Origin of the sequence: Segatella copri (assembly GCF_002224675.1) — a bacterium.
GTDB classification, from domain to species: Bacteria; Bacteroidota; Bacteroidia; order Bacteroidales; family Bacteroidaceae; genus Prevotella; species Prevotella copri_U.
Genome location: NZ_NMPZ01000003.1, coordinates 1 through 185754 on the forward strand (window position 1 = coordinate 1; position 185754 = coordinate 185754).

General features: G+C 45.5%; 137 protein-coding genes. 64 read left to right on the forward strand and 73 right to left on the reverse strand.

Annotated elements, in window-relative coordinates:
* Positions 1 to 51: 51 nt before the first annotated feature.
* From CFT61_RS02845 to CFT61_RS02875, 7 genes are all read left to right on the forward strand, one after another.
* Positions 52 to 876, forward strand: coding sequence for an ABC transporter ATP-binding protein (locus CFT61_RS02845; RefSeq protein ID WP_089542980.1), 825 nt, complete (start codon positions 52 to 54; stop codon positions 874 to 876).
* Positions 877 to 890: 14 nt separating this feature from the next.
* Positions 891 to 1736: a hypothetical protein gene (locus tag CFT61_RS02850; RefSeq protein WP_142990534.1), complete on the forward strand. Its 846-nt coding sequence runs from the start codon at positions 891 to 893 to the stop codon at positions 1734 to 1736.
* Between the two features lie 19 nt (positions 1737 to 1755).
* Positions 1756 to 2127 carry a GntR family transcriptional regulator gene (locus CFT61_RS02855; protein WP_022120379.1) on the forward strand — a complete coding sequence of 124 codons (372 nt, stop codon included), beginning with the start codon at positions 1756 to 1758 and terminating at the stop codon, positions 2125 to 2127.
* A gap of 162 nt (positions 2128 to 2289) precedes the next feature.
* A complete protein-coding gene (locus CFT61_RS02860) occupies positions 2290 to 3006 on the forward strand; it encodes an ABC transporter ATP-binding protein (RefSeq protein WP_089542982.1) in 717 nt (238 codons plus the stop codon).
* Between the two features lie 15 nt (positions 3007 to 3021).
* Entirely contained in the window at positions 3022 to 4281 is a 1260-nt protein-coding gene (locus CFT61_RS02865; protein WP_089542983.1) for an ABC transporter permease, read from the forward strand.
* A 64-nt stretch (positions 4282 to 4345) separates the two neighbouring features.
* Entirely contained in the window at positions 4346 to 5593 is a 1248-nt protein-coding gene (locus CFT61_RS02870; RefSeq protein WP_089542984.1) for an ABC transporter permease, read from the forward strand.
* A gap of 23 nt (positions 5594 to 5616) precedes the next feature.
* The gene (locus tag CFT61_RS02875; RefSeq protein ID WP_089542985.1) at positions 5617 to 6735 is read left to right on the forward strand and encodes an efflux RND transporter periplasmic adaptor subunit; all 1119 of its coding nucleotides are present in this window, start codon (positions 5617 to 5619) and stop codon (positions 6733 to 6735) included.
* A gap of 67 nt (positions 6736 to 6802) precedes the next feature.
* Here CFT61_RS02875 and CFT61_RS02880 read toward each other — a convergent pair whose 3' ends face one another.
* From CFT61_RS02880 to CFT61_RS02925, 10 genes are all read right to left on the reverse strand, one after another.
* Entirely contained in the window at positions 6803 to 7939 is a 1137-nt protein-coding gene (locus CFT61_RS02880) for an AAA family ATPase (RefSeq protein ID WP_089542986.1), read from the reverse strand.
* Between the two features lie 162 nt (positions 7940 to 8101).
* Entirely contained in the window at positions 8102 to 10387 is a 2286-nt protein-coding gene (locus tag CFT61_RS02885) for a carboxypeptidase-like regulatory domain-containing protein (RefSeq protein WP_142990535.1), read from the reverse strand.
* Positions 10388 to 10579: 192 nt separating this feature from the next.
* Positions 10580 to 12334, reverse strand: a complete 1755-nt coding sequence (locus tag CFT61_RS02890) for a hypothetical protein (protein ID WP_142990536.1) — start codon at positions 12332 to 12334, stop codon at positions 10580 to 10582.
* 860 nt (positions 12335 to 13194) lie between these two features.
* Positions 13195 to 15477, reverse strand: a complete 2283-nt coding sequence (locus CFT61_RS02895) for a carboxypeptidase regulatory-like domain-containing protein (RefSeq protein WP_142990537.1) — start codon at positions 15475 to 15477, stop codon at positions 13195 to 13197.
* Between the two features lie 192 nt (positions 15478 to 15669).
* Complete coding sequence (locus CFT61_RS02900; RefSeq protein WP_089542990.1) at positions 15670 to 17433, reverse strand: tetratricopeptide repeat protein; 1764 nt, start codon at positions 17431 to 17433, stop codon at positions 15670 to 15672.
* An 84-nt stretch (positions 17434 to 17517) separates the two neighbouring features.
* Complete coding sequence (locus CFT61_RS02905; protein ID WP_089542991.1) at positions 17518 to 18594, reverse strand: TIGR04133 family radical SAM/SPASM protein; 1077 nt, start codon at positions 18592 to 18594, stop codon at positions 17518 to 17520.
* Between the two features lie 4 nt (positions 18595 to 18598).
* The gene (locus tag CFT61_RS02910) at positions 18599 to 19090 is read right to left on the reverse strand and encodes a radical SAM-associated putative lipoprotein (protein ID WP_089542992.1); all 492 of its coding nucleotides are present in this window, start codon (positions 19088 to 19090) and stop codon (positions 18599 to 18601) included.
* A gap of 108 nt (positions 19091 to 19198) precedes the next feature.
* On the reverse strand, positions 19199 to 21862 hold the full coding sequence (gene mutS, locus CFT61_RS02915; RefSeq protein WP_089542993.1) for a DNA mismatch repair protein MutS: 2664 nt from the start codon (positions 21860 to 21862) through the stop codon (positions 19199 to 19201).
* Positions 21863 to 22053: 191 nt separating this feature from the next.
* Positions 22054 to 25167, reverse strand: coding sequence for a glycoside hydrolase family 2 TIM barrel-domain containing protein (locus CFT61_RS02920; RefSeq protein WP_176425480.1), 3114 nt, complete (start codon positions 25165 to 25167; stop codon positions 22054 to 22056).
* A 54-nt stretch (positions 25168 to 25221) separates the two neighbouring features.
* Positions 25222 to 27567: a family 20 glycosylhydrolase gene (locus CFT61_RS02925; RefSeq protein WP_089542994.1), complete on the reverse strand. Its 2346-nt coding sequence runs from the start codon at positions 27565 to 27567 to the stop codon at positions 25222 to 25224.
* A gap of 485 nt (positions 27568 to 28052) precedes the next feature.
* Here CFT61_RS02925 and CFT61_RS02930 point away from each other — a divergent pair, with 485 nt between their 5' ends.
* The 7 genes from CFT61_RS02930 (at position 28053) to CFT61_RS02960 (ending at position 40556) form a co-directional block, all read left to right on the forward strand.
* A complete protein-coding gene (locus CFT61_RS02930) occupies positions 28053 to 29261 on the forward strand; it encodes an ROK family transcriptional regulator (RefSeq protein ID WP_089542995.1) in 1209 nt (402 codons plus the stop codon).
* Between the two features lie 384 nt (positions 29262 to 29645).
* Positions 29646 to 32645, forward strand: coding sequence for a SusC/RagA family TonB-linked outer membrane protein (locus CFT61_RS02935; RefSeq protein ID WP_254918830.1), 3000 nt, complete (start codon positions 29646 to 29648; stop codon positions 32643 to 32645).
* A 28-nt stretch (positions 32646 to 32673) separates the two neighbouring features.
* Positions 32674 to 34350, forward strand: a complete 1677-nt coding sequence (locus tag CFT61_RS02940; protein WP_089542997.1) for a RagB/SusD family nutrient uptake outer membrane protein — start codon at positions 32674 to 32676, stop codon at positions 34348 to 34350.
* A gap of 244 nt (positions 34351 to 34594) precedes the next feature.
* On the forward strand, positions 34595 to 36217 hold the full coding sequence (locus CFT61_RS02945; protein WP_254918833.1) for a sulfatase family protein: 1623 nt from the start codon (positions 34595 to 34597) through the stop codon (positions 36215 to 36217).
* Between the two features lie 59 nt (positions 36218 to 36276).
* The gene (locus CFT61_RS02950) at positions 36277 to 37770 is read left to right on the forward strand and encodes an arylsulfatase (protein WP_089542998.1); all 1494 of its coding nucleotides are present in this window, start codon (positions 36277 to 36279) and stop codon (positions 37768 to 37770) included.
* A gap of 12 nt (positions 37771 to 37782) precedes the next feature.
* A complete protein-coding gene (locus CFT61_RS02955; RefSeq protein WP_089543099.1) occupies positions 37783 to 39009 on the forward strand; it encodes an anaerobic sulfatase-maturation protein in 1227 nt (408 codons plus the stop codon).
* Positions 39010 to 39020: 11 nt separating this feature from the next.
* Positions 39021 to 40556 (forward strand): sulfatase family protein, encoded by a 1536-nt coding sequence (locus CFT61_RS02960; RefSeq protein ID WP_089542999.1) that lies wholly within the window; start codon positions 39021 to 39023, stop codon positions 40554 to 40556.
* A 271-nt stretch (positions 40557 to 40827) separates the two neighbouring features.
* On the opposite strand, the gene CFT61_RS02965 is transcribed toward CFT61_RS02960, so the two are convergent.
* Positions 40828 to 43737, reverse strand: a complete 2910-nt coding sequence (locus CFT61_RS02965) for an outer membrane beta-barrel protein (RefSeq protein ID WP_089543000.1) — start codon at positions 43735 to 43737, stop codon at positions 40828 to 40830.
* Positions 43738 to 44116: 379 nt separating this feature from the next.
* Between CFT61_RS02965 and CFT61_RS02970 the strand changes: the two genes are divergently transcribed.
* Both CFT61_RS02970 and CFT61_RS02975 read left to right on the forward strand, forming a co-directional pair.
* On the forward strand, positions 44117 to 44464 hold the full coding sequence (locus CFT61_RS02970; RefSeq protein ID WP_089543001.1) for a type II toxin-antitoxin system RelE/ParE family toxin: 348 nt from the start codon (positions 44117 to 44119) through the stop codon (positions 44462 to 44464).
* A complete protein-coding gene (locus tag CFT61_RS02975; protein ID WP_089543002.1) occupies positions 44464 to 44778 on the forward strand; it encodes a helix-turn-helix domain-containing protein in 315 nt (104 codons plus the stop codon). The genes CFT61_RS02970 and CFT61_RS02975 overlap by 1 nt, the downstream gene beginning before the upstream one ends.
* A gap of 74 nt (positions 44779 to 44852) precedes the next feature.
* Here CFT61_RS02975 and CFT61_RS02980 read toward each other — a convergent pair whose 3' ends face one another.
* Positions 44853 to 45272 (reverse strand): DUF6078 family protein, encoded by a 420-nt coding sequence (locus CFT61_RS02980; RefSeq protein ID WP_089543003.1) that lies wholly within the window; start codon positions 45270 to 45272, stop codon positions 44853 to 44855.
* A gap of 416 nt (positions 45273 to 45688) precedes the next feature.
* Positions 45689 to 46966 carry a VapE domain-containing protein gene (locus CFT61_RS02985; RefSeq protein ID WP_089543100.1) on the reverse strand — a complete coding sequence of 426 codons (1278 nt, stop codon included), beginning with the start codon at positions 46964 to 46966 and terminating at the stop codon, positions 45689 to 45691.
* A gap of 453 nt (positions 46967 to 47419) precedes the next feature.
* Between CFT61_RS02985 and CFT61_RS02990 the strand changes: the two genes are divergently transcribed.
* The 4 genes from CFT61_RS02990 (at position 47420) to CFT61_RS03005 (ending at position 55971) form a co-directional block, all read left to right on the forward strand.
* A complete protein-coding gene (locus CFT61_RS02990) occupies positions 47420 to 48820 on the forward strand; it encodes a hypothetical protein (protein ID WP_142990538.1) in 1401 nt (466 codons plus the stop codon).
* 310 nt (positions 48821 to 49130) lie between these two features.
* Positions 49131 to 52325 carry a SusC/RagA family TonB-linked outer membrane protein gene (locus CFT61_RS02995; protein WP_089543005.1) on the forward strand — a complete coding sequence of 1065 codons (3195 nt, stop codon included), beginning with the start codon at positions 49131 to 49133 and terminating at the stop codon, positions 52323 to 52325.
* A gap of 50 nt (positions 52326 to 52375) precedes the next feature.
* Positions 52376 to 54127 carry a RagB/SusD family nutrient uptake outer membrane protein gene (locus tag CFT61_RS03000; protein ID WP_089543006.1) on the forward strand — a complete coding sequence of 584 codons (1752 nt, stop codon included), beginning with the start codon at positions 52376 to 52378 and terminating at the stop codon, positions 54125 to 54127.
* A gap of 422 nt (positions 54128 to 54549) precedes the next feature.
* Positions 54550 to 55971 carry an AAA family ATPase gene (locus CFT61_RS03005; RefSeq protein ID WP_089543007.1) on the forward strand — a complete coding sequence of 474 codons (1422 nt, stop codon included), beginning with the start codon at positions 54550 to 54552 and terminating at the stop codon, positions 55969 to 55971.
* A 203-nt stretch (positions 55972 to 56174) separates the two neighbouring features.
* Here CFT61_RS03005 and CFT61_RS03010 read toward each other — a convergent pair whose 3' ends face one another.
* Positions 56175 to 57311: an AAA family ATPase gene (locus CFT61_RS03010; protein WP_089543008.1), complete on the reverse strand. Its 1137-nt coding sequence runs from the start codon at positions 57309 to 57311 to the stop codon at positions 56175 to 56177.
* Positions 57312 to 57606: 295 nt separating this feature from the next.
* Between CFT61_RS03010 and leuS the strand changes: the two genes are divergently transcribed.
* The 10 genes from leuS to CFT61_RS03060 all read left to right on the forward strand — a co-directional run bounded on the left by leuS (position 57607) and on the right by CFT61_RS03060 (position 71675).
* Positions 57607 to 60468 carry a leucine--tRNA ligase gene (gene leuS, locus CFT61_RS03015; protein WP_089543009.1) on the forward strand — a complete coding sequence of 954 codons (2862 nt, stop codon included), beginning with the start codon at positions 57607 to 57609 and terminating at the stop codon, positions 60466 to 60468.
* A 78-nt stretch (positions 60469 to 60546) separates the two neighbouring features.
* A complete protein-coding gene (locus CFT61_RS03020; protein ID WP_089543010.1) occupies positions 60547 to 61500 on the forward strand; it encodes a YitT family protein in 954 nt (317 codons plus the stop codon).
* Positions 61501 to 61511: 11 nt separating this feature from the next.
* Entirely contained in the window at positions 61512 to 62129 is a 618-nt protein-coding gene (locus CFT61_RS03025; RefSeq protein ID WP_089543011.1) for a non-canonical purine NTP diphosphatase, read from the forward strand.
* Entirely contained in the window at positions 62122 to 63051 is a 930-nt protein-coding gene (locus CFT61_RS03030) for a glycosyltransferase family 2 protein (protein ID WP_089543012.1), read from the forward strand. The genes CFT61_RS03025 and CFT61_RS03030 overlap by 8 nt, the downstream gene beginning before the upstream one ends.
* Positions 63048 to 65072, forward strand: a complete 2025-nt coding sequence (locus CFT61_RS03035) for a T9SS type A sorting domain-containing protein (RefSeq protein ID WP_089543013.1) — start codon at positions 63048 to 63050, stop codon at positions 65070 to 65072. Before CFT61_RS03030 ends, CFT61_RS03035 begins: the two co-directional genes overlap by 4 nt.
* Before the next feature lie 42 nt (positions 65073 to 65114).
* Positions 65115 to 66149 carry a glycosyltransferase family 2 protein gene (locus tag CFT61_RS03040; RefSeq protein ID WP_089543014.1) on the forward strand — a complete coding sequence of 345 codons (1035 nt, stop codon included), beginning with the start codon at positions 65115 to 65117 and terminating at the stop codon, positions 66147 to 66149.
* Positions 66104 to 67084, forward strand: a complete 981-nt coding sequence (locus CFT61_RS03045) for a glycosyltransferase family 2 protein (protein WP_089543015.1) — start codon at positions 66104 to 66106, stop codon at positions 67082 to 67084. Before CFT61_RS03040 ends, CFT61_RS03045 begins: the two co-directional genes overlap by 46 nt.
* Positions 67085 to 67133: 49 nt before the next feature.
* Positions 67134 to 68282 carry a glycosyltransferase family protein gene (locus CFT61_RS03050; RefSeq protein WP_089543016.1) on the forward strand — a complete coding sequence of 383 codons (1149 nt, stop codon included), beginning with the start codon at positions 67134 to 67136 and terminating at the stop codon, positions 68280 to 68282.
* A gap of 145 nt (positions 68283 to 68427) precedes the next feature.
* Positions 68428 to 70152 carry an AAA family ATPase gene (locus CFT61_RS03055; protein WP_089543017.1) on the forward strand — a complete coding sequence of 575 codons (1725 nt, stop codon included), beginning with the start codon at positions 68428 to 68430 and terminating at the stop codon, positions 70150 to 70152.
* 452 nt (positions 70153 to 70604) lie between these two features.
* On the forward strand, positions 70605 to 71675 hold the full coding sequence (locus tag CFT61_RS03060) for an AAA family ATPase (protein ID WP_089543018.1): 1071 nt from the start codon (positions 70605 to 70607) through the stop codon (positions 71673 to 71675).
* 75 nt (positions 71676 to 71750) lie between these two features.
* Here the strand turns inward: CFT61_RS03060 and CFT61_RS03065 are convergent, their stop codons facing one another.
* From CFT61_RS03065 to CFT61_RS17160, 6 genes are all read right to left on the reverse strand, one after another.
* Positions 71751 to 73943, reverse strand: coding sequence for a peptidase domain-containing ABC transporter (locus CFT61_RS03065; RefSeq protein ID WP_089543019.1), 2193 nt, complete (start codon positions 73941 to 73943; stop codon positions 71751 to 71753).
* Between the two features lie 5 nt (positions 73944 to 73948).
* Complete coding sequence (locus CFT61_RS03070) at positions 73949 to 76525, reverse strand: carboxypeptidase-like regulatory domain-containing protein (RefSeq protein ID WP_089543020.1); 2577 nt, start codon at positions 76523 to 76525, stop codon at positions 73949 to 73951.
* The gene (locus CFT61_RS03075; RefSeq protein WP_142990539.1) at positions 76522 to 77304 is read right to left on the reverse strand and encodes a GLPGLI family protein; all 783 of its coding nucleotides are present in this window, start codon (positions 77302 to 77304) and stop codon (positions 76522 to 76524) included. Before CFT61_RS03075 ends, CFT61_RS03070 begins: the two co-directional genes overlap by 4 nt.
* 40 nt (positions 77305 to 77344) lie before the next feature.
* A complete protein-coding gene (locus tag CFT61_RS16795) occupies positions 77345 to 77491 on the reverse strand; it encodes a hypothetical protein (protein ID WP_176425481.1) in 147 nt (48 codons plus the stop codon).
* A 63-nt stretch (positions 77492 to 77554) separates the two neighbouring features.
* Positions 77555 to 79069, reverse strand: a complete 1515-nt coding sequence (locus CFT61_RS03080; protein WP_089543022.1) for a vitamin K epoxide reductase family protein — start codon at positions 79067 to 79069, stop codon at positions 77555 to 77557.
* A gap of 29 nt (positions 79070 to 79098) precedes the next feature.
* Positions 79099 to 79230: a hypothetical protein gene (locus tag CFT61_RS17160; RefSeq protein WP_254918831.1), complete on the reverse strand. Its 132-nt coding sequence runs from the start codon at positions 79228 to 79230 to the stop codon at positions 79099 to 79101.
* A 416-nt stretch (positions 79231 to 79646) separates the two neighbouring features.
* Here CFT61_RS17160 and CFT61_RS03085 point away from each other — a divergent pair, with 416 nt between their 5' ends.
* Positions 79647 to 80807, forward strand: coding sequence for a sensor histidine kinase (locus CFT61_RS03085; protein ID WP_176425482.1), 1161 nt, complete (start codon positions 79647 to 79649; stop codon positions 80805 to 80807).
* Between the two features lie 29 nt (positions 80808 to 80836).
* The gene (locus CFT61_RS03090; RefSeq protein WP_089543024.1) at positions 80837 to 81517 is read left to right on the forward strand and encodes a response regulator transcription factor; all 681 of its coding nucleotides are present in this window, start codon (positions 80837 to 80839) and stop codon (positions 81515 to 81517) included.
* 344 nt (positions 81518 to 81861) lie between these two features.
* Here CFT61_RS03090 and nadA read toward each other — a convergent pair whose 3' ends face one another.
* From nadA to CFT61_RS03105, 3 genes are all read right to left on the reverse strand, one after another.
* Complete coding sequence (gene nadA / locus CFT61_RS03095; RefSeq protein WP_089543025.1) at positions 81862 to 82854, reverse strand: quinolinate synthase NadA; 993 nt, start codon at positions 82852 to 82854, stop codon at positions 81862 to 81864.
* 493 nt (positions 82855 to 83347) lie between these two features.
* The gene (locus CFT61_RS03100; protein WP_089543026.1) at positions 83348 to 84451 is read right to left on the reverse strand and encodes a glycosyltransferase family 9 protein; all 1104 of its coding nucleotides are present in this window, start codon (positions 84449 to 84451) and stop codon (positions 83348 to 83350) included.
* A 106-nt stretch (positions 84452 to 84557) separates the two neighbouring features.
* Entirely contained in the window at positions 84558 to 85160 is a 603-nt protein-coding gene (locus CFT61_RS03105; RefSeq protein WP_089543027.1) for a DUF4254 domain-containing protein, read from the reverse strand.
* A gap of 225 nt (positions 85161 to 85385) precedes the next feature.
* Here CFT61_RS03105 and CFT61_RS03110 point away from each other — a divergent pair, with 225 nt between their 5' ends.
* The 7 genes from CFT61_RS03110 (at position 85386) to CFT61_RS03140 (ending at position 94487) form a co-directional block, all read left to right on the forward strand.
* Positions 85386 to 85622, forward strand: coding sequence for an acyl carrier protein (locus CFT61_RS03110; RefSeq protein ID WP_004342032.1), 237 nt, complete (start codon positions 85386 to 85388; stop codon positions 85620 to 85622).
* Between the two features lie 22 nt (positions 85623 to 85644).
* On the forward strand, positions 85645 to 86907 hold the full coding sequence (gene fabF / locus CFT61_RS03115) for a beta-ketoacyl-ACP synthase II (RefSeq protein WP_089543028.1): 1263 nt from the start codon (positions 85645 to 85647) through the stop codon (positions 86905 to 86907).
* The gene (rnc, locus tag CFT61_RS03120; protein WP_089543029.1) at positions 86897 to 87985 is read left to right on the forward strand and encodes a ribonuclease III; all 1089 of its coding nucleotides are present in this window, start codon (positions 86897 to 86899) and stop codon (positions 87983 to 87985) included. The genes fabF and rnc overlap by 11 nt, the downstream gene beginning before the upstream one ends.
* Positions 87986 to 88202: 217 nt before the next feature.
* Positions 88203 to 89711 carry a GH3 auxin-responsive promoter family protein gene (locus CFT61_RS03125; protein ID WP_089543030.1) on the forward strand — a complete coding sequence of 503 codons (1509 nt, stop codon included), beginning with the start codon at positions 88203 to 88205 and terminating at the stop codon, positions 89709 to 89711.
* 82 nt (positions 89712 to 89793) lie between these two features.
* A complete protein-coding gene (locus CFT61_RS03130; RefSeq protein WP_089543031.1) occupies positions 89794 to 91773 on the forward strand; it encodes an Ig-like domain-containing domain in 1980 nt (659 codons plus the stop codon).
* A 5-nt stretch (positions 91774 to 91778) separates the two neighbouring features.
* Positions 91779 to 92591: a DUF3108 domain-containing protein gene (locus tag CFT61_RS03135; RefSeq protein WP_089543032.1), complete on the forward strand. Its 813-nt coding sequence runs from the start codon at positions 91779 to 91781 to the stop codon at positions 92589 to 92591.
* A gap of 36 nt (positions 92592 to 92627) precedes the next feature.
* On the forward strand, positions 92628 to 94487 hold the full coding sequence (locus CFT61_RS03140) for a calcineurin-like phosphoesterase C-terminal domain-containing protein (protein ID WP_089543033.1): 1860 nt from the start codon (positions 92628 to 92630) through the stop codon (positions 94485 to 94487).
* Positions 94488 to 94544: 57 nt separating this feature from the next.
* On the opposite strand, the gene cysS is transcribed toward CFT61_RS03140, so the two are convergent.
* Entirely contained in the window at positions 94545 to 96035 is a 1491-nt protein-coding gene (gene cysS, locus CFT61_RS03145) for a cysteine--tRNA ligase (RefSeq protein WP_089543034.1), read from the reverse strand.
* A gap of 380 nt (positions 96036 to 96415) precedes the next feature.
* Between cysS and CFT61_RS03150 the strand changes: the two genes are divergently transcribed.
* From CFT61_RS03150 to CFT61_RS03165, 4 genes are all read left to right on the forward strand, one after another.
* A complete protein-coding gene (locus CFT61_RS03150; protein WP_233905049.1) occupies positions 96416 to 97180 on the forward strand; it encodes a response regulator transcription factor in 765 nt (254 codons plus the stop codon).
* A 127-nt stretch (positions 97181 to 97307) separates the two neighbouring features.
* Positions 97308 to 98054 (forward strand): DUF1349 domain-containing protein, encoded by a 747-nt coding sequence (locus CFT61_RS03155; protein WP_089543101.1) that lies wholly within the window; start codon positions 97308 to 97310, stop codon positions 98052 to 98054.
* Between the two features lie 162 nt (positions 98055 to 98216).
* Complete coding sequence (locus CFT61_RS03160) at positions 98217 to 98864, forward strand: DUF1349 domain-containing protein (protein ID WP_176425483.1); 648 nt, start codon at positions 98217 to 98219, stop codon at positions 98862 to 98864.
* A gap of 365 nt (positions 98865 to 99229) precedes the next feature.
* Positions 99230 to 100735 carry an acetyl-CoA hydrolase/transferase C-terminal domain-containing protein gene (locus CFT61_RS03165; RefSeq protein WP_089543036.1) on the forward strand — a complete coding sequence of 502 codons (1506 nt, stop codon included), beginning with the start codon at positions 99230 to 99232 and terminating at the stop codon, positions 100733 to 100735.
* Positions 100736 to 100910: 175 nt separating this feature from the next.
* On the opposite strand, the gene CFT61_RS03170 is transcribed toward CFT61_RS03165, so the two are convergent.
* From CFT61_RS03170 to CFT61_RS03255, 18 genes are all read right to left on the reverse strand, one after another.
* Positions 100911 to 101537: an RNA methyltransferase gene (locus tag CFT61_RS03170; RefSeq protein WP_089543037.1), complete on the reverse strand. Its 627-nt coding sequence runs from the start codon at positions 101535 to 101537 to the stop codon at positions 100911 to 100913.
* 46 nt (positions 101538 to 101583) lie between these two features.
* The gene (locus CFT61_RS03175) at positions 101584 to 102015 is read right to left on the reverse strand and encodes a SufE family protein (protein ID WP_089543038.1); all 432 of its coding nucleotides are present in this window, start codon (positions 102013 to 102015) and stop codon (positions 101584 to 101586) included.
* Positions 102015 to 103280, reverse strand: coding sequence for a peptidase U32 family protein (locus CFT61_RS03180; RefSeq protein ID WP_089543039.1), 1266 nt, complete (start codon positions 103278 to 103280; stop codon positions 102015 to 102017). The genes CFT61_RS03175 and CFT61_RS03180 overlap by 1 nt, the downstream gene beginning before the upstream one ends.
* A 144-nt stretch (positions 103281 to 103424) precedes the next feature.
* Complete coding sequence (locus CFT61_RS03185; protein WP_089543040.1) at positions 103425 to 104393, reverse strand: aldo/keto reductase; 969 nt, start codon at positions 104391 to 104393, stop codon at positions 103425 to 103427.
* A gap of 45 nt (positions 104394 to 104438) precedes the next feature.
* Positions 104439 to 105395: a sensor histidine kinase gene (locus CFT61_RS03190; protein ID WP_089543041.1), complete on the reverse strand. Its 957-nt coding sequence runs from the start codon at positions 105393 to 105395 to the stop codon at positions 104439 to 104441.
* On the reverse strand, positions 105382 to 106176 hold the full coding sequence (locus CFT61_RS03195) for a hypothetical protein (protein ID WP_089543042.1): 795 nt from the start codon (positions 106174 to 106176) through the stop codon (positions 105382 to 105384). Before CFT61_RS03195 ends, CFT61_RS03190 begins: the two co-directional genes overlap by 14 nt.
* Positions 106177 to 106251: 75 nt before the next feature.
* Positions 106252 to 106959, reverse strand: coding sequence for a response regulator transcription factor (locus tag CFT61_RS03200; protein WP_089543043.1), 708 nt, complete (start codon positions 106957 to 106959; stop codon positions 106252 to 106254).
* Positions 106960 to 107477: 518 nt separating this feature from the next.
* The gene (locus CFT61_RS17165) at positions 107478 to 107954 is read right to left on the reverse strand and encodes a hypothetical protein (RefSeq protein ID WP_233547110.1); all 477 of its coding nucleotides are present in this window, start codon (positions 107952 to 107954) and stop codon (positions 107478 to 107480) included.
* Positions 107955 to 107967: 13 nt separating this feature from the next.
* Positions 107968 to 110172, reverse strand: coding sequence for a peptidase domain-containing ABC transporter (locus CFT61_RS03210; RefSeq protein WP_089543044.1), 2205 nt, complete (start codon positions 110170 to 110172; stop codon positions 107968 to 107970).
* A gap of 9 nt (positions 110173 to 110181) precedes the next feature.
* Complete coding sequence (locus CFT61_RS03215; protein WP_089543045.1) at positions 110182 to 112509, reverse strand: outer membrane beta-barrel protein; 2328 nt, start codon at positions 112507 to 112509, stop codon at positions 110182 to 110184.
* 1010 nt (positions 112510 to 113519) lie between these two features.
* Positions 113520 to 115829 (reverse strand): outer membrane beta-barrel family protein, encoded by a 2310-nt coding sequence (locus tag CFT61_RS03220; protein WP_089543046.1) that lies wholly within the window; start codon positions 115827 to 115829, stop codon positions 113520 to 113522.
* Between the two features lie 2 nt (positions 115830 to 115831).
* Entirely contained in the window at positions 115832 to 116848 is a 1017-nt protein-coding gene (gene gwsS / locus CFT61_RS03225; RefSeq protein ID WP_089543047.1) for a grasp-with-spasm system SPASM domain peptide maturase, read from the reverse strand.
* Positions 116835 to 117050 (reverse strand): hypothetical protein, encoded by a 216-nt coding sequence (locus CFT61_RS03230; RefSeq protein ID WP_089543048.1) that lies wholly within the window; start codon positions 117048 to 117050, stop codon positions 116835 to 116837. The genes gwsS and CFT61_RS03230 overlap by 14 nt, the downstream gene beginning before the upstream one ends.
* Position 117051: 1 nt before the next feature.
* On the reverse strand, positions 117052 to 117978 hold the full coding sequence (gwsG, locus tag CFT61_RS03235) for a grasp-with-spasm system ATP-grasp peptide maturase (protein ID WP_089543049.1): 927 nt from the start codon (positions 117976 to 117978) through the stop codon (positions 117052 to 117054).
* 472 nt (positions 117979 to 118450) lie between these two features.
* Positions 118451 to 119215 carry a hypothetical protein gene (locus CFT61_RS03240; protein ID WP_089543104.1) on the reverse strand — a complete coding sequence of 255 codons (765 nt, stop codon included), beginning with the start codon at positions 119213 to 119215 and terminating at the stop codon, positions 118451 to 118453.
* A gap of 32 nt (positions 119216 to 119247) precedes the next feature.
* Entirely contained in the window at positions 119248 to 120198 is a 951-nt protein-coding gene (locus CFT61_RS03245) for a relaxase/mobilization nuclease domain-containing protein (RefSeq protein WP_089543050.1), read from the reverse strand.
* Positions 120195 to 120608, reverse strand: a complete 414-nt coding sequence (locus CFT61_RS03250; RefSeq protein ID WP_089543051.1) for a plasmid mobilization protein — start codon at positions 120606 to 120608, stop codon at positions 120195 to 120197. Before CFT61_RS03250 ends, CFT61_RS03245 begins: the two co-directional genes overlap by 4 nt.
* Positions 120609 to 120792: 184 nt before the next feature.
* Positions 120793 to 121275 (reverse strand): DUF3408 domain-containing protein, encoded by a 483-nt coding sequence (locus CFT61_RS03255; RefSeq protein ID WP_089543052.1) that lies wholly within the window; start codon positions 121273 to 121275, stop codon positions 120793 to 120795.
* Positions 121276 to 121672: 397 nt separating this feature from the next.
* Here CFT61_RS03255 and CFT61_RS03265 point away from each other — a divergent pair, with 397 nt between their 5' ends.
* Both CFT61_RS03265 and CFT61_RS03270 read left to right on the forward strand, forming a co-directional pair.
* The gene (locus CFT61_RS03265; RefSeq protein WP_008656559.1) at positions 121673 to 121984 is read left to right on the forward strand and encodes a helix-turn-helix domain-containing protein; all 312 of its coding nucleotides are present in this window, start codon (positions 121673 to 121675) and stop codon (positions 121982 to 121984) included.
* Between the two features lie 82 nt (positions 121985 to 122066).
* Entirely contained in the window at positions 122067 to 122375 is a 309-nt protein-coding gene (locus CFT61_RS03270) for a helix-turn-helix domain-containing protein (protein ID WP_025066990.1), read from the forward strand.
* A gap of 769 nt (positions 122376 to 123144) precedes the next feature.
* Here CFT61_RS03270 and CFT61_RS03280 read toward each other — a convergent pair.
* The 13 genes from CFT61_RS03280 to rd form a co-directional block, all read right to left on the reverse strand.
* Positions 123145 to 123507, reverse strand: a complete 363-nt coding sequence (locus CFT61_RS03280) for a hypothetical protein (RefSeq protein WP_089543055.1) — start codon at positions 123505 to 123507, stop codon at positions 123145 to 123147.
* Complete coding sequence (locus CFT61_RS03285) at positions 123504 to 124715, reverse strand: site-specific integrase (protein ID WP_089543056.1); 1212 nt, start codon at positions 124713 to 124715, stop codon at positions 123504 to 123506. Before CFT61_RS03285 ends, CFT61_RS03280 begins: the two co-directional genes overlap by 4 nt.
* A gap of 64 nt (positions 124716 to 124779) precedes the next feature.
* Complete coding sequence (locus CFT61_RS03290) at positions 124780 to 126012, reverse strand: site-specific integrase (protein WP_089543057.1); 1233 nt, start codon at positions 126010 to 126012, stop codon at positions 124780 to 124782.
* Between the two features lie 517 nt (positions 126013 to 126529).
* A complete protein-coding gene (locus CFT61_RS03295) occupies positions 126530 to 128398 on the reverse strand; it encodes a 4-hydroxy-3-methylbut-2-en-1-yl diphosphate synthase (protein WP_089543058.1) in 1869 nt (622 codons plus the stop codon).
* 53 nt (positions 128399 to 128451) lie between these two features.
* Complete coding sequence (gene purE, locus CFT61_RS03300) at positions 128452 to 128958, reverse strand: 5-(carboxyamino)imidazole ribonucleotide mutase (RefSeq protein ID WP_006848250.1); 507 nt, start codon at positions 128956 to 128958, stop codon at positions 128452 to 128454.
* Positions 128959 to 129040: 82 nt separating this feature from the next.
* On the reverse strand, positions 129041 to 129649 hold the full coding sequence (locus CFT61_RS03305; protein WP_089543059.1) for a phosphatase PAP2 family protein: 609 nt from the start codon (positions 129647 to 129649) through the stop codon (positions 129041 to 129043).
* Entirely contained in the window at positions 129646 to 131184 is a 1539-nt protein-coding gene (rpoN, locus tag CFT61_RS03310) for an RNA polymerase factor sigma-54 (protein WP_089543060.1), read from the reverse strand. The genes CFT61_RS03305 and rpoN overlap by 4 nt, the downstream gene beginning before the upstream one ends.
* Before the next feature lie 95 nt (positions 131185 to 131279).
* On the reverse strand, positions 131280 to 131924 hold the full coding sequence (locus tag CFT61_RS03315; protein ID WP_089543061.1) for a hypothetical protein: 645 nt from the start codon (positions 131922 to 131924) through the stop codon (positions 131280 to 131282).
* A gap of 736 nt (positions 131925 to 132660) precedes the next feature.
* Positions 132661 to 133737: a C1 family peptidase gene (locus tag CFT61_RS03320; protein ID WP_089543062.1), complete on the reverse strand. Its 1077-nt coding sequence runs from the start codon at positions 133735 to 133737 to the stop codon at positions 132661 to 132663.
* Positions 133738 to 133874: 137 nt separating this feature from the next.
* The gene (lgt, locus tag CFT61_RS03325) at positions 133875 to 134732 is read right to left on the reverse strand and encodes a prolipoprotein diacylglyceryl transferase (RefSeq protein WP_089543105.1); all 858 of its coding nucleotides are present in this window, start codon (positions 134730 to 134732) and stop codon (positions 133875 to 133877) included.
* Between the two features lie 8 nt (positions 134733 to 134740).
* Positions 134741 to 135844, reverse strand: a complete 1104-nt coding sequence (gene ychF / locus CFT61_RS03330; RefSeq protein WP_089543063.1) for a redox-regulated ATPase YchF — start codon at positions 135842 to 135844, stop codon at positions 134741 to 134743.
* 449 nt (positions 135845 to 136293) lie between these two features.
* Complete coding sequence (locus CFT61_RS03335; protein WP_089543064.1) at positions 136294 to 136671, reverse strand: desulfoferrodoxin; 378 nt, start codon at positions 136669 to 136671, stop codon at positions 136294 to 136296.
* Positions 136672 to 136776: 105 nt separating this feature from the next.
* Positions 136777 to 136941 (reverse strand): rubredoxin, encoded by a 165-nt coding sequence (rd, locus tag CFT61_RS03340; protein WP_089543065.1) that lies wholly within the window; start codon positions 136939 to 136941, stop codon positions 136777 to 136779.
* A gap of 513 nt (positions 136942 to 137454) precedes the next feature.
* Here rd and CFT61_RS03345 point away from each other — a divergent pair.
* Complete coding sequence (locus tag CFT61_RS03345; protein ID WP_089543066.1) at positions 137455 to 138729, forward strand: alpha-L-fucosidase; 1275 nt, start codon at positions 137455 to 137457, stop codon at positions 138727 to 138729.
* A gap of 151 nt (positions 138730 to 138880) precedes the next feature.
* Here CFT61_RS03345 and CFT61_RS03350 read toward each other — a convergent pair whose 3' ends face one another.
* Entirely contained in the window at positions 138881 to 139651 is a 771-nt protein-coding gene (locus tag CFT61_RS03350) for a copper homeostasis protein CutC (protein WP_089543067.1), read from the reverse strand.
* Positions 139652 to 139862: 211 nt separating this feature from the next.
* Between CFT61_RS03350 and CFT61_RS03355 the strand changes: the two genes are divergently transcribed.
* Positions 139863 to 142529 (forward strand): transglutaminase-like domain-containing protein, encoded by a 2667-nt coding sequence (locus CFT61_RS03355; protein WP_089543068.1) that lies wholly within the window; start codon positions 139863 to 139865, stop codon positions 142527 to 142529.
* 158 nt (positions 142530 to 142687) lie between these two features.
* On the opposite strand, the gene CFT61_RS03360 is transcribed toward CFT61_RS03355, so the two are convergent.
* The 5 genes from CFT61_RS03360 to polA form a co-directional block, all read right to left on the reverse strand.
* Complete coding sequence (locus CFT61_RS03360; protein ID WP_089543069.1) at positions 142688 to 143560, reverse strand: DUF4384 domain-containing protein; 873 nt, start codon at positions 143558 to 143560, stop codon at positions 142688 to 142690.
* Positions 143561 to 143583: 23 nt separating this feature from the next.
* On the reverse strand, positions 143584 to 146130 hold the full coding sequence (locus CFT61_RS03365) for a caspase family protein (RefSeq protein ID WP_176425485.1): 2547 nt from the start codon (positions 146128 to 146130) through the stop codon (positions 143584 to 143586).
* Positions 146131 to 146147: 17 nt separating this feature from the next.
* Positions 146148 to 148220 (reverse strand): WD40 repeat domain-containing protein, encoded by a 2073-nt coding sequence (locus CFT61_RS03370; RefSeq protein ID WP_089543071.1) that lies wholly within the window; start codon positions 148218 to 148220, stop codon positions 146148 to 146150.
* Between the two features lie 15 nt (positions 148221 to 148235).
* On the reverse strand, positions 148236 to 148922 hold the full coding sequence (locus tag CFT61_RS03375) for a hypothetical protein (RefSeq protein ID WP_089543072.1): 687 nt from the start codon (positions 148920 to 148922) through the stop codon (positions 148236 to 148238).
* 309 nt (positions 148923 to 149231) lie between these two features.
* Positions 149232 to 151994 carry a DNA polymerase I gene (gene polA / locus CFT61_RS03380; RefSeq protein WP_089543106.1) on the reverse strand — a complete coding sequence of 921 codons (2763 nt, stop codon included), beginning with the start codon at positions 151992 to 151994 and terminating at the stop codon, positions 149232 to 149234.
* Between the two features lie 86 nt (positions 151995 to 152080).
* On the opposite strand from polA, the gene CFT61_RS03385 reads away from it, so the two are divergent.
* Positions 152081 to 153058 (forward strand): polyprenyl synthetase family protein, encoded by a 978-nt coding sequence (locus tag CFT61_RS03385; RefSeq protein ID WP_089543073.1) that lies wholly within the window; start codon positions 152081 to 152083, stop codon positions 153056 to 153058.
* A gap of 136 nt (positions 153059 to 153194) precedes the next feature.
* Here CFT61_RS03385 and deoC read toward each other — a convergent pair whose 3' ends face one another.
* The 6 genes from deoC to mnmG all read right to left on the reverse strand — a co-directional run bounded on the left by deoC (position 153195) and on the right by mnmG (position 159761).
* Positions 153195 to 154133: a deoxyribose-phosphate aldolase gene (gene deoC / locus CFT61_RS03390; protein ID WP_089543074.1), complete on the reverse strand. Its 939-nt coding sequence runs from the start codon at positions 154131 to 154133 to the stop codon at positions 153195 to 153197.
* A 63-nt stretch (positions 154134 to 154196) separates the two neighbouring features.
* On the reverse strand, positions 154197 to 154547 hold the full coding sequence (locus CFT61_RS03395) for a nucleotide pyrophosphohydrolase (protein ID WP_089543075.1): 351 nt from the start codon (positions 154545 to 154547) through the stop codon (positions 154197 to 154199).
* A 4-nt stretch (positions 154548 to 154551) separates the two neighbouring features.
* Positions 154552 to 155004 (reverse strand): D-aminoacyl-tRNA deacylase, encoded by a 453-nt coding sequence (gene dtd, locus CFT61_RS03400; RefSeq protein WP_089543076.1) that lies wholly within the window; start codon positions 155002 to 155004, stop codon positions 154552 to 154554.
* Positions 155005 to 155123: 119 nt separating this feature from the next.
* Positions 155124 to 156971 carry an excinuclease ABC subunit UvrC gene (uvrC, locus tag CFT61_RS03405; protein WP_089543077.1) on the reverse strand — a complete coding sequence of 616 codons (1848 nt, stop codon included), beginning with the start codon at positions 156969 to 156971 and terminating at the stop codon, positions 155124 to 155126.
* Positions 156972 to 157085: 114 nt separating this feature from the next.
* The gene (locus CFT61_RS03410) at positions 157086 to 157616 is read right to left on the reverse strand and encodes an adenine phosphoribosyltransferase (protein WP_089543078.1); all 531 of its coding nucleotides are present in this window, start codon (positions 157614 to 157616) and stop codon (positions 157086 to 157088) included.
* A 273-nt stretch (positions 157617 to 157889) separates the two neighbouring features.
* A complete protein-coding gene (gene mnmG, locus CFT61_RS03415; protein WP_089543079.1) occupies positions 157890 to 159761 on the reverse strand; it encodes a tRNA uridine-5-carboxymethylaminomethyl(34) synthesis enzyme MnmG in 1872 nt (623 codons plus the stop codon).
* 236 nt (positions 159762 to 159997) lie between these two features.
* On the opposite strand from mnmG, the gene CFT61_RS03420 reads away from it, so the two are divergent.
* The 7 genes from CFT61_RS03420 to CFT61_RS03450 all read left to right on the forward strand — a co-directional run bounded on the left by CFT61_RS03420 (position 159998) and on the right by CFT61_RS03450 (position 170300).
* Positions 159998 to 160681, forward strand: a complete 684-nt coding sequence (locus CFT61_RS03420) for a succinate dehydrogenase/fumarate reductase cytochrome b subunit (RefSeq protein ID WP_089543080.1) — start codon at positions 159998 to 160000, stop codon at positions 160679 to 160681.
* Positions 160682 to 160713: 32 nt separating this feature from the next.
* On the forward strand, positions 160714 to 162696 hold the full coding sequence (locus CFT61_RS03425) for a fumarate reductase/succinate dehydrogenase flavoprotein subunit (protein WP_089543081.1): 1983 nt from the start codon (positions 160714 to 160716) through the stop codon (positions 162694 to 162696).
* 15 nt (positions 162697 to 162711) lie between these two features.
* On the forward strand, positions 162712 to 163470 hold the full coding sequence (locus tag CFT61_RS03430) for a succinate dehydrogenase/fumarate reductase iron-sulfur subunit (protein ID WP_089543082.1): 759 nt from the start codon (positions 162712 to 162714) through the stop codon (positions 163468 to 163470).
* A 480-nt stretch (positions 163471 to 163950) separates the two neighbouring features.
* On the forward strand, positions 163951 to 165267 hold the full coding sequence (locus CFT61_RS03435) for a THUMP-like domain-containing protein (protein ID WP_089543083.1): 1317 nt from the start codon (positions 163951 to 163953) through the stop codon (positions 165265 to 165267).
* 222 nt (positions 165268 to 165489) lie between these two features.
* Positions 165490 to 166641: an N-acetyltransferase gene (locus CFT61_RS03440; RefSeq protein WP_089543084.1), complete on the forward strand. Its 1152-nt coding sequence runs from the start codon at positions 165490 to 165492 to the stop codon at positions 166639 to 166641.
* 38 nt (positions 166642 to 166679) lie between these two features.
* Complete coding sequence (locus tag CFT61_RS03445; protein WP_089543085.1) at positions 166680 to 168656, forward strand: DNA topoisomerase IV subunit B; 1977 nt, start codon at positions 166680 to 166682, stop codon at positions 168654 to 168656.
* Positions 168657 to 168716: 60 nt separating this feature from the next.
* Positions 168717 to 170300 (forward strand): S41 family peptidase, encoded by a 1584-nt coding sequence (locus CFT61_RS03450; RefSeq protein WP_089543086.1) that lies wholly within the window; start codon positions 168717 to 168719, stop codon positions 170298 to 170300.
* 145 nt (positions 170301 to 170445) lie between these two features.
* Here the strand turns inward: CFT61_RS03450 and CFT61_RS03455 are convergent, their stop codons facing one another.
* Positions 170446 to 171417, reverse strand: coding sequence for a bile acid:sodium symporter family protein (locus CFT61_RS03455; protein ID WP_089543087.1), 972 nt, complete (start codon positions 171415 to 171417; stop codon positions 170446 to 170448).
* 331 nt (positions 171418 to 171748) lie between these two features.
* On the opposite strand from CFT61_RS03455, the gene ruvB reads away from it, so the two are divergent.
* Genes ruvB through ybeY form a run of 3 tightly spaced genes read left to right on the forward strand, consistent with a single transcriptional unit; the run spans position 171749 to position 173734 of the window.
* Positions 171749 to 172783 carry a Holliday junction branch migration DNA helicase RuvB gene (gene ruvB, locus CFT61_RS03460; RefSeq protein ID WP_089543088.1) on the forward strand — a complete coding sequence of 345 codons (1035 nt, stop codon included), beginning with the start codon at positions 171749 to 171751 and terminating at the stop codon, positions 172781 to 172783.
* Positions 172784 to 172794: 11 nt separating this feature from the next.
* On the forward strand, positions 172795 to 173280 hold the full coding sequence (coaD, locus tag CFT61_RS03465; RefSeq protein WP_089543089.1) for a pantetheine-phosphate adenylyltransferase: 486 nt from the start codon (positions 172795 to 172797) through the stop codon (positions 173278 to 173280).
* Positions 173281 to 173299: 19 nt separating this feature from the next.
* Positions 173300 to 173734: an rRNA maturation RNase YbeY gene (ybeY, locus tag CFT61_RS03470; RefSeq protein WP_006848933.1), complete on the forward strand. Its 435-nt coding sequence runs from the start codon at positions 173300 to 173302 to the stop codon at positions 173732 to 173734.
* Positions 173735 to 174065: 331 nt separating this feature from the next.
* Here the strand turns inward: ybeY and dusB are convergent, their stop codons facing one another.
* The 4 genes from dusB to CFT61_RS03490 form a co-directional block, all read right to left on the reverse strand.
* The gene (gene dusB / locus CFT61_RS03475; RefSeq protein WP_089543107.1) at positions 174066 to 175052 is read right to left on the reverse strand and encodes a tRNA dihydrouridine synthase DusB; all 987 of its coding nucleotides are present in this window, start codon (positions 175050 to 175052) and stop codon (positions 174066 to 174068) included.
* A gap of 261 nt (positions 175053 to 175313) precedes the next feature.
* Positions 175314 to 176444 carry a DNA-processing protein DprA gene (gene dprA / locus CFT61_RS03480; protein ID WP_089543090.1) on the reverse strand — a complete coding sequence of 377 codons (1131 nt, stop codon included), beginning with the start codon at positions 176442 to 176444 and terminating at the stop codon, positions 175314 to 175316.
* Between the two features lie 19 nt (positions 176445 to 176463).
* Complete coding sequence (locus tag CFT61_RS03485) at positions 176464 to 177756, reverse strand: DUF2851 family protein (protein WP_089543108.1); 1293 nt, start codon at positions 177754 to 177756, stop codon at positions 176464 to 176466.
* 162 nt (positions 177757 to 177918) lie between these two features.
* Complete coding sequence (locus tag CFT61_RS03490; RefSeq protein WP_089543109.1) at positions 177919 to 178332, reverse strand: acyl-CoA thioesterase; 414 nt, start codon at positions 178330 to 178332, stop codon at positions 177919 to 177921.
* 161 nt (positions 178333 to 178493) lie between these two features.
* On the opposite strand from CFT61_RS03490, the gene dapB reads away from it, so the two are divergent.
* From dapB to CFT61_RS03525, 6 genes are all read left to right on the forward strand, one after another.
* Positions 178494 to 179255 carry a 4-hydroxy-tetrahydrodipicolinate reductase gene (dapB, locus tag CFT61_RS03495; RefSeq protein ID WP_089543091.1) on the forward strand — a complete coding sequence of 254 codons (762 nt, stop codon included), beginning with the start codon at positions 178494 to 178496 and terminating at the stop codon, positions 179253 to 179255.
* Between the two features lie 6 nt (positions 179256 to 179261).
* Positions 179262 to 180710 carry a S26 family signal peptidase gene (locus CFT61_RS03500; protein WP_089543092.1) on the forward strand — a complete coding sequence of 483 codons (1449 nt, stop codon included), beginning with the start codon at positions 179262 to 179264 and terminating at the stop codon, positions 180708 to 180710.
* Positions 180711 to 180744: 34 nt separating this feature from the next.
* Positions 180745 to 181185, forward strand: coding sequence for a S26 family signal peptidase (locus CFT61_RS03505; RefSeq protein ID WP_142990540.1), 441 nt, complete (start codon positions 180745 to 180747; stop codon positions 181183 to 181185).
* A gap of 50 nt (positions 181186 to 181235) precedes the next feature.
* Positions 181236 to 181853: a WbqC family protein gene (locus tag CFT61_RS03510; protein WP_089543094.1), complete on the forward strand. Its 618-nt coding sequence runs from the start codon at positions 181236 to 181238 to the stop codon at positions 181851 to 181853.
* Between the two features lie 890 nt (positions 181854 to 182743).
* Positions 182744 to 183370 carry a Type 1 glutamine amidotransferase-like domain-containing protein gene (locus tag CFT61_RS03520; protein WP_004315354.1) on the forward strand — a complete coding sequence of 209 codons (627 nt, stop codon included), beginning with the start codon at positions 182744 to 182746 and terminating at the stop codon, positions 183368 to 183370.
* A 337-nt stretch (positions 183371 to 183707) separates the two neighbouring features.
* A complete protein-coding gene (locus CFT61_RS03525; RefSeq protein WP_089543096.1) occupies positions 183708 to 184424 on the forward strand; it encodes a DUF5036 family protein in 717 nt (238 codons plus the stop codon).
* A 408-nt stretch (positions 184425 to 184832) separates the two neighbouring features.
* Here the strand turns inward: CFT61_RS03525 and CFT61_RS03530 are convergent, their stop codons facing one another.
* Positions 184833 to 185588: a hypothetical protein gene (locus CFT61_RS03530; protein WP_089543110.1), complete on the reverse strand. Its 756-nt coding sequence runs from the start codon at positions 185586 to 185588 to the stop codon at positions 184833 to 184835.
* Positions 185589 to 185754 lie beyond the last annotated feature (166 nt).

Sequence of the window (185754 nt, forward strand, 5' to 3'; positions counted from 1 at the left end):
GCATACCTTTGCAGTGTTCTATTAAAGCAGTACACTAAAACATTAAAGATTATGATACAGATTAAAGACATTGATTTCAGATACCCAGGTAGCAAGCACCTTGTATTTAGAGATTTCTCTTTGGAACTCAAGGAGAACAATATTTATGGCTTGCTTGGCAAGAACGGTACAGGCAAGAGCACCCTGCTCTATCTCATCAGCGGATTGCTCCGCCAGCAACAAGGTACCGTTCTCGTGGATGGCATTTCGGCACAAGATCGCAAAGCCGAGATGCTGAAGGACATCTTCATGGTGCCCGAAGAGTTTGAACTGCCCAACGTTTCCCTTGCCACCTACGTGAAGATGAACCAGGAGTTCTATCCTAACTTCTCGCAGGAAGTGCTGGACAGTTGCCTCAAGGATTTTGATTTACCACTCTCTCTCAAGTTGAACGAACTCTCGATGGGACAGAAGAAGAAGGTATTCATGAGTTTCGCACTCGCCACGGGTACCCGCTTTCTTCTGATGGACGAGCCAACCAATGGTCTCGACATCCCATCGAAGAGCCAGTTCCGTAAGGTCATCGCCAATAACATGACGGAAGACCGCACCCTCATCATCTCTACTCATCAGGTGCACGATGTAGAGTCGTTGCTCGACCACATCATTATCATGAACCAGAGCCAGCTTCTGCTCGATGCTTCGGTTTCTGACATCTGCGAGAAATACACCTTCGAATATCGCAACCCACAGGAAATGGACGACACCGTGCTCTACGCCGAGCCAACCCTGCAGGGCAATGCCGCCATCTGCAAGCGACAGGAGGGTGAGCAGGAAACACAGATGAACCTGGAATTGCTCTTCAATGCAGTGATTAATAAAAAATTAAACGATTAAATGATTAGACGATTATGAAAAAGAATTTCGATTTACATAGATTAGGAATGATTATCCGTTGGGATGTATTAAACAACTGGACCCATAATTTGGGAGTTATTGTAGGACTCGCCATCTGTTTTTCAATCACAAACATCATCCGGCTTTACAAAATTAGTGGCTTTATTGCAGCATCCCATGAACTAGATGCCATGACCGACAGTTATAAGAAATCCGCATATATGTTCTTTGGATTCATTTCTTTTATGGTCATTTACGTATTGGCATCTTGCATCTTCAGAAACATGAAGACCAAGTTACAGCGCGAAAGTTTTCTGATGCTTCCTGCCACTAACCTGGAAAAATATGTGGCTCGATTCCTGGTTGTTACCGTTGGTGGTCTTGTGACTTTACTAGGAGCCTTGGTCATCTCAGATATTATTCAGCTCATCTTTAGCTTTTTCATCACTCCAGGCTTCCATATCAGCCTTACATGGCCAGTACTCAGCCACACCATTTTTGCTATTTCATCTATAGACAATTCTTGGCAAACAATTCTGGCAGGCTACTCCTTCCTGATATTTGCCCATTCCTTCGCAACCCTGGGAGGAGCCTTCTACCGCAAGTTTCCTGTGCTTCTGACAGCATGTACGGGATTGGCACTTTGTCTGATTTTTGGTTATATTATCAACGAACTGGGTAAAGCAGGATGGCTTGATTTCGTAGGAACCTTGCACATCGAAGAGGGTTCTTCAGCTCAATATTTTGCTGTATTCACCTCGTCGGCAGTATTTCTTGCTTTGGCTGCCTTCAACTATTGGGCATCCTACAAGCTCTTCACCCGTATGCAGGTAATCTGCAACAAGTGGATCAACATCTAAAAAATTAAAATTGAAGATTATGATTTTCAGTAATGATAAAGCGATATACGTACAGATAGCCGAGCGATTGAGCGATGAGATTCTGGCAGGCAAGTACAAGGAAGACGAGCGAATACCGAGCGTCAGAGAATACGCCGTACTACTGGAGGTAAATGCCAACACAACCGTGAAGGCATATGACCTGCTTGCCACCGATGAGATCATCTACAATAAGCGAGGCCTGGGCTACTTTGTTTCCGCTGGAGCCAAGAAGCAGATTAAGAAAACCCGCAAGAAGGAGTTTATGAAAGAAAGACTCCCGGAACTCGCCCGACAAATGCAGCTTCTCGACATCTCCATCGATGAAGTGAAGGAAGAATTGGAGAAGAATCTCAAAAAGATAAAGATATGATGACACTATTCATTCTCAAAAGCATATTTTTAACTACGATCTTTGCCTTATATATAATAAGGTGGATATAATCACGTTTTTAAAAAATAGCTACGCTTGCAACTTTCAGAAGGTTGCAAGCGTCTAACGTTTTAAATTCATATCAATAAACAAGCGTATTATATGTCATTAATTCATCTAAAAGACGTCAACAAGACCTATCCGGGTGCTCAGCCACTCCATGTACTGAAGGGCATCGACCTCGACATCGAACGTGGCGAGTTCGTCAGCATCATGGGTGCTTCCGGCTCGGGAAAATCCACCTTATTAAATATATTGGGTATTCTCGACAACTACGATACGGGCGAATACCGACTCAACGATGTGCTCATCAAAGACCTCTCGGAAACCCGTGCTGCCGAATACCGCAACAAGATGATCGGCTTCATCTTCCAGTCGTTCAACCTCATCTCGTTCAAGACAGCGGTGGAAAACGTGGAGCTTCCACTCTTCTACCAGGGCGTGAGCCGCAAGAAGCGCCACGAACTGGCGATGGAATATCTCGAAAAACTGGGCTTGAAGCAATGGGCCAACCATTATCCCAACGAGATGTCGGGCGGACAGAAGCAGCGTGTAGCCATCGCCCGTGCCCTCATCACCAAACCCGAAATCATCCTAGCCGATGAGCCTACCGGAGCCCTCGACTCCAAAACGAGCGTGGAAGTAATGGACCTGCTGAAGGAACTGCACCAGAAGGAGGGAATGACCATCGTAGTGGTAACCCATGAAAGCGGTGTAGCCAACGAGACCGATAAGGTTATCCATATCAAGGACGGACTCATCGGAAGCATCGAAGACAACAGAGACCATCATCTCGTATCGAAAGACTACGTGAAATAACTTTGAACTTGGAACATGAGAGAATTAATCAAAGAAATATGGAGCACGTCGAAGCGCAACAAGCTCCGCACTTCGCTCACGGGATTTGCCGTTGCCTGGGGAATCTTCATGCTGATATTCTTGCTGGGCGCCGGCAACGGACTGATTAATGCCCAGTTGCAGCAAAGCACCCGATTCCTTGCCAACTCCATGCGAGTTTTCCCGGGCGAAACCTCCAAGGCTTACAAGGGACTGAAGGAAGGCAGAAGCATCACGCTCAACGACAGGGACATCCTCATCAGCAACCAGACCTACGGCCAGTACGTGGATGATGTGGGTGGAAGATTGGAACAGTATAACGTGAACATCAATTATGGCGATAATTATGTGGCAAGCCAGTCATTGGTGGGTGTGGCTCCTACACATCCCAAAATCGACAAGACGGAGCTGATTGCCGGACGATTCATCAACGAAATCGATATGAAGGACCAGCGCAAGAATGTGGTGCTGAGCCGAAGCCAAGCCAAGGAACTCTGCAAAGACTACCGTTCGCTGGTGGGCAAGAACGTAAAGATCAGCAACCTCAACTTCCAGGTGGTAGGAATTTACAAGGATGATGAATCGCGCAACAATACCGAAGCCTTCATCGCCTACTCCACCATAAAGACCATCTATGCCAAGGGCGATGATGCAGGAAGTCTGGAGTTCACCATCAAGAACCTGAAGACCCAGGAAGATAACGAGCAGTTTGAGAAGAACTATCGTGCCAGCATCAACAACAACCACCAGGCTGCTCCCGATGACGACCGCACCATCTGGCTCTGGAACCGATACATGGACAACATCCAAATGAACCAGGGAATCGCCATCATGCAGACGGCACTCTGGATAGTAGGTCTGTTCACCCTGCTGAGCGGCATCGTGGGTGTTAGCAACATCATGCTCATCACCGTGAAGGAACGAACCCGAGAGTTTGGCGTAAGAAAAGCCATCGGTGCCAAACCTTGGTCGATACTGAAGCTCATCATCACCGAGAGCATCATCATCACCTCGTTCTTCGGCTACATCGGAATGGTCTGTGGCGTGGCGGCAAACGAGATCATGGATGCTACCATCGGCCACACCACCGTAGATACCGGACTGTTTAAAGCCGCCATGTTTGTGAACCCTACGGTGGGCCTCGGCACCTGCATCGGTGCTACCATCGCCATCGTCATCGCAGGCACCATCGCCGGACTCATCCCAGCCATCAAGGCTGCAAGAATCCGACCGATAGAGGCGCTGAGAGCGGAATAATGATTAATGAGTAGTGATTAATGTTTAATTAGGCTTACACCTTATTATATATATAGACTAGGCTATGCGATTAGATTTAGATACATATAAAGAGATTCTCGATACCATCACGAGGAACAAGAGCCGCAGTCTGCTCACGGGCTTCGGCGTGTTCTGGGGCGTGTTTATGCTCATCGCCCTGATGGGTGGCGGACAAGGACTGAAGGAGATACTGCAGAACAACTTCGCAGGCTTCGCCACCAACACCGCCATCATCTGGGCGCAGAACACCACCAAACCCTACAAGGGATTCAACAAGGGGCGTTCCTGGCAGATGGAAGAGAAAGACCTGGAGCGACTGCGCCACAGGGTGCCCGAACTCGATGTCATCACCCCGCTGCTCTTCGGAGGCAACAAGTCGGTGGTGTTTGGCGACAAGAAATTCAGCGGCAGCACGCAGGGCGTGAATCCCGATTACGCCCAGGTTTCCGCACCTAAAATGTTTTACGGCAGATACATCAACGAGATGGATGTGCGCCGCCAGCGCAAGGTTTGCGTCATCGGTAAACAGATTTACAAGACCCTCTTCCCCGGCGGAGGCGACCCGTGCGGCAAGAGCGTGCGAGTGGATTCCACCTATTACACGGTGGTGGGTGTGGATTACCGCTCGGGAAATGGCGTGAACTTCGGCGGTAGAGCCGACGAAACCATCACCATTCCGCAAACCGTGCTCCGCACCGCCTACAACCGCGGAACCGCCATCGACATCATCGCTACCACCGGTAAGCCGGGCGTGGTAATGAGCAGCATCGCCCAGCGAATGCGTGAAACCATAGCCAGGGCTCACAACATCGACCCTTCAGATGAAAAAGGAATCATGGTGTTCAATACGGAGGTGCTCTTCCAGATGCTCGACAATCTGTTTAAGGGTGTCAACTTCCTCATCTGGCTGGTAGGTATCGGCACCCTTCTCGCCGGCGCCATCGGAGTTTCCAACATCATGATGGTAACGGTGAAGGAGCGAACCACCGAGATAGGCATTCGCCGAGCCATCGGCGCCACGCCAAAGATGATTCTCTCGCAAATCATCTCAGAGAGTATTATCCTCACCCTGGTGGCAGGCATGAGCGGCATCATCTTCGGAGTAGCCATCCTGCAGATGCTGGAGATGGCGAACACCACGGATGGCATTCTCACCGCCCACTTCCAGGTAGATTTCTGGACAGCCATCTCCTCAGCCATCCTCATCTGCATCCTTGGCGGTCTTGCCGGACTTGCCCCAGCGTGGCGAGCCATGAGCATCAAGCCAGTAGATGCAATGAGAGACGAATAAAAGAAAAATAAGATATAAAAGATATGAAAAAGTATTCAAAGTTGATAGTTGCGGCGATAGTCGCCTTGATTTTCATCGGAACCTTCGTGTTCCTTTATGAGAAATCACAGCCTAAGCCTGTGGAATATACCGAGTTTACCCCAAAGATGGGCGATGTGTTGAAAACCACGGTGATTACGGGTAAGATAGAGCCTCGCAACGAGGTGAACGTAAAGCCTCAGATCAGCGGTATCATCACCGAAATCTGCAAGCAGGCAGGCGATTTCGTGCAGGCAGGCGAGGTAATCGCCAAGGTAAAGGTGATTCCGGATATGGGACAGCTCAGTTCAGCGCAGGCTCGTGTGCGCCTTGCCGAAATTAACCTGAAGCAGGCACAGGTAAACTATGGTCGCGAGGAACAGCTCTACAAGAAGCAGCTGGTCAGCGCCGATGAGTTTGACAAGGTAAAACAGTCGTTGCAACAGGCAAAGGAGGAGAAAGTTGCCGCCCTGGATGCGCTCGAAGTGGTTCGTGATGGTGTTTCCAAGAGCAACGCCAGCGCTTCTTCCACCCTCATCCGTTCTACCATTTCGGGAATTATCCTCGATATTCCTGTCAAAGTAGGTAACTCCGTGATTCTTGCCAACACCTTTAATGACGGAACCACCATCGCCAGTGTGGCAAACATGAACGACCTCATCTTCCGTGGCAATATTGACGAGACGGAGGTGGGCAATCTCGTAGTGGGAATGCCGATGAAGATCACCATTGGAGCGATGCAGGACCTGAAGTTTGATGCCGACCTGGAGTACATTTCACCAAAGGCAGTAGAAAACAATGGTGCCAACCAGTTTGAGGTAAAGGCAGCCGTCCGCTCAGTAAAGGGAGGCAAGATCCGTTCCGGCTACAGCGCCAACGCCGAGATCGTATTGGCAAAGGCGAGCCACGTGATTACCGTTCCGGAGAGTGCCATTGAGTTCAGTGGCGACAGCACCTTTGTCTATATCGTAAAGGGCAGCGGCGAGAAAAAGACCTACGAGCGCAAGCAAGTAACCACCGGATTGAGCGATGGTGTGAACATCGAAATCAAGAAGGGTCTGAGCTTGAAGGATAAGGTAAGAGGTCCGCAGGTTGTGGCAGACAACAAGGATGATGAAGAATAAAGCATAAAAAAGGTTATCTAAAGGTAATTTTACCCTTGGATAACCTTTTTTTATTGTGATCAGCCATTTAACAATACTCTTCCTTAAACCACAGACGATAGACCGGATCTACAAATACAAAATCAGCTTTCTGCTTCTCTATGATATCCTTGTTCTGAAGAATCTTCTTGTTCTTAACTATCGTATTGGGATTACCCAGGTTATACACCTGCTTCACTGCTTGTGATGAGAAATGCTGCTCACCATCAGCTATCGCCTTGAGCATCTCTATCTGGGTAGAACTGAGATTTTCCGTATCGTTCTGAAACATAGGGGTATTGATGTTCAATACCTGCTTGAGACCGAGAGAGAACACTTCTTCCGTCACCTCAGAAACCGTAAAGCTCCAAATAAAATAGCACAACTGCTGCAGATACCAGGAATGACACTCCACCACATCGCAAATCCTACTGGCAAAAGATTCTGAAATTCGCTTGCCGGTCTTCTCAAAAGATGATAAGATAAAAGGAATCCAATGCTCCTTGGCTATCTTCTGCATGAAAATAACCTGTCCGAAACGATAGAACGGACTGTTGGAATTATTGAAAATGTTGAGCATCATATTGCGCTTACTGCCATAAAGGCAATAAGAGGTCAACTGCTGCTGTTGCCATACTGAGCGCATCTTGCCCTCCATATCCTTATATTCCGGGAGATTAGCCAACTGCTGGAATTCATCTATGCACACAATAATCCTGATTCCCTTTTCCTTCGCCAGCAACTCCGGCAATTGGAGAATTGCCATCTTATCTCTTTCTTGCGGCACAAACTTCAAGTCGAAAGCCACAAAATCCGTAATCTGGTCGTTAACCACTATCTGTGGAACTACACCCGTCAAGAACTTCTTGGCGTCCTCTATCCAACGTTCTATCTTGGAAGAAGCGCAGGCTATGACCTGACTGGCAAAAGTGCGATAGAATTCTGCTTCCGAGCCAATACTGAAAGCATCTATATAGCAGATTCTCACCTCCTTATCTTCTTCACTCAGTTCCGTCATCGCCTTCTTTACAAGCGACGATTTTCCCCATCGACGTGGAGAAATGAGCATCACGTTGATATGGGAAGCCAGGAGTTGCTTGAGCAAAGCCCTGTCTTCCGTTCGGTCGATAAAATTCTCTTCGGTAGCCAAAGTACCAAACTGAAAAGGAGATTGAAATACTGCCATATTCTTCTTATTAAATTCGTTTTATCTGTTTTACAACATTCGTATCACCTGCAAATATACAAAAAGTTACCCAAAGGTAACTTACCTTAGGGTAACTTTTAGTAATTATTAGCCTATATGAGCTGATCATTGAATTTCAATGTTGCAATATACATTCATTTTTTACTTTGCTTTCAAAATTGCGCTATTCACATTCATATCAATATTCTTCCAATCCTTCTGGATTTTCTTGCCGAAGTTGAAGGTGTAGGCTGCTTTTAGATAGACTGTTTGCTGATACTGTTTGCTAGAGGAACATACATTATAGCTATAGAGCGGAGCATCCAACGAACTATAGAAGTGAACTCGTTTCGTAAATGGAGCTGAAGTTCCTACTTCTAAATTCCAAACATTATGGCTCCAAGAAACAGATGCATTATAGTACACAGGATTCTCTTCTTTTATCATATTGCCCAAGAGAATCTTTGATTTTGTACCACCATTAAGACGGAAAGCAAAATCTTTCCAATAGTAATTCGCAACGATTCTGAAATTGCATTGGTCCAACACTTTATCACATACACCATAAAAATCAACATGGTTATATTGAGCATCAAAGGACATATTGAAATTTTTAAAAGCACGCCATGTTAAAGAAAGTAATCCTACTAAACTTTGGGTATTTTCACGATCATCAAAACTTTGAATCATTTTTCCCTCTTGCTGATAAAAAACAGAAACTATTGGACGATGCTGATATGTATATGAACCCATAACAAACGCATTAAATTTACCAAACTGAATATTATAATTCAGCGTACCTATAAAGAAATTGGATGGTCGCAAATCTTTATTTCCTCTTTTGATAATCAATTCATCAACAGTTTGTTCTGCCATATTTGTGGCACTGATGTTTGGGTTTGCATTTGCATAAGTCAAATCCAATGACAATTGTTGGTTGGGTACTGGTTGCACAAATATAGTAGAAAAGAAACGTGGAGTATATTGTTTAACTATTTCTGTTCCATGCAGACGGTATTGCAAAACTGTGAAAGCAGGAGTCACTGATATATTCCACTTGCCTATGCGTTGAACATAGTTTATATATGAAGAATTCTGCAACGTCCATTGATGCTGCCACGATGTATAAGTTCCTGTATATGAGATAGAATTATTTGAATAATAGCTACTAAGAGAAATAGACAGCGAATTCTTATGAGGCAGTTTTATGCCATACTTGATATTACTTTGTAAGGTATATGCATCTTCCTTGGAGTCTGTATTAGTAGTAAAGCCATCCAATTGGTACTCATACAAATATTTGTTTTTGCTGTATGAGCCCATAAGGGTGACTTCCAGATATTGCTTATCTGTAATATCAAAATTTCCATATAAATTAACTTTCGGCATTAAGTTAGACTGTTTGTTCCTAGAAAAAGACTCAGAAGGAGCTGCCCCATAACTTGTCGTCAACACCCCTGTTGTAGTTGAACCAGGATTTTCATTGCGAACAAGTGTTATTTTCTCCGACAACATATATTTCTGCTTTCTCGTGGCAATATTCATTTGTGCATACTCTTGGTTGGACTTATTAGTACCACCCGTCTGTTTATAGTTACGCATCATATCACCTTCCTTAAAATGGAATGTTTCATTTTTCTCATACTGGTCTCCACTATATTCCTTCCCGTTATATCCACCGAAGAATGTTATGGTAGTATTGCCACTAGCCACCTTGGCGGCTACATTGTAGTCTCCATCAAAATATGTAAATTGTTGAGTACCATCAAGTGCCACATAACCACCTGTTGTATATTGGCGAGTTATGAAGTTGATGGCTGCTATATCTTCTGCATATTTACCAGTTGGCACATCATAATATTCAATTTTCTCTACGTCCTTCGGTTTGAGGTTCTTTATCTCCCTATAGTCAACTTTTCTACCATCAATATACAAAGATACATTTCCTCCAAAAGTCTCAACAGTTCCTTTAAATCTATCGACTCTTACGTTAGGAATCATCAAGTCCGCAAGCAAATCATAACCGCCGAAAGTATGCTTCACTATTTGTTGGTCAGGAATAATTATAAACTTGTCCTCTTTACGGACAAGTCTATTACCTTTGATTACAACATCGTTTAAAGCTACTTCGTTATTCTTGAGGGTAATATTTGGCAGAATCATTTCCTTAGCGTGAAGTTTGAAAGTATGATAGTATGGAGCATACCCCATAGAACTTACTAACAATATATAATTTCCTTCTGAGGAGATTTCCATATTGAAGCATCCTATGCTATCGGCTGCAACTCCTTTCACAAAAGTAGAATCCATCTTCAGAACCTTTACGGCAGCATAAGGTATCCCCACTTGCTGACTGTCAACAATGGTTCCTTTTATCGTGGTCTGGCTATAAGCTGGAGCGATAGAAATAAATGCCAATAAAATGAATGAGACTATTTTACCTTTCATAACTGCTTTGTTTTTTAGTTTTAAAATAAGAATAGCCCCGAAGGGCAACTCCTTAAAGAAATTATTGCAAAAGTACAGAATCACTCAGAAAAGAGCAAGGAAAGAGGTATTTTTAAATTTACCTATTTTTTACCCTTCTACATAATTCATTATATATTAAGCATTTAACATAAACGCTGCATTTTAAAAAGCTTATTCAATTTGCCGAATATACTCATCAAAATCCTTAGGCTTTCCTGATCTGCCACACAATTTCTCCAACATTACCTTTCTATATTTAGATATTGCCGATGAAGATAAGCCCAAGAGAATAGCGATACTTGATGTTGATATTTCCAATTTTACCAACAAACAAATTCGATAAGCCATAACATTCAAACGATTTTTCAACAGCGGAATAAAAGAAGGAATTAACTGCTCTATGGTTTCTTCCAATTCTATCCAATCGTTCTCTCGCATAGTCTCCTTTGGATGGAGTTCCAAATATTTAATTCTTTTATAAATAGAAGATTCTTTCAAGAGAATATCAACATCTGATAAAGAAGAGTTGGAATATTTTTCTCGAATATCCTTCAGATCATCTTCCAACTTATTAATCGTTTGTTCCTTCTCCTTGATGACATCCGCTATTTTTCTATCATTTACTGTTCTCAACAGTTCCAACTCTTCCTGCTTTTGTCGTAACTTCAACAGACTATCATCATAAAGATGCTTAGTCACAAGTATTTTCTCCTTCTTCTTCTTTAGTTGCTTGAGATAAAGATAAGTCAACAACAGAAATATCACGACTCCACCTGCAATTAAGACATACACCAACATCGTAATTCTTTCCGCCTTGAGTTCCGCTTTTCTTGCTATCTCCTGATTTCTTCCATAATTATACATCGCTTGAATTTGTTGCAGCTGACTTTCCCTTACTGCCAGTAAATCAGAATCGTTATATTCAGAACTTTTCAAAGCATACTTCATTGCCAATACCGGCTTATTTACCCTTGCATAGTATTGAGCCAATACTTTGGTCGCAGCAGCTTTATTACTATATGATTTACTTAACTTCAGACTCTGATTGAGACAGGAAAAAGCAGAATCTAGCCGGGAAACAAACATATAATATCTACCCTTTTCACACAATAGGAAAGCCTTGGCATCTCCATAGTTAGAATTACCCTCATACCCTGTAGAAAAGTATGCTTCAAATGCCTTCTTCGCATTTACAGAGTCTTGCTTCTCTATATAATAGCTGTAGTTGCATCCCAAAGCGATAGCTGCATTATAGTTGTCACCTATCCGTTTAAACATATTTGCGCTACGTAAATTGATAGCAACAACAGAATCTTTTTTTCCTAAATAATCATAAGCATCTCCCTTATTTTGGTAATTGATAATCGCATTCAATGTATCCTTTGCCAAATAAGCATACTTCTCAGCCTTGCCAAAAGCATCCAACAATTGATATGGTAAATATTGTTTGCTAAACAAAAATCCCATCTGGCTATACACTCTGTAAAGCGTACCATAATCACAATCTGCGGCTGTGGTATCAGCTTGCTCCGCCGCCTTGTTATAATACTCCAATGCCAATGGAACTTCATGCATATCTCTATATACGCAACCCAAGACATAGTTGGCTAGCATCCGTTCGTTAGCAGAACCATGACGGTCGTAATAATCCACAACTTCCTTCATTTTACTATCAGAAGTAAAGGAAATGTATGCCTTGTTCATCGCCTTATGACGCAATAACTCATAGCGCATCTTTTGCGCTTGGGTAAACTCGGGCAACTGGGATTTGACCCCATCAAGCATCCGGATGGCAACCTTGGCAGAGTCGTCATTAACATTCATGATGCTATCTGCCCGTTGCATCAAATCATCATACTTTCTGTTTCCTGCACAAGATGTAAGAATCATGATGATTAACAACAAATATATGACCTTTTCTTTCATTCCTCTCTTTTTTTTGCAAAAGTACGAAAAAATAAAGAAACTACAACAGAATGTCTCTATAAAATTAGAAAAAAGCAGAACTTTCATCTGAACAAAGTCAAGTAGCGCTGCGCATTGCCTGTAGTCCTTTCTGAATCTCAATGCAAAGATACATCCATGAGAATCCGCCATTCACGGTTTCTCACGGTTATTCACTGTTTCTCACGGATTTTCTTTCTTTTTCTGATGATTAGCTCAGAAAGATGATTTATTCCAATGATAAAAGAGACTTGCTTAGGACGGCTAAGTAACTTGCTTAGGATAGCTAAGTGACTTGGTTACGATAGCTAAGTAACTTACTTAGGAATGACGGATGACACTGGTGACAGGGTTTTCTTAAAAACTCTCTCACGTAGGCGGGCGGGAAACTTTTCTGAAAAATTTTTCCTGCCCGCCCGCGTGAAGAAAGTTTTAGAAAACAAGTGTCATAAGTGTCACTGGTGTCACAAATATCATCAGAACGGACGATAGTTACTAGTATCAATAATCATTGAAAGATATAGGAGAAGTGATCGAAAGATATAGGAGTAGCAGCAGAAAAGTATAATAGAAGTAATCGGAAGATATAGGAGAAGTTGCCAGAAGATATAATACCTGTCTTCGGGATTGTTAATACCTTGAACCGCACAACAGCTGTTGTGCGCTTGCATATCAACTGTTGTGCAGATGCACATCAGGTGTTGTGCGAATGGAATCCAGCTGCTGTGCGGTAAAAAAGGAAAAAGTTACCCAAAGGTAAGTTACCTTAGGGTAACTTTTTGTAATTATTAGCCTATATGAGCTGATCATTGAATTTCAATGTTGCAATATACATTCATTTTTTACTTTGCTTTCAAAATTGCGCTATTCACATTCATATCAATATTCTTCCAATCCTTCTGGGTCTTCTTGCCGAAGTTGAAGGTGTAGGCTGCTTGGATGTAAAACTTCCTGTTTGTTGATGAAATGATATGTTCTTGGGAATTGTAAACAGGAACATTCAGCGTTTCTATAAACTCATTGTTTTTATGGAAAGGGGATACAGTACCCACCTCAAAGCTCCAGTCTTTATGATTCCAATTGATAGAACCGCCATAATTAACTGGTACATGTTCTACAGTAATCATAGGAAGTATCATCTCTTTGCCTTTGGTATTTGCCCAAATACGAAATGCGAATTCATTACAATAATAGTTTACATTCATATAGGCACGCCAAGAGTTGAAAGTTGTTCGAAATTTACCCCAAACATCTGTATGGTTATAAACTCCATCGATTTTCAAACGAAGATTATCTGTAGCTTTCCAGGACAGGGAGAGCATTTCAATGAAACCTCTGCTATTATTATGATCGTCCATACTATTTATTAGTTTACCATTCTCTTCATAATAAGTTTCAACATATTGATGATGCTGATATACGAAATTACTGAAAGAGGTAATATTTATTTTAGAACCTATTTGTATATTATAATTAACTGTTCCTTGGTAAAAGTCCATAGGTCTTAAATTTTCATTTCCTCTTTTAATGCGCAGGTCGTCAATAATTTGTTCTGCAGTATTTAAAGAGCTACTAGTAGGATAAGCATTAGAAAACAATATATCCAAAGACACTTGCTGACTCTTTGTTGGCTGCCAAAATATTGTTGATTGCAACTGTGGAATATAATGGCTCACTGCATCTGCATCTTTTGTATGATAATAAAGAGCTGATGCTCCAGGCTTTAATCGCAATCTCCATTTATCAAATTGCTGTACATACTCCACAAATGCATAGCTTTGTGAAGACCATTGATGCTGCCATGCTTCATAAGTCCCCATATATTGCGACATCGTATTCATATAGACAGAACCTAGATGAAAAGATAAACTATTTTTGTGTGGGAATATGATACCATATTTCCCATAAAAGTTTGCACTATAATAATCCTCCTTGACAATCGTATTTGTATTCAATTTTTCATCTTTATACATATTTGAATATTTGTTTCTGCCATAAGTCCCAGATAATGACAGTTCCACATATTGTTTGTCCGTAACATCTATGTTACCATAAAGAGAAAGACGTGGCATTAAACTAGAAGACGTATTTGTAGAGCATTGGGCTGTACTTGTTTGTGCCGTATTCGCAAAAAGAATTCCGTTGGTTTGATTTATAGGATTTTCTTTTCTCACAAGCGAAAGTTTCTCTGACAACATGTACTTTTTCTTTTTCGTAAGAATGTTCAACTGCACATATTCTTGATTTTGCTTATTTACACCCTCATAACTTGAATACGAACGTGAAATCTCATTATTGTCAAAATGGAAAAATTCTTCTCTTTCTATTTTATCAGCATCATAGTGGAGTCTGTTATATCCCCCAAAAATGGTAAAACTAGTACTACCATGGGCTACCTTTGCTGCGAGATTATAATCTCCTTCTTGGTATGCTAGTTGTTGAGTGCCATCCACGGAAATATAGCCACCAGTAGTCATAGGACGGGTAATTATGTTTATGGAAGCATAATCACCTGCATATTTTCCTGTTGGAACATCATAATATTCCACTTTGAGAATGTCCTTTGATTTCAATCCTTTTACTTCACGATATTCTACCTTACGACCATCTATATAGAGCGTGACAGTACCACCAATTGTGGTAACAGCACCTTTTTGTCTATCAATTTGTAAATTGGGAATCATTAAATCATACAGCAAATCATATCCGTTATTGGTGTGTTTATAGATTTGTTTATCTGGTATAATCTGAAGATGGGTATCTTTCCTAGTAATACTGCTTCCCCTTACAACGACATCGTGGAGAGCGATGCTGTTTGGAGTTAAGGTGATAACTGAGGACGAGGCATTATTGGCTTCTACAATTTGCACTTTAGAATCATAACCTAATGAATTTACTATCAGAATATACTTACCCTCTTGAGGTACTGAAGTTTGAAAGCATCCTATGCTATCGGCTGCAACTCCTTTCACAAAAGTTGAATCCATCTTCAGGACCTTTACGGCAGCATAAGGTATTCCCACTTGCAGACTGTCAACAATCGTTCCTTTTATCGTGGTCTGGCTATAAGCTGGAGTGATAGAAATAAATGCCAATAAAATGAATGAGACTATTTTACCTTTCATAACTGCTTTGTTTTTTAGTTTTAAAAAAAGAATAGCCCCGAAGGGCAACTCCTTAAAGAAATTATTGCAAAAGTACAGAATCACTCTGAAAAGAGCAAGGAAAGAGGTATTTTAAAATTTACCCATTTTTTACTCTTCTACATAATTCATTATATATTAAGCATTTAACATAAATACCGCATTTTAAAAAGTTTATTCTATTTGCCGAATATACTCATCAAAATCCTTAGGCTTTCCAGATCTGCCACACAATTTCTCTAACATTACCTTTCTTTTTTTAGATATTGCCGATGAAGATAAACCCAGCAGAATAGCGATACTTGATGTTGATATTTCCAATTTTACCAACAAACAAATTCGATAAGCAATGACATTCAAACGATTTTTCAACAGCGGAATAAAAGAAGGAATTAACTGCTCTATGGTTTCTTCCAATTCTATCCAATCGTTCTCTCGCATAGTCTCCTTTGGATGGAGTTCCAAATATTTAATCCTTTTATAAATAGAAGATTCTTTCAAGAGAATATCAACATCAGACAAAGAAGAATTGGAATATTTATCTCGAATATCCTTCAGATCTTCTTTCAACTTATTAATCGTTTGTTCCTTCTCCTTGATGACATCTGCTATTTTTCTATCATTTACAGTTCTCAACAGTTCCAGCTCTTGCTTCGTATTATAAATCTGCTGTCTTATCTGATTTTCCTGCTCTTCTTTTTCCTGCAGTTCCAGCTTTCTTTTTTTCCGATAGACAAGAAATGTCAATATACCTATTATTATAACAGAAACTGAAACAAGAATACTAACTAACAAGGTGAGATTTGCCCTTGTAGCCTTTATCTCTTCGTTATGAGCCACATTCTTCCACCTGTCATAATCATATATTGCTTGCATCTTCTGCATTAAGTCGCGCTCCATATCCAGGTTTGCAGAATCATTGTAAGCAAAAGCCTGCTCTGAATATTTAGCAACAGAATCCATCTGCTGATGTTTGATGTAATAGAGATACCAAGCATAAGCACTAAAACTTTTATTATTGTTTGTTTTTGCGAATTCCTGACATTTAGTAAACCAGTATTTTGCTGAATCAGAATGTGATTCCAGACAATACAGTCCCTTTAGATAGTAATAATGACTATAATTAATGTATGAATAACAGGAATCTTTCTGGAAGTATCCAGACTCTGCCTCAAAAACATCCATATATTTCTTGGCTTTGGCATATTGTTTGGTAAGTATCAATGCTTGGATAGCTCCCCCTAAGGCACGGGCAGCCTGCACAGGATAGCCATACTGACGATAGCGACGGGAAGCGTTTTCATATACTTCTATCACCTTATTCATATTGTCCATATATTCGTATATATTGCCAAGATGTTCGTAAGAAAGCACAGCAGAAAGTGTATCTTTGGCTATCCAAGCATATTTTTCAGCCTTCTGATAGGCAGACAAGGCATTTTGAGGCATACTTTGACTCAGAAAAAGTGCACCTTGCTGCTCATAAACTCTAGTTAGGAGTTTATAGTCACAATCTGAGCTCGTGGTATCAACCTTTTCCACAGCATCATTGTAGCAAGATAAAGAAGCTGGAGAATCACCTAAATCCCGATAGACACAACCCAGGAGATAATGTGCCAACATTTGTTGCTGACACGTCCCGTGATTGTCATAGTAATCTACAATCTCTTTCATCAAGCTATCTGTCGTGAAGTCCACATAGCCCTTGTTCATACCTTTTGCATAAACCAATTGGTATCGCATTTGAGTAGATTTACCCATTTTCGATAAGTCTGGACGAATGCTATCCAATATAGCCAGAGCAGAACGAGCAGAGTCTTGACTGAGTTCCATAAGATTGTCTGCACGAGTAATAGTCTGCTCGTATTTACGATTACTACAACTTGACAGGCTCATGAAGATGAGCATATAAATAAGGATAACTCTTGCTTTGTTCATACGAAAAAATAGTGCTATTACAAACGAATAGCGATTAAACAACGTCTAACTAAACTTTATAAAAGTTTCTCTTCTATTGAAAACTTATTTCAACCTATGCAGCGGGCACATAATGAGCCTTCCCTCATCATCACGCAAGTGCATACCACTGCCTAGGCAATAGCGGAAGTGGCGGCACTGGGCGCACTCATCCTTGCGCATCCACTCTCGGTTACGATAAGGGGCAAAACGATGCTGCCACACTTCCATAAAATCATCTTGGTAGATGTTGCCTTGATGATAATTGGAACGGATGCTGGCACAGGCAGAGATGGAGCCATCCACCAAAACGGAACCAACTGTTACGCCAGCTTGGCATGAATAGAAATGATTGCGGATATCGCCCTCGTAATTGCCCATGAAGCCCTCACAGCCGTAGCTGCAATCTATCAAGCCCTCCTTACGAGTAAGCTTGATGAAGTCTAAGATGCCCCGATATTCTTCGGGAGTGAGGTGCATATCGGGGTCGGTGGCTGCCCTACCCACTGGGAATACGGCTACGACTCGCCAGTGCTTGACACCTTTATCTATCAGGAATTGCTTGATGGCAGAGAGGTGGGGATAATTGCGACGATTCACACAGGTGAGGATGTCAAACTTAATCTCTGGATGAGCCACCAGCATATCTATCGCCTGCGAAACCATATCGAAGCTATACTTGTTGCCTCGCATCCAGTTGTGCTCCTCGCCCAAGCCATCCATACTGATGGTCATGGCATGGAGACCAGCACGGAGCAAATCATTGAATTTCTGAGGAGTAAGATATAGGGCATTGGTCACCATACCCCAAGGGAAACCTTTCTGATAGATGGCTGCGCCACACTGGGCAATGTCTTCACGCATCAAGGGTTCGCCACCCGTTACGATGACAAACACTTGATGAGGATCGGTATGCTGCCTGATGTTGTCTAGTACTCGCAAGAAGTCTGCCAGAGGCATGTCTTGCTGCCCTGCCTTCACCTTGCAGTCGCTTCCGCAATGGCGGCAATGCAGGTTGCAGCGCAGGGTACACTCCCAGAAGAGTTGGCGCAAAGGATGCTCCTTCACCTTCTGCTGATAAAGACTTCGAGCTATCTCCAATGCCAAGCGACGGCGAAGGGATAAAGATTCAGGATTTGTCATACGACTACTTCTTTTTCTTCATCTTGCCATTGGCAGTAACCTCAAAAGAGCCCCAATCCCAAGTTCCTTCACCTTTTCCCACTGGCTCTACAGTGATATTTTCCGACTTGATGGTATCCGTGGCAAATTCACCACCATTGGCTCCACCATCTACATCTTCGAGAATCACTTTCAGTCGTTTCTCTTTATGAACCCAGTCGATGGCGCCATCCATGCTCTTTTCCTTGGTAACATAATCACCCTTGCTGTCGGTATAAGCTGAGTCCATTCGATAACTTCCTTCATTACCATAGTCCTCCACCACTACCGCCTTGATGCCCTTGATAGGGGTGCCATCTTCGGCAGTAACATTACCTTTAGCATGAAAAGAACTAGTTGGAGAGCCATACAAACAAGGTTCATCTTTTCCAAACTCACTACCGCAAGAAGAGAATCCCAGCAGCGACAAGAGTGTGGCTGCCAAAGCATTGTACCAATGCAAAAACTTCACTTTCATAATCTCCCTATTTATTAATTATACTTCTACCAAGGAAACGCAGTAGAAGGAAAATATCCCCTCTGTGATGGGGATATTTAACCTTTTTTATCCGTTCTAAAGAGCATTTTATCTACCCAGCAGGATTTTCTTGATGTCGTTGAGCTTATTGAGAGCCTCAACTGGCGTGAGATTGTTCACATCCAAGCCAAGTATCTCATCCCTTATCTGGCTCAATACAGGGTCATCCAATTGGAAGAAACTCAGCTGCACACCCTCTTTATGTTCGTCCAGATGCTGCACGTTCGGCTTACCGGCACCTCCAACTCCAGCATTGTCCTGCTCCAACTGCTTCAGGATATCGTTGGCACGGTTCACGATGCTGCGAGGCATTCCGGCAATCTCTGCCACATGAATACCGAAGGAGTGCTCGCTGCCACCCGGCTCCAGCTTGCGCAGGAAGATAACCTTGCCATCCACCTCCTTCACACTCACGTTGAAGTTCTTGATGCGAGGGAAATTCTTCTCCATCTCGTTCAACTCATGATAATGAGTGGCAAAGAGGGTACGAGCCTGTGCCTTCTTGTGCTCATGCAGATACTCCACGATAGCCCAGGCGATGCTGATGCCATCGTAGGTGGATGTTCCACGACCCAACTCATCGAATAGCACCAGGGAGCGTGGCGACACATTATTTAATATATTGGCTGCCTCCGTCATCTCCACCATAAAGGTTGATTCACCCAACGAGATGTTATCGCTGGCTCCCACACGGGTGAATATCTTATCCACCAGACCCACCCTTGCACTCTCGGCAGGAACAAAGCAGCCCACCTGAGCCAGCAGCACGATGAGCGCCGTCTGACGGAGCAAGGCAGATTTACCCGCCATGTTAGGACCGGTAATCATCATCACCTGCTGCTTCTCGGTGTCGAGTAACACATCGTTTGGCACGTATCGCTCGCCCAGCGGCAACTGGGTTTCAATCACAGGATGGCGGCCCTGCTTGATATCCAGTATCTGCGAATCATCAATAACCGGGCGCACATAGCGGTTCTCATCCGAAGCCTTGGCAAAAGAGAGGAGACAGTCCATGCGGGCGATGAGGTTGGCATTGATCTGAATCTGAGGGATATACTCCTGCATGGCAGCAATCAACTCATTGAAGAGTCGTGCCTCCAGAATCAGGATTTTCTCATCGGCACCGAGAATCTTCTCCTCGTATTCCTTGAGTTCCTGAGTAATATATCGCTCGGCCTGCGCCAAGGTCTGCTTGCGGATCCACTCCTCAGGCACCTTGTCCTTGAAGGTGTTGCGCACTTCCAGATAATAACCGAATACATTATTATATCCTACCTTCAGACTGCTGATGCCCGTCTTCTCGATCTCCCTCTCCTGAATCTTCAGAAGATAATCCTTGCCATGACGGCTGATGGAACGCAGATCGTCGAGTTCAGCATTATACCCATCGGCTATCACATCACCCTTGTTGACAAGCTGAGGCGGATCAGGCTGAATCTCCCTAGCGATACGGTCCTTCAGGGTTTCGCATACGTTGAGCTGCTCTCCCACTCGCTTCAGGGCATCGTTCTTGGCATGCTGGCAAGCCACCTTGATAGGCTGGATGGCTTCGAGTGCATTCTTCAGCTGCACCACCTCGCGAGGCGATACTCTGCCCACGGCCACCTTGGAGATGATACGCTCCAGGTCGCCGATGCGATGCAGCTGGTCGTCGAGAAGCTGACGGAACTCCGGCTCCTTGAAGAAATACTCCACGATGTCGAGGCGCTCATTGATAGGACGCACATCCTTCAGTGGGAACACCAGCCAGCGGCGGAGCATTCGTCCGCCCATTGCCGTTACAGTCTTGTCGATGACGTTGAGCAGAGACAGACCATCGTCCTGCATCGGAGCCACCAGCTCCAGACTTCGGATGGTGAATCGGTCCATGCGCACGAACTTATCCTCTTCGATGCGCGAAAGCGCCGTGATATGATTGATTTGTGTATGCTGGGTAATCTCCAGATACTGCATGATGGCACCGCTGGCGATGACACCATTCTTGAGATGTTCCACACCGAAGCCTTTCAACGACTTGGTCTTGAAATGTCCCAGGAGTTTCTGCATCGCCGTCTGCTCGGTGAAAACCCAGTCGTCGAGTTCGAAAGTGCAGTATTTGGTACCGAAGTATTTCTCGAAATCATTCTTTCGGGCACGGTCGTAGAGCACCTCTTTCGGCATGAAGTTACCCATCAGTTTCTCTACATAATCATAGGTTCCCTCGCCGGTGAGGAATTCACCGGTTGAAATATCGAGGAAGCTTACGCCGCAGGAAGTCTTACCGAAGTGGATGGCAGCCAGAAAGTTATTCTCCTTGTAGTTGAGCACGTTGTCGCCCATCGCCACACCCGGGGTAACGAGTTCGGTAATACCGCGCTTCACCATCTTGTCCATCTGGCTCAATCCCTTCTTGCCCTTGATTTCCAGGCGTTTCTTCTTCGGGTCTTCCAGCTGGTCGCATACGGCAACTCGCTTTCCTGCCCTGATGAGTTTAGGCAGGTAAGTATCGAGTGCATGATGAGGGAATCCAGCCATCTCGATGCTACCCGTAGCCCCACCGTTGTTTCTTCGGGTCAGGGTGATGCCGAGAATATGGGAAGCCTCCACCGCATCTTCGCAGTAAGTTTCGTAGAAGTCGCCACAACGGAAAAGCAGCAAAGCCTCGGGATGCTTGGATTTCATCTCGAAGAATTGTCGCATCATCGGCGTAAGACCTTTGTTATCGTTTGCCATTATCTTAATTATCTTATGTTTGCCTTTATATTTTGTTAGACTTGCAAAAATAAGAAAAAAAGGGGGAATCAACAAAGGATTTAATCTATTTTTAAACTTTTCCCCCATAAAACAGAAAAAGTGCTCCCTTGCATCCCTGCAAGAAGAGCACTTATCGATGAATTACATGAATACACAAGTGTGTAAATATCTTATTTCTTAGCTTTAATTACGAAGCTGAAGCAGCGGTCCTGATAGTGCATGCGGTACTTCTCCATTGGCGAAGAACCCCAACTGTCAATACAACCCAGACCAAACTGGCGCTGCTGGATGTGCAACTGCACGAGACCCTTTTCTACCAGGTCGCCGCTGTGCTGTCCCCAGGCATGCTCCTTCTCGATACCTGCATCCAAATCCTCTACCAGATAAGGGATGGCGCTGCACTCCATAGGAGCATAGCCCTCGAAGGTGATACCCTTACCGATGGTTGGGTTGAAGATAGAGAAGTAGCGGATGTCTGTATGGTTACCGCTCTCCTGCGGACGGACGTATGGATAATACTCGTCCTTCACGTTAGCCTCATACTTTCCGATAAAAGCAGAAGAGTGACGGTCGATGTAGTTCTCCTCCGGACCTCTGCCATAGTACTCCAACTTAGAGAAAGAAGCAGGCATCTGCAACTGCATACCGTAGCGGAACAGATCAGCTACCTTTGCCTCCTTGTCTGTTGTCATCTTCTCGGTAACAGCCACTTCACCAGCCGCATTGATACGGTAGCGGAGCATCAGTTCAGCCTTCACCTCAGGCATCTCGAAGTTGGCAGTCAGCACTACGCTGTCCTTGCTCTCACTCTTGTCGAATGACTTCAGGTTCATCTGAGGGTTCTTCCAGACTCTCATCTTCTTCTGGAGAGAAGCACCGTAGTCATTGTCGGTAGGAGCACGCCAGAACTCAGGAGTCATGCTCTCACGGAACTTCAACATTGGTTCGCCATCCACATCGAGGTAATCAATCATACCGGTCTTCTTGCCGATGGTAACCGACATTCTCTCTGCAGAAACCTTCACATAGCTGTTGGTCTCCTCAACCTCAATCTTGCTGCCGGTGTTGGCAGGAGCATCCACTTTGTCGAACTCATATCCGTTGAGCACAATCTGCTGGCGAGCCATCACCTGCCCCTTGTCAACCAGCGGCTGGCTTCCATCGCTTGCAAAGGCAAAGTTGATGGTGATTTCCTCTGTAGCGTGCTCAGCCTCAGCTTTTTCGATGGCACTCTTCAGCGCCTCGCTCTTTACCAGCTTGGTTGCCTGTGGAGCAATGCCCTTGGTATCAGGAATCGCAATGGTAGTCAACTTCACGCCGTTGGCAAAGAGGGTAGCAGTCAGGTTCAAGTCATCAATGTTCTTGAAGAAATTCTCGTTATAGACATTGAAAGAACCGTTCTCTGCATCAAAATCCTTGATCCAGACGTTCTGGAGAACATACTGAATTTCATACGCATGAGGATTCAGACGGCGGTTAGGAGCGATGATACCATTGCAGTTGAAGTTGTAGTCACTGCCCGGATAGCGTCCGTAGTCGCCACCATAGGTAAAGATTTCCTTGCCGGTGACAGGACTCTTGTCGCGCAGACCCTGGTCAACGAAGTCCCAGATGTAACCACCCTGGTACTTAGGATACTTGCGGATCAGGTCCCAATACTCCTTGAAACCACCCTCAGAGTTACCCATGGCGTGGGCATACTCACACTGGATATATGGCTTGGTACCGTTGCTCTTGCAATAGCTCTCGCTTTCCTCGTAACCGATGTACATCGGACAGTAGATATCTGTCTTGCTGTCGTATCCGCCACGTTCATATTGTGCAGGGCGGGTCTTATCGCACGCCTTCACCCAGTCGTAAGCCTTCTCGAAGTTGACGCCGTATCCGCACTCATTACCCAGACTCCATACGATGACGGAAGGATGATTGATGAGCGGCTTCACATTGCCCTCGTTGCGCTCGATGTGAGGCAATATGTATTCAGGGAACTTGGCGAGCGACTTCTCTTCATATCCCATACCATGAGATTCGAGATTTGCCTCAGCGGTGATATAGATACCGTATTCATCACAAAGGTCATACCAGCGAGGATCACATGGATAGTGGCTGGTACGAACGGCGTTGATGTTCAACTGCTTCATGATTTTGATGTCCTGAATCATGCGCTCCAGGCTCACCACGTAGCCACCGTCCGGATCCATCTCGTGGCGGTCGGCACCCTTCACCAGCACAGGCTGTCCGTTAACGAGCAGCTGTGCGTTCTTGATTTCCACGTTGCGGAATCCCACCTTTTGCGGAATCACCTCAGCGGCGCCCTGCTTGTTCTTCAGGGTGATATATGCCTTATATAAATAAGGAGTCTCAGCCGTCCAGGCATTTACCTTTGGCACCTTGATGACGCCCTGTGCACCTGTAGCCTGTGCAATCTGCTTGCCATCCTTATCACACAAGGTGATGGCAACGTCTGTCTTTCCTCCCTTCAAGGAAACCTTGTAGTTCAACACACCATCCTGGTAGTTGTTTTCCAAAGCAGCGTTCAGACGGATGTCAGCAGCATGCAGTTTCGGACGCGCATAGAGATACACCTCACGGGCGATACCCGTTAATCGCCAGAAGTCCTGGTCCTCGAAATAAGAACCATCGCACCATCGCATTACCTGCATGGCAATAAGGTTCTTTCCCGGCTTGAGATATTTAGAGATGTTGAACTCGGCAGCCACCTTGCTGTCCTCGCTGTATCCCACGTACTTGCCGTTCACCCAGAGAGTCAGGTTACTGGTGGCAGAACCCACGTGGAAATACACATCCTTCCCCTTCCAGTCCTTAGGAAGCTCGAACGTACGGCGATAAGAACCCGTATAGTTGTTGAGCTCGCTGATGTAAGGAGGGTTCGGGTCAAACTGAGTTGCCCAGGCATATCCGATGTTCTTATAGGTAGCATCACCATATCCGTTCAACTCAAACAAACCAGGCACAGGGAAATCCTTCCACTGTGAGTCATCATACTTCAGAGCAAAGAAGTTGGCAGGACGCTTGTTGTGGTCCTTCACGAAATTAAACTTCCACATACCTTCCATGGAAAGGTAGTTGGCCGACTTCTTCTTATCAAAACTCTGCGCCTTCTCCAAATTCTCGAATGCGAAGAAATTGGCACGTCGAGGCTCTCGGTTCTGCTGATTGATGTTCACATTCTGCCAGCGAGACTCACTCTGAGCCAGCGCCCCACTGCTCATCGAAAGCATGGCAAGGCAAAGTGATACATTTGCGATGGTTCTGATATTCATATTCCTAATCAGTTATTGATATTACTTCTTAACTCCTTTAACTTCTTAATTCAATTATTTGTGGAAATACTGAGTTCCCTCTACTGATGTGAACTTCTTCTGATTATCCTTGCGCATTTCGAGGTTGAGGTTGCTCCACCAAGATGGCCATCCACCAACGATATTGCAGAGATAAACGAACTTCACTGGATGCAGACCCTTAGCCAAAGCTACAGCATTGTCGCTGTTGGTACCAGCCTTTACGGCACCCTCATTGTTGATCACGAGTTTGTTGTCAATCCAAACCTGCTCCATGCGGGAAGAGAGATAGTAAACACCATCCTCAGGAACATTGATGAATCCCTCAGCAATCGCACCATAGTTGTTGGCACCACGCAGGGTAGCAGCATCATCTGGCTGGCTCACCTTCATCTTGTTCAGGTTGGTAACAGTACCGCAGTCCTGCCACTCAGCATCAGCAAAATCCAACTGGTTTACCTTCAAATAATTACCCTTGATACGGCGCAGCTGCAAGCCAGCCTTGGTATCGCTTACATTCACAGCAGGAGCATAGTTCTGCTTCTCTACGTCGATGGTTCTCACCTTGCTCATCTTTCCAGAAGGCAATGCAGTAGCAATCTTGATGGTCATGTTGCCGCTCACCTTGATAGGCTCGGTATAGACAGCAGAAGCTGGAGTTGGAGTAGTACCATCCAAGGTATAGACCATCTTCACCGGACGTGAAGTCTGGAAGGTAACTACGGTATCCTTTGTAATCACTACCTTGTCGCAAGAACCGTATGGCTGCTCAGGCAATGGGATATGATAACGTACGTGGCGCTCATCCAGGCGGACACTGTTGGCATCTACACGACGGGCGAAGTCTGTGAAGTTCTTCTTCTTGGCTGGTGACCATGCAATCTCAGCGAGAGCGAGAGAGCGAGGATACATCTGATACTCCATCTTGGCATTGGTGTACATATACTCCGACCAGTTGTTGCACTGCACACCGAGGATATGCTTCTCCAGTCCCAGAGACTTGATGGTATCAGGCACAGGCTCATAGTTATATGTTCTAGAGAGATAAGCAGGAGCACTAGGAATAGTAACCGGCTCAATCTTGTAGTCGCCCTGATAATGGTCGAGATACAAACCGCCGCTACCAGGAGTCATGATTACGTCATGCTTCTGCAAAGCAGCCGAAATACCTCCAGATGTACCACGCCAAGACATCACGGTAGCCTCAGGACTCAAACCACCTTCGAGGATTTCATCCCAGCCGATGATCTTTCTGCCGTACTTAGCCAGCATCTTTTCCATGCGCTTGATCACGTAGCTCTGGAGTCTTTCCTCAGCAGAGTGCTTGCCGTCAGCCTGCAAGCCTTCAGCCTCGATGCGCTTCTGGCAGGCAGGACAGTTCTTCCAGCTGGTCTTAGGGCACTCGTCGCCACCGATGTGGAAATACTTGCCAGGGAAGAGAGGCACCACCTCGCGAACGATATCCTCCAAGAAGCGGAACATATCTTCCTTACCCGGACACATCACGATATCCTCAACACCCCAAACCATTCTAGGAGTCCACTGCTCACCCTTGCAGGAGAGAGATGGATAAGCAGCGATTGCTGCCATCATGTGGCCAGGAAGGTCGATTTCAGGAATCACGGTGATGTAGCGCTTGGCTGCATAATCCACGATGTCCTTGATTTCCTCCTGTGTATAGAAACCGCCATAGGTAGAACCGTCACCCTGGAGGCGATAGCCGCCGATGGAAGTCAGCTCAGGATATTTCTTGATTTCGATACGCCAGCCCTGGTCCTCAGTGAGGTGGAAGTGCATGGTGTTTACCTTGAACATAGACATGATGTCGAGCTGCTTCTTCACGTTTTCTACGGTGATAAAGTGACGGCATGGATCGAGATGGAAGCCACGGTAGCCGAAGCGAGGAGCATCCTGGATGTCACAGCACTGAGCCACCCACTTCACGCCACTCACCTTGGTAGCGCTCTCCACCTGTGCAGGCAAGAGCTGCATGAAGCTCTGCATACCATAGAAAGCACCCTTTCCGGTCTTTGCCTTGATTACTACGCCCTTGCTGGTAACTGTAAGGCGATAGCCTTCCTCAGCCATCTTCATGGAAGGAGAAATCTGGATAGAGATATTTCCCTTCTTTCCGCCTACGGTTACATCATAGCCGGTAGATGCCTTCAGCTTATCAGCCATATACTCTGCGATGTTCTTGCCATCCGCAGTCTGATAAGAGATCACTACCTTTTGAGGCAATACAAACTCACCCTTCTGCACCTGTGTTTTCACTGGCACAGGGATAATATTAATATCTGCAGCTACAGCCTGAGTTGAGACTCCCCCCAACATCGCTGCGCAAGCTGCCAACGAACCTAAGAATTTGTTGATTTTCTTCATATAAAGTTGAATATTGTGTTAGTTGCAATGATTGCCTCCCAGCTTTTTTGCGGCTGGAAGGCAAAGTAGATATATATTAATGTTAGTTAGAAACCTCGATAATAATATCTTTTATTTTTAGTTGAATACTTAATAAAATATTTTATTTTGCAAAGATACGTCTTTTATTAATTAGTTCCATCATTTTTAGGTTAATAAATCTAAAAGGCTTTTATTTTTTTAGTTTATTGACAAGAAGCGGCTATTAATAAGTGTCGTTTTTACCATTATATCAATCAGTTATGGCTACATAGGGTTTATCTGTTGCTGAAATGATTGCAGATAAAATCACTCTTATGTCTCTATATATAAATAGGTATAATACTAAATCACGAAGCTCCGAAGAGGAAATTTGCAAAAAAATAGCCCCAATTAAGTTTTATTAACTCGCAAATCATTGTACCAAACTTAAAAAAGAGTATCTTTGCAACAAAAAAATTTTAGTTATGGCTAAAGACATAATAAAATATATTAAGAACATCAACCGAAAACCTTCTGTTCCTAGACGACTACTAGAGCAGTTCATAGCAAAGGGTGCTTCTACCATACCTGAATTATCAAAGGGTATAGGGGTGAGCCTCCCGACAACGACGAACGCTCTGAATGAACTGATGGGACAGGGACTTGTCAGGGAGATCGGAAAGAAAGCCGATTCCGCTGGCCGAATCCCGATGGTTTACGACCTGGAGCCTACCGCAGGTTACTTTGTTGGTGTGAACCCGGAAATGGACTGCCTCGCTTTGGCAGTGAGCGACTTCTGCGGCAATCTGATCACAGAGAAGCAGAAAGTTCCTTATGTGTATGAGAATACGCCTGAGAGCCTTGCCGAGATGGGAAAGATTATTAATGTCTTTATCGACAATCTACCTATTAAAAGAGAAGAAATCCTGGAAGTTTGCGTGAACGTAGCAGAACGCGTGAGGCCTCTGGAAGGAAGAGCTTACAACATGTTCACGTTCCTGGAAGATCCTCTGGCTGAGAAGCTCACAGAGCTGTTGGAACTTCCAACCTGCATCGAGAACGATTCCCGCAGTATGACCTACGGAGAGTTTATCAAAGGATGCTGTAAAGGTAAGAAAGATGTCATCTTCGTCAACGTATGCTGGGGTTTGGGCATCGGAATCATCATCGACGGCAAGCTGTACTACGGCAAGTCGGGATATTCTGGAGAGTTCGGTCACATGACTGCCTACAACAACAACATCATCTGCCATTGCGGCAAGATCGGCTGCGTGGAGACAGAAGTATCGGGCAGAGCGCTCAAGAGAAAACTAACGGAGAATATCCTGGCAGGCAAGCCATCCATTCTCTCAGACAAGGTACTCAAGCAGAAAGAGGAGCTCACGCTGGAAGACATCATGGATGCCATCGCTAAGGAAGATGTACTGAGCCTCGCCACCCTGCAACACATCGCAGATGAGTTGGGCAAGCAACTGGCAGGCATCATCAATATATTCAACCCAGAGATGCTGGTCATCGGCGGAGAAATGTCTGTCACAGGCGATTATCTCACCCTGCCAGTGAACATGGGAATCAAGAAGTATTCGCTCAACGTCATGAACGAAGATTCACAAATCGTCACTTCTGAGCTGAAAGACCAGGCCGGTGTCATCGGAGCGTGTCTGATAGCTCGACAGAAGTTGCTTACAATATAAAACCTATCACGACTAGCGGCATCTGCATCGTCTTAGGCGGCGCGAATAGGTGCCCATATATCAACATTATCCGCTGCATTCTAGCTTTTAGCTTGATGACAAAAAATGCAAATATTACTACACCTATATGAGAACAATTTAAAATGACCTATGACACAAAGGGGCAAATTGTAGTTTGCAGCAAATCTGAGTTCAATGTTACTTCCTTGTAAGGGGGTAATGATACGAATTACAAGGGGGGGGTGCGCCAACCGATGGCGCACCCTCTTTCTAAAGACAACAACAAAGCTAAAGATAAATAGCTGACGATCATATAAACTACTCAAGAAGAAGTAGTAGCTGACAATAATAAATGATATAAAAAACCATAAACAATAATATCCTATGAACAAAAGAGCAAATTTGTATTTTGCAGCGCTCTTGGGTGCTATGTCACCACTAAGCACTGTCACTGCATTGGCAGCTCAGAGCAATTCAGCAATTGCAACCGCTACCCAGCAGCAAAACTCATGTAAAGGTACTGTAAAGGACGCTTCTGGCGAGCCTATCATTGGTGCTACCATCCGTATCGATGGCAAGACCGGCGGTACTGTGACCGACCTTGATGGTAACTTCGTCCTTAACAATTTGACTAAGGGCGCTAAGCTCACTATTACTTACGTAGGTTACAAGGCCCAGACAATCACTTGGAACGGAACTCCATTAGACATCACTTTGCAAGACGACGCCAACGTACTCGAGGAGACTGTAGTCATCGGTTACGGTACAGTAAAGAAGGCAGACTTGGCAGGTTCTGTTGCTGTGATGGAAGGCAAGAGCTTCAAGGATCAGCCGGTTGCACGTGTTGAGGATGCCCTCAACGGTCGTATGTCTGGTGTACAGGTTATGTCTAGCGGCGTACCTGGTGGTTCTATGAAGATTCGTGTTCGTGGTGCCAGCTCAGTAAACAAGAGCAACGACCCTCTCTACGTAGTAGATGGTATCGTTCGCGAGACAGGTCTTGAGGGTATCAGCCCTGAGGATATCCAGAGCATTCAGGTATTGAAGGATGCTTCTTCTACCGCTATCTATGGTGCCCGCGGTGCCAATGGTGTTGTGATGGTACAGACCAAGAGCGGTAAGGCAGGTGCACCCCAGGTTACCTTCGATGGCAGCTTCGGTTTCTCTAACGCTTACAACATCCCAGAGGTAATGGGTACCAAGCAGTATGCACAGGCTTTGGTTGACCACAAGGGTGTGGCTCAGAGCGCTGTACAGGATTATTTGAATGGTACAAAGCCAGGTATCGACTGGATGGATCAGTTGCTCCAGACAGGTATTACTCAGAACTATAAGGTTGCCTTGTCACAGGGTAACGAGAAGACACAGACTTACTTCTCTGCCAACCTGATGGATCAGAAAGGTGTAATCGTTGACACCAAGTCTAGACGTTACGCTATCAAGGCAAACATTCATAATAAGGTATTCGACTGGTTGGAGTTGACAGCCGACCTCAACCTTGCTCAGACAGACAACTCTGGTGCTGGCTTCGCCCAGAACCAGTCTAACCCTATCTGGGTAGGTTTGAACTACTCTCCTACCATGGAGATGATGGCTGCCAACGGCAAGTACAACCTGGACCCATACAACAACATCCAGAACAACCCTTACGGTATTCTCCACGACAGCCAGAACGATCGCAAGCGTACTATGGTTACTGGTCACGTTGACTTGAAGTTCAACCTTCTCAAGGGCTTGACCTTCACCACCACCAACGGTATCGACTATAACGATTACAAGTGGTACAGCTTCACATCTACCAAGGTGAACGCAGCAGGTAACAACATGGGCAACAACGATGCTACCGTTACCGCTTTGCAGTCAACCAACAACTTGACTTACAGCAACAAGTGGGGTGATCATGGTTTGACAGCAACAGGTGTATGGGAAGTTACCTCTAACGAGGTTCGCCGCATGGGTATGACTGGTACAGGTATTGCTCACGAGCAGTTGGGTTACTGGAACATTGCAGATGCAGCTTCCAAGACTCCTAGCAACGGTTACAGCAAGTGGACCATGCTTTCAGGTGTAGCTCGCGTTATGTACAACTATGCAGACCGTTATATGCTGACCGGTACCTTCCGTGCGGATGGTTCTAGCCGTTTCACCAACAAGAAGTGGGGTTACTTCCCATCAGCAGCTGCAGCTTGGACCATCTCTAACGAGAAGTTCTGGGAGCCAATCAAGGATGCAGTAGAGTACTTGAAGATCCGTGCCAGCTACGGTATCATCGGTAACCAGGATATCTCTCCATATTCTACTCTCGGTTCATTGGGTACAACCGGTTTCACATACGGTACCAATCAGTCATATACAGGTTACTGGGCAAATGGTCTTGCTACACCAGACTTGACATGGGAGAAGGTTCACCAGTTTGACCTCGGTGTTGACCTCGGTTTCTTCGGCAACCGCTTGAACATCAGCTTAGACTACTTCGACAAGAAGACCAAGGATGCCCTCCTTACCACATCAGCTCCAGGTTACCTGGGTGGCACATCTTACTGGGTAAATGCCGGTGAGGTAAGCAACAAGGGTATCGATGCAACCATCAATGCACAGATTATCCAGACCAAGGACTGGTCATGGTCATCAACCCTGAATGCCAGCTACATCAAGAACGAGGTAACCAAGTTGACAGCAGATTCTCCTATCCTCTATGGTACCAGCCCTTCACCAGGTACTGTTGACCCATGTACCATCATCAAGGAAGGTGAGGCAATCGGTACATTCTACGGCTTCAAGTGGGCTGGTTTGCAGAAGAACGACAAGGGCGAGTGGATTGATACCTATTACACAGCAGACGGCGGAACCACCGCTACTCCAGATGCTTCAAAGGATCGCTTCGTATTAGGCCGTTCAAACCCAGACGTTACCTTGGGATGGAACAACACCGTAAGCTACAAGAACTGGGACTTCAACGTATTCTTCAATGCAGCCTTCGGAGCTAAGCGTTTGAACATGGTACGTTACGCCATGAACTCAATGGTAGGTGCCTCTATGTTCGTAACCGATAAGGATTACTTCAACAACATCGGAATCACCATGCCAACAGTAGGTGCCGAGAACAAGACATATGGTAACTCAGACAAGTGGTTGGAGAATGCAGATTACCTCCGTTGCGAGAATATCAGCATTGCTTATACATTCCCACGCAGCGTGACAAAGATTGCAGACATCCGTCTCTCTCTCTCAGCTCAGAACCTCTTCACCATTACCGGCTATAAGGGTATCGACCCAGCTGGTGCATCATTCAGTGATAATGGTGTTGACCGTGATAACGGTTTGGATATGGGTGCTTACCCTAATCCTCGTACCATCACAATGGGCGTACGTGTAAACTTCTAACTTCAATCATCTAAAAACTGGAATAATTATGAGAACTAGAAAATTATTATATATGGGTTGTCTCATGGCAGCATCCTTGCTTACTTTCTCTTCTTGCGGAGACTTCCTGGATGAGGAACCTAAGGGACAGTTGACCCCAGATAACTTCTTCAATAGCGAAGATGACCTGACAGCAAGTGTTAATGCGCTGTATGACCGAGTAAACCAGACACAGAGCTGGACCAACCCTATGTACCCTCAGTGGCAGGGTGATGATATCACAGCCAACCCAGGTTCTAACAAGCAGGCTTGTGCAGCCCTCGATGCTTTTGCATCTGATGGTGCCAACAAGGGTGTAACTGATGCCTGGAACCAGCACTATTCAGTAATCAAGGCAGCCAACCTGATTACTGAGAGTGCAAGCAAGGCTCCTGTTGCTCAGGATAAGATCAATGTAGCTTTGGGTAATGCACATTTCTGGCGTGCATACGCTTACTACTATCTGGTACGTGTATTTGGTCCAGTGCCATTGATTACCGGTACCGACGTTTCACAGTTGGAGGTTGCTCCATCAAGTGTAGAAAAGGTATATGAACTGATTGTTTCTGACTTGAAGGCTGCTGTAAACGAGCTTCCTACTAAATATGAGAAGGAACCTAGCCGCTTGTTCGGTGTAGATGTCTGGACTACAAAGCAGGCTGCACAGGCTACCCTGTCAGCAGTTTATATGTCTATGGCTGGCTACCCACTCAACAAGGGTACAGAGTACTACAAGCTCGCTGCAGAGCAGGCTAAGTCTGTCATCGACAACAATGGTTCTTACGGTTTCATCCTGAACCCAGAGTGGAAGGATGTTTACTCTATGGGCAACAACTACAACATGGAAACTGTGCTTGGCATCAACAACGACGCTCGTGGTTGGTGGGATCATGACTCTCAGCTTTCTTCCTGCTGCCGTTTCGAAGGTCTCGGCGATGGTGGCTGGGGTGATGCCTGGGGTGAAATCGCATTCTGGAAGAGATTCCCAGAGGGTGCTCGCAAGAATGCTATCTACGCTCCTAAGGTAACATTCCAGGATGGAAACACTATTACTAAGGTTGTAGATTGGTGGGCTCTTAAAGAAGATGGAAAGACACCTGAGGTTGAAGCTTATCACCCAATGTTCTGTATCTTCACCGTTAACTCAGATGAGAATGGCAACATGCTCCGTCAGGCTTATGATTACCTGGCTCCTAACTGGGGTGGAATGGTTAACGACCGTCGTCACAACCTCATCCGTTACTCTGAGATTCTTCTTTGGTATGCTGAGAGCGCAGCTCGCTCTGGTGGCGACTTGGCTAAGGCTAAGGAGTGCCTCCGTCAGGTTCGCAGCCGTGCCGTAAACGATGTTGAGAACGTTACTTTAAGCAATGGTACTACCGTGAAGATTGCCGATATGAATGCAGAGCAGCTGGCTGAGGCTTGCTACATTGAGCACGGATGGGAAGTTGCCGGCAACTGGGTATCTATGGTTACCCGCCGTTCTGACGAGCTTCGTATGAACGAGTTGAAGAAGAACTTCGACTACCGCGTTGCTAATGCTCCTCTCTTTATTGCAAAAGATGCTAAGGGTAAGGACATTACAGCTAAGGAGCAAGTTACAGTTTCTGGTTCTTGGACAGAGGATAGAATTTACTGTCCTTACCCAACAACAGACGTTGAGAAGAACCCTAACCTGAAGAGATAAAAGCTTGCTAGGTTTGTTTATTATAAGAATAACTCAACAGTTTCTCTTGAAGAAATTGTTGGGTTCAGGTTAAAATTGAAGAGGGCGCGCCATTCGTGGTGCCCCCTCTTTTTAGCATTTTATCAACCTCTACTATCTTTATCAACAATTCATTCATTATTAACTACATATCACCAGAATCATGATGAATAACAACCGAAATCAACTCAATCGTTCATTACTGGCATTCGCTGCCTTGCAGGTAATGCCGCTGTCGCTCTTCGCTCAGGGAGAACGACCAAACATCTTGTACATTATGTGTGATGACCATGCCATGCAAGCCATCAGCGCATACGGTAGTCCAATCTCCAAATTGGCACCAACACCTAACATCGACCGCCTAGCTGAAAGGGGAATGAAATTCAACGAGGCTTTCGTGGAGAACTCTCTCTCTACTCCAAGCCGTGCGTGCCTGATGACGGGTCTTTACAGTCACCAGAACGGACAGCGCCAGCTTGCCGAGGGTATCGACTCTACCAAGACCTTCTTCTCAGAACTGCTGCAGGGAGCAGGCTATTCTACTGCCGTAGTGGGCAAGTGGCACATGTCCTGCAGTCCGAAGGGATTCGACTACTATCATGTTCTGGATGACCAGGGTCAGTACTACAACCCAACCTTCGCTTCTACCGGCCAGTACGGTAACTTCAAGCAGGAGATGGGCTACGCCACCGACCTCATCACCGACCATGCTATCGAGTACCTGAACAACCGCGACAAGAACAAGCCATTCTGTCTGCTGGTTCACCACAAGGCACCTCACCGTCTCTGGATGCCTAACACCAAGTATGTAAGCAAGTATGCCAACGTCAACTTCCCGTTGCCAGAGACTTTCTGGGATGATTACGAGACCCGTGGTTCTGCTGCATCCACCCAGAAGATGTCTATCGACAAGTATATGGAGATGGTACGCGACCTGAAGGTTCCTGAGATGTACGATCCTTCTACTCCAGAAGGAAGAGATTCCTATGCCGGACTGATGGGCGAGATGAACCGTATGACTCCACAGCAGCGTGCCATCATCGATGCCTACTACATGCCAAGAAACCGTGAGTTCCTGAGCAAGAACCTGACCGGCAAGGAGTTGATCGAGTGGAAATACCAGAACTACATCCGCGACTATATGGCCGTGATTGCCTCAGTAGATGAGAGCGTGGGCAGACTGCTGGATTACCTCGACAAGAACAATCTCTCAGACAACACCATCATCGTCTATACATCCGACCAGGGATTCTACATGGGCGAGCACGGATGGTTCGACAAGCGATTCATGTACGAGGAGTCATTCCATACACCGCTCATCATCAGCTATCCTAAGCACATCAAGGAGGGAAGCGAGTGCAACCAGATGGTTCAGAACATCGACTTCGCTCCTACCTTCCTCGACCTGGCTGGTTTGCAGAAGCCTAAGTACATGCCTGGCACTTCACTCCAGCCTCTGTTTGCCGGAGCACCTGTCAAGAAGTGGCGCAAGAGCCTGTACTATCATTATTATGATTACCCTACCTATCACCTTGTCCGCAAGCACGACGGTGTGCGCACCGAGCGCTACAAGCTGATTCACTTCTACGGCAAGGGTGGCGAGAGAGCCGTGGTAGAAAACAAGTACCAGGGTCAGCCAGGCACTAGAGAGAACAACTGCTTCAATGCCCTCAAGTCTATCAACTACTTCACCGATGATGCCGACATCGACTACTGGGAGTTGTATGATATCAAGAGCGACCCTAACGAGCTGCACAATATCTACGGCAAGCCAGGCACTCAGAAGATTGAAAAGGAACTGAAGAAGTTGCTCGCCAACTACCGCAAGAATCTAAAGGTAGATGAATAGATTTAAAAAAACAGAATTTTATGAAGACAAACAAGACAATATGGCTCACTGGGGTAGGTATGATTTGCCTGCCTACTCTGGTGTGCGCCAAGCAGAACGTACAGCAGCCCAACATCCTCTTCATCCTCTGCGATGATATGGGATATGGCGATCTAGCCTGCTATGGTCAGCCTTACATCCATACCCCCAACATCGACCAGATGGCAAGAGAGGGTATGCGGTTCACCCAGGCATACGCCGGTTCGCCGGTTTCAGCCCCATCACGTGCTACCATCATGACGGGTCAGCATACCGGTCATACCCACGTAAGAGGCAACAAGGAGTACTGGAGAAACGTGCCAATGGTGAAGTATGGAGTAAATGAGGACTTTTCTGTTGTGGGTCAGGAACCTTACGACCCGCAGCATAAGATTCTTCCGGAGATGCTGAAGGACAAGGGGTATCGCACCGGAGTCTTCGGCAAGTGGGCAGGCGGATACGAAGGTTCTGCCTCTACTCCCGACAAGCGTGGCATAGATGAATTCTACGGCTACATCTGCCAGTTCCAGGCACACCTTTATTATCCTAACTTCCTCAACCGCTACAGCAAGGCTTTGGGAGATACGGCGGTGGTGAGAGAAATCATGGAGCAGAACATCCAGTATCCGATGTTCGGCAAGGATTATTTCAAGCGCAACCAGTATTCTGCCCGCATCATCCACGACAAGGCACTGGAGTGGATCGACCGTCAGGACAGTAAGCATCCATTCGTAGGCTTCCTCACCTATACCCTGCCTCATGCCGAACTGGCTCAGCCGGAGGATTCCATCCTGGAGAACTATCAGAAGAAGTTCTTCGAGGACAAGACCTGGGGCGGACAGGAAGGTTCCCGATACAACGCCGTGGTTCATACCCACGCCCAGTTTGCCGGAATGATTACCCGTCTTGACCAGTATGTAGGCGAAATCTTCGCCAAGCTGAAGGAGAAGGGTCTCGACAAGAACACCGTGGTGATCTTTACCTCGGACAACGGTCCTCACGAGGAGGGCGGCGCCGATCCAAAGTTCTTCGGTCGCGACGGCAAGCTGAAGGGCTTGAAGCGCCAGTGTTACGAGGGCGGAATCCGCATCCCGTTCATCGCCTGGTGGCCAGAGCATATCAAGGCGGGCAGCGTAAATGATACCCAGTTTGCCTTCTACGACCTGATGCCAACCTTCTGCGACCTTGCCGGAATCAAGAACTTCGCCAAGCGCTACACCAACAAGAAACTGGCAGGTGATGGTTTCGACGGAATCTCCATCGCTCCTACCCTTCTGGGCAAGGATGCCGAACAGAAGCACCACGACTATCTCTACTGGGAATTCCACGAGACCGACCAGATTGGCGTGAGAAAGGGCGACTGGAAGATGGTAGTGGTAAAGGGCGAGCCACGTCTCTACAACCTGGCATCGGATATCCACGAAGATCATAATGTAGCGGCAGAGCATCCTGAAATCGTAAAGGAACTCCTGGCTGCCATCCAGAAGGAGCACAGAGACAACCAGGATTTCAAGATTACCCTGCCTAAGTTTTAAAAAGAAAAAATGATGAACGACAACATAGCAACTCCATTTGCCAAGCCCCTGTATGTGATGCTAAAGCCCGCAGGCGCCCATTGCAACCTGGCTTGCAAATACTGTTATTATCTGGAAAAGAACCATCTTTACCAGAACACTCCCCGACATCTGATGACCGATGAGATGCTGGAGCAATTCACCCGGGAGTACATCGAGGCACAGACCATGCCCCAGGTGCTCTTTACCTGGCACGGAGGCGAGCCACTAATGCGCTCCCTCGACTTCTACAGGAAGGCGCTGGCGCTTCAGAAGAAGTACGCCCACGGCAAACAGATAGACAATGTCATCCAGACCAACGGCACTCTCCTCACCGATGAATGGTGCGAGTTCTTTGCACAGAACCATTGGCTGGTAGGCATTTCCATCGACGGTCCCCAGGAGTATCACGACCACTATCGCGTAACTCCTGCCGGAAAGCCTTCCTGGGAAAAGGTGATGCAGGGCATCAGCCTGCTGAAGAAACATCGGGTGGAATGGAATGCTATGGCGGTGGTCAACGCCTATAACGCAGAGCATCCGCTGGAGTTCTATCATTTCTTCAGAGACAACGGTTGCCAGTACCTGCAGTTTACCCCTATCGTGGAGCGACTCACCGAGCATGAAGACGGTCGCACCCTGGCGAGTCTTGCCGACGACCGGGAGATTCCGCTTGCAGATGCTTCCGTAACCCCGGCACAATGGGGCAACTTCCTCTGCACCATCTTTGACGACTGGGTGCGCCACGATGTGGGTAAGATGTTTGTGGAAATCTTCGACTGCACGCTTGCCAACTGGATGGGTGTGCTGCCGGGCATCTGCGCTTATTCCAAGGAGTGCGGTCATGCGGGCGTGATGGAACACAATGGCGATGTGTATTCCTGCGACCACTTCGTCTTTCCGGAATACAAACTGGGAAACATCCGGGAGCAGTCGCTCATCGACATGCTTTACGGCGAGAAGCAGCAGGCATTCAGCCGGTTGAAACATACCTCGCTGCCCCGCCAGTGCAAGGAGTGCGACATGGAGTTTGCCTGTCATGGTGAATGTCCGAAGAACCGGTTTGGGAAAGACAAGTATGGAGAGCCGGGACTGAACTATCTCTGTCAGGGATACTACCAGTATTATTCGTATGTAGCTCCCTATATGGACTTCATGAAGCGGGAACTCCTCGCCCAGCGTCCACCAGCCAACATCATGAATGTTTTAAAAAATAACTAACGATTATCATTATGAACAAGACTTATATCACCATCGCCCTGCTGTCGCCGCTGGCTTGCACGGCTGCGATGGGAGCCAGGAAGGCGAAGGCAAGCAATCAGCAGAAGCCTAACGTCATCATCATCCTTGCCGATGACCTGGGTTATGGCGACCTGGGATGCTATGGTGCCAAAAACGTAGAGACACCGAATGTGGATAAGCTGGCGAAGCAGGGAATCCGTTTCACCGATGCCCACGCCATCGCCTCTACCAGTACCCCATCCCGCTACTCTCTGCTCACGGGCGAATATGCGTGGCGCAAGCCGGGCACCGATGTGGCTCCGGGCGATGCAGGCATGATTATCAAGCCTACCCAGTTTACCATGGCAGATATGTTCAAGAGCGTAGGCTATTCTACCTGTGCCATCGGCAAGTGGCATCTGGGCTTGGGTGCCGAGACTGGCAAGCAGGACTGGAATGCCCCATTGCCGTCAGCCCTGGCAGATATCGGCTTCGACCATCATTACATCATGGCTGCCACAGCCGACCGTGTACCTTGTGTATTCATAGAAGATGGCAAGGTGGCTAACTACGATCCGTCGGCTCCTATCGAGGTAAGCTATTACAGAAACTTTCCTGGCGAACCTACCGGAAAGGACAACCCTGAGTTGTGCTATAATATGAAGTCGAGCCACGGCCACAATATGTCTATCGTGAACGGCATCGGCAGAATCGGTTATATGAAGGGTGGCGGTAAGGCGTTGTGGAAAGACGAGAACATCGCCGATTCCATCACTACCCATGCCATCGACTTCATCAAGAAGAACAGCAACAATCCTTTCTTTCTCTATTTTGCCACCAATGATGTCCACGTGCCTCGTTTCCCACACGAGCGTTTCCGTGGAAAGAGCACCATGGGTGTTCGTGGCGATGCCATCGTGCAGTTCGACTGGTCGGTGGGTAAGATTATGGAGACTCTGGATAAGTTGGGTATTGCGGATAACACCATCGTATTGCTGACCAGCGACAATGGTCCTGTGGTAGATGACGGTTATCAGGATCAGGCAGAAGAACTCCTGAATGGTCACAAGCCAGCGGGTCCTTGGCGCGGCAACAAATACAGTGCCTTCGAGGGTGGTACGGCGATTCCGGTCATCGTGCGTTGGCCAAAGAACGTGAAGGCGGGTCAGACCTCCGATGTTCTGATGTCACAGATTGACTTCATGGCTTCATTCGGCAAACTGATTGGTGCCACCTTCCCTAAGGGCAGTGCGCCAGACAGCAGGAACCATCTTGGCAATCTGCTCGGCACCGACACCACCCATCGTCCATGGGTAGCCGAAATGTCGAGCAACCATGTACTTTCCATTCGCACCAAGGAGTGGAAATACATCGAGCCGAACGATGGTTCGAAGATGATCAAGTGGGGCCCGAAGATAGAGACCGGCAACGATCCTCTTCCTCAGCTCTACCGCATCTCCGACAATCTCTATGAGCAGGATAATGTAGCCGATACTCATCCTAGCATCGTTTATGAGCTGCAGAACATCTTGAGAAGAGTAAGATAATAAAATCTGCGCTAACGTTTTTCCCCACACGCCCTGAAAGGGCAGAAGCTCCTAGCCCAGGGCAATCGCCCTGGGTATAATAGCAGTCAACAAAGCGCCCTGAAAGGGCAAAAGCTTTATAAATTGTCAGGTATTTGAAAGCTTTTGCCCTTACAGGGCGACAGGTTTGCATCATAATAGCCCAGGGCGATTGCCCTGGGCTAGGAGCTTCTGCCCTTTCAGGGCGTGCCAGGTGTGACTTATGCCACACCCCGCCTCATAGTCCCCACAATTATTTCTTATTCTTAGGCGCTTTACTGAATTTATACATCAAATGCACCATGGCATAGCTTGGCAGGGTATTGTTCCATTTCTCTGTCTTGCCCTGGCCGCCCACCTCATACACGGTGCTCGAGAGATTCTGAAGAATATCAAAGGCCTCTGCCTTCAGCGTCAGCTTGCCTTTGCAGAACGAACGGGCTAGCGAGGCATTCCATACCAGATCACTGGTATTAAACGACTTCTCGCTGTAACCACGCCTGCAATATTCCTTCAGGTCGGTAGAGAGCGAAATGCCCAGAGGCAAGGTGTAAGTCATGTTGCCACCATACTCAAAATCATAGGCATTCAATTTCTCGAAATTGCTGCGGTCGCTCGTACCATGCTTCCACTCCACCTTTCCACCCAAGTTGATGCTCAACTTGTCTTTCTGATACTTGAAGTACAAACTGTTACCCAACTCAGTTCTGAGCACATAGCAGAGCTGGGTAGAATTATCATCGTAAGCTATATCAAAATCCTTGCGGCGCAAACCGTTAAACCACAGGCGATAATCCAGACGGAACAAACGGGCCTTGTCAAGAGCCACACCATAAGATGTCGTTGTCCAGAAATCCCAGTTGCCGCCACCACCAATATTATCACTCATATAGGTGTAGCCACCCGTCTGCGAATTATAAGTAGTGCGGGTACCCACAAGATTATGATAGAAATTACCCGTAGCGAAGAATCCCACATACTGCTGATTCTTGAGTCCGTTGAAACGGATGTTTACATCATAATGATGATACAGCGAATTCTCCAGGTCCGGATTGTTCACCCTCACCGCCAGCGGATTCGAATTGTCTCTGTATGGCATGATGCTGAAGAAATCAGGCATCTGACTCTGCATATAATAAGTTAAGCTGATAGACTTCTTATCGTCATAACAACCGTACATGAACGTAGGTCTGAATACCATACGGCTTCTTTTGGCTATCGTGTCGAGAGCCGATGTGTGGTAATTGATACGCTCCTTTTCTTTAGAAAGACTCAGCGATAGAGTCAGGAACGAAGAAGGAGCATTTCTTTGGAATTCAAGTTCTGCACCCGTATCCTTTCTCATCGTCTGATAGCTTCTACTCACATCTTCGTCCATCACCCCCGAAAGCTGCTCCATGTTAGAAGGCAGCGTAGCAAACATCAGTTCCGGATTGGATATCCAGTCGCCGCCCAGCTCGTCCAGACGGTATTTCAAGCCCTTTACCGATTGATAGGTTTGCTTAAACTTTGGACCAACCAACATCGTCCACTTAGTATATGGAATTTCTATTCCATACTTAAAGCTGCCTCTTATATTATAGCTGTTCGATCTGCTATCGTTGTAATAGTTACGCAAGTCCTTCTCGCCAGTCTTGAAATACTCATTGCGGTTCAGGCTAAAAGACTCGTTTGGCTTAGAGCTGGAATAGCTTCCACTCAAGTTCAGTTCGATTCTATCACCCCAAGGCAACTTATACCACGCCAGAGCTTGCTGACTACCAGTGAAAGCATGCACTTTTGAGCGTGATTGATAGAGCGAACGGTTGGTGATGATGTCGTACAGGCTGCCACTTACATTCTGTGCAAAGGTAGAATCGATGGTCTGACTGATATCACCCCATCTTTTAGGGTTGGCAGAATAGGTAGCACTACGGTTTGACGATGATGACTTTCTGTCGGAGTAGTCGATACGGGTATCCAACCAAACCCCCAACTTCCCATCCACCTGGAAGTTATTATAGAGGTTGAAACTATGGTTATCGCTGCGCGAATCATTGATACTTCTACTGTAGATATTGCCGATAGAGGCAAAATTCTCCTGCGAACTGCGAGTCAAGTCATGCGTATTGTCCCAAGCAAACGTAACGTTTCCCTGCTCACTTATTTTCTGACTCTTCGATGACGTATTAAAGTCAACGCCCACCTGGCGTGTAGTTTTCTGTCCCTGCGGACTGTTGGAAGGCGACCAGTCGCCCTGACTTCCCGGTCGTCTTGTTTCGTTCGTGTTATTCAGGTTTCCAAATACCGAGATTCGTGAATTGTCAGTGTAGTAGAGTCCGAAGAGACGAGCCAGATAGCGGTCTTCGCTACCCCCGGCAGCCTCCATGTTGGCGATGTATCCACGGGAGTACTCACGCTTCAAGGCCACATCCATCACATAGTCTTTCTTCTCCATCTCCTTCCCCATGAGTCGGCTTTTTTCAGAAGAACGGTCATACACCTTCAGTTCCTTTACGGTATAGTAAGGAAGATTGTCGAGCATCACCTGGTTCTTCCCCTTGAAGAAGTCTTTTCCGTTAAGGAGCAGACAATCTATCTTCTTGCCGTTCACGTAAATATCGCCATTACTCTTCATTTCGGCTCCCGGCATCTGTCTTACAAGCGCATCGAGCATGGAACCATCAGGCACATTGAATGCACTGGCGTTAAAGACGAGCGTATCGCCACGGTAAGCCAGCTTCACCTTGGTGCCAGTCACCACCACGTCATCGAGGGCAACATCCTGATTGAATTTCTTCTTGAGCAAAAGCGAAGGGAATGAGAAACTTTTATTGCGTGCGATGTATTTGATGGTATGATTGATACACTTCGATTCATAGCCTTCACACTCAGCCTTGATGATATAAGAAGCAGGACGTGCAGGCACATGAGTATGATAAAAGAGGTGTTTTCCCCATCCACTCGTAGTCATGGTATCTATCACGTTGCTGTCCTTGTCCATCACCGTGACAAAAGCCTTCAGATAGGCTTGGGTAAACGAATCTTTCACGTCACCATAAATTTCTACTTTATGCTCTTTCTTTTTCTTTTCTTGCTGTTGCTGCAGATTGTGCAGGTTGCCACGAGCATAGGTCGGCAATACAGCCATCAAAAACAAGATAATCAAGTTAATAGATTTCATATTTTACCATTTTAGTTGTTATTCACCACATTCTTTCACCTACCGTATTGCCCCCATCAGGCAGCCAATATACTGATAGATTTTGCAAAGATACAGTTTTTATGTTAGAATGTAGCATAATCGCCTGCATTTTAGGCATTATTATCTTTTTTACTATAGGTATAAAGTGCACTTTTCCCGCCAGGCATCAAAAAAGAAAGTCTCCCGACAGGCGTCCCGGCGGTTCAAATGAGACTACTTCTCTACCAGCACATCCTGCTCCTCGTAGCTGTCGTATCCCAGACTTGCGAATTATAGTTAATAAAGAATAAAAAAAAGTGTGTATGTTTACATATATGCTAACTAATCTGTATTTTTGCATTATATAAAAAAAGAGAATATGTTTGAGCGACCGAAATTTAAAATCATATACTCTAATGAAGTTATTGAATTTCTCAATTCTTTAGAAAATAAAGTAAAAGAGAAAATCATGTTTAACATCAACAAGAGCAAATATGTTGTAGATACAGAGCTTTTTAAAAAACTAAAAGGCAGTGACATTTGGGAATTTAGGACTAAATACAATGGTTCTATTTATAGAGTCTTTGCCTTTTGGGATACAGAAGCAGATACATTGGTTATTACAACCCATGGTATAATCAAAAAGACGCAAAAGACTCCGTCGAAAGAAATTCAAAAGGCAGAGTCTATTAGGCGAGAATATTTTAACGAAAAGAACAAAAGATAATGGCAACAACGAAATTTTACACAGAAGACGAAGCTTTAGATAAAGTACTTGGTAAGGAAGGTACACCATTGCGTAATCAATATGAATCAGACATGAATGCTTTTCTGATGGGAGAAGCTATCAAAAAAGCACGCCAATCGAAGAATCTGACTCAAGAGGAACTTGGAGCACTAATTGGAGTAAAGAAATCACAAGTTTCTAGAATAGAAAAAGGAAACAATATCACATTTGCTACCATAGCCAAAGTTTTTAGAGCAATGGGAATCTCTGCCAGCTTTGAAATGGCAGGTATTGGCAAAGTCGCATTATGGTGACAAACTGTATGAGTACCTAGGTGTCTCCAAGAGCGTAAACCCGCCAGGCAGGACGCCTGGCGGATCCAATGCGCTTACTTCTCTACCAGCACATCCTGCTCCTCGTAGCTGTCGAACCCCAGACTGAGGTCAGCACCTCTTTCCTTGAAAATCTCCAGGAGGTCTGCCTGCATCTGAGGATTGAGAGGGAACTCGCCATTCCTTGCCTTGTAGAAACGGCGCTGGGTGAAGGGCGTATATACGTTCAGATATTTGGCATTGCCCGATGGGATGGATTTGCAGAGACGGATGAAACCTCTTGCCCAGCGCTGACGTTCGGAAACGAGATGATAAGGACAGACTTCTCCCTCTACCTGGAGAAGATCGGTATTCAAGACCATGAAGGAAGCTTCTTCAGCCTTTGCCTTCTGATAATTGGCGTAGCGGGCACAGGTGTTGCTACGGCTGCAGGATGCCAATGGGCATGTAATGTTGTAAGGAATGTACTTGTTCATATTTGCGTGATGTTTTAAAAGTTATTCTATAGTCTATTATATATGTAAGGTGTGATGGTACTTACGAGATGTCGGAACGTCTCTGAGAGGTCGTCGTGATAGTCCTGACGGGTGGCAAAGAGGCACCTTTCGTTTATTGCCTCACTACGGCACAATATTGCCCTTTACCAGGGCAATATCTTGCCATTGCCAGGCACAAAACGATACGTCGGGAGATAGAGCACGAAACAATACGTCGGGAGATAGAAAAACCTTGCTCTCCATTTTACTCTTCACTCTTCACAGATTAGCCTGAAACCCCGATAAACACTGGGGTTGCGAGAGGTGAAGAGTGGCCGACCACTCTTCACAACTCTTCACCACTCTTCACACCTTCCGATCGAGAAAAGGCTCCCCACGGTTTATCCCCGTTTTTCTCAAGCCGAGAGAGCGAGGAGCTGATAGGCCTGTCCGTTTCTGGTATGCCTGCTCTTGCATCCCATAAACTTGAGGGCTTGACCTATCTTGATCTTAGTGCTCAAATTTCCCACCAGCATAGGATATTGCAGATGAAGCACGTCGAAAACCTCGGAACAAATCATCCATCTACCTTCCTCTTCCTCTGCCGGCATTCGGAAACAATAGCTGATCATGGTCTCCAGATCATCCACCTTGAAGAAAGGCTGGTTGAATTCCTGGATGCGAGCCACCTCATCATTGGTGAACCAATAAGGGGTCTGCTTATCACGAAGCTCATACATCATTTGTGCATAGAGCTGGTCATAATTGATGACCGAACTGTTGTCTATAAACTCCCCGTCGGAAACTCGAAGACAGAGGTAACGGCGACTTCCCGTCGGGTCGCAGAGTGGATGCTCATCGTTGGTGGTTGCCAGAAAAGAGGCGTATCTTCTGCGGTCTGCCTGACTCTTTCCGAAGATAGGGCGACCATTCACCTTTACCTTCGAAAGTGTCTGCTTCAGCTTGCCCTGCTGGGCTACGGTGATATTGGCAAGCTCATCAATGTTCACCAGAAGATTATGGGTGAGCGCCATTTCTGAATCAAACTTGTTGCCGAAGTTGATGTGGTCGAGGAAATACTGGCGAAGTTCCTCGGGCAGCAGTCGGACGGCGAAGGTACTTTTTCCGCAACCCTGCTGACCGATAAGCACCGGTACGGCTTCATTACCGTGCAGCATATCCATCTGCAGCCAATGGGCTACTGCCGAACGGAACCAGGTGGCGCACCAGCCAAGCTGTTCGCTGGTCAACCCCGGAATTCTGCCGAAAAGAGCAGCCACATGGTTCTTGCCATCCCATTTCGGCAATTTGTTCATGTATTCCTGGATAGGGTCGAAGACGGGAACGGCATCCGACTTGATGTACTCCTCGATGTCCTGTCTTGGCGACTTCTTCTCGCCGATTCCCAATTTCTTGGCGCGACGAACAATGGAGTTGAAAGCCTCAGCTGTAAGAACCTTCCAGTTCTTCTCCTCAAGGCTCTCCACCTTCTTCGGATTCTCCTCCTTCTTCTCCAACTCTTTCTCCTCGGAATCCTCCATCTCCTCTTCAGGCTTAATGCAGAAGAACTCGGTCTTTCCGTTCAAAACATTTCTGCGGAAGAGATAAGACTCCTCCAGAAAGCTCTCTACCTGGTAGATTGCTGATTGATTACCTGCCATCATAGATGACTTCAAATTACTTCTTGTTTCCATAATCATGGTTTTAAAATTATTAATTAATGTGTGATTCACCCTCAAATTTGATGAGGGTGAAGAGCGGTGAAGAGTGGTGAAGAGTCGGCAGCCACTCTTCACGCATCTAATCAACTGTATATTAGCTGTTTACGATGCATTTGTGAAGAGTGAAGAGTGTTTTAGAAAGTAGCTTTCTATCCACCCGCAGCCTGAAACTTCCATCCAGTCTTCTCAACTCCGGGTGCAAAGATACACAATAGGAAAAGCGTTTCCAAATTTTCCATCCTTTCCCACGCCCATTCCGCTCCATTTGGGAAAAATCCCAAGGGTGTATGGGAAAAGGCGTGGGAAAATCGGGCGGATTTCTTCAGTTTTACGGGAAAACATTTGGTGATAATGATGGAAAAACGTAAATTTGCAGATTGATTACGGAACTTCGTTTCGCAAACTATTCACGATAAAACTAGAAATATGCTACAGACTCAGCAAGATAAACAAGTCCCCGCATTCAGCTACGAGGTTTTCGATCGCCAACTCGACCATTTTACAATGATGCTCAAGGTGTTGGTGGACGGATGGGAAGATTACAGCTCGCAGGAGATGACCTTCGACATCCACTCCCTGTGTACCAAGGCTGCCCGACTCTGCTATCTGGCAGATCAGGACCTCGCCTTGCAGCATACCGATGTTTCCCATCATCGCAAGGAGCAGAACGAGATGTATTTCACCTCCTTCGAACTCATCATCACCACCCAGTTTACCAAATTCATGAAAAAAGTCCTTGCCCTGGTCAAGGCTGGCAAGAAAGTAGAAGGACATTCTTCCCCGATGTTCTCCTCAGAGATCAGTACGCTCCTGCCTAAGCTGCACGACCTGCTGCTGATGGATGGCATGAACCAGGAATCGATACAGCTGATGGTGGAAGATATCCAGAATACGGAGAAAATGATTCAGAAATATCATAAAATCACGAAGTTCCCGGGGGTGAGATACGAGGAACGCCTGTGGTATCTCATCCGCCTCTATTGCCTCGCCAGCTATCTGGTGCTGCATTTCCGCAGAGTCTGCCACGTTACAGATTCAGAAATGACACCCGAGGAAGCAGCCCGATTAACGGAATGGGCGATACAGAAATACATCTCGGAAAAGGACAGCAGCGAAAAGCTGGAACTGTATTTCTCCAACCTGCAGTACGACAACGATGGCAAACCGCTCGATGTGAATCAATGGCTCCAGGCGAGAAGGGAGTTGAAGCATCTGGTGCCCCAGAATCTGCTCCTGCTGTTTCTCAATAGTGCAGATGATGTGAGCCAGTTGGGTGCTTCGCTGATAAAAGTAAATTTCACGAACGAGGAATTCCTGAAGCTTGTGGATGCAGTGGCTAAATACCAGATCATCACGCAGCGTATCCGTGCCATAGAATTTCCGGAGGAATTCGAGCAGTCGCTTCATAATGAGGTATTCTATCTTACGGTGAAGGGCCGTTCGGTGGATCTGGAGGAGTTGAAGAAATCCATCTCCAAGATGGTGAATCTGATTACCCGGAAAAACCAGTGGTTCTGTGTATGGAGCGTGCTGAAGCATCTCAACCTGATCAAGCATGAGAGCACCTTCGCCACCTTTGCCCATCAGATGATGAGTGCCGAGTGGTTTGGCACCATCGATCCCCGTCTCCGCTTTACGGCAGATAATCTGAGCGATTACTCCCGCTACTTCAATGAGTACGATTATACCGAATGGACCGAGGAGATGTTTCTGGAGAAGAAGGAGCTGTATGGTATGACGAAATGGTCGCCTAAGCTCTATCAGAATTTCTCCTCGCTCTGTGCCAGGATGATGCAAGCCATCTGGGGGTACAGCTTTTTCGGCTGATTTCTACCGGAAAGAAGAAAGAATCTATATTAAATAAGGTAAGAATCTATATTAAATAAGGATAAAGGGGGCGAAAAAGCAAATTTAATATGCTTTTTCGTCTCCTTTAATATTTATTAACTGTTTTTTTTGAAAACTTAATAAAAAATCTCGTAAATTTGCAACCAAATATTAAAATACAATAAGCCTAAGCATAAGCTAAGCAATAAGAATCATTAATAGAAATATATATTTAGTCAGACAATTATATAATTAAGAATCTGATTATCTCTATAAAACTACATAATATAACAATTAAAACCAAACAATTATGAGCAAAAAAAGTCAGTTTGGCATGACCCTATTACTATCTACGATTTTAGTAGGTGGCGCCAATGCGAGTACTGTTTCTACCTCAAACACATTGGGTGCAGCAATGATAGCACAGCAAGGTGCTGTTTGTAAGGGTGTGGTAAAGGATGCTACCGGTGAACCTATTATTGGTGCTTCTGTATCAGTGAAAGGTACCAAGAATGCTACCGTTACCGATTTGGACGGCAATTTTACCCTTTCTGGTGTAAGCAAGGGTACAACAATCGTTATCTCTTATATTGGTTTCGTGAACAGTGAAATCAAGTGGGACGGAAAGAGCCTCGACGTTACTCTTGCTGAGGATACTCACGGCCTGGAAGAAGTCGTTGTCGTAGGTTATGGTACACAGAAGAAGGTAAACCTCTCTGGTGCTGTTGCCAACGTGGATGGTAAGGTATTGGAAAACCGTCCTATCACCAACATCGGACAGGGTCTCCAGGGTGTTGTTCCTAACTTGAACGTATCTATGAACAGTGGTGGTGCTCCTGGTGCCAGCTCTAGCTACAATATCCGTGGTAACACGTCTTTGAACGGCGGTAGCCCATTGGTATTGGTTGATAACGTTCAGATGGATGCCAACCTCGTGAATCCAGAAGACGTTGAGTCTATCTCTGTATTGAAGGATGCTTCTTCTGCAGCCATCTATGGTGCACGTGCAGCATACGGTGTAATCCTCATCACTACCAAGAAGGGTCGCAAGAGCGACAAACCAACCATCTCTTTCAACGCTACAGGCTACTGGCAGAGCCCTGCCAAGTCATACCACAACGTTAATTCCATGCAGTACCTCAAGATGATGGATGAGGCTAACAAGAATGACGGTGGTTCAGGCCGATACTTCAAGGATCAGGTTTATAAATATACAGAGGAATACTTCAACGGAACCCGTAAGGATCCTGTATTCTTCGACGAGGCATACGACAAGGCTAAGTATGGCTATTGCGGCAATACCGACTGGTGGAATGAGCTTTACAAGACTTCATTCTCTCAGATCTACAATGCCAGCATCAGCGGCGGTAACGACCGTACTACCTACTATGCTTCTCTGGGTATGAACGACCAGAAGGGTATCTTGACCGCTGGTGACGATAAGTACAAGAAGTACAACGCTAACGTAAACATCTCTTCCAACATTACCAAGTGGTTGAATGTAAGCGCCAAGATTACTCATACCTATACATCAGAGCTTCACCCTACCGGTGGTACTACAGCGATGAACCCTACTGCTTACTCAGGTTTGAGCGCATACTCAGGTATGATGAAGAACGACTTGAGCCCATTGATGCCAGTAAAGCATCCTGATGGACACTATGCAGGTCAGGGTAGCTACACCAACCCTATCGCTATCATGGAGCAGGGTGGTAACGCCAAGTATCGCCAGAACGACTTGTGGATGACTGGTGCTGTACGCATCACTCCTATCAAGGGTCTCGTCATCAATGCTGACTACACATGGAACTTCTACGGCAGAAACGCTAACGAGCACGTACGTAACTTCTACGACTATACAGCCGTTCCAGGTACAGAGAACTACTATCCTTGGACTAACCCAAGCAGTATCACCGTATCTAACTACGATGACTACTATCAGGCATTCAACGTATTTGCTGAGTACTCACTGTCTTTGGCAGAGAAGCATAACTTCAAGGTACTCGTAGGTTACAACCAGGAGAAGAAGCACAACAAGTATCACTGGGTAGGTCGCAAGAACCTCATCGACAACGATACTCCACAGATCAACCTCGCATACGGTGATACTTCTACCAGCGGTAGCGAGAGCATGTGGGCTACCAACGGTCTCTTCTTCCGTTTCAACTACGACTTTATGGGCAAATACCTCTTCGAGTTCAACGGCCGTGAGGATGGTTCTTCTAAGTTTGCTAAGGGTAACCGCTATGCGTTCTTCCCTTCAGGCTCAGTAGCTTGGCGTGTATCAGAGGAGAAGTTCTTCGAGCCATTGCGCAGCTGGTGGGACAACCTGAAGATCCGCGCATCTTACGGTTCTCTGGGTAACCAGAACGTATCTGGTAACTTCCCTTACCTGGCTACCTATGGTGTAAGCACCAAGGCTGGCGTATTGCTCGGCGGCACACGCCCTGTAGCTGTTTATGCTCCTGGCTTGGTAAGTAGCTCATTTACATGGGAGACCGTAAACCAGCTCGACCTCGGTATCGATGGTACATGGCTCAACAACCGCTTGAGTGCATCTTTCGACTGGTATCGTCGTGACACCAAGGATATGTTGACCAAGGGTGCAACTCTTCCTTCAGTACTCGGTACAAGCGTGCCAAGAAGCAACGCTGCCAACATGAAGACCACTGGTTGGGAAGTTTCTGTAGAGTGGAGCGATCGCTTGAGCTGCGGTTTGGGCTATCACATCAAGGGTGTATTGTCTGACTATCAGTCTGAAATTACCAAGTACTCTAACGACACACGCCTCCTCAGCGACTACTACGTAGGCCAGAAGATTGGCGAAATCTGGGGTTTGGTATCTAACGGACTCTTCCAGAGCGACGAGGAAGCAGCCAAGTGGGATCAGAAGGCTATCAACGGCGGCCACTGGAGTGCAGGAGACGTGAAGTTTGAAGATATCGATGGTGACGGCAAGGTAACTTGGGGCGAAGGTACAGTAGATAAGCCAGGCGACCGCAAGATTCTCGGTAACTCAACTCCTCGCTATGCATACGGTATCACAGCAGGTGCCGACTACAAGGGCTTCGACTTCGAGATGTTCTGGCAGGGTATCGGCAAGCGCGACTACTTCGGTGGTTGGGGTGGTGCCCAGTTCTGGGGCTTCACAGATGAGTGGTGTACTCCACAGACCACCTCTCTTGACTACTGGACAGAGGATAATCGTGATGCTTATTTCCCAAAACTCCATCACTACAGTGTAAATGGCAGTAACCACAACACCTCTTCACGCTATATGCTGAACGCAGCATACCTGCGTTTGAAGAACGTTACATTGGGTTATACTGTTCCATCTAGCTTGTTGAAGAAGGTAGGTATTGCTCGCTTGAGAGTTTTTGTACAGGGTGAAAACCTCCTGACATTGACTCCTATGAAGGTGAAGTTTGCTGACCCTGAAACACTTGGTAACATGACTTACCCTATCAACAAGAAGATCTCTGTTGGTATGAACTTAACATTATAATGTTTGAGAGTTAGGAAAGTGTGTATTATTAATGCTTAAATAGACAGACAATGAAAATTAAAAATATATTCATTTTGAGTATGATGGCCGGTATGACACTTGCATCTTGCAACTATACCGATTTGAGCCCACAAGACTCATTTACAGATAAATCATACTGGAAGAGTGCCAACGACCTCAAGATGTACGCCAATGGTATCTACAGCAACATGCTGGCAGGTCCTTCTTCTACTCTTGATGGCGAGAGTGATAACTTTGTAACCAATAGCCCAAGCGGTTATCTGTTCAACAACTACACCGTTCCAACATCAGGCGGTGGCTGGGACTGGGGCAACGTGCGTAGCTGCAACTACTTCCTGAAGCGTTATCAGACTGCTTCTGGCTCTGAGGCTGAAATCAACAAGTATGTAGCTGAGGTTCGTTTCTTCAGAGCACAGGATTACTATAGCAAGATCCGTAATTTCGGTGATGTGCCTTGGTATGAGAGTGACCTCCAGACAGGTGATGAGGCAGAGCTCTTCAAGGGTCGTGATTCACGCAACTTCGTATTGAACAAGATTATCGAGGATTTGGAGTTCGCTATCCAGTGGCTCCCAGAGAAGACTATGGCTGAAAAGGGTCGTCTGCACAAGGATGCAGCCCGCACCCAGTTGGCTCGCGTTTGCCTCTACTATGGTACTTATATGAAGTATCACCACGAGGCTGGTTCTGAGGGCTTGACAGCTGAAGGCTTGATTACAAAGGCTAAGCAGCTGACCGACGAGATTATCAACAGCGGTAAGTATGAAATCGTAAAGGGTACTGACGCTGGTGCCGGCACCAAGTCATACGAGGGTTATCCACTCAGCTATGCCAACCAGTTTGTTCAGGAAGACCTTTCTGACAACAAGGAGGCTATCATGGTTCGCTTCTACGAGACAGGTGTCCTTACCCACGAGACTGGCCGTCAGGCTGGTGGCAACGGTATGGGTTTGAGCAAGGACTTCATCGAGTCGTTCCTGATGAAGGATGGTACTCCTATCTACAACCAGGGTTCAGGCTATCAGGGTGATGAAGAGTTGGAGACAGAGATTGCCAACCGCGACCCACGTCTCTATCAGCTCATCGATAACAACCATAAGCCATTCTGGCTCCGCAACAACAAGCAGGTGCAGAACAAGATGCCAGACTGCTCAGTTTCTGGTGGTGTAACAGGTTATCCATGTACCAAGTTCCACTCTGCCGACGAGACTCAGTGGCAGGCTCGCAACACTTCTTACGACTGGTTCATCTACCGTTATGCAGAGGTTTTGCTCATCAATGCCGAGGCTAATGCCGAGTTGGGTACTTGCACCCAGGATGTTCTTGACAAGACCATCAACCAGCTTCGCGACCGTGTAGATATGGCTCACCTCACCGTGAACCCTGTTGCCGACCAGAAGCCTATCAACTATGGTTATGAGCTTTCTAACCTGCTCTATGAGATTCGTCGTGAGCGCCGTATCGAGTTGGTTGGCGAAGGTTTCCGTATGGACGACTTGAAGCGCTGGAATGCGATGAAGTTGTTGGAGAATCCGCTTACTACTCTGGGTATCCGTGTTACCGACAAGGTGAAGGAGCAGTATAACGAGATCTACGCCTTCGATAGCAGCAACACTAGAGTATATAACGGCAAGACCTATCTCCGCATCTACGCAGAGAGCTATGACGATGCTGCAGGTCGCAAGTGGTCAGACAACGATCGTCGTTGGTTGTATCCATTGCCAATCGACCAGTTGGCATTGAACAAGAACCTGACCCAGAACCCAGGATGGACAGAATAACTATTTATCTCAATAATGAGTTTTAGAATAGGCTTATAGTAAGATTAGGTTTATAAGATTAAGTTTTTAAATTTGGTTCATTTATTGACTTACACTATTCTATAAATGAAAACTAAGCGTATGCCCTTTTGCTGTGAAGCAAGAGGGCATATCTTTTTTAAAAGCATACTTTTACCGAGCATATCATAAGCACAGATAATTGTACTTTATTATAATAATTGGGATATGCAGGGATGAACTAAGAAATAGTGGGCAAGCGATACTTTAGCCAAATCGGACAAAAAAAACACCGATTTGGCTAAGATATAAGGAATACTTTAGCCAAATCGAGTTAAAAAACATCGATTTGGCTAAAGTATCGTTTGATTTTTCAAATAATTATCGTATTTTTGCACCGTAACAAATTATCTTATTCAAGCGATATGGAGCAAATTATAGGACGAAAAACGGAAATTAGACAGCTTACCGAGTATTACCATTCAGGAAAGGCTGAGTTTGTGGCAGTGTATGGAAGAAGGCGCATCGGCAAGACTTATCTGGTGCATAATCTATTCAAGGATGAATTTGCCTTCGAGATGTCTGGGTCTATTGATGCACCAGCCGAGGCTCAATTGTCTAATTTTGGCTATGCTTTGCGTGAATTTGGCGACCCAAAGCTGCCTTTGCCTTCTAATTGGACAGAGGCATTTGAGATTTTGAAGCAAATGCTGAAGTCGAAGTTGGGAGGTAAGCGCATACTGCTTTTTATAGACGAGTTGCCTTGTCTTGATACTCCCAAGTCTAATTTTCAGCAGGCTTTTGAGCATTTTTGGAATAGTTGGGCGGCTAATCAGAATGAGATTATGCTTGTGGTTTGTGGCAGTGCCACATCGTGGATGATTTCTAATCTCATAGATAGCCATGGCGGACTTCATAATCGCATTACGCATGAGATATACTTGGCTCCATTCACACTAGGTGAGACGGAGGAGTATCTCCAGGCGAATGGATTCTTGTGGCCACGTCTTTCCATCTTGCAGATTTATAGCATGATGGGTGGAGTGCCTTACTATCTGAGCTTGCTGGACAAGACGCAAGGTGTGGAGGCTAATGTAGATCGATTGTTCTTTGCTGAACGTGGTGAACTGAAACGAGAGTATGATAGGCTGTATTCTTCTTTGTTCCGAAACTCGGAAATCTATATGAGAGTGATAGAAACGCTGGCAAAATGTAAGCAAGGCATGACTCGCAAGGAAATTTCTACGCATCTGAATTTGAAGTCGGGTGGAACATTGACCAAGGTGCTTCGGGAATTGATCAACTGTGACTTTGTAAGAGGTTATAATACGCGTGAAAAGAAAATCAAGCAAAAAGACCAGATTTACCAGCTCACGGACTTATACACCTTATTTTATATGTCCTTCTGTCATCCTGGTACCACGGATGTAGCTTACTGGACGCATCAGATGGGCAAGCCTCGCCAAAACACATGGTATGGCTTGGCATTTGAACGTATCTGTATGTTGCATATTCCTCAGATAAAGAAGAGTTTAGGCATTGAGCAAATCTATACGGAGTATTATTCCTGGCGAAGCAAATGCTCTACACCTGCGGCGCAGATAGACTTGCTGATAGAGCGAGCTGACCATCTGATTAATCTCTGTGAAATCAAGTATTCGCAGTCTCCTTATAGCATAACGAAGGAGGAAGAGCTTCGTATAAGAACTCGTATGGCTGATTTCGTAGAAGAGACGGGAGTACGTCATGGCATCTTGCCTACTTTGATAACTACGTTTGGTATTCGTCCTACAGCCCATTCGGCAATAGCACAGGTGCAACTCACCATGGATGATTTGTTTACATAAAAATGCAATGAAAATAATCTCTTAAGGGAAGATTTTATTTCCCTTAAGGAAAAAAATTTTCCCTTAAGGAAAAAAATAAAAATCCTTAAGGGAAAATTTTCGATTTCTTCTTTGCCCATTTTCCGGGAGTTTCTTCACGATTGTCCTTTTATGGAATATTATTTACATCTCGTAATCTATATGCCACCAGAATTATGAAAGGACTATGATGTGATTCCCCCTCTCACCAGCCACTTCGCAAAGAAACGGTCGCTTACTAGATAGCCTTTGGGGGTCTTGCTTACCAGTTGCTTATCCACCAATGCCTTTAATGCCGTCTTCACGCTGCTTGTGGCTGGCAGATGGTGGGTGCTGATAAACTGCTGGCTCAAAGGCGAAGAAACCAGGCACTCACTAGCTATCGCCAACAGCAGCATCTGCTGGTTCTCCGTAAGCCAGGCACAATAGTTCTGATAAGCCATCGCCTGCTCCTCTATCAACTCCTGAATTACCTCATCCACCAACGACTTCGTTATCTCGGAAGATTCATGCTCGTAAATGCCATGCAATATCGCCTGCACATACCAGGTTACACTGTCCGACTGCTGATAGATATAAGAAAAGGTTGATTCATTTATCAATCTATGCTGGGATGACAACAGGCGATTGGCAAACTCCCGATAAACCGGCTCTTCGATGCAAGGCAAAGACAACACCAGGGAACTCTGGAAGAAAGGACGGTTTGCCGAAAGGAACATCTCCTGCATCATGTGCTGCTGACTGCCCGAAAATACGAAATACACATTCGGTAAAAACTGAATGTAGGAACGAATCATCGCCTCTACCCCATCCTCAGGATAACTTAATATCTGCTGAAACTCATCAATAGCAATATAGCATCGCTTTCCCGATTGCTTCAAATACTCGAAGATTCGCTTCAAGCTTTCCCTTCCCTCGCTCGGCTTCAAATCCAAAGAAAAAGTTGGAATGCCGGTTAATTCATCTATCGTCAAGGTAGGTCGCCAACTGCTGAAGAACTCCTGTACCTTTCGGAGAGCAGATTGTGAAACCGTATCCAGTTTTCCGATGATTTCAGAAGCCATCAGTTGCACCATCTGCTCCAGGTTCTTGGTGGCAAAGATGTCGAGATAGAAACACTTCACCCCTTCATATTGCTCCTCCATCTGATGGAAGACATGATGTATCAATCCCGTCTTGCCCATACGGCGAGGAGCGACAAGCGTGATGTTACGCTCGTTGTGAAGCGTAGAAATCATCTTCTCGGTTTCTTTCTGACGGTCGCAGAAATACTCAGCGCCCTTATAACCATATACAACAAAAGGATTGTTCAATGTTGCCATATTATTGCTTTTATCTTATTATCTCATTATTTCGTTACACTTACAGCCATTGCGCTTTTTACGCAACGCAAATTACGCAATAAAAAACGAGATAGCCAAATGTTTTCAAGTTTTTTAATAATAATTATCTCCTAAAGACAAGAGGGTGATGAAATGCTAGCATGCTCAGGCATTAAAATCATAAAAAACTTGCATTTTATTTTGTAATGTGCTAAAATAAATGTAATTTTGCACCTTGAATGGGGTTTTACCTTATTATATTTAAGAAAAGAAACAAAATAATTAGATAAAGACAATGGAATACAACTTCAGAGAAATCGAGAAGAAATGGCACCAGAAATGGGTCGAGAACAAGACCTACAAGGTGACAGAAGATGAAAACAAGAAGAAATTCTATGTGCTCAACATGTTCCCTTATCCATCAGGAGCTGGTCTGCACGTAGGTCACCCACTTGGTTATATCGCTAGCGATATCTATGCACGCTACAAGCGTTTGAACGGATTTAACGTACTGAACCCTATGGGTTACGATGCTTACGGTCTGCCTGCTGAGCAGTATGCTATCCAGACTGGTCAGCACCCAGAGGTTACTACCGTAGCCAACATCAACCGCTACCGCGAGCAGCTCGACAAGATTGGCTTCTGCTTCGATTGGGATCGTGAGGTTCGTACCTGCGACCCTAAGTATTACCATTGGACTCAGTGGGCTTTCCAGAAGATGTTCAACTCATTCTTCTGCAACAGCTGCCAGAAGGCTCAGCCTATCGAAAAGCTCATCAAGCGCTTCGAGGAGAAAGGTTCTGCAGACTTGAACGTGGCTCAGAACGAGCAGATCGACTTCACTGCCGAGGAGTGGAACAGCTTTGACGACATGAAGAAGCAGCAGATTCTGATGAACTACCGCATTGCTTACCTCGGCGAGACGATGGTTAACTGGTGCCCAGGTCTGGGTACTGTGCTTGCCAACGACGAGGTAGTAAACGGCGTAAGTGAGCGTGGCGGTTATCCTGTCATCCAGAAGAAGATGCAGCAGTGGTGCCTGAGAACATCTGCTTACTCTCAGCGTCTGCTCGACGGTTTGGAGACCATCCAGTGGAGCGACAGTATCAAGGAAACCCAAAAGAACTGGATTGGCCGTTCTGAGGGTACAGAGGTAGTATTCTCTGTAAAGGACAGCGACGTGAAGTTCACCATCTTCACCACCCGTGCCGATACCATGTTTGGTGTTACCTTCATGGTGCTGGCTCCAGAGAGCGAGTATGTTCAGCAGGTAACTACTGCCGAGCAGAAGGAAGAGGTAGAGAAATATCTCGACTACGTGAAGAAACGTACCGAGCTTGACCGTATGGCTAACCACAGCGTAACCGGTGTATTCTCAGGAAGCTACGCCATCAACCCATTCACCGGCGAGGCAATCCCTGTATGGATTTCAGAATATGTATTGGCAGGATATGGTACAGGTGCCATCATGGCTGTGCCAGCTCACGATAGCCGTGACTACGCCTTTGCCAAGCACTTCAACCTGCCTATCATTCCTCTTATCGAGGGTGCTGATGTTTCAGAGGAGAGCTTTGATGCCAAGGAAGGTATCGTAACCAACTCACCTGTAGCTGGCAAGAGCAGCATGGATGGTTTCTCGCTGAACGGACTCACCGTGAAGGAGGCTATCGCAGCTACCAAGAAGTTTGTTACCGAGAAGGGCATCGGCCGAGTAAAGGTAAACTATCGTCTCCGCGACGCCATCTTCTCCCGTCAGCGCTACTGGGGTGAGCCATTCCCAGTATATTACAAAGACGGAATGCCACAGATGGTTCCAGAGGAGTGCCTGCCACTCGAATTGCCAGAGATTGAGACCTACAAGCCAACAGAGACTGGCGAGCCACCATTGGGCAGAGCCAAGAAGTGGGCTTGGGATGCTGAGAAGAAAGAGGTGGTTGACAAGAGTCTCGTTGATAACAAGACCGTATTCCCACTGGAGCTCAACACCATGCCAGGTTTCGCAGGTTCTTCTGCCTACTATCTGCGCTACATGGATCCTCACAACGATGAGGCACTCGTAGGCAAGAAGGCTGATGAGTACTGGCAGAACGTGGACCTCTACGTAGGCGGTTGCGAGCATGCTACCGGTCACTTGATTTACTCCCGTTTCTGGAACAAGTTCCTCTTTGACCTCGGCGTAAGCTGCAAGGAAGAGCCATTCCAGAAGCTGGTGAACCAGGGTATGATTCAGGGCCGTTCTAACTTCGTTTACCGCATCAACAGCGATGACCACGACAAGGCTCCTGTATTCGTAAGCTTGAACCTGAAGAAGGATTACGACGTAACTCCTATCCACGTAGATGTAAACATCGTAAGCAACGATGTATTGGATATCGAGGCATTCAAGGCTTGGCGCCCTGAGTATCAGAACGCTGAGTTCATCCTGGAAGATGGCAAGTACATCTGCGGATGGGCTATCGAGAAGATGTCTAAGAGTATGTTCAACGTAGTGAATCCAGATATGATTGTCGAGAAGTATGGTGCTGATACCCTGCGTCTTTACGAAATGTTCCTGGGTCCTGTAGAGGCAAGCAAGCCTTGGGATACCAACGGTATCGACGGTTGCCACCGCTTCCTGAAGAAGTTCTGGGGTCTGTTCTACGAGAACCGTACCGACAACTTCCTTCCATCAGCCGACGAGGCAGCGAAGCCAGAGAGCCTGAAGAGCGTTCACAAGCTCATCAAGAAGGTAAGCGAGGACATCGAGAAGTTCTCTTACAACACTTCTATCTCAGCCTTCATGATTGCCGTGAACGAACTCGGTCAGCAGAAGTGCCGCAACAAGGAACTCCTCACAGATCTCGTCATCCTCATTGCTCCATTCGCTCCACACATCGCAGAAGAGTTGTGGGCAGCACTTGGCGAGCAGGGCAGCGTTTGCGATGCTGCATGGCCTAAGTATGATGAGCAGTATCTGAAGGAGAACGATATGCAGCTCACCATTTCCTTCAACGGTAAAGCTCGTTTCCAGATGACTTTCCCTGTGGATACTCCTAACGAGGAAATCCAGAAGCAGGTATTGGCAGACGAGAAGAGCCAGAAGTACTTGGAAGGATTCAACGTGTTGAAGGTGATCATCGTACCAAAGAAGATCGTCAACGTAGTGTTGAAAAAGTAATTTATTGATAATATCCAGAAGGTCGTCTCATCTAAAAATGGGCGACCTTCTGCGCTTTAAAAATACGAGGAAAATATTATGCAAATAGCAATCAGTCAAACATTTAAGAATGAGTGCAAGGATTATTTCTACATCACCCTTGGACTCTTGCTTTACACATTTGGATGGACCATTTTTCTGCTTCCATACCAGATAGTAACGGGTGGCGTAACGGGTATCGCAGCCGTGATTTACTACGGCACGGGGATACCTATCTATTTGTCTTATTTTCTCATCAATGCCGCCCTGCTGCTTGCCGCGCTGAAGATTCTGGGATTCAAGTTCATGGTAAAGACCATCTACGCCATCATCATGCTCTCCGTATTCCTGGCGCTGGCGCAAGACTTGATGATAGGTGAAGATGGCAAGATGGTGCAAGTGCTGGGAGAGGGACAAGACTTCATGTCGCTCATCATCGGCTGTCTGTTTACGGGCTTGTCGCTCGCCATCGTCTTCCTGCACAATGGAAGTACGGGAGGAACGGATATCATCGCCGCCATCGTGAACAAATACCATAACATCTCGCTGGGACGTGTGCTCATCTTCGTGGACCTCGTCATCGTGGGCAGTTCCTTCTTCGTCTTCAATGCGAAACCGGAATTCACGGCGATAGATGCCATCAGAAAGGTGGTATTCGGTCTATGTACCATGGTGATTGAGAACCTGGTGCTCGACTATGTGATGAATGCCAAGCGAGAGAGTGTGCAGTTCATGATCTTCAGCAAGAAATATCAGGAGATAGCCAACGCCATCGGTACACAGATGGACCATGGTGTGACGATTCTGGATGGCCACGGCTGGTACACCGGCGACGAGATGAAGGTACTCTGTATTCTTGCCAAGAAGAACGAGAGCGTCACCATCTTCCGCATCGTCAAGATCATCGACCCGAATGCCTTTGTCAGCCAGAGTGCCGTCATCGGTGTGTATGGCGAGGGATTTGATGAAATGAAAGTGAAAATCAAGGAGAAAGATATTAAGAAAATCAAATAATTGAAAATACAATGAAAATCGTATTTGCAACAAATAACCAGCATAAGCTCCAGGAAATCCGCAATATCCTGGGCAGCGACTACGAGGTGGTTTCGCTGAAGGAGATAGGATGCGATGTGGATATTCCTGAAACAGGAAATACGCTGGAGGAGAATGCCTTGCAGAAGGCGCAGTATGTTTACGACCATTATCACCTGAGCTGCTTTGCCGATGATACCGGTCTGGAAGTGGAGGCGCTGGATGGTGCGCCGGGTGTTCACAGCGCCCGCTATGCTGAAGGTACCGACCACGACAGCGAGGCAAACATGGCTAAACTGCTCAGAGAACTAAATGGAAAGGAGAACAGAAAGGCCCGATTCCGTACCGTGATCTGCTACATCGAGAAGAAGGATGTCTGCCCTTGCGGCTGCACCAGCATCAAGAAAATCCATCAGTTTGATGGTATCGTAGAGGGTCATATCGCTACCGAAAAGCACGGCACCGAAGGTTTCGGCTACGACCCGATCTTCGTTCCGGAAGGCTACGACCAGAGTTTCGCCCAGCTGGGTGAGGAAATCAAGAACGGCATCAGCCATAGAGCCAGAGCCGTGGCTAAACTGGCTGAATTCTTAAAGAACAAGAATGATTAATACCCTTTCGATATTAATCCCTACATATAATAATGTATGCGTTGAGCTTGTAAAATCCCTGCAAGCTCAAGCATCGTTATTGTATTCATCTTCAGATTCCCTCTCTTCATCCTCTCATTTCGAATACGAAATATTAGTCGCCGATGATGGTTCTACAGATGAAAGAACCGTAGAAGGCAACCGTATCATCAACACCCTCCCCCATTGCCGCTACATCGAGAGAAAAGAGAACGTGGGCAGGGCTGCCATCCGCAACTTCCTGGCAAGGGAGGCGAAATATACCTGGCTGCTTTTTATCGACAGCAACATGAACATGATCAGCCATCAGTATCTTGCCAATTATCTAAAAGAAAAAGAAAGCGATGTGGTCTATGGAGGATATCAGATAAAGCGGGATGCTGAAACCAGAGAACGACTGAAATATAACCTACGATACATTTTCGAATCTGCCGGCACGCAGAACGGAAATCATCTCCAGCGACAGGCTCATCCCTATGCAGACTTCCACACCTCCAACTTTATCGTGAAGCGAAGCATCCTGCTGAAACACCCATTCGATGAACGTTTTTCCCACTATGGGTACGAAGATGTGCTTTGGGGCAAGAATCTAAAAGACAATCACATACCGATTCTTCACGTGGATAATCCACTGGGTTATGAACACTTTATAGGCAATATGTCGTTTCTCTATAAAACAGAGGAAAGCCTGCGTACCCTCTATCAGTTCAGAAATGAACTGCAGGGCTATTCCAAAATCATCGACTATGCCCACAAGCTGAAAAGATGGCATCTCTATCCACCTTGCCAGTATCTCTTTCCGCTGCTGAGTCTGCCAATAAAAGCCAGGCTCACAGGCAATAAACCCAGTATTTTTATGTTTAATATATATAAGTTATTATATTATATACATTTAGATAGATGAGAAAGAAAATATGGATACTCCTCTCGTTCCTGATTCTTCAGGTTGCCACTTTCCAGAGCAGCGCTGCCATCGGCGACTGGAAAGCCTATATGGCGTACAGCGAAGTGCAGGAAATAGAAGAAGCCGGCAACTGGATATTCGTGCAGGCTTCCAGCAATCTCTATGCCTACAACAGAAACGACCAGAGCATTCAGACCTTCAGCAAGATGGACTTCCTGAACGACTGCGATATCCAGCACATCGCTTACAACAAGACTGCCAAGCGGCTGCTCATCCTCTACAGCAATGCCAATATCGACCTGATGAACACCCAGAACTGGAGCGTGCAGAATCTGCCGGATTACTATTCTGCCACCATCACGGGCGACAAGACCATCAACGATATCTATATGTATGGCAAATTCGCCTATCTCTGCTATGGACTGGGCATCATCAAGCTCAATATGGCGGATGGGGAAATCAGCGATACTTATACACTGGGATTCAAGGTGAACTGGTGCGAAATCAGGGATAACCAGATCTATGCCTACAGCAAGGAGGAAGGTACCTATCGCGCTGCCCTCTCTGACAACCTGCTCGACAAAAACCGATGGAGCAAGGTGGGGGCTTATACCGCTCCCCAAAAAGAGGACAAGAGCGAACTGATGAAACTGGTAAGCAGCCTGCTGCCAGGAGGTCCGAAGTATAATCATTTCTGGTATATGAAGTTTATCCACAACCAGCTCTATACCTGCGGCGGCGCCTTTCTTTCGGGACTCTCTCTTGATACCCGTCCCGGCACCATCCAGGTATTGAACAGGGACAACTGGACCATCTATCAGGATGACATCAGGAATACGACGGGTTACCAGTATCAGGATATCAACTGTGTAGAACCGGATATCCACGATCCAAACCACGTGTTTGCTTCGGGCAGAACCGGACTCTATGAGTTTACGGACGGCAAATTGACACATTATTATAATAAGGACAACAGTATCCTGGAAGCTGCCGTGGATAGAGGAACGGTGCTGGACAACAACTATGTGCTGGTGCATAGTCTGCTATCGGATGAAAGCGGAAAGCTGTGGATTCTCAACAGCCAGGCTACCCACCGCTCCATCATCGAGATGAAAGACAACCAGTTGGTAGCCCACGACCAGAAGACATTGAATCCGAACGGCTACAGTCTTTCGGCGATGACGGGTCTGATGAAGGACAGGCAGGGCAGGCTCTGGTTCGTGAATGACAATCATGAAACTCCAGCCATCGTCTGCTATCAGCCGGAAACCGATGAGGTGAAGATGTTCAGCAAGCCCTTCACCAATCAGGATGGTGCGGAAATCAATCTCTATTATATCAGATGCATCAAGGAAGACCTGGAGCACAATCTGTGGATAGGAACCGACCAGGGACCTTTCTACATCACTCCGCATATTCTGGATGATACGCAGCCAACGCTTACCCAGGTGAAAGTGCCGAGAAACGACGGTACCAATTATGCCGACTATCTGCTGGGCGGTGTGGATATTACCTGCATGGCAGTGGATCAGGCAAACAGAAAATGGTTTGGTACCAGCAACAACGGTGTCTATCTGATCAGCGCCGACAATATGGAGCAGATTCATCACTTCACGGCAACCAACAGCAAGCTGCTGTCGAACAACATCGAATCGCTCGCCATCAACGATGCTACCGGTGAGGTGTTTATCGGAACCGACAAGGGTCTCTGCTCCTATATGAGCGATGCTACCGCCACCAACGAAGAGATGACCCAAGACAATGTATGGGCTTATCCGAACCCGGTAAAGCCAGACTATACAGGACTCATCACCATCACCGGTCTGTCGCTGAATGCGGATGTGAAGATAGTCAGTACCAGCGGAACTCTGGTGAACCAGGGCAGAAGCAACGGCGGCACCTATACCTGGAACGGCTGCGACCAGAAAGGCAGAAGAGTGGCTAGCGGAATCTATATGGTGGAAACCGCTACCAGCAACGGAGAGAAGGGTACCGTCTGCAAAATAGCCATCATCAGATAAAAGAGACAGCATCTTCTATCAGAAATATCAAGAGAGCAAGCAATGAAACTAAGTATCATCATCCCCGTATATCGTGCCGAAGATACGCTCGAAAGATGCATCGGGAGTATCCTGCAGCAATCATTCACCAGCTACGAGCTGATTCTCGTAGATGATGGATCGCCTGATGCGTGCCCTCAGCTCTGCGATGAATATGCCGGGAAAGATAGTCGTATCCACGTTATCCACAAGGAAAACGGAGGTTTAAGCGATGCCAGAAATGTGGGGATAAAGAGGGCTAAAGGACTGTATATCACCTTTATAGACAGTGATGATGCGATTGGGGAAAACTCGCTTCAACAGCTGATGGAAGAACTTTATCAACATCCCGATGTGGATATTCTTGAATATCCCATCATGGAGAGAATCGGTCATCCCCATCGGGAAAAGCTCCTCTCCTTCGCTCCGAAAACCTATCAGAATGCCATCGAATACTGGTTGGCGGAAAAGGGCTATCATCATACCTATGCCTGCAACAAGATATTCAGGCGTTCGCTGTTTCAGAACATCGAATTTCCGAAAGGAAAAAGCTTTGAGGATGTGTGGACGATTCCGAAACTGATAGGGCTGACGGAGACAGAGATTACTCCGGACAGAGCGGTGGTTCCTCCCCCACCATTGAAAATAAGAGTGACGGATGTAGGGAAGTATCTCTATTACTGGAATCCTCACGGCATTACATCGCAGGCAAAATATCCCGATCTGCTTCAGCTGTATCTGGGACAGAGGCAGGCTTTGATGAAGCTGAAAATAGCGGGTAAAGAAAAGATGAAGCTACAAATGGGAGCAACAGAAGAAATCCTGCTGAAATATCAGTCTTCATTAGAAGATTTCCTGACGCAGCATCTCAATGTCCTGCTCGATCTCTACGATTTATCAGGAAGATATGAACCGGATCCTCCCCTTATCCACGCCGTGAAATGGCTGGAAGGAAAAAAAGGGATTCATTCATTCAAACTCAAACTATTCAATATTTTAGGTTATCATTCATTATGCAAAATCAATCATCTCATACACAGAATATACAGGCACCCTTAGTAAGTTTCATCATCACCACTTACAATATGCCTACGGAATATCTGGAGGAATGCCTCAAAAGCATCCTCCAGCTCTCACTCAATGCCAAGGAAAGAGAAATCATCCTCGTGGATGATGGAAGCGATATCTGTGCGATCAACGGACTCACGGAATATCTGCAGGATATCATCTATCTGAGACAGCCTAACCAGGGAGCCAGCGTGGCTAGAAACTATGGTATGATGATAGCCAAGGGCAGATTCATCCAGTTTATGGATGGCGACGACTATCTGGTACAGACCGCCTACGAACATTGTCTAGACATCGTAAGATATCATCAGCCAGACATCGTGACTTTCAACTATGTAAAAAACAGGCAGACGGATACTCCTCCTTATGAATTGCCGACTCCGATATCGGGCACAGCCTATATGAGCAATCATAACCTGCATGGTTCTGCCTGCTCCTATATTTTCCGCAGCAGCATCAGAGGAACCCTGCAGTTTACGCCGGGCATCGTATATGGAGAAGATGAGGAGTTTACCCCTCAGCTCTTCCTGCGTGCCGAAAGAATCTTCAAGATGGAGACAGAGGCTTATTACTATCGTGAGAATCCGAACTCCGTAACCCACCAGATGGATCATGAGAAGATTAGCCAGAAAATGGATAACAGTCTGGAAGTAATCCTGCATCTGCAGAAACTGCTGGATAAGATTCCGGTGGCAGAAAGACAGGCGCTGAGCCGCCGCATCGCCCAACTCTCGATGGATTATCTGGTGAACAATATCCGACTGAAACATTCGCTGATAGCCCTGAACCACGCCATCAAGAAGTTGAGAAAGCATGGACTCTATCCACTTCCTGACAAGGAATACACCAAGAAATATACCATGTTCAGAAAGATGATAGGTACATACGTAGGAAGAATGGCGCTCCTCTTTTTCATCAAGAAATAAATAAGAAGGAGGAAGATTTTATCAGATAATAAAAGAGTATATCAGGAAGATGAAGATTCTATTAATGGGAGAATACAGTAACGTACATGCCACACTTGCCGAGGGACTCCGCAAGCTGGGGCATGAAGTTACCGTGCTCTCCAACGGCGACTTCTGGAAGAATTATCCACGAGATATCAACATGGTGAGAAAGCCTGGAAAACTGGGGGGAATCCTATATTTGATAAAGTTATACACAATTGTGCATAAGTTAAGGGGATACGACATCGTCCAGCTCATCAACCCGATGTTTCTGGAGTTGAAAGCTGAGCGTATCTTCCCGATTTACCGGTATTTGAGAAAGCACAACAAGAAGGTGGTGCTGGGGGCTTTCGGTATGGATTACTATTGGGTAAGCGTCTGCTGCCAGGATAAGCCATTGAGATACAGCGATTTCAACATAGGAGATGAATTACGCACCAATGCCGATGCCCTGAAAGAAAGAAAAGACTGGCTGGGAACCGCCAAGGAAAGACTCAACCGGATGATAGCTGAAGATTGCGACGGCATCATAGCGGGACTCTATGAATACTGGGTATGTTATCAACCGCATTTTCCACAGAAAACCACGTTTATCCCCTATCCTATCCACACTTATACACAATCCCATCAGGATAGGGATAAAAGGGCAGCTTCTGTAGAGACATCTTCTGTAGATATCTCCCGAAGACCTTCCCAAAAGTTGAAGTTATTCATAGGTATCAACAAAACCAGAAGTGAGTATAAGGGTACGGACATCATGCTGAAAGCTGCCCAGGCAATCGCCGAGAAATATCCGGAAAAGGTAGAACTGCGTATCGCCCAAAACGTGCCTTTTGCGGAATATGTAAAGATGATGAACGGCAGCGATGCCATCCTCGACCAGCTCTACAGTTATACTCCATCAATGAATCCGCTGGAGGCAATGGCGAGGGGCATCATCTGCATAGGTGGTGGAGAACCGGAAAACTACGAGATTATCCACGAAGAGCATCTCCGTCCCATCATCAATGTGCAGCCCAACTATGAGAGCGTATATCAAGAGTTGGAGCACCTGGTGCTTCACCCAGAACTGATACCGCAGCTTAAGCAACAGAGCCTCGAATACATCAGCAAGCATCATGAATACATAAAGGTAGCTAAACAATATGAAGAATACTACAAGAGCCTGTTAGCCTAGGCTCTTGTGATAAAAAGACGTCGCCTACAGGATATTGGAACGAAGGATATCATTTAAGGAAGTTTTTGAAAAAAGCCTTGCTATTCCCAATTATTTCCACTATCTTTGCAATCGAATAAGTTGCACTCTATAAAACGAAGAAGATATGGATTACAAGAGATTACCATACGGTGTTGCCGATTATACCTGGATTAAGAGTCAGAACAGATACTGTGCTGACAAGACGATGTTTATACCTAAGATGGAGGAAGCAGGAGACTTTCTCTATCTCATCCGCCCACGCCGTTTTGGCAAGAGTGTCTTCCTCACGATGCTTCAAGCCTACTACGACATTGAGAAGAAAGACTCATTCCATACCACATTCAAGGATACTTGGATTGAGTCGCATCCAACCGAAGGACTTGGACAATATCAGGTTTTGTATTTCGACTTCTCTAGAGCTGCAGCAGGACAAGGTAACTTGGAGGAGAACTTCAATGCCTATTGCTGTACCATATTGGACGATTTCATCCAAAAATATGCAACTTATTACGATGAGAGCTTTAATATTAAGGAATATCTTTCCTTTACAAGTGCCTCCTATAAGCTAAATGCACTGAATATTTATTCCAAGAGAAAAGGTACGCAACTTTACCTCATCATCGATGAGTACGACAATTTCACCAACAACATCCTGAGCGAGGAAGGAGAAGCTGTGTATCACGCCTTGACTCATGCACAAGGTTTCTACCGTGACTTCTTCAAGCTATTCAAGGGAATGTTCCAGCGCATCATGATGATGGGAGTTAGTCCTGTCACCGTGAACGACCTCAACAGTGGCTATAACATCGGCATCAATCTCTCCATGGACCCCATGTTCAATATGATGCTGGGATTCAGCGAGAACGAGGTACGGGAAATGATAGAATACTACAGAGAAGTAGGACTCATCAATGTTCCGACCGACCAGCTGATTACTGACATGAAGCCTTGGTATGACAACTACTGTTTCGCAAAGGACAGTCTGGTCACAGACCCAAAGATGTTCAATTCGGATATGGTTATCTATTATCTCCGCCATTTCATCCGTTTTGGCAAAGCTCCGGAAGAGATGGTAGATCCAAACACCATGACTGATTATGCCAAGATGAAGAAGATTATCTTCCTGGACAAGCTGCAAGGCGACCGCAAGAGCGTACTGAAAGAAATCATCAACCAAGGTTATATCTGGGCTGAGCTGAGAGAAAGTTTTCCTGCAGAAGACTTGGTTGACCCAGACCTGTTCCCAAGTCTGCTCTACTATTACGGCATGCTGACCATCATTGGCAAGCGTGGCAGAAGAGTAAAGTTGGGAATCCCTAACGAGAATGTACGCCGCCAATATTACGGCTATGTGTTGGATGAATACAACAAGGATACTAAAATCAACAATAATCATCTTGCCGACCGATACGATGTAATGGCTCTAGATGGTAACATCAAGCCAGCCATCGAATACATTGCCGAGGGTTATAAGAACTGCACGAGCATCCACTCCAGCATTCAGGCAGAGCGCAACCTGCAAGGGTTCATCGCCGCTTATCTCAACCATAGTGGTTATTACTACATCATCCAGGAAATGGAGCTGAACGGCGGCTATTGTGACTTGACGATGATTCCTGACCTCACCCGTTTCCCAGAGGTTGCCCATGCCTATCTCCTGGAGTTGAAGTATCTGAAATCAGGTGATACCGATAAAGAAGGCATGAAGGCTTTAGAAGAAGCAAAGGCGCAATTAGACCAATATACTCAAGACACAAGATTGCCAAAGCTGATGAGCGGCAAGCCTATACACAAGATTGCTATTATATATAAAGGTAACGATCTTTGGAGAGTAGAGGAATGGCGCTGAAGAGGATAAGCCCTAACGATCTTTTATATTCAACGTCGCTGAACGGAGATTTTCTTTAATAGTATCAACATTTACCATAAAGGATATTCCTATTTTCCCTTATGGGATTGAGCCGTCATTAAACTAGTTTTGCCACTATTTAATTCATCAAAATAGAAACGACAAGGCTTATGAAAAGACTATACTTGCAAAAATCCCTCAATGAGGGATAAAAATGATTAAATTCATCCCTCAATGAGGGATATTTTTAAAAGAATTCATCCCTCATTGAGGGATTATTTGTATCTTTGCTGCAGTTTTTAATGATATTCATTTAAAAGAGCAAGATAAGTCTTACGCTGACGGCTCAATCTAAAAGATGTTAAACAATAATAATTTAAAGGAGTTTATCTTCTAAGCATCTTTATTTTTTCGTATCTTTGCGAAAAGTTTCGTTACGAAAAAATTCGATTATGGAAAATCCGTTTAAATTTGGCTCATTGGTTGATACCCCATACTTTACAGACAGAGTGAAAGAACTGGACTACATCGTACAGTTTCTCAAGAGCGAGAACCACCTTGTTCTTATGTCACCACGACGTTTTGGCAAATCAAGTCTCGTAAAAAAGGCTGTTGTCCAAACCCAACGACCATACCTATGGCTCAATATGCAAGCCGTGCTCAGCAAAGAAGATTTTGCGGCAAAGCTTCTGAAGGAACTGCTCAATCAATTCAAACTGGAAAAGATGAAGCACTATCTTCGTAACTTCCGCATCATTCCTTCTATCAACATGAACCCGATGACAGACGAGCTATCGGTTTCATTCCAACCATCAACTGACAATGGAACAACTGCAATAGAAGATGTTTTAAATACAATTCAGAAGGTTTCTACACCTCAAAACAAACTGATTGTTGTCTTTGACGAGTTTCAAAGCATCCTGGAAATCGATAAAAACATGGATAAGCAGCTCCGTTCCATCATGCAGGAACAGACAGGCATCAATTACATCTTTCTGGGCAGCCAGGAATCGATGATGACAGATATCTTTGAACGTGTGAAGTCTCCGTTCTATCATTTTGGAATGCTGATGAGACTCAACAAGATTCCATACGAAGATTTCAAATCATATATTGCAGACAGATTGAAAGATGTATCAGAGCAGCCTACTCAAATTGCAGACGAGATACTGGCCTTTACAAGTTGCCATCCATACTACACGCAACAGCTTTCATTCGCAGTTTGGAACAACCTGGAAGCTGGCAAAAACGAGGATGTACTCCAACTCGCCATAGAAGACATCATAACAACTCATGATTTAGACTACGAACGTTTATGGTTGAATTTCAATAAGACAGACAAATATGTAATGGTCAGTATCTGCGAGGGCAACAATCCTGCACAAGACAGGAACCAACCTACCAGCACGATGACCAGTGCCCTATTGCGTTTAAGCAAGAAAGGCTACATCATCCGAAGTGACAGATATGAAATAGAAGACCCATTCTTCAGGAAATGGATACTCAAGAATATGATTGGGTAAGATTATATACTGAGAAATCGCCAGCGAAGCTTTACTACTGCTTCGCTGGCGATTTTATTCCATATCAAACGCATTTTAGTTTCCCAGTTCCAACTGATTCTTTACAAGGTTATAATATGCCCCTCGCTTAGCGGTCAATGATTCATGGTTGCCAATCTCAACCACCTTTCCCTGGTCAAGGACCACGATTTGGTCGGCATTCTTCACCGTGCTCAGGCGATGCGCTACAATCACAACCGTCTTGCCTTGATAGAACTTATCCAGGTTCTCCACGATATTACGCTCATTGTTAGCATCGAGCGAGTTGGTTGCCTCGTCCAGGAAGATATAGTCAGGATTCTTATAAACAGCCCTCGCTATCAGGATGCGCTGCTTCTGTCCCTGGCTCAGCCCTACGCCATCACGCCCTATCTTGGTGTTGAACTTCAGCGGCAAGGCCATCACATAATCCTTGATGCAAGCTATCTCTGCGGCTCTCATCAAACGGGCTTCATCTATCTCTGCATCATCCACAGCTATGTTGCGCTTGATGCTTTCCGAGAAGATGACACCCTCCTGCATCACCACGCCACACTGCCTGCGCCACCATTTCCTGTTGAGCTGATTGATGTCGGTATCGCCGATGGTGATTTTTCCTTCCAGCACCGGGTAGTAACCCAGCATCAATCGGATGAGCGTGGTCTTTCCGCTGCCCGAAGCTCCCACTATCGCCGTCACCTTGCCTTGAGGAATAAGAATATCCACCCCGTCTATTGTCTTTCTGAGGGCATGAGGATCATACTTGAACATGATGTTGCTGATATGGATACCATCCTCAGGATGATCAAGACCTGTCAGCAAGCCATCCTTCCCGTTCTCATCATCCATCTGATGAATCTCATTGATTCGTTCCAGACTGATTTTCACATCCTGAACGGAATAGAAGAAGTTCATGAGTTGCTCCACCGGCGAGTTGAGCTGTCCGATGATATATTGCACGGCGAGCATCATACCCAAAGTCATGTGCCCTTGGATTACCGCCGTAGCGGCAACCACCGTCACTACAATATTCTTCACCTCATTGATAAAAATACTTCCTGCCTCCTGGGTCTGCTGTAGTTTTAGAGATTTCTGCTGCACTCTGAAAAGATTCACCTGTGTCTCCTCCCACTCCTTTCGCTTGCGCTGCTCGCAATCCTGCAACTTGATTTCCTGCATAGAAGTGATGAACTCGTATGTCCTGTTGTTATTGATGGCCTGCTGCTCGAAGAGTTCATAATCGAGCACCTTTCTTCGCTGCAGGAAGAGAGCCATCCATCCTCCATACAGTATGCTGCCCAATAAGAAGATGGCAAACACTATCTTATTATATATAAAGAGCACCACCGAAAACACCACGAAGGTAAGCATGGCAAAGGTGATGTTGAGCGTCTGCTGGGTGAGGAAGTTGTTCACACGACTATGATCGTTCATTCTCTGCATCAAGTCGCCCATCAGTTTGGTGTCGAAGAAAGACATCGGCAGTTTCAGAAGTTTGATGAAGAAGTCGCTCACCAGGGAGATATTGATCCGCATGGAGATACGGAGCAGGAACCATCGGCGGGCGAAGTCTATCGCAGTTCGGCTGACGGTGAGCATCAACTGGCCGAAGAGAATGAGCCAGATGAATCCAATGTCTTGGTTCTTGATACCGACATCCACGATGGATTGGGTAAGGAACGGCAACACCAGCTGCAGGGCGCTGCCCGCAAGCAGTCCCAAGACAATCCAGGAGAATGCCTTGCGGTATTTCTTGAAATATCTGAGAAGGAACTTGAAGGAACGCTTCTCCTTCTGTCTATCTTCTCCTTCCATCTGATAGGTAAAGAAGGCAGGAGTGGTTTCGAAAAACATGGCGATACCCTTGTCCTCGTCATTAGAGCGAGTGCTTATCCAATGCCGTCTGAATTCTTCAAGATTATAAGTTGTCTTTCCCTTGCCAGGGTCTGCGATATAGAACTTCTTGCCCTTCTTCACCTTATATAATACCACGAAATGGTTCTGGTTCCAATGAAGGATGCAAGGGAGCGGAGTCTCGCTTAGTTCCTCTATTGTGGCCCTTGCCGAAACCGTTTGAAATCCCAATATTTTTGCTGCCTCGTTGATGCCCAACATGGAAACACCTTCCGTTGTGGCAAAACAAATCTTCGACAGAGAGTCCAACGAGTACTCCCTGCCGAAAAACCTACATACCATTTGCAGGCAAGTGATGCCGCATTGCATGCTGTCATGCTGTTTTCTCACCTTCATAATTTCTATGGTTTATAGTTGATTGAAAGCATGATTTCACGACCACGTATTGCTGTAACAGATTGCATGGTTACCAAATTGGAGGCCGTGGTATATGCGTAGACTTTCTTATTGAATATATTACTTGCTTTCAATTCCCAATCTATATGCTTGGTTTTATAGCCTAATGTACAATTAGCCAAAAACATATCCTTGTATTTACTTTCCGTTATCTGGTTGTGATAATAATCTCCATCCAAATGAATACGGAAGGCAGACAATGGAACAATGACAGATATTTCATGTAGCCAACTTTCAAATGAAGTTCTTTCACTATAATCAGCCTTCATGTCAGAATAAGCATACTTCAAGCTATATGTCATGGTCATGTCTTTGTAAGGAGACAAGAGCAATGAGCCTGAGGCATTAAGCACATTGTACTTTGAATTTACCAAGTCTCCATCTTGCAACATCTTAGAATCATTGTGGGTAAATAAGCTACGTAGTACTATTTTTCCACCAAGCCAAGACAATCCTTGCTGCAAGTTGAAGTTACATAACCAACTACTGCTTTTTGTAACTTGCGCCTCTGTTCCCCACGCAATGTAATCCCCTATAAATTTCTGAGTCATTGTATAAGGGTTTTCCGTAAAGCGTCTTGTCACAGAAGTTACCAGATGCGTACCCTTCAGTGCATTACGATAGAGAATCGTATATCTCAGGGACTTGTTCTTTATCATCTCATATCCCAAGTATCCTTGGTTTAGCGTCAAATAATCTTGCAAGATGAGAGAACCATAAAAACGATTGTAGTCCAAAGGCTCTATATGATAACTTCCATTCAACCCCATAGCAAAACGAGAGGTCACATCCCAACGAACATTCAGCAAAGGCGAGACAGAAAAACAATTCTTACCATCGGATTCACTATATTTATAGTATGTATTCTCGAAAGGAACAGAGAAGGTAAACACAAAGCCATGCTTTGAGAACTCAACCTGAGGGCTCATATATAATCGCGCATAACTAAAATGACTCTTGTCTGCTAAAACTCCCAGGGAATCTGGCAAACCACTAGCCGTGGCATCCAGATAACGGAGCACACCCTTCATGCCCATTTTCATACTCAGATTAAACAAACCAAGTTTCCAGCCACCCATTCCATAGGTATCAGTTGCGTAATATCTTTGAGCAACATCCTGTCTTATCAAGGAATCTACGTCTAGATATTGTGGACGATTCTGAAATGTATTATAGGAATAAAAAGAAATCAAAGACTTGCCAAAACGTCTTACCACATATAGATTATCCCTAAAATCATATACAGGAAGATAAGCATGCTGAAGATGCGAATGAGTACCCACCTCCTCCAAGCGTTGTGACAACCAGGTTATATTGCCGGATAAAGAATTACGTAAATAACTCTTCTCTGAATTTAATTCATACTTTAGCAATGCATAAAGATCATTATTATTGCTTCTCAACGTTTTGGAATTATCAATTACCCGATTACCGTTATTTCGTGTATAAACAGTATTCCGCTGTCCCCATGCATTGTCTCGTTCATTGTTATAAACTAATTGGAAATTCAACTGAGAATCTTCATTCAGCTTCTTTAGCATATTCATTGTGACAGCATGACTTCTATTAAACAAGCTTCGTTCTTGATTGAGGCTGGAAGCCTTCGGCGAAGATAACAAGATAAAATCTTGTGGGAGTGTTTGATTACCAGACTCCGCATCAAATAAACTTGTGGACTCACGGCTAATATCTAGACCTATGTTATTTGTTTTATAAGTCAGCATCGTTTGGAATTGCGATTTCAATCTCAAGCCAAATCCTTCAACAGCCCAAAGTCCTTGGTCACCTCTAGCATTGTCAGAATGATTATTCCCATATCCGCCAGCTAATTTCCAAGACGTTACCCAATGACTCTTGGCACTATTCTTCATCTTGATATTGACAGCCGCATCATCCGTATAGGTAAAATCATCCAAGACACGAATAGGCTGATGCTTTCTCATAACTTCGACAGCACCAACCTCATCCTGCGGCAATGTATTTGTTGCCGCTCCATATTTTCCTCCCAGCATGTCAAGCCCTTCGATATAGAACTTGCTGACAGGTTTTCCCTCGTAAGAAATCTTACCGGAACTCTTGTCCACATCAAAGCCAGGCATTTTGGCGATAACATCACCGATAGAGCGATCATTACTGTTTGCAAAGGCACCTACCACATAACTGACAGTATCGCCACGTTCATGCACCTTATCCGATTTCACAGAAACCTCCTTAAGTTCGATAGCTCCACTACCCATTTTTACGGTTAAAGGCTTCATGTCACCTTTCACTGCAATATGCACTTCTTGAAAACCAAGCATAGTGAAGGTTAAGGAATCTCCTCTTTCTGCATTGATAGAGAAAGATCCATTATTACTACTAGTAGCATAGCCACGCATTTTGTGTTGGGTATTAAGACATTTGATGATAACGGAAGCCAAAGGCTTATTTTCATCATCAACAACATGTCCTGTTACTGCAACTTGAGCGGAAATTTGTAAGCTCAACAGAACACATATTATCAAAAAGAGTATCTTCTTCATTCCAATTCCATTTGTGGTATCATCATAGCTCCTTTGGGATACGATAAAGGATTTGTTTTAATCTTAAGAAACTTTTTCCTATTAATTATCGTAAACTTTTTCTTATAATAGTTATAGAATTTTACAGGAGTTAATCCCTTTGTAAAAATACCATTTGCTTCTATTTCTAGAAAACCTAGGCATTCTGCTCGCAAAACAAGGCCTGGCAAACCCGCAATTTTCCAAGGTCCTAAACATAAAGGAATATCTGCTGCAAACCAAACGACCCAATGTCTCCCACGGAAATCCGTCTCTGCTTTCTGGCACTTATAACCTAATATCATCCTTGTAGAATCCTGATCTATGGTCCAGTTCATGCACACACTATCCTTGAATTCATAATGTTCACCCATGCAACGACCATACACCGTATATACTCCATTGGTATTATTCCTGTAAATAAATTCTCCTCGAAAAGGAGTATATGTTTGCTCTATTTCATCATCATGTCTCTCTTTACTAAGTAATTCAAAACCACCAGGTACGAATTCCAAAGAGTCTTCTCTAACTCTTTCATAACAAAAGAATTGACTAGTTGTACTTCCACATCTTAAGGCACACAGATTGCTTGTTTTTCCCAATGTCTTGTTATGATAATCTCCAAGATATGAAACCACATATTTAACTTCCATACGAGAAGGCTCAATCTCATAAGTACCTTGTGCTTTCGAGATAGAACTTATAAATGCGAAAAATAAAATAAATAAATACTTCATAATAGAAACTAAAAATGTAGCCAAAATTAAATTTTGGCTACACACATTCTTTAAAAAATGCTATTTACACACAATTTTCCATGAAGCTATCAGCCCAAGCATCCCAATCCTGTACTGTTCCTTGAGATGCGTCACCTTGTAGCTCCTTACATTTTTCATCATTGTAGCCACCAACTACGTGGCTCTGCTCTGAAAGTGTTAATTTTTTCATAACTAATCCTTCTTTTTAAATTGTTAAACTTATGTTATATTAGTCCGAACTATTTTTTCTTGTCTAAATCTCAACCATATACTGATAATCAGATATATCATAATAGGAAGACTTCGTTTTTCCATTTATCTGTATCAAAGGTAGCTTTTCTATAGAAAGTTCCTTGATTATCTTCTGATTTTTCTTATATTGAGATATTACAGAAGCAAACTCTAGCTTTTCAGAAATGTCCTTTGACGAAGACTTCTCAAAAATTGACATATCCCGATTTCCCCTATAATATTCTTGAATGATATTGAACTCACGTAAACGATTTGCAACATAGCCACTCAATCCTTCTACTAAAGAAGAGCCATCTGCCAATATTACTTCACAACTAAAACGTTGAGGAAACCTCTTGATCAAAGAGGCTGCTTCTCGAATTGCCTTTTGACAGAACTTACAATCAAGGCTTACAATCATACGTATTTTACAACTCGCTCCTTTATCGCCAAATTGTATCCCATACATTCCCAAGTCCTCTACCATCATGCGGTCATTTGAAAGAGCCTTGTACACAGCATGGTTTCTTTTAAGCCTTAGCAATAGAACTTCATTTTCAAATAACTTCTTTTGTTTTTGAAAGTGTTGTGAAGTAAAATTAGACAAAAGTAATGCCAAACATGCCTGAACTCCAGTGTTATACATAATATTCCCCCACCCAATTGGTATAACTGCAGTTTTTATAGCCACGAGCGTACTAAGCCAAATAACTATATATGTACCTAAACAATACACGCAATATTTATGTATAAAGAAAGCTTGATATACCAACAATCCCAAGCAAACTAATGAAGCAAATGTGCATAAGGCAAATTGTAGCAAAGAAACATTTCCCATCATTACCAAGGACAGAATGTTCCAAAAGAAAAAGAATATCCCAAGTTCATCCAATGCAAAAGGAAGCCTGTCTTGCAAAGGCTGTTTAGCAGAGACTAATTGACAATCAAACTTTTTGCCGATTTGACAATATCTGTCAACGAACCCCAACCCTAGCCTATGCTTTGTAAGTAACATAGACAGGCTTAATCCTGTACAATTTAGCAACAACATAGGAAACACAGGCTTTGTACAATACTCCCATAATAGAAGGCAAATGCAAATCACGGCAAAGAATACCATTCCTGTTTGAATAGACACCCCTCCTCTATGGCAAGCATTTATCTTCTTTGGTTCTTCCACTATGAGAGCCACGCCATCCCAAACATTCAAGAATTCATTTACTGGCAAGTTATAGCTCTTGCCATCAAACAAAGTTAAGCTATCTTCACTTTGTTTTTTCACCACAAAGAAATGTCCTTCATTGAGAGAGACATGAACCAACATACCTTTTAAAGAAGTAACCTTTTCTTGCTTATCTAAAAGATATGCATCAGAAGCCAAACCATAATAATTCAATGTTCTAGAGACAGAGGCAAGACTCGGAAAATCAGGATCTGTCACTAGAACCTTGCACAACTCCTTATCATTGAAAGCTATTTTATAAGCTTTCAAATAGAGTTTGATAAGATTCATTATGTACAAGTTTGAATTATTCATTTCTTTTTTTTAATTGTTTTGTACTTAGATTAAGCGAGAATTACATCTTCGCCATCTGGTTCTTCATCACTTTCGATGTAGATCCATAGTCCATTAGGTGCTTGCCACCAATAGCCTCCACCTAGGACTTTGCCCTGTTCATTATTATTCAATATATCCATAGCTGTTACTCTTTATATTAATTAAAATATCTAGGTGCAAAATTACGGCAAATTGCTCAAACTACCAAACTTTTTACATCATTTCTCACATAATATTTGCCCCCTAAATTATTATATAAAAATGATGTTAGAAAGTACGCTACTTGAAAAAATATTTGTATTTTTGCACTCTTGAAGTAAAATAAGTAAAAATACAAAGCATGAAAAAGTATTATTGTATAACGATTTTAGCACTTTTAGTTGTTACTTTGTTACAAGGATATAATGTGTCTTTGCAATACAAGGAATATACCTATAAGGAAATAGATAAGATAAATTCTGCACTGAAAGTTTCTGTTGATGAAGAATATGCTATCCGAGCACATCAAAATTACAATCCACATAAAGATGGAAAGCAACGACTCTACACAAAAATAATGACGGACGAAGACTTCATCAAAGCAAAGCCCAAGAAAGAAGATGTCATTCGTTTTGACGAAATAAACATCCAAGACCTAAGAGACAAAGGCATTATCGAGACTGAAGCTGAAGCTATGGGATTATTGACAAAAGACATACTTACTACCAAGGGTAATCCTATTAATATCAATAAACTCTCTCAAATATTCAAGAAGAATTTAAATGAGGGCTTTACCTATACCTTATTAATATTAGATGAGAATAAAAAGGTCATTAAGAGTTATGGGCAAATAAAGGACATTGAGACTTGGCAGGCTAGCAAGCCTATCGGCATCGGGCTCAAACCGATCCGTTTCGTTCAAGCAAAGGTGGATATAACTCCATCTTCCTTCATCAGAAATTCTATAGAAACACTTGTGGCCACCATTTTGTTAGCTCTCATCATCGTCTTCTGCGTAGGATACCAGATGACTGCCATCAGAAATAAGGAAAACCTTTTGAGAAATCGAGAGGTAAGCATTCATGGCACCATCCACGACCTGAAGGCACCATTGGCAAGCGTACTCCTCACGTTGGGGTTCATCAAGGACAGCATAGAAGACATGCAGCTCCAGGAGTTGCTACATTCTTCGGAGAAGAAGATTCAGAATCTTGCCAATACCATCAAGACGATTCTCATTACTGCCAAAGCAGGAGAAAACAAGCTTGCTCTGAACAAAGAACCAGTAAATCTCATGGAATTGGCAAAACTGGCACAGGAACAGGTAGATAGCAACTATGCAGACAAGCCACACAGCATACATATCCATGACTGCAGAACCAGCAAGGAAGAGATTCCTGCAGACCGCTATCTGATAGAGAATGTTCTGGGCAACCTGATAGAAAACGCCGTGAAGTATTCTGAAGCGGAAGCTGACATAGAAGTAAGTATCCGTTCTGATGAACATTTCGCCATCGTCAGCGTAAAAGACAACGGTATCGGAATCGACAGAAAATATCAGAAGAAGATTTTCGAGCAATTCTATCGCATACCGGGAACCCAGCATAAGAACGGATATGGCATCGGACTTGCTCTGGTGAAATATGCCGTCAGGGCACATGGAGGAACCATCAGGGTAGAAAGTGAACCGGGTAAGGGCAGCACCTTTACCTTTACTCTTCCCATGAAAAAGAAATAGGAAACAAGAACCGAAAAAACAACAAGACAATGGAAAAGATAAAAGTATTGCTGGTAGATGATGACCTGTTGTTTGGCAACATCGCAACCAAGATCCTGCAGGCTGCCGACTATGAGGTCTATTTTCAGAACTCACTGTTTGGCATAGAGAGTCTCATCATGAAACTGAACCCCAACATCATTATCCTGGATGTGATGGTGGGAGAAGAAAACAGTCTTGAGAGAATCAACGATATCCGACTCGCCGCCGAAGACATTCCTATCATCTTCGTATCTTCTGACAGCGGAGTGGAAACTGAGGAACAGGCTATAACAAATGGCGCAGTGGTATATCTGGAGAAGCCGTTCAGCAAAGAGAAGCTGTTGCTGTGGGTGAAACGTTACGCCAAACATAGCGACTTCAGTAACTCCCACAAAATCAATATGGGAGCCTATACCCTTGATACAGAAACCCATATTCTCAGCATTTATGGTAACAACGAGAAAACGCTGAGTAACACGGAATATGCTACCATCAAGGCTCTATGGATCAATAAAGGAGAAGTAGTTACCCGTCAGGATCTCAAGAATTCTGTATGGAGAGGCATTAGCTGTTCGGATGAGAACCTCAACAACGTGGTTTATAACCTCAGGAAATATTTCGCCAAGGATGCCTCCATTCACCTGGATACCCTTCGTGGCGAAGGATTCAGGATGTGGATGGATGAGTAGTTTAATAACGACTCAATCCCATAAGGGAAAATAGGCATACTATTAAGGGAAAATGGAAATATCCTTAAGGGTAAATAGAATTATCCTTAAGGGTAAATAAAAACACCATTAAGGGAAAATAGGAATATCCTTAATGGTAAATATTGATACTATTAAAGAAAATCTCCGTTCAATAGTTTTGAACGTACATTCAAAATCATTGAACGCACATTCAAAACTATTGAACGGAGATTCAAAATCATTGAATATAAAAAATCGTTAGGGCTTATCCTTTTTTTCTATAAGCCTATAACCTTTTTTCTATAATTCTATAAGATATCTCCCATAAGCCTATAACCTTTTTCCTATGAAAGCGAAAGCATCTTTTCTATAGGCTTCACGGCATCCTTGGCTATTTCTGGAGCCACTTCTACTGTAGGCCAGCCGAACTTCAGGCTATTGTAGATCTTCTTCAATGAGTTCATCTTCATATACTCGCACTCATTGCAGCTGCAACCTACTCCACCCTCACTTACCTCTGGTGGTACAGGATAGAAGATGACGTCAGGGCAGTTGCGCTCCAACTCATGCAGGATACCTGCCTCTGTGGCGATGATGTATTCCTTGATTTCTGGATGCTCCTGGGCATAATGCAGCATCGTGGCGGTAGAACCCTTCACATCGGCTACGGCAAGCACTGGTGCCTTGCACTCCAGGTGAGCCATCACAACTGCCTCAGGATGCTCCTGCTTCAACTTGATGATAGCCTCTACCGAGAATTTCTCGTGTACATGGCAGCCACCGTTCCAGAGCAGCATGTTTCTGCCTGTTACGCTGTTGATATAGTTGCCGAGGTTGTAATCAGGACCAAAGATAATCTTCGCATCCTGTGGGAAACTGTCGATTACCTTCTTGGCATTGCCACTGGTCACCACGCAATCGGTCAAAGCCTTCACGGCAGCGGTGGTATTCACATAGCTTACCACCTGGTAGCCTGGGTGCTCTTCCTTATACTTCTTCAGATCCTCAGCCTTGCAGCTGTCGGCAAGCGAGCAGCCGGCATTCAGGTCAGGGCAGAGCACAATCTTGTCTGGACTCAAGAGCTTGCAGGTTTCAGCCATGAAGTGCACGCCGCACATCACCATCACCTTAGCTTCTGTTTCAGCAGCCTTACGAGCCAAAGCCAGAGAATCACCCACAAAGTCGGCAATATCCTGAATCTCGCCTACTGTGTAGTAGTGTGCCAGGATAATCGCATCTTTCTCCTTGCAAAGCTTTCTGATTTCAGCTTTCAAGTCTAAGGTTTCGTCGATCGGTTCATCCACGTAACCTTTCTCAATCCATTCTTTTTTCACCATAACATTAATATTATATTTTTTATTTCTTATTTTTAAAAAGAGATTATAAGGATGATGATATGTCGTGGATAAGTGGATAAAAAACACCTTCTAAATTTGCTTTTTTCATTATCCATATCTTATGCAGAGTTATCCGTATTCGACTTGGAAATCTTTTTCTTGGTCTTTAAAGGATTAGCTCTTTTATCAACATTTCCCCAATTCGGTGCAAAGTTAATAAGTTTATATCTTTTTTCCGTCAAAAACTGCGAAAAAGTTTCTAAAAACTTATTAATAACCCTGTGGATATCCCTATTCCTCGGGTTTCGGGATGGGAGCGGTGGATATCCACAAAGTTATTAAATAGTTATTCCTGTGGTTTTCCTTATACTTTTCCACGGGTTTGTGGATAATGAAAAAAGCAGGTTTTCCCCTGACTTTTGCGTCATCGGAAAATCTGCTTCTTCTATCTCTTTATCCATCTCTTCTTCTTTTATGAAGGAAAAGATTCTCTTTATTTTCTGTTCAGAACGTTCTCTACCTTTTCCACAATCAGCTCCGGCGAGATGTTCTTCATGCAGGCAAAGTCGCCACGCATGCACGGCTTGTTGCCATAGATGCTGCATGGGCGGCAAGGCATATCGAGCTGTACGGCATTGTCGGGACTCTGATGCCAGCCCATGAAACCGGCGTAAGGATGGGTGGCTCCCCAGATGCTTACCACTGGGGTATTGACCAGAGATGCCAGATGCATGTTGCCGCTGTCCATACTGATCATCAGGCGGAGATGACTCATCAGGATGAGTTCATCGGAAATGCCGTGGAGCTTGCCAGATGCATTCACCACCTGTGGATATTTCTCTTCCCAGGCATTCATCACCGGAGTTTCGGTCTGTCCGCCTCCGAAAAGGAAGATGCGGCAGTGAGGATGATTGTGAATCAGGCGTTCTACTACCTTCTCCATCTGCTGTACCGGATAGATCTTGCCCTCGTGGGCAGCGAATGGAGCCAGACCTATCCAAGGTTCCGCTGGGTTATGAGCATCCTTGTTGATAACTGTGGATTTATCCTTGCTGTTATCAACAGTAACCTGGAAAACTTGTTCAGGAAGCAGACTCAGATCTCCTCCTTCTTCCGGGAAGAGAGAAGTGAAATCCATCTGTACAGGATAACCCAACTTGGCAAAGACATCGGCGTAATTCTGGAAGGAAGATGGCTGTTTCTCCATCACCTTGCCTGAGGAAGCCACCAGCTTGCGCTTTCCCTTGCGATGCTTGTCGATATGTGCCACCTTGAAGTTGGAGAGGTTGAAGCGCATGCGCAGATAGCTGGAGCGCAAAACACTGTGAAGGTCGGCTATCGCAGTAAACTGCTTGGCGATGAGCCGGCGATAGAGTGCATTGAGACCTTTTACACCCTTATATTCCCCCTTGAGGTCAGCCTCCATGAAACCGACATTTGGGGCAAGATTCTCGAAGAACGGGCGAGCAAAGGAACGGCTTAACACGGTGATTCTTACGTGAGGATACTGCTTTGCCAATGAATAAATCACGGGTACAGTCATGGCAACGTCACCCATGGCCGAAAATCTAATAACGAGAATATGCTCTGTCTTCATCTTTTTTAGTCTCTTTATATATATAATAAGGTGTAAAACAGAGCGGGCTTCGCTTTTTATGGTAAAAAACAAAGCCTACTCTGCTTCTATTCTGATTGATGCGGGTTTACTTCTTGTAGAGTACAGGGTTGGTAGAAGGATCGTTGTACATCTTCATCTGTCGATAAACCTTCATGTACTTTCTTCCAGCTTCGATGTCCTCCAGGAGCTGGTCGATGGCAGTAGAAAGATCCACCTGCTGTTCGAGGAGTACGTTGAGCTTAGCCTGGCACTTAGCCTTGTGCTCTTCAGAAGCCTCCGGGCGCTCCACCTGCTCCTTCATGTGATAGATCTTGAGGGCAAGGATGCTGAGACGGTCAACAGCCCATGCAGGACTTTCGGTATTGATGCGTGCATCATCCAGCACCTTTACATCCTTGTAAACCTCGCGGAAGTAAGAATCAATCTGCTCTACGAGATCAGTACGGTCCTGGTTGCTCTTATCGATTCTGCGCTTCAAGACGAGCGCCTCTGCAGGGTCGATCTGAGGGTCGCGGATGATATCCTCGAAATGCCACTGAACGGTGTCAATCCAGCACTTGAGGTAGAGACGGTTCTCGATGGTACCTTCCTCGAATGGATTATTGATAGGAGTATCAATGTTGTCTTTGATGTGATAATCGGCTATCGCCTGATTAAAAATCTTGTTAGCGTTTTCTGTAAATGTCATACGGTTTGAACTATTTGATTTAATACCGTACAAAAGTAACAAAATAATCTCAAAGAGCCAACAAAAAAGCGAAAAAAGGCGAAAAAGATGCACAATTAGGGGGTGTTTGTGCACCGAAAAGCACTTTTTTTGCTAAAATATTTGTTTATATCAAAAAAAAAGTGTTCCTTTGCACCCAGATTTTTAATTAGAAATTAAATTATAAACATTTTAAAGGTTACAATTATGTCAGAAATTGAAAGCAAAGTAAAGGCAATTATCGTAGATAAGCTCGGTGTTGATGAGGCAGAAGTTAAGCCAGAGGCAAGCTTCACAAATGATCTCGGTGCAGATTCTTTGGATACTGTAGAGTTGATCATGGAGTTCGAGAAGGAGTTCTCTATCTCTATCCCAGACGATAAGGCTGAGAAGATTGCTACTGTAGGTGACGCTATCGCTTACATCGAGGAGAACGCTAAGTAAATTAGCAACTAAAATTTTATAAATGGAATTAAAGAGAGTTGTAGTAACAGGTCTTGGTGCTGTGACTCCAGTTGGTAATTCTCCTGAGGAAACTTGGGAGAACCTCCTCGCTGGAAAGAGCGGTGCTGCCCCTATTACTCATTTCGATACAACTAATTTCAAGACAAAGTTCGCTTGCGAAGTAAAGGACCTGAACATCAATGAATGGATTGACCGTAAGGAGGCTCGCAAGCTCGACCGTTATACCCAGTTGGCTATGATTGCCGCTATGCAGGGTGTAAAGGATGCAAACATTGATCTTGAAACAGAAGATTTGAACAACGTTGGTGTTGTATTCGGTGTAGGTATCGGTGGTATCAAGACATTCGAGGATGAAGTATCGTATTTCGCTACTCATGAGGAGAACGGTCCTAAGTTCAACCCATTCTTCATCCCTAAGATGATTGCAGATATCGCATCTGGTCAGATTTCAATCCACTTCGGATTCCACGGACCAAACTATACCACAACATCTGCATGTGCTTCTTCAAGCAACGCATTGGCAGATGCCTTCAACCTGATTCGTCTGGGCAAGGCAAACATCATTGTCAGTGGTGGTGCTGAGGCTGCTATCTGCGCTTGCGGCGTAGGTGGTTTCAATGCCATGCACGCGTTGTCAACTCGTAACGATGACCCTGAGCATGCTTCACGTCCATTCAGCGCTAGCCGTGATGGATTTATCATGGGTGAGGGTGCTGGCTGCTTGATTCTCGAGGAGCTTGAGCACGCTAAGGCTCGTGGTGCGAAGATTTATGCTGAGATGGTAGGTGAGGGCGAGAGCGCTGACGCTTATCATATCACAGCTTCTCATCCAGAAGGTCTCGGTGCTAAGCTCGTGATGGAGCGCGCACTTGCTGATGCTAACCTCAAGCCAGAGGACATTGACTACATCAATGTTCACGGTACATCTACCCACGTAGGTGATATCTCTGAGGCTAAGGCTATCAAGGCTGTCTTCGGTGATGCTGCTTACAAGCTCAACATCAGTTCTACTAAGTCAATGACTGGTCACCTCCTCGGTGCTGCTGGTGCAGTAGAGGCTATGGCTTGTGTTCTTAGTGTGAAGAACGATATCGTTCCTCCTACTATCAACCACGAAGAGGGTGACAACGATCCAGAGCTCGATTACAACCTGAACTTCACATTCAACAAAGCTGAGAAGCGTGAGGTTCGTGCTGCATTGAGCAATACATTCGGATTCGGCGGTCATAACTGCTGTGTAGTATTCAAGAAGTATGCTGAATAATTTTATAGATAGAATAAAGCTCTCTTTCCGCAAGGATAAAGAGCTTTATTTTTCTTTGTACGAAATCCTAGGTTTTTATCCACACAACATCAGTTATTACAAGATGGCACTGATGCACAAGAGCATCATGCACCGCAATTCCAAGGGCAAGCCTGTGAACAACGAGCGCCTGGAGTTTCTGGGTGATGCCGTACTGGATGCTGTAGTGGGTGATATCGTGTATCAGCACTTTCCTGGCAAGCGAGAGGGATTCCTTACCAATACCCGAAGCAAGCTGGTGCAGCGTGATACGCTCAACAAGCTCGCCCAGGAGATGGGAATCAATCAACTTGTTTTATCTAATGGACACAGTTCTTCTCATAACAGCTATATGGGAGGAAATGCTTTCGAAGCGTTGGTTGGTGCCGTTTATCTGGACCGTGGTTATGATGCCTGCATGAAATTCATGCAGAAGCGCATCCTGGCAAAAATGATAAACATCGATAAGGTGGCTTACAAGGAGGTGAACTTCAAGAGCAAACTCATCGAATGGAGCCAGAAGAACCGCGTGAAGCTGGAGTTCGTGATGCTGGGACAGGAGAAAGACAAGAACGGAAGCCCTGTTTTCACCTATCAGGTGGTAATGGAAGGTGTAAAGGGCGGAGAAGGCAAGGGTTACTCCAAGAAGGAGAGCCAGCAGCTTGCCTCTAAGCTTACCCTGGAACGATTGCGCAAGGAACCGCAGTATATTGATTCTGTATTTACTGCCAAGGCAAACCGTACAAAGATGGAAGAAGAACCTGTGCTGGCTGTGCCTACCACCGAGGTAAAGAATGATTTCATCATCTCGCAAGACACAGAAAAACAGGAGTCTGAAGAAAAACACGTCAATGTTTTCAAGGAAGAAGTCTATACAGAGAATTCTTCGGCTGAAGATGTTGTTGCTTCTACTGTTACTGAAGAAATAACCACTACAGCCACTCAGGAAAGCGATGACGAGTTTGACTTGAGTGATATCTCTGCTGAGCCCAAGGAAATGAGCCGCGAGGACATCATTGCAGCCGCCGAGGCAGCTGCCTTTGCAGAAGATAAGGAATAATCTATGATGATAGAACTGGATTAAGATAAGGGAAAGACTCTCTTGAGACTGACGGATATGGTAGTCTCAAGGGAGTTTTTTTGTTTGATATTTTACATTCTTATCCCCTATCTTGCCCGATAGGTTATGTTTTGTATTAAAAAACAGTAAAAACTTTCTCTATATCAAAAGATTGAAGTACTTTTGCAAATACTTTATAAGGTATATATATCTAGATATGAGTTTAACAACGATAGTAAGTAATGTATTCAAGCCTCGCCAGAAGAGCTTGGAAAAGTATGTACATGATGCAGAGGAATTGCAGCATGAGGTACTGATGCGCCTTTTGGCATCTGGCAAAAACACCGAATATGGTGTGAAACATCTACTCAATACGACAAATAGCTACGAAAAGTTTGCACAGAATGTGCCGGTCAATACCTATGAGGAATTGAAGGGCGACATCGACAGAATGCGTCATGGCGAAAGAGACATCCTCTGGCCAGGACAGGTGAAGTGGTACGCCAAATCTTCGGGTACTACCAACGACAAGAGTAAGTTCATCCCTGTTTCGCAGGATGGTTTGCAGAACATCCACTACAAGGGTGGATTCGATGCTGTGGCTTACTATCTGCGCAACAACCCAAAGAGTAAGATATTCGACGGCAAGAGCCTGATTCTCGGTGGAAGCCATTCGCCTAACTATAATGTTTCGGGCAGTCTGGTGGGTGACTTGAGTGCCATCCTCATCGAGAACATCAATCCGCTTGCCAACATGGTGCGTGTACCTAAGAAGGAAACCGCACTGCTGAGCGACTTCGAGGTGAAGCGCGACCGCATCGCCCATGAAACGCTGAACAAGAACGTAACCAATATCTCGGGTGTGCCTAGCTGGATGCTCAGCGTACTGGTACGCGTGATGGAACTTTCTGGCAAGCAGCATCTGGAGGAGGTATGGCCTAACCTGGAGGTATTCTTCCATGGCGGCATCGCCTTTACTCCTTACCGCAAGCAGTATGAGCAGCTTATCACATCTCCTAACATGCATTATATGGAGACCTATAATGCCAGCGAGGGATTCTTCGGTCTGCAGGATGATCCTTCAGATCCAGCCATGTCGCTGATGGTAGATTACGATGTGTTCTACGAATTCATCCCGATGGATGAGTTTGGAAGCGATCATCCTACCGTGGTGCCTCTCTGGGGCGTGGAAGTAGGCAAGAACTATGCGATGGTGATTACCACCTCCTGCGGTTTGTGGCGCTATATGATTGGCGATACCATACAGTTTACCAGCACCAATCCATACAAGTTTGTCATCACCGGCCGTACCAAGTACTTTATCAATGCCTTTGGTGAGGAGCTGATTATGGACAATGCCGAGAAGGGACTTGCCTATGCCTGCGAGAAGACGGGTGCGCAGATTGCGGAATATACCGCTGCTCCTGTCTATATGGACAGCAATGCCAAGTGCCGCCACCAGTGGCTCATCGAGTTCTCTGAGGAACCAAAGGACCTGAATGAGTTTGCCAGCCTGCTCGATACCAAGTTGCAGGAGATCAACAGCGATTACGAGGCAAAGCGCTTCCACGATGTCACCCTCCAGCACCTGGAGATAGTGAAGGCTAAGCCGGGACTCTTCAATGAATGGCTGAAGAGCAAGGGCAAGTTGGGCGGACAGCATAAGATTCCTCGTCTGAGCAACAGCCGCAAGAACATCGACGAGATGCTTATGATGAACAAATAAGGCTTTTTATATAGTAAGTCTTTATGAATAAGGCTTTTACTGCATAATCTGCAGGAATAGTGGACATGTAAGATAGAAAAGAATGACAAACAAGAACGACATCATACAATTGTTGAAGAATCGGATAAAGGCAAATACCCTGTTTTTGCCTTTCTATCTGCTTGTCTTCCTATTGCTGGTTTCCTGTGCCAAGATGGGACAGCCGGATGGCGGATGGTTTGACGAGACTCCTCCCAAGGTGATAGGAGCTTCGCCAGCCGATGGCGCCGTGAATGTAAACCAGAAGAAAATCAATATCTACTTCGATGAGTTTATCAAGCTCGATAACCCTTCGGAGAAGGTGGTGGTTTCGCCACCACAGCTGGAACAGCCTGAAATCAAGGGTGCCGGCAGGCGAATACAGATATCGCTTGTGGATTCACTCAAGGCGAATACCACCTACACCATCGACTTCTCGGATGCCATCAGCGATAACAACGAGGGCAATCCGATGGGAAACTATACCTACAGTTTCTCTACGGGAGCTGCCATTGATACTATGGAGGTTTCGGGCCATGTGCTGGAATCGGAGAATCTGGAACCTGTCAAGGGTATCCTGGTGGGATTGTATGCCGACCATGCCGATTCTGCCTTCCGCACCAAACCGATGTTGCGAGTGAGCCGTACCGACAGTCGCGGCCGCTTTGTCATCAAGGGTGTGGCACCGGGTTCTTACCGCATCTATGCCCTGCAGGATCAGGATGGCGACTATAAGTTCAGTCAGAAGAGCGAGAAGATTGCTTTCTCCCACGACATCATCGTGCCTTCCTGCAAACCGGATGTAAGACAGGATACCACCTGGGTGGATTCCCTGCACATCAAGTCGATAGACCAGGTGGATTACATCCATTTCCTTCCTGATAATATCGTGCTCAGAGCCTTTACGGAGCCTCTGACCGACAGATTCTTCCTGAAGGCAGAGCGCCAGAAGGCAAATAGCTTCACCCTCTTCTTCAGTTATGGCGATTCCATTCTTCCACAGATCAAGGGACTCAACTTTGATGCCGGGAATGCTTTCCTGGTTGAGGCTTCTGAGAAGAAGGATACCATTACCTACTGGCTGAAGGATACGGCACTGGTGAATCAGGATACGCTGCTGATGGATATCACTTACCGCATGACGGATAGTACCGGAGTACTGGTCAACAAGACCGATTCTGCCCAGGAAATCCTGTCAAAGGAACCATACGCCAAGCGAATGAAGGAACAGGAAAAGGAACTGGCTGCTTGGACCAAGAAGCAGGAGAAAAAGAAGAAGAAAGGCGAACCCTACGATTCGGTGATGGAGGTGAAACCGCTCGATGTACAGCTGAGTGTATCATCGCAGTTTGATCCCGACCAGAATGTCATCTTCTCCTTCCCTACTCCATTGGCTAAGGTAGATACTGCCGCCATCCATCTCTATGCCAAGCATGATACGCTCTGGTATCGGGCTCCGATGGAATTCCTGCCGCTGGAGAACCGGAAATATGAACTCCGGGGAGAATGGCGACCGGATATAGAATACAGTCTGGAGGTAGATTCTGCTGCCTTTGAGGATATCTACGGATTGGCTTCCAAACCGATCAAGCAGGGCTTCAAGGTCAACTCGCTGGATACCTATGGTACGCTGCTTGTGAACATCACCTCGCTCCACGACCTGCCGCTCATCGTGCAACTGCTTGATGCACAGGATAAAATGGTAAAGGAGACTAAGACTGTGAATGGTGTGGCAGAATTCTATTATCTCAAACCACAGAAGTATTATATGCGTCTGATCGTAGATCGCAACAATAACGGCAAGTGGGATACGGGTAATTATGATAGCGACCAGCAGGCTGAGGAAGTATATTACTATCCGGAGGCGATAGAATGTAAGGCGAAATGGGATCTCACAGAAAGCTGGGATCCGCTGGCCCGTGAACTCTCGCTGCAGAAACCGGGAGCCATCACCAAGCAGAAGCCTGATAAGGAGAAGAAAGTTAAGAATCAGAATGTACAGCGTGCCGCTAAGCTCGGCATTCAGTATGTTCCTAAAATGTAAAGGATATGAAGTTACTCAAGTCATTTATAGTAGCTATGTTGCTGCTTTTGGTCAATACTTCTGTATCGGCCCAGTGTACTTTCCGTAATACTGCATTCAAGTCGGGTGAATTCCTGACTTACAATCTCTATTACAACTGGAAGTTTGTATGGGTAAAGGCTGGCACTGCCAGCATGTCGGTGGTGCAGACCACCCACAAGGGCAAGCCTGCCTATCGTGGTTCGCTGGTAACCCGCGGTAACAAGAGAGTGGACGATTTCTTCGTTCTCCGCGATACCCTGCTCTGCTATACAGGCACCGATATGGCTCCGATGTATTTCCGCAAGGGAGCCCGCGAAGGCAAGCGATATACCGTGGATGAGGTTTTCTACAACTATGCCGGCGGCAATTGCAATGTAAACCTGCATTATAAGAACAAGCATGGTGAGCACAGATGGAAGAAGCATTCTTATGATGACTGTGTCTTTGACATGATGAACATCTTCCTGCGTGCCCGCAGTTTCGACCCTGCCAACTGGAAGAAAGGTCATAGCGTGAAATTCCCTATCTGTGATGGTGGCGGTCGCACTCCTGCCCAGCTCAAGTATGGCGGCAAGGTGACCGTGAAGGCAGATAACGGCATCAAATACCGCTGTCTGCGTCTGGAATATCAGGAGTATGAGGATGAGAAGTGGAAGAAGATAGTGGATTTCTATATCACGGACGATGAGAACCACATCCCTGTTCGCCTGGATATGTTCCTGAAATTCGGCAGTGCCAAGGCTTTCCTCGTGAATGCCAAGGGTACCCGTAACCCGATAACTTCTATCGTGAAGTAGAAGTACGACAGAAAAAGTGATAGTGTAGGAGGAAAAATGAATAAAAAACAGATGAATACAGGCTTGGTCGTCTTCATCTGCTGCGTTCTTGTGGCTGTAGGAGTTACCCTGCATCTCCGGAAGCATGATATGCTCCCTATTATCCACAAGGTAGTGGATAACACGACTGCCACGCTGGTGGCGGATACGGTGAAGACGAAAAAGCCTGTGGTGAAGAGAGATTTCAATATCTCTGGTTCTTTAAAAGATACCGAGGGAAACGGTGTGGCTGGCGTTATCGTGAGCGATGGCTTCAAATGTGTGAAAACCGATTCCCGAGGAAGATATAAGATGAAGCGGGACAGCTTGGCTCGCTTCATCTATTTTTCCGTGCCTGCTGAGTTCGAGGTTCCTACCCATTCGGCTACCGACCGCACGGCTTGTTTTTACCAGGCTGTTTCCAACAAGAAAAAGATTTATGACTTTACCCTGAGGCGATTGCCTGGCGGCAAGGAGACGAGTTATAAGATGATAGTCATCGGCGACCCGCAGATTACCAATGCCTACAGCCCCTACTATACTTCTCCGGATGATAATCCCATCAAGAAGAGTGATGTAGAAAGATTTACCACACAGACGATGGCAGACATCAAGCAAACCATCAAGAGTCTTCCTGCCGGCACTCCTGTCTATGGACTCAGCATGGGCGACGACGTACAGTATTACGGTGGCTATAATGCCAGGCTGGAGCGTCAGATACGCCAGGCATTGGGCTCTTCCGAGATGCGCCTTTTCTCCGTTATCGGCAATCACGATCAGGATGGAAAGGCACTCTACCGCAGGAAGTGGGAGGAGAATTTCGGTCCTACCGATTTTTCATTCGACCGTGGCGATGTGCATTATGTCTGCATCAACAACTGCTTCTTCCATCGCGGCATGTCTTATTATTCTCCTGGAGAATTGCGCGAGCGCCAGGTGAAATGGCTGAAGCAGAATCTGGCCCTTACGCCCAAGGATAAGAAGGTGGTGCTCTGCTATCATATTCCTTTTACCTTCGGCAATGCGCCGTTCAGTAAGGCGAAGCCGCTGACCAATGCCAATGAGGAGGGGCATTATTCCTCTTCCCGCCTCTCGCTGCTGTTATCTCTTTTGAAGCCATTTAAGGGAGGATATGAACTCTTCTGCGGCCATACTCATTTTGCCTGCAACCACGAAATCAATTATGAGGGCGAGGATGTGATGGAGCATTGTCATGCTGCAGCCTGTGGCAACATCTGGCAGTCGAACATCAACATCTGCGGTACCCCGAACGGATATTATGTCTATAGTTTTGTGGGTACCAGTATCAGCAACTGTTATTACAAGGGAACTTTCTGGGATAAGAGCAAGCAGATGACCATCTTCCGTGCCCAGACCGATTTCAACGGCGAGAAATATGCCAAAGACTGGCAGTTGGCAAACAACAGAAATATCCTGGTAGCCAATGTCTTCAATGCCACCAGTCATTGGCGTGTGGTAGCCGTAGAGGATGGCAAGGAATATCTGATGCGCCGCATCAGCAGCAAGGGTCAGGATGCCTTTGCCGCCGGTTATCATCATAAATACAGCGAGAGTGTATCCTATCGGTTCGTGAGCAAGGGAAATGGTTATCTCATCATGAATCACCTTTATTATTATACTCCTAGGAATCCGAATGCCAGAATCATCATCAAGGCATCCGATCCATACGGAAATACCTATACGGCATCAAGCGATGAGGTAACGACAGAGCCTTTCGCCAACTTTGCCCATTATTACGAAAAAGAGTATAAGGAATATAAGAATAAGAAAGACAAGATGTTGCGCGATTCTTTGTTGAACAGGCAGAAAGATACGATTGCTGCAAGAAAGAAAGATTCTGCAGCAGCACAAAAATAAAAGGCTTGGGAGTTATTGCAACTTCCAAGCCTTTTCTCATTTTATATCATACATTTTTTACTTGTTCAGTTTCCAGGTAACACCATCTTTGGTGTCCTTTACCTCGAAGCCGGCTTCAGCCAGAGCATCGCGTATCTGGTCGCTGGTAGCCCAGTCCTTGGCCGCCTTTGCCTTGGCACGCAGGTTGAGAACCATATCCACTACCTTGCCATAAGCCTCTTCACGAGCATCATTGTTGGCTCCCTTCTCACTCTTCAGGCCGAGTAGGTCGAAGGTGAAGAGATGCATGGTCTCTGAAAGCTCCTTCAGGTCTTCAGCAGAGATGTTTGCCTTGTGGTCGAGGGCTGTGTTGATTACGTGGCAAGCCTCGAAGAGGTAGCTGATAACGAGCTGAGTCTGGAAGTCATCGTTCATCGCATCGTAGCAGCGCTGGCGCAATTCGCTTACAAACTTCTTCACCTGCTCATCGCTCTGCTTAGCCACAGGCACACGCTCCAGGTCGTTCAAACCATTCATCAGGCGCTCCAATCCCTTCTGGCTAGCCTTCAAGGCATCATTAGAGAAATCTACTGTGCTGCGATAGTGAGCAGAGAGGATGAAGAAACGGATGGTCATTGGCGAATAAGCCTGCTCCAGACTGTCGTGATTGCCAGTGAAGAACTGCTCCAGGGTGATGAAGTTACCCAAGCTCTTACCCATCTTCTGACCGTTGATGGTAATCATATTGTTGTGCATCCAGTAATGAACCATCTGGTCGCCCTGAGAAGCCACAGCCTGCGCAATCTCGCACTCGTGGTGAGGGAAAATCAAATCCATGCCGCCACCGTGAATATCAAAGTGGCTACCCAAGTACTTTCTGCCCATCGCAGTACACTCGCAGTGCCAGCCAGGGAAACCATCGCTCCAAGGACTAGGCCAGCGCATGATATGCTCAGGAGAAGCCTTCTTCCAGAGGGCAAAGTCAGCCTGATTCTTCTTCTCGCCGATACCAGCCAGCTCGCGGCTCTCGTTGATAACGTTCTCCAGGTTACGTCCGGAGAGGATACCGTACTTATGATCCTTGTTATACTTCTCGATGTCGAAGTAGATAGAGCCGTTACTCTCGTAGGCATAGCCATTGTCCAGGATTTCCTGAACCAGTTTCTCCTGCTCTATGATATGGCCTGTGGCATGAGGCTCAATGCTAGGAGGGAGCACGTTCAGCGCCTCCATGGCATCATGGTAGCGGTTGGTGTAGTACTGAGCAATCTCCATTGGCTCCAACTGCTCCAGGCGTGCCTTCTTCTCAATCTTGTCGTCGCCCTCATCAGCATCGTGCTCCAGGTGGCCCACGTCGGTAATGTTTCTAACGTAGCGAACCTTGTAGCCCAGGTGCTTGAGATAGCGGAAGAGTATATCGAATGTGATGGCAGGACGCGCATGACCGAGATGCGGATCGCCATACACAGTAGGGCCACAAACATACATGCCCACGTTAGGAGCGTGGAGCGGAGTGAATCTCTCTTTCGTACGTGTGAGAGTGTTGTAGATCAATAATTTCTGTTCCATTTTGTATGAACCTTATTTTTAATTATTTATATTTTGAGTGCAAAGTTAACTCATTTTTCTGATATATCCGACAAATCATTCGCAAAATGTTATTAAATTCCTCGAAAATACTAATGGAACAGATTTTCCATGGTCAATTCTCTCTGTATGATGCTATATTTGCAGCCAAAAAGGTATCATATAAGAACTTATGTAAAGCTTGTCATAAGTTGTTCAAGTGGGTTAAGCAACATTTAATGATAACCAACTCTATTTCGACTTCATATTCAATTAATATATTTTAAGAAAAACTGGTGATCTAAATCAATTATTATTAGTAATTTTGCAACAAAATTTAAATGGCACTACTCCGTAATGGTGCGAATAGATATCAATTCAGAATGAAGCAAGAAAATGAACTAAAATCGCTTTTGACAGATCAAGAGTTTGAAGCCTCGGATAACAGGGAACTATTACTCGCTCAAGCAAAAGCGTGTGCAAACGGTTATGCATTAGCAACAGAAGGCATAGCAGTCGTATCAGATTTTCAAAATAAAGAATGCCATATTTATTCTGGAAGATTCGGTCAAACTATAATGAATCTTCCAGAATATATGGTAGATCGTAATTCTGCCTTTGAGGACATCGTATTCTGTCATGCAAAAGAAGACGAACTTATTGAACGTCATGTACTGGAACTTCGTTTCTTCAACTTTATAAAAGAACGTTCAATAAAAGAAAAGACAAATTTTTCAGCTTCATGTATCCTTAATTTTTACCGGGCCGGAGACAATGAAAAAGTCAAGATACTCCATACAACGAGATATTTCAGCTGTAGTGCCAACGGTAGTGTTTTACTCGGTCTATGCACTTACATCCCGTACCCTATTTCCCATAACCGACAAGATGGAATAATTGTTAATCTATTGACCGGGGAAATGGTTGGACGAGACATATACGAAGCGAGTGACCGTAAAATTCTTAGCCGCCGACAACTTGAAATACTGTCATTGATAGCCAAAGGAGTGCCAAGCAAACAAATTGCCGACAAGTTAAACATATCCATTTATACGGTTAATCGCCATCGTCAGGATATTTTAGCATCGTTAAAAGTTGCCAATACCGCAGCCGCAGTAGAAATTGCATTAAGAATGAACCTTATTTGAAGTGCTTGCCTGATTCGAAAATTGGTTAGAAATCAGTATTGCACATATCGTATATTTTCTCTAATTTTGCAACCGCAAATAAATCACAAGGAAGTTGCAATTTAATAAAAATCAAATAAATGTTACAATGAGAAAATTAGTATTTATCGCAATCATTGCAAGTCTTGCTATGACTGGATGCATCCAGAAAGAGTCAGAGAAAAAAGAAGGAAGTTCTGACAAGAAAGTCTTAACGGAAAACGTTAAACTCGCTACCTGCAATATCAATGTAGGAGGAATCCGTTTTACAAAGTCTAAAAACGGCGGAGAGAATGGTATCACACTTCTTGGCGACACTCTCAAGTTTGTGGCCGGTCCCCAAACTGATTATTTCCGCTCCCCGGATGGAAGCGTTGTCAATAGCTCTGCGATCATTTTTACAGAAGTTGACAACACTAAGCCTTTCACTTTTACGGCTAAAGTACAGCCGAACTTCACCAAAACTGGAACATATTCGGCAGGTGTGTTATACGCATACGAGAATGACACTCATTGTCAAAAACTGTGTTTCGAACAGGATGAATATGGTGTTCACCGTGTGGTGTCAGTTCGCACAATAGGCACTTCTGATGACAATAATCATCAGGCGATTAGCGGTCCGTATGTTTATATGAGATTATCATCCGATGGCACTACTCTTGGCAGTTATTTTTCAGAAGATGGGAATATGTGGCATATGGCTCGTCTCTACAAGAATGATTTTCCGGAAAAACTGCTTCTTGGCCTAAGTTCCCAAAGTCCTAAAGACGATGCACACACCTGCTATTTTACGGAAGTGTCGCTTAAGCAAGAGGCTGTTGCCAATTTTCGCATAGGTAAGCTCGACGGGGAATAAATACCATATCTCAGCACTATTATCAGATTTTAGCAAACATATTAAACATTTCAACTAATGAAGAGAAATCATTTTTTCATAGCATTGTCGCTGCTTGCATGCACTCTGCTGTCATGTCAAAATGAGAAAAAACAACAAACGTCAATAGCAAATAAATCGAATATGGAAAAAAATGACACAATCTTAAAGCCATTTGTGGCTGAAAACTTGTTTTGGATTCGTGAGCCCAAACAATACACCATCACGGACTCTTTGATTACAATCGTTTCAGAACCTCACACAGACTTGTGGCAGCGCACCTATTATGGGTTCAGCAACGACAATGCTCCGGTGTTGCAAATGAAAACCTCCGACAAGTTCTTTTCTTTTACAGTAAAGACATCGTTCAACAGTTCCGCCCTGTTCGACCAGTGCGGTATCGCAATCTATCTTGACAGTGACAATTGGATGAAGGCATCAATCGAATACGAGAACGAGGAATACCAGAGATTGGGCAGTGTGGTGACAAACAACGGATATTCCGATTGGGCTACGCATGATATTCCATCTTCCATAAAGGAAATGTGGTATCGCCTTAGCCGTCGGGGAAGCGACTATTATATAGAGACAAGTCCTGACGGTACCACTTTCCACCAAATGCGTACATTCCATTTGGATAAGGGTGATGGGGAAATCTCGTTCGGAATATATGCGGCAAGCCCGGTTGACCATTCATTCACCGCACAGTTCTCTGAAATGGAAGTCGGCGAGTGTAAATGGCAACCATGGTCAGCGGAAGATACAGGATTCAAACAGACTGCAAACAAGTAAACTGTAATCCAAAGAAAAATTAAGGTCATACACGCTTATAGGGCAATGTCATCCAAACTGATAGTATTATTGCAAATTCTTTATTCCACCATTTCCGCCACGCACTCGATCTCCGCCGCCTCTTCCTGACGACAAACATACAGCAAATAATAGAGAGTACCAAACTTTCGGCTATTTTTTTGCATAAAGTAAGCGATTTATGAATATCTATTCGCGAACTGTAAGTTTTTTGCCTAATATCTGTATAAAATCATCAAATGATTAGCATATATCGAAAATAATGTGTAACTTTGCAGCCACAAATAGGTATCAATTATTTAGAATGCGGCTATCAGTTCCGCTAATGAATATTAAGAAAGAAGAAAATGGCGTATATTAGATTAAGCGCTGCTGAAGCAGCAGCGATGATTAACGATCAAGATACAATCGGTTTGAGTGGTTTTACTCCAAACGGCGTGCCTAAGGCTACCTTCCGCGAACTCTCCAAGAGAGCCGTGGCTGAGCATGAGGCAGGCAGACCATTCCAAGTAGGCATCCTGACAGGTGCTTCTACTTCACAAAGTATTGAGGGTGACATGGCGGCAGCTCATGCCATCAAGTTCCGTGCGCCATTTTCTACCAACAAGGACTTTAGAACTCATACTAACCTGGGCGAGATAGATTATGAGGATATGCATCTCGGTCACATGGCTGAGCGCCTGCGCCGTGGATTCTATGGCGAGATAGACCTTGCCATCATTGAGGTTTCCGATTTGGAAGAAGGCGAAACCACCTGCAAGGCATTTCTGACCTCTGCCGGCGGCATCGTTCCTACCATCGTTAGATTGGCAAAGAAGGTGCTCATCGAGAAGAATACCTTCCACAGTCCTGCTTCCCGCTATCTTCACGATGTGTATGAGATAGCAGAATGCCCGTTCCGCACCCCTATCCCAATCTTGAATGTGGGCGACAGAATTGGCAAGGAATATGTGGAGATTGATGCGCATAAGATTATCGGTGTGGTGGAATGCAACATCCCGGAGGAGGCGCGTGCCTTCAAGCCACTCGATCCTGTAACCGAACAGATGGGACACAATGTGGCTGATTTCCTGGTCAGCGACCTGAAGAAGGGGCATATTCCTCCTCAGTTCCTGCCTTTGCAGAGCGGTGTGGGCGTAACTTCCAATGCCGTTCTTGAAGCATTGGGACAGAATCCTAACGTACCTGTGTTCAGCGTCTATACTGAGGTGGTTCAGGATGCTGTGGTGAAATACATGCGCGAGGGAAGAATCAAGGATGCTTCCTGCTCTTCGCTCACCGTTACCAATGATACATTGAAAGAGGTGTATGATGATATTGATTACTTCAAGAAGCATCTCACCATCCGCCAGAGCGAGATTTCCAACTCTCCGGAGGTCATCCGCCGTCTGGGTGTCATCGCTATGAACACCGCCATCGAGTGCGATATCTATGGCAACGAGAACTCCAGCCACATCTGCGGCAGCAAGCTGATGAACGGTATCGGTGGTTCCTGCGATTACGAGCGCAATGGTTACATTTCTATCTTTACCACGCAGAGTACCACCAAGAATGGTTGCATCTCTGCCATCGTTCCGATGTGCAGTCACGTGGATAGCACCGAGCACGATGTGGATGTTATCGTTACCGAGCAGGGCGTTGCCGACCTTCGTGGCAAGGGTCCTTTGCGCCGTGCCAAGGAGATTATCGAAAACTGTGCGCATCCGGATTATCGCCCTATGCTCCGTGAGTATCTGAAATTCGCAGAGAAGGGACATGAGCCACAGAGCATGCGTGCCGCCCTCGCTATGCACGATACCTTCCTGAAGAAGGGTGATATGAGATTGACAGATTTTGGAGAATATCTGAAATAAGAAAATCCCCGATAAAGCAGCCAGGCTCTATCGGGGATTATTGTATTATTTAGTAATTTAAAGCTTTTGCCCTTACAGGGCGACAGACTTATATCCATAATTTCCCAGGGCGATGCCCTGGGCTAGGAGCTTCTGCCCTTTCAGGGCGTGTGGAGTTTTTTTATGAAAGTTTTGTTTATAACTTCAGAAGTTTGGCGAATTCCCAAACCACGATGCCGGCTGTTACGCTGACATTCAGGGAATGCTTGGTGCCAAACTGTGGAATCTCCAGGCAGCCATCGCTCATATCCACGATGTTCTGCTTCACACCCTTTACCTCGTTGCCGAAGATAACGGCGTAGCCTTTAGGGAGGGAAGAATTCTCCTGCTTTTCGGATTCCTTTCCCTGTTTTTCGGATTCTTTCTCCTGCTTTTCGGATTCTTTCTCCTGTTTGAAAAGTTCCTCATGAGCCTCGGGTAGGTTCTGAAGCTTGGTAGAACCCTCTACCTGTTCAATGCTATACACAAAGTAGCCTTTCTGCTTCAGCTTTTCCACAGCCTCTTCGGTGGTCTTGAAGTACTCCCAATCCACGCTGTCTTCGCCGCCCAGTGCCGTCTTGTGGATTTCGGTATTGGGAGGAGTGGCGGTGATGCCACAGAGATACACCGCCTCTACACGGAAGGCATCGCAGGAGCGGAATACGCTTCCCACATTATATAATGATCGCACATCATCCAGAACTACTATCAATGGAAGCTTCTCTGCCTCCTTGAATTCCTCCAGCGTGAGGCGATTCATCTCTATCGTTCTTAATTTACGCATAGTTATTCTGAAATGAGGGGGGGGTATCCCCTACTCTTTTGTATATTTATGCTTCCGCCTCCTTGGTCTTGTAAGCCAGGGCGTACATGCGAATCTGCTTGATCATCGCCAAGAGACCGTTGCTGCGGGTTGGACTCAGGTGGTCCTTCAAGCCAATCTTCTCTACGAAATAGAGATCGGCATCCATAATCTCTGTTGGAGTATGACCGCTCAACACACGAATCAGGAGAGCGATGATTCCCTTTACGATAAGAGCATCGCTATCGGCAGTGAATACGAGCTTGCCATCTACATAATCGCACTGCAACCATACGCGGCTCTGGCAGCCGTCTATAAGGTTCTGCTCGTTCTTGTATTTCTCGTCGAGAGGAGCCAACTCGTTGCCCAAGTCGATGAGCATCTGATACTTATCCATCCAGTCGGAGAAATCCTGGAACTCCTCTACCACTTCATCCTGCAATTCATTAATTGTTGCCATTATTTTATTTCTTTAATTTCGTTTACTGTAATCAACTTATAGAGCTTATCGTTAGGGCGCACCTTATCCGGTACAGGGATAGACACTCTCCAACCCTGCTGCGCTGTTTCCACAGGCTTCAGGTCGTAGCGGATTTCATCGGCATTGAGATACATCACACCTGTGGTGTTACCCGTAATCAGAAGTTTCTCGCCCTTGTCGAAGGTAGAAGCTTCTACGGCAACCTCTGCCACGCCCAGCTTGGAGAAGTATTTCATCACCTTGCCCACGAGCACCTTCTTCTCGGTAGCCACAGAACCATAGTGCTTGTTCCACTCGCCGAGGGTCTGCCCCTGGTAGTAACCATCCCAGAAACCACGGTTGAATACGGTGGCAAGTCTTTCATCCCAGGCATCCTTCTTCTCTTCGGTGAAGGTACCATCCAATACGGAAGCTATCGCCTCCTTGTAGCACTTCACTACGGTATATACGTATTCAGGACCACGGGCACGACCCTCAATCTTGAAGACGCGTACACCGGCATCCATCATGCGGTCGATGAAGCGGATGGTCTTCAGGTCCTTCGGACTCATTACATACTTGTTGTCGATTTCCAGCTGGTTGCCGGTTTCGTTATCCGTAACGGTATAGCTGCGGCGGCAAATCTGAACGCATTCGCCACGGTTAGCAGAGCGGTTGGCATTGGCAAGGCTCATATAGCATTTGCCCGATACAGCCATGCACAGGGCGCCATGGCAGAACATCTCGATGCGAATCTGCTTGCCCATAGGGCCGCAGATATTCTGCTGCTCTATCTGCTCATGGATATGCTTCACCTGGTCCATGTTTAATTCACGTGCCAGAACGGAAACATCCGCAAAGCGTGCATAAAACTTCAAAGCCTCTGTGTTAGAGATATTTAACTGTGTGGAAAGGTGCACTTCCTCTCCTACTTCATTGCAATAGCTCATCACAGCCACATCGCTGGCGATGACGGCAGAGATGCCTGCCTCCTTGGCAGCATCAATGATTTCCTTCATCGTAGGGATGTCGTTATCGTAAATCACTGTGTTGACGGTGAGATAAGTCTTGATGCCATGCTCGTTGCAGGTGGCAGCAATCTCACGCAGGTCGTCGATCGTAAAATGATTGGCAGAATGTGAACGCATGTTCAACTTGCCGATTCCGAAATATACGGAGTCGGCACCAGCCTGAATAGCGGCAGCCAAAGACTCGCGCGAGCCCACAGGTGCCATCACCTCAAATTCGTTTATCTTTGTATTCATGAATGCAAATTTCTATTTTGGGTACAAAGGTACTGCTTTTCTTTGAAAAATCATACTAAAAGGCGCATAAAGATATATAATAAGGTATAAAAACAAAAATAGTAGCCACTAAAACCTGATATTTTAGCTGGCTACTATCTATTTCTAGAATGCCTTGGCATGAACGCATTTCATGTTCTTTTCCAGCTGGGCAGTAGAGCTGGCACCTACCAGTACGCTGGTTACGCCTTTCTGGTGCAGAATCCACGCCAGTGCCATCTCGGCGAGGGTTTCGCCACGTTCGCCGGCTTCAGCATTCCATTGCTTCAACTGCTCCAGGAGTTCCGGAGTCAGGGCGCTGTGCTTCAGGAAGTGCTCCTTTGCCATGCGGCTATCGGCAGGGATTCCGTTGAGATAGCGGTCGGTGAGGAGACCTTGGGCGAGGGGAGAGAAGGAGATGAATCCGATGCCGTTTTCGTGGCAGTAGTCGAGGGTTCCGTTCTCCTGCGGCGCACGGTCAAGCATGTTGAGTCTGTCCTGGAAGATGAGCAGCGGACAGTCGCGCTCCTTCAGGTATTTATCTGCGAACTTCAGGGCTTCCAGTGGCCATCGGCTGATGCCGAGATAGAGCGCCTTGCCCTGCTTCACGATATCTACCATAGCCTGGAGGGTTTCCTCGAGTGGGGTATTTGGGTCGTAGCGATGACTGTAGAAGAGATCCACATAGTCCAGATTCATGCGCTTGAGACTCTGGTCGAGGCTCGCCATCAGATACTTGCGAGAGCCCCAGTTGCCGTAAGGACCTTCCCACATATCATATCCCGCCTTGGTAGAGATGAAGAGTTCATCGCGGTAAGGCAGGAAGTCATCCTTCATCAGTCTGCCCATGGTTTCCTCAGCACTTCCGTATGGAGGACCATAGTTGTTGGCAAGGTCGAAGTGGGTGATTCCGTGGTCGAAGGCATAATGGGTGATGGCACGGCTTCTCTCGTAAGGATCCACTCCTCCGAAGTTGTGCCAGAATCCCAGACTAACCTTAGGCAGCAAGACTCCGCTCTTGCCGCATCTCTTGTAAAGTGCCTCTGCATCGCCATAGCGATTGGCATCGGCTGTGTAGATTCCTTTTAAGTCCATAATTCCTAATTATTTTATTTTATGTTTGAATAAGCTGCTGTCTGATTATTTCGGCAGCGAGATGGTGAACTCCGACCACTTGTCTTTCTCGCTCTTCACACTTATCTTGCCGTTATGGGCGTTGATTACCTGCAGCACGTAGTTCAGACCGATGCCGAAGCCGCCACGAGTCTTCCGGGCATCCTTTTCGTGCTCAGCGGCGCGCTCAAAGCGGTTGAAGATGGTCTTCAGTTCGCTCTTGGCTATGCCGATACCCTCATCAAAAACCTTGATATAAACGTTTCTGTCATCCTCCAGGGTGGAAATCTCAATGTTGATTTCCTCCTTCGAGTACTTGGTGGCGTTATCTACCAGATTGCTGATTGCCTCCTTCAGATATTCCTCGTCGGCTAGGGCAGAGGTGGCTCCAAACCGGGTGGTGATATGGATTGGTTTCGCTGATTTCGCCTTGTATTTATCCACCACATCCTCTATCATCGTTTCCAAATTTACTTCCGCCTTCTGAATATGCAGCTTGCCGTGCTCCAGTTTCGAGATGGTGAGCAGGCGGTTGATGAGGGCAAGCAGATGCTGCGCCTCGTCTTCTACGATGCAGAAATATTTCTCCTTCATTTCCGGCTTCTTTTCCAGTACGCCGCTGTGCAGATACTTGGTTCCCATGATGATGGAGGTGAGCGGCGACTTCATATCGTGAACCATCGCATAGGAGAAGTCCTCGCGCAGCAGTCGCACCCTTTCCTGCTCATCGATGTAGTTGATCTGGTCGATGAGGCTCAGGATGATTACCACCGTGGTAAGGAGAGAGGTGAGAACCGTGAACTTGCTTTCGTAGAAGGCAGCGAGCAATGCCTGTGCCCTGACATCCGGTGCCAGGTTCCAGGGCGTTTCATATCCCATCTGGTGAACGGTCATCTGCAGCGAGTTCCACATCCAGAACAGCTGCATGCAGAGCACGGCTATCAGTGCCGTGGTGCTGAGTGCCTTGGCTCTATTCGTCTTCATCTTTCACAAGCATTTCAGGCAGTTTCCTGCTCAGGGCAGCGAATCCGCCTATGGTTAATGCCGTACCGGCTATCAGGAGCAATATGCCGAGCACTTTCGATTCAAAATGGAAGGGAACCAGAGTGGATACGAAATAGAGCACGATGAGAATGATGGTGCTGCGTGTCTTGCCGTATATCCAGCTGCAGTAGCAGAGGGTGATAAAACCGAGCACGGTCAGATCTACATTGATATCACCACTGGTTGTTACCGACATCATGCATGCAGGCAGCATCATGATCGAGAGGGTAAGCAGCTGCACCCATCTCTTTTTGCCGCAGCGGATCAGTTCCTCCTGAATGGCGCCGAAGAAGATGTAGGCAGATATAAACGATCCGTTGATATTAAAAGGCAGGAAGCCGAGATAGCTCATCTCCATCATCTGCTTGGGCAGGAAGTCGAGATGGAAGAGGTTCATGATGGAATAGAAGACCATGGTGAAGCCCAGAATCGGAATGGTGCAAATGGTCATCGCCTTCCATTTGGCGGCAGGAATCACCTTTCCAAGCGAGAACCTGGAGAATTTGTAATGTCCGAAGGTGAACCATACGATGAGTATGCCCAGGAATCCGATGACTATCATAAACGGATAGATGGATTCCTCCAGCCCTTCTATCTGCTGGCTGTGGGTGCCCGAAGGCATGTTCATAGCCATGTAGAGTCCCACCAGGAATCCTCCCAGGAAGATGGTGCTGAGATATTCTGCCAGGAACAGTATGTAGTATAATATCGCTTTCAGCATAATGATGTCTTTTCTGTCTTTTTTCTTTATTCTAATTTGATTCTCGTATAATGTTATGTGGGGGTAGGGGAATGTTTATTCTGCGATGAGCTTGAATCCCACTCCTCTGATGGTTTTCAGTTCTACGGCAGGCTCGTCTTCCAGTGCCGTGCGGATTTTCTTGATGAAAACATCCAGGCTTCTGGAAGCGAAGTAATCCTTGTCTTCCACGCCCCAGAAACGGCTTAGTACGGCTTCCCGGCGTACCACCTCGTTCTTGTTTACCGCCAGCAGTTCGAGGATCTTAGCCTCCCGTGCGGTAAGCATTTTCTCGCTGCCTTCCTGAATATCTTTCAGGGTGGCGTGGTTGGCATCCAGTGTATATCTTCCCAGCTTGATTTGGCAGCTGGCATTCTCGCTGCGCTTTCCGGCTTTCAGCTGGATGAGGCTGTGGATGTGGGCATCAAGCTCTTCGGGAATAAAAGGCTTCTTGATATAGTTGTTGGCTCCGGCGGCATAACCTGCCTTCAGGTCCTTGGGTGAGGTGAGACCGGTGGTAAAGAGGATGATGGTTTCTCCATCCACCTCTCGGATGTTCTTCACCATCTCGATGCCGTCCATGATAGGCATGTCGATATCCGATACGATGACATCGGGCTGAAAGTCTCTCCACGCCTTCAGTCCTTCCTTGCCGTTAACGGCGGTTTTCACTTCATATCCTCCGATGATATCCTCGAAGCAGCTTTTCTCCATATAGGCGAGGTTTTCATCATCCTCAACCAGGAGTAACTTAGTATCAGCCATAATCTTATCCGTTTTTGATGATTACGGGAGCCAAATCAGCCATTGTCTCCTTTTCCGCTGCAAAGATACATCTTTTTTGTGAAAAAGCCATATTAAAAGTGGGAGATTAACTTAAAGATAACGTTGGCGCCTTATCTCAGAATGGCAGTGCAAAGATACGGATTTTTTGGGGAACCACCAAATTTTGGTTGGCGATAAGGGGCGATTTTCAGCAGCTTTCAATTTGTAACTGCGTTAATAATCCTAACTCGCTCTAAATTGGACTTTGATTGAAAATCAAGAAGTTGGGCGTTTGCCTATATTATATAGGTAACAATATGGAAACGAGCGGACTTCTGCTCGTTTCTGTATTTTGCAATATACAAAGAACGCCTCAATTCGGGGACAAAGATACGATATTTTTCTTAATATCCCATAACTAGCAAGGAGAAATTTACGGAATTTAGAACTTTTTGAGTTAAATCTGATGCTTACCAACAATATGTATCCAAAAACAAACAGCAGTATTCGGATATAGCTTATCCGAATACCTGCTGCCATAACGTTTTGTTGCTGACGATGATTCTGACATCGGCTTTCATGTACTTTTGCAACACAGGGGACTTTTGTCTCTGTGTGCTCACTGTGGCTGTAGCCATAAAATAGTTGCCATCATCCCTATGTATGAGCTTGGCATTATGGCTTATGATGTCGCAGTGATAAGATGCATTGTCGTTGCCCTCAAAAGAAACGTGAGCAGTTCTTGGCTCATCAAAAAGATACAAATACTTGTATGGCACAAACACCTGTATTGTTCTTTGGTTTATAACCTCACCATTAGCCTCTATAGATATAGGATAAGGTGTCTTGTAGAAAGCAACTGCGAGGGCGAGGACTATTATCGTAATGATAACTGTCCCCAAGCTGACGAGGCGAGGAGGAACCTTGCCTATCACGTTCCTCACCTTCTCGCTTCTCAACTCGATGTTATCTGATTCTTTTTCTTTCTGTTCCATATCAAAAGTATTTTTAGTTTCCCAATTCCAACTGATTCTTCACAAGGTTATAGTATGCCCCTCGCTTGGCAGTCAAAGACTCATGGTTGCCAACCTCAACGACCTTACCATGGTCTATGACTACGATTTGGTCGGCATTCTTCACCGTACTCAGTCGATGAGCCACAATCACGACAGTCTTGCCCTTGTAAAACTTATCCAAGTTCTCCACGATGCTTCTCTCATTGTTGGCATCGAGCGAGTTGGTCGCCTCGTCAAGGAAGATGTAGTCGGGATTCTTATACACCGCCCTTGCTATCAAGATACGCTGTTTCTGTCCTTGGCTCAGTCCCACGCCATCTCGTCCAATCTTGGTGTTGAACTTCAGAGGCAAAGCCATCACGTAATCCTTGATGCAAGCTATCTCTGCTGCTTTCAACAATCGTTCCTTGTCTATGTCGCCATCATCAACGGCTATGTTTCGTGCGATACTCTCCGAGAAGATAACACCATCCTGCATGACAACACCACATTGTCTGCGCCACCATTTCTTGTTGAGCTTGTTAATGTTGGTATTGCCAATGTTGATTTGTCCCTCCAAGACAGAATAATAACCTAGCATCAAGCGGATGAGGGTGGTCTTTCCACTGCCAGAAGCACCAACAATAGCTGTCACCTTACCTTGCGGAATGTGAATATTCACATCGTCTATGGTCTTACGCAAAGCATGTGGGTCGTACTTGAACATAATGTTCTTGATGTCAATGCCCTCATTCTTATCTTCAATAGAAGTCAGCAAGCCTTCCTTTCCATTCTCATCATCCATCTGGTGAATCTCGTTGATTCGCTCCAAGCTAATCTTCACATCTTGCAGAGAATAAAAGAAGTTCATCAGTTGCTCCACAGGTGAGTTGAGTTGTCCGATGATGTATTGCACGGCAAGCATCATGCCGAGTGTCATTTGACCATGAATCACAGCGGTTGCAGCCACCACCGTGATGATGATGTTCTTCACCTCATTGATGAAGATGCTTCCTGCCTCCTGAGTTTGTTGGAGCTTGAGCGATTTCATCTGCACACCGAACAAGTCTGCTTGCGTGTCCTCCCATTCCCATCTTCTACGCTGCTCACAATCCTGCAACTTGATTTCCTGCATGGAGGTGATAAACTCGTAAGTTTTGTTGTTGTTGATGGCTTGTTGCTCAAACACCTCATAGTCAAGCACCTTTCTTCGCTTTAAGAACAAGGTCATCCATGTACCATAGAGGATGCTTCCCAACAAGAAGATGGCAAACACCGTCTTATTGTAGAAGAACAGCACCACCGAAAATACCACGAAAGTAAGCATAGCAAAAGCTATGTTGAGCGTCTGCTGAGTAAGGAAGTTGTTCACACGACTATGGTCGTTCATTCTCTGCATCAAGTCGCCCATAAGTTTCGTGTCAAAGAAAGACATCGGCAGCTTCAAAAGTTTGATGAAGAAGTCGCTCACCAACGATATGTTGATGCGCAGAGATATGTGTAGCAACAACCATCTGCGTATAAAGTCGATTACAGTTCTGCTGATGGTAAGCATCAACTGTCCCAACAGTATAAGCCAAACGAATCCTATATCTTGGTTCTTGATACCGACATCCACGATGGATTGGGTAAGAAATGGCAAGACAAGCTGCAAGAGGCTTCCGACTATCAAACCCAAGATGATTTGTCCGAAATACTTGCGGTATTTCTTCACATATCCAAAGAGAAATCGGAAAGACCTCTTTTCTTTTAAGTTCGCTTCACCCTCCATCTTATAAGTGAAGAAAGCAGGGGTGGTTTCCAAGAACATAGCAATGCCCTTGGCCTCTCCATTAGATTTCGTGCTTACCCAATGCTTTTTGAACTCATCTAAGTCATAAGTTACCAATCCTTTTCCTGGGTCAGCGACATAGAACTTCTTTCCATTCTTAACCTTATATAAGACTATAAAATGATTTTGATTCCAATGGAGAATACATGGAAGAGGAACTTTTTCCAATTCTTTTGTTGCTATTTTTCCGCAAAAAGTATGGAATCCTAATGTATTTGCCGCATCATTGATACCTAACATAGATACGCCTTCCGTTGTTGCGAAGCAAAGTTTTGACAGATACTCTGATGAATATTTCTTACCATAATATCCACAAATCATCTGTAAACATGCTATACCGCATTGCATGGAATCGTGTTGATATATTATTCTTATTTGTCTTTTCATAATGCTTTTTTATTTACTGATTCTACTCTCTTCTTCTCCATTAGAGTTGTTTTTCTTGAAAGACATTTTGAATTTGTTAATATTGTATCGTAAAGTAATACTAACATTGCGACTATCTGGTGAGAGCGTACGACAAGATTCTATATTATATAAATAAGTGTTGTTGTTCGGCGTGGATTTGCGTAATAAATCATTGCCTGATATGATTAATGTTAATCTCTTGTTTTTACAGAAAGTCATATATGTACCCACAGTAAGACCATAAGCTGCCTGGAAAGAAGAGCCTAATGATTTGTAGGCAGAAGCAATATTTATGTTACAAAACAGCATCACATGATTTGTTATATCAAACTGATTGACAAAATTACCTGCAAATAAAGCCTTATTATTATTCTTTTCTCCTAAAAAAGGAAGTTTTGTTATATCATAGTGAAAATCACCATTATATGCAAAACGAAATAGACCAAATTTATCTGAATAACTTGCACGCAAATCAAAATAGTCTACATTTGTATTAATAGGCTTGTTAACGATTATATTATCCCCCATTGAAGAAGTTTGAAATACATACAAGGGATAATCATGCTTATGGTAGTAATTCAAGTCTACACTAATTTTGTTTTTATAAACAAAAGACAAATATAGATTGTTTGAAATCATATGAGTTAAAGATACATTTCCTTGTTCATAAAGGTGTGCATTAATATAGCGCATCAACGGTGATATATCTTGAAATTTGGGGCGATAACCTTTTGTTTCATATCCCATAGATACAATAAAAGATGGAGAGATTTGATACTCAACTTCTAAAGCAGGGAACACATTCAAACACTTCTTTTGCAAAATATTACTATCATATTCTTTGTAGCGATTGGAAGAATATTCAAACCTTACACCACCATTAAAATATAAATGCTTGAACTGGCTAGACAAATTGGCATATAAAGCTCCAACATAGTCCTTTAACTTCGTTTTGTTATTATAATCATATTTTTCTTCTTCATTGTTGGATATAGAATACCCATTGTTTATAATATAAGAGTGTTTCATACCAGTCTGTAATTGTAAAATATGACATAATGTTTGATTATAATCTAATTTTAAAGTATAAACTTCATATCTATTTCGACCATAAATATCAGCATAGGGTGAAGTTGTTAGCTTTACAGAATTATCATCTTTTGCTAAAGAGTTAATATAACCTAAATTGATATCCAAATTGGATTTTTGCATAGTATGCAAATACTTTGCCTCAACATTATGCGTAATATTTTTATCTTTATCATCTTGGACTGTAACTATTTCGGTTGTCTGATGTTTGACGGTAGAAGACTCTATGTCATTAGAAATATTTGAAGTTTTATTTACTTCTAGCATGTACTGAATATCAAATACATTATTTTGGGTAGGCGCAAAGGATGTATTGAAAATAATTCCATGTTGTGCAAAGTGCCCAATTTCATTATTTTCAGATACATTATTAGTAGTTACCTCTTTTGAATTTTGCTGATATATGTTATACTTGTTTGTTGCTGATTCTTTTGAACGTGAGTCTTTGAAAGTATATGATATGTAGCTTTTCCATTTTCCATTTTTTATATTGACATCAGCCGTTTGAGAATCACTATATCTCCTTGCAAATATAGACTTATGTTTTATCTGCGAAGAAACATAATCTTTAAATTCTTTTACAGTTTTAATTTTTATAACAGCATCATATTCTGAGCCGTAAGCAGAAGAAGCATGTGGCTCTACGCTAATGTCTTTAATTTGGGAAGGTTTTAATGAATTTAACTCTAAAGAGTTGCTTACTTCTCGTCCATTTATCAAGATAAGGATTTTACCTTTTCCTATCATTGAGATTCTATCTTCATTAACTGTGACAAATGGCAAAAATGATAAAACGGAATATACGTCAGGTTGTTTTTCTAAAGACGAACCAGAAACAGTTATTTTATATTCTCCATTTTTATATACAACTCTTCTCTTCCCTGTAACAACAACCTCCTTTAACATCTTTTCGTTTGGCTCTAGTATAATAGTACCAAGATTTACAGAATCACTTTGTTGTTTTTCCAAGGAAATTTTAGAATTATTATAGCCAATACCAGAAAGTAATAAATAACACTTACGATGCGGAGATTTTATCATGAAGTGACCATTTTCATCAGATACGGTTCCTGACACAAAAGAGGAGTCTTTACAACTTTTCAAGACAACACTTATATAAGACAAGTTTTCTCCCTGCTTATTCTTCAATAAACCATAATAGTTTTGCCCCATAGATATAACACTTCCAAGTGTATAGAAAACAAAGAATAAAATATACCGTTTCATAAATGTTCATTAAAAATATCCTAATAAAGCAAAAGAGTATGTGCCAATCAAAGTCAGCACATACTCTTCACATTTTTACTGCAACTCAACCACAAACGTTAGTCATCTGTTATTGTAGTTGTTGTGGTGGTAGTTGTGGTGGTATGAGAGTGTCCCTCGCCATCTGTAGTAGTTGTAGTGGTAGTTGTCGTTGTAGTAGACACCTTGCCACCACAAATTGTCTCAAGTTCACTTTGGGACAACTTGTCAAATTTTGCAAATGTTTCCATTTTTAATTCCTTTCTTATTTAAATTAATATTGCTCCAGGATCTGCGTTCTTGGATGTACGCCTTTTAATCAGACGGGGCTGATTCATATCCATAGTGCTTATTGGGCAGAAAGGGTATTGGAATAATTGCACCAAAACAAAAGCAAACTGCAATTATTTGCCTCATTTTGTATTCCGTGCGCAAAGGTATAAAGACTTTTTGAAACAAAATAATTTAAGGAGAATATTTAAACTATATTAAACTAAGTTGTACATGGTTATACTTTGCATAATGACAAGTAAAGTGCAACAATAATTACTTTACGTCTAGTTTACAGCATTTTTATTCTATAGTTCTTCTCCATACCTCATTCAATCTTATCGCATCCATAGGTTTTGTCCTATAGTTATATCAGTGTCAGCAAACACTTATATCAGCATCACCTTATGTTTATACCGGTACGAGCCAGTGCCTATATCGACATCGACTTACGTTTATATCGACATCGACTTACGTTTATACCGGCATGAGGCAACCCTTATCGATGTTGTTCAATGCCTCTATAAGTTTCGTGCATTGTTATACCGATTCCGCCACATCCCATAACGTGACTTTTAGCTGGAAGCCACCTTCGGCATAGTAAAACAAAGTTTCGGCAGAGAGGTCATCCTACACTCTCTGCCGAAACACTTACAAATTCCGTTTTCAGGCAATTTATTCCGTATGTATAGAAACATGCAGATGTATTACAAGGAAACGTTTTACAATCTTTCTTTTTCATCTGCTCCCGCATCTGTCATTACCTGATGCTTCAACTTATTGTGAGGGTGTAAATTGAAAATAACAGATAGCTGTACTGAGCGAGTTTTATAACTTCTATCTTGGCTCATGATATTTATAGGCGAATATAATGTACACCTATTGTGGTTGTCATCTAAGATGTCATTGAATTTGAGCTGAACTTGCAAATTGTTCTTTAGAAGTTTTTTCTTCACATACATATCTAACAAATTCGTACTCTTGGATTTTATGAAACCATCAGCCATGCTAGATGTATAGCAATAAGAAACTCCAAATTGCCAAGTTTTCAATACAAATTGATTGTTAAAAAGCCCAACAAATCCCAAAGTCTTAAAATTTTCATTCACACTATATTTTGAAGCATCCAAAAATTGCTTGTTCAAATCCAATTCAATAATAGGATGCCAAACTCCAACAACAGGTTCTCCTGTCAATGAAGCTGACACCAAATCTATACCGCTAATATTTGCACTTGTCAACTTGATGATGTTTCTGTCATAGTCATACCACTCAAACCAATTGTAAATCGGATTGGAATCATGCTCATATTCTACGGATAGATTCAACCAAGAGTAGGATATAGAAGCATCTATCATATGCTCAATGGTACTCTTTAAATATGGATTCCCTCCTTCGTAAATGTATCGGGTATCATAAGTTACGTTGTTTGACAATTGTGAATATGTTGGTCTTGATATTTTAGAAGAATATCCCAAGGACATTTCAATATCTCCATGAGAATAGCCTAATTGAATGTTAGGAAACCAATTGTTATAATTATATGACAAATCATCTTCCGCACTATTACCTCTAGTTGTATTTGACAAATGCTCATAACGAATGCCTCCACCAATAGTTAAATCAGTAGTTTTAAATGTTGCATTCAAGAATCCTGCAACTCTCTTTTCTGAAACGTCAGCTATGGATGATTCTATCAAATCGCTTTGGCTATTGTACTTTTGCTTACTTCTGGTAGATGTTACCTCTGTTCCTACTTCAGCATTGAGATTCTCCAACAGTGGGTATGACAACGTTATCTTGTTTGCTATAATCCTACCATTGGATGTATTGGAAGTTGGAATAACTTTTGTCTCAGTCGCCATCTGTTCTGTTTGTACTTTTTCTGTGTATCTTTTTGTCCAATACAGCATAGAATTTGCATCAATCTTCATTTTGCCAACTAGTCCAGAATAGTATAAGTTCAAATGAGAATTTGGCCCTCCTTTGCTCATTCCGTCTTGGTATATAGCATCATAACTATTTGACTTGCCATTGATTGAGACGCTCTCTTCTCTATTCCAAATATAATAGCGTGTAGGGAAGTCTCTCTGCAACTCATAGAATCCACCTATATGATGTTTCTTGCTTAAGTCTAGGTCAAATCCCATTTTGTTGACAATTCCCCAAAAGCGATTGGCATGTTTTAAATCTATGGTGTGGAGTTCTATGTTGTCTTTTCCAAGTATGTTGTTTCTTACATCTTGGGAAATGTCTGTAGCTTGATTCTTGACTTGAATATTGTCGTAAACATTAATTTTATTTTTATGATAATAAAGATTCAAATCGTTTTTTGATGAGAATTTTGTCGCTCTTTTGTTTGTGCCAATGAAGTCCAACCCAAATCCGTTATTATTGTCATCAAGAGTCTTGATGACAATAACGCTTTTCTTGTCTGCTGCATATTTTGCCCCAGGAGTAGTCAAGACCTCAATACTTTTCACCTTTTGAGAACTAAGTCTTTCTAGTTCTGCAGGGTCTGAAATTTCTCGATTGTCAATGTAGATGGCAGACTGTCCCTTGCCTAAAACCGAGATTCCTTCATCGCTGACTTTTACTCTTGGCAATTGGGAAAGAATATCCGTTGCACTTCCTGCATCAGCTAAGAATGAGCCGGAAATCAAGGTGCAAGTACCACCTGGCACCAAATGTAGCTTAGGCATTTGACCTTTGATTACCACTCCTTGAAGTTCTGTAGTTTGCTCCTCCAATGAAATATGCATACCATCACTAATTTTTGTAGTAAAGAATGTCTTGTAGCCAATTGAGGATACACTTAAAATGCAGTTTGTAACATCTTTACGATTTATTGAAAAAAGTCCATCCTTATCAGAAAGTTCCCCTTCTACAAAAGAGGAGTCCTCTTTGTTCAACAAAGAAATTGTTGCAAATGGTACAGGCGCATCTTCCTTGTCGCAAACAACTCCATGAATCAACTGTGCATTAACCTTGATGCTTATGACACATAAAAAAATAAATAACAAATTCTTCATAATTATTCCTCCCACTTCTGTTTGTAAGGATTATATTTACATTTTAATGGCTTGTCGTAAATGTCTGTTACAAAAGCTCTACAATCATTGCAAATGTATCTATATTCGCAATCTTTGCATATACGAATTTCATCCTTTGTTATGTCCCAATATCTTTGAAATTCATTAGACCGAACTATTTCTGCTATAGAGTGGTCTCGGATATTTCCATATGCTTTAGACAGACAAGGACAATTTTTGATTTGTCCATCTGCCGTTATTGATAGTTTTCTGTTTAGACATTTATTTTTCAATATGCCTTCTGTAAAATTGGATATAGAAGATGGCATACAAAAAGAAGAGCGATTAATTTTGCCGCAATCAGTCGTAGCCTCTATCTTTTGTTTCAAATAATAAACAAAACCGATGCCATGATAAGTTGTGTCGATGAGACTCTTATGATAAGTATCGGTTGGAGCTTCATAGACAAATATAGACAAGGGTGGATATTGGGCGGCAAGTTGGAGATAATTAGACGGACTTATACCTTCCTTGTATTTTACAATGATGTCAACACTCTTAAAATCAGCCTTATAAAAATGACTAGCTATTTTTGATAATTCTTGAATATCTGCGTCATAGAATATACGGATTTCCAAATGTGCGCAATGAAGAGCTTGTAACTCTTCTGATATTTTTTTGAAATTATGATTACTTGTAGATTCTATGTCAATAATAGCATTTTCAATTTCATTTGGGGAGAACCATACTTTCTTAAGCTTAGGAAACAGAGATATATCATTAACTAAGCTAGCAAAGTTGTTGCTTAAAAGAAATTCAGCAAAACCGAGCACATCTACATTTGGATATTTGCTTACGATACTGTCTAATTTGTGCTTTCTAAACTCATCTAGAAGAGCATAAAACGCATTCTCAAAGAACAGAGTTCTCTGAGTGCAACAATCATATACCATTGTTCGTGTATACCCTTTTGTAAAAAAGATATTTGAGTACACATACAAATATTTATTTCTGTTCATAATCGCCTATTTTTGAAAAATCGATGATACATGAAATACGCTTTGACGGACGCTCGATAATTGCATAACTTTCCGTATAGTCGGACAACAGCAAGTCGTTGCTGTCTTTTTCAGGCAACATTAACTCCTTTTCTATAATGCCATTAAAAAATAAAGGCAAATGTGCCATTTGTTCATTACTGAAGATTTTATTTCCCATCATTTTATAATTTTTCAGCTACAAGCCTGTCTAAATACGAGTTACAAAGTTGTCCGTAAGCAACAAATTGCCCTACAGGATTCACCTCCAAGAATATATATTCCCCCTTGGGAGTTACCACCATATCTATAGAGCCGGTGTTTAAATGCAATAATGCCACTAACTTTTCTAACTTCAGCTTAATAGAATTGGGAAGATTGTATGGAACATACCTTAAGACTTCTCCCTTCCTGCTGTCAACTGCTGTGTCTGCATCTTGCTGTGAGAAAATAGCATAAGGATAGTACATGCCCTTCAAAAAGAATATCCTTAACTCGTATTCTTTTTCCAACCTCGTTTGTAAACATGATGCCATAAAGGTAGGAGGTATTGGAGCTAAATCGTTAAGGTCGTTTGTATATGAAAAGAGAAAATGATGATTGTCAATTTCATAGAAGCCCTCATAAATTGGCTTTGTTATGGTAGGTTTGCTCATCATGATTTCGTCTTTTTTGCATATTACATATGTAAATGGTACATTCAATCCTACCTGGGAAGCCAAGTCTAACACATGTAATTTGTTTACAGAATGAGTAAAATAACTGCCAATTGTTCTAGACTCTCCAATTTTTTCCTCTATAGTCATATACACATATTCTTTCAGGGTTTGGTATTCCTTTCTGATATGTGATAATTTTACCTTTGAAAGTTCTGTTTTCTTGTAATTAAAATGTTTTGGAGCGATTCCATCCCTTCTATACCAATAAGAATCGCAAGATAACAAATTGTATTGCTTTTTGTTTCTTTCTACTATAATTTTCTCACTTGATATATAAGTGAAAACATAATCGTCTTCCATATTTAGACGGATAAAGCCTTTCTTCATAGCCTGTAGCCACATACAAACTTGTGAGGTCGCATAATCACTTCGTTGAGAAAATATAAGTATCATAAACCTTAATTTTAAAAGGAGGTTGCAGGGAATGTTGTCTCTGCAACCTCTAATGTTAGAATTCTACGCTTGAGTCTAAGTCACTATCATGATCTTTGTTGGAAACCTTTTCGCACGTATCAGCACCAGCTTTTGCTGACCAAGTCATACTAAAGTTGTCCACGTTACCTCCGACCACATTCTGAAGTGCCTCAGAAGCAAACTCTTCGTTACAGTTGAATTTTTTCATTTTCGTCTGTATTAAAAAGCATTTCTACTATAGCGTTAGAAATATTGCTGCTATTGAGTTGTAGTGAGCTTAAATCAATATAGCTATCTGATTTCGTTTGCAAAGGTATTGCAACTTTTCTTATAAACCAAATAAATTAAACTACATTAAACTATTTGACTGTGTTTTTAAACTTGTTTTATCATTTTGATAAAAAAATACATAAATAGCCAACACGTTGTTTTATCAAAGGCAAAAACATAGTCATTTATGATAGTTGCTTTGTCCGACATTAAACTTACGCTTAATTTCATTTGATTCACGAAGTAATCTACTTGCTACACTATCTTTACAAGCTGCCATTTCTATCATTTCATAATGATAGCGAACAGAATCCTCATAAGCAGTAACACGATTTCTTACATTGTTGATAATATCTTCATCTCGTTGCACATTGAAATGCTTTTCGATGTAGCGAATATTCGGGTCATCAGATGGAAGAACCATTTTCAATGCCCTATATTTCAAGTCTGCCTCCTCCCAATCTTGATGCTCTCGCCATTGGGTGAGATTGCCCCAAATGGAGAGGACAAGGGATAGAGCCAAGCCTCCAATGAAAAGAAGAACATTCTTTGAGGTTGGCTCGAAGCGATGGGTTACAACCTTCTTTTGAGGTGATTTGTTCATCACTTCAAGTTTATCTTGCAATGCTTTTGAGGAAACATCATTCCCTTGTATCATCTGCTTGACTGCATCAACCAAGAACTTGCTTCGCTGCTCATTTTTGCCAAGTTCAACCTTAATAAGGTCAGCAAAAACGATAATGGCATCTCTTAATTTGGATATTTTACCTCTGACTTCCTCTTCTTTGATAAACATCGCATTGATTGACTTATCCAACTTGGTTATGTCATTACTTGCAGGAACGGTTTCCGCTCCTGCGTTCTTTGTGGAGACAGAAAGTTCATCAACTTTCTGCTCCAATCTCTCAACTGTGCCGTAGATGGCTTCCAATAGTTCTTCTTTCATGTTCGATTCTAATTTTAAGTTTGTAACTTGCATCAAAGGCTGAAGCCCTTTCTGCGTTTTCTCTTTTTCTTCTTGGCGGATTCATCCTCTGGGAATGGCTCATAAGTTTGGGCATTAGACGGAGCGAACAAGCCGATGGAAGAAATACCACTCCAAGTGTCTTGGGTATGTTCTGCCGTTGGTTGAGTCTGTTCTACTTGGTGACAACTTGGTTGTCCTCCCTGCATAGATTCGGCTCTTGGCGATACACGATTATACTCAGTGCCAAGTCTTGCATCCAACTTGACAATGCTGTATTCTCGGCTAATCTGCGTACCCTTGAAGCTATATCCATCCTTGCAAAAACGGATGCCTTGAACCTTGCTCCGCTCCTTGTCCTTATAGACAAGCTCCAGGTGAACACCTCGTTTTTCAAGCCCACTCTTGAACTTTTGCCAGCTATCTGCGACTTTCAAAGCATCATTGACGGCATTGTGAATCTCATATTTGGCTCGCTCAGCATTGCGTAACTTGCGAGTATTAGTATTGCTCTTGTCCGTTCCGTAGGTAAATCCATACTTGGATTTAAGAGCCTTGGTCACTTGCTCATTACGCCTGTAATCATTCCTGTCTGATATGAGCTTGCCCTCGTTATTGATGCGGTTATACACGATATGACAATGAGGATTGTCCGTGTTGTGATGCCTTACAATGATGAATTGGGTATCGGTAATGCCCATCATCCGCATGTATTCAAGGGCTATCTTAGCCATGAGTTCATCCGTCAAACGTGGCTTGTCCTCGGGCTTGAAGCTCAATGCGATGTGTCCCACAGGCTTCTTAATCCTTTGATTTAGCTGCCTTTGTAGCTCGAAACTTTGCGTCATCTCGGCATTCGTGCCGAGCAGAACACCATCGGAAGCAAGGATTTTCGCCTCGTCTTTGCCTGTCACATAGCGGATGCAACCACCAAATGATGCGCCTTTCTTTAGCTTTCCTATCATGTGGTATCCTCCTTTCTGTTCATTCCGCTTGGCTTCGGTTTATAACTTGCTTGGCGATACTCGCCAAGGATTTCTTTCAATCTTCTCAACAAGTCCACCACATATACATGGGTTTCATGGAAACCTCTCTGATGCGACAGCTTGGTAAGTTGGTTGAGGTTGTTTGCCATACCAATGAGGTTCTTGGCGATGGCTACCGTCTCTGCATTGTGTCCGCTGACCACCACGCCGTTCAAGGCGGACTCACGGATGTACTCCGCCAATTTGCGGTTGGCTTTTCTCGCCCTCAGTCTCAAAGCCTCGTAGCTTGGCTTCGAGAACTTCACCGTGACAGACTTCGACAGCTTGTGAATCCTGCCTGTGGGCGGTCTTCCGCCCTTTTTCTTGTATTGTTCATGTATGCTTGTCATTCGATATACTGTTTACAGTTGGTACACTCACTTTCTGCGACCGTCGGGAGCAAAATTCCTCCGCCCTCATGGTGGAGCGAGGCGTTTTGGGGTTCCCAAAACATAACCTCGCTCCCTCTCAGAACACGTTAGTTGGAACTACAGCCTTTCAGCTATCCACGCCCAAGGTCGCAGACCTTAATTCTCACAATTTGCGCCAAGCCTCGAAGTCCTCTTCATAAAGGCTTAGGTGGTGGCGCACGATGTTCTCGATGATGCCCGATACGCTCATGCGTCTCCCTCCGAGGATGCGGACGACACGATCAAGACGGTCTCGTACATCGGAACTGACGAAGACCGGCTTGCGGTCGTCAATCCTTGGAACTTGGAGGAAGGTCTGCTGATACTCCTCCAATGTCGCTTTGCGCTGCTTGCCGCTGATGCGCTTCTGCGGATTCGGTGGCGATTGAGCCTCATTCGTTGATGTTTCCTCTCTATAGGGAGTTGTTGCAGCAACTTTCTCTACAATTGCTCTCAACTCTGGGTTCTCTACATCATCATAGAGAGAATTACAACTACTTGGATTGGCTTTGTTGCCATACGTAGAGGGTTTAACAAAATCCAAATACTCTTTTTCCATCAGCTCCTTTTGCTCAGGAGCCAAGACTGCATCTTTTGTTTTTGCCATAGCTTATGCTGTTTTATTTGTTAGTATAGTGGTCACAGTTTGCACCATTGACCGATTGTCGGGTGCAAAGTAAGTGTACTGAGTGCAGCCATGCAACTGATTGGGTGTAACATGGCAATTTAGTTGTGGCTTGCTTATTTGCATACCGAGATAGCTGTGAGAACTTCAACGTATTTCTCAATTCATCATTGTTCATGTATTCGTTGCAGTCGTGCAAGTTTTTCTTGTTGTTTTTGGCGTTGAAGTCGGCAAACCCCGGCAACATACTGCCACAGAAATTAAAAACGCTTGTTTTTAGATTGCCGTGCCTTATCTTTGCACTCACAAGCGTGGAGCACAGCATATGCGTGGAGCTTTGCGACATACAACATAGTATTAACTTAGAAAAAAGAAAAGTATGGGATTCATCGTATTCGAGGAAGAGGCATTCAACTATCTTGATGCCCAGTTGGAGAACTTCGTGAAGCGCATGGACAGAATCCGTGAGCGCAGTGAGGACAAGACCATGAACAAGTGGCTCGACACGCAGGACGTGTGTCAGACGCTCAACATCTGCCCACGGACAGTGCAGACGCTTCGGGACAACGGAACTTTGGCTTATACGCAAATCAGCCACAAGACCTACTACAAGCCGGAGGACGTGATGGCTATCGTAGCAGTAGTGGAGGACAAGAAAAAGGACATGCGCTTTCGCAAGCGCACAGGTTAGGCTGTCAATATACAACAGCCACTTTATCCAATGCAGCAAGTAAACCGAGTAACGTAAGTATCAACAATAAAACGAGACAACTATGAGCAATGAAGTAATGACAAGAAACAGCGAGTGGATGAACCACATCGTGAACCACCTCAACCGAATGGTTGACAATTTTGAACGTGCCGTGATGAACTACCGCCCCATGCTTGACGGTGAGCGCTTCATGACGGACAAGGAGCTTTGTGCCAGGCTGCAACTGAGCCGAAGAACCCTGCAGGACTACCGAAACAACGGTGTCATCCCGTATATCCAGCTTGGCGGAAAGATACTCTACCGTGAGTCCGACATTCAGAAGATTCTGATGGCTAACTATCGTGAGGCGTACCGAATGAAGGGCTTGTAGGAGAAATACAAGTCCTTGATGAGTGGGGTGAAATGAACAAGGCGACAACGTATAACTTACCGAGCGTGGTTGTTATAGGTTGTCGCCTCATTTTATTGGCTATACCGAGTTGGTCGTGTTTGCCGGGTGTTCTCCGTATGGTCTGTATAAAATCTAATACCATGCTAAAACACACTGCGGTGGTTCGCCCAAGTGGCTGGAGGCGCAAAGCCTCCAAGGAACGTTGCTTGAAGGATTCCTATACAATTAGGAATCATCTCTCTTCATTCTTTTGCATTACATACTACTCATGCAATGCCAAAATATTAACATGCACCAAAATATTATATAGACTATGGAGATAAGAAAAAACACCTTTTTCTTCTTCGATTTTAAAAGGTGAAGTACAAATCCACTATAAATGGAAAAAACAGGTATTATAAGTATTTTAAACCATCCTATAACATCATAATATGAATAAAAAAAAGTACAAGCGTATGTTGCCCAGTACAAACATATCACAAATGCCATTACAAATTTCAAAAAGACAAATGTCACTTGTTTGTTTTTTAGGTACAATAGGAAATATGCTATAGGAACAACTGTTGCAAATAGCATATCTCCTCTCCATATTATATAAAAATCCAAAAGTCTCATTTTAGTTCATTATTTGTTTGACACTGCAATTTTAGAGAAATAAATTGAATAAAGCAAATGAATTTAAAACCTTTATAAAATTTTAACACATTAGTTTTCAAAGAATAGAGGTCATTGATGAAAAATGTAATTGCTACACCATTATATTCTTCGACCACAGGCAGACCAACTTCGGGCGGTTGGTCTGCTTTTTGATGATGGCTTGCATGATGAACTCACGAAAGGCTCTGCTCTCAATGCTGTCAATACGGAAGGCTACCGCAATGACGAGTTCAAGGCTATACACATCATAGCTGATGCGGTCGTTCTTCCTGACATGACGACGCACACCATGCTCTTTCAGAATGCCGTCCTTGAATACAGCCTTGACTGCCTTGCGCACATAGCAGCCGAATACATTATACATGTCGGCAATCTCCTGCATGGTCATCCATACAGTATCGGTCGGCATGGATACCGTTCCGCTCTCGCTGATAGTTATAACTCCTCTGTTCATTTTCCAATAGTTTTTTCGTTCGATAATCTGTTCCTTTCCCGCTTGGCAATAAGCTTATCCATGTCATTTGAAATCTTCTGCTCCGTCACCTGCGCATAGACCTGTGTGCTTGTAATGTCTGCGTGTCCCATCATCTTGGCTATGCTGCCGATGGGAATGTCCTCGTTGAGCATCAAGACTCCGAATGTATGGCGGCTGGCGTGGAATCCCAACTTATTACTTATGCCAAGCACCATTCCAAGGGTATGCACATCAAGATAGATGTCTTTCTTCTCACCCAGTGGAAAAACAGGCTTGCTGTCGTCCGTGGTATTGTAGAGCGAAAGAATCTTCTCGGCTATCGGATGGAGTGGCACGAAGAACTCCACGCCTGTCTTCTCTCTTTCCTTGCGGATGAACTTCCTACCCTCGGAGTTCTCACTGATATGGTGAGGGTACAGTTTCTTTACATCTATATAGGATAAGGAGGTGAGCGAGGCAAAAATGAAACATCTGCGTGCAAGCTCTGTTCGCTCGTCAGCCATCGGGGTAGAGAGCATCTTGACGAAGTCTGCCTTGCTGATATGGGTCATCTTCGGGGCTGCCTTCTTCTCATACCCTATCTTGGCTATGGGATTGAAGCGGATAATGCTCCTGTCCACTGCCTTGTACATCAACATGTTCAGCCAGAGAAGGCAATGGTTCACGTAGCTGTCTATGCGTCCCTGGTCTTGTTTCAGGAATAGCTTGTATTCCTCCCCGAAATTCTCGTCTATGTCCTCAAAGGCGATGTCGTCCTTATCCAACGAATGGACAAAGGCTCTCAGGTTCTTCTGCCATGTCCGCTTGTGCAGGAAGGTTTGTCTGGCTTTTGAGGTTCGATACCATTCCACGATGGTATCACCAAAGTTCAGCAAGAACCTTCCTGTCGTATCCTTGTCCTTCAACACAGCCTTCAGCATTTCCACAGTGATGATGCCATTGGCGGTAAGAAGTGAGTTGTATTTATCCTTGACCTCAGCAAGGAAACTTGCCAATCGTCCGTTGTCCCTTGCGTTCCGTACCTCTCCCTTCTTGGCGTTCCACTCCTGTGGGGTACAGGATATGCCTGTGGAAATGGCTGCGCTTTTGCCGTCAACGGTGATGCGGCAAAGTATGTTGGCTGTTCCGTCTGCCTTCACCTTCTGTCTGTTGATGTAAGGCAAAATTGAAAATGTACTTCTGCTCATAGTTGTTGTCCTTATAATATAATAATGTAGTTGAAACTGTAAAAAGAAAAGTTGAAAGCCCTGTTCATAATGCGAGAACGAAGTCCTTCTCGGTTGCAGCGATGAACTTGTCCATGTCCTCAAACAGCTTCTTTTGGGTTACTCTCGCATACCGCTGCGTCATCTTTACATCCTTGTGACCGAGCATCTTGCAGATGGTCTCCATCGGCACACCAGCCTCCAGCGTAATGAGGCTGGCGAACGAGTGTCGTCCCGAATGGTAGGAATAGGTCTTGCTCGTTTCCGCCAACTTGCAGATGGTGATGAGATCGATACGAACACGATTCGTGCTCAGCAATGGGAAAAGGGTATCTCTTGCCCCGTCCTCGTATTTCGCCATCAGCTCCAACGCCTCGGGCAGGAGTTTCACCCTGGCAAGTGTTCCGGTCTTCTTGCGGTTATAGATGAGCCATTTGTCGCCATCTTCCAACACCTTGACATTGGCTTTCGTGATGGAAACGGTGTCTATGAAGGCTGTTCCTGCATAGCAGGCGAAAAGAAACAGGTCACGGCTAACGGATAGTCTCGGCTTGTCTTCGGGTAGTTCCACATCACGGATTTTTATGAAATCAGACATGCTGAGAGCCTTGGGTGTCGTAACCCTTGGAGTGCCAACCCGATAATGGGCGAACAGCAGGTTCTTGCACAAGCCTCGCTCAAAGGCGATGCGGCACATCTTCTTGAAGAGCGACACATAGATGGTGATGGTTCCTGATGAAAAGCCTTTCTCGTCAAGCAGGTAATGGTGAAAGTCACTGATGAAAGGCTCGGTCAGCTGTCCGAAAGCCAAATCAGTCAACCTATACTTCTCCCCGATGAACTCAGCGAGATTCTTGCGAATCTTTCTGTAAGTCCAGACACTGCTCTTCGACATATCGATGCCCTCATGGGTGCTGAGTTCACTGATATGCTCGTCCACGAAGGAGAGAAGTGTGGTCTGTGTCTTGACGCTGCCCTGCAAAGCCTCCTTGACATCCTTAGCCTCGAAGACCGTTCTCTTTTCCACAAGCACATCGAAAGCCTTTTGGATGGAAAGCAACAACTGCTCGATGTCCTTGTTGGTCTCCACGGCTTCCTTGCTCTTGCCCTCCAATCGGCTGGCACGAGGATTCCAAAGCGATGGAGTGCAAGACAACTTGCAGGAGAACTGCGCCATAGTCCTGTTCACCGTGATGCGTCCCATGATGGGAGCTTTTCCATTCTTGTCCATTCCGCTCTTTTTTAGGTAGAGCAACACCTTGAATTTTTCGATTTTCATAACGCTTACATTTTGAGTGTGCAAATATAATCATTTTGTAAGCGTTCCTTGATACACAAAACATTGAGAATCAGTGCAATAAAATCCGTTGATGCACAAAGTTGCCTTTCCGTATTGTTACCTGTTTTGCATAGGTAACTGTGGCTCACGATTTAGTAACTGAACTACTTCAATATTCCTCACTCGCTTGCTTTATGCCGATTTGGCAACTTTGTGCAAATCTACTCATTCCCAACTGTTTACGTTCCAACCTCTCTTATTCTCCTTTAGCTGCTTTAGAGCTTTATGTTAATAATCCTAACTCGTAGTTCTTAGAAGAAAGAAGCGTTGAGTTGTGTTTCCGGAAATATAGTTTTTTGTCTTAAAATTCTTCCAGTAAGATAGTTAACTAGAATATCCATCAGCAGCAAAAAGTGACTCAGTGAGTCACTGAGTCATTTTTTTTAAAAAAAGAGGAAATGCAGGAACGGCATTTCCTCTTTTATCTGGGGTATTGCTCTTATTCAGAAGAGCCGAATTATTGCTTATCCGAGTCGATGAGGGCGAGCAGATGCTCTACTGCCACCTCCTGCGGAATATTCTTTTCTACGCAAACCTGCTTGCGGTAGAGACTTACTCGGTTAGGACCGGCGCCTACGTAGCCGTAATCGGCATCCGCCATTTCACCTGGACCATTCACGATGCAGCCCATGATGCCAATCTTCAAGCCCTTGAGATGCTTGGTTGCCTCCTTGATCTTGGCGATGGTTTCACGAAGATCGTAGAGGGTTCTGCCACAACCTGGACAACTGATATACTCGGTCTTGCTGGTGCGCAGACGGGCTGCCTGAAGAATGCCGAAAGCGGTTTCATCTACTGTCTGGGCAGGGATGTCACCATCGTTCATCAGCCAGATACCATCGGTCAGACCATCAATCATCAAGGCACCCATATCGGCTGCTGCCTCCAGCTGGAAGTCGCTCTTCTCCTCCTTGCTATGCTGGTACATCTCGGCAAAGATCACAGGGTTCTTCAAGCCGGCATTCATCATCTCGTGAACCAATGCACGCTGGTCGCCCAGGCGGTTCTGATGATTGCTGACGCAGATAACCACTACCTCAGGATGAGCCTTCAGGCAGGCGATATACTCCTCGGCAGGAGTACCAAACTGCAGGGTGAGGAACTTGATATCTGCCTTGATGCTGGCGATGAGCGGCATTGCCATGGCAGGGAAGATAGGGTAGAGCTTGGCACCAGTAGTCTCTGGCTTACTGTTCAGCGTCTCGTAAACGTTGTAATCTACGATGTAGCTCTGACCTGGCACAAACTGCTTAGGCATCTTACCGCCTATATAGATATAATCAGGTGTAGCATCCTTGTTCTCACAAATGGTGCTCTCGCCGTTGATTCGGTTGCTGATGACTACAGGTACGTTGTTGCCGCCGATATTGCCTACAGCCACGGTTTCGCGGCGGGTAGGGCGCAGCCAGTCGAAGCTAGGACAAGCTGCGGCAGGAATCAGAAGATGTCCCTTCTTCTTGCCGATGTAATCCACCAGATGGCGAGCCACCGGAATCTCTGCAGCTGGCTCCTCGCTGAGGCTTACTCGAACGGTATCGCCGATGCCGTCAGCCAGCAGGGCACCGATACCCACTGCACTCTTGATTCTTCCATCCTCACCTTCGCCAGCTTCGGTTACGCCGAGGTGGAGTGGGTAGTTCATGCCTTCCTTCTCCATTTCTTCTACCAGGAGGCGCATGGAGCGGACCATCACTACGGTATTGGATGACTTGATGCTGATGACTACATCGTGGAAATTCTCCTTCTTGCAGATGCGCAGGAATTCGAGGCAGCTCTCTACGATGCCCTCAGGGGTATCGCCATAGCGGTTGCGGATGCGGTCGGAGAGTGAACCGTGGTTCACGCCGATGCGGATGGCTGTATGGTTCTCCTTGCAGATGTTGAGGAAAGGCACGAAGCGCTCCTCAATCTTCTGGAGTTCGTGAGCATACTCCTCATCAGTATATTCCTGCTTGATGAACTTGCGGGCAGGATCCACGTAGTTGCCAGGATTTATGCGCACTTTCTCACAATAGAGAGCAGCCACGTCGGCAACGTTAGGATTGAAGTGAACATCGGCAACGAGTGGAGTCTGATAGCCGTCGGCACGGATGCCGGCATTGATGTTCTTCATATTCTCTGCCTCGCGGGAACCCTGTGTGGTGAAGCGCACCAGTTCGCCGCCAGCCTTGATGATTTCCTCTGCCTGACGGACGCAAGCCTCAGTATCATTGGTGTTGGTGGTGGTCATCGACTGGATGCGGATAGGGTTATCGCCACCCAGATCGATGGCTCCGATATGTGCCACAGAAGAGGCACGGCGGGTATAATTGAATAAATCTACCATAATGTATAAGAATAGAATATGCCCCAAAGGAATGGGGCATATCACATATTAGATTAATTACACTTGAAGTCGTATTTCACCTCAGCCAAATCCTTGTTGGCCTTCTCTATCTTGGCACCAAGACCCGCCTTCCAAGCTTCTACCTTCTGAGCCACTTCCTCATCGGCAAGGGCAATCATCTCGGCAGCGAGGATGGCAGCGTTCTGAGCCGCATTCACACCAACAGTAGCCACAGGAATGCCAGGAGGCATCTGGATGATGCTGAGCATGGCATCAAGACCATCGAGCATACCCTTGATAGGTACACCGATAACTGGCAGTGGGGTAGATGCTGCGATAACACCAGGAAGGGCGGCAGCCATACCGGCAGCGGCGATGATTACCTTCACGCCACGCTCCTTGGCTCCCTTGGCAAATGATTCTACTGCATCCGGTGTGCGGTGTGCAGAGAGGGCATTTACCTCGAAAGGAATCTGGTTGTCGTTCAACCACTTACATGCTTTTTCCATAACAGGCAGATCGCTGGTACTGCCCATGATAATGCTTACTAATGGTTTCATTTCTTACTATATTATGTTATTAATTCTTTTTTCTATGTTCCTTGTACGGCACCGGAATCAGGTGTCCAGGATGGTGCAGGCTTCAGATGACCAGGATAGCGCAGGCGGCTCCTACGAGGAAGCCCGTAACTACCTGTGAGAGCGAGTGCTGTCGCAGTATCATGCGCGCCGTTCCTACGGCTCCTGCCAGTATCAGCACGAAGCAGAGCCACCACAGCGGGTTGAAAGAGAAGGCGATGGAATAGGATACCAGTCCGCCTGCCACGCCTCCGATGGCGGCTGTATGGGTGCTGATCTTCCACCATATATTGATGAGGGCACATACCATCTGGATGGTGAGTGCCACTACCACGATGATGCTGATGACGCGGGGAGTGTTGCGGTACTCCATCCAGAAGAAGCAGGCGAAGTAGCACACGATGGAGATGATATAGGGCACGAGACGGCGCTCCTTTCTGCCCAGTTCGTGGGATGTCCATCCCTGGCAGAGCCGGTAGAGATGGATGAGCAGCGAGGGTGCCACCACGGTGAGCAGATACACCATAGCAAGCATCACCAGCTTGTACATCATCGGCAACAATGACATATAGCTGAAGATGAACAGTGCTATCAATCCCACTATCGGCAGATAGAAGGGGGTGAAGATCATGCTCATGATTCGTGCAGTGAATATGATATTCTTCTCTTTCATTTTCTTAATCGTGCTACTGGAATATTGAATTGTTCGCGATACTTCGCTACGGTGCGTCGGGCGATAGGGAATCCTTTTTCCTTCAACGCCTTTGACAATGCTTCATCGCTCAATGGTTTCTTCTTATCTTCGTGCGCTATGATTTCCTGAAGGGCAATCTTGATCTTGCGGGTTGACAATTCCTCGCCATCCTCGGTGGTATAGCCATCGGTGAAGAAGAACTTGAGGGGGAAGATGCCCCATTTGGTCTGTGCATACTTCACGTTGCTCACTCGCGATATAGTGCTGATATCCAATCCCGTTCTTTCGGCTACATCCTTGAGAATCATCGGTTTCAGGTCGGCTTCGTCTCCATCCAGGAAGAACTGTCGCTGGATGTCGATAATCGCTTTCATGGTTACGATGAGGGTATGCTGCCGCTGCTTGATTGCCTCGATGAATCCCTGTGCCTTGTCCACCTTTCCCTTGGCATAGAACAGGGCTTCTTTCTCGGCTCTGCTCATCTTGTCCTTGTGATTGCGGTATTGCTCTATCATGTCGGTGAAGGATGGAGATATGGTGAGCTCCGGAATGTGACCGCGGTTCAGGCTGAAGGTGATGGAGCCGTCGTCGTTGGTATCTACGATGAAGTCGGGGGTAATCTGCTGGATGTTTCTGCCTTCGGTTTCTCCCATCGAAGCACCCGGTTTCGGGTTCAGTTTCCTGATTTCCCGCTGCAGGGTATCAAGCTGGGTATCATTGAGTTCCAATCCTGCCTTGATCTTGTCCCAGTGCTTCTTGGTAAACTCATCGAAGTAGTCTGTGAATACCTCTTCCATAGTCTTGCGGAGTACGCCTTTCGGCATTCGCTTTACCTGAAGCAGGAGGCATTCCTGGAGGCTTCTTCCGCCTACGCCCGCAGGGTCGAAGCTCTGCAGGACATGGAGCACGTGCTCTATCTCCTTCTCGGTTACATCGATGTTGTGATAGATCATCAGCTCATCGCTGATGCTGTCGAGATCCTTGCGAAGCAGGCCGTCGTCGTCGAGCGATCCGATGAGATATTCCATCGCTTCCTTTTCCTTGTTGGTGAGGTTCTGCATATCCATCTGCTCCTTCAGCTTGTCGTAGAAGGATGTGGTGTCTCCATATACCATTTCTTCGTATTCGGCTGTGTCCTGGTTTCCGTATTTGTCGGAGCTGTAATCGGGCATCTGGTCATCCTGTCCGATGCTTTCCAGTGCCTGGTCGAGCTCGTCTTTTCTCTCTTCCTTCTCCGACTGTGCCTCGTAGGCATCATCAGAATCAGTATCACTGTCGCTATTACTGCTATCTGCACCATGTTCCAGCGGAGAATCTCCATCGTAGCTTTCGCTGAGCATATCGTCTGGATTCTCACTCTCCAGTGCAGGATTATCGTCCAGTTCGGCATTGATGCTCTCCTCGAGTTCGGTGAGGGGCATCTCCAGGAGCTTCACCTGCAGCATCTGCTGGGCGGAGAGTTTTTGTAGCTGTTGCAGCTTCTGTGCCTGTGTCTGAATGAGTTTCTGAGCCATATCTTTATTCTTGAGTTGAGCTTTTGCTGTTTATATTTCTTTTTTTCTGTTCTGCCAGCAGTGTTTTTTCTGCTTGCAGTATTCTTTTTTCCGTTCTACTTGTAGTATTCCTGCAGGTTGATGGCAAGCTGGTTCAGCTTGTCTGGGTTTCCGTTACCATATCTGTGCCAGATATCCTTGCATGCGCTAATCAGCTTGCTGTCAGGTGCTTGCTGGCGGTTGAGATAAGGGTCGCAGTATTGGTAAACGCCCATCACTTCTGCAATCAGCTTGGGTGATACCTTGATGAGTTTTCCCAGGTTGATGATTTCCGGCGTTTCAGCCACCATGGTGATGGGAGTGAGCTGGAAGTAGAGGTCGAGGATGATGATGAGCTTCACGGGGTTGAGCGATGGCTCTTCAGCGAGAGGTTCCCAATCTTTCTCGAACGACTCCTTTACTTCTACTCCTGCAAAAAAATCCTTGGCATTTCCGCATCCGTTCATAGATCGGAGAATCTTGATGTCGTGGGATAGGAGACGTGGATTATCGGCATATTTATCCCATAGCCGCTTGATGCGAGGCGTGATGCGCTGCAGCTTGAACATCTGTGCGTGCAGATATTCCGGCTGGATGTGCAGTTCCAAGCTCAAATCGACTATACCTTTTGAGTATAAGGGCTTTACTCCCATCGGCTTCTTCTGGTAGAGCTGGAGTAGCAGGAGCCAATAATCGTCGTTCCAAAGAGGATGTTTTGCCATATTACCTTGTTATTTATTATCTTTTGCAAAAGTACAACTTTTCGGTGGTAATACAAAATTATTTAGTGTATATTATCATAAAAATGAGGGGATTATGCCTAAAATACCTCAAGAATGCCCATAGGAAGGGGGCGGATTGCATATAAGAACTTGGCGTGTTGCATAAAAAAGTAGTGCGCAACTTCGATTCTCTCGAAATTGCGCACCTTTAATTCTATATTCCCAAATTTTTCATAACTCAAAGGAGATTATCGCTTTCACAAGCTTTTCTCCATTGCGGCGCCCGAAGCAGTCATTTACTGCTCACAGGCATCATCTTGTTATCCGATACATGTCTTTTTTTACCTTAAGTTACGCTTAACCTATCGACATTATCCTGTTCTCACTGAATAAACAATCTTTTTTTCTTACCTTAAAACTAATAACCTAAAACTAAACAACTAACAATCTTAAACCTAAAAACCTAATAACCTAAACAAAATTTCTTTTCGTCGTCCTTGAATAAACAATCTTTTTTATTACCTTATAACTAATAACCTATAAACAACTAACAATCTTAACCTAAAAACCTAATAACCTTTTGTCTTATTGACGATGCAAAGGTACGACGATTTTGCCATTCCACCAAAACTTTTATGGAGAAAATGCGAAAAAAGCCCGAATTTTTGATGTATGTCAACTATGTGTGTGCGCACACAAGTGTTATGAAGCAGATATTTGACCTACATCAACCATTTTACTTCCTATCGAAGAGAAAGGCTTCTTCGCTCATGAAGACAGCTATGGTCTTGAGGCGGAGATAGTCTTCAGAGAGATAGATGAGTCCCTGGTTGCCCCACTTCTTTCCAGCAGAGTTGCGGCAAACGTAGTATCGCTGCTCGTCTTTTAGGAAAGTGCCGATGATTTCCATCACGTGGTCATCGGTGGTGCGCAGCTGCTCAAACTCCTCCTGGCGGGAAGTAGGGGTTACGGGGCGTTCGTTTTTAGAGATATCCACATAGTTGTCCTTGGCGTGGATAAAACCTTCTTCTGAAATATCGCCCTCCCAGCATACCGGGTGGCCGTTCTCTATCGCCTTCTGGATATGGAGCATCATCTCATCCAGCGGCAGATTGAGGTAGGAGTCGTGCTGACGGTTGTCGGGAATCTCCAGGGCGAAGTACTCGCGGTAAGGGTGATGGGTGAAGCTGGTGAGCGATACATACTCTTCCGGGTAGCATACGCTGTGGGCGAACTCCAGCGGGGTATATTCGGCACCGAGCATGTGAACCTGCTTGGCAGGCATGTAGCCTATCTCCTGATCAAAGAGATTGTCGAGATCATCCTTCAGCTTTCCGAACCCCGACTTCTGTGAGATGGCTGCATCGCAGAGCTGCTCCACCTTCCGGCAGAGCGTCTTGTAGTTGATATCCTTCGGATCTTCGTAGCTGTCGTAGGGTTGTGCACCATACTTATCTATATAATGTATGAGCATGGAAGCCATGCCTCGCATGCTGATGGGCTTGCTGCCTTGCGAGAGATAATACTCGATGGCTTTCTCCTGCAGCATCATTCGGGCGATGTAAGCCACGGAGAGGTTCACGGAGTCACCCTTCATGATATGTTCGCTCTCTATGGTAGCGAGCATGGCGTATGCCCAGCTGAGTTCGCTCTCGCCCTGATCCTTGACGGGAGTAGTGCTGATGAGCCTTACATGGGCGGGCAGATTGTTCTTGCCCCCATCCTGAGAGGAAGGAGAGGAGGATTTGCTCTGATATCCGCAGCTTACCAGAAGAAGTGCGGCGAGAAGGTGGAGAATGATGCTTCTATTCATATTGTAGTTGTTGTTTATACCTTATTATATATATAAGCAGGATACCATGTATGCGATAAGGCTACCATATCGCTGGCTTTAAACAATAAAAGTTCCGCCCCACACATCTGGATGGAACGAAACTTCTATCATCGTATTTATGCTTTGTTTTCCTTTTTCGCAGCTCGCTTAGAGCTGGAGGCGATGCTCCATACTCCCGCTATGATGAGCGGAAGACTCAATATCTGCCCCATATCCATAGGCAAGCCTGCCTCGAAAGCCACCTGAATCTCCTTGGTGTATTCCACGAAGAAACGGAAGGTGAAGATGAGGGTAAGGCAAAGACCGAAATAAAGTCCGCTTCCCACACTTTTAGGCCCCTTCTTCTTATAGATGAAGAGGATGAGGAGGAAGATGACGAGATAGGCTATCGCCTCGTAGAGCTGGCCGGGATGACGCGGATACTGATCTTCCTTGACGAAGATGAATGCCCAAGGCACATCGGTTACCTTGCCGATGATCTCGGAGTTCATCAGGTTGCCCAGGCGGATGAAGCAGGCGGTGATGCCTGATATGATACCCATGTTGTCGAGTAATGTCCAGCCGCCCACTTTCGTCTTGCGGCAGTAGAGCCAGATGGCGATGAACAGTCCCAGTACGCCTCCGTGGCTAGCCAGACCTTCATATCCCGTGAATTTCCAGCTGCCGTCTGCCATGTGATGCATCGGGATGAACATCTCGACTACGTGATCCCACTGGGTGAGGAAGTATTCCGGCTGGTAGAAGATGCAGTGTCCCAGTCGGGCACCCGCCAGGATGCCGACGAAGAGGTAGATGAAGAGCGGTTCAAACTTATCCTCGCCTAGCTTCTGCTCTTTGTAGAGGCGGTGCATCATCAGATAACCCAGCAGCAAGCCTACCATCCAGCAGGTGGCGTAGTATCTGATGGAGATAGGACCCAGGTGAGCCAAGATGGGGTCCGGATCCCATACGATATAGTTAAGCAGATTTGCCATCATAATCGTTATACGTTGAAGCGGAAGTGCATGATGTCGCCATCCTGTACGATGTACTCCTTGCCCTCGATGCCGAGCTTACCAGCCTCGCGCACAGCAGCTTCAGAGCCATACTTGATATAGTCATCATACTTGATAACCTCTGCACGGATGAATCCCTTCTCAAAGTCGGTGTGGATCACTCCGGCACACTGAGGAGCCTTCCAGCCCTTGTGATAGGTCCATGCCTTGACCTCCATCTCACCGGCGGTGATGAATGTTTCAAGGTTCAGCAGGGCGTATGCCTTCTTGATGAGTCGGTTTACGCCGCTCTCTTCCAGGCCGAGCTCTTCGAGGAACATCAGTTTGTCCTCGTAGGTTTCCAGAGAAGCGATGTCTTCCTCTGTCTTGGCAGCGATGACCATGCACTCGGCACCTTCTTCCTTGGCAATTTCCTCTACCTTCTTGCTATACTCGTTGCCGGTCTTGGCAGAAGCTTCATCTACATTGGCTACGTAGAGCACTGGCTTGGTAGTGAGGAGGAAGAGGTCGTGAGCCACCTTCTGCTCTTCCTTGGTTTCGAAAGTAACGCCACGGGCGTTCTTTCCCTGCTCCAGAACAGCCTTGTAAGCCTCGAGTACGGTAACCATCAGTTTGGCATCCTTGTTACCGGCAGCTGCAGTCTTCTGCTGCTTGGCGAGCTGAGATTCGATAGTTTCCAGGTCCTTCAGCTGCAACTCTGTATCGATAACGCTCTTATCCTCCAATGGGTCAACCTTGGCGCCACCCTCACGAACGATGTTATCATCATCGAAGCAGCGGATTACGTGGATGATAGCATCGCACTCACGAATATTTCCCAAGAATTTATTACCAAGACCTTCGCCCTTGCTGGCACCCTTTACGAGACCTGCGATATCTACGATTTCGCAAGTAGCTGGGACGATGCGTCCTGGGTGAACAATCTCTGCCAACTTGTTGAGTCGCTCATCTGGTACGGTGATGACGCCCAAGTTTGGTTCGATAGTACAGAAAGGGAAGTTAGCTGCCTGTGCCTTTGCACTAGACAGACAGTTGAACAGTGTAGACTTACCCACGTTTGGGAGGCCTACAATACCACATTTTAATGCCATTTTATCTTTAAACGTTTAAATTTCTGGGTGCAAAGTTACACATTATAAATGAAAGATACAAAGAAATCGTGGAAAATTAACTAAAAATCATAGATGAGGGAAATAGATGTAGGAAAAACAAGTGAAACGCTGAAACGCTTGCGGATGCAGGAAGATATAGGAGAAGACGTTGAGGCATATAGGGAAAGTCATCTAAGGATATAGGAGAAGTACCTGGAAGGAATAACAGAAGTCTTTGAGACATATAATGGAAGTTGCTGGAAGATATAGGAGTAATTACCGGAAGAGTTAGTTCCTACGACCGCACAACAGATGTTGTGCACTTGCACATCAGGTGATGTGCGCTTGCATAACAGCCGTTGTGCATGTGTTTTTCAGCTGTTGTACGATAAAAAGAGATCATCTTCCCAATGTCGGGAAAATGATCTCTTATTTCTTTTCTCTGTACTTTATCCTTTCCACAATCCGTGGAGATTGCAGTATTCGCGAGCTGTAACATCCTTGGCTTCAGCGCTTGTCATGAAGATGGCTTCCGGCTTTTCGCCCGGCTTCAACTCATGGCGGAGCACATCGGTAGGGGTGAGCAGCTCTATCCACTGGATGTAATGCTCTGGGAGCATCGGATGCTCCACGCTTCCTACAGTTACGCGATAACCGCCCTCGATAGGTTCTATCACAGGCACGTGCTTCTCCTTGGCGCCATCGCTGGTGTTTTCCTTCATCAACTTCATCGGCTCACCACAGCAGCTGAGCACGGCTCCTGGGTTTACTACTTCTACCACGTTGCCGCAAATCTGGCAGCGATAGATTTCTCTAATCTTTGTCATAATGGTTCCTCCTATTATTTTATGAATGTGTTGCCTGAATATCAGGCTTTTCATTCAGATGATTCCTTTGTGAGGATTTCCTTCGGGTGATTCCCCAAAAGAGTCTTACTCCTCAACAGGGCTGAAATCGTCCTTGCCTACTCCGCAGAGAGGACAAACCCAATCCTCAGGGATATCCTCGAAAGCTGTACCTGGAGCGATGCCACCCTCTGGATCTCCTACTTCTGGATCATAAATCCAACCACAAACGTCACATACATATTTCTTCATAATGTTTCCTTTCTTCTTTTTATATTAATAATCTTGTTCTTGTAGTCGTTATCAGACAAATACTGCTGTATATCTGGGAATATCCTATTGCTCAGATGTTTTGCTATACTTCTTTCTGACCGACAATGCAAAGATACAAATAGTTTTTCTAACTTCCAAATAAAATTGAATAAATTATAATTTTATTATATCTTTTAAATTCTGATAACATTGTGTTTTTCCCAAATTCCTCGTAAAACTGCTCCCTGATTTTCTCTAAGCTACCTCTAATCTTTCCCTAAAACTCCTTTCTTATCCCCATTCCTGGTCTTCCTTATCTCGCTGCAGGCATCTTTTTTATCCTATTATATAGAGTTTTTTGTGTTTTATCGCTTTGCTCTGAAAAAAAAGTTGTATATTTGCACCATCATAACTAACTATAACAATTTTATTATGGGAATAAAAATGAATTTCAAATCACAATTATGTGCCGCAATCCTTACTTTGGGTTGCTCTTGCCTTTCGGCTAATGCTATGGTTGCGAATGATGCTGCCAAGGAAAATAAGGCTCAGCATTATCAGCCATCTGCAGAAAACCTGGAATCCCGCAAGCAGTTCCAGGACGATAAGTTCGGTATCTTCCTGCATTGGGGATTGTACAGCATGCTCGCTACCGGCGAATGGACAATGACCAATAAGGACCTGAACTACAAGGAGTATGCCAAGCTGGCTGGCGGTTTCTATCCTTCTAAGTTTGATGCTGCCAAATGGGTGGCTGCCATCAAGGCTTCTGGTGCCAAGTATATCTGCTTCACCACTCGCCACCACGAGGGATTCTCTATGTTCAAGACCAAGTATTCTGATTATAATATAGTAGATGCTACTCCTTTCCGCCGCGACATCGTGAAGGAACTGGCGGATGAGTGCCACAAGCAGGGCATCGCTTTGCACCTTTATTACTCTCATATCGACTGGTATCGTGAGGATGCTGTTTGGGGAAGAACAGGTAGAGGTACCGGCCGCCCTAACCCAAAGGGTAACTGGAAGAGCTACTATCAGTTTATGAACAACCAGCTTACAGAACTTCTTACCAACTACGGTAAGGTGAGATGTATCTGGTTTGATGGATGGTGGGATCAGGATCAGAATCCTAACTTCGATTGGCAGTTGCCAGAGCAGTATGCGCTTATCCATCGCCTGCAGCCAGGCTGCCTGATCGTAAACAACCATCACTCTTCTCCTTTCGAGGGTGAGGATGTTCAGGCTTTCGAGCGTGATCTTCCTGGAGAGAATAAGGCAGGATTGTCGGGTCAGGACATCAGTCGCCTGCCTCTTGAAACCTGCGAGACCATGAACGGCATGTGGGGTTATAAGATTACCGACCAGGATTATAAATCTACCAAGACTTTGGTTCATTACCTGGTGAATGCAGCTGGTAAGAATGCCAACCTGCTGATGAACATCGGCCCTCAGCCAGATGGTGAGCTTCCAGCAGTAGCATTGGAGCGCCTGGCAGAAATGGGAGAGTGGATGAAGACTTACGGTGAAACTATCTATGGTACCCGCGGTGGCATCGTGGCTCCTCACGATTGGGGTGTTACTACCCAGAAGGGCAATCGTCTCTTCGTTCATATCCTGAACCTGAAGGATAAGAGCCTCTTCCTGCCTCTCGGAAACAAGAAGGTGAAGAAGGCTTTCGACTTTGCCAGCAAGAAGCCGGTGAAGATTCAGAAGTGCGAAGGCGGTGTGCTCCTGAATCTCGGTGAGGTTCCTACAGAGATGGATAAGGTTGTGGAAATCGCACTCTAAGATTGTGTGAATATTATATTGGAAAAGTGTCGTAATCTCCTGAAATATTGGAAATTGCGACACTTTTTTGTTTTGTGGAAAAACGCTATCTGCGTTATCGGAAACAATCCTTTCTTATTATCGGAAAAATCTTTTTCGTTATAGAAAAATCCTATCCCAAAAGGTTGGCGATGGTTTGCTTTACTCTTTCTGCAGAAGTAACAGGAGAGTTGCTTTCATCAGCACCCTCGGCACCCATATACACGTTGGTATTGAGCTGCTTCATCTTGCTCGGCACGTTGACTCTTGCCGAGAAGTGATATTCGTGAATACCGGTAGCATCGAAGATGGTGCGGATGTTATCCTCGTTTACGCCACATCCGGCAAGGAGGATGATTCGTCCGGCTGCTGCCTGCTTGAGCTCTGAGAGAAGCGCTACGCCTTCTACTGCCTTAGGCTGCTGACCCGATGTAAGGATACGGTCGCAACCCAGGGAGATGATGTCTTCCAAGGCTTTCTGAGGGTTGGCAGCTCGGTCGAAGGCCCGGTGGAAAGTAACGCTCATCGGCTTCAGTTCATTGCCGCCTTTCGCCAGTTCCACGAGTCGGCGGTTCGCCTCCATATCCACTTCTCCATCCTCTGTGAGGCATCCTATCACTACGCCATCAACGCCCAGTTTTCTGCAGAGGCGGATATCCTCCTCCATGCGTTCAATCTCCAGAGGGGTATAGAGAAAATCGCCACCACGAGGGCGGATGATGACGTGGAGCAAGGTCTTATCCAACAACTTTCGGGCAACCTTTATCTCGCCATACGATGGGGTAGTACCACCCTCAGGTATGCCTGCACACAATTCCACACGATTGGCTCCACCTTCCTGCGCAGCCAGACAGCTCTCTACGCTGTTGGCGCATATTTCAAACTTAAAATCGTCTCTGTTCATAGTTTCTATTTTTCTTTCTATTTAGTTATTTGATTATTACTAATTTTTACTCTTTTTACTTGAATTCTCAATATTTGCTGCAAAGATAACATTTTTTCTTTTGGGGATGGCTATTATTTCGAAAAAAAACATTATTTTTGCAGAAAGTTTGTAACGTAACATCAATATATTAACTGGAATATAATAAATATAATTAAAAAGCTAACTAACAATGAGAAAGTTTTTAGTAATGTTCGCCATTACATTCTTAGCCTCTTGGCAGACAATGTTGGCAGCAAACGGCCACTTCATTACCGATGCAGCTTATCGCACGAAAGTGGAAACGGCCTTCAAACAGAAGGTAAATCTTGTAGGTAAGCAGTTTTATGACCAGAAGATGCTCAAGCAGCAGAAAGCTACAGCCGATGAGCAGGGAGCCTTGCAGTTCCTCTATGCCTACATGCCTGTGGCTGATGTAACCGACTATCCTACCAGCTTCTTCCTGGAGAATGTGCGCACCAGTTTCGAGGCACGCCAGCAGATGGCTTGGGGAAACAAGGTGCCAGAGTTGCTCTTCCGCCACTTCGTGCTCCCTGTGCGCATCAACAATGAGAACCTGGATAATTCGCGTATGGTATTTTTCAAGGAATTGAAGGAGCGCGTAAAGGGTATGGGTATGAAGGATGCTATCCTCGAAGTAAACCACTGGTGCCACGAGCTGGTAACCTATCAACCATCCGATGGCCGTACTTCGGCTCCTCTTTCTACCATCCGTTCGGCTTACGGCCGCTGCGGTGAGCAGAGTACCTTTACGGTAGCTGCCCTGAGAGCTATTGGCATTCCTGCCCGCCAGGTTTATACCCCACGCTGGGCACATACCGATGATAACCACGCCTGGGTAGAGGCTTGGGCAGATGGTACCTGGTATTTCCTGGGAGCCTGCGAGCCGGAAGCTGTACTGAACCTGGCTTGGTTTAATGCTCCTGCATCCCGTGCGATGCTGATGCATACTAAGGCGTTTGGTGACTACAATGGTCCTGAGGAGGTAATGCTCCGCACTTCCAACTATACCGAGATCAACCTCATCGACAACTACGGTTCTTCTGCCCGCATCGATTTCGAAATCGTAGATGCAGCAGGCAATCCTGTAGATGGTGCCAAGGTGGACTTCAAGATCTACAACTATGCAGAGTTCTGCACCGTAGTAACCAAATATACAGGTGCTGATGGTGCCACCTTCCTTTCTGCCGGCAAGGGCGATATGATGATCTGGGCATCCAAGAACGGCAAGTATGGCTTTGCCAAGGCATCTTTCGGCAAGGACAAGAAGGTAGTGGTTCGTATGGATCATCAGGTAACTGTACCTGGCGCAGAGCAGAAGACCATCCTCTTCCGCGATTCCTTCGATATCGTTCCTCCTCCAGAGCATGCCAACATCCCAGAGGTTTCTGCCGAGGCAAGAGCCAAGAACCTGGAGCGCTTTGCCTACGAGGATTCTATCCGCCATGCCTATCTCGCTACCTTCTACAACAAGGAGAGTGCATTGCAGGCTCTGAAGGATAATGGTCTTGCTGCAGGTTCTGAGGAGAATACCCAGAAGATGGTGAAGTATCTGGTAGGTTCAAGCGGTAACCACCGTGTTATCCTCACCTTCCTAAAGAATCACAAGGACCGTATCGACCGTGCCATCAAGCTGCTCGGTACCTTGAGTGCCAAGGACTTGAGAGATATGCAGATGGATATCCTGGAAGATAACTTCAATGCCAAGAGCGATCAGCTTTCTCCTCGCGTGGAAAACGAGATGATTATCACCCCATTCAAGAAGTTCTTCGAGAAGGAGTTTGCCAAGCAGCAGGTAGCCTTTAAGAACAATCCTAATCTCCTGGTAGAGTGGGTGAAGAAGAATATCCGCATCAATCCAGACCTGAAGGCTCTGCAGATTGCCCAGACACCTATCGGCGTATATCGTTCACGCCTTACAGACGCCCGCTCTCGCAAGGTATTCTTCGTAGATGTAGCCAGAAGCTTGGGCATCGAGGCTCAGGTGGATGAGGTGACCAAGAAGACTCAGTATAAGAATGCCAATGGTGGCGAATGGATTGACGTAGATTTCGACAATGCCGTGCAGAAGGCTTCTGCCACGGGCAAGTTCGTGATGAACTATAAGGATAACGGTGCTGTGGATGATCCTAAGTACTACAGCCATTTCACTATCCATCGCATCAACCCTGATGGTTCTACCTCTCTCCTGGAGTATCCTGAGGAGGGTTGTACCTGGAGCGGTACCTTCAAGAACGGTGTAGATCTGGATGAGGGCGACTATGCCCTGGTATCAGGTACCCGTCTTGCCAACGGTGGTGTGCTGGCAGAGATGCAGCTGTTCCATGTAAAGCAGGGTGCTACTACCCAGGTGGATATGAACCTGCGCAGTTCTGAGACGGAGATTACCGTAAAGGGTAACTTCAATTCAGAATCCAAGTTCATCCTCTTGCCAAGCAATCAGGAGGTTAGCCTTTTGAGCCAGACAGGTCGCGGCTACTTCGTAACAGGTATGATCGGTGTAGGTCAGGAGCCAACCAACCACGCCTTGAAGGATATCGCCAAGGTGGCACAGGTATTCGAGAAGTGGGGTCGCCCTATCGTTATTCTCTTTGAGGATGAGGCATCTGCCAAGAAGTTCAGAATCTCAGAGTTCCCTGGTTTACCAAAGAACATCATCTTCGGTATCGACAAGGATGGTTCCTGCCGCAAGGAGATGGTGGAGAACATGAAGCTTCAGAACAAGAACCTGCTTCCTATCTTCACGATTTCTGATACCTTCAACAGAGTGGTATTCCTCTCTCAGGGTTATACCATCGGATTGGGTGAGCAGCTGGAATCTGTGATCAAGAGATTATAAAAGCTGAGCGTTTCAGCGTTTCACTTGAAAATTCGATATTCGATATTGCTGAGCGTTTCACTTCATTTTACGCTAGTACTTTTTGCGTGAGAGATAGTGCAAACACCATATAAAAATAAAAAGCCCAGAGCATTCCGCCCTGGGCTTTTATTTTTCTGTTATTTCTTTACGGAGATGGTCTTGATTTCTACCTGCATATCCTTATCGGCTGTACGGTTCTTGGTAAGCCACTTCTGGAAATCCTCGTACTTCAATTCTCTAGGCAAACCGGCTACGGCATTGTCTATCGCCTTGACGAATGGGTTTGGCGAACTGATTACATAGATATAATTCGTTTCTGCCGCCTTTTCGCAGGTCATGTTATATTCATCTACGTCTGCCGGCTGAAAGAGCGGTGCAGCCGTCTTGGAATTGAAAAATACGTATCTTGTGTTGGCATCTACCCTCACCTTGCCATCCTGCGATGACTGATAAGGCAGGAGACAGTAGGCATTCTTGCTGTCATCTATCAGATAAACGGCTACGTATCCCTTGGTAGATGACTGGTAGGAGAGATAGAGATCGTCGCCACTCTTGAAGTTGTCGCTTTCGAATCTGTCTTCTGTACCGTTTCTCAGAATCTTGGCCACGAAACTGTTCTGTGTGGCAACCAGCTCCCGTGCCTTTCCGCTTACCGAGCATTTCACCACCAGCATGCCCTGTTCGTAACTGATCTCATACTTAGGTTCGCCGATGGTTTCCAGCCATTCACCCTTTACGTCGCTGCTGCTCAGCGAGGTGAAATCCGTCTGGGTAGAGCCGTTGGTATTGTTCATCAGGGTAGCGTTATGTTGCGCCACCACGGTGCCGAACTCATCGCCCAAGGCTTGAATCTGCGCTCTGCTCAGAGCCGTCTTCTTGGCTTGCTCCAGCGAAACGTTTTCCGGTGCATGGTAGATGTATTCTCCGTGCACTTTCCTGGTGCGCTGGGCATAGCTGGTTGTAGCTACGCCCAGGAACATCAGAATCATCACAAAAATGTAGTGTCTCATCCTTGCTGATTTTTATGTTATTCTTATTTCAGTTTCAGCTCTTTCCAGCCTGCTGCAAGCGAGGTAGAAGGAGTGGCAGTAGGAGTCTGAACCTTGCGGTTGATAACCACTGACTGCTGCTTCACATTCTCAGAGATGTAGCTTTCAAGTTCGCCGAGGCTTACATCACCCTTGGTTTCCTGGAGTTTCTTCAGGAGATAGTAGGTGAAGAGGCCATGACCCTTGGCTGAGTATGGGAATGCAGTTTCATCGCCCGATGCAGCACTGAATACCACCATGTTGCCACGTGGATCTTCCTGCTTAGCCTTCAGCGCTACGCCACGGGCAGAAGCCAGCATACCTTCCTCGCGCTTCGAGCCGCTGAAGCAGGCATCCAGGAACACCACAATCTCCTTTGCCTTGGTAGAACCCAACTCGGCATAGAGCTTGTTCAGAGAGTAGCAACCCTCTGTCTGCGTGCCGTCGGCATCGGTAGGAAGCAGGTAGGCATCCTTCGTAGATTCGTTAGGAATACCATGACCGGCATAGTAGAATACGATGTTGATGTCGCCGTTGAATGCGCTGGCGATATTCTTGATATCGCGCATAGCGCGGAGCATCGTACCGTATGAGGCATCAGCATAGTAACGCACGTTTTCTGCCGGCATGCCCAGTGTCTTCTCGCAGTACTTGGAGAAGGCAAGACCATCGTTCAGAGCCAGTGGTACGCCTGCTACATTGCTGTAGTTCTGGTTGGCGATGACCACGGCAAAGGTCTTGGTGTTGCTGGTTGGATTCTCAGGGATATTCTCATCCACATCCGATGTTCCCAACTTCACGTTCTGCTGCTGTACCATCTGCTTGTTTGCATTCTCGTTGGATGCCAGCATATTGGCGGTGATAGGGTCGAAGTGTACCTCTACGTTGGTGGCGGTATAGTTGAGCGCTGCTGCGTTGTCGTACTGATACTGCTTGCCCGAAGGGGTGATGATGGTAAGCTTGGCGAGTGCCAGGTGATCCTTGTCGATGAAGTACTGTGGATCCTTAAACTGCATACCGTTCCAGTTGGAAGCGAAGATGCGTGCCTCGTTGTTGGCTCTTGGCACCGGTACGATCATCTCGCCGAGATTAGGCGATGTTACCAGGAATACCTCGTGGTCGGCATCGTATGGCTTCAGTTCCAGATGGCGCAGGTTTACTCTCGATTCGTACTTGCTGATGTATTCCTGCTGCGCAAGTCGCTGCATCTCGGCAATCTTGGCATCTCGGTTCTTCTCGGTCATACGGGCGCGATACTCATCCAGTGTCTCGTAGCTGTCCTTCTTCTGCCATTTGTCGATGCGGTTTTCGATGAATGGAATGGCAAAGGCAGAGTAAGCTGGGATTCCCTTCTCCTCTGCAGCACTCTGGTCGTTGCTTAGTGTCTGTGTCTGAGGTGCAGCGGCAGCGATGGTTGGCTTTACCTCGCCATTGAACTCGATGAGCTGAGGAATCACGTTCGACTCGATCTTACCGCCTCCGAGCGAAGCCAGCTTGTTGTTGATGATATTGAAGTTTTCCTTATCACCTACACACTTGTATGCGATGGCGAGTGCCTGGGTGTATTTCAGCGAAAGTGGGTCGCTGATGATGATGTTCTTGATGTGACCGATAGAATAGGTGAAGTAATCCTTATATACGCTTTCCAGGTCCTTGATGTGAGGATCGTTTTCCTTGAGTTCCAAAGCCTGATTATAGTTTTGCACACCTATGTTATAGTTGTTGATAGCCAGGTGTTTCAATACATCAAGAGCCTTTGGATGAGCTACTTGCAGTTTCTTGTAGATATCGAGCGCCTGCTCGAAATGATGGCCTTCCTCATAGAGTTTACCCTGGATGTTGAGAAGGGTCTCATCGTCTGGGCGGAGGGCAAGACCCTTGCCTACGAACTTCTGGAGATTGGCATTATCCTTGTGGTCGATACACAGATTTACTGCCGACGAAATGATGTCATAGTCGGTAGGATAGTTATCAGATGCCTGTTCGAGAGTGATGACGGCAAGCTGATATTTATTGGATTGTGCGCAAGCCTTGATGAGGTTGACGAATACCGATTTACGGTACTTCTCGTCACCCGAACGGAGATATGCTTGCAGGTATGGAATAGCTTCCTCATACTGGCGGCGGTTTACCAGATTGGCTGCCGCAAAGTAAGAGAGCTGTGAATAGGCATTTTGAGAGGTGTAACCACCATCGGCAAAGTCGGATAAGCCGACCACATCCACGTAGGCGCGTGCAAACTTGATGGCGTTTCCTGTGCTCTGGTTGTTACTGTTATAGGCAGCGGCATTAGGCAGGAAAGCAATGATATTCTTCATGTTGGCCATCGCCTGTGAATATTCGGCACTCGTCTTCTCAGAGTGGGTAATGATGGCGTAAGTTGCCGTATAGCAACGATATAGCGCGTCGTACATCTGGGATTTGTCCTCGTCCTTATTGGCGAGCTGAACAAACTCTCTGTAGGCGTCGTTAGAGTCAGTTATCGTCTGGGCAGCCAGTTTGCTGCCCGACGATAAGAGTAAAATAGATATTGCAATAAATACTTTCTTCATTATAGAATCCATCAATATTAGAATACATCAATAAAGGTGAACTTCACGCCGATTCGGCGGTATTCTCCACCCTTGTTCTCAGATACTTCGATATAAGTATCATAAGAGGTCTTCATCTTCTGGAGTGCTGGGATATTCTTCTCGATATAATCCTTCACACCCATGGCACGCAAGTAAGCCAGCTGATCGTTCTCGCCGATACCGGTAGATTTGGTTACGGTGATATTGCTCAGTTCGCCGTTCTTGTGTACTGGTTCCTGCTCGAAGTCGCCATAGCAGCCATCGTATGCCACAGTGCGACTGAATGGCAAGGCATCTGCCATACCGGTAATCTGGATCTTCACCTGCTTGCCCTCTGCGGTATACTTGGCGAAATCTTCCTCCAAAGCCTTCTTCACGATGGCGAGCATTGCCTGAGCGGCATTGGATTCTTCTACCTTGAAGCGACCTGGTGCAAAGTCATCCTTGGCAGAGTACTCCTCATCTACAGTATAAGATACATCTACATCATAGTTGAAGATGTTCTTACCTGATGCATCGGTGGCGTTGGCTACCTTGGTGTGTACATCAATCTTGGTATGATCGGAGATGATGTTCTGCTCCTGGGCATTCTTCATGATCTTGTTCTTGATTTCCTCAAGCTTCAACTCTTCCATCTTGGCACCCTGAAGCTGCTCGAATGGTACGAAGTTGTCGTCTGACTCCAAGAATGCCAATGACTTACGCTCGGTGTTGTCGAACACGTATTTCTTACCGGTCTTCTTGTTAATAACCTCGGTATATACAAGCTCGAACTCATCCTTGTCGTTCAATCCATACTGGGTATTGGTGAATTCCAGGCTTCCTGCATCCATGCCTTCCAATTCGCTTACAGGTACTGTCAAGTAGATGCTTGGCATGTTGTTGAATTCCAGGGTCAACATATTCATATCTGAGTTATAGTTACCGAGCTTTACGTCGGATGTGGTGAGGAGATTATCTGCCATGTTGGTAGCAATCTGTGACTCGAAGAGGCGCATCTGCTTCAATCTTGATTCCTCGTTCACACGGGCATTGTAGTCGTCAAGGCTCTCGCCTTCCATACGCTTCATCCACTCATCCATGCGGCTGTTCAACTCATTCTTCAGCTTCTCCTGACGGTTAGGACTCAGGAATCCTACCGGGGTAAAGACGATTCCGCTGGTATAGTTGTGTACCAAGTAGATATCATTCTTCACGTTCTTTGAGAAGTTGATGTACTTGATTCCGCCTTCCTTGGCATCCACGTACTGGCGGTCGTCCTCATTGAGCAGGTTGATGAAAGCCACACGCTGGTCGCCTGTTACGATAGCCAGATACTTGTTTTCTGGGTGGAAGAAGCATCTTTCAGCGATACCCATGGCATCGAAGTGCTTGCTCACGGTGAAAGTCTTGGTATCATATACATCGCAGGTTCCGTCTGCTGTGAGAACTGCCATCTGCTTGCTGTTGCTTGAGAAGGCTACGTCCTTGAAATCTGCCTTGAGCGGAAGGGTCGTGCGCACGGTTTCGTTCTCCAGGTTGATGATCTGAAGCTTATCCTTGGTGCTGGCGATGAGGAAGAATCCGTTAGGGCTTGCATCGAGGCGGGTAGCTGGTTCGTTGATGGCGAAACTCTTCACCTCGCGGGTCTTGCGGGTTTCAAAGATGTGGATTTTGGAATCAGATCCCATCACGTAGAGGAACTTGGCGTTTGGTGAATAGCAGATAGCCAGTGGCTTAAACAGCTTGTTGGTCGTAATCTTGCCCAATTGCTGATCCTTGGTTATCAAACTAAATACATCTACGGTATTCTTGTCTTTCTTGCTGTCGATGAAGGCATACGAACTGCCGCTTGGGTTGATGGTAAGTGCATTGATGCGATTACCGGTGTACATCAGGTAGTTACGCATGTTATAGATTTCCTTGCCATTGTAGTAGTAGTAGCCACTGTAGTAGTTGGCAAGTCCATCTGGTACCTTATCGAATTTTACCTTGATTTCGTGCAGCTGCTTTTTCTCAGCCTCCTGTGCAGAGAGGCTGAGTGCAGTGCATCCTAACAGGCAAACAATTGCCAATGTAGTCTTTTTCATGTGACTTTGCAAATATTATTTTGTTCCCAATACGTTATCAAGCTTCTTGTGCAGCTCCGCACTCTCGTTTTCGAGGCTCTGGCGGATGGCATTCTTGGCTGCAGCCTTAGCCATGGCTCCATTGTATGCGATGCGGACGAGTACTTCCTTGTTCTTGTTCTTCAAGGTACGGTAGCACTCCATGACTGTGATGGTTCTGCCGATGCTCTGTACGATGAGGCTCTTGCTGGCCATGATACTCTTGGTAACGGTAACTGCTTCTTCCATGGCAAGCTGCTGGGTAGCTACAGAGTTGTCGATAAGACCTGAAACTTCTGTCTGAATCTGAGCTGCAAGGTTCTGCTTGGCCAGTTCCATGGCTTGCATCTTGGCGCCGTCATAGTTCTCACCGATACTCATGGCTTCACCCATGATGTACATTGGGTACATGGATTCGTCATACTGATACTGCATAGCGTATGACTTATCCAACTGCTTTTCCAGTGGGAGTGCACCAGGAGCTGTCTGCCAGCCTTCTTTCTGAAGCTTCTTGGCTTCTTTCTTAGCAGCCTTTGATGCTTTCTCGTTGAGTTCAGACTTAGATGCCTTGAGCATCTCCAAGCGTTCTTTTCTTAAGTCCTTAGCATTCTGTGCCTGGGCAAATGAACTGATAGGTGCTGCCGTCAGGCAAAGCAAACCTACAAGAAAAAATAGATGTTTCATAAGCTTTGATTTTTTTTATATTATCGTTTCTTTTTCTATGCAAAGGTAGGGAAAAAAAGCCAATGTCTGTTGGTTCATTTTGGTTCAATTCTCCTTGCCTTACCTATACTTGATAGATTTCTGCTACAAATATACAAAAAAATAATAAAAGAATCTCATAAACCTATAAAAAAAGCCGCAAATGGCTCGTTTTTTACCATTTGCAGCTATTTTTTGTTTATTTGAACGCTAGGAAAGGCTTCTTCTTGTTGTTCTTTGAAGTCTTTCTTCTTTCTTTTTAAGTCTTTTCCTAAAGAGCTGATGCTCTTTTTAATGCGCTTCCAGCCAGTTCTTTCCCCAGCCGGCATCCGCAATCAGAGGAACCTTGAGCTTATAGGCATTCTCCATTTCCTCTATCACGATTTTCTCTACCTTCTCTTTTTCCTCTGGATAAACAGAGAAGTTGAGTTCATCGTGTACCTGGATGATCATCTTGCTTTTGATGTCTTCTGCTTTGAAGCGGTTGAAGATCTTCACCATAGCAACCTTGATGATGTCGGCTTCTGATCCCTGGATAGGGGCATTGATGGCATTGCGCTCTGCGAAACCTCTTACTGTGCCGTTCTTGCTGTTGATATCTGGCAGGTAGCGACGACGGTGGAAGAGGGTTTCGGCATAGCCTTTCTCCCTTGCTATCTCTTTCGACTTCTCCATATAGGCATGTACGCCAGGGAAGGTGTGGAAGTAATCTTCTATGATTTGCTTCGCCTCTCGGTTCTCGATGTTCATGCGCTGGGCAAGGCCGAAGGTGGTGATGCCGTAGATGATACCGAAGTTGGCCGTCTTTGCTTTCTTGCGCTGGGCATCGGTTACGTCCTTGATGTCTTCATGCCAGATCTTGGCTGCAGTAGTAGCGTGGATGTCTGATCCTTCCAGGAATGCCTCTACCATATTAGGATCTTCGCTCAGGTGTGCCATGATGCGGAGTTCTATCTGGGAGTAATCTGCAGAAAAGAACAGACATCCCGGCTCTGGGATAAAGCATCTTCTTATCTCCTTTCCGTCATCATCGCGCACAGGGATATTCTGCAGGTTTGGATCGCTGGATGACAGGCGACCCGTAGCGGTGATGGTTTGGTTGAAAGAAGCATGAATATGACCTGTACGAGGATTGATGAGCTTAGGGAGGGCATCTACGTAGGTTCCCAACAGTTTCTTTAATCCTCTGTAGTTCAGAATCTCATCGATGATTGGACTCTTGCTGCGCAATTGCTGCAATACTTCCTCGCTCGTTACATATTGTCCGGTCTTCGTCTTCTTTGGCTTTTCCACAATCTTCATCTTGCCGAAGAGAATCTCGCCTACCTGACGTGGAGAACCGATATTGAATGACTCGCCTGCCAACTCATAGATATGATGTTCTATCTCATTGAGTCGGTTGGTTAAATTATTAGACGTTTCCTTCAATGTATCTGTGTCGATACATACGCCATTCATCTCCATGTGGGCAAGAACAGGCACCAACGGCATCTCTACATTCCAGAATAAATCCTCGCACTCTATCTCCTTGAGCTTTGGTTCGAGTACATTCTTCAGGCGCAGGGTGATGTCAGCATCTTCTGCTGCATACTCGTAAACTTCTGTCGGAGACAGGTCGCGCATTGATTTCTGGTTCTTTCCCTTAGGACCTATCAACTCTTCTATGTGAACCGTCTGGTATTTGAGATATACCTCGGCGAGGTAATCCATATTGTGATAAAGCTCCGGCTGGATGAGATAATGAGCAATCATCGTATCGAACATCTTTCCCTGTATCTCCACTCCGTAATTCATCAGCACTTCGTAATCGTACTTGATGTTTTGTCCTACTTTCAGGATTTCCGGATTTTCGTAGAGCGGTTTGAAGATGTTTACGAATTTTAAGGCTTCTTCACGTTCCGCTGGAATTGCTACGTAGAAAGCCTCTTTCTCCTTTACTGCAAAGCTCAATCCCACCAATTCTGCATCTACTGCGGAGGTGGAAGTGGTCTCTGTATCTAAACAGAGAATTTGCTTTGTAATTAAATAATCAAAGAGATTTTGTGCATCTTCTTCTGTTTCAATGAGTTTGTATGTATGAGCAACCGTTTTAATGGTCTCAAAACTTGTGTTTTCTTCCTCTTCTTGCCCATCGTCTTGCTGTGCGCCAAAGAGATCAAGCTCTCCTGTAGCCTTTGTTTGCACTTTTTGAGGTTTTTTAAGAACACGCTTGGCGAACGACTTAAACTCAAGATCGGTGAAGATTTCATCCAGCTTGGCATTGTCAGGTTCTTCTAGTTTTAAATCTTCCATCTTGAGCTCTACCGGTACATCGGTTCTGATGGTTGCCAGGAACTTCGAAATCTTGATGTCCTCTATGGCACTCTCCACTTTCTCGCGGAGCTTGCCTTTCACCTCGGCGCTATTTTCTATCAATCCCTCTACGCTTCCAAACTGGTTGATGAGTTTGATGGCTGTCTTCTCTCCAACACCCGGACATCCAGGGAAGTTGTCGGCAGAGTCACCCATCAATGCCAGAAGATCGATAACCTGGAGTGGGGAAGAGATGCTGTATTTCTCTTCAATCTCGGCAATGCCCAACTTCTCGTAACCACCGCCATGGCGAGGTCGGAACATGAAGACGTTGTCTCTTACCAGCTGGGCATAATCCTTATCTGGTGTGAGCATATAGGTTTCTATACCCATCTCGCCTGCCTTCAAGGCAACGGTACCAATGATATCATCCGCCTCGAAACCATCCACTTGAAGAATAGGAATATGATAAGCCTCCAGGATATTCTTGATGATAGGTACCGAGAGCTTGATGTCTTCCGGTGTCTCTTCTCGCTGTGCCTTATACGCAGGAAAAGCCTCGTGGCGGAAGGTTTTGCCATGGTCGAAAGCCACCGCAATATGGGTTGGCTTCTCCTTGGTGAGTATCTCGTTGAGGGTATTGCAGAAGCCCATTACACACGAAGTATTAAGTCCCTTCGAATTGATTCGAGGGGCTTTCATAAAGGCATAATACGACCTATAAATGAGCGCATATGCGTCTAAAAGGAACAATTTATCCATAATATTCATTTTTATGGTGTAAAATTACTAAAAAAATGCGATATTTCAAGAATAAATGCGTAATTTTGTATCAAATTTCAGAATTAATGGACTATTTATCACTTATTAAGCAGCCTATTGAGGCAGAATTGGCAGATTTTGTTGATTTGTTCAACAAATCTTTGATGCATAGCGATGGCCTTCTTTCCCAGGTGCTCGACCATATCCGTCAGCGCGCTGGTAAACGAATGCGCCCTATGCTCATCCTGTTGATGGCGCGAAATTTCGGCAAGGTTTCAGAGGTTACCCAGCATTCGGCAGTCGGTTTGGAGTTGCTCCATACCGCCTCTCTTGTGCATGATGATGTGGTAGATGAAAGCGGCGAGCGTCGTGGTCAGGCAAGTGTGAATGCTACTTATAACAATAAGGTAGCCGTGCTTGTTGGTGACTATATTCTTTCTACCGCTTTGCTTAATGTTTCCTATTCACACTCCGAGGAAATCGTACGCAATCTGGCCGAATTGGGTCGTATCTTGTCGAATGGTGAGATACTTCAGCTCAACAGTATTAGTAATGATGAAATCTCAGAAGAGATATATTATCAGGTAATCAAACAGAAAACAGCTGCTCTCTTTGAGGCTTGTGCAGGTATTGGTGCAATGTCAACCCATGCTTCTGCCATAGAGATAGAAGAGGCGAAGCGATTCGGTCAGAATCTGGGTATTATCTTCCAGATTCGTGATGACATCTTTGATTATTACGACTCCAAGGAGATAGGTAAACCTACCGGAAATGACATGACCGAGGGTAAGCTTACGCTTCCAGTAATCTATGCCTTGAAATCTACTGGTGATGAGGAGATGCTGAAGCTTGCACGAAAGGTGAAGGCTCGTACGGTATCGCGAGAAGAGATTGTTCAGCTTGTTGCATTTACCAAGGAAAACGGAGGTATTGAATACGCTGATAAGCGTATGTGGGATTTCCATGCCGAGGCGATGACTTTCCTTGATACCTATGTGGAGGATAAGAGCATCTATAATGCGCTGAAGGCTTATTTGGATTTTGTGATTGAACGAAAGGCGTAATGCCGTTTTATTATGCAATTTTGATTTAAAAATACTTTATATACATTATAGATAAGGGCTGGTTCTCTCGTTGAGAATCAGCCCTTTATCTTTTTATCTATCTACTTTGTCAAGATTTGATTTACACTATAGCCTTTTAGAAGTACTTGATTTCCTTTCCTACAAGCTCGCTCAAGAGAAGGTTGGTAAGACGTGAGGTTCCAAGGCGCAACCACTCGTTGGTAAGCCACTTTTCACCCAAAACTTCTTTCACGATGGTGTAGTAAACCACTGCGTCGTGAACGGTGTTGATGCCGCCAGCTGGCTTGAAACCAATCTGGATACCAGTCTTTTCATAATATGCCTTGATTGCCTGGCACATCACGTAAGCAGCCTCAGGGGTTGCTGAAACCTTCTCCTTGCCTGTAGAAGTCTTGATGTAATCAGAACCTGCATACATGGCAAGAATAGAAGCCTTCATAATATTGCTGCAGTTCTTCAAATCGCCTGTTTCCAGGATGCACTTCATCTTGTGCTCACCGCAGGTTGCCTTTAGTTCCTGAATGTCATCGCAGAGACCTTCGTAATCCTCGCTGAAGAATTTGCCGACTGGCATAACGATATCTACCTCTGTAGCGCCATCCTTGATAGCCATAGCTGTCTCGGCAATCTTTACCTCTATGAATGTCTGAGATGAAGGGAAATTGCCACTTACTACTGCGATTTCTACGCCATCTACTTCCAAACTCTGACTGATAAGTCCTGCGAAGTTAGGGTAGGTGCATACGGTTGCTACGTGAGGAAGTTCAGGATAATCCTTGGCAAATTGATTTACTTTCTCAATCATTGCCAGGATGCTTTCTTCTGTATCTTCTGTATGAAGAGATGTAAGTTCGATGCTGCCAAAGAGGAATTTCTTCACCTCCATGGTTTCGTTTTCTGCTACCTTCTCGTCAAGAATCTTCTTTACTTCTGCTGCTACTTCCTCGTCGTTGAGGTCGCAGTTATACTGTTTCAAGACAGATAAATACTTATCGTCTGACTCGCTGTATTGTCCCTGCTGCTGTGCAAGAACCTGTTCTTTAATGCTGCTCATACTTAATGTTACTTTTTTAATTATTAAAGTTGAGTTATCTATATTATTCTTTAAATTTCGGTTTTACTCCTTCAATTTTGAATCATTATGATCCTTCAATTTCGGGTTATTCTTATGTCTTTCAGCATCCCTTTGGGTCTTCTTGTCGATGCTTTTCTGGAGCTCTTCGGTAAGATCGATACCCGTTTGGTTAGCCAGACAGATGAGAACCCAGAGAACGTCAGCCATTTCCTCTCCTAGGTTAGGCTTTTCGCCTTTCTTGAAGCTCTGGTCGCCGTATGTTCGGGCGATGACACGAGCCAGTTCTCCTACTTCTTCCGTAAGACAAGCCATATTGGTAAGTTCGCTGAAATAGCGAACGCCATATTCCTTAATCCACTTATCTACTGCTTCCTGTGCTTCTTTTATTGTCATATTCTTATTCCTTATTATGGGTATCCATCATGATGGTAACCGGACCATCATTCAGTAATTCTACCTTCATGTCGGCACCAAATTCGCCTGTTCCTACAGGCTTTCCGAGTGCATCGGACAGCTTTTTGCAGAACTCTTCATAGAGTGGGATGCTGATTTCGTGCTTGGCAGCTCTTAGCCAGCTAGGGCGATTACCCTTCTTGTAGCTGGCGAATAGGGTGAACTGGCTAATCACCAGAACCTCGCCGTTTACATCCATGATAGAGCGGTTCATTACGTGATTCTCGTCGTCGAAAACACGAAGGCCTATGACCTTTCTAACCAACCAATCTACGTCTTCAGATGTGTCGCTTTCCTCAATGCCAAGAAGGATAAGATAGCCTTGTTTGATGGCTGATTTTACTTCTCCTTCGATGGTAACAGAGGCATGGCCGACACGTTGTATTACTATTCTCATATTACTACTTTGAACTTTGAATGTTGAACATTGAACTTTATGAATAGCATTTTGTGGAATTCTGGGTTCTGTTCAATCTTTATTATTATTATTTAGTTTCAACTGCAAATATACGACTTTTATTTCATATTCTCGCTCTTTTCTGTGAAATATTTCGCAAGAATTTCGGCTTTATGAGGGCCTAATACCTCGGCAAGCTGTTCCAGCGATGCTTCTTTTATCTTTTTCACGCTCTTAAACTTGCTCAGGAGCGCTTCTTTTGCCTTAGGACCGATGCCTTTGATGTCGTCTAACTCAGAATGGAGAGCGTGCTTGCTTCGCTTGTCGCGATGGAAGGTGATGGCGTATCTATGTACCTCGTCCTGTATCTGCGTCAATACCTTGAAAAGCTCGCTTTCCGGTGGTAGAGCGATGGTTTGTGGCGGAAAACCGTAGAGAAGTTCGTTGGTGCGATGGCGGTCGTCCTTGGCAAGACCTGCGATAGGGATTTCCAGGTGCAGTTCATCTTCTATCACCTCTCTTACCACCTCCATCTGCCCCTTGCCACCATCGGTGATGATGAGGTCTGGAAGTGGTGTTTCTTCCTCTATCATGCGGCTGTATCTGCGTCTTACCACCTCCTGCATCGAAGCATAATCATCCGGTCCTTCCACCGTCTTGATGTTGTATTTACGGTAGTCTTTTCGGGATGGTTTCATACCTTTATATACAATACATCCAGCCACGGCATCCGTGCCCGATATATTGGAATTATCGAAGCATTCTATCTGATAAGGCATCTTTGGAAGCTTCAGTTTCGTCTGCAATTCCTTCATCAATCGGGTTTGCTTCTGTTCAGGATTGAGCTTTTCTGCCTGCTTCAAACGGTCGAATTTATACTGCTTGCAGTTCATTTCCGACAGCTCCAGAAGGTGCTTCTTGTCGCCCCTCTGAGGCACGAAGAAGGTGGCGTCTTTCAGCTTCCATTCCATCTCGAAAGGTACGATGATCTCCTTCGAAGTGGAGTGGAAACGCTCCCTGATTTCCGGTATGGCGGTAATCAGAAGTTCCTCGTCGCTCTCCTCCAGCTTGCGCTTGTACTCGTAGGTAAAGCTCTGGTTGATGGTGCCGTTTTTCACGTGAATATAGTTGATGAAGGCGTTCTTATTGGTGTCATCATTCACGATTGTGAAGACATCCACATCGGTAATCGTATGGCTTACCACCTCGCTTTTTGCCTCAAAATCATCCAGCAACTGGTACTTCTTCTTGTATTCTTCGGCTATTTCAAAGCGGAGAAGTTCGGCATTTTTCATCATCAGATCATAGAGATATTTGCTTACTTCCCGGGTGTTTCCCTTCAGAATTTCACGCGCCTGGCGCATGTTTTCCTGGTACTCCTCATAGCTCTGTCTGTTGATGCAAGGGGCACCGCAGTTGTGAATATGGTACTCTAGGCAGGGCTTATATTTGCCTTCCGCCACGCCTTCTTTGGTGATAGGAAACCTGCAAGTACGGGGTTTATATAGCTTCTTGATGACCTCCAGAACGGCATACATACTGCCCACATGAGGGTAAGGACCGAAGAAAGTTCCCACCTTTTTGTTGATATGTCTCGTCTTGAAAATGCGGGGAAAATACTCGTTTGTAACGCATATAGAGGGGTAGGTCTTGCCGTCTTTCAGCAAAACATTATACCTTGGATTATACTTTTTAATAAGGCTGTTTTCCAGCAAAAGTGCATCTTCTTCGGTGTTTACGACGGTGTATGAAATGTCGAAAATCTTAGAAACAAGTACCTTTGTCTTGTATCTATCTACCTCTTTATGGAAGTAGGAAGATACTCTTCTCTTCAGATTTTTCGCCTTTCCTACATATATAATCGTGTGATTCTCGTCGTAATATTGATAGCTTCCCGGTTTCTCCGGCATGCTTAAAACGATGCTTTTTAACCGAGCTAATCTTTCCTCATTTTCTTGTTTCGTCATACCTTTATGGGGTTAAAATAGGGTAAAAGAGCGTTGCTGTTTCACGTGAAACGGCAACGCCCGTATGCTTTATAGCTGCAGAATTATATGTATTAATCAAGCATTTTTCATGCTTTACAACTGCAATAACGTAGATACTTCTACATCCTCATCGAAGTTCTTTCTGCCTTCGAAATTCTCGTTTACGAGCTCGATGATAAAGTTAGCATACACCTTCTTCGGGTGGAATTTCTTCACCAGATTGCAGGCTGCCTTCATGGTTCCGCCGGTAGCGAGAAGGTCGTCGTGAAGGAGGATTATGTCGTTCTCGTTGATGGCATCTTCGTGGATTTCGATGGTGTCCATACCGTATTCTTTCGCATAGCTTTCCTGCACGGTTTTGCATGGAAGCTTACCTGGCTTTCGGCACAAAACTACGCCTGCGCCGAGACGGATTGCAAGGGCAGAAGACATCACGAAACCACGTGATTCGATGCCTACAATCTTGGTAATACCTTTGTCTTTGTAGATCTCGTACATCTCATCGCAGATCTCTTTAAGAGACTCTGGATTCTTAAACAGGGTACTAACATCGCGGAAGTTTACACCCTTGATTGGCCAATCTGGAATGCAACGCAGATTGTCTAATAATAGCTGATTGTTCATTGTCTTTTATACTATAAATTAATACTATATTTTTTATTGTTTCTTCGAGTTTTGGCAGCTTTTACCGGCTGTGTTCCACGGAAACACTGAAGTTTTGCTTTAACCACAATTTACTTGATGCAAAAGGCTCTAAGCTCTTTGGTATCAAATGCTTTATGCAAGAGTGGTTTCACGTGAAACATTGCTGAGAATCCCTTGTTTTGCAGGTTTTTCTTGCTGAAACCGCCAATTCTGCTGCTTGTCTTCCTGGTAAGACGGGCAATGCATCTTTGCTTATCTTCCCAGTAGGACGAGCAGTACATTGATGTCGCTTGGAGATACACCTGGAATTCGGCTTGCCTGAGCCAACGTGTCAGGGTCGATGCGCTCGAGCTTTTGTCGTCCTTCTGTTGAGATTTCGAGAATCTCAGAGTAGTTGAAGCGTCCCTTGATTCTGATGTTCTCCAGACGGTGCATCTTGTCGGCGATGAGTCGCTCGCGCTCGATGTATCCTTTGTACTTCATCTTGATTTCTGCCGCCTCGGCAATCTCTTCTTTCCGGTTGTCTGGTGCTTCCATCGCTGCCTTCAGGTCGGGGATGATTTCCGACAGGTTCTGAAGGTTGAGATGCGGACGAGCCACGAGGTCGATGAGCTTGCAGCCGGCGCGGAGTGGAGTAGTGCCGAGTGCTTCGAGCTTCGGATTGATCTCGTCTTTCTTGATAGGATAGTTGGCACAGAAGTCGATGATTCTTTCGATGGCATTTTTCTTCTCCATCCACCAGTCGTAACGGTCGCGCTTGGCGATGCCGAGCTCGTATGCTTTTTCCGTGAGTCGGGCATCGGCGTCGTCCTGACGAAGCAGGATGCGGTACTCGGCTCTTGAGGTGAACATGCGGTATGGTTCATCTACACCCTTTGTGGTGAGGTCATCGATGAGTACGCCGATGTAACTCTCGTCTCGCTTCATCTCGAACGTCTTGTCGCCCACGCAATGAAGTGCAGCGTTGATTCCGGCAACCGTGCCCTGACCTCCTGCTTCTTCGTAACCGGTGGTTCCGTTTACCTGTCCGGCAAAGAAAAGTCCCTTGATGATTTTCGACTCCAGCGAATGCTTCAGCTGGGTTGGGTCGAAGTAATCATACTCGATGGCGTAACCTGGTCGGTAGATCTTTGCATCTCTCAATGCCGGGATTTCGTGGAGTGCATCCAGCTGGATATCCATCGGCATGCTGGATGAGAATCCGTTCAGGTACATTTCATTGGTGTCTTCACCTTCTGGTTCCAGGAAGAGCGGGTGCTGTTCCTTGTCGGGGAAGGTGACAAGCTTGGTTTCGATGCTTGGACAGTAACGGGGACCTGTGCTTTGGATTTGGCCATTATATAAAGGTGAGTCATCCAATCCGCTTTTCAGAATTTCGTGTACCTTGCTGTTTGTGTAGCATGTCCAGCAAGGAAGCTGTTTCAGAACTCTGTGGTTGCCCATGTACGAGAACTGATGGAAATCGATGTCGCCCGGTTGCTCCTCCATGTCTTCGAAGTGAACGCTTCGCTTGTCGATGCGGACAGGAGTTCCAGTTTTCATTCTTGCCGATGTGATTCCCCATCGGGTGATGCTTTCCGTGAAATGATGAACGGCAGGTTCTGCACATCTTCCACCTTCCACCATCTTTCTTCCCACGTGCATCAGTCCGTTGAGGAAAGTGCCGGCGGTGATGATGATGCTCTTGGCATAGAATTCTGCGCCCCAGATGGTGCGCACGCCGATTGCCTCTCCGTTTGCTACGAGCAGCTCGTCGGCCTGGTCTTGCCAGATGTCGAGATGGTCGGTATGGTCGAGAATGGTTCTCCATTCCCAGATGAACTTGCCACGGTCGCATTGAGCACGAGGACTCCATACGGCAGGTCCCTTTCCTATATTAAGCATACGGAACTGGATAGCCGTCTTGTCGGTGACGATACCCATCTGTCCGCCCAGTGCATCAATCTCTCGCACAATCTGTCCCTTGGCAATACCGCCTATGGCAGGATTGCAACTCATCTGACCAATCTTGTTCATGTCCATCGTTATCAAGCAGGTGTTAGCGCCCATGTTTGCCGAGGCAGCTGCTGCCTCGCATCCGGCGTGCCCTCCACCGATAACGAGTACGTCATAATTGAAGTTCATAATCTCTGTTTCTAATCTATATTTTATCTAATTTTCGGCAAAAGTAAGAAATTTAATTGAAATTTTAGCAAAAATACTTTGATAAATCATTAAAATATAGTAATTTTGCAGCAGACTTGCGAAAATATACCTATAAATGAGGATTGCAGAATGCCTTGAAAGTGGTATTGCAAGTACGAGATGAAGGAAATAATAAATTAGTTTCAAACAGTTAAATAATTAAAATTCAATCATTTATGTGGTTAATCAATTCATCTATTGGTAGAAAGGTAGTGATGTCAGTAACTGGTATCGCACTTATTCTATTCTTGACATTCCACGGTTGCATGAATGTGGTTGCGCTTTTCTCTGGAGAAGCTTACAACACAATCTGCGAGTTGTTGGGTGCTAACTGGTACGCCGTAGTTGCAACATTAGGTTTGGCAGCTTTGGCAGTTTGTCACATCGTTTACGCTTTCATCCTGACAGCACAGAACCGTCGTGCTCGCGGTAACCAGCGTTACGAGGTAACAGCAAAGCCAGAGAAAGTAGAGTGGGCTAGCCAGAACATGTTGGTGCTTGGTATCATCATCGTTCTCGGTTTGTTGCTTCACCTCTTCAACTTCTGGTACAACATGATGTTCGCTGAGCTTTTGGGTACAAGCTTCGGTCACAGCCCAGCAGACGGCTTCGCTTTCATCCAGGACACCTTCGCTAACCCAGTGTTCGTAGTTCTCTACATCATCTGGTTGGTAGCTCTTTGGTTCCACCTCACTCACGGTTTCTGGAGTGCTATTCAGACTCTCGGTTGGAACGGTAAGACTTGGTTCTGCCGTTGGAAGACTATTGGTATGATTTACTCTACCATCCTGCTTCTCCTCTTCATCGTTGTCGTATTGGCATTCGCTTTCGGTTGCGCTCCATCTTTGTGCTGCGCATAATTCGTGTAATCATTTAAGTATTAAAAAAGATTATGGCAAAAACATTAAATTCTAGAATACCTGAAGGACCAGTTGCTGAGAAGTGGACCAACTATAAGGCTCACCAGCGTTTGGTTAACCCAAAGAATAAGTTAAAGCTCGACGTTATCGTCGTAGGTACAGGTTTGGCAGGTGCTTCTGCAGCTGCTTCTCTTGGCGAGATGGGCTTCAACATCTTGAACTTCTGCATCCAGGACTCTCCACGTCGTGCTCACTCTATCGCAGCACAGGGTGGTATCAATGCAGCTAAGAATTATCAGAATGATGGTGACTCTGTTTACCGTCTGTTCTACGATACAGTAAAGGGTGGTGACTACCGTGCTCGTGAGGCTAACGTTTACCGTTTGGCTGAAGTGAGCAACGACATCATCGACCAGTGCGTAGCTCAGGGCGTTCCTTTCGCTCGTGAGTACGGTGGTATGTTGGCTAACCGTTCTTTCGGTGGTGCTCAGGTATCTCGTACATTTTATGCTAAGGGTCAGACAGGTCAGCAGCTCCTCCTCGGTGCTTACTCTTCTTTGAGCCGCATGGTTGAGGCAGGTAAGGTAAAGCTCTTCACCCGTTACGAGATGGAGGATATCGTTATCGTTGACGGTCACGCTCGTGGTATCATCGCCAAGAATCTGATCACAGGTAAGTTGGAGCGTTTCTCTGCCAACGCCGTAGTTATCGCTACCGGTGGTTATGGTAACGCTTACTTCCTTTCTACAAACGCTATGGGTTGTAACTGTACAGCAGCTATCCAGTGCTACCGCAAGGGTGCTGACTTCGCTAACCCATCTTATGTTCAGATTCACCCTACATGTATCCCTGTTCACGGTACAAACCAGAGTAAGTTGACTTTGATGTCAGAGTCACTCCGTAACGATGGTCGTATCTGGGTTCCTAAGAAGATTGAGGATGCCAAGGCATTGCAGGCAGGTACAAAGAAGGGTTCTGATATTCCTGAGGAAGACCGCGACTACTACTTGGAGCGCCGTTACCCAGCATTCGGTAACCTGGTTCCTCGTGACGTGGCTTCTCGTGCAGCTAAGGAGCGCTGCGACAAGGGCTTCGGTGTCAACAACACAGGTCTTGCCGTATTCCTCGACTTCTCTGAGTCTATCAACCGTCTCGGTATCGACGTTATCCTTCAGCGTTATGGCAACCTCTTCGATATGTATGAGGAGATTACCGACGTTAACCCAGGTGAGTTGGCTAACGAGATTAACGGCGTGAAGTACTACAACCCAATGATGATCTTCCCTGCTATCCACTATACAATGGGTGGTATCTGGGTTGACTACGAGTTGATGACCACTATCCCAGGTCTCTTCGCTATTGGTGAGTGTAACTTCTCTGACCACGGTGCTAACCGTCTTGGTGCATCTGCTTTGATGCAGGGTTTGGCTGACGGTTACTTCGTATTGCCATACACCATCCAGAACTACTTGGCCGACCAGGCATTGTGGCCAAAGCTCTCTACCGATCTCCCAGAGTTCGCAGAGGCAGAGGCAGGTGTTCAGAAGGAAATCGACCGCCTGATGGGTATCCAGGGCAAGCGCTCTGTAGATTCTATCCACAAGGAGTTGGGTCACATCCTTTGGGAGCACGTAGGTATGGGTCGTACCAAGGAAGGTCTTGAGGAAGGCTTGAAGAAGATGAAGGCTCTCCGCGAGGAATTCAACAAGAACCTCTTCATCCCTGGCAAGAAGGAAGGCTTGAACGTAGAGTTGGATAAGGCTATCCACTTGCGTGACTTCATCTTGATGGGCGAGTTGATCGCTTACGATGCATTGCACCGCAACGAGAGCTGTGGTGGTCACTTCCGTGAGGAGTACCAGACAGAGGAAGGCGAGGCTAAGCGTGATGACGAGAACTTCTTCTACGTAGGCTGCTGGGAGTATCAGGGCAACGATACAACTGCTCCAGTGCTCAACAAGGAACCTCTCGAGTATGAGGCAATTAAGGTACAGACAAGAAATTACAAGAATTAAAAAGCGAACAAGACAATGGCAAGAAATATAAGTTTCACAGTTAAGTATTGGAAGCAGGACGGTCCTACAGCACAGGGTCACTTCGATACACACGAGATGAAGAACATCCCAGATGATACTTCATTCCTCGAGATGCTCGACATCTTGAACGAGGAGCTCATCGAGTCAGGTCAGGAGCCTTTCGTCTTCGACCACGACTGCCGCGAGGGTATCTGCGGTATGTGCTCTCTCTATATTAATGGTACACCTCATGGTAAGACTGAGCGTGGTGCTACAACATGTCAGCTCTACATGCGTCGTTTCAACGATGGTGACGTTATCACCGTTGAGCCTTGGCGTTCTGCTGGTTTCCCTATCATCAAGGACTGTATGGTTGACCGTTCAGCATTCGACAAGATCATCCAGGCAGGTGGTTACACCAGCATCCGTACAGGTCAGGCTCAGGATGCCAACGCTATCCTGATTCCTAAGGAGAATGCAGACGAGGCAATGGATTGCGCTACATGTATCGGTTGCGGTGCTTGTGTTGCTGCATGTAAGAATGGTTCTGCCATGCTCTTCGTCAGCTCAAAGGTAAGCCAGTTGGCACTTCTCCCACAGGGTCGTGTAGAGGCTGCTACCCGTGCTAAGAAGATGATTGCACGCATGGATGAGCTTGGATTCGGTAACTGTACAAACACTCGTGCTTGCGAGGCTGTTTGTCCTAAAAACGAGTCTATCGCTAACATCGCCCGCTTGAACCGTGAGTTCTTGAAGGCTAAGTTGGCTGACTAATCCACCGTTTCTCTTGAGACACGGGAATTTTCTCTCTGCATCTTTACGGATGCGAGAGAATTTTCTCAAAAACCCTTCACTCTTCACCTTTTGAGTGTAAGCGATTGAAGGATAGGTAGTTGGGTGGGTGAAGAGTTGAAGTGACTCTTCACCCACCCTTCACCTTTTTATAGGGATAGGTGAAGAGTGGTGAAGAGTGGTGAAGAGTCAGCGCCACTCTTCACCTCTCGAATCCCCTGTGTTTATCGGGGTTTCAGACGAAAAGGTGAAGGGTGAAGAGTAAAAACGAGAGTAGGCTTTTTTACTGCGGAGGCCTCATTCTAATTTTTGCCTTGCCATGGCATTTTTTTGCCCTTTAGGAGGGCAATTTATTGCCATAGCCAGGCAATAATCCTTATGTCGTGAGAGGTTTAAAAGAACAGAAGTATTAAGCTATAAAAATATAAAGTACCATTCCATAAAGATATAAAAAGAGCATAAATGATGAACCAAGCTACTCAAGACTTTATTCGCCAGCACCAGGACGATGATGTCCGCCAGCTGGCTTTTCTCGGAAGCAAGTATCCGGAAGTAGATATGCCTTTCGCTCTCGATCAGATTCGCGGGCGAAAGATGGCTCGTGTCAAGTTACCTCGTTGGGCAAGTCTCGAAGGCATCATCTATCCTCCTCATATTTCTATGGAGCAATGCTCCTCTGAATCTACTGCGCTTTACAAGGCAGAACTGGCTGCGAGGTTGCTCGGCTTGCCGGCTTCTTCATCTGGAATCGAGATGAAGGCTGAAAATGAAATAGAGTTTGTTGACCTGACAGGTGGATTTGGAGTAGATTTCTCTTATATCGCAGCCCGATTGGGAGTGAAGTCGATGTATGTGGAGCGTCAGGCTCATCTCTGCGAGGCGGCAAAGGAGAACTTCGGGCGCTTGGGCTTGAAGAACGCCATCGTGAAGAATGGGGATGGAATTGAGGTTCTTCATTCTTTTCTGCCAAAGAAAGATGATGCTGCATCAACTGATGATTCTTTAGGCATCACTTATGACCAACCTCTGTCATTACTTAAGACCAAGCTTGGTCTTAAGTTAATCTTCATTGATCCTGCCCGTAGAGACGGTGCGGGCAACAAGGTGGTATCCTTGAAGGATTGCACGCCTGATGTCACCGTTTTGCAGGAAGAAATGCTTTCGAAGGCTGATTACGTCATCATCAAACTCTCTCCGATGCTCGACTGGCACCGTGCCATAAGCGAATTAAGCCACGTGAGAGAGGTTCATATCATCTCCGTGAACAATGAGTGCAAGGAGCTCCTTTTAGTGCTCTCAGCGCGAAATATGGACGAAAATCTCCGCATTTATTGCATCAATGATGCGCAATCCTTCGTCTGCGAAGAGTCGGATATGGAGACTTCTTCCGTCAAGATAGCCCCATCTACCCTTGAAGAGATGCAGTATCTTTACGAGCCGAATGCGTCGTTGATGAAAGCCGGCTGTTTCGGCATTCTTTCCGATCGATATGATGCAAGGATGCTTTCCAAGAACAGCCATCTTTTCGTGAGCCAGGCGCCTATCGAGGCTTTCCCTGGCAGAAGCTTCCGCATCATCGCCGTTTCTTCCTTTAATAAGAAGGAGTTGAAGCGTCATCTGTCAGGAATCACCAAGGCGAACATCGCCACCCGCAACTTCCCTCTTTCCGTGGCAGAATTGCGCAAGCGATTGAAGTTGAAAGATGGTGGTGAAACCTATATTTTCGCCACCACATTGAGCGACGAAAGCCATGTGCTGGTGATTACGGAGAAAAAATAAGCTGATTGTCTGAAAAAATAAGCTGATTTCCTGAAAAATCAAGTTCTAATCCTATAAGATGATTCCGCCAAAACCACCACTAATCGGGTGATATAAGCCACTTTGTGGCTCGTAATCATTCTTGAACCCCTAAAAAACTGAAAATAAAGATAGCAATATTTGGTCGTTTGGCGAAATATTGCTATTTTTGCATCCTATAATATTGCAAACTAGTTTGAAATCATGTCATTAATAGAAATTAAAAAGGTCGAAAGCAAGAAGGATTTGAAGACGTTCATCGACTTCCACTACGACCTCTACGAAGGCAACGAATACGATGTGCCTAATCTTTTCAGCGACGAAATGAATACCCTGAGCAAGGATAAGAACGCTGCGTTCGAGTTCTGCGAGGCAGAGTATTATCTTGCCTATAAGGATGGAAAACTGGCAGGTCGCGTTGCTGCTATCATCAACCATAAGGCAAACAATAAGTGGGGAAAGAAATCCGTTCGCTTCGGATGGATTGACTTCATCGACGACCGTGAGGTTTCGAAGGCTCTCTTGGATGCTGTGGAAAAGTATGGTAAAGAGAAAGGTATGGAGGATATGGTAGGTCCGCTTGGATTTACCGATATGGACCCTGAGGGAATGCTTACCTGGGGATTCGACCAGCTCGGCACCATGCCTACCATCTACAATTACCCTTATTATCCGGAGCACATCGAGGCCCTGGAGGGTTTTGTGGTAGATAACAAGTATGTGGAGTTCAAGATCATGGTACCTGATACCATACCGGAGAAGTACGCCAAGATAGCGATGATGATAGAGAAACGCTATAATCTGCATGTGCGCAAGCTTACCAAGAAGGAAGTCTTCCAAGGCGGAATGGGACAGAAGATTTTCGATCTCATCAACGATACCTATAAGGATCTCTATGGATATTCAGAACTCTCACAGAAGCAGATAGATCAGCTTATCAAGTCGTATCTCAGTTTTCTCGACTTCAACCTCATCACCTGTATCGAGGATTGGACGGGTGGAGAGCATAAGCTCATCGGTGTGGGAATCACCATGCCGTCGTTGGCTCATGCCCTGAGAAAGTGCCGCCGTGGCAGATTGCTGCCTTTCGGCTGGTATCATGTGTTGAGAGCCATCAAACAGCACAAGACCAACATCGTTGACCTCCTCCTCATCGGTATTCTTCCTGAATATCGTGCCAAGGGAGCGAATGCACTTCTCTTTGCCGATCTGATACCTTGGTACCAGAAGTATGGTATTGAGTGGGGCGAGACCCAGGTTGAGCTGGAAACCAATGCCGGTGTGCAGGGACAGTGGGGAGCTTTGACCCCAGTAATGCACAAGCGCAGAAAGTGCTACAAGAAGATTATTAAATAAGGAATTAAGGGATCTCCCCTAAAACATAGGAGGATTTTATGTCAGAAGATAATAGTGAATTGAAAGCCCCACAGGAGCAGCAGCCGGTAGAATATACCGATGACAACATCCGACACTTGAGTGATATGGAGCATGTACGTACTCGTCCGGGTATGTACATTGGTCGTCTGGGTGATGGTAACCTGCCGGAGGATGGAATCTACGTACTCTTGAAAGAGGTGGTAGATAACTCTATCGATGAGTTCAAGATGGGGGCTGGCGCCAGATTGGAGATTGATATCGAAGATCATCTGCGGGTCAGTGTGCGCGACTATGGTCGTGGTATTCCTCAAGGTAAACTTGTCGAGGCTGTGAGCGTGCTGAATACCGGTGGTAAGTACGACAGCAAGGCGTTCAAGAAGAGTGTCGGCTTGAACGGAGTGGGTGTGAAGGCGGTGAACGCCCTCAGCTCTCATTTCGAGGTAAAGTCATTCCGTGACGGCAAGGTGCGCCATCTGAAGTTTGAGAAAGGTATTCTGCAGAGCGATGTTACCGAAGATACGGAGGACGAGAACGGTACCTTCATCTTCTTCGAACCGGATAATACCCTGTTCAAGAACTATTCTTTCCACGATGATTTCGTGGAAACCATGCTCCGTAACTATACTTATCTGAACACCGGACTCACCATCATGCACAATGGTCGCCGCATCCTCAGCCGTCATGGTTTGAAGGATCTCCTGACCGATAACATGACCAATGAAGGTCTTTACGAGATTGTTCACATGAAAGGCGAAGACATCGAGATTGCCTTTACCCATACCAATCAGTATGGCGAGGAGTACTATTCCTTCGTGAATGGTCAGCATACCACCCAGGGCGGTACTCATCAGAGTGCCTTCAAGGAGCATATCGCCAGAACCATCAAGGAGTTCTACGGCAAGTATGAGTATGGCGACATCCGAAACGGACTGGTGGCTGCCATTGCACTGAACGTAGAGGAGCCGGTGTTTGAGAGTCAGACGAAGATTAAGCTCGGAAGTACCACAATGTCTCCGAACGGGGGCGAAACCATCAATAAGTATGTGGGCGATTTCCTGAAGAAGGAAGTAGATAACTATCTCCATATCCACAAGGATGTGGCTGAGATTCTGGAGAACAAGATCAAGGAGAGTGAGCGTGAGCGCAAGGCGATGGCTGGCGTTACCAAACTGGCTCGTGAGCGTGCCAAGAAGGCGAACCTTCACAACCGCAAGCTGCGCGATTGCCGCATCCACTTCAGCGATGCCAAGAACGAGCTGAAGGAGGCAAGCTCCATCTTCATCACCGAGGGTGATTCTGCCAGCGGAAGCATTACCAAGAGCCGTGATGTGAACACCCAGGCGGTATTCTCGCTGCGAGGCAAGCCGTTAAACTGCTATGGTCTGACCAAGAAGGTGGTTTACGAGAACGAGGAGTTCAACCTGCTCCAGGCAGCTCTCGATATCGAGGACGGATTGGACGGATTGAGATATAATAAGGTGATTGTGGCTACCGATGCCGATGTAGATGGAATGCACATCCGATTGCTCATCATCACCTTCTTCCTGCAGTTCTTCCCTGACCTCATCAAGAAGGGCCACGTGTATGTGCTTCAGACTCCATTGTTCCGAGTGCGCAACAAGCGAACCAAGATCAAGAACAAGCAGGCGGTGGCTGATGCCGATGCCAAGTTGGGTCCTAAGGAGAAGAAGGGCGATTTCATCACGCATTACTGTTACAGCGATGAGGAGCGACAGCAAGCCATCAGAAACCTTGGTCCTGACCCGGAAATCACCCGATTCAAGGGTTTGGGAGAGATTTCGCCAGAGGAGTTTGCCCACTTCATCGGTCCGGATATGCGATTGGAGCAGGTTACGCTCCACAAGACCGACCAGGTGCAGAAACTCCTGGAGTATTATATGGGTAAGAATACGATGGAACGTCAGAACTTCATCATCGATAACTTGGTGATTGAGGAGGATATTCCGGAGGAAGACTCAGCACCGCTGGATTAGGATAAGTGAAAAGTGAAGAACGAAGGATTCTCTCTTTTCTAAGCAATAAGTTCAAAGTAAATGAAAAAATATCTATTTATAGCGCTCCTGGCGTTCCTGGCAGTAACTTCTGCCAGTGCCCAGCTGCGTATCAAGATGGGCAAGAATAGCCCGATAGAGAAGTTGGGTAGGGCGGAAATCGCCATTACCAACCTCTATGTGGATAGTGTGGATGAGAACAAGCTTGTAGAGGACGCCATCCGTGGTATGCTCGAGAAGCTCGACCCTCATTCCTCTTATGCCACAGCCAAGGAAACCAAGGCGATGAATGAACCGCTGAATGGCAGTTTCGATGGCATTGGCGTGCAGTTTAACATGGTAGATGATACCTTGCTCGTCATCCAGCCCGTAGTGAATGGTCCTTCCGAGAAGGTGGGAATCATAGCCGGCGATCGCATCGTTGCGGTGAATGATACGGCTATTTCGGGCGTGAAGATGAGCAAGGAGGAAATCATGAAGCGCCTCCGTGGTCCTAAGGGAACCACGGTGAATCTTACCATCGTGCGCCGTGGCATCAAGGACAAGCTTACTTTCAAGGTGAAGCGTGACAAGATTCCGGTAACCACGATGGATGCGGCTTATATGATTCGTCCGGGAATCGGATACATTCGACTGGGAAGCTTCGGCCTGACCAGCTACAAGGAGGTGACTACGGCGATGGATTCGCTCAAGAAAGTGGGAATGAAAGACCTGATCTTCGACCTTGAGGATAATGGCGGCGGCTACCTTCAGGCAGCCGCTCAGATAGCCAACGAGTTCCTGCAGAAGGGAGATCTCATCGTTTATACCAGTGGTCGTGCAGCTCCCCGTCAGGAGTACAAGGCGCAGGCTAACGGAAGATGGCGCAAGGGCAAGGTGGTGGTGCTTACCAATGAGTTTACAGCTTCTGCCGCAGAGATTGTTTCCGGAGCCATCCAGGATCAGGACCGTGGAGTAGTGGTAGGTCGCAGAACCTTCGGCAAGGGATTGGTTCAGCGTCCGCTTACCTTCGATGATGGCAGCGAGATTCGTCTCACCATCGCCCATTATTATACGCCTAGCGGCAGATGCATCCAGAAGCCGTATAAGAAGGGAGACAGACTGGATTATGCGATGGATCTCGACAATCGCTACAAGCATGGCGAGTTCACCAACCAGGACAGCATCCATCTTTCCGATAGCTTGAAGTATTATACTTTGCGCAAGCACCGTGTGGTTTATGGTGGTGGCGGAATCATGCCCGATTATTTCGTGCCATTGGATACTACCAAGTACACCAAGATGCACCGTCAGCTGGCAGCCAAGAGCATCGTCATCAACCACAGCCTGAAGTTTATCGATGCGCATCGCAAGGAATTGAAGAGCCAGTATAAGGATTTCAACAAGTTCCTGGCAAGCTACGAGGTTCCTTCTTCGCTCATCGAAGCCATTATTGCAGAGGGCAAGAAAGAGAAGATAGAGCCTAAGGATGAGGCTGAATTGACTCAGACAAAGAAATACCTCGCCCTGCAGTTGAAGGCCCTTGTAGCAAGAGATATCTGGGATATGAGTCAATACTTCCAGGTTTGGAACGAGACCAACGAGATTGTTCAGCGTGCCGTGAAGCTGCTGACCACGGGGAAGTAACTATAGAAAAAACGGCTGTTAACTGTTAACCTGTTAACCCGTGAGGTAATGAGATAAGAAAAGGTCGTGAGGTTTCTGATAGAACTTCACGACCTTTTTTGTGTATTTATCTTTTTCCGAATTCATGAATCCTTTCTGAATTCATTTACTTCTTCTCATGCATGCGATCCCATTTCAGATAGATTCCGGCAAGGATGGTGCCCGAAATACTGTGCCAGGCACAACTGATGGCGCAAGGCAATACGGCGAGGGGCTGGGCGGCGAAGAAATTGCCCGCAAGAACCGTGGCAAGACCGGCATTCTGCATTCCCACCTCAATACTGATGGTGCGCTTCTTAGCTGTATTGAAGCCCGCCAGCTTTCCGGCAAGCCAACCGAGACAGTAACCCAGGGTGTTGTGGCAGAAAACCACGGCAAAAGTCCAGAGGAAAAGCGATAAGCCACGAGCCACCAAGTCATCGTGAACCGTAGAAATCACACCTCCCACAATAATCGCCAGACAGGTGACGCTGATGCCCGGCATCAGACTCTGGATGGTAGGGAAGCAATCCTTCTTGCCATAGATATAATTCAAAGCGCAGCCGATGGCCACAGGGATAATCGTAACTATCAGAATGTTGATGAACATTCCCACAGCATCTACATGGATAATCTCGCCTGCCGTAATCTTCATCAGCAGCGGAGTCATCACTGGCGCAAGAATCGTAGAGGCGCAGGTCATTCCTACGGAGAAAGCTACGTCGCCATGACACAGATAACTCATGATGTTGCTCGAAACGCCGCCCGGACAGCAACCTACCAGCAGGATTCCGAGTGCCAGGGCTGGGTCAAGATGCCACACATGAACCAGGGTATAAGCCACGCCAGGCATGATGATGAACTGGGCGCAGGCACCGATGAAGACATCCAGCGGGCGCTGAGCCAGAATCTTGAAGTCGTTGGTGGTCAGGGTCAAGCCCATGGTGAGCATGATGATGCCGAGAATGACGGTTTGAGTAGTTCCGCGCACCCAGTCGAAGGTATGTGGGAAGAAGAATGTGAATACTGCTACACCTATTACAAAGATAGAGGTGTAATTGGCCAGCAACTTGCTGAGCCCCTGAAAAAACTTTAGCATAATTCTATTTCTTTTTAAAATCCTGATATTTCTCTCTTATTTGCAATCTCTGGGATGATTGTCTTTGACAATCTCTCTTCTTTCTTTCTCTCCTCTCCTCCTTCTTTCCTCGCTTTCAATATTGGGTGCAAAAGTACGTCTTTTCTACCGAATAAACAAATTATTCAATAATTAAATATCAAATTATAATATTTTTGTTGGTTTAAGCTTACGAATCTGCACGAATCTTCTTGGATTGTGCAAAATCTGAGGCAAAATAATTCGGCTTTTCTTCTTTAATTCCGCAACAAATGTGTAACTTTGCACCCATATTATCGATAATAGTCATAGAATGAACGAAGATTTTGATATAAGACAACAGACGGTTTCTCCTGCCGAAAAGGAATTCGAGAAAGCACTGCGCCCACTGAAGTTCTCCGACTTCAGCGGACAGAATGGCGTGGTGGATAATCTCGAAGTCTTCGTAGAGGCTGCCAAGTATCGTGGCGAACCGCTCGACCATACCCTCTTGCACGGTCCTCCGGGATTGGGTAAGACCACATTGAGTAACATCATCGCCAACGAACTGGGTGTGGGCTTCAAGATTACATCAGGCCCTGTGCTCGATAAGCCGGGCGACCTGGCAGGTATCCTTACCTCCCTGGAGCCTAACGATGTGCTCTTCATCGATGAAATCCACCGCCTTTCGCCAGTGGTAGAGGAGTATCTCTATTCGGCGATGGAGGATTACCGCATCGACATCATGATAGACAAGGGGCCTTCGGCACGAAGCATCCAGATAGATTTGAATCCGTTTACCCTCGTGGGAGCCACCACCCGTAGCGGACTTCTCACGGCTCCGCTCCGTGCCCGTTTCGGAATCAATCTGCATCTGGAATACTACGACCCTGAGACGCTTCAGAAGATTATCAAGCGAAGTGCGATGCTCCTGCAGGTGCCGATAGAAGATGAGGCGGCAGTAGAAATCTCCCGCCGCTCGCGTGGAACCCCTCGTATCGCCAACTCATTATTGCGAAGAGTGCGTGATTTCGCCCAGGTGAAGGGCAACGGAACCATCACTTACGAGATTGCCCAGATGGCGCTCAAGGCACTGAACATCGACCAGTATGGCTTGGACGAGATAGACAACAAGATTCTCACCACCATCATCGACAAGTTCCGTGGAGGTCCGGTGGGCGTAAGCACCATTGCCACGGCTATTGGCGAAGATGGCGGCACCGTAGAGGAGGTTTACGAGCCATTCCTCATCATGGAAGGCTTCATCAAGCGTACGCCACGAGGCAGAATGGCCACCAAGCTTGCCTATGATCATCTCGGCAGGAATCCGTATGGAAGCAACATCATGCAGGGCGACCTGTTTGAATAAAGTTCAAAGTAATGAAGATAGGAATATTTACGGGTACATTCGACCCATTTACGATAGGACATCAGAACATCGCCGAGCGTGCCTTGCCCATGTTCGACAAGCTCGTGATTGCAGTAGCGATGAGCAAGCTGAAACATGCGCAGGAGGAAATCTCGAAGCGTGTGGAGGATATTAAGGCTGTTTTTCCGAAGGAATGTGCAGAGCTGGTAGATGCGGAGGATGCTTCCAAGGGTTATCGCCTGGAGGTGGTTGCCTACGATGACCTCACCATCGACCTGGCGCATCGCCTGGGAGCCAAGTTCCTGGTTCGCGGCGTTCGTTCAGCCAAGGATTTCGAGTACGAGCGAGAGCAGGCTGACATCAACAAGCAGTTGGGCGGCGTAGAAACCATCCTGCTGTTTTCCGACCCAAGATACAGCAGCATCAGCTCAACGCTGGTTAGGGAATTGAGATTCTTCGGAAGAGAAGTAGATGAATTTTTACCAAAAATAAAATAAAAATAGGAGGAAGAAGCGTATGATAACATACAATGTAGATGGCGTGAAAATGCCAAAGATCAAGAAGCGCGACACCAGTGCCTGGATTCGCAAGGTAGCTGCCTCTCATGGCCGCAAGGTGGGAGAGATAGGCTATATGTTTGTAGATGACGAGAAGATTCTCGAAGTGAACAACGAGTATCTGGGTCATGATTACTATACCGATGTCATCACCTTCGATTATGATGAGGATGATGTGATTAACGGTGACATCGTGATTTCGCTCGATACCGTGCGTACCAATGCCGAGCAGTTTGGCAAGACCTACGATGATGAGCTTCACCGCGTCATCATCCACGGCATCCTGCACCTCTGCGGCATCAATGACAAAGGTCCGGGAGAGCGAGAAATCATGGAGGAGAACGAGAACAAGGCATTAGCCCTGCTCGAAGGTGCTTCTATATTGAAGAAGTAAAGCCCTTCGATATTGGGAAGCCATTCCTTTGATGTTGGAATTAAGTTTCCAATATTTAGAGATACATTCCCTCTTCGAATTTCCCGGTAGAAGTATAGAAAAACAGCTGTTAACTGTTAACCTGTTAACTCTTGGTGGTTAAGATGAACAGTTAAGTCTTGGCAGTTAAGATGAACAGTTAACTCTTAATGTGGTTCATGAAGCGGGCTGAAGGCCCAGCAAGCTCTTAGCCCAGGGCAACACCCTGGGTACAAGGAAGATATAACGGATTCGCCCTGTAAGGGCAAAAGCTTTCATATACGAGGCTTTTGCTCCTACAGGGCGTTTTGCTTTATTGTATTGCCTTGATTCTCTCGCGGCATTCTTTCAAAATCTCTTTAAGTTCCTCCACGGTCGTGGCTCTCAGCATGGCGATTCTCGTCTGGCGGAAATCAGGAATGCCCTTGAAGATAGGGGAGGCGGCCAGGTGGCGACGGGTGTGGAGAATGCCTCTGTACTCGTCGATGCGCTCCACGTTGATGCGGAGCTGCTCCTCCAAGAGGTCAATCTTCTCATCCACGGTTAATGGGGCTGCACCCGTATTGTCCAGATAATCACGGATTTCCTTGAAAATCCAAGGTCTTCCGAAGGTGGCTCTACCAATCATCACTGCATCTACGCCGTAACGCTCAAAAGCAAGCTTGGCTTCTTCCGGGGTCGTAATGTCGCCGTTGCCGATAATCGGAATATGGATGCGGGGATTGTTCTTCACTTCTCCTATGAGGCTCCAGTCAGCCTCACCCGTGTACATCTGGCTTCGGGTTCTGCCGTGGATGGTGAGTGCCTGGATTCCGCAATCCTGCAACTGCTCGGCAAGCTCGGTGATGATGAGGTTCTCGCAATCCCAACCTAGTCGGGTCTTCACGGTTACGGGCACGTTTACCGCCTTCACCACCTCTCTTGTAATATCCAGCATCAGCGGGATATTCCGGAGCATTCCGGCTCCCGCACCCTTTCCGGCAACCTTCTTCACCGGGCAGCCGAAGTTAATGTCAATCACATCCGGCTTCGCCTGTTCTACGATCTTGGCAGCTTCCACCATATCCTCGGTGGTTCTGCCGTAAATCTGAATGCCCACAGGGCGCTCCTCATCACTTATCGTAAGTTTGCTGACTGTGCTCTTGATGCTTCGCACCAGGGCTTCTGCCGATACGAACTCAGTATAAACCATGGCAGCTCCGAATCGCTTGCAGAGCATGCGAAAGCCAATATCCGTTACGTCTTCCATCGGAGCGAGGAAGAGGGGCTGAGGCCCAAATTCTATATTACCTATTTTCATCTTATTTTTTTTGTTTGGCAAGAGGTGAAAGCTCTTTTCTTTTTTGCGGCTGCAAAGTTAATGCAATTTGGAGACAAAACAAAATAAAACGCAGATATTTTCAATTTTTAAAACGATGATTTTAAGCTTTTGCCCTTACAGGGCGCATTGCTGCTGCTGTTTATAACCCAGGGCGATTGCCCTGGGCTAGGAGTTTCTGCCCTTTCAGGGCGTTCTTTTTGCGTTTCTGCCTTTCAGGGCATGTGTTTCTGCCATAGACGTCTATTTCAGCAGATGATACATTCCTCCTGCCAGGGTGCGGATGATGCCCTTCATTTCCATCTGGAAGAGGAGGGAAGTGAGGCGGGAGATGTCGATGTTCGATTTCACGCTGATGATGTTGATCTGCAGATCATTGGTCTTCGAGAGGATGCTGACGATGAGCTCCTCTTCTGTTGATAACTCCGGGAAGAGGCTGCGCTCGATGCCCTGCTGCTTGGCTCGCATCAGGGTGGCGTCATCCTGCCAGCGCATATCCTTCACGAAATCCTCGGCACTGGTGATGAGCGTGGCGCCGTTGTTGCGAATCAGGTTGTTGCAGCCCTCGCTGTAGTAATCGCCTATCCTGCCCGGGAAGGTGAAGACGTCCCTGTCGTAGGATTGCGAAATATCGCAGGTGATGAGACCTCCGCCATGAGCAGCACTCTCTATCAGGATGCAGGCATCCGACATTCCTGCCACAATTCGGTTGCGGCGCACGAAGTTGATCTTATCCGCATTCGTACGGGTAAGAAACTCGGTGAGCAAACCGCCCTGTTCTATCATCTTTGCAGCCGTTTCCCGGTGCTGACGTGGGTAGAGGTCATCGAGGCCGTGAGCCAGAACGCCCACGGTTTCATAGCCGCTGGCGAGCGCCTGTCTATGAGCCACGATATCCACACCATAAGCCAGGCCGCTCACTATCAAGACACGAGGGGAGAGCTGCTTCAGGTCGGTGATGAAGCGACGGATAAGGTCTTCGCCGTAAGGAGTACAGTGGCGGGTTCCCACGATGTTGATGATTCGCTGCTGGTTCAGGTTGGCGTTGCCTTTATAGAAGAGCATGAGCGGCGCATCATCGCAATCCTTGAGTCGTTGCGGATAACGTTCGTCGTTCATCGTTATCGGTTCGATACCATATCTTATGTCGTATTCCAGTTCTTCTTCGGCGCGTTTTCGGGCCTCGTCGCAGTTTTGGATAGCGTTCACGAGTTTATCCGAGGCATCGGGGAGGATGTCTCTAAGGTTATTCTTATGCTCCAGGATGAGCGTGGCGGAGCCCACCTTTCGGTATAGCTCCAGCATTCCTGCAAGGCTGAAATAATTCAGCCTTGTTAAGAGTATAGTATTTAATATTTCCTGTTGGTCAGCCATAATCTTAAAAAATAATTAGTTATCTCTTCAAGTATTCATACCCAATCCTGCACCTCAGGCATTCCTTCTTGTCGCAGTATTCCTTCTTCAGCTGGATTAGTGCCTGGCTATCCCCGGCGTTCTCCACCTCCAATCCACACTGCTGCCACATCCTTACTATGTGGTTATTCTCCGCCTTCAGCTCCTCCAGGAAATCGAAGGCGCGGTCGCAGTATTTCTCCTCGCCACGGTGTCTGCCGTAGGCAAAGAGGATGGGAACCACGGTGTTGATGATGAGCAGATTGAGCGAGAAAGGGGAGAGGTGCTTCTCGTTGCGGATGCTCGTGCTGCCGAAGGTGTAATGGGTTTCCCAATACTCCGTAACGCTGGTAGAGAGCACCTTCTTCGCCTCCTTCACCGTAGAAGCCTCCAGCAGCTGACTTAATCCCGCACGGCGGTTATAGTAAAGATTCGCAAGCTGCGAAATGCGGATATGCGGGAAGTTCTGCGGGCGGAGTCGCAGGAATCGCCACAGCTTGTAATCCATCGGCTGCAGCGAGAACTTGTGCGAGAGATAAAGATACTCGTTTCTCAATCTCGCAAAATACCCGTCGTTCAAGGCATCTTTCTGATAGCGTTCGGGGATGGTGTTCAGCTCCAGCAATCCTGCCTGCCCCATGAAGATGGCTTCCACCTGGAAGAGGTCGTCGCGGTGATGATCTACGGCTCTCAGCGGTAGGTTCAGCGCCCACTGCTCAAAAGCATCTCCATTGATTCCGAAGCCGTAGTTTCTGGCGAGAGTTACGAAATAGGCATTCTCCCAGTCGCCGTTGCAGCGGCGCACGCGCTCCTCTATCGCCTCCGTCTTCTGCGAAAGGCGTTCGGTTTGCAGGGCGCTCATCCACGAGTGGACAGTGAGCTTGGTGAGCGATGGAATTATCTGATAGCAAGGGGGATACTGGTCGATGGTGAGCAGCTCCTGATAGTGCTTGAAAACATTCTCGGGGATGTCGAGCTGCATCTGCGTCAACGGGGCACCCTTGGAGTTTCGGGCTTCCGTATCTATGTTGCCGCAGACGTGCAGAATCACGTTGTCGTATCTTTCATCCTTGTCGTGGGCGTGAAGAAACCAGTCGCTCGCCTTGTCGTGAATCTCCACGTTGCCCACCCAGAGAGTTCCGGCAATCTTGATTTTGGCGTTGAAGAAATCGGGCCCTGCATTGCGGTTGTGCAATCCGGGGTCGATGACTTCCACCTGCCTGTGGTCGGTGGTGGAAAGAGGGGAGAGTGGGAAGAGTTTGTGCTTCCACACGTAGTGAAGTAGTTGCTCCATATTGTTTCGGCTTTTATGGTTTATAGGATTGCCTCTTTCGGATCGCAAGTTCTGATGCTTGTCCTTTGATGGATGCAGGCCTGGTGCTTGTCCTAGATGGTGCAAGTTTTTCGCTCGTGTGCGGAAGGGGTATTGAAAAATCAGCTGTTAACTGTTAACCTGTTAACCTTGGGATGAGAAATATTTCTCGAATGCCTTGTCGTAATCCTCGCTGTTGCCCAGCTTTCCGTTGATGAGGCAGACGAGTTCTACTGTTGCCTTGAGGCAGAGCTTCTCATCGCTGGCACGGAAGATGTCCTGATGGAAGACGTATCTCACACCCTGCTTCTCCAGCCACAGGCGCGAGAGGAATTCGTCATCGCATTGCAGCGGAACCTTGTACTGCAGGTTCATTCTCGCCACCACGGCATCCACACCCTTATTGTGCATTTCGGCAAAGCTGAGGCCGCATTCCTTCAGGAAGAGATGGCGGGTATGCTCCATGTAGTGCAGATAGTTGGCGTTGTTTACGATGCCCTCAATATCGCACTCGTAATCCCTCACTTCCATCTTTGTCTCGAATATGTATTTGCTCATCATTTTCTCTTTTTTAGTTACTAAATGAGGCTAAAAGCCCTAAATCACTGCAAAAATAACCAAAATTTTCTATTTATTATTATAATAACAAGGATTTTTCAAGGTTTTTCGAAGAAAAATGTGTATTTTTGCCGAATAGAACAAATAAAATTTAGATAAAGATGAAAATTGCTTTGATCGGCTACGGAAAGATGGGACACATGATCGAGGAGATCGCCCTGCAGCGTGGCCACGAAATCGTATGTAAGATTGACGTGAATAACCCTGAGGATATCGACAGTCCGGAGTTCTGCTCTGCCGATGTTGCCATCGAGTTTACAAACCCTACTGCCGCTTACGGCAACTATCTGAAGGCTTTCTCTCACAACGTGAAGGTGGTTTCGGGTTCTACAGGTTGGATGAAAGACCATAAGGAAGACGTGGAGAAACTCTGCGCCGACGGTAAGCAGACCCTCTTTTGGGCTTCTAACTTCAGCATCGGTGTGGCCATTTTCTCTGCCGTAAACCGCTATCTGGCCAAGATCATGAACGGATTCCCACAGTACTCAGTATGCATGCAGGAAACCCACCACGTGCACAAGCTCGATGCGCCATCAGGCACAGCCATCACTCTTGCCGAGGAAATCATCGACAACATCGACAGAAAGAAGGACTGGAAGCGTGGCGTTACTTATTGGACAGAGGATGGTCATCACGATGAGGGCGATGCAAACATCACCGATGAAGACCTGGTGATCAACTGCGTACGCGATGGCGAGGTTCCAGGAATCCACGCCGTGATGTATGATTCAGATGCTGATATGATTACCATCGAGCACAGCGCTCACTCTCGCAAGGGCTTTGCCCTGGGAGCCGTTCTCGCAGCTGAGTTCACAGCCAACCATACCGGTTTGCTCACCACATCAGATTTATTTAAGTTCTAAAGAGACATGATTGACAAGCAGAAACAAAACCTTAATATGAAGGTGCAGTGGGCGAAGTTCGCAGTGGTTCTCGCCCTCTACCTCCTCTTCCTGATATGGGTTGAGAGCTGGCTGGGACTCATTGTGGTTCCGTTCATCTTCGATGTTTACATCACCAAGAAGATTCACTGGCAGTGGTGGAAGGATGAGGAAGGTCCTATCCGTTTCATCATGAGCTGGGTTGATGCGCTCGTGTTCGCGCTCGTAGCGGTTTATTTCATCAACCTCTTCTTCTTCCAGAACTACGTCATTCCGTCTTCCTCTCTCGAAAAGAGTCTCCTCACGGGCGACTATCTCTTCGTGAGCAAGGTAAGCTACGGACCTCGCATTCCTGAAACTCCGCTCACCATGCCGCTCACCCAGCACACTATGCCGCTGGTCAACGTGAAGAGCTACGTGGAGTGGCCTCACTGGGATTACCGCCGAGTAAAAGGCTTGGGCAACGTGAAGCTCAACGACATCGTGGTGTTCAACTATCCTGCCGGCGACACCCTCTGCAACGAGGAGCGCTATCAGGCGAATGATTACTATCAGATGGTTTATTCCATCGGCGACCAGATTCTGGAGCAGAACGGACAGCAGCAGGATGTGCGCGTGCTGAACCCATTGCAGCAGCGCCGATACTTCGAAAAAGTGTATGCTGCCGGACGCAACTACATCGCCAGTATGCCGGGCGAATATGGTGACATCATCAGCCGTCCTACCGACCGCCGCGAGAACTATGTGAAGCGCTGCGTAGGTTTGCCGGGTCAGACCCTGCAGATCAAGAACCGCATCGTTTACCTGAACGGCAAGGCGAACAAGGAGCCTGATAACGTGCAATATACCTACAAGATGAAGCTCAAGGGCGAGTTCCCTATTGACCTGGCTGATGAGCTGGGAATCACCAATGAAGACCTGCTGATGTATAATCAGAGCGGCGTGATTCCACTCACCAAGAAGGCTTATCTCGCCCTGAAGGCGAACAAGAACCTCGTGGAGAGCATCTCCATCAATACTGATGCGAGATACGGAGACCTTTATCCGCTCAACGCCTACACCGGCTGGACATGCGATAATTACGGTCCTGTATGGATTCCGAAGAAGGGCAAGAGCATTGCTCTGACATTGAAGAATCTGCCAGTATATGAGCGCTGCATCAAGGTTTACGAGGGCAACGACCTCAAGGTAGATAGCAAGGGCAACATCTTCATCAACGGCAAGCTGGCGAAGAGCTACACCTTCAAGCTCGACTACTACTGGATGATGGGTGACAACCGCCACAACTCAGCCGACAGCCGCTACTGGGGCTTCGTGCCAGAGGACCACATCGTGGGCAAGCCAATCTTCATCTGGTGGAGCCACAGTCCTGACCATCCAGGCTTCTCAGGCATCCGCTGGAACCGCCTGTTCAACTTCGTAGATAACATCAAGTAACAGAAGTTTTTGAAATCAAGAAAGCAAAGATAGATTGAAAATCGCAGTTAAATTCCTAATAGCTTTAGGCTTGTCGCTGCTCCTGGTATGGGTGGTGCGAACCTATGCCTTCACTGTCTTCACGGTGCCTGCGGGAGGTCTTCCTCCGCAACTGCAGGCTGGCAACCGGGTGATAGTGAATAGGATTGACTGCGATTTTTTCAATCGTGGCGATGTGGTTGTGTTCCGTGATTCCGTCACGTATCAGCGCCGCAACCAGCGCCGCAAGATAGTTGCTGAGGCTTATTTCATAGGTAGGGTAGAGAAGCAGCCGGGCGATACGATTCGCATCGATACGGTGCAGTATATCATTCCTACGGTGTGCTGCAAGCGCTGCGGCTGCAAGGATTGCCGCTTCTATCTGCTGAAAACGCCTACCGGGCAGCAGGTGGTGCATAAGCATCAGATGATAGGCAAGGCGTATAAGCTGTTTTAGCCGATCCCATCGCTCGCCCTTATTATTAATCCTTAATTTAAAATTCAAAATTGAAAGCCCTTCTTTCTTCCACATATTTCGGCCCCATCCAGTGGTATCAGAAGCTGAACCGCTACGATGAATGCCTGATAGAGCGCCACGAGAGCTTTATCAAGCAAACCTATCGCAACCGTATGATCATCCCGACCACCAACGGCCCCCTCTCGCTCACCATCCCAACGAACCACAACACATCGCTGGCGATGAAGGACATCCGCATCTCCGACCACGCCAACTGGCGCCACGTCCACTGGAATGCGCTCCTCTCCGCCTACGGCGAGAGCCCTTTCTTCGAGTATTACCAGGACGACATCCGCCCCTTCTTCGAGAAGAAATACGAGTTCCTCTTCGATTTCAACATGGAGACTACAGAGAAGATGATAGAGCTCCTCGACATCCGTCCGAAGATTTCAATCACCGAAGCCTATATTCAGAGTAAAGAACTGAAAGAAGAGGATGAAATCAAGGATTTCCGCGATGCTATTCGCCCAAAGAAGCCGCTTCCTGACGCTGAATTCGCTCCCAAGCGCTATTATCAGGTCTATGAACAGAAGCACGGTTTCCAGCCGAATATGAGCATCCTGGACCTCCTTTTCAATGAAGGCAACGAGGCGATATTCTACCTATAAATAATAAGGTAGAGTATCGCCTCGCAGTTTTTTGCAGCCTTTAACAGCCTTCTCACTGCCTTTAGTTAAAAAAACTAACTCGCTCTAATTTGGACTTTGATTGAAAATCAAGAAGTTGGGCGTTTGCCTATATTATATAGGTAACAATATGGAAACGAGCGGACTTCTGCTCGTTTCTGTATTTTGCAATATGCAAAGAACGCCTCAATTCGGGGGGCAAAGATACGATATTTTTCTAAATATCCAATGATTTACAAGAGGAATTTTATGGAAATTAGAACTTTTGCGTAAAATCTGATGCTTACCAACACAATATGCATCCAAAAAAAAACAGCAGGTATTCGGATATAGTTTATCCGAATACCTGTTGCCATAACGTTTTATTGCTGAAGATGATTCTGACATCGGCTTTCATGTACTGTTGCAATATTGGGGTATTTTGTCCCTGTGTGCTCACAGTGGCTGTAGCCATAAAATAGTTGCCATCTTCCCTATGTATGAGTTTGGCATTATGGCTTATGATGTTGCAGTTATAAGATGCATTGTCGTTGCCCTCGAAAGAAACATGAGTTGTCCTTGGCTCATCGAAAAGATGCAAATACTCAAAAAAATCTTAAAACATTCTTTATCCCCGATTAAATATCGTACCTTTGCAACCGAAAGAGTTCTTTGAATGGTTATGCAAATCACAGCAGGATGCTACATTCTGTATATTTCTAATTCGTAACCTCTTCTTTTTATGAGATAAAAACTTATCTCATTCTCAATTACTTATAAATAATAAGTACTTTCGATGAAAAAGCTCTTCAATATTTAGACTTACTGACATAGGGCTGTCATAGAAGACGCTATCTTTGTATCAAAAAGTATTAAACTTAATATTATAGAATATGAAAAGATTATTTTTATGCTCATCATTTGCTGATGTTGCTAATCTATTTGTCGATTGTGCCAAAGAAGATTTGCAAGGGAAAATTATAGCTTTTATACCAACTGCAAGCCTTACAGAACCAATACGATTCTATGTAAAAAAGGGGAAAAAGGCTTTAGAAGAAGCAGGAATGATTGTTGAAGAAGTCGAGATTACCCAACTGCCCAAAGAGGAAATATCTTCTATATTACATAAATGCGATTATATCTACATAACAGGTGGAAATACATTTTTCCTTTTGCAAGAGTTAAAAAGAAAAGGTGTTGATAAAATTATATCTAAACAAGTGAAATTGGGTAAACTGTATATTGGGGAATCTGCCGGAGCAATAATAGCCTCTCCCGATGCAGAATATATGAGAAGTGTGAATTTTGATCCAATAGAAAAGGCTCCTGAATTGAAAGACTGCACTTCTTTAGATTTGGTCGATTTTTATACGATTCCCCATTATGGAAATTTTCCATTCAAGAAAAAAGGTGAAAAGATAGTTCAACTATATAATGAGAAGTTGCAGCTTATTCCTATAAGTAATAAACAAGCTGTTATTATTGAAGATTCAAATATTCAAATTAAAGATGCAAAATGAATAGAATAGACCGTATTTCTGCTATATTGATTCAGTTACAATCGCACTCGTTAGTGAAAGCACAGCAAATTTCAGAACGTTTTGTAGCATAGACGAGATGCCAAGAAAGCATATCAAAGCAGAATGCAGCAACAAGAACGGTTGGCAATTCGTTACCTCAAAATCGGACAATCCTCCCAATGTCCTTATTATAAAGGGATAAAGATTATATTCCAAAATTACACTAAATAAACAGGGTAACAAATATTATGTGAGAAATGATGTAAAAAGTTTGGCGGTTTGAACAATTTTCGGTAATTTTGCAGCTGTGATTAATAACAATTTAAATGGCAAGGTTATGAAGAATATAAAAAAGTTTGTTTTGTTGGCATTGAGTTTGTGCATTACTCTGTTTGCTACAAGTTGCAGTGAAGATGAAACGTCACAGGCTTCTATTAACTCACTGAATATGCTCGATGAGAATCATGGCAAGACCCTGTTAGGTGAAACGGGAGTTTATATAAACGGCTCGATGAATTTCCGGTCTGACAGTTGGCAAGTAATTGATTTGGGAATTTCTTCAAGTTTTCCGAGTAAGACGATGCCAAATTTGGATAACTTGTCAAGCGAAATAAGCGTATTGCCAAATCACCGGTATGCATGTTGTAATACCGAAAATGTTTTGACTTTTCCTTCTCATAAGAATGCATATGAGATAGGATGCAAATATTATCAGTTTGTGGTATCTTCTTTCTTGGAGAAAGAAACTGGCAAGGTTGGGGCTGTCGTAGAATATACGTCGTCTTTGTCTGATGAAAAAGAATTGCCTCAAAAAGATACTAACATAGGTAACTTGTTTGGGCTAGACGAACAATTGTCGTTTGATGCTCTTGGAGCAGAAGAATATTGTTTTTTCGAAAAGAGTGAAGACTTTGCAATAAGTCTGTCTAATGGACATTTGAAAGTGGCTTTGCGTAAGTCTCCAAATGAACTCTATGGGCCTTATGGCACATATTCGATATATCTACGCAAAGGCAATGTGTATACTAAAGTGACATTTGATGTCAATCTTTAGCTTATGTTTAACAACGGATTTCCCATGGTGCTCATTTTGAAGATTGGCTAAAAGTATTGCTGTATCCAGTGGTGGGTTAGTATATTCCATACGCATATAAACAAAAAGTTCCGCCCTGGTACGCTGTTCTATGGGAAGCGTGGCGGATTCTAGTGCTGCAAAGATACGCTTTTAATTTGTAATCTCCAAATGTTTTCAGAGAAATCTGCTTGTAAGATAGGGAATTTAACGCAAAAAGTTCTAAATTCAACAATTTCCCCTATATCATCTTTAATATAAAACTCTGACGCAGCCAAAGCGCAAGACTCTTTTACCTGATGCTGCCTACATCATTTTTTATATATAAATGAGAGGGGAATGTATTAAGTTTATTTCCCTCTCATTTAGTTTAGTTAGTTTCCAGAAACTTTATTTTGAGCTTTTCATAGCACGTTTTATGCGATTTGATTCTTGCAAAAGCTTATTGGCTATACTATCTTTATAAGTAGCCATTTCAACCATTTCATGATGATGGCGAATAGAATCCTCGTAGGCAGCAACACAATTTCTTACATCATCTATAACTTTCTCATCTCGGCAAACAGAAAAATGCTTTTCGATGTATCGAACATTTGGGTCGTCAGATGGAAGAACCATCTTCAAAGCCCGATACTTCAAATCTGCCTCCTCCCAATCTTGATGCTCTCGCCATTGGGTGAGATTGCCCCAAATGGAGATGACAAGAGATAGAGCCAAGCCTCCAATGAAAAGAAGAACATACTTTGAAGTTGGCTCGAAGCGATGAGTCACTACTTTCTTCAGAGGTGTGTTATCCATTGCGTGAAGTTTGTCCTGCACAATTTTTGATGTGGCATTCAGCTCTTGTTTCACCTGATTAACAGTATCAAACAAGAGTTTACTTCGCTGTTCGCCGTTGCTTGCTTCTTTCTTGGTAAGGTCGGTAAAGATGCAAATTGCCTCTCTTAATCTTGCCAATTTGTCAATAGCTTCCCCTTCTTTTACAGCCATAGCAAGAATAGCTTTTTCAAGTTTGCTTGTATCAACACTTACAGAGACTGGAGTGCTTTCCGCCTCTGTATTCTTTGGTGAGGCAGAAAGTTCATCGACTTTCTGCTCCAATCTCTCAACTGTGCCGTAGATGGCTTCCAATAGTTCTTCTTTCATCTTTCTTTTGTTGTTTGAATGGTTTGTAACTTGCATCAAAGGCTAAAGCCTCTTCTGCGTTTCTTCTTTTTCTTCTTGGATGATTCATCCTCTGGGAATTGCTCAAAGGTCTGAGCATTGGCTGGAGCAAAAAGTCCAATGGAAGAAATACCATTCCATGGGTTCA

Excerpts from the sequence above, each read along its gene's own strand:
- CFT61_RS02845 (WP_089542980.1), top strand. The coding sequence starts at position 52 with ATGATACAGATTAAAGACATTGATTTCAGATACCCAGGTAGCAAGCAC.
- CFT61_RS02850 (WP_142990534.1), top strand. The coding sequence starts at position 891 with ATGAAAAAGAATTTCGATTTACATAGATTAGGAATGATTATCCGTTGG.
- CFT61_RS02855 (WP_022120379.1), top strand. The coding sequence starts at position 1,756 with ATGATTTTCAGTAATGATAAAGCGATATACGTACAGATAGCCGAGCGA.
- CFT61_RS02860 (WP_089542982.1), top strand. The coding sequence starts at position 2,290 with ATGTCATTAATTCATCTAAAAGACGTCAACAAGACCTATCCGGGTGCT.
- CFT61_RS02865 (WP_089542983.1), top strand. The coding sequence starts at position 3,022 with ATGAGAGAATTAATCAAAGAAATATGGAGCACGTCGAAGCGCAACAAG.
- CFT61_RS02870 (WP_089542984.1), top strand. The coding sequence starts at position 4,346 with ATGCGATTAGATTTAGATACATATAAAGAGATTCTCGATACCATCACG.
- CFT61_RS02875 (WP_089542985.1), top strand. The coding sequence starts at position 5,617 with ATGAAAAAGTATTCAAAGTTGATAGTTGCGGCGATAGTCGCCTTGATT.
- CFT61_RS02880 (WP_089542986.1), bottom strand. The coding sequence starts at position 7,939 with ATGGCAGTATTTCAATCTCCTTTTCAGTTTGGTACTTTGGCTACCGAA.
- CFT61_RS02885 (WP_142990535.1), bottom strand. The coding sequence starts at position 10,387 with ATGAAAGGTAAAATAGTCTCATTCATTTTATTGGCATTTATTTCTATC.
- CFT61_RS02890 (WP_142990536.1), bottom strand. The coding sequence starts at position 12,334 with ATGAAAGAAAAGGTCATATATTTGTTGTTAATCATCATGATTCTTACA.
- CFT61_RS02895 (WP_142990537.1), bottom strand. The coding sequence starts at position 15,477 with ATGAAAGGTAAAATAGTCTCATTCATTTTATTGGCATTTATTTCTATC.
- CFT61_RS02900 (WP_089542990.1), bottom strand. The coding sequence starts at position 17,433 with ATGAACAAAGCAAGAGTTATCCTTATTTATATGCTCATCTTCATGAGC.
- CFT61_RS02905 (WP_089542991.1), bottom strand. The coding sequence starts at position 18,594 with ATGACAAATCCTGAATCTTTATCCCTTCGCCGTCGCTTGGCATTGGAG.
- CFT61_RS02910 (WP_089542992.1), bottom strand. The coding sequence starts at position 19,090 with ATGAAAGTGAAGTTTTTGCATTGGTACAATGCTTTGGCAGCCACACTC.
- mutS (WP_089542993.1), bottom strand. The coding sequence starts at position 21,862 with ATGGCAAACGATAACAAAGGTCTTACGCCGATGATGCGACAATTCTTC.
- CFT61_RS02920 (WP_176425480.1), bottom strand. The coding sequence starts at position 25,167 with ATGAATATCAGAACCATCGCAAATGTATCACTTTGCCTTGCCATGCTT.
- CFT61_RS02925 (WP_089542994.1), bottom strand. The coding sequence starts at position 27,567 with ATGAAGAAAATCAACAAATTCTTAGGTTCGTTGGCAGCTTGCGCAGCG.
- CFT61_RS02930 (WP_089542995.1), top strand. The coding sequence starts at position 28,053 with ATGGCTAAAGACATAATAAAATATATTAAGAACATCAACCGAAAACCT.
- CFT61_RS02935 (WP_254918830.1), top strand. The coding sequence starts at position 29,646 with ATGAACAAAAGAGCAAATTTGTATTTTGCAGCGCTCTTGGGTGCTATG.
- CFT61_RS02940 (WP_089542997.1), top strand. The coding sequence starts at position 32,674 with ATGAGAACTAGAAAATTATTATATATGGGTTGTCTCATGGCAGCATCC.
- CFT61_RS02945 (WP_254918833.1), top strand. The coding sequence starts at position 34,595 with ATGCCGCTGTCGCTCTTCGCTCAGGGAGAACGACCAAACATCTTGTAC.
- CFT61_RS02950 (WP_089542998.1), top strand. The coding sequence starts at position 36,277 with ATGATTTGCCTGCCTACTCTGGTGTGCGCCAAGCAGAACGTACAGCAG.
- CFT61_RS02955 (WP_089543099.1), top strand. The coding sequence starts at position 37,783 with ATGAACGACAACATAGCAACTCCATTTGCCAAGCCCCTGTATGTGATG.
- CFT61_RS02960 (WP_089542999.1), top strand. The coding sequence starts at position 39,021 with ATGAACAAGACTTATATCACCATCGCCCTGCTGTCGCCGCTGGCTTGC.
- CFT61_RS02965 (WP_089543000.1), bottom strand. The coding sequence starts at position 43,737 with ATGAAATCTATTAACTTGATTATCTTGTTTTTGATGGCTGTATTGCCG.
- CFT61_RS02970 (WP_089543001.1), top strand. The coding sequence starts at position 44,117 with ATGTTTGAGCGACCGAAATTTAAAATCATATACTCTAATGAAGTTATT.
- CFT61_RS02975 (WP_089543002.1), top strand. The coding sequence starts at position 44,464 with ATGGCAACAACGAAATTTTACACAGAAGACGAAGCTTTAGATAAAGTA.
- CFT61_RS02980 (WP_089543003.1), bottom strand. The coding sequence starts at position 45,272 with ATGAACAAGTACATTCCTTACAACATTACATGCCCATTGGCATCCTGC.
- CFT61_RS02985 (WP_089543100.1), bottom strand. The coding sequence starts at position 46,966 with ATGGAAACAAGAAGTAATTTGAAGTCATCTATGATGGCAGGTAATCAA.
- CFT61_RS02990 (WP_142990538.1), top strand. The coding sequence starts at position 47,420 with ATGCTACAGACTCAGCAAGATAAACAAGTCCCCGCATTCAGCTACGAG.
- CFT61_RS02995 (WP_089543005.1), top strand. The coding sequence starts at position 49,131 with ATGAGCAAAAAAAGTCAGTTTGGCATGACCCTATTACTATCTACGATT.
- CFT61_RS03000 (WP_089543006.1), top strand. The coding sequence starts at position 52,376 with ATGAAAATTAAAAATATATTCATTTTGAGTATGATGGCCGGTATGACA.
- CFT61_RS03005 (WP_089543007.1), top strand. The coding sequence starts at position 54,550 with ATGGAGCAAATTATAGGACGAAAAACGGAAATTAGACAGCTTACCGAG.
- CFT61_RS03010 (WP_089543008.1), bottom strand. The coding sequence starts at position 57,311 with ATGGCAACATTGAACAATCCTTTTGTTGTATATGGTTATAAGGGCGCT.
- leuS (WP_089543009.1), top strand. The coding sequence starts at position 57,607 with ATGGAATACAACTTCAGAGAAATCGAGAAGAAATGGCACCAGAAATGG.
- CFT61_RS03020 (WP_089543010.1), top strand. The coding sequence starts at position 60,547 with ATGCAAATAGCAATCAGTCAAACATTTAAGAATGAGTGCAAGGATTAT.
- CFT61_RS03025 (WP_089543011.1), top strand. The coding sequence starts at position 61,512 with ATGAAAATCGTATTTGCAACAAATAACCAGCATAAGCTCCAGGAAATC.
- CFT61_RS03030 (WP_089543012.1), top strand. The coding sequence starts at position 62,122 with ATGATTAATACCCTTTCGATATTAATCCCTACATATAATAATGTATGC.
- CFT61_RS03035 (WP_089543013.1), top strand. The coding sequence starts at position 63,048 with ATGAGAAAGAAAATATGGATACTCCTCTCGTTCCTGATTCTTCAGGTT.
- CFT61_RS03040 (WP_089543014.1), top strand. The coding sequence starts at position 65,115 with ATGAAACTAAGTATCATCATCCCCGTATATCGTGCCGAAGATACGCTC.
- CFT61_RS03045 (WP_089543015.1), top strand. The coding sequence starts at position 66,104 with ATGCAAAATCAATCATCTCATACACAGAATATACAGGCACCCTTAGTA.
- CFT61_RS03050 (WP_089543016.1), top strand. The coding sequence starts at position 67,134 with ATGAAGATTCTATTAATGGGAGAATACAGTAACGTACATGCCACACTT.
- CFT61_RS03055 (WP_089543017.1), top strand. The coding sequence starts at position 68,428 with ATGGATTACAAGAGATTACCATACGGTGTTGCCGATTATACCTGGATT.
- CFT61_RS03060 (WP_089543018.1), top strand. The coding sequence starts at position 70,605 with ATGGAAAATCCGTTTAAATTTGGCTCATTGGTTGATACCCCATACTTT.
- CFT61_RS03065 (WP_089543019.1), bottom strand. The coding sequence starts at position 73,943 with ATGAAGGTGAGAAAACAGCATGACAGCATGCAATGCGGCATCACTTGC.
- CFT61_RS03070 (WP_089543020.1), bottom strand. The coding sequence starts at position 76,525 with ATGAAGAAGATACTCTTTTTGATAATATGTGTTCTGTTGAGCTTACAA.
- CFT61_RS16795 (WP_176425481.1), bottom strand. The coding sequence starts at position 77,491 with ATGAAAAAATTAACACTTTCAGAGCAGAGCCACGTAGTTGGTGGCTAC.
- CFT61_RS03080 (WP_089543022.1), bottom strand. The coding sequence starts at position 79,069 with ATGAATAATTCAAACTTGTACATAATGAATCTTATCAAACTCTATTTG.
- CFT61_RS17160 (WP_254918831.1), bottom strand. The coding sequence starts at position 79,230 with ATGGATATATTGAATAATAATGAACAGGGCAAAGTCCTAGGTGGAGGC.
- CFT61_RS03085 (WP_176425482.1), top strand. The coding sequence starts at position 79,647 with ATGACGGACGAAGACTTCATCAAAGCAAAGCCCAAGAAAGAAGATGTC.
- CFT61_RS03090 (WP_089543024.1), top strand. The coding sequence starts at position 80,837 with ATGGAAAAGATAAAAGTATTGCTGGTAGATGATGACCTGTTGTTTGGC.
- nadA (WP_089543025.1), bottom strand. The coding sequence starts at position 82,854 with ATGGTGAAAAAAGAATGGATTGAGAAAGGTTACGTGGATGAACCGATC.
- CFT61_RS03100 (WP_089543026.1), bottom strand. The coding sequence starts at position 84,451 with ATGAAGACAGAGCATATTCTCGTTATTAGATTTTCGGCCATGGGTGAC.
- CFT61_RS03105 (WP_089543027.1), bottom strand. The coding sequence starts at position 85,160 with ATGACATTTACAGAAAACGCTAACAAGATTTTTAATCAGGCGATAGCC.
- CFT61_RS03110 (WP_004342032.1), top strand. The coding sequence starts at position 85,386 with ATGTCAGAAATTGAAAGCAAAGTAAAGGCAATTATCGTAGATAAGCTC.
- fabF (WP_089543028.1), top strand. The coding sequence starts at position 85,645 with ATGGAATTAAAGAGAGTTGTAGTAACAGGTCTTGGTGCTGTGACTCCA.
- rnc (WP_089543029.1), top strand. The coding sequence starts at position 86,897 with ATGCTGAATAATTTTATAGATAGAATAAAGCTCTCTTTCCGCAAGGAT.
- CFT61_RS03125 (WP_089543030.1), top strand. The coding sequence starts at position 88,203 with ATGAGTTTAACAACGATAGTAAGTAATGTATTCAAGCCTCGCCAGAAG.
- CFT61_RS03130 (WP_089543031.1), top strand. The coding sequence starts at position 89,794 with ATGACAAACAAGAACGACATCATACAATTGTTGAAGAATCGGATAAAG.
- CFT61_RS03135 (WP_089543032.1), top strand. The coding sequence starts at position 91,779 with ATGAAGTTACTCAAGTCATTTATAGTAGCTATGTTGCTGCTTTTGGTC.
- CFT61_RS03140 (WP_089543033.1), top strand. The coding sequence starts at position 92,628 with ATGAATAAAAAACAGATGAATACAGGCTTGGTCGTCTTCATCTGCTGC.
- cysS (WP_089543034.1), bottom strand. The coding sequence starts at position 96,035 with ATGGAACAGAAATTATTGATCTACAACACTCTCACACGTACGAAAGAG.
- CFT61_RS03150 (WP_233905049.1), top strand. The coding sequence starts at position 96,416 with ATGAAGCAAGAAAATGAACTAAAATCGCTTTTGACAGATCAAGAGTTT.
- CFT61_RS03155 (WP_089543101.1), top strand. The coding sequence starts at position 97,308 with ATGAGAAAATTAGTATTTATCGCAATCATTGCAAGTCTTGCTATGACT.
- CFT61_RS03160 (WP_176425483.1), top strand. The coding sequence starts at position 98,217 with ATGGAAAAAAATGACACAATCTTAAAGCCATTTGTGGCTGAAAACTTG.
- CFT61_RS03165 (WP_089543036.1), top strand. The coding sequence starts at position 99,230 with ATGGCGTATATTAGATTAAGCGCTGCTGAAGCAGCAGCGATGATTAAC.
- CFT61_RS03170 (WP_089543037.1), bottom strand. The coding sequence starts at position 101,537 with ATGCGTAAATTAAGAACGATAGAGATGAATCGCCTCACGCTGGAGGAA.
- CFT61_RS03175 (WP_089543038.1), bottom strand. The coding sequence starts at position 102,015 with ATGGCAACAATTAATGAATTGCAGGATGAAGTGGTAGAGGAGTTCCAG.
- CFT61_RS03180 (WP_089543039.1), bottom strand. The coding sequence starts at position 103,280 with ATGAATACAAAGATAAACGAATTTGAGGTGATGGCACCTGTGGGCTCG.
- CFT61_RS03185 (WP_089543040.1), bottom strand. The coding sequence starts at position 104,393 with ATGGACTTAAAAGGAATCTACACAGCCGATGCCAATCGCTATGGCGAT.
- CFT61_RS03190 (WP_089543041.1), bottom strand. The coding sequence starts at position 105,395 with ATGAAGACGAATAGAGCCAAGGCACTCAGCACCACGGCACTGATAGCC.
- CFT61_RS03195 (WP_089543042.1), bottom strand. The coding sequence starts at position 106,176 with ATGCTGAAAGCGATATTATACTACATACTGTTCCTGGCAGAATATCTC.
- CFT61_RS03200 (WP_089543043.1), bottom strand. The coding sequence starts at position 106,959 with ATGGCTGATACTAAGTTACTCCTGGTTGAGGATGATGAAAACCTCGCC.
- CFT61_RS17165 (WP_233547110.1), bottom strand. The coding sequence starts at position 107,954 with ATGGAACAGAAAGAAAAAGAATCAGATAACATCGAGTTGAGAAGCGAG.
- CFT61_RS03210 (WP_089543044.1), bottom strand. The coding sequence starts at position 110,172 with ATGAAAAGACAAATAAGAATAATATATCAACACGATTCCATGCAATGC.
- CFT61_RS03215 (WP_089543045.1), bottom strand. The coding sequence starts at position 112,509 with ATGAAACGGTATATTTTATTCTTTGTTTTCTATACACTTGGAAGTGTT.
- CFT61_RS03220 (WP_089543046.1), bottom strand. The coding sequence starts at position 115,829 with ATGAAGAATTTGTTATTTATTTTTTTATGTGTCATAAGCATCAAGGTT.
- gwsS (WP_089543047.1), bottom strand. The coding sequence starts at position 116,848 with ATGAACAGAAATAAATATTTGTATGTGTACTCAAATATCTTTTTTACA.
- CFT61_RS03230 (WP_089543048.1), bottom strand. The coding sequence starts at position 117,050 with ATGATGGGAAATAAAATCTTCAGTAATGAACAAATGGCACATTTGCCT.
- gwsG (WP_089543049.1), bottom strand. The coding sequence starts at position 117,978 with ATGATACTTATATTTTCTCAACGAAGTGATTATGCGACCTCACAAGTT.
- CFT61_RS03240 (WP_089543104.1), bottom strand. The coding sequence starts at position 119,215 with ATGAAAGAAGAACTATTGGAAGCCATCTACGGCACAGTTGAGAGATTG.
- CFT61_RS03245 (WP_089543050.1), bottom strand. The coding sequence starts at position 120,198 with ATGATAGGAAAGCTAAAGAAAGGCGCATCATTTGGTGGTTGCATCCGC.
- CFT61_RS03250 (WP_089543051.1), bottom strand. The coding sequence starts at position 120,608 with ATGACAAGCATACATGAACAATACAAGAAAAAGGGCGGAAGACCGCCC.
- CFT61_RS03255 (WP_089543052.1), bottom strand. The coding sequence starts at position 121,275 with ATGGCAAAAACAAAAGATGCAGTCTTGGCTCCTGAGCAAAAGGAGCTG.
- CFT61_RS03265 (WP_008656559.1), top strand. The coding sequence starts at position 121,673 with ATGGGATTCATCGTATTCGAGGAAGAGGCATTCAACTATCTTGATGCC.
- CFT61_RS03270 (WP_025066990.1), top strand. The coding sequence starts at position 122,067 with ATGAGCAATGAAGTAATGACAAGAAACAGCGAGTGGATGAACCACATC.
- CFT61_RS03280 (WP_089543055.1), bottom strand. The coding sequence starts at position 123,507 with ATGAACAGAGGAGTTATAACTATCAGCGAGAGCGGAACGGTATCCATG.
- CFT61_RS03285 (WP_089543056.1), bottom strand. The coding sequence starts at position 124,715 with ATGAGCAGAAGTACATTTTCAATTTTGCCTTACATCAACAGACAGAAG.
- CFT61_RS03290 (WP_089543057.1), bottom strand. The coding sequence starts at position 126,012 with ATGAAAATCGAAAAATTCAAGGTGTTGCTCTACCTAAAAAAGAGCGGA.
- CFT61_RS03295 (WP_089543058.1), bottom strand. The coding sequence starts at position 128,398 with ATGGTAGATTTATTCAATTATACCCGCCGTGCCTCTTCTGTGGCACAT.
- purE (WP_006848250.1), bottom strand. The coding sequence starts at position 128,958 with ATGAAACCATTAGTAAGCATTATCATGGGCAGTACCAGCGATCTGCCT.
- CFT61_RS03305 (WP_089543059.1), bottom strand. The coding sequence starts at position 129,649 with ATGAAAGAGAAGAATATCATATTCACTGCACGAATCATGAGCATGATC.
- rpoN (WP_089543060.1), bottom strand. The coding sequence starts at position 131,184 with ATGGCTCAGAAACTCATTCAGACACAGGCACAGAAGCTGCAACAGCTA.
- CFT61_RS03315 (WP_089543061.1), bottom strand. The coding sequence starts at position 131,924 with ATGGCAAAACATCCTCTTTGGAACGACGATTATTGGCTCCTGCTACTC.
- CFT61_RS03320 (WP_089543062.1), bottom strand. The coding sequence starts at position 133,737 with ATGAATAGAAGCATCATTCTCCACCTTCTCGCCGCACTTCTTCTGGTA.
- lgt (WP_089543105.1), bottom strand. The coding sequence starts at position 134,732 with ATGGCAAATCTGCTTAACTATATCGTATGGGATCCGGACCCCATCTTG.
- ychF (WP_089543063.1), bottom strand. The coding sequence starts at position 135,844 with ATGGCATTAAAATGTGGTATTGTAGGCCTCCCAAACGTGGGTAAGTCT.
- CFT61_RS03335 (WP_089543064.1), bottom strand. The coding sequence starts at position 136,671 with ATGACAAAGATTAGAGAAATCTATCGCTGCCAGATTTGCGGCAACGTG.
- rd (WP_089543065.1), bottom strand. The coding sequence starts at position 136,941 with ATGAAGAAATATGTATGTGACGTTTGTGGTTGGATTTATGATCCAGAA.
- CFT61_RS03345 (WP_089543066.1), top strand. The coding sequence starts at position 137,455 with ATGGTTGCGAATGATGCTGCCAAGGAAAATAAGGCTCAGCATTATCAG.
- CFT61_RS03350 (WP_089543067.1), bottom strand. The coding sequence starts at position 139,651 with ATGAACAGAGACGATTTTAAGTTTGAAATATGCGCCAACAGCGTAGAG.
- CFT61_RS03355 (WP_089543068.1), top strand. The coding sequence starts at position 139,863 with ATGAGAAAGTTTTTAGTAATGTTCGCCATTACATTCTTAGCCTCTTGG.
- CFT61_RS03360 (WP_089543069.1), bottom strand. The coding sequence starts at position 143,560 with ATGAGACACTACATTTTTGTGATGATTCTGATGTTCCTGGGCGTAGCT.
- CFT61_RS03365 (WP_176425485.1), bottom strand. The coding sequence starts at position 146,130 with ATGAAGAAAGTATTTATTGCAATATCTATTTTACTCTTATCGTCGGGC.
- CFT61_RS03370 (WP_089543071.1), bottom strand. The coding sequence starts at position 148,220 with ATGAAAAAGACTACATTGGCAATTGTTTGCCTGTTAGGATGCACTGCA.
- CFT61_RS03375 (WP_089543072.1), bottom strand. The coding sequence starts at position 148,922 with ATGAAACATCTATTTTTTCTTGTAGGTTTGCTTTGCCTGACGGCAGCA.
- polA (WP_089543106.1), bottom strand. The coding sequence starts at position 151,994 with ATGGATAAATTGTTCCTTTTAGACGCATATGCGCTCATTTATAGGTCG.
- CFT61_RS03385 (WP_089543073.1), top strand. The coding sequence starts at position 152,081 with ATGGACTATTTATCACTTATTAAGCAGCCTATTGAGGCAGAATTGGCA.
- deoC (WP_089543074.1), bottom strand. The coding sequence starts at position 154,133 with ATGAGCAGCATTAAAGAACAGGTTCTTGCACAGCAGCAGGGACAATAC.
- CFT61_RS03395 (WP_089543075.1), bottom strand. The coding sequence starts at position 154,547 with ATGACAATAAAAGAAGCACAGGAAGCAGTAGATAAGTGGATTAAGGAA.
- dtd (WP_089543076.1), bottom strand. The coding sequence starts at position 155,004 with ATGAGAATAGTAATACAACGTGTCGGCCATGCCTCTGTTACCATCGAA.
- uvrC (WP_089543077.1), bottom strand. The coding sequence starts at position 156,971 with ATGACGAAACAAGAAAATGAGGAAAGATTAGCTCGGTTAAAAAGCATC.
- CFT61_RS03410 (WP_089543078.1), bottom strand. The coding sequence starts at position 157,616 with ATGAACAATCAGCTATTATTAGACAATCTGCGTTGCATTCCAGATTGG.
- mnmG (WP_089543079.1), bottom strand. The coding sequence starts at position 159,761 with ATGAACTTCAATTATGACGTACTCGTTATCGGTGGAGGGCACGCCGGA.
- CFT61_RS03420 (WP_089543080.1), top strand. The coding sequence starts at position 159,998 with ATGTGGTTAATCAATTCATCTATTGGTAGAAAGGTAGTGATGTCAGTA.
- CFT61_RS03425 (WP_089543081.1), top strand. The coding sequence starts at position 160,714 with ATGGCAAAAACATTAAATTCTAGAATACCTGAAGGACCAGTTGCTGAG.
- CFT61_RS03430 (WP_089543082.1), top strand. The coding sequence starts at position 162,712 with ATGGCAAGAAATATAAGTTTCACAGTTAAGTATTGGAAGCAGGACGGT.
- CFT61_RS03435 (WP_089543083.1), top strand. The coding sequence starts at position 163,951 with ATGATGAACCAAGCTACTCAAGACTTTATTCGCCAGCACCAGGACGAT.
- CFT61_RS03440 (WP_089543084.1), top strand. The coding sequence starts at position 165,490 with ATGTCATTAATAGAAATTAAAAAGGTCGAAAGCAAGAAGGATTTGAAG.
- CFT61_RS03445 (WP_089543085.1), top strand. The coding sequence starts at position 166,680 with ATGTCAGAAGATAATAGTGAATTGAAAGCCCCACAGGAGCAGCAGCCG.
- CFT61_RS03450 (WP_089543086.1), top strand. The coding sequence starts at position 168,717 with ATGAAAAAATATCTATTTATAGCGCTCCTGGCGTTCCTGGCAGTAACT.
- CFT61_RS03455 (WP_089543087.1), bottom strand. The coding sequence starts at position 171,417 with ATGCTAAAGTTTTTTCAGGGGCTCAGCAAGTTGCTGGCCAATTACACC.
- ruvB (WP_089543088.1), top strand. The coding sequence starts at position 171,749 with ATGAACGAAGATTTTGATATAAGACAACAGACGGTTTCTCCTGCCGAA.
- coaD (WP_089543089.1), top strand. The coding sequence starts at position 172,795 with ATGAAGATAGGAATATTTACGGGTACATTCGACCCATTTACGATAGGA.
- ybeY (WP_006848933.1), top strand. The coding sequence starts at position 173,300 with ATGATAACATACAATGTAGATGGCGTGAAAATGCCAAAGATCAAGAAG.
- dusB (WP_089543107.1), bottom strand. The coding sequence starts at position 175,052 with ATGAAAATAGGTAATATAGAATTTGGGCCTCAGCCCCTCTTCCTCGCT.
- dprA (WP_089543090.1), bottom strand. The coding sequence starts at position 176,444 with ATGGCTGACCAACAGGAAATATTAAATACTATACTCTTAACAAGGCTG.
- CFT61_RS03485 (WP_089543108.1), bottom strand. The coding sequence starts at position 177,756 with ATGGAGCAACTACTTCACTACGTGTGGAAGCACAAACTCTTCCCACTC.
- CFT61_RS03490 (WP_089543109.1), bottom strand. The coding sequence starts at position 178,332 with ATGAGCAAATACATATTCGAGACAAAGATGGAAGTGAGGGATTACGAG.
- dapB (WP_089543091.1), top strand. The coding sequence starts at position 178,494 with ATGAAAATTGCTTTGATCGGCTACGGAAAGATGGGACACATGATCGAG.
- CFT61_RS03500 (WP_089543092.1), top strand. The coding sequence starts at position 179,262 with ATGATTGACAAGCAGAAACAAAACCTTAATATGAAGGTGCAGTGGGCG.
- CFT61_RS03520 (WP_004315354.1), top strand. The coding sequence starts at position 182,744 with ATGAAAAGATTATTTTTATGCTCATCATTTGCTGATGTTGCTAATCTA.
- CFT61_RS03525 (WP_089543096.1), top strand. The coding sequence starts at position 183,708 with ATGAAGAATATAAAAAAGTTTGTTTTGTTGGCATTGAGTTTGTGCATT.
- CFT61_RS03530 (WP_089543110.1), bottom strand. The coding sequence starts at position 185,588 with ATGAAAGAAGAACTATTGGAAGCCATCTACGGCACAGTTGAGAGATTG.